Genomic DNA, 230686 nt, shown 5'->3' with positions numbered 1-230686 from the left:
CACTTGCCGATGTAGCCGAGCAGGCAGGGCCGGCCGACCTGCCGGGCCCGCTTGAACACGCCGTTGGAGCACGTCCGGACGGGGAAGACCCGCAGCAGCAGGTCGACCGTCTCGCGGATCGCCCAGGCGTGGCCGTAGGGGCCGAAGTAGCGCACGCCCTTCTTGTGCGCGCCGCGGGTCACCTGGACCCGGGGGTACTCCTCGTCCAGGGTGACGGCGAGCTCCGGGTAGCTCTTGTCGTCCCGGTACTTGACGTTGAAGCGGGGGTCGAACTCCTTGATCCAGGAGTACTCCAGCTGCAGCGCCTCGACCTCGGTGGAGACCACCGTCCACTCCACCGAGGCGGCGGTGGTCACCATCGTCGCGGTGCGCGGGTGCAGGTTGGCGACGTCCTGGAAGTACGAGGAGAGGCGTTGGCGCAGGCTCTTGGCCTTGCCCACGTAGATGACCCGGCCGTGCGCGTCACGGAACTTGTACACCCCGGGGGAGGTCGGGATCGCCCCCGGTGCCGGTCGGTAGGTGGACGGGTCTGCCATGCCCCTACCGTACCGACTGCCGGGGACACTCCGGCGCGGACGGCGTCAGCCGGACGCCTGCGGCTGCCCGGCGTCCTGTCCGGCGTCCTGCCCGGCGGCCGGGGCCGGCTCCCGGTCGTCGGGCCGGGAACCGGGCTGGAGGGCCGCGGCCAGGTGCGCCCTGAGCCCGGCGTTCTCCTCCTCCAGCAGGACGATCCGCTTGCGCGCGAAGTAGAGCTCCAGGACGGCGTCCTGGAACTCGCGCACCAGTTCCTCCGGGGTCAGCTGCACGGTCCGCCCTCCCCGCTCAGGCCGAGGCGATCTTGGTGACGGTGCCCGCGGAGCCGCGCCAGTACAGCGCGCCGCCCTGGGCGTACAGCGTGCCGCCGCCGGCCTTGGCGTCCGCCCCGGTCGGGACGGCGGCGGCGTCGCCGACCCGCACGGTGCCCTCGACCAGCAGGCCGGCCGCGTCGTTCTCGCTGTCCTTGGCGGCGTTGGTCTTCTGCACGACGTGCAGCTTGGCGCGCGGGTTGTCGCCCCGGACGGTGCCGATGCCGACCAGGCCGCTGCCCTTGACCACCAGGTCGTCCAGGCCGGTGTTGTTGCGCAGCGCGATCAGGTTGCCCTGGGTGGCGCCCTCGGTCGCGGTCACGTAGATGCCCTGGGCGGCGGTGCCGGCCGTCCGCAGGTCGATGGAGAGGGCGGCGGCGTTCTTGTCGGAGGCGTCGCCGTAGCCCAGGTGCGTGATCTTGAGGGTGCCGCGGGCCTTCTCGACGCCGGTCAGGTACATCGCGGAGGTGTCCGGGTTCTTGGAGACCGCGTTGATCGCGGCGCCGCCGTTGAGCTTGGGCGTGACGCCGTCGGCCTCGAAACCGGTGGTGCCGTTCTGGACGGCCACCAGGGCGTGCGCGTAGGCGTCCGCCTTCGACTCGGTGACGAAGCCGGCGGCCTGGCCGTGCAGACCGTCCGCGTAGAAGCTCTGGGCGCTGACCTGGCCGTTGAAGACGGTGACCTGGTCGGCCGCGGACGCGCTGTCGGCGCTCCCCACCGCGACCGTGACCGCGCCCGCCGTGAACGCCCCCATGAACAGTCGGCGATTCATCCTGTCGTTCCCCCCGTGTGGTGTTCTCTCGTCCGCTGACAGCGCGTCAGCCCTTGGTCACCAGCAGGTTCCCGTTCTGCACGGCGACCTGGTAGGCGGGCAGCGGCGCGGGCGCCGGACCGTCCTGGACGGCGCCGTCGGAGACGCCGAACCGGCTGCCGTGGCACAGGCACTGGATCTGGTCCTTGACCACGCCGTTGACCAGGCACCCGGCGTGGGTGCACTTCGCGCTGAACGCCTTGTACTCGCCCGCGGCCGGCTGGGTCACCACGACCGCTTGCTCCTTGTACACCTTACCGCCGCCGACCGGCACGTCCGCGGCCGGGCCGAGGTCCACCGGGGCGGCAGACTTCGGCTCCTCCTTGCCGCCGCCGGAGGAGGAACAGCCGGCCGCCGCGGCCCCCGCGAGCGCGACGGCCGCGCAGCACAGGACGGTACGGCGGGAGGCGGTGGGCTCGGTCATCGGGGCTCCTCGGTGCGGGAATTGGCGCCAGCAACCTAGCACGCGCGGACGAGGCCGCCCGGGGAGCTCGCGGGCTCCCCGGGCGGCCTCGTGCCGACCCGCGCCGCCGCGTGCGGACACGCGTGCGGGCGGGCGTGCGGGCGGGCGGGCGGTTACTTCTTCCGGCCGCGCTTGGCCGGGGCCGCGTCCGAGACGCCGGGCAGGATGTCGCGCAGGAACTTGCCGGTGTGGCTGGCGGTGGAGGCGGCGACCTCCTCCGGGGTGCCCTCGATGACCACGCCGCCGCCGCCGGAGCCGCCCTCGGGACCCATGTCGACCAGCCAGTCGGCGGTCTTGATGACGTCGAGGTTGTGCTCGATGACGATGACGGTGTTGCCCTTCTCGACCAGGCCCTCCAGCACCTTGATCAGCTTGCTGATGTCCTCGAAGTGCAGGCCGGTGGTGGGCTCGTCGAGGACGTAGACCGTCCGCCCGGTGGAGCGCTTCTGCAGCTCGGCGGAGAGCTTGACGCGCTGGGCCTCGCCGCCGGAGAGGGTGGTGGCGGGCTGGCCGAGCCGGACGTAGCCGAGGCCGACCTCCTTGAGCGTCTTCAGGTGGCGGGCGATCGCGGGGACGGCCTCGAAGAAGTCGAGCGCCTCCTCGATCGGCATGTTCAGCACCTCGGCGATGGACTTGCCCTTGTAGTGGACCTCCAGCGTCTCCCGGTTGTAGCGGTCGCCGTGGCAGACCTCGCAGGGGACGTAGACGTCCGGCAGGAAGTTCATCTCGATCTTGATGGTGCCGTCGCCGGAGCAGTTCTCGCAGCGGCCGCCCTTGACGTTGAACGAGAACCGGCCGGGCAGGTAGCCGCGGACCTTGGCCTCCTGGGTCTCCGCGAACAGCTTGCGCACGTGGTCGAAGACGCCGGTGTAGGTGGCCGGGTTGGAGCGCGGGGTGCGGCCGATCGGCGACTGGTCGACGTGCACCACCTTGTCGACCAGGTCGGTGCCGGTGATCCGGGTGTGCCGGCCGGGGACGCCGCGGGCGCCGTTCAGCTCACGGGCCAGGTGGGTGTACAGGATGTCGTTGACCAGCGTGGACTTGCCGGAGCCCGAGACGCCGGTGACGGCGGTGAAGGTGCCGAGCGGGAAGGCGACCGTGACGTCCTTGAGGTTGTGCTCGCGGGCGCCGTGCACCACGATCTGGCGCTTCTTGTCGCGCGGGCGGCGGGCCGCCGGGATCGGGATGCCGCGCTTGCCGGAGAGGTACTGGCCGGTCAGCGACTCCTCGTTGGCCAGCAGCTCCTTCAGCGAACCGGAGTGCACCACCTTGCCGCCGTGCTCGCCGGCGCCGGGGCCGATGTCGACGATCCAGTCGGCGGTCTTGATGGTGTCCTCGTCGTGCTCGACGACGATCAGGGTGTTGCCGATGTCCCGCAGCCGGACCAGGGTCTCGATCAGCCGGTGGTTGTCGCGCTGGTGCAGGCCGATGGAGGGCTCGTCCAGCACGTACAGCACGCCGACCAGGCCGGAGCCGATCTGGGTGGCCAGCCGGATCCGCTGGGCCTCGCCGCCGGAGAGGGTGCCGGCGGCGCGGTTCAGCGACAGGTAGTCGAGGCCGACGTCGACCAGGAAGCGCAGCCGCTCCAGCACCTCCTTGAGCACCCGCTCGGCGATCTGCTTGTCCCGGCGGTCGAGGCGCAGCGCGCCCAGGAAGTCCGCGCAGTCGCTGATCGACATCGCCGAGACCTCGGCGATCGAGCGGTCCATCACCGTGACGGCCAGCACCACCGGCTTGAGCCGGGTGCCCTTGCAGGTCGGGCAGGGCACCTCGCGCATGTAGCCCTCGAAGCGCTCCCGGCCGGCGTCGCTCTCCGACTCGGAGTGCCGCCGGGTCACGAACGGGACGGCGCCCTCGAAGGCGGTGGTGTAGGAGCGCTCGCGGCCGTACCGGTTGCGGTAGCGGACCTCGACCTGGGTCTTGTGGCCGTACAGCAGCGCCTTCCTGGCCCGCACCGGCAGCCCGGCCCACGGGATGTCGGTGCGGAAGCCCAGCTCGCCGGCCAGCGCGTCGACCAGCCGCTGGAAGTACTCCTTGGTGGCGCCCTGCGACCACGGGTGGATGGCGCCCTCGTCGAGCGACTTCTCCTCGTCGGGGACGATCAGCTCCGGGTCGACCTCCATCCGGTTGCCCAGGCCCGAGCAGTCCGGGCAGGCGCCGAACGGGGAGTTGAAGGAGAAGGAGCGCGGCTCCAGCTCCTCGAAGGAGACGTCGTCGTACGGGCAGTAGAGGTGCTCGGAGAACATCCTCTCGCGCTCGGGGTCGTCCTCCGGGAGGTCGACGAAGTCGAGCACCACCATGCCGCCGGCCAGTTTGAGCGCGGTCTCCACCGAGTCGGTGAGCCGGCGCTTGGCGCCGGACTTCACGGTGAGGCGGTCGATGACCACCTCGATGGTGTGCTTCTCCTGCTTCTTCAGCGTCGGCGGCTCGGTCAGCTGGACGGTCTGCCCGTCCACCCGGGCCCGGGCGTAGCCCTTGGACTGCAGGTCGGCGAAGAGGTCGACGAACTCGCCCTTGCGCTCCCGGACGACCGGGCTGAGCACCTGGAACCGGGTGCCCTCGGGCAGCTCCAGCACCTTGTCGACGATCGCCTGCGGCGACTGCCGGGCGATCGGGCGCCCGCAGTGCGGGCAGTGCGGCTTGCCGATCCGGGCGAACAGCAGGCGCAGGTAGTCGTACACCTCGGTGATGGTGCCGACGGTGGAGCGGGGGTTGCGGCTGGTCGACTTCTGGTCGATCGAGACGGCCGGGGAGAGGCCCTCGATGAAGTCGACGTCCGGCTTGTCCATCTGCCCGAGGAACTGCCGGGCGTACGAGGACAGCGACTCGACGTAGCGCCGCTGGCCCTCGGCGAAGATCGTGTCGAAGGCGAGGGAGGACTTGCCGGACCCGGAGAGGCCCGTGAAGACGATGAGGGAGTCCCGGGGCAGGTCGAGCGAGACGTTCTTGAGGTTGTGCTCGCGTGCACCGCGGACGACGAGGCGGTCTGCCACTGCTACTGGCGCCTTTCTCCGGGTCGGAGGGGATCGGGAGGGGATCGGGAGGGAATCCGGAGGATTCGGAAGGATGCGGGAGGAACGGGTTTCTTCCAGGATGCGCCAACCAACGTAACGACTCACTCGTTCGAATCCGACCCTGTCTGGTCGGACCCGCCCGTACGGGTGAAGGGCATCCGCGCTCGACGGTAGCGTCAACGACTGACAACCGGCCCCGGCAACGCCCGGAACCGGCCCCCGCACCGCCTCGACCCGTACCTCCCGACCCGTCGAAAGGCACCGCCCGATGAGCGATCCCACCACCGGCCCCACCAGCCCCGAAGCCGCCGCCGAGGCCGCCGCCGAGCAGCTGAGGGCCACCGCGGAGAGCACCGAACTGCTGCTGCACACCCTGGCCGAGCTGGAGCCGGCCGCGGTCGGCGAGCCGTCCGCGCTGCCCGGCTGGACCCGCGGCCACGTGCTGGCCCACCTGGCCCGGAACGCGGACTCGCTGGTCAACCTGCTGACCGGGGCCCGCACCGGCACGGACGTCCCGCAGTACGCCACGCCGGAGAGCCGGGACGCCGACATCGAGGCGGGCGCCGGGCGGCCGCTCGCCGAGCAGCTCGCCGACGTGCGCGACAGCCAGCGGCGCTTCCTGGCGGCCGCCGCGCTGCTCGCCCCCGAGGACTGGACCGCGCCGGTCACCCACCGCTCGGGCCACGTCTTCCCGGCCTGGCAGATCCCGGCGAAGCGGCTGGCCGAGCTGGAGTACCACCACGTCGACCTGAACGCCGGCTACACCCCGGCGCACTGGCCGGAACCGTTCGCGATCGCCGAGTTCCGCCGGCTCGGCGAGCGCTTCGCCGCCGAGCCGGGGCTGCCCGGCGTGCTGCTGGTCGCCGAGGACGCCGGGCTGGAGGCCCGGATCGGCGGCGGGCCGGCCGAGCTGACCGCCGAGGGCCCGGTCCGGGCGCTCACCGGCTGGCTCTCCGGCCGCTCGAACGGGGACGGCCTGCAGGTGCACCGCGGTGACGAGGGCCTGGTCGACCCCCGCGCCGCCCTGCCGCCGCTCCCCCCGATGGGATGATGGGGGACGGTTGACGCAGGACCCCCAGCGGCGAGCGAGGAGCGGTGTGATGACGTACCACGGAGCGGTGCAGGTCGGCGGGGTGCCGGACGTCCGGGAGCTGGCCCACCTGATCGTCACCAAGGTCGCGGTCGGCCCGCACGACAACAACGCCTACCTGCTGCGCTGCCGGGCCACCGACGAGCAGCTGCTGATCGACGCGGCGGCCGACGCCCCGGTGCTGCTGGAGACGGTCGGCCCCCGGCTGGCCGCGGTGGTCACCACCCACCGGCACCGCGACCACTGGGGCGCGCTGGCCGAGGTGGTGGCCGCCACCGGCGCCCGCACGATGGCCGGGCGGATCGACGCGGAGGGCATCGACGTGCCCACCGACCTGGCCCTGGAGGACGGCTCGGTGATCCGGGTCGGCCGGATCGAGCTGACCGTGCGCCACCTGGTGGGCCACACCCCGGGCGCGATCGTGCTGGTCTACGACGACCCGCAGGGCCACCCGCACGTGTTCACCGGCGACTGCCTGTTCCCCGGCGGGGTGGGCAACACCTGGGGCGACCCGGCCGCCTTCGACTCGCTGTTCCGGGACGTCAGCGCCAAGCTCTTCGACGTCCTCCCGGACGAGACCTGGGTCTACCCGGGCCACGGCGCCGACACCACCCTGGGCGCCGAGCGCCCGCACCTGGCCGAGTGGCGCGAGCGCGGCTGGTGAACCACACGCACCGGGGCCCCGCCGGACGGATCCGGCGGGGCCCCGGTGCGTACGCGCGGGTGGGCGCGGGATCGGCGCGGGTCAGGCGTCGATCTTCTCCGGCTCCGCGGCCCGCTCGGCGGCGGCCTGCTTCCGCGCCGCGACCAGGCTGGTGACGGTGGTGACCGCCAGGGTCAGCACGATGAAGCCCAGCGAGACCGGGATGCTGATCTCCGGCACGTGCACACCGCTCTCGTGCAGCGCGTGCAGCACCAGCTTGACGCCGATGAAGCCGAGGATCACCGACAGGCCGTACGACAGGTGGACCAGCTTCTTCAGCAGGCCGCCGATCAGGAAGTACAGCTGGCGCAGGCCCATCAGCGCGAAGGCGTTGGCGGTGAAGACGATGTACGGGTCCTGGGTGAGGCCGAAGATCGCCGGGATCGAGTCGAGCGCGAACAGCACGTCGGTGGTGCCGATCGCCAGCATCACGATCAGCATCGGGGTGACCAGCCGGCGGCCGTTCTCCCGCACGATCAGCTTGGTGCCGCGGTAGTCGGCGGTGGACGGGATGCGCCGCTGGACGGCCTTGAGCAGGCGGTTCTCCTCGAACTCCTCCTCTTCCTCGTCGGCCCGGGCCTCCTTGATCAGCTTCCAGGCCGTCCAGACCAGGAACGCGCCGAAGAGGTAGAAGACCCAGGAGAACTGCGAGACCAGCGCCGCGCCGCCGGCGATGAAGACCGCCCGCAGCACCAGGGCGATGATCACGCCGAACATCAGCACCCGCTGCTGGTAGATCCGCGGCACCGCGAACTTGCCCATGATCAGGATGAAGACGAACAGGTTGTCGACGCTGAGCGACTTCTCGGTGATGTACCCGGCGAAGAACTCGCCGGCCGGCTTCCCGCCGCCGTACCACCACAGGAAGCCGCCGAACAGCGCGGCCAGCGCGACCCAGACCGCGGTCCAGATCCCGGCCTCCTTGACCGAGACCTCGTGCGGCTTGCGGCCGCCGATGAAGAAGTCGGCCACCACGAGGGCGACCAGCACCCCGATGGTGCCGATCCACAGCCCTGCGGAAACGTCCATGTCTGCTCCTCCGGCAGATAGGCGAACACTCGTCACTGCCGGAGGTCTCTTCCGCCGCGCGGCCGGCCCGTCGCGGGCGCCGCGCGGCCAGCGCCCCGGGACGCCGCGAGGGGCGCCCGTGATGACGGGGTCACTGAACGGGGAATACTCCCCTCCGCTCCCAGCAGGTTAACAGGAAGCCCAAGGGAAGGTAAAGAAGGTAAAGAGATTCCGCTGTCGGGGGGTGGGGCCGGTCAGGAGAGGAAGGGCTCGATGAAGGGCAGCATGTCCCGGAAGGTGCGGCCGCTGGCGGGGGCGCCGATCGCGGTCATCTTCCAGCCGCCGGCGCCGTCCCGCTCGACCTTCGCCATGATCTGGCCGGTGTGCGGGCCGCCGCCGGCCAGCTCGTAGCGGGCCAGCTCGCGGCCGGTGGTCTCGTCGACCAGCCGGCAGTGCGCGTTCTGCACCTCGGTGAAGTTCTGGCCGGTGTAGGAGCTGACCGTGAACACGATCTGGGTGACCCGGCGCGGCACCTTGGCCAGGTCGACCATGATGCTCTCGTCGTCCCCGCCCGCGCCGGCGCCGCCGACCAGGTTGTCGCCGGTGTGCTGGACCGAGCCGTCGTTGCTGACCAGGTGCGAGAAGAACACCACGTCGCTCATCACCTTGCCGTCGTACAGCAGGGCGGACGCGTCGAGGTCGATCTCCTTGGGGCGGCGGCTGAAGAAGCCGCGCTTGCCCGGGGCCGACTTCCACCCGAGGCCCATCCGGACCACGGTCAGAGTCTCGCCGGTGGACTTCAACAGGCTGACGCTCTGGCCCTTGGCCAGGTTCACGGACACGCTGCCGACCTCTGCTTCCTCCGGGCTCCCGGCCCGGCGTCCTCACCGCACTCCGGTCCGCACCCGGAGCGCCCGGGCCCAGGGCGGACCGCGCCCCACCCTACGCCGCCGTCCCGGCCGGGCGGCCCGGGGGAACGGGACTGTGGCCAAACTACGACACAACGGCACCCGCCGGACGGCGAATTACCGCCGCCCGGCCACGTGTGACGCCGGATCAGGCCATTCCGGCCTCGCGCATCTGGCGCAGCTCGCGCTTGAGCTCCTTCACCTCGTCGCGCAGCCGGGCCGCCGCCTCGAACTGCAGCTCGGCGGCGGCGGTGTGCATGCGCTCGGTCATCTGCTGGATCAGGTCGGCGAGTTCGGCCGCGGGCAGGCTCTTGGCGGGCTTGCGGTCGATGCCCAGCGACGGGACCGGCGCCCGGCCCTTGCCCTGCTGACGGTAGCCGGTGGCGAGCAGCTCCTCGGTGTCGACGTCCTCCCCGGACATGCTGGAGAGCAGGTCGCCGATCTTCTTCCGGAGCGGCTGCGGGTCGATCCCGTGCTCCTCGTTGTACGCCTGCTGGACGGCGCGCCGGCGGTTGGTCTCACTGATCGCCAGGTCCATCGCCGGGGTGATCTTGTCGGCGTACATGTGCACCTGACCGGAGACGTTGCGCGCCGCGCGGCCGATGGTCTGGATCAGCGAGGTGCCGGAGCGCAGGAAGCCCTCCTTGTCGGCGTCCAGGATCGCGACCAGCGAGACCTCGGGCAGGTCGAGGCCCTCGCGCAGCAGGTTGATGCCGACCAGCACGTCGTACTCGCCGGCCCGCAGCTCGCGCAGCAGTTCGATCCGGCGCAGCGTGTCGACGTCGCTGTGCAGGTAGCGGACCCGGATGTCGAGGCCGAGGAAGTAGTCGGTGAGGTCCTCGGCCATCTTCTTGGTGAGCGTGGTGACCAGGACCCGCTCGTCCTTCGCCACCCGCTGCCGGATCTCGTGCACCAGGTCGTCGATCTGGCCCTCGGTCGGCTTGACGATCACCTCGGGGTCGATCAGGCCGGTCGGGCGGATGATCTGCTCGACCTGGCCGTCGCCGCGGGCCAGCTCGTACTTGCCGGGGGTGGCCGAGAGGTAGACGGTCTGGCCGATCCGCTCCTGGAACTCCTCCCACTTCAGCGGCCGGTTGTCCATCGCCGAGGGCAGCCGGAAGCCGTGCTCGACCAGGGTGCGCTTGCGCGAGGCGTCGCCCTCGTACATCGCGCCGATCTGCGGGACGGTGACGTGCGACTCGTCGATGACCAGGAGGAAGTCCTCCGGGAAGTAGTCCAGCAGGGTGTTCGGCGGGGAGCCGGGCTCGCGGCCGTCGAAGTGCATCGAGTAGTTCTCGACGCCCGAGCAGGTGCCGATCTGGCGGAGCATCTCGATGTCGTACGTGGTGCGCATCCGCAGCCGCTGGGCCTCCAGCAGCTTGCCCTGCTTCTCCATCCGGGCCAGCGACTGCTCCAGCTCGGCCTCGATGCCGGCGATCGCCCGCTCCATCCGCTCCGGGCCGGCCACGTAGTGCGAGGCGGGGAAGACGTACACCGAGTCGTCCTGGCTGATCACCTCGCCGGTCAGCGGGTGCAGCGTGTAGAGCGCCTCGATCTCGTCGCCGAACATCTCGATCCGGACGGCGAGCTCCTCGTAGACCGGGAAGATCTCGACCGTGTCGCCGCGGACCCGGAAGGTGCCGCGGGTGAACGCCAGGTCGTTGCGGGTGTACTGGATGTCGACGAAGCGGCGCAGCAGGGCGTCCCGGTCGACCTCCTCGCCGACCTTCAGCCGGACCATCCGGTCGACGTACTCCTGCGGGGTGCCGAGGCCGTAGATGCAGGAGACCGAGGCCACCACGATCACGTCCCGCCGGGTGAGCAGGCTGTTGGTGGCGGAGTGGCGCAGCCGCTCGACCTCCTCGTTGATCGAGGAGTCCTTCTCGATGTAGGTGTCCGTCTGCGGGACGTACGCCTCGGGCTGGTAGTAGTCGTAGTACGAGACGAAGTACTCGACCGCGTTGTTCGGCAGCAGCTCGCGGAACTCGTTGGCCAGCTGGGCGGCCAGCGTCTTGTTCGGCGCCATCACCAGGGTGGGGCGCTGCAGCTTCTCGATCATCCAGGCCGTGGTGGCCGACTTGCCGGTGCCGGTCGCGCCGAGCAGGACGACGTCCTTCTCGCCCGCGCGGACGCGGCGCTCCAGCTCGGCGATGGCCGCCGGCTGGTCGCCGTTGGGCTGGTAGGGGCTGACGACCTCGAAAGGCGCCACGGACCGCTCGATACTCGTGATGGGACGCACGCCCTCCACCGTACGGCCGGCCACCGACAGAGCGGGTGCTACTTGGCGGAGTCCCGGGCCAGCGCGACCAGCCGGGAGACCGCCCGCAGGTACTTCTTGCGGTAGCCGCCGCGCAGCATCTCCTCGGTGAACACCCGGTCGAACGGCAGGCCGGAGGCGGTGATCGGCAGCTCCCGGTCGTACATCCGGTCGGCCAGTACCACCAGCCGGAGCGCGGTCGCCTGGTCGTCCACCTGCCGGACCCCGCGCAGGAAGACCGCGCCGACCTCGTCGAGCAGCGCGCCGTAGCGGCTGGGGTGCACCTCCTTGAGGTGCTCCAGCAGCGCGTCGAAGTCGTCCAGCGAGGCGCCCGGGGTGCGGGCGGCGCGGGCGGTCACCTCGGCGTCGTCGTACGGCGGCGGGGCGTCCGGGAGGCCGCGGTGACGGTAGTCCTGGCCGTCGATCCGGACCGGGCGGAAGTGCCCGGACAGGCCCTGGATCTCCCGCATGAAGTCGGCGGCGGCGAACCGGCCCTCGCCGAGCTTCTCCGGCAGCGTGTTCGAGGTCGCGCACAGCTTGACGCCGTTCTCCACCAGCTTGCCGAGCAGCGTCGAGACCAGCACGGTGTCGCCCGGGTCGTCCAGCTCGAACTCGTCGATGCACAGCAGCCGGTGCGAGCTGAGCGTGCGCACCGCGCCCTGGAAGGTCAGCGCGCCGACCAGGTTGGTCAGCTCGACGAAGGTGCCGAACGCCTTCGGCCCGGGGACGGCGTGCCAGAGCGAGGCCAGCAGGTGGGTCTTGCCCACGCCGTACCCGCCGTCCAGGTAGATCCCGGCCGGCCCGGCGGGCGCGGGCGCGGAGCGCCGGAACCAGCCCCGCTTCGGCGGCTCGGCGGCGCTGTTGAGCCCGGCGGCGAAGGACTCCAGGATCTGCACGGCCTCGTACTGGCTCGGCTGCGAGGAGTCCGGCAGGTAGCTGCCGAAGCTCACCCCGGTGAAGCGCGGCGGCGGCACCATCTCCGCGACCAGCCGCTCGGCGGGCACCACGGGCCGCCGGTCGGTCAGGGCTATCGCGGTACGAATATCGGAATCCGAGGCAGCAGACACGAGACAACAGGGTACTCGCGTGGCCGGAGGCACCGTGCCGGGCGCTCCCCCCGGGCGCTCCCCGGGCGCTCTCAGGGCCCCGCCGCGCCTGGGAGACTCGGAGCCATGGAGCAACTGATCGGCGACACCTCCGGCACCCCCGGCGACCTGGAGTGGCTGGCGCGGGCGTACGCGTACCCGGAGGCGGGCCGCTGGCTGCGGGCCAACATGGTGACCTCGCTGGACGGCGCGGCCCGGCTGGACGGCCTCTCGGAGGGGCTGTCCAGCGCCGCGGACAAGCGGATCTTCGGGGTGCTGCGGGCGCTGTGCGACGTGGTGCTGGTGGGCGCCGAGACGGTCCGGGCGGAGGGCTACCGGCCGGGCCGGGCCCGGCCGGAGTTCGCGGAGCGGCGGGCCGCCGCGGGGCAGCCGCCGGCCCCGGTGATCGCGGTGGTCTCGCGCTCCCTGGAGCTGGACCTCTCGGCGCCGCTGTTCACCGAGCCGCTGGTGCCGACCGTGGTGGTGACCACCGTCGACGCGCCGCCCGCGCGGCTGGCCGAGGTGGCCGCCGCGGCCGAGGTGGTCACCGCGGGAACGGGCTCGGTGGACCTCCCCCGGGCGGTGGCCGCGCTCGCCGGGCGCGGTTGGCGCCGGCAGCTCACCGAGGGCGGTCCCCGCCTGCTCGCCCAGCTCGCGGCGGACGGCCTGCTGGACGAGCTGTGCCTGTCGGTGGCGCCCCTGGTGACGGCGGGTGATTCACCGAGGATCGTGAACGGGCCCGGAATCCCGGACGTACGGCCGATGCGGCTGGTCTCATTGATCGAGGAGAAAGGTTTCCTCTTCACCCGCTATCTACGGCCGACCGATCCGGACCGCTCCCCGTGCGACCCCGCCCGCACCCGGGACACATCCTGACCGATGTGGACCAGGTGATCCGTGTGGCGCGTGTGCAGCGTGAGGAATCCTTCCTCCGGGCACTATGAAGGAGGGAGCAGGAGCCGGACCCGGGGGCCCGCACCAGCCGGAAGGGACTCACGTGTTCAAGACCGTACTGATGATCGAAAAGGCGCTCTCCGACGCCGACGTGGAGCTCGTCACCACCCTCCACGGCGAGGAGAAGGTCTCCTTCGTCGTCCTGATGCAACCGCGCGGCAAGCAGGACGAACTGCTGCGCGCCCTGGACGACGTGGCCCTCGGCCATCTGGACCAGGCGGTGCACGAGCACGACGACGGCGGGGACGCCACCCCCACCCTCGCGGGCGAATCCCTCGAACACAGCCTGCGCCACCTGCGCCGGGCCGGGGCCGAGGCGGTCGGCGAGGTGGTCGAGGCGCACCCGCTGGCCCGGCTGCGCGAGGTGGTCGAGGAGAACACCGCCGACGAGGTGCTGGTGCTGACCTCGCCGCACTTCGTCGAGGAGTTCTTCCACCGCGACTGGGCCTCCCGGGCCCGGCACGAGGTCGGCGTCCCGGTGCTGAAGCTGTTCGCCAGCGAAGCCTGACCCGACTCCCGATTAGGGCAGAATCGTCCCGTGCGTCTTGTAGCCACAGGACGCACGCGACGATCCCGCCTCCTCACGCCCGTACGGAGCCAGCCTTGAACGACGCCGCCCACGACCTGCACGCCCCGCACTTCATCGGCATCGGCGGCGCCGGCATGTCCGGCCTGGCGAAGATCCTCGCGGTGCGCGGCGCGACCGTCTCGGGCTCCGACGCGAAGGAGTCGGAGACCGTGCGGGCGCTGCGCGAGCTGGGGGCGACGGTGTTCGTCGGGCACGCGGCGGAGCACCTGCCGGCCGGGACGAGCAGCGTGGTGGTCTCCAGCGCGATCCGGGCGGACAACCCGGAGCTGGTGGCGGCGCGCGAGCGCGGCGTCCCGGTGGTGCACCGGTCGGACGCGCTGGCGGCGCTGATGGGCGGCCGCCGGGCGCTGGCGGTGGCGGGGACGCACGGCAAGACCACGACCACCTCGATGCTCGCGGTGAGCCTGGGCGAGCTGGGCCTGGAGCCCTCGTACGCGATCGGCGGCGACCTGGACGCGCCGGGGTCGAACGCGCACCACGGGGCGGGCGAGATCTTCGTCGCGGAGGCGGACGAGAGCGACCGGAGCTTCCACAAGTACGCGCCCGAGGTGGCGATCGTGCTGAACGTGGAGCTGGACCACCACGCGAACTACGCCTCGATCGAGGAGATCCACCAGTCCTTCGAGACCTTCGTCGGCCGGATCCAGCCCGGCGGCACCCTGGTCGTCTCGGCCGACCACGAGGGCGCCCGCGAGCTGACCCGCCGGGTGGCGGGCCGGGCCGGGCTGAACGTGGTGACGGTCGGCGCCGCCGAGGACGCCGACGTGCGGGTGCTGGCGGTCGCGGCGCACGGCATGACCAGCGAGGTGACCGTCGAACTGGGCGGCGAGCGGCTGGTGTTCACCGTCTCGGTGCCGGGCCGGCACTACGCGCACAACGCGGTCGCGGCGCTGGCCGCGGGCGTCGCGCTGGGCGTCCCGGCGGAGGGGCTGGCGAAGGCGCTGGGCGCGTACACCGGGGTGCGGCGGCGGCTGCAGCTGAAGGGCGAGGCGCGCGGCACCCAGGTGATCGACTCGTACGCGCACCACCCGACCGAGATGGCGGCCGACCTGGAGGCGATCCGGGAGGCGGCGGGGGCGGGCCGGGTGCTGGTGGTGTTCCAGCCGCACCTGTTCTCCCGGACCCAGCAGCTGGCCGAGGAGATGGGGCTGGCGCTGGCGCTGGCGGACGCCTCGGTGGTGCTGGACATCTACCCGGCGCGCGAGGACCCGATCCCGGGCGTCACCGCCGAGCTGATCATCGACGCGGCCCGCCGGGCCGGGGCGGACGTCCGGGCCGAGCACGACTTCGCGGCCGCGCCCGCGGTGCTGGCCGCGCTGGCCGCGCCCGGCGACCTGGTGCTGACCATGGGCGCGGGCGACGTCACCAACCTGGGGCCGGAAATTCTGGCCGCCCTGGCGGACGTTGCACCTGCTGTCTGACGTGTCCGTCCGTCCCCGTCCCGAGCTGGAGACTGCCGTGAGCTACGAGGTCCAGAAGTCCGACGCCGAGTGGCGCGCCCAGCTGTCCCCGGAGGAGTACCACGTGCTCCGCGAGGCCGGCACCGAGCGGCCGTTCGTCGGCGAGTACACCGACACCAAGACGGTCGGCGTCTACGCCTGCCGGGCGTGCGGCGCCGAGCTGTTCAGCAGCGAGACGAAGTTCGACTCGCACTGCGGCTGGCCGTCGTACTACGCGCCGCTGGCCGGCGACTCGGTGGAGTACCTGGAGGACACCAGCCTCGGCATGCGCCGGGTCGAGGTGCGCTGCAAGAACTGCGGCTCGCACCTCGGGCACGTCTTCGAGGGCGAGGGGTACGGCACCCCGACCGACCAGCGGTACTGCATCAACTCGATCTCGCTGACGCTGAAGCCCGCCGAGTAGGCCGCCGGCCGGCCGCGCCGACGAGGGCCCTCCCCGGGCGGCCGGGGAGGGCCCTCGCGCGTGCCCGCGGGCGTGCGAGACTGATCACCTTCCGAACGGGTCTGGGGACGTGGGTGGGGCGGGCGTGGCACGGCGGCGGTCTTCCGGGGTGTGGTCGGTACTGGCCGAGGCGCAGCGCGAGCAGCACCGCCGGGCGGAGGAGCAGCGCCGGGCGGCCGCGGCCGCGCAGCGCGAGCAGGAGCGGGCCCGGCGGGAGGCCCAGCGGGCGGCGGCCCGGGGCGAGCGCGAGGCGCTGAGGGCGTACCAGCAGGGGCGGGAGTCGGACGCGGCCCGGCGGACGGCCGAACTGGACGGGCGGGTCGCCGAGCTGCGCGGGGTGCTGGCGGCCGGGCTGGCCGGCCCGGGGTTCTCGCTGGCGCTGCCGGAGCGGCCGGTGGTGCCGCCGTTCGACCCCGGTCCGCTGGGCGTGCCGGTGCCGATGCCGGACCAGAACTGGTACCTGGTGCCGCCCCCGGCGGGCCCGCAGGCGTACCAGCCGGGGGCGCGGCGGCAGTGGGAGGAGCAGGCGGCGCGGGCCCGGGCGAGGTTCGAGCACGACTGGCAGGCGGCCTGGGCGGCCGAGCAGCACCGGCAGCGGCAGCTGGCCGACCACCGGGCGCGGTACGACGCGTGGGCGGCCGAGCGGCACCGGCTGCTGGCCGGGCAGTCCGCGCAGGCCGGGCTGCTGGCCGGGCGGCTGCGGGCGGGCGAGGCGGCGGCGGTCGCCGAGTACTTCGAGGCGGTCGTCGACTGGCGCGAGGACTGGCCGGACGGCTTCCCCGCCGACGGCGAGACCTCTTGGGACGCCGCCGCCCGCCGGCTGGTGGTGCGCTGGGAGCTGCCGCCGTACGAGGTGGTGCCGGCGGTGGGCCGGTACCGGTACGTCCGCTCGGACGACCGCGAGGACGAGGTGGCCCGGCCGGCCGGGCAGCGCCGGGAGCTGTACCGCGAGGTGCTGGCGCAGAGCGCGCTGCGGGTGCTGGCGGAGGTGTTCCGGGCCGACCGCGAGGGGCTGCTCGGCTCGGTCGGCCTGAACGGCGTGCTGGTGGCCACCGACCCGGCGACCGGGCGGGACGCCGAGCGCTGCCTGCTGGCCGTCGAGGTCGACCGGGAGGTCTTCGCGGGCCTCGCGCTGGACCGGGTCGCCGCGGTGGACTGCCTGGTCGGCGCGCTGGGCGGGCGGCTGTCGGCCCGGCCGGAGAAGGCCGAGCCGGTCGCCGAGGTGCCGGCCTCGGTCGAGCCGGTGGGGCCGGTGGCGGCGCCGGAGCCCGTGGCGGCGGACGGCGGGGGTCCTGACCTGTTCGAGATGGACCCGCTGGAGTTCGAGGAGCTGATCGCCGAGCTGTTCCGCCGCCGGGGCCTGCGCACCAGCACCACCGCGCGCAGCGGCGACGAGGGCGTGGACGTGCTGGCCGAGGACCCGGACCCGATCACCGGCGGGAAGATCGTCATCCAGGCCAAGCGCTACCGCAGGACCGTCCCGCCGAGCGCCGTCCGCGACCTGGAGTCGACGATGCGCCGGCAGGGTGCCAACCGGGGCATCCTGGTCACCACGGCGGGCTTCGGGCCCGGTTCGCGCAAGCACGCCGAGGGCCAGCCGCTCACCCTGGTCGACGGGCCGATGCTGCTGGAGCTGCTCCGCGAGCAGGGCCTCCCGGGCCGCCTCGGCCCGGCGGCCGCCCCCGCGATCCCCGTTCAACGCAGCTCCCCGGCGGCCGAGTTGACGCCGGGCCAGAACCTGGTGCTGCCGCACGGCGAGCTGCGGGTGCTGTTCCGGGCGGGCGGGGCCGCGGCCGACCTGACGCTGCTGCTGCTCGACGCGGACGGCAGGGTCCGGCGGGACGAGGACTTCGTCTTCTACCACCAGCCGAGCGCGGAGCGCGGCGCCGTCACGCTCGACCCGGCCGGGCGCAGCGCGACCGTGCGGACCGGGCGACTGCCGGACTCGGTCCGGCGGGTGGCCGTCTCGGTCAACCTGGACGCGGACGGCGACGGCACCTGCGCGGACCTGGTCGACCCGGCGGTCGAGCTCTCTTCCGGCGACGGCCGCTGGGTGTTCCGGCCGCCGGCCGACCCGGCGGTCTCCGCGATGCTGGTCGCCGAGGTCTACCGGCACCCGGCCGACGGGTGGAAGCTCCGGGCGGTCGGCCAGGGCTGGTCGGACGGCCTGGCGGGTCTGGCCCGCGCCCACGGCGTGGACGTCGCGTAGCGGAGCGTCCCGAGCGGCGGCGGCCGCGGCCGCCGCGCGGGACGGCCGCGGCTCAGCCGGTGACGGCGATGGTGATCGGCCCGGAGACGCTGGTGACGCCCTGCGGGGTGGCGCACCGCAGCAGGTCGGGGGCGAGGTAGGCGACCACCTCGCGCAGCGCCGCGCCCGCGAAGCGGCCGGCGGTGACGGTGCCGGTGCTGGTGACCACGAGCTGGCCGCCGGCCGTGGTCACCAGGTAGCTGCCCTCGTAGTGGCTGGTGGTGCCGTCGTCCCAGCTGAGGTCGAAGGCGTCGGGGCCGGTCGGCGGGGTGTACAGGCAGCTCGCGGTGGTCGCGAACGGCCCGAACCGGTGGTGGCCGGAGCCGACCGGGCCGCCGGTGCAGGCGGTCAGGTCGGAGGTGTTGGTGACCGTGGTCGGCCGGGTGGTGAGGGTGATGCCGGGGCGGTACGCCTGCTGCCCGGTACCGGTGCAGACCATCGCCACCGGCTCGGCGTGGGCGGCGGGCGGGGCGAGCACGGCCGGGGCGGCGAGCAGCGGCAGGACGGCGGCGAGGCGGGCGGCGCGGCGGGGGCGGCGGGGCACGGGGGCTCCTTCGGGAGGGGAGGGGTGGGTGCCCTCGTTCCCGGCCCGGCCCGGTTCCCGTACCGCCGCTCCCCCGGCTTCCCCCGGACGGGGGCGGGGTGCCGCGCGGTCAGCCGCTCAGGGACCGGGTGTGCTTCCACTCGGTCGCGCACTCGCGGTAGCCGAACCAGGCGTTGATGGCGAGCATCGGCGCGTTGCCGGCGTCGTTCTGGGTGTAGGCGGCGGTCAGGCCGCGGGCCTTGGCCAGGTGCAGCGAGTGGGCCTTGGCGAGCTTGGCGAGGCCGCGGCCGCGGTGGCTGGAGCGGGTCGCGGTGAAGGCCGACCAGTAGGCGCCGCGGCCGTCGGTCTGGGCGGCGGAGAAGGCCACCGCCTCGCCGTCGGCGACGGCCACCGCGGTGAGGGTGTGGTCCTGGTCGGGGCGCTGCCAGATCTCGGCCAGCCAGCCCTCGTACGGCTGGTCGTCGAGGACGAGGTCGCCGGGTTCGGCGCGGGTGCCGTCGATGTCGACCAGGTAGATCGGGTACGGGTCGTCCAGGAAGTCGGCGGCGGTGCGCAGTTCGACGCCGGGCGGGACGGGCGGCAGCGGGGGCAGCGGGGCGGTCAGGTCGAGGCGGCCGAAGTGGCCGGCCCGGCCGCTCTTGCGGTAGCCGCGGGCGGCGGCGAAGCCGAGGGCCTCGGGGGTCTCGTCGACCCAGCTGTGCGCGTCCCGGACGCCGAGGGCGGCGAGCTCGCGCTCGGCGGCGGCGAGCAGCGCGGTGCCGGCGCCGGTGCCGCGCCGCTCGGGGAGCACGCTGACGGTGAGGAAGCCCTGGTGCGGGGTGGTGCTCTCGGTCACCGGGCCGAACCGGGCGGTGCCGACGACCCGGCCGGCCAGCTCGGCGACCAGCAGGTGGTAGTGCGGCAGGCGGCTCTGCCAGGCGACCACCTCGGGGGTGGTGACCAGGTGCGGGCGGCCCGCCCGGTAGGCCTCGGCGGCCCCGTCGGCGTCGGCGGGGGTGAACGGTCGGATGCGGTACGGCTGCGAAGTCATAGGCATGTCACGTTAGCCAGTAGTCCGTCCGTGCGCTGCTGAATTTCCCCCACCCGCCCGGCTGTTCGTTCAGTGGAGCGGAAAGCTCAAGTTCAGCTCTGAGTTTCCGGTGTCCCGCTTGGCATCCGCCCGCCGTGGACACACCCTCGACAACGGGGTCCCGCATGACCGGAAAACCCCGCGAAAGGGGGTGGAAATATGTCTTCGTCCGTTATTCCGCGCTTGGGCACCGGTCTGGGCTGGCGGCCCGAGATCGACACCGCGGTGGAGCGGCTGCCCGGTCTCGACTGGGTGGAGGTGGTCGCCGAGAACGTCTGCGCCGACCACCTGCCGCCCTCGCTGGCCGAGCTGCGCGCCCGCGGCGTCACGGTCGTCCCGCACGGCGTCTCGCTCGGCCTGGGCAACGCCGCCGAGCCCGACCCGGCCCGGCTGGCCCGGCTGGCGGGCGTCGCCGAGGCGGTGGGGGCGCCGCTGGTCAGCGAGCACCTGGCGTTCGTCCGGGCCGGCGGCCTGGAGGCCGGGCACCTGCTGCCGGTGCCGCGCACCCGGGAGGCGCTGGAGGTGGTGGCCGCGAACGTCCGGATCGCCCAGCGGGAGCTGCCGGTGCCGCTCGCGCTGGAGAACATCGCCGCCCACCTGGCCTGGCCGGACGACGAGCTGACCGAGGCCCAGTTCCTGGCCGAACTGGTCGAGCGCACCGGCGTCCGCCTGCTGGTGGACGTCGCCAACCTGCACACCAACCGGGTCAACCTGGGCGTCGACCCGGCCGCCGAGCTCGACCGGCTGCCGCTGGACGCCCTCGCCTACGTGCACGTCGCCGGGGGCGTCGAGCGCGACGGCGTCTGGCACGACACCCACGCCCACCCGGTCACCGCGCCCGTGCTGGACGTGCTGGCCGCGCTCTGCGCGCGGGCCGACCCGCCCGGGGTGCTGCTGGAACGGGACGGCGCGTACCCGCCGCCCGCCGAACTGTCCGCCGAACTCGACGCCATCCGCCGCGTCCAGCACCTCCACCGCAGGGAGACCGCCCGTGTCTGAGCAGCACGAGTACCTGATCCGCGACCGCGCCGACGCCGAACTCGCCCTCGCCCGGGTCCACCTGGCGCACCGCCAGGAGCGGCTGCTGGCCGCCCTGGTGGCCGCCGCCCCGCCGCCGCCCGGCTTCGACCCGGAGCAGCTGCGGGTGCAGGCCGAGGGCCTGCGCGCCAAGCGCCGGGAGACCGTCGGCCACCTGCTGCCGGAACTGCCCGAACTGCTCGGCCCGGACTTCGCCCCGCTGTTCGCCCGCTACGCGGCCGGCCGGCCGCTCACCGGCGGCTACCGCGCGGACGCCCTGGCCTTCGCCGAGTGGGCGCTGGCCGCCGAGCCCGCCGCCCGCTGGCAGCCCGCGCTGCGCCGCCTGCTGCGGCCCGCCGCCTCCCGGTGGGGCCGGCTGCTGCCGCGCCGCGCCCGCAGCGCGCCCGCGCACCCGTAGCCGCACCCCGAACCACCGACGCCGAAAGGAACCACGGGGGATGTCGAACCACCTGTTCGTCCTGGCGGTCGCGCTGGTCGCGCTCGCCCTCACCGCCGTCACCGTCTTCAACGCGCGCAGCCGCCGGGTCACCGACCCGCTGGGCCTGCCCGGGCGCGGCCAGTCGCTGTCCGAGGTCGCCTTCCTGGCCGGCGGGCCCGCGCGGGTGGTCGACACCGCGCTGGTCCGGATGGAGCGCGAGGGCCGGCTGGTCGTCTCGCGGGCCCGCCGGGTCACCGTCACCGACGACCGGACGGCCGACCCGGTCGAGCGCGTCCTGGTCACCGCCGCCGGCGGCCGGGCCGGACGCGACCTGTCCGTGCTGCGCGCCTCCGTGACGGGCAGCCCCGAGGTGCAGAAGACCGGCGACGGGCTGGCCGCCCGCGGCCTGCTGCGGAACCCGGCCGCGCTGCGGGCCGCCTGGCGGGCCCGGCGGCTGCTGGTGCTGGCGCTGGCCGCCGCGGTGGCGTTCGGCGCGGTCGACACCCTCCGCTGGCTGGGCGAGCCCGACCGGTACAACGTCTTCCCGCCGTTCCTGGGCTACGCGCTGCTGGTGCTGTTCACGGTGGTCAGCCTGGTCGTCACCCGCCCCCGCCGGAGCCGGATCACCCCGGCGGGCCTGCGCCAGCTCCAGCTGGTCCGCGGCAGCACGCCCTGGCGGCCCCGGGAGGTGGCGGCCGAGCACGCCGAGCTGGTCGGCGCGTTCGCCCTGGACGGCGCCGCGGCGCTGCGCGACCCCGAGCACCGGGCGCTGCGCGAGGCGCTCACCGGGCCGTACTCCTCGACCGTGACCATCACCCTCGGCAAGCGCTCCGGGCGCTCCGGGCGGGACTCCGGGTCGTCCGGCGGCTGGGACTCCGCGGCCGGGGCCGGGGCGGGGGCGGGCGCCGGGGCCTGGTGCGGCTCGTCCGGCTCCTCCTGCGGCGCGTCCGGGCACTCCGGGGGCCACTCGGGCGGGCACTCGGGGGGCCACTCCTGCGGCGGGTCCTCGCACTCGTGCGGTGGCGGCGGGCACTCCTGCGGCGGCGGGTCGAGCTGCGGCGGGGGCGGCTGCGGCGGCGGTTCCTGAGTGTCCGCCGGGCGTCCGCCGCGTCACAGTTCGGTATCGCGGCACGGAGATTCGTTCCGTTTCCGCCACCCACAGGACTAGAACAAAAACCATGTGGGTCTTGCTGCTGGTCCCGTCCTGTGCCGCCGCGGTGCTCTCCTGCCTCCGCCTGGTACGGGTCGCCGCGATCGCGGACGCCGCCGCCGGGCGGGCCCCGGCGGGGGTCGCCGGCCGCCCGCCGGGCGTCGGCCTCTACGAGACCGCGTACCTGGCCGGCGGCCCCGCCCGGGTGGTCGAGCTGGCGCTGGTCCGGATGGCCGGGGTGGGCCGGCTGCACCTCGCGCACACCGGCTGGACCACCGTCGTCGACCCGCTGGGCCGCGGCCGCCTGGAGCGGGCCCTGATCGGCGCGATCGGCCCCGAGGGCCAGTGCCGCACCTCCCAGCTGAAGGCGGCGCTGGCCGCCCACCCGACCGTCCGGGACATCGGCGACCGGCTGGCCCGGGCCGGGCTGGCCACCCCCGCCGTCGTCCGCGACCACGCGCTGCGGGCGGTCCGGCAGGTCAGGTACGCGCTGTTCGGGGCGGCCGCGATGCTGCTGCTCACCGTCCTGCTCAGCGGGACCGACGCCGAGACCGCCCGCACCGCCGTCGCCTGGTACGCCCTGCCGCTGGTCCTCACCGGCGGCACCCTGCTGATGGCCCGGGTCGACGTCCACGCCTACACCGCCTGGGCCGCCCCGGCCGGCCAGACCCTGCTGCGCACCCTGCCCTGCCGGCACACCGCCGCCACCGCCACCGACGACGACCTGCTCACCGCCGTCGCCATCTCCGGCCCGGCGGCCGTCCGCGACCCGCGCCTGCGCGCCGCGCTCGACTCCTGACCGCCCCTGCCGGGACCGGCCGGGCCGGTCCCGGTGCGGCCGGTCCCGAGCGGCACTAGTAGAGGCCGGCCAGCAGGTCGGCGACCGGCTTGCGGCGGCCGGTGAAGAACGGGACCTCCTCGCGGACGTGCAGCCGGGCCCGGGAGGGGCGCAGGTCGCGCATCAGGTCGACGATCCGGTGCAGCTCGTCGGCCTCGAAGGCGAGCAGCCACTCGTAGTCGCCGAGCGCGAAGGACGCGACGGTGTTGGCGCGGACGTCGGGGTAGCCGCGGGCCATCTTGCCGTGCTCGGCGAGCATCCCCCGGCGCTCCTCGTCCGGGAGCAGGTACCACTCGTAGGAGCGGACGAAGGGGTAGACGCAGACGTACTCGCGGGGCTGCTCGTCGGCGAGGAACGCCGGGATGTGCGACTTGTTGAACTCGGCGGGGCGGTGCAGCGCCATGTTCGACCAGACCGGCTCCAGCAGGCGGCCGAGGCCGGTGCGGCGGAAGCGGTTGTACGCCTCCTGGAGGTCGTCGGAGTCCTCGGCGTGCCACCAGACCATCAGGTCGGCGTCGGCGCGCAGGCCGGAGACGTCGTAGGTGCCGCGGACCACCACGTCCTTGGCGGCGAGCTGCTCGAAGAGGGCGTCGACCTCGGCGGTGAGGGCGGTGCGGTCCTCCGGGAGGGCGTCCTTGAGCTTGAACACCGACCACATGGTGTAGCGGATGACCTGGTTGAGGTCGCGGGCCTTCTTCTTCACGGGCTGCTCAGTGCTTTCGGTCATGCGCCCATTGTCCCTTCCGTGCGGGTGCCGCTGGTGCGGGGGGTGAGGTGCTCGGCGGCGCGCCGGGCGCCGCCGACGACGGCGGGGATGCCGACGCCGTCGTACGCCGCGCCGCAGACGGCGACCGCGCCGAGCGCGTCGAGGTGGGCGCGGATCCGGGCGACCCGGTCGAGGTGGCCGACGGGGTACTGCGGCAGTCCGGCCCGCCAGCGGGTGACGGCGTGGTCGTACGGGACGGCCCGCAGGCCGACGGCGGTGCGCAGGTCGGCGAGCGAGCGGGCGACGAGTTCGGCGTCGTCCAGGTCGAGGGCGGCGTCCTCGCGGTGCCGGCCGAGCGAGGTGCGCAGCAGGAAGGCGTCGGGGGCGGAGCGCTCCAGCCAGCCCCACTTGTTGCTGGAGAAGGTGGACGCCTTGATGGCGCGCCGGTCGACCGGCGGGACGAGGAAGCCGCTGCCGGTGAGCGGGCTGTCCGCGAGGTCGGCGCGGCGGAAGGCGAGCGTGACCAGGGCCATCGACGCGTACTCGACGGCACGCAGTTCGGCGGCGGCGGCGGGCGCGTCGGCGGCGAGCAGCGCGGCGGCCTGCGGGGCGGGGACGGCCAGCACGACGGCGTCGGCGGCGAGTTCGCGGCCGGCGGTGGCGATCCGCCAGCCGTCGGGGGTGCGGCGCAGCGCGTCGACCGGGTGGCCGGTGAGCAGTTCGGCGCCGTGCGCGCGGGCGTGGGCGGCGACCGCCCCGGGGAGGGTGCCGAGTCCGCCGCGCAGGCCCTGGAAGACCGGTCCGCCGGCGCCGGCGCGGGTGCTGAGTGCGCGGATGGCGGCGGTCAGCGAGCCGCCCTGGCGGGCCAGCGGGAGCAGTTGCGGGACGGCGGCGCGGATCGAGATCTCGTCGGCGTGCCCGGCGTAGACCCCGCCGAGCAGCGGTTCGACCAGCCGGTCGACCACCTCGCGGCCGAGCCGGTCGGCGATGTAGCGGCCGATCGGGGCGTCCTCGCCGATCTCGGCGGGCCGCTCGTGGCGGGCCCGCTCCAGGCCCTCGGGGGTGAGCACCTCGGAGGCCGCGAGGGCGTCCAGGTCGCCCGGTACGCCCATGAGTTGGCCGCCGGGCAGCGGGCGCAGGGCGTCCCTGGTCCAGAGCGCGGCCTTGGCGGTGGTCGGCGGTTCGAGCCGCTCGCCGAGGCCGACCAGCCGGGCCAGTTCGACGGCCTCGGGGCGGCGGGCGAGCATCGACTCGGCGCCGAGGTCGACCCGGACGCCGCCGACCTCACCGCCGCGCAGCTTCCCGCCGAAGCGCGTCGACGCCTCCAGCACGGTGACCCGTACCGCCGCGTCCGAGAGGAACGCGGCCGCGGCCAGGCCCGCGATCCCGCCACCGATGACCACCACGTGAGGTTTCGCCATGCCGGTCAGTCTCCCAGCCTTTATCCGGTTCGCCGGAATCGACCCGGACGACCTCGGGCGGCGGCGCGGGCGGTGTCGAGACCGGGGCGAGTCCGGGGCGTGATCCATCCGGTACCGGGAGTGCGGGTCCGGTCCGGGGGCCGCCGCGTCACAGAGCCGTGGGGACGGGCGGTCGGCCCGCCCCGGGGACACGGGGAGGAACCGGAATGGACCTGCGGGTGCGGAGAATCGGCGCGGCGGGGGCGCTGGCGGCGGTGCTGCTGCTGGCCGGGTGCGGGGCGGGATCCGACCGCGCGGGGACGGCCTCGTCGGCGGTCGGCCCGGCCGCGGCGGCCGACGCCCAGGGCGGGGCCCAGGCCGGCGCCCAGGGCGCCGCCAAGCCGGCGGCCGCCCCCGGCAAGGGCGACGCCGCGCCCGGGGCCGGGGCCACCCCCGGCGGCGGCGCGACCGCCGCCCCGGCCGACCGCCGGATCGCCTACCAGGGCAGGCTGACCCTGCGGGTCGACGCGGTCGAGGACGCCCGCGCCAGGGCCGTCGACCTGGTCACCCGGGCGGGCGGCTACGTGGCCGGGGAGAACCTGCGCGGCGGGCCGGGCGAGAGCCGGCAGGCCACGCTGACCCTGAAGGTCCCGTCCGCGTCCTACCAGGCCGTGCTGGACGGGCTCGGCGCGGTCGGCACCCGGCTGGGCCTGAGCAGCCAGGCCGACGACCTGACCGACCAGATCGCCGACGTCGACAGCCGGCTGAAGTCCATGCAGGCCAGCGTGGACCGGGTGCGGGCGCTGATGGCGGGCGCGAAGAGCCTGTCCGAGGTGGTCTCGCTGGAGAGCGAGCTGACCCGCCGCGAGTCCGATCTGGAGTCCCTCCAGCGGCAGCAGCAGGGCCTCTCCGCCCGGGTCTCGCTGTCGACCGTGACCCTGGAGCTGGTGACGCCCTACCAGGACGCCCGGGTCGAACCGGAGAAGCCGGCCACCGGCTTCTGGGCCTCGGTCGGCCACGCGCTGGCCGGCGGCTGGCACGCCCTGCTCACCGTGGTCCGCGTCCTGCTGACCGCCCTGGCCGCCGCCGCCCCGTTCCTGCTGCTCCTCGCCCCGCTCGGCTGGCTCCTGCGCAAGCGCCGGCGCCGCGCCCCGAAGGCCCCGGCCCTGCCGCCCCGCCCGGCGCACGCCCCGGACTCCCCGGACACCGAGGAGGCCCCGGGCGCCGAGGAGTGACCGGCCCCCTCCGGCGGCCCGGGGAACGGCGCTCCCGGGCGCTGAACCCCGGGAGCGGTCACCCGCCACCGCCCTCGCCGCGGTCACCCCGGCGGTGGCGGCGGGCGCCTCAGCGGGCGCTGGCCTCGTGGACGAAGGCGACCAGCCGGGTCAGCGCGTCCGGGTCCATGCTGGGCATGACGCCGTGGCCGAGGTTGAAGATGTGGTGGCTGCCGCCGAGGGCCTGGGCGGCGTGCAGGACCTCGCGGGCCTTGGTCTCGACGACGTGGGTGGGGGCGTACAGCACGGCGGGGTCGAGGTTGCCCTGGAGCCCCTTGCCGGGGCCGACCCGGTTGGCGGCCTCGTCGAGCGGGACGCGCCAGTCGACGCCGACGATGTCCGCGCCGGCCTGGCCCATCAGGCCGAGCAGTTCGCCGGTGTTGACGCCGAAGTGGATCCGGGGCACGCCGTAGGGCGCGACCGCGTCGAAGACCTTGGTGCTGGCGGGCAGCACCGAGCGGCGGTACTCGTCGGGGGCGAGCGCGCCGGCCCAGGAGTCGAAGAGCTGGACCGCCGAGGCGCCGGCCTCGATCTGGATCTTCAGGAAGGCCGAGGTGATCTGCGCCAGCCGGTCGACGAGTCCGGCCCACAGCTCGGGGGCGCCGTACATCATCGCCTTGGTGTTCTCGTACGACTTCGACGGGCCGCCCTCGACCAGGTAGCTGGCCAGCGTGAAGGGGGCGCCGGCGAAGCCGATCAGCGGGGTGGCGCCGAGTTCGGCGACCAGCAGGCCGACCGCCTCGGTGATGTAGGGCATGTCGTCGGGTTCGAGCGGGCGCAGCCGCTGGAGGTCCGCCTCGGTGCGGATCGGGTCGGCGATGACCGGGCCGACGCCGGCCTTGATCTCGACGTCGATGCCGACGGCCTTGAGCGGGACGACGATGTCGGAGAAGAAGATCGCGGCGTCCACCTTGTGCCGGCGCACCGGCTGCAGGGTGATCTCCTTGACCAGGTCGGGCCGCATGCAGGAGTCGAGCATCGGGATGCCCTCGCGGACCTTCAGGTACTCCGGCAGCGAGCGGCCGGCCTGCCGCATGAACCACACGGGGGTGTGCGGCACGGGTTCGTTGCGGGCGGCGCGCAGGAACACGGAGTCGTACGCGGCGCCGCGGGGCCGCTGACCGGACTGGGCTGCGGGGGTCTCACTCACGGGTCACATCCTCGCACGCGGCCGGTGCGCTCCCGGCCGAGCGGGTGCCGCGCACCGGCAAAACGGACACCTCGGGCGGTGATCGCCGGGCGGCCGTCCGCGGCCCGGCCGATTTCCTGGTTTTCGGCACGCCGGGGGCACGAAAGTGCTCGGCTTACGGGTCCGCGCCGCCTAGGCTTCCGGTCATGGCAGCGGTCGGCGGGCAATCCGCACAGGGTGGGGGAACGGGCAGGGAGTCGGCGCCGATCGAGTTCCGCGACGCGGTCGAGGCGCTGACCGGAGCGCGGTTGCGCCCCGAGGTACGGCTGTCCCCGCAGCCCGCCCCCCGCCGACTGGCCCCGTACGCCTTCGCGCTCTCCGCCTCGGTGGAGGTGGACGGCGAGGAGTTGGCGGACGGCACCCTGGTGCTGCTGCACGATCCGTCGGCGCCGGAGGCGTGGAGCGGGGACTTCCGGGTGGTCACCATGACCCGGGCCGAGCTGGAGCCGGAGATGGCGGGCGACCCGCTGCTCTCCGAGGTCGGCTGGAGCTGGCTGCTGGACGCGCTGCAGACGCACGTCGCCGGGTACGCCGAGCCGTCCGGCACGGTGACCAGGTGCCACTCGCAGTACTTCGGCGCGCTGGCCGAGCGCGGCTCGTCCACCGAGATCGAGCTGCGGGCGTCCTGGACGCCGGGCGACCGCCGCTTCGAACGGCACCTGGCCGCCTGGGCGGACCTGCTGTGCGTGTGCGCCGGGCTGCCGCCGTCCGCGCCCGCGCCGCTGCCGGCCGACGGGCCGGGCGTGCTCGGCGGGGTGGTGCCGATGCCGGCCCGCCGCCGCCCGCGCAACTCGCACTGACCCCGTCCCCCTCTCCCCTTTTCTCCTCTGGACTCTCGACCCTCGACGCGACGCCCGGCCGGTCGGCCGCCGGGCGTCGCGGGTGCTTCCAGACACCTCAAGGGGACAAGCCCGCGCCGCGGGCCCGGTGCCACCCGCAGGGCTGACGGAGTGTGACTTCGCGACCACTCCAGGTCAATTACCTGCACGTTCGCGATCGCCGAGGTGTCGCCGGTGATCGATTCCGTGCGATTTCCAGGCATGTCGTACCGGTCACCTGCGCGATTTGTCCGTATTGTTACTCACCAGATCGTGATCACCCGCTAAAGCCGGGCACGGTTGATGCCGAAGGTGTCAGTGACCCTTTCCAAGACGCGGAACGCTCCGACCGCCCCCTCGGGGTTCGTCCGCCACTCCCTCCGGAGGCCCCAGGTGTCGGTCCTTCTCGAGCACCCCGCAAGCGTGGTCGCCTACCGTCCGACGAAGCCCACCGCCATGGTGGTCATCGCAGATCCCCGGGTCCGGAACACGGTGACCCGGCATCTATGGGCGCTCGGTGTCCGCGACGTCATCGAGGTCTCCTCGATCGCCGAGGCCCGTCCCCGGGTCTCCACCCCGCGCGACATCTGCATCGCCGACGTCCACCTCCCGGACGGCTCCGGCCTGACCATCCTGGCCGAGACCCGCGCCGCGGGCTGGCCCAACGGCCTGGCGCTGTCCGCCGCCGACGACATCGGCGCGGTCCGCTCGGCGCTGGCCGGCGGTGTCAAGGGCTACGTGGTGACCGGGACGCGCACCAACATGCCGATGCCCGGCCGTCCCGGCCTGCCGATCGGCGCCGGCCTGGCGGGCCGGATGCGCCGCCCCGGCCTCCCCGGCCACCACCACCCGGGCGCGCCCGGCCACCACGGCGCCCCCGGCCAGCCCGGCGCCGCCCCCGGCGCCCCGGGCGCGCCCGGCGCGCAGCCGTCCGCCTACCGCGAGCTGTCCGGCCGCGAGGTGGAGGTGCTGCGACTGGTCGCCGAGGGTCAGTCGAACAAGGCGATCGGCGTGGCGATGGGCCTGTCGGCGCTGACGGTGAAGAGCCACCTGGCCCGGATCGCCCGCAAGCTGGGCACCGGCGACCGGGCCGGCATGGTGGCCGTGGCGCTGCGCACCGGCATCATCCACTGACCCGCATCGTCGCTGGTGAAGGCCCGGAGGAACGTTTCCTCCGGGCCTTCGCCTTGCCCGGGTCCGGCCCCGGAACCGCGTCCGGAGCCGCGGGTGACGTCCCGTCAGCGCCGCGCCCGGCCCGGGGCCGAACGGGCCGCCAACCCCGGCTGGCATATGTCCGAACATGGTCCGACCAGTCAGACAACACTCCCGGCGGCGACACACGACGTACCCTTGGGGGGTGACCGACGCCGTAGCCTCCATCCCCGAAGAGACCGCCCCGGTTCCGCTCCTCGAACCCCGGGACGGACTGCCACCGGTGGTGTCGGACGACGCGGCCCTCGCCGCCGTCGTCGAGGCCTTCCGCGGCGGCACCGGGCCGGTCGCCGTCGACGCCGAGCGGGCCTCCGGCTACCGCTACGGGCAGCGCGCCTACCTGATCCAGCTGCGCCGCCAGGGCGCGGGCACCGCGCTGATCGACCCGATCGCCTGCCCCGACCTGACCGGCCTGAACGCGGCGCTCGCCGACACCGAGTGGGTCGTGCACGCCGCCACCCAGGACCTGCCCTGCCTGTTCGAGGTCGGCATGCACCCCGGGGTGCTGTTCGACACCGAGCTGGCCGGCCGGCTCGCCGGGTTCCCCCGGGTCGGCCTCGGCCCGATGACCGAGAACGTGCTGGGCCTGTCGCTGGCCAAGGAGCACTCCGCGGTCGACTGGTCCACCCGCCCGCTGCCCGAGCCCTGGCTGCGCTACGCCGCGCTGGACGTCGAGGTGCTGGTCGACCTGCGGGACGCGCTGGAGGCGGAGCTCGACCGGCAGGGCAAACTCGACTGGGCGCACCAGGAGTTCGCCGCGCTCGCCGCCGCGCCGCGGCCCGCCCCCCGGGTCGACCCGTGGCGGCGCACCTCGCAGCTGCACAAGGTCCGCCGCCGCCGGCAGCTGGCCGCCGTCCGCGAGATGTGGCTGACCCGGGACCGGATCGCCCGCGAGCGGGACGTCTCGCCCGGCCGGGTGCTGGCCGACGCCGCGATCGTGAACGCCGCGCTCGCCATGCCGCTGAACGCGCCCGCGCTGGTCGCCGTGCAGGGCTTCGGGCCGCGGGTGAACCGGCGGCAGCTCGACCAGTGGCTGGCCGCGATCGAGCGGGCCCGGGAGATCCCGGAGGCCGCGCTGCCGCCGGCCACCGCCCCGCACGACGGCCCGCCGCCGCCGCGGGCCTGGGCCGAGAAGGACCCGGTGGCCGCGGCCCGGCTCAGCGGCGCCCGCGCCGCCGTCACCGCGCTGGCCGAGCGGCACCACCTGCCCGCCGAGAACCTGATCGCGCCCGACCTGGTCCGCCGGGTCTCCTGGGAGCCGCCGGCCGAGCAGGACCCGGTGGCGATCGGCGCCGCACTGCGGGCGCTGGGCGCCCGGGCCTGGCAGACCGAGCTGGTCGGGCCGGTGCTGGCGGAGGCGTTCCGGGAGGCCGCGGCGTAGCCGTCCGGGTGCCGGGGCTCCTCCCCGCCCGGCGCTCCGGCGTCGGACGGGTCACGCCTCCCCCTCCTTGCCGGGCGTTGTTACTCACGGGTAGATTGGTGGGCGTAGCGGCGCCGCTCGTGCGCGCGCTCATCGTCATGTCCCCCTGGGAGGAGAGCCCCCGTGCCTCGTACCGCGAGGGACGTCGTCTTCGTCGACGGCGTCCGCACCCCGTTCGGCAAGGCCGGCCCGAAGGGCATCTACCACGAGACGCGCGCCGACGACCTGGTCGTCAAGTGCATCCGTGAGCTCGTCCGCCGCAACCCGAACCTGCCCGTCGAGCGGATCGACGAGGTCGCCGTCGCGGCGACCACGCAGATCGGCGACCAGGGTCTGACCATCGGCCGCACCGCCGCGCTGCTCTCCGGGCTGCCGAAGTCGGTGCCGGGCTACGCGATCGACCGGATGTGCGCGGGCGCCATGACGGCGGTCACCACCACGGCGGGCGGCATCGCGTTCGGCGCGTACGACGTCGTGGTGGCCGGCGGCGTCGAGCACATGGGGCGGCACCCGATGGGCGAGGGCGTGGACCCGAACCCGCGGTTCGTCTCGGAGAAGCTGGTCGACGAGTCCGCCCTGTTCATGGGCATGACGGCGGAGAACCTGCACGACCGCTTCCCGCACCTCACCAAGGAGCGCTGCGACGCGTTCGCGGTCCGCTCGCAGGAGAAGGCCGCGAAGGCGTACGCCAACGGCGACATCCAGCCGGACCTGGTGCCGATCGCGGTCCGCAACACCAACCCGGAGGTCGGCGAGACCGGCTGGGGCCTGGCCACGGTGGACGAGCCGATGCGCCCGGGCACCACGCTGGAGTCGCTGGCCGGCCTGAAGACCCCGTTCCGCCCGCACGGCAACGTGACCGCGGGCAACGCGGCCGGCCTGAACGACGGCGCGACCGCCTCGCTGCTGGCCGCCGAGGACGTGGCCCGCGAGCTGGGCCTGCCGGTGAAGATGCGCCTGGTCAGCTACGCGTTCGCGGGCGTCGAGCCCGAGGTGATGGGCATCGGCCCCGTCCCGGCGACCGAGAAGGCGCTGGCCAAGGCCGGCCTGACCATCGAGGACATCGGCGCGTTCGAGGTCAACGAGGCCTTCGCCGTGCAGGTGCTGGCGTTCCTGGACCACTACGGCATCGCCGACGACGACGAGCGGGTCAACCCGTACGGCGGCGCGATCGCCTTCGGCCACCCGCTGGCCTCCTCGGGCGTGCGCCTGATGACCCAGCTGGCCCGGCGCTTCGAGCAGCGGCCGGACGTCCGCTACGGCATCACCACCATGTGCATCGGCTTCGGCATGGGCGGCACCGTCATCTGGGAGAACCCCCACTTCGAGGGTGGTAAGTGACCATGAGCACCACTGAACTGCTGCAGCGCGCCGCCGGGCTGTTCCCCGGCGAGGTCGTCACCACCGCGCACGTGCGCCACCTGGACCTGCCGCTGCGGGCCGGCAAGCTGGCGCTGATCACCCTGGACAACGGCTTCGACCACACCAAGCCGACCACCTTCGGCCCGGCCTCGCTGGCCAGGCTCGCCGAGGCGCTGGACCAGGTCGAGGCGGAGGCCGCCGCGGGCGGCGTCGTCGCGGTCGCGATCACCGGCAAGCCGTTCATCTTCGCGGTCGGCGCCGACCTCAAGGGCCTCGAACTGCTCACCGAGCACGCCGACGCGCTGGCCATCGGCAAGGGCGGCCACGACGTCTTCAAGCGGATCGCCGCGCTGCCCGTCCCGTCCTTCGCGTTCTACAACGGCGCGGCGATGGGCGGCGGCGTCGAGGTCGGCCTGCACTGCACCTACCGCACCGTCAGCGCGGGCGTCCCGGCGTTCTCGCTGCCCGAGGTGTTCCTCGGCCTGGTGCCCGGCTGGGGCGGCTGCACCCTGCTGCCGAACCTGATCGGCCCCGCCAAGGCGGTCAAGGTCATCGTCGAGAACTCGATGGCGCAGAACAAGCAGCTCAAGGGCCAGGAGGTGTTCGAGCTCGGCATCGCGGACGCGATCTTCGAGCCGGCCGACTTCCTGGAGCAGTCGCTGCTGTGGGCGGCGAAGGTGCTCACCGGCGGCGTCACCGTCGAGCGCGAGGAGTTCGACCGCGGCAAGGCGTGGGACGACGCCGTGCTGTGGGGCCGCTGGGTCGCCGACGCCAAGGTGCACGGGGCCGCGCCGGCCGCGTACAAGGCGCTGGACATCATCGGGCGGGCCAAGGACGGCGACCTGCAGGCCGGCTTCGACGCCGAGGACGCGGCGCTCGCCGACCTGATCATGAGCGGTGAGCTGCGCGCCGGGGTGTACGCCTTCGACCTGGTGCAGCGCCGCGCCAAGCGGCCGTTCGGCGCGCCGGACAAGGCGCTGGCCCGCCCGGTCTCCAAGGTCGGCGTGGTCGGGGCCGGCCTGATGGCCTCCCAGCTGGCGCTGCTGTTCGCGCGCCGCCTGGAGGTGCCGGTGGTGCTCACCGACATCGACCAGCAGCGGATCGACAAGGGCGTCGGCTACGTCCACGCCGAGATCGACAAGCTGCTCGGCAAGGGCCGGATCGGCCAGGACAAGGCCAACAAGCTCAAGGGCCTGGTCACCGGGCACCTCGACAAGGCCGTCGCGTTCGGCGACGCGGACTTCGTGATCGAGGCCGTCTTCGAGGAGATGGGCGTCAAGCAGAAGGTGTTCGCGGAGCTGGAGGCGGTGGTCTCGCCGACCGCCGTGCTGGCCACCAACACCTCCTCGCTGTCGGTCACCGAGATGGCGTCCAAGCTCCGGCACCCGGAGCGCGTGGTCGGCTTCCACTTCTTCAACCCGGTCGCGATCCTCCCGCTGCTGGAGATCGTCCGGGCCGAGCGGACCGACGACGCCTCGCTGGCCACCGCGTTCGGCGTCGCCCGGAAGCTGAAGAAGACCGCGGTGCTCACCAAGGACGCCCCGGCGTTCGTGGTCAACCGGATCCTGACCCGCTTCATGGGCGAGATCCAGAGCATCATCGACGAGGGCACCCCGTTCGAGACCGTCGAGGCCGCGGTGCAGCCGCTCGGCCTGCCGATGTCCCCGATCGCGCTGCTCGAACTGGTCGGCCCGGCGATCGCCCTGCACGTCTCCGAGACCCTGCACGGCGCGTTCCCGGAGCGGTTCTCCGTCTCCGCGAACCTCGGCAAGGTCGTCGAGGCCGGCAAGCGCGGCTTCTACGTCTGGCAGGACGGCGCCCAGGTCCTCGACCCCGAGGTGCTGGAGCTGCTCTCCTTCGGCGACACCGTCCTCACCGAGGAGCAGGTGCGCGCCCGCGCGCTGGAGGCCGTCGCCCAGGAGATCGGCCTGATGCTCGACGAGGGCGTGGTCGGCGAGGCCCAGGACATCGACCTCTGCATGATCACCGGCGCCGGCTGGCCCTTCCACCTCGGCGGCATCACCCCGTACCTCGACCGCGAGGGCGTCTCCGAGCGCGTCAACGGCAAGCGGTTCCTGGCCCCCGGCCTGGCCTCGGTCCCCGTCTGACGCCTCCGCGCGCCGCCGGGCGGCCCCCCGTTCCCCGACCGGGACGGGGGGCCGCCCGCTTTCCTGGGTAGGCTGCCGGTCTTTCGGACCCGGAGGGGCGTGGGGCGCGGATGCTGGTACTGGTGCACGGCGGGCTGTGGGACGAGGAGACGGACGCGGCCGCGTTCTGGGAGCGGCCCGGGGTGACGGCCGGCCTGCGCGCCGCCGGGATCGCGGTGGCCGCCCCCGACCGGGCGATGCGGGCCGGGAGCTGGGACGCGGAGGCCGCGCACCTGGCCGCGCTGCTGCCGGACGGGCCGCCGGTCGTCCTGGTCGGCGGCTCGAACGGCTGCTCGGCCGCCGTCCGGCTGGCCCTGGCGGCGCCGGACCGCGTCCGGGCCCTGGTGCTGGCCTGGCCGGCCACCGCGGGCGAGGAGGCGCTGGACGCCCGGATCCGGGCCGCCGCGCCCGGGGCCGCCGGACTGCTGGCCGGCGGGACGCTGCGCGGCACCACCGACGCCGAACTCGGCGCGCTGCGGATGCCGGTGGCCGTCCTGCCGTCCGTCCCGGAGAACCCCGCCCACCGGCGGCGCACGGTCGACGCGCTGCTGCGGCTGCTGCCGGGGGCGGTGGAACTGCCGGGGTGCCCGGAGCCGCCCAGGCCCGGGTTCCGGCCGGAACCGCTGGTCGCCGCGCTGGCCGGGTGGGCCGACCGGGTCGGCCGGGTCGGATAGGCGGGCCCCTGGAGGGGCGTCAGCGCTTCTTGAGGCGGTAGATGACCGTGTCGCCCGTGACGCCGACGACCTCGTAGTAGGTGTCCAGGAGGGTGGCGATCCGGGGCACCTTGTCGGGCTGGTAGGGGGCGGTGCCGGAGTCGTCGACGAAGACCTCGGGGAGGCCGTTGGCGCTGATCTCGTTGTCGAAGGTCTGCCAGGCGTCGGAGACGGAGTACTCCTCGCCGACCTTCTCGCCGCCCTTGCCGCCGCTGAAGTTGGTGAGGAAGCCGGCGGTGAGGTAGCGGCTGGCGGGGCGGCGGTCGGCGAGCCAGTAGAGCTCGGGGTGCATGCCCCAGACCAGGACGGTGTCCTTCGGGCCGGTCTGGGCGGCGACGGCGGTGGCGACCTCGGTGGTCTGGGTGAGGCGCTGGCCGGGCCAGAACACGGCGAGGCCGACGAAGAAGGTGCTGGCGAGGGTGGAGTAGGCCACCACCGGCCGCCAGGGGACGGTGGAGGTGGCGACCGCGCCGACGCCGAGCAGGACCAGCGGGGGCATCAGCTGGAGGTAGTAGTGCCCGAAGAAGTGGAAGCCGACCGAGACGGCGATGACCGAGGAGAGCAGCCAGACCCAGATGTCGGCGGTGGAGCCGCGCTGCGGGCCCTTCGGGGGGACCGGGCGGCGGCGGTGGCGCAGCCAGGCCCGGTGGGCGTAGGGCAGCAGGAAGGCGAGGCCGGCGCTGAGCAGGATCGCCGAGTTGCCGAGGGCCCGGCCGAGCATCTGCGGCCAGTTGGAGCCGAGCACGGCGTAGTCGCCGGAGCCGGTGACCACCCAGAACAGGAAGCCCTTGGGCTTGGTGAGGATGGCGGCGACCAGCGCTATCGGGACGGCGAAGCCGAAGCAGATCTTGGCCAGGGCGGGCGGCCAGGGGACACCGCGGCGGCGGGTGTCCTGGAGCAGCATCCACAGGACGGGGAGCATGACGGCGCCGCCGGTCTGCTTGGTGAGCGAGCAGAGGGCGACGGCGATGCCGGCGGCCAGCCAGCGGCGGCGCTCCGCGTAGCGGAAGGCGAGCACCATGGCGGGCAGCATGAAGACTTCGAAGGTGGCCGCCTGGGTGTCCTCGGGCGAGAGGCCGATGGAGACCAGCAGGTAGACGACGCCGGCGTAGCGCCCGGCCCGGTCGCCCCAGCGGCCGCGGGCGGTGGAGGCGAGCAGGACGGCGGTGGCGAGGTGGGCGCCGATCGCGAGGGTGCGCAGCGGCCAGAGCGAGGCCGAGCCGAAGACGGCGAAGCACGCCTCGTACAGCCAGGGCAGCAGCGGGGGCTTGCGGTCGACGACGGTGTCGTAGAGGACGCCGCCGTCGGCGAGCATCCGGGCCTGGGTGGCGAGGTAGCCCTCGTCCGGGCTCCACACCGGGCGGAGGAAGGACGGCAGGTGGGTGACGGTGGCCAGGACCGCGAGCAGCGGGACCAGCCTGGTCCAGTACCCGGCGCGGACGTGCCCGTGCATGCGTTCGACGAAGGCACGGGGGCGGCGCGTGACGGAGAGGGGCACGGGTGACAACCTACCTGGCGCGAACGGGCCGGAGAGTGCCAGTCCAGGAATGAATATGACGGTCCGACAATGGGCGCACCGCCGGGAGCCGTCGCTGCGGCTCCGCGTCGGTGCGCCCACGGAGGTTCGGCGGGTCAGCTCCGGGCGTACGAGCGGGCACTGACCAGCGCTTCGATCCGGGCCGCGACGGCCGGGCCGGTCAGCCCGATCTCGGCCATGATCTCGGCGCGCGAGGCGTGGTCGAGGAACTCCTGCGGGATGCCGAAGTCGCGCAGCGGGACGTCCACGTCGGCGTCGCGCAGCGCCTGGGCGATCGCGGAGCCGACGCCGCCGGCCCGGCCGTTGTCCTCGACGGTGACCACCAGGCGGTGCCGGGCGGCCAGGCCGGGGAGCGCGGCGTCCACCGGCTTGACCCAGCGCGGGTCGACGACGGTGCTGGTGATGCCGCGCCCGGCGAGCAGCTCGGCGGCCTCCAGGCAGAGCGGGGCCATCGCGCCGACCGAGACGATCAGCACGTCGGCGGCGTCCTCGCCGTCGGTGGCGTCCGCCTCGCGGCGCAGCACGTCCATGCCGCCGACGGTGCCGACGGCGGGCAGCGACGGGCCGACGCTGCCCTTGGAGTAGCGGACCACGGTGGGGGCGTCGGTGACCTCGACGGCCTCGCGCAGCTGCAGCCGGACCTGCTCGGCGTCGCGCGGGGCGGCCAGCCGCAGGCCGGGGACGACCTGCAGGATCGACATGTCCCACATGCCGTTGTGCGAGGCGCCGTCGGTGCCGGTGACGCCGGCCCGGTCGAGCACGAAGGTGACGCCGAGCCGGTGCAGCGCGACGTCCATCAGCACCTGGTCGAAGGCCCGGTTCAGGAAGGTCGCGTAGACCGCGACCACCGGGTGCAGGCCGTTGGTGGCCAGGCCGGCCGCGCAGACCGCGGCGTGCTGCTCGGCGATGCCGACGTCGAAGATCCGCTCGGGGTACGCCTTGGCGAACGGGGCCAGGCCGACCGGGTGCAGCATCGCGGCGGTGATCGCGACGATGTCGCGGCGCTCGCGGCCGAGCGCGACCATCTCCTCGCCGAACACGGACGTCCAGTCCTTGCCGGCGGTCTTCGCCGGCAGGCCGGTGTCGGGGTGGATCACGCCGACCGCGTGGAAGCGGTCCTCGTCGTTGTTCTCGGCGGCGTGGTAGCCGCGGCCCTTCTCGGTGATGCAGTGCACGATGACCGGGCCGCCGAAGCCGCGCGCCTTGGTGAGGGCGGACTCCAGGGCCTGCAGGTCGTGGCCGTCGATCGGGCCGATGTACTTGAGGCCGAGGTCCTCGAACATGCCCTGCGGGGCGATGAAGTCCTTCAGGCCCTTCTTGGCGCCGTGCAGGGTGTCGAACATCGCCTGGCCGACCACCGGGGTGCGCTGCAGCGCGTCCTTGCCCCAGGACAGGAAGCGCTCGTAGCCCTGGGTGGTGCGCAGCGTGGAGAGGTGGTTGGCGAGGCCGCCGATGGTCGGCGAGTAGGAGCGCTCGTTGTCGTTGACGACGATCACGACCGGCAGGTCGCGGCTGTCGGCGATGTTGTTGAGCGCCTCCCAGGCCATGCCGCCGGTGAGCGCGCCGTCGCCGATCACGGCGACCACCGGGCGGTCCTTGTGGCCCTGGATCTTGTTGGCCTTGGCCAGGCCGTCGGCGTAGCCGAGGACGGTGGAGGCGTGCGAGTTCTCGATCACGTCGTGCTCGGACTCGGCCCGCGAGGGGTAGCCGGACAGGCCGCCCTTCATCTTCAGCCGGGAGAAGTCCTGGCGGCCGGTGAGCAGCTTGTGGACGTAGCTCTGGTGCCCGGTGTCGAAGAGGATCCGGTCGCGCGGGGAGTCGAAGACCCGGTGCAGCGCGAGCGTGAGTTCGACCACGCCGAGGTTGGGGCCGAGGTGGCCGCCGGTCTTGGAGACCTCCTCGACCAGGAAGCCGCGGATCTCCTCGGCGAGCTCCGCGAGCTGCGCGGGCGTGAGTCGATCGAGATCGCGCGGTCCCCGAATGCGGGTCAGCAGGGCCACCCGTTCCTCCTCGTCCAAGTTCTCGCGCCCGCATGGGCCCGGAGGGCGTACGCCCCGCTTGAGTCTAATGTCCATTACCGGTCCGTAGTGCGGGGGGCAACCCGTACCCCCCTTCGGGTGGCCGCCGCGGAACGCGCCGAACCGCGCGACCGGCCCCTGGTACGGGAGCGCGGTCGCGCGGTTCGGGGTGCGGCCGGGGGTCAGCCGCGGCCGTGGGACTTCTGGGTGCGGCGGGAGACCGAGTCCAGGACCACCGCGGCGAGCAGCACCGCGCCGGTGATCATGTACTGGATGGCCTGCTGGGCGTGCACCATGTCCAGACCGGTGGTGATGGACTGGATGACCAGCGCGCCGAGCAGCGCCGACCAGGTCTTGCCGCGGCCGCCGAAGAGGCTGGTGCCGCCGATGACGGCGGCGGCGATCGCGCTCATCAGGATGTTGCCGCTGCCCAGCGCCTTGTCCGCGGAGCCCTGCTGGGAGGCGATGAACAGGCCGCCGAAGCCGGCCAGGCCGGCCGAGATCATGTAGACCGAGATCCGCACCCAGGCGACGTTGATGCCCGAGCGGCGGGCCGCCTCGATGCCGCCGCCGACCGCGAAGATCTGCCGGCCGTAGGCGGTGCGGCGCAGCACGAAGTCGCCGAGCGCGACGACGCCGACCAGGATCACCAGCGGCAGCGGCAGGCCGCTGTCCTGGTTGAGCATGTAGGCGGCGACCAGCAGGACGACACCGATCACGCCGGTGCGCAGCGCGATCTCGCTGACCGGGCGGGCGGGCAGGCCGGCCGCGGCGCGGCGGCGGGAGTCGAGCAGCTGGCCGCCGCCGAACAGCACGATGGTGACGATCGCGAACAGCCAGGCCCAGAGGACGTCGCCGTCGCCCAGGAAGTAGGTGTCCAGGTTGGCGACCACGCCGTCCATCGGGTTGTTGACGGTGCCCAGGGTGCCCAGGACGAGCATCTGCAGGCCGTTCCAGGCGAGCATGCCGGCCAGCGTGACGACGAACGCGGGGACGCCGATCTTCGCGAAGAAGTAGCCGTGCAGGGCGCCGATGGCGATCGCGGCGGCGATCGCCAGCACGATCGCGAGCCACTCGTTCAGGCCCTGGCGGACCGAGAGCACCGAGGTGATGGCGGCGGTGGCGCCGGCCACCGAGCCGAGCGAGAGGTCGATCTCGCCGAGCAGCAGCACGAACACCACGCCGACCGCGATCAGGCCGGGGCCCGCGATCCACTTGGTGATGTTGGTGAGGTTGTCGGCGTTGAGGAAGGAGCCGGTCTTGAACTGGAAGATCGCGGCGATCACGATCAGGCCGACGACCACCGGCAGCGAGCCGAGCTCGCCGCTGCGGATCTTGCGGCCGAACTCGTCGAAGTAGCCGGCCAGGCCCTCCTTGCGGACCAGCAGGCGCGGGTCCACCGCGGGGGCGGGGGTGGTGGTGGGGGTCTCGGTGCTCACTTGGCTTCCTCCGCGATTCGGGCCTGACGACGTGTCACCGCGTTGTCGGTGGCGCCGGTGATGGCGGAGATGATCTCCTCGTGCGAGGTGCCGGCCACCTCGAAGCTGCCGTTGTTGCGGCCCAGGCGGAGCACCGCGACGGTGTCCGCGACGGCCTTGACGTCGGCCATGTTGTGGCTGATCAGGATCACGCCGAGGCCGCGCTGGCGGAGCCGCTCGACCAGGTCCAGGACCTGGGCGGTCTGCTCGACGCCGAGGGCGGCGGTGGGCTCGTCCAGGATGACGATCTTCGGGTCGCCGACCAGGGCGCGGGCGATCGCGACCACCTGGCGCTGGCCGCCGGACAGGCCGGCGATCGGGATCCGGACGCTGGGGATGCGGATCGACAGGGTGTCGAGGAGCTCGCGGGCGCGCTTCTCCATCGCGACCTCGTCCAGGGTGCCGAAGCGCTTGAGCTCGCGGCCGAGGAAGAGGTTGCCGACCACGTCGAGGTTGTCGCAGAGCGCGAGGTCCTGGTAGACGGTGGCGACGCCGAGCTGCTGGGCGTCCTGCGGGCGGTTGATGTTGACCGCCCGGCCCTCCCACTCGATGACGCCCTCGTCGATCGGGTGGACGCCCGCGATGGTCTTCACCAGGGTGGACTTGCCGGCACCGTTGTCGCCGACCAGGGCGACGACCTCGCCCGCGTGGACCTCCAAGTGCACGTCGGTGAGCGCCTGAACGGCACCGAAGCGCTTGGAGACCCCGCGCAACGCCAGTACGGGTGCGCCTGTCACGTGAACCAACTCCTTGAGTCCCGTGCCGGACCTGACGTTTCCGGCACGGCCGTCCCGCGCGCCGGGCCGGGCGCGCGGGGTAGTGCTGCTGTGCTGCTTGAAGTGCTGGGGGGTGGGACGCCGGCCGGCGGGGGCTCCCGGGTGGTCGGGGAGCCCCCGCCGGGCGGGTGTTACTTCAGGCCGGCGGTGGCGCAGGCGGCCGCGTAGTCGGCGGTGCAGATGTCCGCGACCGTGTAGAGCTTGTCGGCGACCACGGTGTCCTTGATGTTCGCCTTGGTGACGACCTTCGGCTCCAGCAGCTGGGCCGGGATGCCCTTGTCGGTGTCGCTGTCGATGGTCGAGGTGGCGACGGACTTGATGTCCTTGCCCTGCAGCAGGTTGACCGCGAGCTGGGCGGCCGAGTCGGCCAGCGGCTTGTACGCCTTGTAGATGGTGTACGCCTGGTCGCCGGAGACCAGGCGCTGGATGGCGTCGAGGCCCGCGTCCTGGCCGCCGACCGGGACGTTGATGCCCTGCGACTTCAGCTGGGTGATGATGGCGGCGGCCATGCCGTCGTTGGCCGAGTAGACGGCCTGGAAGCCGTCCTTGCCGAGCTGCGAGATGGCGGCGCCGACCTTCTGGCCCGCGACGGTGGGCTTCCACTCGCCGCTCTGCTCGTAGACGACCTTCTTGACCTTGCCGTCCAGCACCTTGTGGGCGCCCGACTTGAACTTGCCGGCGTTCGGGTCGGCCTCGTCACCGTTGATCATCACGACGTTGGCGTCGGCGGCCTTGGCGCCCAGCGCGTCGACCAGGGCCTGGCCCTGGAGCTCGCCGACCTTCTCGTTGTCGAACGAGACGTAGGCGGAGACCGGGCCGGTGGCCAGCCGGTCGTACGCGATGACCTTGACGTTCTTCTTCGCGGCCTCGGCGACCCACGCCTGGGTGGACTTGGCGTCGAACGCGTCCAGGATGATCACCTTGACGCCCTGCGCGATCAGGGTGTCGAACTGCTGCTTCTGCTTGGCGGCGGAGCCCTCGGCGTTGTTGTACTCGACCTTGCAGTCGGCGCACAGCTCCTTGACCTTGGCCTCGATGAACGGCTTGTCGAAGGACTCGTAGCGGGTCGAGGAGGCGTTCTCCGGCAGCAGGAGGCCGATGGACTTGCTGTCGCCCGAAGCGGCCGCGTCCTTCTTCTTGTCGTCACCGGCCTTGCCGCAGGCGGCCATGGTGAGAGCCATCGAGACGGCGACAGTGCCGACGGCGACGCGACGCATCATTGCGTTCATGGTGGGGGGAGCCTCCCTGACAGAGCCGCGAAATGTCGCGGCGAGGTGGGCAGGAGTCAACCCCGTCACGAAGCTTGTCGTCAATAAGTAAAACCGGGACCCCCGGGATTCAAACCCTTTCGTTATCTTCCTGAAGGCTCACCCGATACCGAGTGAGCCTATGGACCCCCCCGGACGTGACTCAGAGCACGCCCGTCTCCCCCATCTCGCTCATCACCAGGGCCAGCGCGCCGAGCACCTCGGCCCGGCCGCCGAGCGTCCCCGGGACGACCGACAGCTGCCGGGCGGCACTGGGGATCGCGTACCGTGCCACCGAGTCCCGGATCGGGGAAAGCACCAGCTCACCGGCTTCCGCGAGGTCGCCGCCGAGGATCACCCGGCGGGGGTTGAGCAGGTTGCACAGGGTGGCCACGCCCATGCCGATCTGCCGGCCCGCGTCGGCGATCACCCGGCGGCAGCCGAGGTCGCCCTGCTGGGCCAGCTGCACCACCCGGCTCAGGCTCAACTCGCCCGGGTGGTTGGCGTTCAAGAGGTTGAGCAGGTAGCGGGAGCCGACGAAGGTCTCCAGGCAGCCGCGGTTGCCGCAGCGGCAGACCGGCCCGGCCTCGTCCAGCGTGATGTGGCCGATCTCGCCCGCGGTGCCGCCCGGGCCCCGGTAGATCTGGCCGTTGATCACCAGGCCGGAGCCGACGCCGCTGGCCACCTTGATGTACGCCAGGTCGCCCAGGCCCCGCCCGGCGCCCCAGACCAGCTCGCCCAGCGCGCCCAGGTTGGCGTCGTTGTCCACGTGCACCGGCATGCCCAGGCGCCCGGACAGCTCCCGGCCCGGCATCACGCCCGTCCAGCCCGGCAGGATCGCGGTCGAGCCGAGCGCGCCGGTCTCCACGTCGATCGGGCCCGGCACGCCCAGGCCGACCCCGATCACCTTGTCGGCCGGGAAGCCGGCCTGGCCCAGCAGCCGCTCGACCATCCGCTCGGCCCGGTCGAAGCCCTGCTGGGCGGAGACGTCCACGTCCAGCGGCTCGCTCTCCTCGGCCAGCACCCGGTGCGCCAGGTTGCCCACCGCCACCCGCAGGTGGGTGTGGCCGAAGTCCACTCCGACCACGATCCCGGCGTCCCCGCTCAGCGACACGCTGCGCGCCCGCCGGCCGCCCGAGGAGGTGTCCGCCACCACCACGGTGCCGGACTCCTTGAGCTCGCGGACGATGTTGGACACCGTCGCGGCCGACAGCCCCGTGCCCCGGGCGATCTCGGCCTGGGTCAGCGAACCGGCCATCCGCACCGCTCGCAGCACCCGTTCGAGATTGGCCCGGTGCAGTGAGGACTGCGATCCCGGTGTGTCCGTCGACATGTTCCACCCTCCTGGGCGTACGTGCGGTTCGTCTGAAGTTCAGCTTCAACTTCTGAACTCTATGCTCCGGTACTGCTCGGAGGGGGAGTCAAGCACGAACACGGATCGTTACTCGCATGGGAGGATTCCCGGTAACCCGAGCCCTGACGAAGGAGTCCTGCGAGTGCCTGGCACCAACTTGACCCGTGAGGAGGCCCGCACCCGGGCCGCACTCCTGGCCGTGGACGCGTACGAGATCGAGCTCGACCTGAGCTCCGCGCGCGAGGGCGGCACCTTCCGGTCCACCACCGTGGTCCGGTTCACCGCCGCCGAGCCCGGCGCCACCACCTTCATCGACCTGGTCGCCCCCGCCGTGACCGAGATCGTCCTCAACGGCCGCGCCCTCCCCCCGGAGAACTTCGCCGACAGCCGGATCACGCTGCCCGGCCTGGCCGCCGAGAACGAGCTGCGGGTCGTCGCCGACTGCGCCTACACCAACACCGGCGAGGGGCTGCACCGCTTCGTCGACCCGGCCGACGGCGAGACCTACCTCTACACCCAGTTCGAGGTGCCGGACGCCCGCCGCGTCTTCGCCAACTTCGAGCAGCCCGACCTGAAGGCCACCTTCGCCTTCACCGTCACCGCCCCGGCCGGCTGGGTCGTGGTCTCCAACTCCCCCACCCCCGAGCCGGCCGGCGACGGCGACACCCGGGTGTGGACCTTCGAGCCCACCCCCCGGATCTCCACCTACATCACCGCGCTGATCGCCGGCCCGTACGTCGGCGTCTTCGACAGCTACGACAACGGCGCGCAGCACGTGCCGTTCGGCGTCTACTGCCGCCCGTCGCTGCGCGAGTTCCTGGACGCGGACGCGATCTTCGCGGTCACCCGGCAGGGCTTCGACTACTTCCAGGAGAAGTTCGACTTCCCCTTCCCGTTCGCCAAGTACGACCAGCTGTTCGTCCCGGAGTTCAACGCCGGGGCGATGGAGAACGCGGGCGCCGTCACCTTCCGCGACCAGTACGTGTTCCGTTCCAAGGTCACCGACGCCTCCTACGAGGCCCGCGCCGCGACCATCCTGCACGAGCTCGCCCACATGTGGTTCGGCGACCTGGTCACCATGGAGTGGTGGAACGACCTCTGGCTGAACGAGTCCTTCGCCACCTTCGCCGAGGTCGTCTGCCAGGCCGAGGCCCCCGGCTCCAAGTGGCCGCACTCCTGGACCACCTTCGCCAACCAGATGAAGACCTGGGCGTACCGGCAGGACCAACTGCCCTCCACCCACCCGATCATGGCGGAGATCAACGACCTGGAGGACGTCCAGGTCAACTTCGACGGCATCACCTACGCCAAGGGCGCCTCGGTGCTCAAGCAGCTGGTCGCCTACGTCGGCCAGGACGCCTTCTTCCAGGGCGTGCGCGCCTACTTCAAGCGCCACGCCTGGGGCAACACCCGGCTCTCCGACCTGCTCGGCGCCCTGGAGGAGGCCAGCGGCCGCGACCTGAGGACCTGGTCGAAGGCGTGGCTGGAGACCGCCGGCATCAACGTGCTGCGCCCCGAGCTGACCCTGGCCGCCGACGGCACCATCGAGTCCTTCGCCGTCCGCCAGGAGGCCCCCGCGCTGCCGGCCGGCGCCCGCGGCGAGGCCGTGCTGCGCCCGCACCGGATCGCCGTCGGCCTGTACGAGCTCACCGACGGCAAGCTGGTCCGCACCGAGCGGATCGAGCTGGACGTCGACGGCGAGCGCACCGCCGTCCCGCAGCTGGCCGGCCGGGCCCGCCCCGCCGTGCTGCTGCTCAACGACGACGACCTCTCCTACGCGAAGGTCCGGCTCGACGCCGACTCGCTCGCCGTCGTCACCGCGCACCTCGGCGACTTCGCCGACTCGCTGCCGCGCGCCCTGTGCTGGGCCTCCGCCTGGGACATGACCCGCGACGGCGAACTCGCCACCCGCGACTACCTCGCGCTCGCCCTCTCCGGCCTCCAGCGCGAGAGCGACATCGGCGTCGTCCAGTCCGTCCAGCGCCAGGTCAAGCTCGCCCTGGAGCTGTACGCCGACCCGGCCTGGCGCGAGAGCGGCCTGCGGCAGTGGGCCGCCGCCGCGGAGGACGCCCTGCGCACCGCCCCCGCCGGCAGCGACCACCAGCTCGCCTGGGCCCGCGCGCTGGCCGGGGCCGCCCGCACCGACGGCCAGCTCGCGCTGCTCGCCGGGCTGCTGGACGGCACCGCCGAGGTCGAGGGCCTGGCCGTCGACACCGAGCTGCGCTGGACGCTGCTCACCCGCCTGGTCGCCACCGGCCGCGCCGACGAGGCGGCGATCGACGCCGAACTCGCCCGCGACAACACCTCCTCCGGGCAGGAGCACGCCGCGACCTGCCGGGCCGCCCGGCCCACCGCGGCGGCCAAGGCCGAGGCGTGGGCGTCGGTGGTCGACTCCGACACCCTCACCAACTACGTCCAGGAGGCCGTCATCGCCGGCTTCCAGCAGGCCGACCAGCGCGAGCTGCTGGCCCCGTACGCGGAGAAGTACTTCGCCGCGATCAAGCAGGTGTGGGAGACCCGCAGCCACGAGATCTCCCAGCAGATCATCGTCGGGCTCTACCCCGCGTACGCGGTCTCCCAGGCCACCCTCGACGCGACCGACGCCTGGCTCGCCGCCGCCGGGCCGGCGCCGGCGCTGCGGCGGCAGGTCGTGGAGGCCCGGGCCGGTGTGGAGCGGGCGCTGAAGGCGCAGGCCGCGGACCGCTGACCCGGCGCCGCGGGGACGACGGCGGGGTGCGCGCCTGCGGGCGGGCACCCCGCCGTCGCGCGTCCGCCCGCGTCCGCTAGCCGGAGGGGACGCCGAGGGTGACCGTGAAGGTGGTGCGGCCCGGGGCGCTGTCGAGGGTGACGGTGCCGTGGTGGGCGTGGACGACGGCCCGGACGATGGCGAGGCCGAGGCCGGTGGAGCCGGTGCGGCGGGAGCGGGCCCGGTCGCCGCGGGTGAAGCGGTCGAAGACGTGCGGGGCCAGGCCGGCCGGGATGCCGGGGCCGTCGTCGGTGACGGTGAGCCGGCCGGCCGGGGCGAGGCGCAGGGTGACGGTGGTGCCGTCGGGGGTGTGGGTGCGGGCGTTGGCCAGCAGGTTGGTGACGACCTGGGCGAGCCGGTGCGGGTCGCCGGGGACGGTGACCGGCTCGGCGGGGAGGTCGAGCAGCCAGCGGTGGCCGGGGGCGGCGGCCCTGGCGTCGGTGGTGCAGTCGAGGACGATCCGGGTGAGGTCGGTGTCCTGGAGGGCGAGCGGGCGGCCGGCGTCGAGGCGGGCCAGCAGCAGCAGGTCCTCGACGGTGGCGCCCATCCGGCGGGACTCGGCGCTGATCCGCTCCAGCGAGTGCCGGACCTGGTCGGGCACCGGCCCGGGGTGCCGGAGGGCCAGTTCGGCGTGGCCGCGGACGGTGGCGACCGGGTTGCGCAGTTCGTGGCTGGCGTCGGCGGCGAACGCGCGCAGCCGCTCCTCGACGTCCTGGCGGCGGGTCAGGGCGTCCGCGACGTGGCCGAGCAGGCGGTTGAGCGCGGTGCCGACCCGGCCGACCTCGGTGCGCGGGTCGTCGTCGGGGACGCGTTCGGCGAGGTCGACGGCGCCGCTGGCGAGCGGGCGGGCGGAGACCCGTTCGGCGGTGGCGACGACCCGGTCCAGCGGGCGCAGGGCGAACCGGACGGCGAGGGCGCCGGCGGCCGCGGCGGTGGCGAGCGCGGCGGTGAAGACCACGAGTTCGATCAGCAGCAGGTGGCGCATGGTCTCGTCGACGGGACGCAGCGGCAGGCCGGTGACCAGGCTGTCGTGGTCGTCGCAGGTGACGGCGGCGACCCGGTAGGGGCCGAGGGCCGAGAGGTCGAGGTCGTGCGGGCGGCCGTCGGTGGCCAGGGCGCGCAGCGCGGCCAGGTCGGCGGCGTCGAGCGGGACGGCGGTGTCGGCGCTGTCGCCGCGCCGGCCCGGCGGGAGGGGGCCGACCACGGCGGCGTGGGTCAGGCCGCCGTCGACCAGCCGGGCGCCGAAGGTGCCGGGGGCCTGGGCGCGGGTGTCGTGGTCGCTCTGGCCGGGGTGTTCGAGGCTGGCGGCGTAGTGGCCGCCGGCGGCGGCGAGCTGCTGGTCGAGCCGGTCGACCAGGAAGTGCCGCAGCGCCTCGCAGGTGGCCGTGCCGATGCCGGCGCAGATCAGCACGAACAGGGTGAGCAGGCCGGCCAGCAGCCGGGTCCGCAGGGTGCGGGGCCCGCGCGGGCGGAGTCGTCTCATCCGGCGGCCGCCCGCAGGACGTAGCCGGCGCCCCGGACGGTGTGGATCATCGGGGCCCGGCCGGCGTCGATCTTGCGGCGCAGGTAGCTGATGTACAGCTCGACCACGTGGGCCTGGCCGCCGAAGTCGTAGGACCAGACGGCGTCCAGCAGTTGGGCCTTGCTGAGCACCTGCCGGGGGTGCTCCATCAGGTGCCGCAGCAGGGCGAACTCGGTGGGGCTGAGGTCGACGGGCTCACCGCCGCGCCGGGCCTCCCGGGTGGCCGGGTCGAGCCGGAGGTCGCCGACGGCGAGGGTGCCGGGGGCGGCGGGGCCGGGCGGCGCGGTGCGGCGGAGCAGGCCGCGCAGCCGGGCCACCACCTCCTCCAGGCTGAACGGCTTGGTGACGTAGTCGTCGCCGCCGGCGGTGATCCCGGCGATCCGGTCCTCGACGGCGTCCCGGGCGGTGAGGAGGAGGACCCGCACCTCGGGGTCGGTGCCGTGGACCCGGCGCAGCACTTCGAGCCCGTCGAAGTCGGGGAGCATCACGTCGAGCACCATGGCGTGCGGCCGCCAGTCGGCGGCGGCCGCGACGGCGGCCAGGCCGCCGGTGACGCCGCGGGTCTGCCAGCCCTCGTAGCGCAGCGCGCCGCACAGGACGTCGACCAGGTCGGGTTCGTCGTCGACGACCAGGACCCGCCAGGGGGTGTCCGCGTACCGCATGGGCGCCATTGTGCCGTTCCGGGATGAGAAAGCGGTGAGATCGCCGGATCCCGTCCGGCCTTGTCCCGCCTGCTCCGACCCGCGCGGGTACCCTGCCCGGGCGGCCGGTCGGCGGACCGGTTCACAGGGAACTGAGAACTTGCGGTGCCACGGTGTCCGGGTACCACCGAAGGAGGTCCCGTTGACCGCACCGTCCGCTCCCGCCCGGGCCGCCCGGCGCGCCGCCCCGCGCCGGGCGCTGCCCCCGGACGCCGTCCGGCGCGGGGCGCTCGCCCTGGTCGCGCTCGGCGCGCTCGGCGTGCTCGCGCTGTGGTGGGCCGACACCCCGCGGGTGGCCGGCGCCGCCGACTGGCTGACCGGCGCGGGCCGGATCACCGGCCTGCTGGCCGGCTACGCCGCGCCCGTCCTGCTGCTGCTGATGGCCCGGATCCCGCTGCTGGAGCGCGAGGTCGGCGCGGACCGGCTGGCCCGCTGGCACGCGTACGGCGGCCGCTACCTGGTCGCGCTGGTCACCGTCCACGTGCTGACCGTGATCTGGGGCTACGCGCTGACCGACGGGCAGGGCCTGTGGGGCCAGACCGTCGAGATGGTGTTCCACTTCCCCGACATGCTGAAGGCCACCGCCGCGACCCTGCTGCTGCTCGGCACCGGCGCGGTCTCCGCCCGGGCCGCCCGCCGCCGCCTCGGCTACGAGACCTGGTACTACCTGCACCTGGCCACCTACCTGGCGGTCGCGCTCGGCTTCGCCCACCAGCTCAGCACCGGCGCCGAACTGGCCGGCGGCCCGGCGCGGGCCGCCTGGTACCCGCTGTACTTCGGCACCGCCGCCGTGCTGGCCTGGTACCGGCTGCTCCGGCCGTACCTGCGCGACCGGCGGCACCGGCTGGAGGTCGCCGAGGTGCGCGCCGAGGGCCCGGGCGTCGTCTCGGTCTTCCTGACCGGCCGGCACCTGGACGAACTGCGCGCCGAACCCGGGCAGTTCTTCCGGCTCCAGTTCGTCACCCCGCAGCTGCGCTGGGCCGCCAACCCGTACTCGCTCTCCGCTCCCCCGCACCCGCGCTTCCTCCGCTTCACCGTCAAGGACCTGGGCAGCCACAGCGCGGCCCTGGCCCGGCTCGCCCCCGGCACGAAGGTCCGCGCCGAGGGCCCGTACGGGGCGTTCACCGCGCGCCGGCTGCACGGCGGCGGCGCCCCGGTGCTGCTGCTCGGCGCGGGCGTCGGCGTCACCCCGCTGCGGGCGCTGGCCGAGACGCTGCCGGGCCGGGTCACCCTGGTGCAGCGCGCCCGCCGCGCCGAGGACGTGCTGTTCCGCCGCGAGCTGGCCGCCGTCGCCGAGCGGCGCGGCGTCCGGGTGCACGAGCTGCTCGGCGGCCGGGCCGAGGTCGGCGAGCTGGGCGCGGCGCTCGGCCGGCTCGTCCCCGGCCTGGCCCGGCACGAGGTCTACCTGTGCGGGCCGGAGGAGTTCGCCGCCGACGCGGTGCGCGCCCTGCGCGCCGCCGGGGTCCGGGCCTCCCGCATCCACCACGAGTCCTTCGCCCTCTAGGAGCACCCGCCGCCATGCGACGCGCCGTCATCACCGCCTCCGCGACCGCCGCCGGAGTCGTCCTGCTGCTCGCCCTGAAGCCGCACGACCCGGCCGCCAGCCGCACCATCTCCGCCACCGGCTCGACCGGCGCCACCGGCTCGACCGGCTCGACCGGCTCAACCGACAACGGCACCGCGCAGGACACCGGCGCGGACTCCCGGACCCTGACCGGCAGCGCGGTCAACACCCGGTACGGGCCGGTGCAGGTCAAGGTCACCATGGCCGGGACGCGGATCAGCCGGATCGACGTGCTCCAGTACCCCACCCGCGACCGCCGCGACCGGGAGACCAACGAGTACGCCGTCCCGGTCCTCAACCAGGAGGCGATAGCCGCCCAGAGCGCGGACATCGACGTGGTCTCCGGCGCGACGTACACCAGCGAGGGCTACGTCCGCTCGCTGCAGAGCGCCCTCGACCAGGCGAAGAAGTGACCGCCCGCCACGTCGAGCACGTGATGGGGACGGTCTTCTCGTTCGCCGTCCGCGACCCCGGGCCGGGGACCGGCCCGGCGATCCGGCGGATCGTGGAGCGGCTGCACCGGATCGACGCGCTGTTCTCGACGTACCGGCCGGAGAGCGAGATCAGCCGGCTCGGGCGCGGGGAACTCGCCCCGGCGGACGCCGACCCCGAGGTCCGGTGGGTGCTGGAGCGGTGCGCGGAGCTCGGCGCGGAGACCGGCGGCTACTTCACCGCGACGCCCGGCGGCCGGCTCGACCCCAGCGGCTACGTCAAGGGCTGGGCCGTCGAGGAGGCCTCCCGGGCGCTGCGCGCGGCCGGCTCCCGGCAGCACTGCGTCAGCGGCGGCGGCGACGTCCAGAGCGCGGGCGGGCCGTGGCGGGTCGGCATCGCCGACCCGCACCGCGCGGGCTCCGTCGCCCGCGTCGTCACCGGCCACGACCTGGCCGTCGCCACCTCCGGCACCGCGGAGCGCGGCCCGCACGTCATCGACCCGCACACCGGCCTGCCCGCCGCCGCCCTCGCCTCGCTCACCCTGGTCGGCCCCGGCCTCGCCCGGGTGGACGCCCTGGCCACCGCCGCGTTCGCGATGGGCGCGCGGGCGCTGCGCTGGCTCGACGCGAAGGGCGTCCGGGCGCTGGCGATCCACCCGGACGGGCGGCAGGAGACGACCGGGGGCTGGGGCTGACCCGGGCTCAGCGGCCCTTCACCAGGTCGTAGGTGGTGGCGATCACCGGGCTGGTGAAGGTGTTGACGGCGTCGGCCGGGGAGGGGTGGTAGGAGCCCCACTTGAGGTAGTTCCGGGTGCCGTCCCAGGTGGTGCCGGTGTAGGTGCCGGAACCGGTGGTGAAGGTCTGCTTGACGCCGTCGTACCAGAAGTCGATGGTGCCGTCGGTCCGGCCGAGCCGGAGCTTGAGGACGTAGCGGTGCCACTGGTCGTTGCCGACGGGGGCGCTCCAGATCGGGTGGGCGACGTGGTCGGTGTCCCACTCCTGGAGGCGGACGCGGCCGTCGGCGATGTCGATCTCGACGGGGTGGTTGGCGGTGCCCTCGCTGGGCGAGCACTTGAGCTGGAAGACGTAGCGGCTCTGGTCGTCGTCGATCCGCACCCGGGAGGACCAGCCGACGTAGATCGTGCTGCCGTTCGTCAGGTCGGGGCTCAGCGTCTCGCAGCGCTCCTCCCCGGCGACCTGCTTCGCGCGCCAGACCTTGCCCTTGGCGGCGTCCTGGACGGTGCCGAAGTTGCCGGCCTTGCACTGGACGGCGGCGAAGGAGGAGGGCCCCCGGGCGGTGTCGGCGGCCCAGAGGACCTTGTCCGCGCTGTTGGGGAGCGCGGGACCGGCAGCGGCCGGTACGGCGAGGGCGACCGGCGCGGCGAGCACGAGGGCCGCGGCGAGGGCGGGACGAAACATCGGGGCTCCGAGCGGGTGAGGAGACGGATGGGGAGGGGCTTCGTCCCGCCTGATGATCCATCACCTCCGGCCCCGCCGCCACCCTGGCCGCCCGCGCACGGCGGGAACGCGGCGGCGACCGCCGGATCACCGACGGGTGTCGGGATCCGGCGGTCGCCGCCGCGGGTCCGGGCCGGGCCGGCCCGGGTTACTTCTTCTTGCCGCCCGGGATCATGCAGAGGCCCGCGATCACCGCGAAGGCGAGGATCGGGAGGCCGATGAACAGGCCCAGGGTTGCGCCGACGCCCAGGCCGGAGCCGGGGTCGTCGCCGTCGTCGCGCGTGAGCGCCATCGCGGGCGACGACATGATCATCATCAGCGTGGCCGCCGCGGTGACCGCACCGGCGCGCATTGCGTTCCTCTTGTCCACGTTTCCCAAGGTACCGGCCCCCTACAGTGCCGCGCCCGGCGGGGTGCGCCTGTCGGCGTGTCCCGCCGGCCGGACCGCAGCCGGCGGCGCGGACGGGACGGCGGCCGGCGGCGCGGGCGGGGCGTCGAGCGGGGCGAGGGTGGCGGCGATGCCCGCGGTGCCGGCGGCGGCGGCGAGGGCGTCGAGGGTGCGGGGGGTGCCGTCGGCGTCGGCGACCGGGAGGCGCCAGTTGGGGTACTGGTCCCAGGTGCCGGGGAGGTTCTGCGGGCGGGGGTCGCCGACGGTGTCGGGGAGCCAGACGCCGACCAGCGCGGCGGGGGTGGCCAGCAGGTAGGCGTACAGCGCCTCGGGGGTGGCGGGCTCGTTCTCGGCGAGCACGCCGATCCGGACGAGTTCGCGCTGCCAGTCGGCGAGTTCGCGGGCGGCGGCGTCCTGCTCCTCGGCCAGCGGGCGGGCCAGCAGGCCGAGGTGGTGGCGGAGCTCGACGTGTTCGCCGGTCAGCCGGGCGGCGGTGGAGGGCAGGTCGTGGGTGGTGAGGGTGGCCAGGCAGCCGGGGCGCCAGCGCTCGGGGGGCAGCACGGCGCCGCCGGCCTGCCAGTCCCGTTCGAACCAGAGCACCGAGGTGCCGAGCACGCCGTGGTCGGCGAGCCGCTCGCGGACGCCGGGCTCGACGGTGCCGAGGTCCTCGCCGATGACGGCGGCGCCGGCCCGGTGGGCCTCCAGGGCGAGGACGGCGAGCATCGCCTCGGCGTCGTAGCGGACGTAGGTGCCCTCGGTGGGGCGGGCCCCGGCCGGGACCCACCAGAGCCGGAACAGGCCCATCACGTGGTCGATCCGGATCGCGCCGGCGTGCCGGGCGGAGGCCCGGATCAGCTCGGCGAACGGGGCGTAGCCGGCCTCGGCGAGGGCGTCGGGGCGCCAGGGCGGCAGGCCCCAGTCCTGGCCGTGGGCGTTGAACGCGTCCGGCGGGGCGCCGGTGGAGATGCCGGCGGCCAGCACGTCCTGGAGGGCCCAGGCGTCGGCGCCGTCGGGGTGGACGCCGACCGCGAGGTCGTGGATCAGGCCGATCGGCATGCCGGCGTCGACGGCGGCCCGCTGGGCGGCGTGCAGCTGCTCGTCGACCAGCCAGGCCAGCCAGCGGTGGAACTCGATCCGGTCCTTCAACTCGGCCTTGGCGGCGGCCACCTGCGGGTTGGCGGGGTGGCGCAGGCCCTTCGGCCAGGCGTGCCAGCCGCCGCCGTGCGCCTCGGCCAGCGCGTTCCACACCGCGTACCGCTCCAGCCACTCGCCCTCGCGCCGGACGAACGCCCGGTACGCGGCCTCCCGGCCGACCCCGCGCTCCACGGTGTGCAGCAGCTCCAGGGCCTGGCGCTTGAGCGACCAGACCGCGTCGCGGTCGATCAGCGCGTCGTGCTCCAGCACCTCCTCGCGCAGCAGCCGGGCCCGCCGGGCCAGGTCGCGGACCCCGTCGTGCCGGGCGTACTCGGGGACGGCCTCGATCCGCAGGTGCACCGGGTCGGCGAAGCGGCGCGAGGACGGGCGGTACGGGGACGGGTCGGAGGGGGCGCCGGGCATGCCCGCGTGCAGCGGGTTGATCTGCAGGAAGCCCGCGCCGAGTTCGGCGCCGGCCCACTGGGCGAGCTCGGCGAGGTCGGCCAGGTCGCCCATGCCCCAGGAGCGTTCGCTCAGCACCGAGTACAGCTGGGCGAGGAAGCCCCAGGAGCGGCCGCGCGGTTCGGGGATCCGCGCCGGGGCGACCACCAGGACGGCCCGGGCGGCCCGTTCGCCGGCCCGGACGTCCAGCGCGTGCCGGCCGAGCGGCAGGTCCTCGGGCAGCCAGTGCGCGTGCTCGGCCGTCAACTCCCAGGCTTCGCCGCCCTGTTCCAGCTCGATCCGGACCTCGGCCCCGGCCGGCAGGTCCAGCGCGGTGCGCCGCCCCCGCCAGGCCACCACGGTGGGCGGCAGCAGCCGGGCCGCGGCGTCCTCGCGGTGCCGCTCCAGCGCCTGCGCGGTCGACTCCGGCGTCCCGGCGTCGACCCCGAGCGCGGCCAGCACGGCGGTCAGCGTCCGCGCGCCGACCTCCACCGGACCGGCCCCGGCGTCGTAGCGGGTGTCCACCCCGTACGCGTGCGCCAGCGCCGTCAACTCCGGTGGGGCGGGCGGGTTGTCCTCCGCCGGGACCTGCTCGGACCCCGCGTGCTCGCGGTCAAGGTATGCGGCCACCCGGCGCGCTCCGTCCTCGGGTGCTCCCCGACGCCGACGATGTAGACAGCCTCAGTCCTACCCGCGCCGCCGCCCGCCGACCCCGACCGACACGGCCGCGCGCCCGCACCGGTCGGGTGAACGTGCGTCCGGGCGGTTGCCGCGCGGCACGCCGGGCATCGGCCTTTTCGGGCGATAACGGACATAGCCGCCAGGGGCGTTGACAGCGGCGCGGGTAGCTGGTGGGGTGGGCGGGCCGGGTGGCCGAGGGGGGCTGGGCCGGGGCGGCGGGGGCCGGTGAGCTGGCGTTTCGGGCGAGGAGGCTCCGGTGCAGGCGCGGGTTTCGGTGGCGGCCGGACGGCGGCTGCGGCAGGGCTTGGAGCGGAGCGCGGCGCTCCGCGAGGTGCTGTACCACCCGGCGGCGCTGGCGGCGCGCCGGACGGCGGCGCGGACGGCGCGGCAGGTGGCCCCGAAGGCGGCGGACCGGTTCATCGCGGACGTCAAGGGCACGGCGCCGCTGCTCGCCTCGGTGCGGGCGGAGCGGCGGGCGGGCCGGCGGGGCAGCGCGCTGCGGGCCGCGGCGACGCTGTCGGCGGCCGCGGTGGTCGGCGGGCTGTTCGCCCCGGTGCCGGGCTTCGCAGCCGAGTTCGCGCCGCGCGCGGACCTGTCCAGCGCCGTGCCGGACGGCGCCGAGCGGCCGGACGCGGCGGTGGCCGAGGCGGCCGCGCCGCTGGGTTCGCTGACGGACCCCCAGATCTTCCCGCGCCCGCAGGAGTTGCGGGCCGGCGGCCGGCCGGCGGCGGTGCCCCGGCTGGTGACGCTGGTGCTGGCGGACGCCGCGGACGGCCCGGCGGTGGACGCGGTGCGCGCGCTGCTGGCCCGGGCCGGCGCGGCCGAGGTGCGGGCCGTCCCGCAGCCGCCGGAGCGTCCGGAGGCCGGCTCGCTGGTGGTGTACGTCGGCGGCCCGTACGAGGGCGCGGGCGGCGCGGTCGACCGGGTGCTGCGGCAGCTCGCGGTGGCGGCCGGCCTGAAGGACACCGAGGTGCCGGCCCTGGCGGGCCTGCCGTCGGGCGGCCACCTGCTGGCGTCCGGGCAGCTGCCGGCCGACGGCGGCGGCGCGTACGGCGCGGTGGTGCTGGCGGGCGCGGACGGCGCGGGCACCTTCTACGCGGCGCAGAGCCTGGCGCAGCTGCTCGCGCCGGTCGGCCCGGGCCAGGCGCAGGGCGGCGAGGGCGACCGGGGGTTCCCGGGGGTGCTGGTGCGGGACTGGCCGTCGGGCGCGGCGCTGCGCGGCACCGCGGAGTCGTTCTTCGGGGCGCCGTGGAGCGCGGCGCAGCGGCTGGCGGCGGTGGACTTCCTGGGCCGCACCAAGCAGAACTACTTCCTGTACGCGCCGGGCGGCGACCCGTACCGGGCGCAGCGCTGGCGGGAGGCGTACCCGGCGCGGCAGGCGGACGAGCTGGCCGAGCTGGCGGCGCGGGCGCGGGCGAACCACGTGACGGCGGCGTACTCGGTGGCGCCGGGGCAGTCGTTCTGCTTCTCCTCGGGCAAGGACGTCGACGCGCTGGTCGGCAAGCTCGACGGGCTGCGCCGACTGGGCTTCCGGGCCTTCCAGTTGGACTTCCGGAACGTGTCGTACGACGAGTGGCACTGCGGGGCGGACCGGCGCAAGTACGGCACCGGGCCGGTGGCGGCGGCGAAGGCGCAGACCGCGCTGACCGCGGCGGTGCGGGAGCGGCTGGTGGCCGGGCACCCGGACCTGGCGCCGCTGTCGGTGGTGCCGACCGAGTACCTGAAGCAGGGGTCGACGCCGTACCGGGCGGCGCTGGCGGCGGGGCTGCCGGGCGGCGTGCAGGTGGCGTGGAGCGGCGGCGCGGCGATCCCGAAGCAGGTCACCGGCGAGCAGGCGGACGCCACGGCGGCGCTGTTCGGGCGGCCGCTGATGACGCTGGACAACTACCCGGTGAACGACTCGGCGCCGGACCGGCTGTTCCTGGGCGGCTACACCGGGCGCGACCCGGAGGTGGCCCGGCGCTCGGCGGTGCTGCTGACCTCGGCGATGAGCCAGCCGGTGGCGTCCCGGATCCCGCTGGCGACCGCCGCCGACTTCGGCTGGCAGCCGGACGGCTACCTGCCGGAGCGGTCGCTGGCCGCCGCGCTGCGGCTGCTGACCGCCGGCCCGGCGCAGCGCGACGCGGCGGCGGCGCTGGCCGGCAACAGCGCGTCCTCGCCGCTGGGCGGCGAGGAGTCGGCGTACCTGGCGCCGCTGGTCGAGCGGTTCTGGGCGGCGGCCGAGCCGTCCTCGGGCGCGCCGGTCGACGGGGCGCGGCTGCGGGAGGCCGCGCGGCCGCTGCGCGAGGCGTTCGCGGTGATGGCGGACGCGCCCCGGACGCTGGCGGGCGACCCGCTGGCGGCGGACGCGGCGCCCTGGCTGGCCCGGCTGTCGGCGTACGGCTCGGCGGGCCGGGCCGCGCTGGACGTGCTGGAGGCGCAGCAGGGCGGCGACGGCACGGCGGCCTGGCGGGCCCGGATGGAGCTGGGCCGGCAGCGCGGGGTGCTGGAGCAGAACCCGGTGACGGTCGGCCGGGGCGTGCTGGACGCGTTCCTGGACCGGGCGGCGAAGTCCGCGGACACCTGGTCGGGCATCACCGCGGGCGCCGCCCCGACCACCACCCTGGGCACCGCGCACGACCACGGCCCGGCGCTGATGGCGGACGGCTCCGACGAGACCTTCTACTGGTCGTCCGCGCCGCCGCAGGTCGGCGACAGCTTCGGCCTGGACCTGGGCACCCCGAAGCCGCTGGGCTCGGTGACGGTGCTGATGGGCGGGGGCGACGACCCGGACGCCGCCCCGGCGGCCGACGACTACCTGCGCGACGGGGTGCTGGAGTACTGGAGCGGCTCGGGCGGCTGGCACCGGCTGGCCGCCGTGCACGGGCAGCGGACGGTCCGGGCGACCGCCCCGGCGGGCGCGGTCGCCAAGGCGGTCCGGCTGCGCGCCACCGGCGGGCAGTCCGGGGCGGTGGCGGTGCGCGAGTTCACCGCGGCGGCGCCGGACACGGTGGACACCGCGGTGTCCGGCCCGCCGGCCGCGCCGGGCTCCTCGCCGCAGGCGGTGCTCTCCGGCGACCCGGACTCGGCCTTCCGGGCGGCCGCGCCGCCCGCCGAGGGCGACGCGCCGCTGACCGTGGAGCTGGGCGCGGCCCGGCCGCTGGACCGGCTGACCGTGCTGACCGACCCGACGGTGCGGGCCGAGGCGACCGCGCAGGCCCGCCGCCCGGACGGCGGCTGGACCGACCTGGGCCCGGTGAAGCCGGGCTACAACGAGCTGCGGGCCGACGGCGGGCCGGTGGAGGCGCTGCGGCTGGTGTGGCGGCCGGGCGGCGAGGCGCCGGTGGTCAACCAGGTGATCCCGTGGTGGGCGGACGTGCCGGCGGCCCGGCTGGCGCTGGCCGAGCCGACGCTGGACGTGGTGGCGGGCGCGGCGGCGCCCGCGCAGGCCCGGGCGACCGTGGAGTCGGGCCGGCCGGACGCGCTGGCCGGGACGCTGCGGGCCGAGGTCCCGGCGGTCGCCCGGGGGCTGGCGGTGGCCCCGCCGCCGGCCCTGACGGTGCCGCGCGGCGGGCGGGTGGTGGCGCCGCTGCTGGTCACGGCGGCCGCGGACACCCCGTCGGGCACCTACCGGGTGCCGGTGGTGTTCGCGGCGGGCGCGCTGACCGTCCGCCAGGAGCTGCTGGTGCACGTGGTGCCGCCGGTCGGCGGCGCCGACCTGGCGCGGACGGCGGACGCCTCGTCCTCGGGCGACGACAGCGCGCGGACCCCGGCCGCGGCGGTGGCCGACGGCGATCCGGCGACCTCCTGGAGCTCCCCGGCCAGTGACGGCGCCTGGCTGCGGCTGCGGCTGCCGCAGCCCGTCCGGCTGGGTTCGGCGGTGCTGCACTGGGGCGCCGCGTACGCCTCCGCGTACCGGCTGGAGTCCTCGGCGGACGGCGTGAACTGGACCACCGTGGCGGAGGTCGGCAACGGGCAGGGCGGCACCGAGACGGTCCGCTTCGACGCGCCGGACACCCGGTACCTGCGGGTGCAGGGCGTCAGCCGGGCCACCCGGTACGGGTACGCGCTGTCGGGGGTCGAGCTGTACGCGGTGCAGGAGCCGTAGGCGCGGGCGCGGCGGGCCGCCGGCGCTCCCCGCGCGGGGGGCGCCGGCGGCCCATGAGGCGTACCGGTGTCTTGTCGGGCAGGCCCTTGTCTGTTCAGGCGGAGAGCGGTGCGTGCTGCTCGCCGCGGCGGATCGGACGGGTGCGGACGGGAACGGGAACGGGCAGGACCGCCTCCGGATGGTCGTGGTGCTCGAAGTCCCGGAACTGGTCGAGGCCGCCGTACGGCTCCAGGTAGGGCCGCCAGCGCGGGTCCTTGATCCCGGTGCCGATGACCCGCCAGGCCAGGCCGCTGGGCGCGGCCGGGGGGCGCTTCATCCGCCAGCCGAGGTCGGCGAGGTGCCGGTCGGCCTTGGTGTGGTTGCAGCGGCGGCAGGCCGCCACCACGTTGTCCCACCGGTGCTGGCCGCCCCGGCTGCGCGGGATGACGTGGTCGACACTGGTGGCGGCGGCCCCGCAGTACACGCACCGGCCGTGGTCGCGGGCGAACAGCGCCCGCCGGGTCAGCGGCACGGGGCCTCGGTAGGGGACCCGCACGAAGCGGGTCAGCTTGACGACGGACGGTGCCCGGACGGCACCGGTGGCGCTGTGCAGTGTGGTGCCCGCATCCTCCAGGGCGATCGCCTTGTGGTTGAGGACGAGGATGAGGGCGCGTCGCATCGAGACGACACCGAGCGGCTCGTACGACGCGTTGAGGACAAGGACATGCGGCACGGGGCCTCCTTGGACGCCTGCGGCGCGTGGCTCGCGCCGAGTCGAGCGGGTGACCGCGCCCCGCGCGGGGCGTGATCTCCCTCAGTGTCGCCTTACGCCGTCGTACGACGCCACCATTTCTCCGTGAACGTGCCGCGCGCGGGCGGTGGGCCCGCGCGCGTTCCGCCATAGCCGGTATGCCCAGCTCGGGGCCCTCCTGCACGTACCGTGCGGGTGGCGGTGCGGTGCGTGGCCGGCCCCGGGCGGCGGCGGCCGGGGCGGTCCGGGCGGGTGAACGGACCCTGGTCGGACGGGTGAACGGGCCCCGGTCGGGCGGGTGAACGGGCCCCGGCCGGGCGAGTGAACGGGCCCCGGCCGGGCGGGTGAACGGGCTCGCTACAGTGGGGCGATGCTCGACGATTCCGCTGCCGACAGCACCGTCCCGACGTTCACCCTGCCCACCTCGGCCGCCGATGTGACCGACACCACCCGGCAGGCGGCCGGCTGGCTGGACGACAACTGGCAGGGCTGGCTGGTCTCCGGGCTGCGGATCGTGCTGATCCTGGGCCTGGCACTGGTGCTGCGGGCGGTGGTCCGCAAGGTGATCGACAAGCTGGTCTCCCGGATGGCCCGCCCGGCCGACGGCGGCGACGACCACGGGGTGCTCGGCGGGCTGCTGGCCAACAGCGGCGTGGTCAACACCGAGCGGCGCCAGCAGCGTTCCGAGGCGATCGGCTCGGTGCTGCGCTCGGTGGCGTCCTTCAGCATCCTGGGCACCGCCTCGCTGATGGCGCTGTCGGTGCTCGGCGTCGACCTGGCCCCGCTGCTGGCCTCCGCCGGTGTGGCCGGTGTGGCGATCGGCTTCGGCGCCCGCAACCTGGTCACCGACTTCCTCTCCGGCGTCTTCATGATCATGGAGGACCAGTACGGCGTCGGCGACGAGATCGACACCGGCGTCGCCACCGGCACCGTCCTGGAGGTCGGCCTGCGGGTCACCAAGCTGCGCGGCGCGACCGGCGAGATCTGGTACATCCGCAACGGCGAGGTCAAGCGGATCGCCAACATGAGCCAGGGCTGGGGCACCGCCACGGTGGACGTCCAGATCGGCTACAAGGAGGACCTGGAGCGGGTCGAGCTGCTGATCACCGAGGCCGCCGAGCAGCTCGCCAAGGAGAGCCCGTACGACGAGCTGATCTGGGGCCGGGTCAAGGTGCTCGGCGTCGAGGCGGTGGCCGTCGACTCCGTCCAGCTGCGGATCGAGGCCCGCTGCACGCCCGGCAAGTCCGCCCAGGTCGCGCGCGCGCTGCGGCTGCGCCTGAAGGCCGCCTTCGACCTGGCCGGCGTCAAGCTCAAGGAGGAGGCCGCCGCGACCGTCCCGGCCCAGGCCACCGCCCCCGAGGTGCTGCCGCCGTCCGCGCTGGCCGACCCCAGCTCGGCGCGCTCGCTGGCCGCGAAGCCGATAGCGCTCCCGTAGCCGCGGCGCCCGCGCGGACGGGCCGGGGCCCCGGGGGACGCTTCCCCCCCGGGGCCGGGGTCGGGGCCGGGGTCGGGGTGGGCGTGGGCGTCGGCGTGGGTTCCGGGGCGTCATGACCGCCCTCGGGTTCTCCCGGCGGCCGACGTGTGGGATCCTCTGGCGTCGCACGGTGCGGACGAGGGGGAAGCATGTCGCAGGGGGGCTACGCCGGCGCACTGGTCGGCGAGCGGTACCGGCTGGTCGAACAGCTCGGCGCCGGCGGGTTCGGCCGGGTCTGGAAGGCCGTGGACGAGCGGCTGCGGGTCGAGGTCGCCGTCAAGGAGGTGCTGCTCCCGCAGGGCGGCCCGAGCGAAGCCTCGGCCGCCAACGCGGCCCGCGCCGAACGCGAGGCCCGGCACGCCGCCCGGCTGCGCAACCACCCCAACGTGGTGGCCGTGCACGACGTGGTGCTCGACCAGGGCGTGCCGTGGATCGTGATGGAACTGGTCACCGGCCGCACCCTGGACGACGAGATCCGTGCCGTCGGCGCGATCCCGGCGCCCCGGCTGGCCGCGATCGGCGACGCCGTGCTCGGCGCGCTGGCCGCCGCGCACGCCGCCGGGATCGTGCACCGGGACGTCAAACCCGCCAACGTGCTGCTCGCCGACGACGGGCGGGTGCTGCTCACCGACTTCGGCATCGCCGTGCACGCCTCGGACACCGCGCTGACCGCCGCCGGGATGGTCGTCGGCTCCTTCGAGTACATCGCCCCCGAGCGCGCCGAGGGCCGCGAGGCCGCCCCGGCCGGCGACCTGTTCTCCTGCGGGGTGACGCTCTACCACGCGGCCACCGGCCACTCGCCGTTCCGCCGCGACAGCGTCTCCGACTCGGTGCTGGCGGTCTTCGCCCACCACCCCGAACCGCTGCCCGGTCCGGCGCCGCTGGCCGACGTGGTCGGACGGCTGCTCGCCAAGGACCCGGCCGCCCGGCCCACCGCCGAGGCCGCACTGCGCGCACTGCACGAAGCGAGCGCGGCGGCCGCGGGCGCCGTACCGCCGCAGCCCGCCCCGCCGGTCGTCCCGGCCGTCCCGGCCGTCCCGGCCGTGCCGCCGGGCCCCGGCCCGGTGCCGACCGCGCTGGACCGCTCCCCCGCGCCGCCGCCCGCGTTCGGCCCGCCGTCCCCCTCGTACGGGCCGCCCGCCTACGCCCCGCCCGCCTACCCGCCGCCCGCTTACGCCCCGCCCGCGTACGGCCCGCCCGGGTACGCGGCGGTGACCGAGGACGCCGCGCTGGACCCGTTCGGGGTCGGGGAGGAGCTCCCGGAGAGCGGCTCCCCGGTGCTGCTGCGGATCGTCGGCGGCTTCGCGATGCTCGGCCTCGGCCTGGCGGTGACCGCGTACGTCCTGCTCAGCTACCTGGTGGGCGAGACGCCCGCGAGCGCCGCGTCGGTGACCGGCGCCAAGGTCGCGGTCGAGGCGGTCTCGGCGGGCGCCGCGATCACCGGCGGCGTGCTGGCCCTGCCCGGCGGCTCGCCGCAACTGCGGCTCTACCTGGGCGCCGGGCTGGGCGTGCTGCTGACCGTGCTGGTCACCGCCGTGATCGCGGCCAACGCGCACATCACCGGGGCGTTCTGAGCCGGGGCGTTCCGTACCGCGGCGCTCGGCACGGCGTTCAGGCGTCGGCCGGCGGGGCGCTGAGCGCGGCGGTGAGGAAGGCCCGCACCGTCGCCCCGGCCGGGAAGTGCGGGGCGGTGCCGGCCGGGCCGGCGGCCAGCGGGCGGCCGTAGGTCTCCAGCAGGGTGGTGAAGGCCAGCCGCCAGCGGTCGGCGAGCTCGCGGACCGCCAGGTCGGGCAGCGCCCGGCCGAGCACCACCTCGAACGGGGCGGTGCCGGACCACGGGGAGCCGGTCAGCGGGCGGTCGGCGGCCAGCACGGTCTGCGCGAGCAGTCGGCACAGCAGCCGGCCGCGCTCGGTGCGCACCAGTTCCTCGAACGGGCCGACCACGGCCGCGACCAGGGCCTCGACCTGCTGGAGCGGCGTGCTGCCGGGGGCCGGGCGGGCGGTGGCGGCCTCCAGCCGGTCCTGCCAGAGCGGGAGCAGTTCGCGTTCCAGCAGCGCGGTGACCAGGCCCTCGCGGGAGCCGAAGTGGTAGTGCACCGCGCCCGGGTTCAGGCCGGCCCCGGCGTTGACGGCGCGCAGCGAGACCTGGGCGGTGCCGTGCTCCAGGAACAGCCGCAGCGCGGCGTCCAGCAGCCGGTCGCGGGTGGGGGCCCGGTCGGCGGGCGGCGGGGTGGGTCCTTCCGGCATGCCCCCATTGGATCACAGCGGCGCGGTTCGTTCGCGTTACCATCCAATCAGTGATTGGACGAGGAGTGGACCCGGCCGGGAGGGGGGAACCGGTCCGCTCCCAGCACCTGAAAGGCCCGCACCATGGGTATCCACGCAGTCACCGGCTCCGCCTCCGGCATGGGGGCGGCCACCGCCGCCGTCCTGCGCGAAGCCGGCCACACCGTCATCGGCGTCGACCTCCGGGACGCCGACGTGATCGCCGACCTCGGCACCGCCGAGGGCCGCGCGGCGGCCGTCGCCGCGGTCCTGGAGGCGTCCGGCGGCGTCCTGGACGGCGTCGCCGCGGTCGCCGGCGTCGGCCCCTCGCTGAAGGACGCCGGGGCGGTCGCCTCGATCAACTACTTCGGGCCGACCGCCCTGCTGGACGGCCTGCGGCCCGCGCTGGCCCGCTCGGCGGCCGGCCGCGCGGTGGTGATCGGCTCCAACTCGGCCAGCACCGTCCCGATGATCGACCAGACGCTGGCCGACCTGCTGCTGGCCGGCGACGAGGACGCGGCCCGTACGCACGCCCGCGCCGCGCAGGCGGGGGTGCCGGCCGAGCTGGCCGCCGCCTCCCCCAGCATCTCGGCGTACGCCACCTCGAAGTTCGCGCTGGCCCGCTGGGTCCGCCGCACCGCGGTCCGCCCGGAGTGGGCCCGCGAGGGCGTCCTGCTGAACGTGATCGCCCCGGGCGCGGTGGTCACCCCGCTGATGCTGGGTGCCACCGGCCGCGCCGAGGACCTGGACGCCGACGCCTTCCCGACCCCGATGCCGCTGGGCGTCTTCGGCACCCCGGAGGACATCGCGTTCTGGGTCCACCAGTTCCTCCGCCCCGAGGCCCGCTTCACCACCGGCGCGACGCTGTACGTGGACGGCGGCACGGACGCGGCGATGCGGCCCGACGGGCAGCCGACGGCGCTGACCCTGCCGTAGCCGCGGGGACCGGCCCGGGGAGGGGCGGGGAGGGACGCGGAACGGCGCGCCCCTCCCCGCCCCTTTCGCCGCTCCCGTCCCCCTTCGGCGCCTCCGTTTCCGTTTCCGTCCAACGAACTGGTCACGGGCCGTTGACATCCACGGCTCATGATTGGAAACTTTCCTAACAGTTGGCCGCAACGGCACAGGAAGAGGAGGATCGGTACGTGACCACCCGAAAGACGCCCCGATCCCCGCTGGCCGGTACGCCGAGTCTGCTGCGGGCCATAAACGATCGTGCCGCGCTGGAGCTGCTGCTCGCGAACGGCCCACTGTCCCGTACCCAGATCGGGAGCCTGACCGGGCTCTCGAAGCCGACCGCGTCGCAGCTGCTGGCGCGGTTGGAGGCGGTGGGGCTGGTGGTGCCGGTGGGGACGACCGCGGGCGGGCCGGGGCCCAACGCCCAGCTGTACCAGGTGAATCCGGCGGCGGGCTACGTCGCGGGCGTGGATGTGACCAGCACGACGGTGCGGGTCGCGGTCGCGGACGTCACCGGGACGACGCTGGCCGAGCACCGGGTGTCCGCCAAGGGCTGGCCGGCCGCGGAGACCGTGGCGCGCACCGCGGAGGCGGTCGCCGAGGCGGTGCGCCGGGCCGGGCTGGCGCCGGAGTCGCTGCGCGAGGTGGTGCTCGGGATCGGCGGCGCGCCGGACCCGGTGACCGGGAAGCTCCGCTACGCCTCGCACCTGCCCGGCTGGCACTCGCCGCGGCTGGTGGAGGAGCTGGAGGCCGCGCTGGGCGCCCCGGTGTCGATCGAGAACGACGTGAACCTGGCCGCCGTGGCGGAGCAGGCCGGCGGGGCGGCGGCGGGGTGCGAGGACTTCGTGCTGCTGTGGGCCGAGGAGGGCATCGGCGCGGCGATCGTGATCGCGGGCCGGCTGCACCGGGGTTTCACCGGGGGTGCGGGCGAGGTCGGCTACATGCCGGTGCCCGACGCCCCGGTGTCGTTGATCACCCGCCGGAAGGTGACCGGCGGGTTCCAGGACCTGGCGGGCGAGCCGGCCGTGCTGGCGCTGGCCCGCAAGCACGGGCTGCGCGGCGCCGACGCCGCGCAGGCGGTGGCCAGGGCCCTGGGCAGTGCCGAGGGCGAAGCCTTCCTGGCGGAGCTGGCCGAGCGGCTGGCGGTCGGGCTGGCGGTGATCGCCTCGGTGGTCGACCCGGAGCTGGTCGTCCTCTCCGGGGGGACGCCGACCGCGGGCGGGGAACGCCTGCGGGAGCTGGTCCAGGACGCCCTGGGCCGGATGTCCATCCCGCGGCCGGAGGTGCGGCTGTCGACCGTGCCGGGGTCGCCCGTCCTGACCGGCGCCCTGCAACGCGCGCTGGCGAGCACCCGGGACGTCCTGTTCAGCACCCACTGAGACGCCGGCCGAAGCACCGGAACACCGAGCACTGACGCACGTTCGCACACTCCCCTTCCCCCACACGGGCCGTCGGGGCGCCCCGCCCTGCCCCCGTACCCTCTCCAGGAGTGCTACTTCCGTGGACATGACCCGCAGAGCCCCGTCCGCCCGCCGCCGCTCGCTGGCCGGGATCACCGCCGCCGTCTGCGCGACCCTGCTGGCCTCGGCCTGCACCGGCACCAACTCCGGTGGCGGCCAGGACGGTTCGGCGTCCGGCCAGGACGTGACGATCACCTTCTGGCACGGCTGGAGCCAGGACAACGAGGTGAAGGCGATCAACGACAACGTCGCCGCCTTCGAGAAGCTCCACCCCAACATCCACGTCAAGGTGGTCGGCAACATCGCCGACGACAAGGCCCAGCAGGCCCTGCGCGCCGGCGGCCCCGACGCCCCCGACGTGGTCTCCTCGTTCTCCACCGACAACGTCGGCAAGTTCTGCTCCTCGCACGTGTGGGCCGACCTCGCCCCGATGCTGGCCAAGGACGGCGTCGACCCCGCCAAGACCTTCCCCGCCGCGATGCTCAAGTACAGCCAGTACCAGGGCAACCAGTGCTCGCTGCCGCTGCTCGGCGACGCCTACGGCCTCTTCTACAACAAGACCGCCTTCGCCGCCGCCGGCATCACCGCGCCGCCCAGGACCTTCGGCGAGTTCGCCGAGGACGCCGCCAAGCTGACCGTCACCGACGGCGACTCCTACAAGCAGCTCGGCTTCATGCCGAACTACCACGGCTACGAGACCGCGATCGCGCACTACCTCGGCCAGTACGGCAGCACCTACTTCGGCCCCGACGGCAAGTCCGACATCGCCACCGACCCGACCGTCGCCGCCGCGCTCGGCTGGCAGAAGCAACTCGTCGACCGGCTCGGCGGGTTCGACAAGCTGGAGAAGTACCGGACCTCGTTCGGCGACGAGTTCAGCGCCAAGAACCCCTTCACCACCGGCCAGGTCGCGATGAGCCTGGACGGCGAGTGGCGCACCGCCTCCCTCGCCGAGGACAAGCCCGACTTCGAGTGGGCCACCGCCCCCTTCCCGGTGCCGGACGACCAGGCCTCCACGTACGGGCGCGGCTACCAGACCGGCACCATCGTCGGCATCGCCAACGGCAGCAGGAAGCAGACCGCCGCCTGGACCTTCGTCAAGTACCTCACCACCGACACCGACGCCGTCGTCTCCTTCGCCAACGCCATCCACAACGTCCCCAGCACCCTGGCCGCCCTCGACTCGCCGAAGCTGGAGGCCGACCCCAACTTCCGCACCTTCGTCGACATCGCGAAGAACCCGAACTCCTCGACCACCCCGGCCAGCGTCAACGGCGGCGCCTACCAGGTCTCCCTCCAGAACCTCAGCTTCCGGGTGGAGTCCGGCGAGCAGGGCGACCTCAAGGCGGGCCTGACGGCCACCGCCAAGGAGATCGACGACGCCGTCAACCAGGCCAAGTGACATGACGACCGTGATCCCCACCCTCCCGCCGGCGCTGCGCCGCAAGCGCCGGCGGGAGCGGGCCAGGACCCTGGCCTTCCTCTCGCCGTGGCTGATCGGGTTCGGGTTCTTCTTCCTCTACCCGCTGCTGTCCACCGTCTACTTCTCGTTCACCCACTACGACGGCTACCTGGCTCCGGTCTTCAGCGGCTTCCGGAACTGGGACTTCGTCTTCACCAAGTACCCGCCGTTCTGGCAGGGCCTGGGCAACACGCTCTGGCTGGTCGCGGTGATGGTCACCCTGCGGGTGGCGTTCGGCCTGGGCGTCGGCCTGCTGGTGACGAAGGTCAAGACCGGCAGCGGGTTCTTCCGCACCGCCTTCTACCTGCCCTACCTGGCGCCGCCGGTGGCCGCCACGATGGCCTTCGCCTTCCTGCTCAACCCGGGCACCGGCCCGGTCAACCACCTGCTGGGCGAGATCGGCCTGCCGCAGCCCGGCTGGTTCACCGACCCGTCCTGGTCGAAGCCGGCCCTGACCATGCTGGCCATGTGGGGCATCGGCGACCTGATGGTGATCTTCATGGCGGCGCTGCTGGACGTCCCCCGGGAGCAGTACGAGGCGGCCGAACTCGACGGCGCGAGCGCCCCGCAGCGGTTCCGGTTCGTCACGCTGCCGAACATCGCGCCGATCGTGGTGTTCGCCGTGGTCACCGGGGTGATCCAGGCGATGCAGTACTACACCCAGGCGATCGTGGCCGGGAAGGTCGCCTCCGGCGTGATCGGCGGCTCCGGCCAGCAGTTCGAATCCGGCTACCCGCACGGCTCGACCTGGACGCTGCCGCAGATGGTCTACAACCTCGGCTTCCAGCACTACGACTACGGCTCGGCCTGCGTGGTCGCCCTCATCCTGTTCGCCCTCACCATGGCGTTCACCTCGATCCTGCTGCGGCGCAGGTCCGGCTTCCTGACGGAGGACTGAGCCACCGTGACACTCGCCTCCACCCTCCCCCGCGAGCGGGCCGTGCCGGCTTCCGCCGCCGCCCGCACCGCCCGTCGCAAGGCGGTGTTGAACTGGGTCGCGGTGCACTCGCTGGCGATCGCCGCCGCGCTGTTCTTCCTGCTGCCGTTCGTGTTCGTGTTCCTCACCTCGGTGATGACCGACCGCCAGGCACTGACCTCCGACCTGTGGCCCCACCACTGGCAGTGGTCCAACTACACCAAGGTGTGGAACACCGACGGCTTCCTCACCTGGTGGCGCAACACCCTGCTCTACGCCGCCCTGGGCACCGCGCTGACCATCGCCTCCAGCCTGCCCGTCGCCTACGCCCTGGCCCGCTTCCGCTTCCGCGGCCGCAACCTGGCCCTGATGGCCGTCGTCTCCATGATGATGCTCCCACCCCAGGTCACCGTCATCCCGATGTACCTGTTCTGGGCCAAACAACTGCACCTGTCCGGCACCCTGTGGCCCCTGATCATCCCGATGGCCTTCGGCGACGCCTTCTCCATCTTCCTGCTCCGCCAGTTCCTCCTCACCATCCCCAAGGAATACGTCGAAGCCGCCCGCATCGACGGCTGCGGCGAACTGCGCACCCTCCTGCGCGTCATCCTCCCCATGGCGAAGCCCGCCATCGCCGCCGTCGCGCTCTTCCAGTTCTTCTCCTGCTGGAACGACTACTTCGGACCGCAGATCTACGCCTCCGAGAACCCGGGCGCCTGGACCCTCAGCTACGGCCTGGAATCCTTCAAAGGCGCCCACCACACCAACTGGAACCTCACCATGGCCGCGACCCTCCTGGTCCTGGCCCCCGTGATGATCCTGTTCTTCCTCGCACAACGCGCCTTCGTCGAAGGCGTCACACTGACAGGGGTCAAGGGCTGATGTCCGCACTCAAACTCGCCATCGTCGGCGGCGCCTCCACCTACACGCCCGAACTCATCGACGGCTTCGCGCGCCTGCGCGACACCCTCCCCATCGGCGAACTCGTCCTCATCGACCCGGCCGCCGACCGCCTCGAACTCATCGCCGCCCTCGCCCGCCGCATCTTCGCCAAACAAGGCCACCACGCCACCGTCACCACCACCACCGACACCACCACCGGCGTCCACGACGCCGACGCCGTCCTGCTCCAACTGCGCGTCGGCGGACAAGCCGCCCGCGACAAGGACGAGACCTGGCCCCTGGAATGCGGCTGCGTCGGCCAGGAGACCACCGGCGCCGGCGGCCTCGCCAAAGCCCTGCGCACCGTCCCCGTCGTCCTCGACATCGCCGAACGCGTCCGCACCGCCAACCCCCACGCCTGGATCGTCGACTTCACCAACCCCGTCGGCATCGTCACCCGCGCCCTGCAAACCGCCGGACACAAAGCCGTCGGCCTGTGCAACGTCGCCATCGGCTTCCAACGCAAATTCGCCACCCACCTCGGCGTCGCCCCCGAACTCGTCCGCCTCGACCACGTCGGCCTCAACCACCTCACCTGGGAACGCGGCGTCACCCTCCTGGACACCCCCGACGCCACCACCGGCACCGAAGTCCTGCCCCGACTGCTCACCGAACACGGCCAGGCCATCGCCGCCGACCTCCACCTCCCCCTCCCGGTCATCCAGCGCCTGGGCGTCGTCCCCTCCTACTACCTGCGCTACTTCTACCAGCACGACCAGGTCGTCAAGGAACTCAAGGACAAGGGCTCCCGCGCCGCCGAGGTCGCCGCCATCGAGAAGCAGCTCCTGGAGCTGTACGCCGACCCCGCCCTCGACACCAAACCCGAACTCCTCGGCCAGCGCGGCGGCGCCTTCTACTCCGAAGCCGCCGTCCAGCTCATCGCCTCCCTGCTGGGCACCGACCACCGCACCACCGTCCAGGTCGTCAACACCCGCAACGACGGCATCCTGCCCTTCCTCCCCGACGACGCCGTCATCGAGGTCCCCGCCACCGTCGACGCCACCGGCGTCCGCCCCCTGCCCCAACGCCCCCTCGAACCCCTCTACGCCGGCCTGATCGCAAGCGTCACCGCCTACGAACACCTCGCCCTCGACGCCGCCCTCCACGGCGGCCGCGACCGCGTCTTCGACGCCCTCCTCGCCCACCCCCTGATCGGCCAGATCGACCTCGCCGACCACCTCACCGACCGCCTCCTCGCCCACAACCGCCACCACCTGAACTGGGCGTGACCGGCACCATGCGCACCACCATCGAGCACCACCACGGGGGGACCGGCCGATGAGCCGCACCGCACTCCGGCCCGGCGTCCTCGCCGTCGACGCCGGCAACAGCAAGACCGACCTGGCCCTGGTCGGCGCCGACGGCAGCGTGCTGGCGACCGCCCGCGGCGGCGGCTTCCAGCCGCAGGTCACCGGCCCGGCCGCGGCCGTCGCCGCGCTCGCCCCGCTGGTCGCCGACCTGGCCCGGCAGGTCGGCGCCGACCTGCGGCCGGACGGGCCGCCGCTGACCGACCACGTCAGCGCCTGCCTGGCCAACGCCGACCTGCCGATCGAGGAACAGCAGCTGCACGACGTGATAGCCGGCCACGGCTGGGCGCCGTCCACGTACGTCGCCAACGACACCTTCGGCCTGCTGCGGGCCGGCACCGACGGGCCGCTCGGCGTCGCCGTGGTCTGCGGCGCGGGCATCAACTGCGTCGGCCTGCGCCCCGACGGGCAGACCGCCCGCTGGCCCGCGCTCGGCCGGCTGACCGGCGACTGGGGCGGCGGCGGCGGACTCGCCGACGAGTCGATGTGGCACGCCGCCCGGGCCGAGGACGGCCGCGGCGCACCCACCCTGCTCTCCCCGATGATCGGCGCCCACTTCGGCCTGGCCGGCGCCAACGCCGTCGCCGAGGCGATCCACCTGGGCCGGATCGACCGCACCCGGCTGCACGAGGTCACCCGGGTGCTGTTCGCCGCCGCCGAGGCGGGCGACGCCATCGCGCTCGGCCTGATCGACCGGCAGGCCGACGAGGTCGCCCGGCTCGCCGTGATCGCGCTGACCCGGCTCGACCTGCTGGAGCAGCCGGTCCCGGTGGTCCTCGGCGGCGGCGTGCTGGCCTCCCGCCAGCCGCTGCTGCTCGACAACCTCACCGCCCGCCTCGCCGCCGACGCCCCCCTCGCCGAACCCCGCGTCGTCGTCGCCCCGCCCGTCCTCGGCGCCGCCCTGCTCGGCCTGGACCACCTGGGCGCCGCCCCCGAGGCGCACCGCCGCCTGCGCGAGGCGTACCCGACGGCCCGCCCGATAGCGGCCTGACGGCCCCTCCGGGACCCGCGCGCACCCGGAAACCGCCGGCGGGACCGGCCGAGGCACCGCACATGCCTCGGCCGGTCCCGCCGGCGGTTCCGTCGTCTCCCGGGGTCAGCTCCGGCGGCCGCGCGAGCGCCGGGCCGCGAGCAGCACCGCGCCGCCGAGCAGCAGCAGCACCGCACCGGCCCCCGCGGCCGCGGTGGCGGGCCGCAGGCCGGTGCCGGGCAGCTCGGGGCCGGGCGTCGGGGCTGTCGGGCTGGGCGTCGGCTGCGGGTTCGGGGTCGGGGTCGGGGTCGGGGTCGGACTGGGCGGCGGTGTGGGTGACGGCGACGGGCTGGGGGCGTCGACGGTGAAGGTCGCGCTCGCGCGGTCGTTGGACGGGTCGGTGTCGGTCTGGTCGAGCCCGGTCAGCGCGGCGGTGTTGGTCCGGGTGCCGGGTTCGGCGGCCCGGGCGGTGAGGGTGAGCCGGGCCTGGTCGCCGACGGCGAGGCCACCGATCGTCCACACCCCGGTGGCGGCGTCGTAGCTGCCGGGCGCGGGGTCGGCCCGGACGAGTTCCAGGCCGGCCGGCAGCAGGTCGGTGACGGTGAGCCCGGTGGCGGGCGCGGGGCCCTCGTTGGCGGCGGTGACGGTGAACACGGCCTGGCCGCCGACCGGTTGGCGCGCGGTGTCGACGCTCTTGCCGATCACGATGTCGGTGTCGTCGAGCGGCCGGACGGTGGCGCTCGCCGTGTTGTTCTCCCGCACCGGGTCGGCCTGGTCGGCGGCGGTGACGGTCGCGGTGTCGGTGGCGGGCGCGTCGGCGTCCAGCCGGACCAGCAGGGTGAGCCGGACGGATCCGCCGACGGGCAGCGCGGGCACCGTCCACGTCCCGGTGGCCGGGTCGTAGGCGGTGCCGGCGTCGGCGGTGGGGGTGAGCAGGGTCGTCCCGGTGGGCACCGGGTTGTCGACCACGGCGTTGGTGGCGTCGGCCGGGCCGTTGTCGGTCAGCGTGACGGTGAAGGTGGTGGTGGAGCCGACCGGCAGCACCTGCGGGTCGGCGGTGACGGTGACGCCGAGGTCGGCGACCGCGACCACCGGGATGACCGCGGTCGACGGGTCGGCGGTGACGGTCTGCCCGATCGGGGTGACCGCCCCGGCGGTGGCGGTGTTGCGGAACGAGCCGGCCGCCAGGTCGGCCTCGGTGACGGTGTGGCTGCCGGTGCACACCAGCGACTCGCCGGGCTGGAGCGTCGAGCCGGGGCAGGCCAGGTCGGTGATCAGCGGGTCGCGGACGGCGACGGTGGAGAGCGCGGAGCCGCCGGTGTCGGTGACGGTGAAGGTGTAGTCGACCACCTGGCCGACGGTGTGCGGGGCGGGCGTGACGGCCCGCTTGTCGAGCGTCATCGAGGAGGTCAGCGGCACGGTGACGGTGGACGGCCCGGCGTGCAGCCGGTCGCCGATGTCCGGGGTCGCGGTGGCGTTCGCGGTGTTGACGACCTGTCCGGCGGCGACGTCCGCGGCGGTGACGGTGTAGCTGCCGGTGCACACCACGGTCGAGCCGGGTGCGGGCGCGGGCGGCAGGGTGGTGGCCGGGCAGCTCACCGGCGCCAGCCGGTCGTCCGTGACCTCCAGCGAACCGACCGGCACCGCACCGGCGTTGGTGACCACGTACTGGTACGGGATGACCGTCCCGGCGGTGATCTCGGCGGGCAGCGGGGGCCCGGTCCGGTCGACCTGCTTGACCAGGTCGAGCGCGCCCAGCGGCAGGATCGAGGAGGCGGTGACGTTCCGGATCAGGTGGACGTCGGTGGAGCCGCCGGTGGAGGCGCTGAACCCGAACTTGTAGGTGGACGGCAGCCCGGCCGGGGCCGGCTCGTCCAGCACCTGGTGCCAGCCGGTGCCGTCCTCGAAGTCGACCTGGACGATCACCCGGGGCGACGGCGCGGGCGTGATCTGCACGTTGACGGTGCGCTTGGCCGCCGCCGGGTCGGTGGTGCCGAACGGCGTGCCCAGGCTGCCGGGCAGCGTGCTCGCGGCCCGCGGCGGGTCGCCGGCCGGCGGCTGGGCGGTGGAGGCCAGGTAGCAGTAACCGGAGATGCCGGCGCCCGGGCCGCGCAGGGTGATCACGTTCGGTGCGACCGGGCCGTCGACCTTGACCGGCGACTGCTGCCCGGTCGGGCAGTCCGAGCCGCGCAGCTCGCCGTCGTTGTAGAAGTTGCCGTACATGTCGAGGCCGACGCCCAGGTAGCCGCCGACCACGCCGGGGCTCAGGTTGCGCTGCGCGTAGCCGAGGCTGCCGCCGTCCGCGCCCTTCGAGTCCAGCGGGGTCGAGCCGTCCACCAGGTAGAAGCCGATGCCGTCGCCGGGCTGCTGGTTGCCGCCGTACTGGTACTGCTCGAAGGTCACCGACAGGCCCGCCGAGGACGGCACCGGGCGGCGGTACAGCAGCGAGCCGCCGACGAACCCGGCCGAGTCGTTCAACTGCAGGTAGCCGGGCACCACCCCGGGCACCGGCGCCGCCGGGGTGCCACCCGCCGGGCAGGACGGGATCGGCGCGTCGGACGGCGCGGGCGTGCTGCCGACCGGCGCGCCGGTCAGGCAGGTGTCGCCCAGCGGCTCCCAGGACGGGTCCGGCACCGAGGCGCCGGTGAAGGTCTCGTCGACGATCACCGTCCCGCCGGTCGGCGGGTCCGCCGCCGCCCGCGGCGCCACCGCCACCGGACCCGCCGCCAGCACCGCCAGCACCGCCGCCGCCAACCCGCGCAGCACCCGTCCCGCCATCCGCCCTCTCCCGCCGCCGACCGCCGACCCGGCTCTCCGCCCGCACCGGCGGCCCGAGCGTAGGCAGCGGGGACGCGCCCGCCCGGGCAGTGCGCCATCGGTGGGCGCGGCGGACGGCCGACGGGGCGTCAGGGGACGTCAGGGGGCTGCCAGGCCGGCCCGGTAGGCGAGGATCACCAGGTGGACCCGGTCGCGGGCACCGAGCTTGGCGAAGAGCCGGGCCGGCGGTCGGTGACACCGGGCAGGGCCGCGGGCCGCCCGGATCGGCGAACCCGCCCTGCGCGAGGGGCTGGTGCCGTACCGGCCGGCGGAGCCGCCGGCCGCACTGGAGCAGGCTTTCGTCGACCTGGCGGAGGGCCACGCGGGCACCGCGCGGCGACGACCGAGGGGGAGCCCGCGTGGACACCGAACCGACGCACCGGCTGCGGGACCTGGCGGCCGCCGGGTGGATCCGGGTGCGCTCGCTGCGCTCCACTCTCCCGGGTGCTGCCGGCGGCGGCGCCGTCCCCCGGTGACGGTACGTCACGGTGCCGACAAGTTCCCGGCGCCGGTATCGGTTCGGTGAAAATCCGGCGGTGGCGCCCGGGATGCCCGTTCTGTCCGTTGAAGCCACCGGGCGGGGTTGTTAGTGTCGCGCGCCTACAGCGCGTCCGACACGGGGGCGCGCGCTGGAGTGCCGGGAGCAGCGCCAGATGGCGATCGTCAAGTCCACGATTCAGCAGCAGGTCGCCGACGCGATCGCCGCGATCGAGCCCAACGACCGTCCGGTCGCGACCATCCAGACCATCACGGGCCCGAGCCCGTGGCTGACCAACGGCGTGCTGGGCCTGATCGGCCAGCTGCTGGTCAAGTACTACTTCGTCACGCTGACCCACCGGGTGGTCGTCATCCACCGCACCTCCCGGATCAGCAACCGGCCGCAGGAAGTGCTGTACGTGATCCCGCTGGAGCAGGCCCGGGTCTCGATCAGCGACGTGCGGCGCAACCCGCTGTGGAGCTCGCTGCGGTTCCAGCTCCCGGGCGAGGCGACCCCGACCCGGATGAACATCCACCGGATCTGGCGGACCGAGATGGACACCTTCGTCAACGGCCTGACCGGCGGCGCCCCGGGCGTCCCCGGCCAGTACCCGGCGCCGCAGCTGCCCGGCCAGGCCCCGTACCCGCAGCAGCAGGCGCCCGTCCCGCCGCAGCAGGGCTACCCGGCGCCGCCGCAGCAGCCGTACCCGCCGCAGCAGCAGGCGTACCCGGCGGCCCCGCCGCAGCAGGCGCCGGGCCAGTACCCGCCGGCCCCGGGCGCCAACCCGTACCAGAGCTGACCCGCGCGGCGCCGAGGCGCCCGTCCGGCCGCACCGCGCGGTCCGGGCGGGCGCCTCGGCGTTCCGGCGGGCCCGCGGCGGGGGATGCTCCCCGAAGCCGGTGTACCGAAGGGCCTGCGGGAGCGGTCAAAGGGCTGGTGGTGATGTGATCTGGCACAGGACCACGAGCTCAAGGCGCGGGACCACGTAGTAGGCGAGGAGGCCGCCTGCGAGATCGAGGTAGTGCATCGGCTCGCCGCTGCCCTGGTACGTGGTCCCGTCCAGGTGGAGGGCTTCGGCCGCGCGGACGAGTTCAGCCGCCCTCTGCTCGACCGCGGCGAGGAAGTCGGCCGGAGCTCCGGCGGTGACGTGCTGCTCGCTGGGCAGGTACTCCCAGCTCCAGGTCATCCGTTCACCGCCGTGTAGGCGGCACGGTAGATCTCGGCGACGGCGGTGGCGTGCTCTCTGCACTCCTGGGTGGTGCCGGCGTGGTTGGCGAGGTAGTTCTCCCGGTGGTAGGCCCGGGCCGTGACCGGGTGCCGTTCGATCTCCACCACGGCCGCCCAGTGCGCGACGAATGCCCGGATCGGCTGGACGCTGCCGCTGGTGATGGCCTCGGCCATGGCCTTCGTCTGTCCGTCGATCATCTCGGGGAGGCGGTCCGCCGCCACGACGGCCAGGGCTGCTTTGAGCGCGGCCGGGTTCTGCTCGGGCCGGGGGATCAGCTCGACTCCGTCGTGCACGGGCTGACTCATGGCGGCACTCCCTCTCTCGTCTGCTGCGAGGCTACTCGCTCCGGAAGGCGCTCCTCCCGCCCCCGTGGAAGCCATCCGGCGTCGAACCCGGCCGAAGGGCCGGACCCACCGGCAGCGCCACCACGAACGTCATCACTGTCAGCCGAGGTGGGTGCGGGCCCAGTCGGCGAGCAGCCGGGCGCAGTCGTCGACGGACTCCCGCCAGCTGCGGGCCGCGTCGTCGCCGGCCTCGTCGCTGACGTGCTTGACCAGGCGGACGGGGAGCTGGGCGCGGCGGGCGACGGTGGCGAGCGCGTAGCCCTCCATGTCGACCAGGTCGGCGCGGCGGGCGAGGGCGTCGCGCTCGGCGTCGGCGGAGACGAAGCGGTCGCCGGTGGCGAGGACGGGGCCGGCCGGGCCGAGGTCGATCGGGCCGTCCAGCGGGCGGCCGGTGAGCTGTTCGAGCAGCGGGGTGTCCAGGTCGTGCTGGAGCACCCGGCCGACCTCGTGGGTGCCGCCGAGGCCGGGGCGCAGCGCGCCCGCGGTGCCCAGGTTGACGACGCCGGCCGGTCGCGGGCCGGAGGCCAGCAGGGTGGCCAGGGCGGCGGCGGCGTTGAGCTTGCCCATGCCGGTGAGCAGGACCGGCAGGCCGTCGCCGAGGTACGCGGCCTCCTCGGGCAGCGCGACGACGAGCAGCGGGCGGTCGGGGGTGACGGTTCCGGTCAGGTGCATGGCGCCCAGCTTACGAGGGCGGGCCGGCCCCACCCCGGGCCCGGCTCGGCCCGACTCGGCTCGGCCCGGCTCGGCCCGACTCGGCTCGGCCCGGCTCGGCCCGGCTCGGGCACAGATCGGTCACCGCCCGGCGAACAACAGGCCAACTCCGTTCCGGGCGCGGCTCCGACTGGCGATACTGCCCGGTGACGGGGGTCGGTGGAGCCGAGGGGGAACGGTGGCCGGACAGACAGAGGGGGGCGTCCTGACGCCGCCCGCCACCGCCGCGCCGCCTGCGGGCCCGAGCGCGGGCGCGAACGCGGGCGCGGGGCCGTCCGGTCCGCTGGCCCGGCTGCGGTCGGCCGCCCGGACGCCGCCGGGCCGGCTGCGCGCGGCGGGCGCGCTGCTGGCCGCGCTGGTGCTGCTGTTCGGTCTGGCGGCGAGCTGGCAGTCGGCCGGGCGGTCGTCGGCCACCCGGCAGTTGGCGTCCCGGAGCGAGCCGCTCAGCCAGGACGCGGCGGAGCTGTACCGCTCGCTGGCGGACGCCGACGCGACCGCCGCCGCCGGGTTCCTGATGGCCGCGACCGAGCCGCCGGAGGTCCGCAAGCGCTACCAGGACGACCTGGCGACGGCGTCCCGGCTGATTCCGCGGGCGGCGGCGCGCAGCGGCTCGTCCGCCGAGGCGCAGCGCCGGCTGGCCGAGCTGGCGCAGCAACTGCCGCGCTACGCGGGCCTGGTGGAGACCGCCCGGGCGATCAACCGGGAGGGCCTGCCGCTGGGCGGCGCCTACCTGCGCTACGCCTCGGACTACATGCGGCAGACCGTGCTGCCGAACGCGCAGGGGCTGGCCGACACCGAGGCGGCCGCGCTGCGGGCGGACTACGAGGCGGCGGACGCGGTGCCGTGGGCGGCGATGGTGCTGGGGGTGGCGGCGCTGGCCGCGCTGGGCCGCTACCAGGTGCTGCTGTTCCGGCGCACCAAGCGGGTGTTCAACCCGGGTCTGCTGGCGGCCTCGCTGGCGGTGCTGGTCGCGCTGGGCTGGACGGTCGGCGGGATCGCCTCGGCGGGCAACGACCTGTACCGGGCCCGGCTCCAGGGTATCGACCCGCTGCGCGAGTTGAACCTGGTCCGGGTGGAGGCGCTGCAGGCGCACACCGCGGAGAACCTGAACCTGGTCTCGCGCGGCGCCACCGAGGCGTACCGGGTCCGCTGGGACGAGCTGGCGAAGACCCTGAACGAGGACTCCGGGCGCTTCCCGGGCTCGGTGGCGTACCTGCTGACCGCGCCGCCCGCGCAGTCCCGGCAGCAGCTGTCGGAGGCGGCGCGCTGGTTCGGCGAGTGGCAGCAGCGGCACGCCGCCGCCGCGAAGCTCGACGAGGACGGCAAGTACGAGGAGACGCTGGCCAAGACCCTGGCGCCGGGCCGCGACGACACCGCGCAGGCCGCGTTCGACGCCGCCGACCGGCAGTGGGAGCTGGCCGGGCGGGCCGAGCAGGCCGCCTTCGAGGCGGCCGTGGACGGGGTCGACACCGGGCTGGCCGTCCAGGCGGTCGCGGTGGCGCTGCTGGCCGTGCTGGCGGCGGGCGGCACGGTGCGCGGCATCGGGCGCCGACTGGCCGAGTACCGGTGACGGGCGACGGGCGACGGGTGACGGGGGTACGAAGGATGCGCAGGGCGAGGACGGGGACGCTGCTGGCCGCCGCGGCGCTGCTGGCGGGGCTGCTGGGCGCGGGCGGTTCGGCCGCCGGCGCGGGCGGCGCGGTCGCGCCGGGCGGCGCGCCGGCGGCGGCCGGGGGCGCGGCACCGGGTCTGGCGCCGGCCGCGGACGACTGCGACACCGGGGTGTCGCTGCCGCCCGCGCAGCAGGCCGGGGCGCGGATCCAGGAGATCCGCAAGCGCGGCTACCTGGTGGTCGGCGTCGACCAGAGCGCCTACAACTGGGGCTACCGGGACTCGCTGAGCGGCAAGATCGAGGGCTTCGACATCGACCTGGCGCGCGCCGTCGCCAAGTCGGTCCTCGGCGACGAGAACAAGCTGGTGCTCAAGACCATCGCCACCGCGGACCGGGTCAAGCTGCTCCAGCAGCAGCCCCAGCCGATCGACCTGATCGTCCGCGCGATGACCATCACCTGCGACCGGATGAAGCAGATCGCCTTCTCCGCCCCGTACTTCAAGGTCTCCCAGCGGGTGGTGGCGCCGAAGACCGCGCACGCCGACAGCGTCGCGAAGGCGCTCGGCGGCAAGCGGGTCTGCGCGGCGCTGAACTCCTCCTCGCACACCGAGCTGAAGGCGAACGCGCACGGCGCCGCCTCGATCGTCACGCCCGACAACCAGTTGGACTGCCTGGTGCTGATGGAGCTCGGCGAGGCCGACGCGACGCTGTCGGACAGCTCGCTGGCCGCCGCGATGGTCGCCCAGGACGAGACCATGGAGCTGGCCGGCGAGTCCTTCCTGCCGACCTACATGGGCGTCGGCATGAACCAGCGCGACACCGACCTGGTCGGCTGGGTCAACCAGGTGCTGGTCGACTGGCGCAACAACGGCGGCTGGCAGGCCGGTTACGACCGCTGGCTGCGGTCCAGCATGGGGAAGCCCGACCCGTACCGGCCGTGGTGAGCACCGGCGCCCTCCAGCGCGGGAACGGCCGCGGCGGTGTCGGCGGGAGCGCCAACGGGGGGCGGGCGGACGGGAATCCGGGGGACCGCCGTCCGCCCCGCACCCGGCGTCGGGGAGACTGGCGGCCCACGGGCCGTCACCACGACCGCCCCGGGAGCGCCGCCCCGTCACCACGAGCGTGGCCGAGAGGAGGAACCGCGTTGGCCGGAACGACCCGCCCGGTGCTGAACCGTGAAGAAGTCGACCGCGCGCTGGCCCGGCTGGGGGCCGAGCGGGACGCGGTCGAGGCGGCGCTGCTGGCGCTCCAGGACCACCAGGGGCTGCGGCTGCTGACCGGCGCCGAACTGGCCGGGCGCACCCGCGAGCGCTGGTCGGCCGCCGAGGGCGGCGTCGCGCTGCTGTGGGCGCTGTTCGACCGCTACGCGGAGGCGCTGGCCTCGGCCCGCGCGGTCCGCTCCCGGCGCAACCGGCCGACCGCCGCCGAACTCGCCGAGCTGAGCGAGCTGCTGTCCGGCCGCTCGGTGACGGTCTCCGGCGGCCGGCTGCCGGACGCCGCCGCCGGACTCGGCGCGCCCGCCCGGCTGGTGGAGCAGGTCACGCTGGCCGAGCTGCTGGAGCGGATGAACGGCTGGTACGCGCTGGTGGTCGACGTGGTGAGCGCCGTCGACGCGGTCTGGTCGGCGCTGCCCGCCCGGATCGACCTGCTGCTGGCCGAGCTGGGCCGGGTGCAGATGCTGGCCGGCTCGGTCGGGGTCCGCCCCGGCGGGCACCCGCTCGCCGACGACCTGGCCGAGCTGGCCGAGCAGTTGACCGCGCTGCGGACCCTGGTGGTCTCCGACCCGCTGGCGCTCTGGCGGCCCAGCCGGGTGCCCGCGCAGCGCGGCCGGGAGGCCGCGGGCGGCGCCTGGACCTCGCCGGCCGGCGCCGTCGACACCGCCGGGTTCGACCGGATGGGGCGCCGGCTGGACGACGTCCGGGTCGAGCTGGAGGGGCTGCTGCGGCTGCGCGACGAGTCGCACGAGCGCCTCCAGCAGGTCGCCGACCTGCTGCAGCGCGCCGACCTGACGCTGGGCGAGGCCCGCCGGGCGCGCGGCGAGGTGCTGGCGAAGATCGCCGCGACCGAGGTGCCCCCCGTGCCGGGGCCGCCCTCCGCGCTGCGCGAGGCGATCGGCCAGGCCGTGGACTTCCAGCAGACCGGCCAGTGGCACCGGCTCGGCCCGCTGCTGGACGCGCTGGAGGACGCCGCCGCCAAGGAGCTCGGCCGGGCCCGGCAGGCACTCACCGAGGTCGCCCAGCCGCTCGCCGTCCGGGCCGAGCTGCGCGGCCGGCTGGAGGCGTACAAGGCGATGGCCGCCCGGCTCGGCCTGGCCGAGGACCCGGAGGTGGTCGAGCGCTTCGAGAAGGCCCGCTGGCTGCTCTGGAGCGCCCCGTGCGACCTGCGGGCCGCCGCCGAGGCGGTCGGGCGCTTCCAGCAGGCGCTGCGGCCACCGCAGCCGCGACCGGAACAGCGGGCACCGGCCGTCCGGGACGGCCGGCCGCCGGAGCAGGGCGACCAGCGCGACCTGCGCGACCAGGGGGAGGACAGCGATGGCTGAGGCATGCGCCCGCACGGGCTGCACCGGGGAGATCGACACCGACGGGTACTGCGACGAGTGCGGGCTGACCCCCGAACGCGGCCCGGCGGCGGCCCCGTCCGCGCCGGTGCCGGCCCCGCGCGCGGCCGTCCCGGCGGGCGGCTCCTGCGGGCGGGCGGGCTGCGCGGGGACGATCGACCCGGACGGCTACTGCGACGAGTGCGGCCTGACCGCCGCCACCGCCGTGCCCGCCGCCGCGCCGCCGGCCCAGGCCGCGCCGTCCGCCTCCGCTTCCGTCTCCGCCCCTGTCTCCGCTTCCGCTTCCGCCTCCACCCGCTCCCGTTCCGGCCGTTCCGGCCGTTCGGCCCGCTCCGGCTCGGTGTCGGTGCGCAGTGCGAAGGGCGGCACCGGCACCGCGCGGCGCGGCAACCTGGGCGCGGGCCTGGTGGCGATCGCCCCGGTGCCGAGCCCGGACCCGGCGCTGGCGGTGCTGGCCGACCCGCAGGTGCCCGAGCACAAGCGGTTCTGCTCGCGCTGCGAGCAGCCGGTGGGCCGCGAGCAGGACGGCCGCCCGGGCCGCCCGGAGGGCTTCTGCGTCAAGTGCGGCACCCCGTACTCGTTCAGTCCGAAGCTGTCGCGCGGCGACCTGGTCGGCGGCCAGTACGAGGTGATGGGCTGCCTGGCGCACGGCGGCCTGGGCTGGATCTACCTGGCGGTGGACCGCCGGGTGAACGACCGCTGGGTGGTGCTGAAGGGCCTGCTCGACACCGGGGACGAGGACGCGCTGGCGGTGGCGATCGCCGAGCGGCGGTTCCTGGCCGAGGTCGACCACCCGAACATCGTCCGGATCATCAACTTCGTCGAGCACCCGGACGCCAGGACCGGTGCGGCCGACGGCTACATCGTGATGGAGTACGTCGGCGGCAAGTCGCTGAAGGACATCGCGAACGAGCGCCGCGCCCCGGACGGCCGGCGCGAGCCGCTGCCGGTCGAGCAGGCGCTGGCGTACGGGCTGGCGGCGCTGCCCGCGCTCGGCTACCTGCACGCCCGCGGGCTGGTGTACTGCGACTTCAAGCTGGACAACGTGATCCAGTCGGACGACATGCTCAAGATCATCGACATGGGCGCGGTCCGCCGGCACGACGACGACGGCCCGATCTACGGCACCGTCGGCTACCAGGCCCCGGAGATCGCCACCACCGGCCCCTCCCCCGCCTCCGACCTGTACACGGTGGCCCGCACGCTGGCCGTGATGACCTTCGACTTCCGCGGCTACACCGACCGCTGGCGGCACGAACTGCCGGGCCCGGACGAGGTGGAGGTGTTCGCCCGGTACGAGTCCTTCCACCGGCTGCTGGTGCGCGCCACCGACCCGGACCCGGCCCGCCGGTTCGCCTCCGCCGAGGAGATGGCCGGGCAGCTGACCGGCGTGCTGCGCGAGGTGCTGAGCCTCCAGGACGGGCAGGCCAGGCCCGCCCCCTCCACCCTGTTCGGCCCCGAACTGCGGATCGTCGACACCGAGTTGGCCGAGCACGCGCCGGACCCCCGGGCCGCCGCGCTGGCCCTGCCCGGGCCGCTCGCCGACCCGGCCGACCCGAAGGCGGGCCTGCTCTCCGCGCTGTCCGCCGCCTCGCCCGCCGAGGCGCTGGCCGCGCTGTCGGCCCTCGCGGCGGACGGGGGCCCCGACTCCACCGAGCTGCGGCTGCGGCTGCTGCGCACCCACCTGGAGCTGGCCGACCCGGCCGCGGCCGCCGGGGTGCTGGCCGGGCTGGAGGCCGACCACCCCGGCGAGTGGCGGGTGGTGTGGCACCGCGGGCTGCTCGCGCTGGCCGAGGGCCGGGCCGAGGAGGCCGCCGAGTCCTTCGAGGCGCTGTACGACGCGTTCCCGGGCGAGGCCGCGCCGAAGCTGGCGCTCGCGGTCTGCGCCGAACTGCTCGGCGACCACCCGGTCGCGGCCGGCTACTACGCGCTGGTCAACGGCGTCGACCGGTCCTTCGTCGGCGCCGCGTTCGGCCTGGCCCGGGTCCGGCTCGCGGACGGCGACCGGGCGGGCGCGGTCGCCGCGCTGGAGGCCGTCCCGGAGACCTCCGCGCACTGGACCGCCGCCCGGATCGGCGCGGTCCGCGCCCGGCTGCGCGGCCGGGCCGCCACCGAGCCGCTGGCCGCCGAACTCGCCGACAGCTCCGAACGGCTGGCGGCGCTCACCCTGGACGCCCGGCGGCGCGAGGAACTCGCCGTCGAGGTACTGGACTCGGCGCTCAACTGGGTGCTCGCCGGGGCCGCCGGACGCCCCGCCACGCTGACCGTGCTGGGACATCCCGCCGCGGAACGGGAACTGAGGCTCGCCCTGGAACACTCCTACCGGATGTTGGCGCGGTTGTCCGACCGGGCCGAGACGAGGATCGAGTGGGTGGAACGGGCCAACCGGGCCCGCCCCAGGACATGGGTGTGAGCATGCCGCAGCAGACCGAGTGCCCGAACTGTGCCGAACCGCTGAGGCCCCAGGACGCCTTCTGCGGGGCCTGCGGCACCGCCCTGACCGGGCCGCCGACCCTGCGCGACCTGCCCGTCGTGCCCAGCTGCCCGCACTGCGGCTCCGCCGACCTCGCCGACGGCTGGTGCCAGCGGTGCGGGCAGGCCCAGCCGCGCGAACGCGACCACCAGGAACTGGAACTGACCGGCGTCGCCGCCGTCTCCGACCGCGGCCTGCGCCACCACCGCAACGAGGACGCGTTCACCGCCGCCACCGCCGAGGGCCCCGAGGGCGCGCCCGCGGTACTCGCCGTGGTCTGCGACGGCGTCTCCTCCTCGTCCCGCCCGGACGAGGCGTCCGCCACCGCCGTCACCGCCGCCGCCGACTCGCTGGTCGCCGCGCTGACCGCCGGCCGCGAACCCGGCCAGGCGATGCGCGAGGCGATCGGCGCCGCCAACCGGGCCGTCACCGCGCTCGCCCACGACGGCACCGCCCCCGACGGCCGGCACAGCAACGCGCCCGCCTGCACCTACGTCAGCGCGATCAGCTCCGGCGGCCTGGTCACCATCGGCTGGGTCGGCGACACCCGCGCCTACTGGATCCCGGACGACCGCGAGTCCGCCGAACCGTACCGGCTCACCGAGGACGACTCCTGGGCGGCCCGGATGGTCGCCGCCCAGCTGATGGCCGAGGCCGAGGCGTACGCCGACCCGCGCGCCCACGCCATCACCGGCTGGCTCGGCGCCGACGCCGAGGACCTCGACCCGCACACCGTCAGCTTCACCCCGCACGTCCCCGGCGTGCTGCTGATCTGCACCGACGGCCTGTGGAACTACGCCGAGGCCGCCACCGACCTGGCGTTCGTGGTCCGCGCCGACGCCCGGACCGAACCGCTCGCCACCGCGCGGGAGCTGGTCCGGTTCGCGGTCGAACGCGGCGGGCACGACAACATCACCGTCGCGGTCCTGCCGATCGACCCGCGGACCGCCCCGCCCGCCCACGACAGCACCCTGCTCGACGTGCCGGTGCCGCTGCCGCGCTCCGCCGCCGACGCGGACGACGCCACCGTGCCGCTCCGCGCGGCCGCCCCGCCGGCGGCCCCCGCCGCACCGGCCGCGCCCGCCACCGTGCCCGCGCCGCCCGCCGCACCGCCGACCGTGCCCGCGCCGGTGGGCGCCGCGCCGGCGGGAGCCGCCGCCGTCCCGCCGCCGCCCGCCGCACCGCCGGCCGTGCCCGCGCCCGCGCCCGCCGAAGACTGATCCACCGCGCCACCCGCACCACCGCCGACACCGCCACCGATTCCTCCGACAGGAGTTCTCCGCATGGCCTCGTTGTCCAAGCCCGACGCGCCCCGGTTCGACGTCGACGTCTTCCAGAACGAGTACCTCGCCCAGGGATCCCAGGAGGTCAACGCCATCGTCACGGTCACCGCGACCGGCGGCGGCACCTCCGGCGGCCGGCCGATCGGCGCCCCCGGGCCGGGCGCCGCCGTGGTGCTGGTGATCGACTGCTCCGGCTCGATGGAGCACCCGGCCGGGAAGATGCGGCACGCCCGCGAGGCCACCGCCGCCGCCATCGACGAGCTGCGCGACGGCGTGGCCTTCGCCGTGGTGGCCGGCACCCACCAGGCCGGCGACGTCTACCCGGGCAACAACCGGCTGGCGGTCGCCGACCGGGCCACCCGCGAGCAGGCCAAGGAGGCGCTGCGCCGCCTCAACCCGTCCGGCGGCACCGCGATCGGCACCTGGATAGCCAAGGCGCAGCAGCTGTTCGCCTCCCACCCGGAGGCGTCGATCCGGCACGCCATCCTGCTCACCGACGGCCGCAACGAGCACGAGAAGCCCGCCGACCTGCAGCGCTCGCTGGACGCGGCGGCCGGCTACTTCACCGCCGACTGCCGCGGCGTCGGCACCGACTGGGAGGTCGCCGAGCTGCGGAAGATCTCCTCCGCGCTGCTCGGGACGGTCGACATCGTCGCCGAGTCCTCCGGCCTGGCCGAGGACTTCCGGGCGATGATGTCCGCCGCGATGGGCAAGCAGGTCGCGGACGTCGCGCTGCGGGTGTGGACGCCGGTCGGCGCCCGGGTGAAGTTCGTCAAGCAGGCGGCGCCCGCCGTCGAGGACCTCAGCGAGCGGCGGGCCGAGGCCGGGCCGAGGTCCGGGGACTACCCGACCGGGTCCTGGGGCGACGAGTCCCGCGACTACCACGTCTGCCTGGAGGTCCCGGCGGCGGCGGTCGGCAGCGAGATGCTGGCGGCCCGGATCAGCCTGGTCCTGCCGCAGCCCGACGGCACCGCCGAGGTGCTCGGCCAGGGCCTGGTCCGCGCCGTGTGGACGGACGACCTGGCCTCCTCGACCCGGATCAGCCCGCAGGTCGCGCACTACACCGGGCAGGCCGAGCTGGCCGACTCGATCCGCGACGGCCTGGAGGCCCACCGGGCGGGCGACTTGGAGCTCGCGAGCGCCAAACTGGGCGCCGCCGTCCGGCTGGCGTACGGCAGCGGCAACGAGGGCACCCTCAAGCTGCTGCGGAAGGTGGTGGACGTGGTCGACGAGCGGGAGGGTACCGTTCGGTTCCGTAAGAACGTGAGCGAGGCCGACTCGATGACCCTTGAGACCCGGTCGACGAAGACCGTGCGCGTGAAGAAGTGAGCCGGACACCCGCCGGACCCGAACCTGCTGGAGTGGGGACCTGATGCCGATCTGCCCTAGGGGACACGAGTCACAGGCCGAGGACTGGTGCGACTACTGCGGCTTCCCGATGTCACCGCCGCCCGGCCTGGCGATCCCCGGCTTCCCGAACGGCCCGGCCCAGCCCGGCGCCCAAGGGCAGCCCGGCGCCCAGGGCCAGCCCGGTGCCCAGGGGCAGTACGGCGGTCCCGCCGCGCCGCCGCCGGGTCCGCCCGGCCCGCCGCCCTCCTACGCCTCCTCCGGCTACCCGCCGGTCGGACCGGGCAGCACCCCGCCGGCCGGCACCCAGGCCGGCGGTGGCGGCTACTTCGAGCCGCGCCGCACCCCGACCCCGCCGGCCGGCACCCCCACCGGCCCCGCCGCGCCGGGCCCGTACGGCGCCCCGCCGCTGCCCCCGCCCACCACCGGGCTGGTGACCTGCCCGATCTGCCGCAGCCCGCAGACCGGCCGGTACTGCGAGGAGTGCGGCTACGACTACAACCTGGCCACCTCGGCCCGCCCGCCGGGCGCCGCGCCCGGCCCGCTCGGCCACCAGCCGCCGCCCGCGCCGCCGCAGGGCCACCAGCCGCCGCAGGGCTACGGCTTCCCGCCGCCCGCCGCCGCGCCCCCGGCCGCCCCGCCCGCCTTCGAGCCGCCGGCCCCGCCCGCGTACGAGCAGCCGCAGCGCCCGCCGCAGCCGCAGTCCCCGTACGAGCCGCCGCGCTCCCCGTACGAGCCGCCCGCGGCCCCGCCGCAGCCGCAGTCGCCGTACGAGCGGCCGCAGTCGCCCTACGAACAGCCCCAGCAGCCCCAGCGGCCCCAGCCGCCGCAGCAGCCGCAGTCGCCGTACGAGCCGCCGCGCTCCCCGTACGAGCAGGCGGCGCAGGCCGCCGCGCCCGCCGCGCCCGCGTTCGAGAAGTCCCCGGCGGCGGCGTTCCCGGACGTCGACTACGAGCGGACCGGCCCGGTGTACGCCGAGCCGTCCGGGCCGGGGTCGGGCCCGCAGCCGGGCCAGGACTCGGGGACGTCGTTCCGGCTGACCCCGCCCGGGCAGCAGCAGGGCGGCGCGCCGCAGCAGCAGCGCGGCACCTGGTTCGCGGTGGTGGCGCCGGACCACGAGTACTTCACCGACATGATGACCCGCAGCGGCCCGGAGGCGTCCGGCCTGTACTTCCCGCAGTACACGGCGGAGCGGCGGGTGCCGCTGACCGGCCGCGGCCAGCTGCGGATCGGCCGGCGCAGCCAGCAGCGCGGCACCGTGCCGGAGATCGACCTGTCGGTCTCCCCGGAGGACCCGGGCGCCTCGCACCACCACGCCCTGCTGGCCGAGCAGCCGGACGGCAGCTGGGTGGTGGTCGACCAGGACTCCACCAACGGCACCACCATGAACGGCAGCCCGGACACCCTGCCGCCGCACACCGCGATCCCGCTGAACGACGGCGACCGGATCCACGTCGGCGCCTGGACCACCATCACGGTGCACCTGGCCTGACGACACGTCAGCGGCACGTCGGCTGATTTGCCGTCACCACCGGCCCGCGCCCCGGGAGTTGGACTCCCCGGGCGCGGGCCGGACCGCGTCCGACCCTGACACCACCTGCTCAAAATTCGCACAAAAGTGCTCGTCGGATATGCCCCGACCCCCTACGCTTCGCCCCATGAGTGAAGCGATAACCGCGGACGGGATCCGGAAGCGGTACGGGGATGTCCAGGCCGTCGACGGGGTGTCGCTCTCCGTCGCGACTGGCGAGTTCTACGGTCTGCTCGGGCCCAACGGCGCCGGCAAGACCACCACGCTGGAGATCCTGGAGGGCATCCGGGAGGCCGACGAGGGCCGGGTCGAGCTGCTCGGCCTGTCGCCGTGGCCGCGCAACCCGAAGCTGCTGCCGCGGATCGGCGTCCAGTTCCAGGCGTCCGCGTTCTTCAACAAGCTGAGCGCGCGGGAGACCATCCGCACCTTCGCGTCGTTCTACGGCATCGGCCCGAAGGCGGCCGACACCATGCTGGAGCGGGTCGGCCTGACCGAGTCCGCGAACGTGCTGACCGACAAGATGTCCGGCGGCCAGGCGCAGCGGCTCTCCATCGCCTGCGCCCTGGTGCACGACCCGGAGCTGGTGTTCCTGGACGAGCCGACCACCGGCCTCGACCCGCAGGCCCGCCGCAACCTGTGGGACCTGCTGCGCGACATCAACGCCGAGGGCCGCACCGTCGTCCTCACCACGCACTACCTGGACGAGGCCGAGGTGCTCTGCGACCGCGTCTCGGTGATGGACCACGGCAGGGTGCTGAAGACCGGCGCCCCGGCCGCGCTGGTCCGCGAGATCGACGACACCGTCCGGGTCCGGATCGAGTCCGGCCTGCTGACCGCCGACCGGGCCCGCGACCTGCTCGCCGCCGCGGGCGCGGAGCACGCCAACCTGGAGGACGACGGCGTCACGCTGGCGCTCTCCACCACCGACCCCGGCCCGGTGCTCGCCGTGCTGGCCGAGCAGAACGCGCTGCGCGGCCTCGAAGTCCGCGGCGCCACCCTGGAGGACGTCTTCCTCCAGCTGACCGGACGGGAGTACCGGGCATGACCGCCACCGAACGGACCCCGGCGCCCGCCCCGGCCCCGGCCGCCGCGGGCCGGGAGAGGGCCAACGCCTTCGTCGGCCTGTCCCGGGTGATGCTGCTGGGCTTCCTGCGCGACAAGGGCACGCTGTTCTTCACCCTCGCGCTGCCGCTGATGTTCCTGCTGCTGTTCGGCGTCCTCTACAAGGGCGGCGGCAGCTCGCACGTCAAGGTCGCCCAGATCGGCCAGGTCAAGGTCCTGGACGACGCCCGCGCCCACGCCGGCGACTCGCTGGACGCGCTGGAGATCACCACCGGCCTGAGCGAGACCGACGCCCTCGCCAAGGTCAGGAAGGGCGAACTGGACGGCGTGGTGCTGGAGAAGCCGGACGGCACCCTGGTGCTCCGCTTCAGCCAGTCCGACCAGGTCAAGTCCGCCACCGTGCAGGGCATCGTCAACTCGCTGGTGCAGGGCGCCAACCAGGCCGCCTCGAACGCCCCGCAGAAGTTCACCCTGGACGCCTCCAAGGTGGAGGACGACTCGGTCAAGCCGATCCAGTACCTGACCCCGGGCCTGCTCGCCTACGCGGTCGCCATGGGCGCGGTCTACGGCGCCTCCTTCACCCTGGTCACCTGGCGCAAGAAGCGGGTGCTGCGCCGGCTGCGGCTGGCGCCCATCTCGGCGGGCACCATCGTCGGCGCCCGGGTGCTGGTCAGCGTGCTGGTCGCGATGGCGCAGACCGCGCTGTTCCTGCTGGTCGCGCAGATCGACTACTTCGGGCTGAAGCTCACCGGCAACTGGTGGCTGGTGCTCCCGCTGGTGGTCTGCGCCACTCTCGCGTTCATGTCGATCGGGCTGGTCACCGGCTCGCTGGCGAAGACCGAGGAGTCGGCGAACGGCATGAACCAGCTGATCATCCTGCCGATGTCGTTCCTCGGCGGCGCCTTCATCCCGCTGGACTTCGCGCCGAGCTGGCTGCAGGACGTCTCCCGGGCGCTGCCGCTGCGCTACCTGATCGTCCCGGCGAAGTCGGTGCTCAGCCAGGGCGGCGGCCTGGCCGAGGCGCTGCCCGCGATGGGCATCCTGCTGGGCTTCACCGCGGTGCTGTGCGCCGTCGCGTGGCGCTTCTTCAACTGGGACGACGCGTAGCACCGCGCCCGCCCCGGGACGGGGGTCGTACGCCGGAAGTCCCGGTGTACGGCCCCCGTCGGCGTCTGCGACCATGGACGGGTGACTGACACCGGGCGCGAGACCACCACCGCACAAGAGGAGACCTTCTACCAGCGGGTCGGCGGCGAGGAGACCTTCCGCCGGCTGGTCCACCTCTTCTACCGGGGTGTCGCCCAGGACGAGCTGCTCCGCCCGATGTACCCGGAGGACGACCTCGGCCCCGCCGAGGAGCGCTTCGCGCTGTTCCTGATGCAGTACTGGGGCGGCCCGCGCACCTACAGCGAGCGCCGCGGCCACCCCCGGCTGCGGATGCGGCACGCCCCGTTCCGGGTCGACCGGGCCGCGCACGACGCCTGGCTGAAGCACATGCGCGCCGCCCTGGACGAGCTGGCGCTGCCCGCCGAGGCCGACCGCGAGCTGTGGGACTACATGACGTACGCCGCCGCCTCGATGGTCAACACGGCGGGCTGAGGCCCGCCCTCGCCCGCTGCCCCGTCCCCGCCCCGCCCCCGCTCCCCCGGTGGGGGCGGCCGCTCAGCGCAGCGGGCTGAGGCCCAGGCCCGCGCCGGGCGCGGCCGCCGCGCGCAGCGCGACCGAGCCGGCCGGGGCGTCCAGCCGCAGCCAGGGCCCGGCCCGGTGGGCGGCGAGCGGGGTGCCGGGGCGCAGGAAGCCGATCGCGTGGGCGGCGTGCGCGGCCCGCAGCGGCAGGCCCTCGGCGGCGGCCAGCGGGCGGGACCAGATCTCGTCGGCGATCGCGTCGACCGCCTGCCTGGTCCGGTGGTGGTCCGGCACCTCGGCGGTGCGGCGCTTGAACTCCTCGACGGCGGCGAGCACTTCGCCGACCACCCGGTCGACCGGCGGCCGCCCGAGCGGCTGCCAGCCGGAGCGCGGCGGCAGCAGCCCGGCCCAGGACGGGCCGGTGACCGGCGCGGGCGGGGTGAGCGCGGCGCCCGCCTCGTCCACCGCCTCCAGCAACTGCCCGGCGGAGACGGTCAGGTCGGCGGCCGCGACCGGCCCGGCCAGCCGCACGGTGCGCACCGCGAGGACCGCGGCCCCGCCGAGCGGCAGCCGCCCGAAGACCGCCAGCACCCCGCCGCCGTCCACGTCCACGTCCGCGTCCCCCGCGCCGCCCGGGCCGGGGACCGCCTGCAGCCGGACGGCCGCGGCGCGGTCGAAGCGCAGCAGCCGGCCGAGGAAGGCGGCCAGGTCGGCGCCCTCCCGCTGGTCGGCGAGGGCGAGTCGGGTCTGCACGGTCACCGGGGGTCAGCTCGTTTCGTCGGGGCGGCGGGGTCCGCGGGTCTGGTCAGGCGGCGCGGCCGGCGGGCTGCTCGTCCGTGAACCGGCCGAGGAACTCCCGCTCGACGGGGCTGATCCGGCGCGGCCGGCCCTCGGCGAGGTCGTAGGGGACGACCACGGTGGAGGCCGTGACGTACACCGTCTCGGTGCCGTCCTCGGCGACGTCCTTGATCTCGTAGGAGACGGTCAGCGAGGCGCCGCCGATCTTCGTCACCCAGGTCTCGATGGTGACCGGCGCGGGGCGGTGCACCAGCGGCCGCTTGTAGTCGATCTCGTGGCGGGCCACCACCGAGCCGCCGGCGAACTCCCCGGCGCCGGCCTCGGCGGCCTGGGTGAACATGAAGTCGATCCGGGCCTCCTCCAGGTAGCGCAGGAAGACCACGTTGTTGACGTGGCCGAAGGCGTCCATGTCGGACCAGCGCAGCGGGCAGGCGTAGATGTGGCGGGCCACGTCGTTCTCCTCAAGCGTCATTCGTACCCGTGGGTAGCTGTACGGCAGCCTACGGGCGTCGGCCCGGCGGCCCGCCCTCGGGGGGCGGGCCGCCGGGCCGACGGCGCGACCGGGGGTCAGTCGCGGGTCAGCTTCTTGTAGCTCGCCCGGTGCGGGCGGGCCGCGTCGGCGCCGAGGCGCTCGATCTTGTTCTTCTCGTAGGACTCGAAGTTGCCCTCGAACCAGAACCACTTGCTCTCGCCCTCGTAGGCGAGGATGTGGGTGGCCACCCGGTCCAGGAACCAGCGGTCGTGGGAGATGACCACGGCGCAGCCGGGGAACTCCAGCAGCGCGTTCTCCAGCGAGGAGAGGGTCTCGACGTCGAGGTCGTTGGTCGGCTCGTCGAGGAGCAGCAGGTTGCCGCCCTGCTTGAGGGTCAGCGCCAGGTTGAGGCGGTTGCGCTCACCGCCGGAGAGCACCCCGGCCGGCTTCTGCTGGTCCGGGCCCTTGAAGCCGAACGCGGACACGTAGGCCCGGGACGGCATCTCGACCTGGCCGACGTTGATCCAGTCCAGGCCGTCGGAGACGACCTCCCAGAGGGTCTTCTTCGGGTCGATGTTGGCCCGGCTCTGGTCGACGTAGCTGATCTTGACGGTCTCGCCGACCTTGACCGTGCCGCTGTCCGGGGTCTCCAGGTCCTGGAGCATCTTGAACAGGGTGGTCTTGCCGGCGCCGTTCGGGCCGATCACGCCGACGATGCCGTTGCGCGGCAGGGTGAAGCTCAGGTCGTCGATCAGGACCTTCTCGCCGAAGGCCTTGTTCAGGTGGTCGACCTCGATGACGACGCTGCCCAGGCGCGGGCCCGGCGGGATCTGGATCTCCTCGAAGTCCAGCTTCCGCATCTTGTCGGCCTCGGCCGCCATCTCCTCGTACCGGGCGAGGCGGGCCTTCGACTTGGCCTGGCGGCCCTTGGCGTTGGAGCGGACCCACTCCAGCTCTTCCTTGAGCCGCTTGGCGCGCTTGGCGTCCTTCTGGCCCTCGACCTTGAGACGGGTCTGCTTGGTCTCCAGGTAGGTGGAGTAGTTGCCCTCGTACGGGTAGGCGCGGCCGCGGTCGAGCTCCAGGATCCACTGGGCGACGTTGTCCAGGAAGTACCGGTCGTGGGTGACGGCGATGACGGCACCCGGGTACTTCGAGAGGTGCTGCTCCAGCCAGTTCACCGACTCGGCGTCCAGGTGGTTGGTGGGCTCGTCGAGGAGCAGCAGGTCGGGCTGCTCCAGCAGCAGCTTGCAGAGCGCGACGCGGCGCTTCTCGCCGCCGGAGAGCTTGGTGACGTCCCAGTCTCCGGGCGGGCAGCCCAGGGCCTCCATGGCCTGCTCGAGCTGGGCGTCGAGGTCCCAGGCGTTGGCGTGGTCCAGGTCCTCCTGGAGGGTGCCCATCTCGGCGAGCAGCTCGTCGGAGTAGTCGGTCGCCATCAGCTCGGCGATCTCGTTGAACCGGTCGAGCTTGGCCTTGACCTCCTTGACGCCGTCCTGGACGTTCTCCAGGACCGTCTTGGTCTCGTCGAGCGGGGGCTCCTGCTGGAGCATGCCGACGGTGAAGCCCGGCGAGAGGAAGGCGTCGCCGTTGGAGGGCTGGTCGAGGCCCGCCATCATCCGCAGCACGGTCGACTTACCGGCGCCGTTGGGGCCGACGACGCCGATCTTCGCCCCGGGGAGGAAGCTGAGCGTCACGTCGTCAAGGATGACCTTGTCGCCGTGTGCCTTGCGCACCTTGCGCATGGTGTAGATGTATTCCGCCACGTTGGGATCGCTCCGGCGTCGTCGTGAGTAATCGGCTTGCAGCCTTCCATTGTGCCGTAAGGCCGGGACGGTCCCGAACGCCCGTCGGGGCGCCCGCCGCCCCCGGGGCCGCTGGCCGCGGACGGCCCGGTCAGCGGGCGGCCCGGTCAAGCGAACGGCCCCGCCCCCCGGTCTCGGGAGGCGGGGCCGTCCCCGTCCCGGCGCGGGGCCGGGGCGGGTTCAGCGCGTCGTTCAGGAGGCGCGGCTGTGGCGGCCGCGGCGGCGCAGGCCGTAGACCGCGGCACCGCCGGCGAGGACGAGCGCGGCAGCGGCGGCGGCGGTCAGGCCGGTGCCCATGCCACCACCGGTGGAGGCGAGCTCGGGGCCGGTCGGGCTGGCCGACGGGGCCGGGGCGGCCGGGGTGGAGCCCGAGGCCGACGGGGTCGGGGTCGGGGTCTGGGTGGAGCTGTCGGTCTTGCAGTTCAGCAGGCCGGTGAACTGCTTGCTGAAGCCCTCGGGGCCGGTGACGGTGACGTCGTACTTCTCGTCCTCCTTGACCGGCAGGGTGACGGCCTGGGTGCCGCCCGGCTTGACCGTGTAGTCCTTGCCGGCGACCTTGAAGGCCGCGTCCTTGTCGCCCTTGTTGCCGAGGGTGACCACCAGGGCGCCCTTGGCGCAGTCGACCACGGCGTCGGCGGTCGGCACCGCGCCGAGGCCCCAGCTGATGTCGGCCTTGGCGGAGACCGGGACGGTGCCCTCGCCGGCCAGGATCAGGGTCTGGCTGGGCTTGTCGCCGATCCGGCCGACGAAGGCGCGGCCGACCGAGGAGGTCGCGCTGCCCTCGGCGGTGATGGTGGCGTGCCCGGCCGGGGTGTCCGCCGGGACCTTGGCGTAGATCTTGTCGCCGGACTTCACGGTCTTGAGTTCGGCGCCCTTGTCGTCGACCAGGGAGACGTGGGCGTCGGTGCCGGACTTGCCGAGGCTGACCTTGACGGAGGCGGTGCCGCCGCCGGCGGTGACGGTGATCGGGGCCAGGGTGGTCCCGGACTTGCCGCCGACCGAGGCCGGGTCGAGGCTGAGCGTCGGCTTGGGCTCGCTGCCCCCGCCCTTCGCGTTGGCCTGGGCGATCAGCCAGGTGGTGAACGCCTTGGCCTCGTCGTCGTCCTGGGTGACCGGGATGCCCGGGTCGGAGAAGGACCAGATGGCGACCTGGGTCGCGGCGGCGGCGTCGGCCTTGGAGAGGTTCTTGACGCCGGAGTCGGCTATCAGCTTGTCGATGCCGACGGCCGGGTAGGAGTTCTTCAGGATCCAGAGGACCTTCGGGCCGGCGCCGGGGTTGTCCTTGAGCGAGCTGGAGTCCCAGTCGGTCTCGTGGTAGTCGGCCTCCCAGGAGGCGCCGTTCAGCAGGTCGATGCAGTAGACCGGCAGCCGCACCTCGCTGTCGCCGATCCGGATGAAGAAGGGCCCGGCCTCGGTGCGCTGCTGGTGGCCGGTCTTCGGGTCGGGGTAGGTGACGTACTCCTTGTCGTCGGCACCCTTGACGATCTTCGCCGTCACTCCCGACGTGCCGTCGGCCGCGGCCGCCGCACCGGCCGCGAGCAGGCCCGAGCCGACCGTGAGACCGGACGCGAGCATGACAGCAACGATGCGGGAGACAGCCCGCCCCTGCTTGTGGAACATGTGGGATCCCTTCGGGCGGCGACGTGCCAGTGGCAACCCGCCCCTGCAAAGCGGCGCTCCCTGCGGCGCCGCTGCACGTGTCTGGACCAGACGCATCCTATTGACGGGATCCGGCCACTCCAGGGCCGTGGCGAATCAGGACGATATCGTGGCTGTTCTGTTATCAAAGAGCTGATCACCAGCGCGGGTTGATGTGTCGACATAAAGGCACGGGGCGCCGCCGTCGCAATCAGGATTGCACTCCCGGGCCCAAGAAGTGCCCGGATTCCGTCAGTTCAGAACCTCCTGGGTCACATCCGCACCCCCTTCCCCGGCCGCACCGCCGTCGGCCGCGCCGCCCTCCCCCGCCCCGCGCCGGGCCGCGACCGCCGCCACGATCCAGTCCGGAACGGCCTCCTCCACCAGCCGCACCGCCCGCGGCCCGCCCGCCCCGGAGCCGCCCGCCGCCGGCCCGCCGGGGCCGGCCGGGCCCGTGGCGCCGAGACCACTCGCACCCGAACCACCTTGCTGGGGCGGCGACTTGCCCTCCAGACCGCGCCGGAACGCCGAGGTGCCGCGGGCCAGGTCGTGGCCGACCGAGCGAGCGTCGATCTCCACCTCCGTCCGCCTGCTCCCCTCCTCCCCCCACTCGCGCACCCGCAGCCGCCCGCTCACCAGCAGCGGGTCGCCCTTGTTCACCGAGCTGACCACGTTGACCGCCAGCCGGCGCCAGGCGACCACCGTCACCCAGGTCGTCTCGCCCTCCGTCCAGTCGCCGCGCTCGCGGTCGTAGCGCCGCTCCCGGGCGGCGAGCCGGAAGTTCGCCACCGCCACCCCGCCGGGCGTCTCCCGGTACGTCACGCCCGACGCGGCGTTGCCGACGATCGTCACCAGTGCCTCGTCCATTCCCGTCTCCGTTCCCGGCCGCCGCGGTCGGCGCCCTTTCCCGGCGGAATCCCCGCCGGGAAAGATCCTCCGCCTTCCGGGAAATCCGTACCAGCGCCTTCCGGCCGCCTGTGGAAAACCCGGGCCTGTGGAAAACCGGAGTACCTCCCAGGGGTGAATCGGGCCGCTTTTCGGTCGGAAATCGACCATTTGAATGACGTGCTCACGACAATAGTCCGACACCCGCGCCGAATAGGCCCGATCCGCCCCGCCGACCGGCCCCCGACCGCCTCCCCGCGCCCCCGCCCCACCCGCCCCCGGCCGTCGCCTTCCGCCGCCTTCCGCCACAAGGACCGTTCGGGCACTCCCTTCGACCGCCCCTTCCGGCAGCCGCCCGCACACCCGGCGGACACCTCGGAGTCACCGCCGAAACCACGAACGGGTGGCCGCCGACTCGCCCCGTCCATGTCATCCGACCGATGGAACCCCTAAACACGCCCCCACCCGTGGGCCGCTCCGGGCGATTGTCCGCGCCGAATCCATAACGGGTCAGGTCGCAGCCCCGTAACGACTGCACAACGTCCCGCCCCGAGAGCCGGTAGAGCGCTGCACTCCCCGGCGCTACCTGCGATTATCGGACCGCCCCGCGGAGGCCGACACACCCCTGTCCGGTCTGCGAAGTCGGGGCGGCGGAACTGAACACCCGTATCCTGTCCCGGAACATCCCGTCCCGGCCCAGGCCCGGCAAGCGGGCCGACGTCAGCACCCCGGCCCCCATAGCTCAGCGGATAGAGCACCCGCCTTCTAAGCGGTAGGTCGCAGGTTCGAATCCTGCTGGGGGCACCCACCCGTTCCGACCGGCCCCGATGCCGCAGCGTGAGCACTCCGCCACCGCCTCCCGGGCACAGCGGGCAACCGCCCCGTCACTCCCCCGACCCCGACCCCGGCCCCGCCGCCGGTCGCGGCCCCGCGCCGTCCTCCGGTCAGCGCTCCCCCGCCGCCAGGCCCGCCAGGAAGTCGTCCAGCAGGGCGCGCTGGCGCGCGGGCGGGAACTCCCCGGGGGCGAACAGCGCCTGCACGACCAGCCCGAGGGCGAAGGACTGGGCCAGCGCGGCCAGGTCGGCGGCCGGGCGGTCGGCCGGGAGGTCGCCGAGCTCCTGGGCCTGGGCGCAGAGTTCGGTCATCCGCCGGCGGGCCCGGCGGTAGCGCTCGGCGTGGCCGGCGGTGAGTTCGGGGTCGCCGAGGGCGGCGTCCCAGGAGCCGACCCAGATCCGGTTGCCGGCCTCGCCGTCCGCGTCCAGCGGGAGGACGTCGAGCAGCGCGGCGCGCAGCACGGGCAGGCCGCGGGAGGTGGCGGCGGCCTCGGTGGCGGGGCGGCGGCGTTCGGCGGCCTGCCGGTCGAGGACCTCCAGCGCGTGGGCGACCAGGGCGCGCTTGTGGGGGAAGTAGTGGGTGAGCAGTCCGGTGGAGGCGCCGAGTTCGGCGGCGACCGCGCGCAGCGTGAGGCCGCCGAAGCCGCGGTCGGCGAGGACCCGCCAGACCGCCTCCGAGACGTCGCGCCGGCGGGCTTCGTGGTCGCCTCGTGCGGGTGGTGTCATGCGCGCTAGGGTACCTACCCAACGTTTGTTACGTACCTTCGAGGGGATGCCGATGTACGCCGTAGCGCTCGCCGAGGACGCCGAGCTCCGCCCGCTGGAGCCGTGGCAGGCCGAGGAGTTCCTGGAGCACATGGACCGGGCCCGGGCCGGAATCGATCCGTGGATCCCGTGGGCGTCCCGGAGCACCGATCTGGAATCCGCCCGCGCGACGCTGCGGAAGTTCGCCGACAAGCAGGCCGCCGACACCGGGCGGATCCACGGGATATGGCTGGACGGCACACTGGTGGGCGGCGTGATGTTCGTCCAGTTCGACGCGGCGGCCGGGGTCTGCGAGATCGGCGTGTGGACCGAGCCCGCCGCCCAGGGCCGCGGCCTGGTCACCGCGGCCGCCCGCCGGCTGCTGGACTACGCGCTGCTCGAACGCGGCCTGTACCGCGCCGAGTGGTGGAACAGCACCGTCAACCTGCGCAGCCGGGCCTGCGCCCGGCGGCTGGGCATGACGCTGGACGGCACGCTCCGCAAGCACACCGAACACCTGGGCGTCCGGCTGGACCTGGAGATCTGGTCGATGCTGGCCCCGGAGTGGCGCGCCGCCCGCGGGGGCGCCGGCTGAGCCCGCGGACCGGCCCCGCCGGGTTGACGCGGATCACGTGGTCCGGCCCGGGCCCGCGTGAAAGGCTGGCGGCCCGGCACCGTCCCCCCGAGAGGCCCGCCATGTCCGCCACGCCCGCCGTGCCCGCGAGCACCGCCCACCCGCTGGACCGCCCGGGCCCGGCGGACGTCGAACTGCCCGCGGGCGCGCCGGGGTTGCGCTGCTGGGTGGGCCCGGACCGGGTGGCCACGCTGCTGCTGGACCGGCCCGCGCGGCGCAACGCGGTGACCGACGCGATGTGGCGGGCGCTGCCGGAGGTGCTGGCGGCGCTGGCGCGGCGGCCGGACGTCCGGGTGCTGGTGCTGACGGGCGCGGCGGGCGCGTTCTCGGCGGGCGCGGACATCGCGGAGCTGGCCGGGGTGTACGCCGATCCGGCCGCCGCCGACGCGTACCACGCCCGGAACGTGGCGGCCGAGGAGGCGCTGGCGGCGTTCCCGCGCCCGACGCTGGCGGTGGTCCGGGGCGCCTGCGTGGGCGGCGGCTGCCAGTTGGCGCTGGCCTGCGACCTGCGGTTGGCCGCCGATGACGCCCGGCTGGGCATCACCCCGGCCAAGCTGGGCGTGGTGTACCCGGCGGTGCCGACGCTGCGGCTGGCCGCGCTGGTGGGCCCGGCCCGGGCCAAGTACCTGCTGTTCTCGGGCGAGTTGCTGCCGGCCGCCCGCGCGGAGTCGTTCGGCCTGCTGGACGAGGTCGTCCCGGCGGCGGAACTGGACGCCCGGGCACGGGAGTTCGCCCGGCTGCTGGCGGGCCGCTCGCCGCAGACGATCGGCGCGGTGAAGGCCGTGCTGTCGGCGGACCCGGCGGAGGCGGCCGCCGCGCTGGCGCCGTGGGAGCGCGCGTCCCGGACGGCGCCGGACGTCCACGAGGGCCTGGCCGCGTTCCTGGAGCGCCGCGAGCCGAGGTTCTGAGCCCGGCGGCGGCCGTACCGGCGGGCGCCGCCGGTACGGCCGGAAGCGGGGCGCGGCCGTCAGCGGATCGGCGCGCCCGAGACGGCCCGGGCGATGACCAGCCGCTGGATCTCGCTGGTGCCCTCGAAGACGGTGTAGATGGCGCTGTCCCGGTGCATCCGCTCGACGGGGTACTCGCGGGTGAAGCCGTTGCCGCCGAGGATCTGCATGGCCCGCTCGGTGACGAACTTGGCGGTCTCCCCGGCGTACAGCTTGGACATCGAGCCCTCGGCGGCGGTGAACGGCTGGTGGGTGGCGGCCATCCAGGAGGCGCGCCAGACCAGCAGCCGGGCGGCGTCGATCCGGGTCTTCATGTCGGCGAGCTGGAACGCGACGCCCTGGTTCTCGATGATCGGCTTGCCGAACTGGACGCGGGTCCCGGCGTAGTCGAGGGCGACCTCGTACGCGGCGCGGGCGATGCCGACGGCCTGCGCGCCGACGGCGGGTCGGGAGGCTTCGAAGGTGGCCATGGCGGCGTTCTTGCCGCTGCCGCGGGTGCCTTCGCGGGCCCGGGCGAGGCGGGCGTCGAGCTTCTCCTTGCCGCCGAGCAGGCAGTGCCCGGGGACGCGGACGCCGTCGAGGACGACCTCGGCGGTGTGCGAGGCGCGGATGCCGTGCTTCTTGAACTTCTGGCCCTGGCTGAGGCCCGGGGTGCCGGGCGGGACGATGAACGAGGCCTGGCCGCGGGCGCCGAGCTCGGGGTCGACGGTGGCGACGACGACGTGGACGTGCGCGATGCCGCCGTTGGTGGCCCAGGTCTTGGTGCCGTTCAGCACCCACTCGTCCTTGGCCTGGTCGTAGACGGCGCGGGTGCGCAGCGCGGAGACGTCGGAGCCGGCGTCGGGCTCGGAGGAGCAGAACGCGGCGAGCCTGACCTCCTCGGGGGTGCCGAACATCTGCGGGGCCCAGGTGCCGATCTGCTCGTCGGTGCCGTTGGCGAGCACGGCGACGGCGGCCAGCGTGGTGCCGGTGATGGCGAGGCCGATGCCGGCGTCGCCCCAGAACAGTTCCTCCATGGCGATCGGGATGCCGACGCCGGACGGGTCGAAGAACTGCTGGGCGTAGAAGTCGAGCGAGTAGATGCCCAGCTTGGCGGCCTCCTGGATGATCGGCCAGGGGGTCTCCTCGCGTTCGTCCCACTCCGCGGCGGCGGGGCGGACGACGTCGGCGGCGAAGCCGTGCAGCCAGTCGCGGACGGCGATCTGGTCCGGCCCGGGGTCGAGCGAGAAGGTGGTCATGTCGGCCTCCAGGGGACGGCGGTGCGGGCCGGAGGGTCCGCGCCACTGCGCTGTTACCTCCGGTAACATGGCGGCGAGTCTGCTACCGATAGGTAACCGGTGTCAACGCCCGCCGGGCCACCGCCCCGGACCCGCCGCCCACCCTCCCGTCCCAGGAGCAGCGCATGACCGCCGAACCCCGCCGCGAACAACTGCTCAACGCCGCCGACCGGGTCGTCCAGCGCGAGGGCCCGAGCGCCAGCATGAACGCGATCGCCGCCGAGGCCGGCATCACCAAGCCGATCCTGTACCGGCACTTCGGCGACCGGAACGGCCTGATCGGCGCGCTGACCGAGCGCCACACCGCCGGCCTGCTGGCCGCCGTCCGCTCCGCGCTGAACGAGCCGCTGGAGCGCCGCGACCGGGTCGAGCACGTGCTGGACGTCTACCTGGCCGCGATCGAGTCCCGCCCGCAGGTGTACCGGCTGCTCACCCACCCCGAGCCCGGCGACCCGACCGGCGCGGGCAACGCGCTGGCGCCCGCGCTGCGGCGGATCGCCGAGGAGATCACCCGCGCCATCCAGCAGCAGATCGACCTCGGCCGGGACGGCCCACTGCTCTCCGAGACCTGGGGCCGCTCGATCACCGGCATGGTGCTGGCGGCCGGCGACTGGTGGCTGGAGACCCGCCCCTGCCCGCGCGCCCGGATGGTGCAGGCCCTCGCCGACCTGCTCTGGGGCCGGCTCTCGGCGGCCGCCGACCTGCCGCCGATGCTGGCCGCCCCGGAGGGCTGAGCCCGCCGGACCCCGCGGAAGCACGAGCGCGCCCCCGCGCCCCCGCGCACGCACGCACGGCGGGGGCGCGGGGGGCGGGGGTGCGCCGTCCTACCGCAGTCCGCGCCGGGCGAGCAGCGGCCCGATCTCCGGCTCCCGCCCGAGCACGTCCCGGACGCTCTCCAGCGCGTCCCGGCTGCCGCCGCGGGCCAGCAGCCGCTCGCGGAACAGCTGCCCGCTCTCCCGCACGCCGCGCCCGTTCGCGCCGAACCACTCGACGGTGTCGGCGTCCAGCACCTCGGACCAGATGTAGGCGTAGTACCCGGCGCTGTACCCGTTCGAGAACACGTGGTTGAAGTACCCGGTGCGGTAGCGCGGCGGCACCGCCGCGACCGCGACGCCCGCCTCGGCGAGCGCCCGGGCCTCGAACTCCGCGGCGTCCGCGACGACCGGGTCGGTGGCGGCGCGGGTGTGCCAGGCCCAGTCGAGCAGCGCGGCCGACAGGTACTCGACCGTCCGGAAGCCCTGCCCGTAGTTCTCGGCGGCGAGCATCCGCCCGACCGCGGCGGCGTCCAGCGGCTCGCCGCTCTCGTGGTGGCGGGCGTAGTGCGCGAGCACCTCGGGCCGGGTCATCCACATCTCGTTGACCTGGGACGGGAACTCGACGAAGTCGCGCGGCACCTCGGTCCCGGCGAACGAGGGGTACTCGACGTCCGAGAACAGGCCGTGCAGCGCGTGCCCGAACTCGTGGAACAGCGTGCGCACCTCGTCCCAGCTGAGCAGCGCGGGCTCGCCGGGGGCCGGGCGGGCGATGTTCAGGTTGTTGACGACCACCGGGCGGGTGCCCAGCAGCCGGGACTGGGCGACGAGTTCGTTCATCCAGGCGCCGCCGCGCTTGGACTCGCGGGCGTGGAAGTCGCCGATGAACAGGCCGAGCGCGCCGCCGTCCGCGTCGTGCACCTCGAAGACCCGGGCGTCGGGGTGGTACGCCGTCAGGTCGGGCCGCTCGGTGAAGGACAGCCCGTAGGCGAGGTTCGCGGCGAAGAAGACGCCGTCCCGCAGCACCCGCTCCAGTTCGAAGTACGGGCGCAGCGCGGCGGTGTCCACGTCGTAGCGCTCGGCCCGGACCTTCTCCGCGTAGAACGCCCAGTCGTGGGCGGCGAGTTCGCCGATCCCGTCGGCGGCCGCGGCGGCGGCCAGGTCGGCGGCCTCGCGCTCGGCGTTGGCGACGGCGGGGGCGACCAGCCGGCCGAGCATCGCGGCGACCGCGTCGGTGGTGCCGGCGGTCTCGTCGGCGACCACGTACGAGGCGTGGCTGGGGTGGCCGAGCAGGGCGGCGCGTTCGGCGCGCAGCGCGGCCATCTTCGCGGCGAGCGGGCCGTTGGTGTCGAGGCCGCGGCGCAGCGAGGCGGTGAGCAGGCGCTCGCGCAGGGCCCGGTCGGTGAGGGCGGCGAGTTCGGTCTGGTTGGAGAAGTTCTTCAGGCTGAGCACCCAGCGGCCGTCCTGGCCGAGGGCGCGGGCGTTCTCGGCGGCGGCGGCGATCGCGGTGGCGGACAGGCCGTCGAGGGCGTCGGCGCTGTCCACGGCGACCGCGCCGGCCAGCGAGGCCTCGTGCGTGTTCTTGCGGAACGCGGCGGCGTCGGAGGCGAGTTCGGCGTTGATCTCGCGCAGCCGGCGCTGGCCGTCGGCGTCGAGCCGGGCGCCGGCCCGGACGAAGGCGGTGTGCCGGCGTTCCAGCAGGCGCAGCGACTCGGCGTCCAGGCCGAGCCGGTGGCGGTCCGCGTGCAGGGCGTCGAGGCGGGCGAACAGGGCCGCGTCGAGGTGGATCGCGTCGGCGTGCGCGGCCAGCAGGGGGCTGATCGCGGCGTCGATCTCCTGGATGCCGGGGGTGGTGTCGGAGGCGTCCTGGTTGAAGAAGACCGCCGAGACCCGGCGCAGTACCGCTCCCGAACGCTCCAGTGCCACCACGGTGTTGTCGAAGGTCGGCGGCTCGGGGTTCGCGGCGATCGCGGCGGTCTCGGCGAGCTGGTCGGCCATGCCCCGGTCGAAGGCGGGGCGGTAGTGCTCTTCCCGGATCTCGGCGAAGGGCGGGAGCTCGTACACCAGGGTGCTGGGCGAGAAGAAGGGGTTGTCGCTCATGGACGCGACCCTACGGCCCCCGGGATCGTGGCGGAACACCGTCACGGCAAGCCGCCGTCCGGACGGCCGGTTCCGGCCCCGCGCCCCCTCCGGCCGTCCGGCGCCGGTCCGTTCGTCCACCGTCCGGCGGCGCCTGGCGCCGGTTGTCGGTGCCACCGGCTACCGTCGACAGGTCCTGCCTGGTGGATCGAAACGCACCAGTCCGTCCCCGTGTCCGAGAGGAGCCGCCGCCGGTGCGGTACGCCCTGGTGCCCGACCCGCACGGCCCCGGCGGCCGGCTGCAGCCGCTCGACGAGGAGGGCGCGCCGCTGGGCCCGCCGGAGCCCGCGCCGCGGCTGGCCGAGGCGGTGGCGGCGGTGGAGGCCGCGCACGCCCCGCGCTGGGTGTGGCCGACGGCGGACACCGCGTACGGGCCGCTGGTCGCCGCCCTGCCGGTCCGACTGGCGCGCTGCCACGACCTGCGGCTGACCGAGGCCCTGCTGCTCGGCCGGGAGGGCCGGTTCGGGGCGCCGCGCTCGCTGGGCGCGGCCTGGTCGCGGCTGCGCGGCCTGCCGGTGCCGGCCGACCTGCCGGAGGGCGCGCTGCCCGACGAGGACGGCCTGTTCGCCCCGGACCGGCTCCAGCTCCCGCCGGGCGCGGACCCGTTGGAGGCCACCGTGGCGGTCCACGCCGAGCAGGTGCGGCGGCTGGCGGCGATCGCCGACCCGGCGGCCAGGTCCCGGTTCCGGCTGCTGGTGGCGGCGGAGTCGGCGGGCGCGCTGCTGGCCTGCGAGATGGCGCACGACGGCCTGCCCTGGCGGGCGGACGTGCACGACGCGCTGCTGACCGAGCTGCTGGGCCCGCGCCCGGCGATCCCGGGCACCCAGCCGGCGAAGCTCGCCGAGCTGGCCCTGGAGGTGCAGCGGGCGCTCGGCGCCCGCCCGTTCAACCTCGACTCGCACACCCAGGTGATCAAGGCGTTCGCCGACCGGGGCGTCCAGCTCTCCTCGACCCGCTCCTGGGAGCTGAAGGCGGTCGACCACCCGGCGGCGGCCCTGCTGGTGCGCTACAAGGAGCTGTCCCGGCTGCACGCGGCGCACGGCTGGGCCTGGCAGGCGGCCTGGGCGCGCGGCGGCCGGTTCCGCCCGGAGTACGTGGTGGGCGGCGTGGTGACCGGCCGCTGGGCCTCCCGGGGCGGCGGCGCGCTGCAGATCCCGCGCACCCTGCGCCGCGCGGTGGTCGCCGATCCCGGCTGGCTGCTGGTCGTCGCGGACGCGGCCCAGCTGGAGCCCCGGGTGCTGGCCGCCCTCTCCGGGGACGCCGGCCTGGCCCGGACGGCGGCCGGCGGCGACCTGTACGCGGCGCTGGCCGCGTCCGCGTTCCACGGCGACCGCGAGCAGGCCAAGCTCGGCCTGCTCGGCGCGATGTACGGCCAGACCGGCGGCGGCATCGGCCCGCTGCTGAACACGCTGCGCCGCCGCTACCCGGACGCCATGGGGTACGTGGAGGCGGCGGCCCGCACCGGGGAGGACGGCGGCGTGGTCGCCTCCCGGCTGGGCCGGGTCTGCCCGCCCCCCTCGGCCGACTGGCTCGACCTGACCGAGGCCCCGGAGTCCGGCGAGGCGGGCGGCCGCTCGGCCCGCGCCCGGGGCCGCTTCACCCGCAACTTCGTCATCCAGGGCAGCGGCGCCGACTGGGCGCTGGCCCTGCTGGCCGCGCTGCGCCGCCGGCTGGCCGTCCTGCACTCCGGCGGCGACCGGCCGCACCTGGTCTTCTTCCAGCACGACGAGGTCGTCGTGCACACCCCGGCCGACCTCGCCGACGCCGTGGCCGCCGCCGTCGCCGAGGCCGCCGAGGAGGCCACCGCGCTGGTCTTCGGCGACACCCCGGTCCGCTTCCCGCTGACCACCGCGGTGGTCGACTGCTACGGCGACGCGAAGTAGTCGCGCGGCGCGCGCCGCTACCCGGGCCCGTCCGGTGCCGGCCGGGTGACCAGCAGCAGCAGGGCGTCGTCGCCGAGTTCGCCGCCGGCGTGCACGAGCAGGTCGGCGTAGAGGCGGGCGACGGCGGCGTCGAGGTCGGCGAGGGAGCGCCAGCCGTCGCGGACGAGCGGGCCGGCCCGTTCGGCGAGCGGGTAGAAGGCGCCGTCGCGGGCGCCCTTGGCCTCGACCACGCCGTCGGTGCAGAGCACCAGGACGTCGCGCGGGCCGAACGGCACGGCGGTGGGGCGGGGGCGGCCGGCGACCAGGTGGCCGAGGCCGAGCGGCACCCAGGGGTCGGCGAAGTCGACGGTCTCGCTGGTCCCGTCGGGGTGCACCCGCACCGGCGGGACGTGGCCGAGGTGCAGCAGGTCGACGCTGCCGGGTTCGCGGAAGCCGGCGAACACCGCGGTGGTGAACTCCCCGTCGGGGACGTGCCGGTGCATGCTGGCCTCGATCCGCCCGGCGACGTCGGACAGCGCCTCCTCGTCGTAGGCGGCCTCCCGGAACGCGCCGAGCACCACCGCGGCGGTCTGCACCGCGCCGAGCCCCTTGCCGCGGACGTCGCCGACCAGCACCCGGGTGCCGTACGGGGTGTCCAGGACGGAGTACAGGTCGCCGCCGATCCGGGCGGCGTCCGCGGCGGAGACGTACCGCACGGCCAGCCGCAGCGGTCCGACGACCGGTTCGGGCTGGCGCAGCAGCGCGCGCTGGGCGGCCTCCGCGACCGAGCTGACGGCCGCGAAGGCCGCGGCTCGTCGCATCCGCAGTTCGGCGATGCCGGCGCTCAGCGCGGCGACGGCGACGTAGCTGACCATCGCGCCGTACAGGAACCGGTGGTCGCCGAAGTCGGCGACCTGGTCGTAGCGGCTGAGTCCGAGCAGCGCGATCAGGCCGAGGAAGCAGACCGCGAGGAGTTCGCGCGGCCGCAGGGTGAGCGCGGCGACGGAGGGGACGACGACCATCAGCGGGGCGAGGTAGCGGTCGGGCCCGGAGAGGTAGTCGGCGAGCGAGACGACGGCGATGGCGGTCAGCGCGGGGGCGGCCCGGCGCAGCAGCGAGAGGTCTTGCAGGTCGGTGGCCAGCAGGGCCCGGCGCTGCCGGCTGGGCGGTACGCCGCCGGCCGGGCCGATCCGGCCGCCGCCACCGCGTCGAAGGTGCACCTTCCGAACATATCGGACCTCCGGCCGCCCTGCTCCGTCCGGGCGAAATGCGGACAACACGGGCCAAAGACCTCAAATTGTCATACCGTACGTTCACCACACGTACGCGGCGCGGAAGGGCTCCCGGATGTCCGATTACGGCACGACACCCCCGAGTTACGGCAACCCGAGCGGCCGCCCGAACGTACCCCCGCCCCGCCGGGGCACCCCCGCCCCGACCCGGTACTGGCTCAAGCTCCTGCTGCTCGGCCTGGCCCTGTGGGCGGCCACCGTGCTGGTCACCTTCGCCACCGGCAACAGCAACCTGGTGCCGACCGTGGTGCTGCTGGGCAGCTTCCTCGTCCCGGCCGTCTTCACCGTCTGGGCGTACGAGCGGTTCGCCTCGGACGTCGGCCCGGGCAGGATCCTCGCCTGCTTCGGCGTCGGCGGGATCATCGGCGTGCTGGGCGCCTCGGTGCTGGAGACCTACCTGCTCTCGCCGTCGGTCTGGATGTACCTCGGGGTCGGCCTGATCGAGGAGGCGGTGAAGCTCTTCGCGCTGGTCCTGGTGGCCCGGAGCCTCCCGGTCCGCGGCCTCAGGTACGGCCTGGCGCTGGGCGCCACCGTCGGCGCGGGCTTCGCCGCGTTCGAGAGCGCCGGGTACGCGTTCAACGCGGTGCTGACCATCCACGGCCTGTCGCTGCGGAACCTGGTGGAGACCGAGATCCTGCGCGGCCTGCTCGCCCCGGTCGGCCACATCCTGTGGACCGCCATCCTCGGCGGCGTGCTGTTCCGCGAGCGCCGCGGCCCGCACTTCCGGTTCACCGCCCCGGTGCTGCTCACCTACCTGGGCGTCTCGCTGCTGCACGCGCTGTGGGACAGCATGAACGGCATCGCGGTCTGGCTGGTCGTCCGCACCACCACCAGCGACCTGCAGAAGCAGCTGTTCGCCAACGGCTACCTGCCGCAGCCCACCCAGCGGCAGGTGCACCTGTACACCCTGTACGACCTGCTCGGCCTGCTGCTGGTCTCGCTGCTCGGCCTGCTCTGGCTGCGGGCCCTGGTGCGCCGCGAGGAGCGGGCGCCCGCGCCGGCCTGACCGTTCGGGTGGCGGACGGCGGGCGGCCCGGCGCGGTGCCGCCCGCCGTTGCCGTTCCAGGCCCGGCCCGGACTACCCTCGGGACCGGGCCGCGGGCCTCGCCCGGCGCCACCCGCCCCCCTCTGGACGGAATACCCCTCGGGGGTATGGTGGTTGTTGTCAGCACCGCACGCGGTCCAGCGAGCGCGCGTCCCCCGGAGGTCCCCATGTCCAGCACCGTCACCTACACCGTCAGCGGGATGAGCTGCGGCCACTGCGAGAAGGCGATCAACGGCGAGGTCTCCGCGCTGCCCGGCGTCACCGCGGTCGTCTCCGACGCCGGGGCCGGCACCGTCACCGTCACCGCCGAACCCGCCCCCAGCGACGAGCGGATCGCCGCCGCCGTGGACGAGGCCGGCTACGAACTGGTCGGCCGGGCCTCCTGACCCGCCCGCGGGGGCGGCCCGCGCCGCCCCCGCCCACCCCCTGGCACCGAGCGAAGCGGACGAGCCGATGAGCACCACCACCACCGACCCCGCGGCCGCCCCGCGCGACCGCGTCGAGCTCTCCATCGGCGGCATGACCTGCGCGTCCTGCGCCGCCCGGATCGAGAAGAAGCTCAACCGGATCGACGGCGTCGAGGCCAGCGTCAACTTCGCGACCGAGCGGGCCCGGGTGGATTTCGGCCCCGGCACCAGCGTCGCCGACCTGATCGCCACCGTGGAGGCCACCGGCTACACCGCCGAGCTCCCGCCGCCGCCCGCCGCCCCCGAAACCGCCGCCGAACCCGCGGCCGCGCCCGCCGCCGAGCCCGACCCGCTGCGCGAGCGGCTGCTGGTCAGCGCGGTGCTCAGCGTCCCGGTCGTGCTGCTCTCGATGGTCCCGGCCCTCCAGTTCGACAACTGGCAGTGGCTGTCGCTGACCCTGGCCGCCCCGGTGGTCACCTACGCCGCCTGGCCGTTCCACCAGGCCGCCTGGACCAACGCCCGGCACGGCGCCGCCACCATGGACACCCTGGTCTCGCTCGGCACCCTGGCCGCCTTCGGCTGGTCCGTCTGGGCGCTGTTCTTCGGCCACGCGGGCATGACCGGCATGCGGCACTCCTTCAGCCTCACGGTCGGCGGCGCCGACGCCTCCTCCGCGCTCTACCTGGAGACCGCCGCCGCCGTCACCACCCTGATCCTGCTCGGCCGCTGGCTGGAGGCCCGCTCCAAGCGCCGGGCCGGCGCCGCGCTGAAGGCCCTGCTGGCACTCGGCGCCAAGGACGTCACCGTGCTGCGCGGCGGCCGGGAGACCCGCCTGCCGGTCGGGCAGCTGGCGGTCGGGGACCGGTTCGTAGTGCGCCCCGGCGAGAAGATCGCCACCGACGGCACCGTGGTCGAGGGCAGCTCCGCCGTGGACGCCTCGATGCTCACCGGCGAGTCCGTCCCCGTCGAGGTCGGACCCGGCGACACCGTCACCGGCGCCACCGTCAACGCCGGCGGCCGGCTGGTCGTCGAGGCCACCCGGATCGGCGCCGACACCCAACTCGCCCGAATGGGCCGACTCGTCGAGGACGCCCAGAACGGCAAGGCCGCCGCCCAACGCCTCGCCGACCGGATCTCCGCCGTCTTCGTGCCCGCCGTGCTGCTGATCGCCCTCGGCACCCTGGTCGGCTGGCTGCTCGCCACCGACAACCCCGCCGAGGCGTTCACGGCAGCCGTCGCGGTGCTGATCATCGCCTGCCCGTGCGCCCTCGGCCTGGCCACCCCCACCGCCCTGCTGGTCGGCACCGGACGCGGCGCCCAGCTCGGCATCCTGATCAAGGGCCCCGAAGTCCTGGAGAACACCCGCAAGGCCGACACCGTCGTCCTCGACAAGACCGGCACCGTCACCACCGGCCGGATGACCCTGCTCGCCCTCCACACCGCCGACGGCACCACCGAGGACGAGGCACTGCGGCTGGCCGGCGCCCTCGAACACGCCTCCGAACACCCCATCGCGCAGGCCGTCGCCACCGCCGCGCGGGAACGGTTCGGCGACCTGCCCGCCGTCGAGGACTTCACCAACATCCCCGGCCTGGGCGTGCAGGGCACCGTCGACGGCCACACCGTCGTCGCCGGACGCGAAGCACTGCTCGCCGACCGGGCCCAGCACCTGCCCGCCGCCCTCGCCGCCGCCAAGACCACCGCCGAGCGGGCCGGACGCACCGCCATCGCGGTCGGCTGGGACGGCGCGGCCCGGGCCGTCCTGGAAGTCGCCGACGCCGTCAAGCCGAGCAGTGCCGAGGCCGTCGCCGAACTGCGCGCCCTGGGCCTGCGCCCGATCCTGCTCACCGGCGACAACCGCCTGGTGGCGGAAGCGGTGGCCGCCGAGGTGGGCATCCCCGCCCGGGACGTGATCGCCGAAGTCCTCCCCGAGGACAAGGTCACCACCGTCCAGCGCCTCCAGGCCGAGGGCCGCACCGTCGCCATGGTCGGCGACGGCGTCAACGACGCCGCCGCCCTCGCCCAGGCCGACCTCGGCCTCGCCCTCGGCACCGGCACCGACGCCGCCATCGAAGCCGCCGACCTCACCCTCGTCCGCGGCGACCTGCGCTCCGCCGCCGACGCCATCCGCCTCGCCCGCCGCACCCTCGCCACCATCAAGGGCAACCTGTTCTGGGCCTTCGCCTACAACACCGCCGCCCTCCCCCTCGCCGCCGCCGGACTCCTCAACCCGATGATCGCCGGCGCCGCCATGGCCTTCTCCTCCGTCTTCGTGGTCGGCAACAGCCTGCGGCTGCGCGGGTTCCGGCCCGCGGGCTGACGGCGGAGCGTCACCGGCCGAGCAGTTCCCCGCCGTTGCAGTGCAGGATCTCGCCGGTGATGAACCCGGCCTCCGCCGAGGCGAGGAAGCACACCGCGGCCGCGACCTCCCCGGACTCGCCGATCCGGCCGAGCAGGGTGCGGGCCGAGCGGCGGGCGACCTCGGCGTCGTCCAGCCGGGGGCCGAAGAACTCGGTGCCCGCGACGGTGCCGGGGGCCACGATGTTGGCGGTGATGCCGGAGGGGCCGAGCTGCGCCGCCAGGAAGTGGTTCCAGGCGTGCAGGGACGCCTTCGCGGCGCCGTAGGAGCCCGCGCCGCGGAGCGCGGCGATGGAGGAGACGGTGACCACCCGGCCGGAGCCGGGGGTGAGCCGGTCGCGGACCGATTCGGTGAGCAGCACGGCGGTCAGCACGTTGCGTTCGAAGTCGCCGCGCCAGCGGGCCAGGACGGCGTGCGGTCCGGCGCCGAGGACGGTCTCCCGGCTGCCGGCGTTGTTGACCAGGACGTCGATCCGGGCGGGCAGCGCGGGCAGCGCGGCTTCGACGGCGTCGGGGTCGGCGAGGTCGCAGACCAGCGGGGTGACGTTGGTGCCGATCTCCTGCGCGGCCTGGTCGAGGACGCCGGGGCGGCGGCCGACGATCACGACGCGTTCACCGGCCTCGGCGAAGCGCCGGGCGACTTCGAGTCCGATGCCGGTGCCTCCACCGGTGACGACGATGTTCCTGGCCATTGCGCGCTCCCTCCCTGACCGTTCGCCGCGCCGCGGCTCGCAGGCGGTCCGTACCGGATTGCCACGATTCCTATCACGCTGGGTTGCGACGGCAGCGGGGTGGGTGACGCCGCGCGGCGGGCGTGCGGTGTGGTATGCGGGCGGCGGTCCGGGTGCGCGGGCGCATACGGAGAGTGGAGAGAGCCAACTCACACCCCCCTGGCGTAACTCTGCGCCCCCTGGTACGTCTTACCTTTTGTAGAGCGGGGCTCCGGCGGGCCCCGGACGGGCTGTCGATTCGTCGATCGCCCTCGCGCACGGCAACCGGGCCGGACCCGGGCCCCGGGATCGCTTTGAGCGGCCGTTCCCGGGCCGGGGCCGTCCCGGGCGCCGTGCGCCCCCGAGCAGAGCGGTGGAACGGCGAAGGGGCCCGGCCCCGCCCCCGGTACGGGAGGGCGGGGCCGGGCCCCTTCGGTCGCCTGGCGGCCGGTCGGGCCGGCCGTCGGGTCAGCGCGCGGAGAGCGGCACGTAGTCGCGGATCTCGACGCCGGTGTAGATCTGCCGCGGGCGGCCGATCCGGCTGGTCGGGTCCTTGATCATCTCGTGCCAGTGGGCGATCCAGCCGGGGAGCCGGCCGAGCGCGAACAGCACGGTGAACATGCTGGTCGGGAAGCCCATCGCGCGGTAGATCAGGCCCGTGTAGAAGTCCACGTTCGGGTAGAGCTTGCGCGAGACGAAGAAGTCGTCCTTGAGCGCGTGCTCCTCCAGCTTGAGCGCGATGTCCAGCAGCGCGTCGGACTTGCCGAGCTGGGCGAGCACCTCGTGGGCGAGCACCTTGACCTGCGCGGCGCGCGGGTCGAACGCCTTGTAGACGCGGTGGCCGAAGCCCATCAGCTTGACGCCGTCCTCGCGGTTCTTCACCTTGCGGATGAACGCGTCGACGTCGCCGCCGTCCTGCTGGATCTGCTCCAACATCTCCAGCACGGCCTGGTTGGCGCCGCCGTGCAGCGGGCCCCACAGCGCCGAGATGCCCGCCGAGATGGAGGCGAACAGGTTGGCGTGCGAGGAGCCGACCAGGCGCACCGTCGAGGTGGAGCAGTTCTGCTCGTGGTCCGCGTGCAGGATGAGCAGCTTGTCCAGGGCGTTGACCACGACCGGGTTCAGCTCGTAGTCCTCGGCCGGGACGGCGAAGGTCATCCGCAGGAAGTTCTCGACGTAGCCGAGGTCGTTGCGCGGGTAGACGAAGGGCTGGCCCATCGCCTTCTTGTACGCGTACGCCGCGATGGTCGGCAGCTTCGCCAGCAGGCGGACCGTCGACAGGTGGCGCTGGGCCTCGTCGAACGGGTTGTGGCTCTCCGGGTAGAACGTGGAGAGCGCGCCGACCACCGAGGAGAGCATCGCCATCGGGTGCGCGTCCCGGGGGAAGCCCTGGAAGAAGCGCTTGACGTCCTCGTGCAGCAGCGTGTGCTGGGTGATCTCGTTGCTGAACGCCGCGAGCTGGCCCTCGTTCGGCAGCTCGCCGTTGATCAGCAGGTAAGCGGTCTCGATGAAGTTGGCCTCACCGGCCAGCTGCTCGATCGGGTAGCCGCGGTAGCGCAGGATGCCGGCGTCACCGTCAATGAAGGTGATCGCGGACTTGTTGGCGGCGGTGTTGCCGAAACCGTTGTCCAGGGTGACCAGGCCGGTCTGCGGGAGCAGCTTCGAGATGTCGAAGCCGGCGTTGCCCGCAGTGCTCTCGACGACGGGGTACTCGTACTCGCCGTCCTGGTACCGCAGTACTACCGATTTGTCGCTCACGTCTTCCTCACCGACGAAATTGATCCTCATCCGACTGCCCTGACTGTCTCAACGATCCCCCACCCGAAGGACGGCCGCGCACCCGGGGGTGACCCCGGGAAGGACCGGGGCCTACAAACTCCGCCGCCGCGACCGGTGCGAACCGGACAAGATCGGCATTGGACACCGACCAGGTTCCGCCCTAAATCTCTTCACGTCAAGACAACCTCTGAACGTACCGTACCGCCTCGAACTCACCCCGCAGCCAATCTGTGGTCCAGCGCGGAGTGCCGCCGCTCGGTGCTCAGCGACCGCACCGCCTGCGCGATGGCCTTGCGTGATCCGACGAGCACCACCAGCTTCTTCGCCCGGGTCACCGCCGTGTACAACAGGTTCCGCTGGAGCATCGGCCACGCCGACATCGTGACGGGAATCACCACCGCCGGGTACTCGCTGCCCTGCGAACGGTGGATCGTCACCGCGTACGCGTGCGCCAGCTCGTCGAGCTCGTCGAAGTCGTACGGGATCTCCTCGTCCTCGTCGGTCAGCACGGTCAGCCGCTGGTCGTCCACGCTCAGTGCCGTCACCACGCCCACGGTGCCGTTGAAGACGCCGCCGCGCCCCTTGTCGTAGTTGTTCCGGATCTGGGTGACCTTGTCGCCGACCCGGAACGTCCGCCCGCCGAAGCGGCGTTCGGCCAGGCCCTCGCGGGCCGGGGTGACGGCCGCCTGGAGCAGCGTGTTCAGCGCGCCGGCGCCGGCCGGGCCGCGGTGCATCGGGGCCAGCACCTGGACGTCGCGGCGCGGGTCGAGGCCGAAGCGCTGCGGGATCCGGCGGGCCACCACCTCGACGGTCAGGCCGGCGGCGCGCTCGGTGTCCTCCTCGGCGAACAGGAAGAAGTCCGGCAGGCCGTCGGTCTTCGGCGGCAGGCCCTCGTTGATCCGGTGCGCGTTGACCACCACGCCGGACTGCTGGGCCTGCCGGAAGATCCGGGTCAGCCGCACCGACGGGATCGGGCTGCCGGGCGCCAGCATGTCCCGCAGCACCTTGCCGGCGCCCACCGAGGGCAGCTGGTCGACGTCCCCCACGAAGAGCAGGTGGGCGCCCGGCGCGACCGCCTTGACCAGCTTGTTCGCCAGGATGAGGTCCAGCATCGAGGCCTCGTCGACGACCACCAGGTCGGCGTCCAGCGGCCGGTCCCGGTCGTACGCGGCGTCCCCGCCGGGCTTCAGCTCCAGCAGCCGGTGCACCGTGGACGCCTCGGCGCCGGTCAGCTCCGCCAGCCGCTTCGCCGCCCGCCCGGTCGGCGCCGCCAGCACCACCTTCGCCCGCTTGGCCAGCGCCAGCTGGACGATCGACTTCACCGTGAACGACTTGCCGCAGCCCGGGCCGCCGGTCAGCACCGCGACCTTCTCGGTCAGCGCCAGGCGCACCGACTGCTCCTGCTCCGGGGCGAGTTCCGCGCCCGTCCGCCCGGCCAGCCAGCCCAGCGCGGCCGGCCAGTCGACGTCCCGGAACCACGGCATCCGGTCCTCGCCGGTGCGCAGCAGCCGCAGCAGCTGGCCCGCCATCGAGAGCTCCGCCCGGTGGAACGGCACCAGGTACACCGCCGTGACCTCCTCCCCGGTGCCGCCCGGCAGCCGCTCGCGCACCACCCCCTCCGCCGCGACCAGCTCCGCCAGGCAGTCGATCACCAGGCCGACGTCCACCTGCAGCAGCTTCACGCCGTCCGCGATCAGCCGCTCCTCGGGCAGGTAGCAGTGCCCGCTGTCGGTGGACTGCGACAGCGCGTACTGCAGGCCCGCCTTCACCCGCTCGGGCGAGTCGTGCGGGATGCCGACCGCCTGCGCGATCCGGTCCGCCGTCAGGAAGCCGATGCCCCACACGTCCGACGCCAGGCGGTACGGCTGGTTCTTCACCACCCCGATCGAGCCGTCGCCGTACTGCTTGTAGATCCGCACCGCCAGCGACGTCGACACCTGCACGCCCTGCAGGAAGACCATCACCTCCTTGATGGACTTCTGCTCCTCCCACGCCTTCGCGATCATCTTCGTCCGCTTCGGGCCCAGGCCGGGCACCTCGATCAGCCGCTTGGGCTCGTTCTCGATCACCTCCAGGGTCTCCGCCCCGAAGCGCTCCACGATCCGCTCCGCGAACCGCGGGCCGATGCCCTTGATCAGCCCCGAGCCGAGGTAGCGCTGGATGCCCTGGACGGTGGCCGGCAGCACCGTCGTGTAGTTCTCCACCGTGAACTGCCGCCCGTACTGCGGGTGCGAGCCCCACCGGCCGAACAGCCGCAGGCTCTCCCCCACCTGCGCCCCCAGCAGCGCCCCGACCACCGTCAGCAGGTCGTTCGCCCCGCGCCCGGTGTCCACCCGGGCGACCGTGTACCCCGTCTCCTCGTTGGCGTACGTGATCCGCTCCAGGACCCCCTCCACCTGAGCCAGCTGCAACGGACACCTCACCCGCGTTCAGGGACACTCCACCGCGAAAGGTACTCCGTACCGCCGACAGCCCCCCGCCCGGGCGGCGGACCGGAGCACGACGGGGCCGCGCGCCCACGGCGCACGACCCCGTCCCGCGGCGCGCCGCTACACGCCCTCACCCAACCGGAGGACCTGCGGCACCCGCCGCCGCCCCGTCACCCCCTCCAGCGCCGCCGCGCACGGGATCAGCACCAGCAGACCCAGCGCCGCCACCGCCACGGCCGCCCAGTCCGGGGCGAACGGCGGCACGCCCGGCCCCCCGGTGAACGCCCGCAGCTCCAGCGCCGGACCGATCAGCCACGGCAGCGCCAGCCCGAGCAGCGTGCCGCCCAGCACCGCCGCCACCATCACCGGCAGCAACTGGACCAGCTGCACCCCGGCCGCGGCCCGCGAGCCGAGCCCCAGCGTCCGCAGGTGCGCCAGCGTCCGCCCGCGCTCCGCCGAACTGAGCAGCAGCTCCAGCACCACCGCGACCAGCCCCAGCACCAGCCCGATCGCCGCCGCCGCCCGGAACGCGGTCTCCAGCGCGGACACCAGCCCGTCACCCGCCGACTCCCGCAACTGCCGGTCCAGGGAACGGATCTCGACCGGCGCGCCGCGGCTGATCGCCCCGCCCGCCGCCCCGCCGCCGCCCGCGCCCGCGGCCGCCGACGAACCCACCACCACGGACCGCAGCCGCTCCGCGTCGATCCGGCCCGCGCCCGCCGCCGAACCCGGCCGGCCCGGCTCGGCGAACAGCACCGCCGCGCTGCGCTGCCCGCTCTGCCGCGGCAGCCGCTCCGCCCCCGGACCGCCGAACACCAGCAGCCCGCCCGCCGTGCCGACGCCCTCGACCACCGGGCCGATCGCCCGGTCCGCGGCCGCCCCGTCCGGCAGCACCCCGACGATCCGCACCCGCACCCGGGTCGACCCGGCGTCCGCGTCGAACGAGCCGTCCGGGAACCGGTCCGCCGTCACCTTGTCGGCCAGCGCCGGGAGTTCGGCCCCCGACCCGAGCGGCGCGGTCAGCTCCGGCGACCCGCTCAGCGCCGCCGCCAGCGCCGACCCCGGCTCGTACCGGGCCAGCGCCACCGGGTCGACCCCGACCAGACCGACGCCCTTCACCTTCGTGCCGTCCTCGTCCGAGGTCAGCGCGGCCAGCGCGCCGCGCACCGACAGCACCCCGGCCACCCCCGGCACCCGGCCCAACTCGTCGAGCGGCAGCGCCCGCTGGGACGGCCCCAGCACCACCGCGTCACCGCCGGTGCGCCACCGCGCGGCCTCCGCCCGGCCCTCCCGGACCGTGCCCGACACCAGCGCGCCGAACACCGCGCACGCCAGCGCCGGGACCAGCACCAGCAGCGCCGTCGCCGCCGCACCGGAACGCCGCCCGGCCTGCGCCAGGCCGACCAGCGCCACCGCGCCGCGCCGGCGCCGCGCCCAGGCCGTCACCAGCCGCAGCGGCACCGGGTAGAGCCGCAGCACCAGGACCACCGCCGCCAATCCCAACACCACCGGCACCAGAGCCAGTTGGGGATCGGTCTCGGAGCCCGCCGGAGCCGCGCCGCGCAGCCGCAACTGCAGCACGCCGGCCGCCGCCAGCAGCAGCACCGCACCCTCCACCACCAGCCGCGCCGACAGGCCGAGCGCCCGCTTCAGACCCCGCCGGCGCACCGGCTCCCGGCCCGCCCGGCGCACCGCCCGGCCCTGCCACCACACCGCCACCGCCGGCGCCAGCGCCACCAGCGCCGCCGCCAGCAGCGCCGGCCACCACGCCCCCAGCTCGCGCCCGTCGGACCACCGCAGCGCCACCGCCCAGCCCGCCGACAGGCCCGCCAACGCCGCCGGAACGGCCTCCAGCAGCCGAACGGCGGCCAGTGCGGGCTCACCCGCACCGCGGGCCCGCTGCAGCGCCAGCGCCCCCTCCCGGCGCCGCGCGCCGAGCCGGGCCGCGGCCACCGCCGTGGACACCCCGATCGCCAGCAGACCGGCCAGCGCGAACGACTGCAGCACCACCGTCCGGGCCCGCTGCACCGCGAACGCGTCCACCAGCGACGACAGCTGCTCGTTCACCCGCGGCGGCTTCACCGTCCGCGTCCCGACGATGCACGGGAAGACCTCCGAGACCACCGCGCCGCACAGCGACGTCGCCGCCGTCGAGGCGAACTGCCGCGCCTGATCGGTGAGTTCCCTCGCCCCGGCGAACGTCCCGCCGGTGCCCCAGGGCTGCTCCGCCGTCCAGAACACCCAGGTGGCGTCCAGCGTCCGCGCCCCGCGCGCCTCGATCGCCTCCAGGCCGGCCGGGGCCACCATCGCCTGGCCGTAGCGGATGTAGACACTGTCCTTGATGTGCACGTCCATCGGCGAGTTCAGCTGCGGCAGTTCACGCCACAGGTCGTCCATCGCGTCCAGCGGCTCGAACTCGCCGACCACCACCGTCTCGGTGGCCCGGCTGTCGCCCGCCAGGAACACGTGCTGGCCGACCTTCAACCCGAACTGCTCCAACGTGGCGGCGGACAGGCCCAGTTCGATCGGCGCGGTGGCCGGGTCGGCCGGCAGCCCCGGCGCCCGGCCGGCCACCCAGCGCACCCGGTCCGCCGCGTCCTGCGCGTACGCCAGCGCCATCATCCCCGGGTTGCCGTGTGGCTGCGGGACGCCGTCGCCCGACATCTGCATGCCGTCGGACTCCGCCCACCCCGACACCCGGGCCATCGCCCGCCCGAGCTCCCCGGACGTGCCCTGCCGCATCTTCTCGCCGATCTTGGTCAGATCGGTGTCCAGGGTGCCGAACTGCGGCACCTGCAACTGGCCCTTGTCGTTGACCGGCGCGTTCAACGACGTCCGGGACACCAGCAGCGGACCGTTCACCTGCGCCGCGTCCAGCCGGCGCGCCAACTCCTTCGTCGCCAGTCGGTCGAACACCGGCGGCCACAGCAGCGTCGCCACCGTCAGCACCGCCGACAGCACCGCCAGCACCAGCAGCACCGGCCAGCCCGTCCGGGCCTCCCGCGCCGCCGGCCGCCAGCCGCCGAAACCACCCGACCGCCGGCCGAACAGCCGACGCCCACCCAGCCCGCTCATCCGTTCTCCCCCGCCCGAAGCTCACGCGCCAGATCGACCCGCGCCAACATCCGCGACAGCAGCAGCACCACCGAACCGACCCCCAGGCCGGTCGCCGCCACCACCACCGCCGTCCAACCCCAGCCCACCGTCAGCTCCAACGACGGGAACACCGCCCGCCCGCCACCGTCGACCATGATCAACGGCAGCACCACGGCCGCCAGCGCCACCCCCAGGACACCGCCCAGCAGCACCGCGAAGCCCACCACCACCGACTGCTCCAGCCGCAGCACCCCGGCCAACTGCCGGCGCCGCACACCCAGCGCCCGCAGCACCGCGAACTCCCGCCGCCTGGACCGCGCCGACCCCACCGCGTGCACCGTGAACCCGGCCACCGCGAACACCGGCGACAACGCCAGCGACAGCACCAGCGCACTGCGCCGCCCGGACCGGAACGGGTCCTCGGCCAACGCCGCCGCCACCGCCCGGACCGAACGCACCCGGCCCAGCCGCGGATCGGCCGCGACCGCCCGCTCCGCCCGCTCCGCACCGGACCTCGAGTCCGCCGCCAGCAGCCAGGCGTCGTCCACCAGCGGCGGCAGACCCGCCACCGCCCGGGCCCCCGACAGCGCCCGCAGGTCCACCAGCGCCTGCGGCTCGTCCCGGCCCGCACCACCCGGCAGGTCCGACAGCTCGCCGACGATCCGCAACCCGAACTGGTCCTCCCCGTCGGACAGCAGCCGCACCTCCTTGCCGACCTCGTAGCCGGTCTCCCGCAGGAACGCCGCGTTCACCAGCGCCGGCACCACCGCGCCCTTGCCCACCGCCTTCGAGGCGCCACCCGGCCGCAGCGCGAACGACACCGTGTCCGCCCCCGAGCTCAGCACGAACGAATCCGCCGCCGCCGCCGGCACCCCGACCTGCGGATCCACCCCGCGCACCACCGCCGACAGCAACCCGCCCGCCGGCTGCGACACCTCGCACACCCCGGCCTTCAACACCGCCTCCGACTGCCCCTGGTCGGCGCGCCCCGGACACCCCAGCCCGGTCGCCACGTACACCCCCCGGGTGACGTCCGCCCACTTCACCCCCGCCGGCAGCGCCGCCCCCGCGATCCCCGACACCTTCAACTCCAGCGTCGGCCGGGTGTACTCCTTCACCGGCGTGTTCCGCAGCGACAACCCGGTCACCCGCAACGGGTAGTGCAACACCCCCTGCCCCAACGGCAGCGAGACCGTACGGGACACCCCGTCCGGCGTCAGCCGCACCCGGGCCGACGTCACCAGCCCGCTCGCGTCCTCCACCTGGGCCGAGAGCCACAGCGGCCCGGTCCGGTCCACCGGCTCCGACGAGGCCACCGACACCTGCACGTCCACCGCCGCCGGCCGCCCCTCCAGCACCATCCCGTGCTCCGGAACGCCCGCCCCCGACTGGCCTGACTGGCCTGACTGGCCTGACTGGCCTGACTGACCCAACTGGCCCAACTGCTCGGACAGCGAACCCCGTTCGAGATCCGAACGGACCGCGGGCACCGCGTGCGTCCACGCCCCCGACGCCATCCGGCCGGACGTCGCCAGCGCACCCACCGCCGCCGTGTCCACCGCCAGCACCGTGGTCCGCTCACTGCGCACCGTGCCCTGCACCGACACCAGCGGCGTCACCGCCGCCACCCCCGGCAGCGCCGACAACGCCCCGTACCGCGCCCCCGGCGAGAGCTCACCACCCGTCACCCGCAGGTCCGCGCCCACCTCGAACGCCGCCCGGTCCCGATCGCTCGGCGCCTCACCCGCGATCACCGTGGTGGTCAACGCCCCCACCGCCAACGCCAGCGCCATCAACAACACCGGAGCACCCTGCCCCGCACGCCCCCGGCTCACCTGCCAGCCGCTCAACGGAGCCACCAGACCCCGCCCGCGCCGCGCCAACGCCTCCAACGCCCGCCCCAGCGGCGGCAACAGCCGCAGCAGCAGCAACGCCGCCGCCACCGTCATCACCACCGGAGCCGCCACCAACACCGGATCGAACCCGACCGCGTCCGACGCCGGACTCAACAACCCCTGGTACTGCCGAAGTTGCAAGTACGCCAGGACCGCCACCGCGGCCAGCACCACGTCCGCACCGGCCCGCTGCGCGACCGCCCGCCGAGCAGTGCGCGATGGCGTCTCCCGTTCGCCACCGTCAGCCGTCCACACCACCGGCAGCAGCGCCGCACACCCGTGCAGCACCAGCGCCGTCCCCGCCACGGCCCACGCCGCCGGACCGGCCGCCTCAGCCGCCGCGCCCTCCACCGGCAACCCCCACCACTCCAGCAGCCGCAGCAGCGGCCCCGCCACCCACACGCCCAGCACCGCGGCCGGCACCGTGCACAGCGCCCACTCCGCCGCCGCGACCCCCAGCAACCGGGCCCGACCCGCACCGCGCGCCAACTGCAACAGCAGCTCCGCCCGCCGGAACTCGGTCAGTTGACGAGCCGTCAGCACCATCGTCACCGCCGACAGCACACCCAGCATCGTCACCGGCACCAGCATCCCCGAGCGCGCCACCATCATCGGCGACCCGAGCTCCCCCAGCGCCTCCGGAATCGCGCTGGACGCCCGCAGCGCCTCCAACGGGCGCTCGGCACCCCGGAACACCGCCCGGCCCGCGTCACCCCCGGTCAGCCGCTCCACCCGGCTCCGCAACCCCGACAGGTCCTCGACCCGCAACCGCCCCGGATCCGGCAGCGCCGTCCACTGCACGTCCAGTTCGTCCCGCAGCGCCGGAGTCGTCCGCAGCAGCTCCCGCGAGACCAGCACCAGGTTCTCCGGCGTCTTCAGCGAAGCCCCCTCCTCCCAGGCCCGCCAGAACGCCTCCGCCCCCGGCGACTGCCGGTACACCCCGCTCACCGTCATCGGGAGCGCCCCGTTCGCCTTCACCAGCGGCACCGTCCCGCCGACCGAGACCCCCAACCGGCGCGCCACCCCCTCCGAGAGCGCCACCTGGTCCGTCCCCGACGGCCAGGCCCCCTGCGTCAACTCCGCGTACCGCTGCGGATCCGGCACCGCCAACGGCGCCACCGGCTCCCCACTGGCCCCTGCGGCCGTCCCCGACCCCTGGGCCGACGCCGCCGTCGGCAACGTCAGCGGACTCGACGCGCGCACCACCTCCTCCACCCGCACCGTCGCCCCCGGCAACGCCCGCTGCAACGCCGCCCGCACCGGGCCGTCCGCCTTCTCGTCCGCCCCCTCCGCGTACCGCCCCGACACCGAGAGCGAGAGCCGCGGATCCCCCGCCAACCGGTGCCGCATCCCCTCCGTCACCGAACTGCCCGTCAGCGCCGTCAACGCCGCCAACACCGCCACTGCCAACAACACCGTCACCGCCGCCGCCCCCAGCACGACCCCGTGCTGCCCGGCCCGACGAACCCCAGCGGGCGATCCCCGCCCGTCCGTTCCCATATCCCCCATTGCCCTTCCGCCGTCGTCATTCGATGGTCTGGACCAATCTGATGACGGGCAGTCTGCCCCCTACCCCCAGGGCAGACAACAGCCCGGCGATCACAGACCGGACTCGTTCGCCCACACCCCGCACGCTTCTTCCCCCACGGGCGGACCTCCCGCCCCTTCGGGCACCCGCCGGCCCCTCCCGACTTCCGTCCCGGAAACGCGAGAAAGCCCCCCGACATCCCGTCGGGGGGCTTTCTCAGAAGAATTGTTCGGCGGCGTCCTACTCTCCCACAGGGTCCCCCCTGCAGTACCATCGGCGCTGTGAGGCTTAGCTTCCGGGTTCGGAATGTAACCGGGCGTTTCCCTCACGCTATGACCACCGAAACACTATGAAACCGTGCACCACCCACCCGTGTCGGTGGGGGTCGTTGTTTCAGAACAACACAGTGGACGCGAGCAACTGAGGACAAGCCCTCGGCCTATTAGTACCGGTCAACTCCACCCCTCACAGGGCTTCCATATCCGGCCTATCAACCCAGTCGTCTACTGGGAGCCTTACCCTCTCAAGGAGGTGGGAGTGCTCATCTCGAAGCAGGCTTCCCGCTTAGATGCTTTCAGCGGTTATCCCTCCCGAACGTAGCCAACCAGCCATGCCCTTGGCAGGACAACTGGCACACCAGAGGTTCGTCCGTCCCGGTCCTCTCGTACTAGGGACAGCCCTTCTCAACACTCCTACGCGCACAGCGGATAGGGACCGAACTGTCTCACGACGTTCTAAACCCAGCTCGCGTACCGCTTTAATGGGCGAACAGCCCAACCCTTGGGACCTACTCCAGCCCCAGGATGCGACGAGCCGACATCGAGGTGCCAAACCATCCCGTCGATATGGACTCTTGGGGAAGATCAGCCTGTTATCCCCGGGGTACCTTTTATCCGTTGAGCGACGGCGCTTCCACAAGCCACCGCCGGATCACTAGTCCCTACTTTCGTACCTGCTCGACCCGTCAGTCTCACAGTCAAGCTCCCTTGTGCACTTACACTCAACACCTGATTGCCAACCAGGCTGAGGGAACCTTTGGGCGCCTCCGTTACCCTTTAGGAGGCAACCGCCCCAGTTAAACTACCCACCAGACACTGTCCCTGATCCGGATCACGGACCCAGGTTAGACATCCAGCACGACCAGAGTGGTATTTCAACGATGGCTCCACCATGACTGGCGTCACGGCTTCAAAGCCTCCCACCTATCCTACACAAGCCGAACCGAACACCAATATCAAGCTATAGTAAAGGTCCCGGGGTCTTTCCGTCCTGCTGCGCGAAACGAGCATCTTTACTCGTAATGCAATTTCACCGGGCCTGTGGTTGAGACAGTCGAGAAGTCGTTACGCCATTCGTGCAGGTCGGAACTTACCCGACAAGGAATTTCGCTACCTTAGGATGGTTATAGTTACCACCGCCGTTTACTGGCGCTTAAGTTCTCAGCTTCGCCTAGCCGAAACTAGACTAACCGGTCCCCTTAACGTTCCAGCACCGGGCAGGCGTCAGTCCGTATACATCGCCTTACGGCTTCGCACGGACCTGTGTTTTTAGTAAACAGTCGCTTCTCGCTGGTCTCTGCGGCCACCACCAGCTCAGGGAGCAAGTCCCGTCACCAGCAATGGCCCCCCTTCTCCCGAAGTTACGGGGGCATTTTGCCGAGTTCCTTAACCACAGTTCACCCGAACGCCTCGGTATTCTCTACCTGACCACCTGAGTCGGTTTGGGGTACGGGCCGCCATGAAACTCGCTAGAGGCTTTTCTCGACAGCATAGGATCATCCACTTCACCACAATCGGCTCGGCATCAGGTCTCAGCCTTGATGAGTGACGGATTTGCCTATCACTCGGCCTACACCCTTACCCCGGGACTACCACCGCCCGGGCTGGACTACCTTCCTGCGTCACCCCATCGCTCACCTACTACAGGCTTGGACCGGCGGCTCCACCACGTCCCATCGTCCGAAGACTCCGGGCCGGCTTCACGGCCTTAGCATCACCTGGTTCGACGTTGGCGCTTCAAAGCGGGTACGGGAATATCAACCCGTTGTCCATCGACTACGCCTGTCGGCCTCGCCTTAGGTCCCGACTTACCCTGGGCAGATCAGCTTGACCCAGGAACCCTTGGTCAATCGGCGCAAGAGTTTCCCACTCTTGTATCGCTACTCATGCCTGCATTCTCACTCGTGAACCGTCCACAACTCGATTCCTCGGCTGCTTCACCCGGCACACGACGCTCCCCTACCCATCACAGCCTCCGTTGGGAGTATTGCTGCAATGACACGACTTCGGTGGTGTGCTTGAGCCCCGCTACATTGTCGGCGCGGAATCACTTGACCAGTGAGCTATTACGCACTCTTTCAAGGGTGGCTGCTTCTAAGCCAACCTCCTGGTTGTCTCTGCGACTCCACATCCTTTCCCACTTAGCACACGCTTAGGGACCTTAGTCGGTGTTCTGGGCTGTTTCCCTCTCGACCATGGAGCTTATCCCCCACAGTCTCACTGCCGCGCTCTCACTTACCGGCATTCGGAGTTTGGCTAAGGTCAGTAACCCGGTGAGGCCCATCGCCTATCCAGTGCTCTACCTCCGGCAAGAAACACGCGACGCTGCACCTAAATGCATTTCGGGGAGAACCAGCTATCACGGAGTTTGATTGGCCTTTCACCCCTAACCACAGGTCATCCCCCAGGTTTTCAACCCTGGTGGGTTCGGTCCTCCACACGGTCTTACCCGCGCTTCAACCTGCCCATGGCTAGATCACTCCGCTTCGGGTCTTGGGTATGCAACTCGAACGCCCTGTTCGGACTCGCTTTCGCTACGGCTACCCCACACGGGTTAACCTCGCTACACACCGCAAACTCGCAGGCTCATTCTTCAAAAGGCACGCAGTCACAGCCCGAAGGCTGCCCCCACGGCTTGTAGGCACACGGTTTCAGGTACTATTTCACTCCGCTCCCGCGGTACTTTTCACCATTCCCTCACGGTACTATCCGCTATCGGTCACCAGGGAATATTTAGGCTTAGCGGGTGGTCCCGCCAGATTCACACGGGATTTCTCGGGCCCCGTGCTACTTGGGAGAAGCTCAAGCGAGCCGTACGGATTTCGTCTACGGGGGTCTTACCCTCTACGCCGGACCTTTCGCATGTCCTTCGACTACCCATACGGTTTCTGACTCGCCCAGCCGCCGGCAGACGACTGAAGAACTTTCCCACAACCCCTTGAGCGCAACCCCTGCCGGGTCTCACACGCTCAAGGTTTGGCCTCATCCGGTTTCGCTCGCCACTACTCCCGGAATCACGGTTGTTTTCTCTTCCTGCGGGTACTGAGATGTTTCACTTCCCCGCGTTCCCTCCACATACCCTATGTGTTCAGGTATGGGTGACAGCCCATGACGACTGCCGGGTTTCCCCATTCGGACACCCCCGGATCAAAGCTCGGTTGACAGCTCCCCGGGGCCTATCGCGGCCTCCCACGTCCTTCATCGGTTCCTGGTGCCAAGGCATCCACCGTGCGCCCTTAAAAACTTGGCCACAGATGCTCGCGTCCACTGTGCAGTTCTCAAACAACGACCAGACACCCAAACCCGACACCCCCAAGACAGGGACGCCCGGCATGAGGCCGGCAACCTGAAGACAACGATTACTCGTTCCCTCAGGACCCAACAACGTGCCCGACACACCCGCCTCCGGAACACCGCTTTCCACGCCCCGGAAGGGCAGTACTCGCGATCTCCATCACCGTGTGCGCCGAATAGTCAACGTTCCACCCATGAGCTAGCACTCCGGGACATTCGCCCGAAGCTGCCGTGTGCTCCTTAGAAAGGAGGTGATCCAGCCGCACCTTCCGGTACGGCTACCTTGTTACGACTTCGTCCCAATCGCTGGTCCCACCTTCGACGGCTCCTCCCCTTACGGGTTAGGCCACCGGCTTCGGGTGTTACCGACTTTCGTGACGTGACGGGCGGTGTGTACAAGGCCCGGGAACGTATTCACCGCAGCATGCTGATCTGCGATTACTAGCAACTCCAACTTCATGGGGTCGAGTTGCAGACCCCAATCCGAACTGAGACCGGCTTTTTGGGATTCGCTCCGCCTCGCGGCATCGCAGCCCTTTGTACCGGCCATTGTAGCACGTGTGCAGCCCAAGACATAAGGGGCATGATGATTTGACGTCGTCCCCACCTTCCTCCGAGTTGACCCCGGCAGTCTCCTGTGAGTCCCCATCACCCCGAAAGGCATGCTGGCAACACAGAACAAGGGTTGCGCTCGTTGCGGGACTTAACCCAACATCTCACGACACGAGCTGACGACAACCATGCACCACCTGTACACCGACCACAAGGGGGCTGATATCTCTACCAGTTTCCGGTGTATGTCAAGCCTTGGTAAGGTTCTTCGCGTTGCGTCGAATTAAGCCACATGCTCCGCTGCTTGTGCGGGCCCCCGTCAATTCCTTTGAGTTTTAGCCTTGCGGCCGTACTCCCCAGGCGGGGAACTTAATGCGTTAGCTGCGGCACCGACGACGTGGAATGTCGCCAACACCTAGTTCCCAACGTTTACGGCGTGGACTACCAGGGTATCTAATCCTGTTCGCTCCCCACGCTTTCGCTCCTCAGCGTCAGTAATGGCCCAGAGATCCGCCTTCGCCACCGGTGTTCCTCCTGATATCTGCGCATTTCACCGCTACACCAGGAATTCCGATCTCCCCTACCACACTCTAGCCTGCCCGTATCGAATGCAGACCCGGGGTTAAGCCCCGGGCTTTCACATCCGACGCGACAGGCCGCCTACGAGCTCTTTACGCCCAATAATTCCGGACAACGCTCGCACCCTACGTATTACCGCGGCTGCTGGCACGTAGTTAGCCGGTGCTTCTTCTGCAGGTACCGTCACTTGCGCTTCTTCCCTGCTGAAAGAGGTTTACAACCCGAAGGCCGTCATCCCTCACGCGGCGTCGCTGCATCAGGCTTTCGCCCATTGTGCAATATTCCCCACTGCTGCCTCCCGTAGGAGTCTGGGCCGTGTCTCAGTCCCAGTGTGGCCGGTCGCCCTCTCAGGCCGGCTACCCGTCGTCGCCTTGGTGGGCCGTTACCCCACCAACAAGCTGATAGGCCGCGGGATCATCCTGAACCGCCGGAGCTTTCCACCACCCCCCATGCGGGAAGCGGTCGTATCCGGTATTAGACCTCGTTTCCAAGGCTTGTCCCAGAGTTCAGGGCAGATTCCCCACGTGTTACTCACCCGTTCGCCACTGATCCACCCCGAAGGGCTTCACCGTTCGACTTGCATGTGTTAAGCACGCCGCCAGCGTTCGTCCTGAGCCAGGATCAAACTCTCCGTGAATGCTTCTCACAAAGAGCGGCACGGCGACCAGCCGGAATAAGGCGGCCCCGCGCACTGCGTCCTCGCTAGTGTTACTTCATAAAGGAATCTCCAACCAACCGAACATGTCGGCCGGCCGGGGATGTCAACATATCTGGCGTTGACTTTTGGCACGCTGTTGAGTTCTCAAGGAACGGACGCTTCCTTCGACCGGCCTTCCGACCGCATCTCCGGGCGCTTCGTTTTTTCGTGTTCTCAGCTTATCAGAGGTTTTCGCCACCGTTTCACCGGTGTTTACTCGGACTCGCTTTCGTTCGCCCCTCTCGGTGCGACTCCGGAACTATACGGGGATCGGCGTCCGCAAAGCAAATCCGCCCCCGCGCCGGGTGGCGCGGGGGCGGAAGGGGACGCGGGGCGTCCGGTGGGTCAGTGGACCTCGGTGATCTCGGGGCCGCGCGAGAAGGGGTCGATCGAGCCGCCGGCGTAGGGGGACTCGGGCTCGGCGGGAGCGGCGGCGCCGTCCGCGACCATCTGGGCGTCCTCGGGGAGCTTGAGGACGATCGGGTCGCGGGGGGCCATGGGGGCCTCGCCGCGGACCACGACGGTCTGGCGGAAGACCTCTTCGAGGATGCCGGCCATCTCGGGCTGGACGGCCGCCTGGCCGGAGATCACGCCGCGGAGGAACCAGCGGGGGCCGTCGCAGCCGACGAAGCGGACCAGCTGGACGCCCTGGGTGCCGTCCGGGAGCTGGACCGGGACCTGCGCGCGGAGGTGCCAGCCGAGCGGGCCCTCCTCCTCCTCGACGGCGCCGCCCTGGCCGGTGATGCCGGTGGCGATCTCCTCGCGGACCTCGCCCCAGATGCCCTCGGACTTGGGGGCGGCGAACGCCTGGAGCTGGACGGCGCTGTTGCCCAGCACCAGGGTGGCGGCGACGATCGCGTCACCGGCGACCTCGACCCGCAGTTCCATCCCTTCGACGCCGGGGATCAGCAGGCCCCCGAGGTCGACGCGGCCCTCTTCGGGCTTCTCCAACTCGGAGATGTCCCACGGCCCGTCCGGGCGCGGGGCCGGCGGGAGGCCGACCCGGTCGGCCGGGTCCCGTTCGGTGTCGCTCTCGTTCTCGACGGAATCCTCGACGTCATCGGCCGTCTCGTCGGCGCTGATGGCGTCCTCGGCGAGCTGCTCGACAGCGTCCTCGCTCTTGCGACGACGGAACACGGTCACTGTCCTTCCCGGTCCAAGACCGAATCCAAGACCGAACGCGAATATCTGCTACCTGCTACCCATCGGAGCGGCCGAGAACCGTTGCGACCGCACCGCTTCCGCCCGCTCGTCGTGCTGCTCGGCGGAACCGAGACCGCGGCGCATGCTAGACCGCGGCGTGCCCGCCGGTCGAGCCGAACCCGCCTTCGGCACGGACCGAACCCGGGAGTTCACCCACCTCGTGGAAGCGCGCCTTCTCGACCTGCTGGATGACCAGCTGGGCGATCCGGTCGCCCCGCTTGAAGCTGACGGGCTCCTTGGGGTCCAGGTTGACGACGATCACCTTGATCTCACCACGGTACCCGGCATCGACCGTCCCCGGGGCGTTCACCAGTGCAACTCCGCAGCGGACGGCGAGCCCGGAGCGCGGGTGCACGAACGCCGCGTAGCCGTCCGGTAGCGCGATGGAGATGCCGGTGGGCAGCAGCGTCCGTTCCCCGGGGGCGAGTTCGGCGTCGACGGTGGTGCGCAGGTCGGCCCCGGCGTCGCCCGGGTGCTCGTAGGCGGGCAGCGGGATCTCCGGGTCGAGCCGGCGGATCAGGATGTCGACGGGCGGGCGGACGGGATCGGTCACGGGTTCACCTCGAAGGCTCGGGCGCGCTTGATCTGGTCGGGGTCGTCCAGGATCTTGCGCACGTCCTCTGGACGACCGTGCGTGGTGAAGTGTTCCAGCTTCACCTGGATGAAGAGTGCCTGTGCCCGGATGGCGACCGGTCCGTCCGGGCCGCCGATCCGGCCCTCGGCGGCGCTGTAGACCTTGCGGCCGTGCACGCCGGTCACCCGGGCGTGGATGTGCAGCACCGAGTCGACCGGGACGGGGCGGACGAAGTCGGTCTCCAGCCGGCCGGTCACGGCGGGCGCGCCGAGCAGCCAGTTGAGGGTGCCCAGGGTCTCGTCCAACGCGCTGACCAGGACGCCGCCGTGGGCCAGACCGGGGCCGCCCTGGTGGGCCGGCTTGACGGTGAACCGCGCGGTGACGTCGAGGTGTTCGCCTGCCACGGCGGTGAGTTGGAGGCCCTGGGGGTGGTGCGGGCCGCAGCCGAAGCACTCGTCGTAGTGGGAGCCGATGAGGGTGCCGGGCGCGGGCGCCAGCGGGGAGCGCTCGGGGAGGACGGCGTCCGCGGGCGGGGTGGTGGGGGTGGTGGGGATGCTGGGTCCGTTCACGGCGCCGACCCTACCTGTCGGTAGCTTGCCGGGACAGGGACGACCGGCCCCGGGGACCGGTGCGGGGCGGGGCGTGCCCACAATGGGAGGCATGTACGAGGAACGTCTCACCGTCCCGCGGTCCTGGTGGCTGCTGTCCGTGGCGCTCGGGCTCTCGCTCGCGCTGATCATGCTCCGCTTCAGCGGGGTGGGCGCACTGGTCGGCCTGGTGGTCGGGGTGGCCGGCGGCGCCGCCGCGCTGAGCGGGTACGGGTCGGCGCGGATCCGGGTGGTGCAGGGGTCGCTGGTGGCCGGCCAGGCCCGGATCCCGGTGGCCGCGCTGGGCGCGGCCGAGGTGCTGAACCCGAAGGAGGCGGTGGCCTGGCGCTCGGTGAAGGCCGACCCGCGGGCGTTCATGCTGCTGCGCAGCTACGTGCCGACGGCGCTGAAGGTCGAGGTGACCGACCCGGCCGACCCGACCCCGTACCTCTACCTGTCGACCCGCTCGCCGCAGAAGCTGGCGGACGCCCTGGCCCGGGCCGCGGCCGCCGAGCGGGGCGCCGAGCGCGGCCGCTGAGGCCGGCTGGCTGGCTGGCTGGCTGGCTGGCCGAAGATGCCGAAAGGGACGGTCCCACCCTGAGGTGGGACCGTCCCTTTCGGTACGTCTGCGAGCCCTGCGGGGGCAGGCGCGCGGCTCGCGCCCTGCCGGGTGCGACCGCTCGGGACGGTCGCTGCTTCTGCCCCCGGCCTTGCTGCTCAAGGCCGGGCGGGGCGGCGTACCGGGCCGGCGGAGGGGTCTCGCCCGCCCGGGCCAGTGCCGCGCCGTTTTCAGGCTCCGCAGTCCCGGCAGATCGGCTGGCCGTTCTTCTCGCTGTAGAGCTGGCTCCGGTGGTGCACCAGGAAGCAGCTCATGCAGGTGAACTCGTCGGCCTGGCGGGGCAGCACTCGAACCGAGAGCTCCTCGTTCGAGAGATCGGCGCCCGGAAGCTCCAGTCCCTCGTTGGCGTCGTACTCGTCGACGTCCACCGAGCTGGACGCCTTCTCGTTCCGACGGGCCTTGAGTTCCTCGATGCTGTCCTCGTTGAGGTCGTCATCGGTCTTGCGTGGGGTGTCGTAGTCCGTTGCCATAGTTTTCGCTCTCCCCCTTTGGGTGTGTGCGGGTGTCTCCAGCGCACGTAACGCCTGGGGGGCCGGTCTTGTGCCCGACCCGAGGCCGAGATTGTGCCTTACTTCAAGCCCTGTTACTCAATCGACATCCGGACAGGGGTCCGTTGGGATGATCGAACAGCAGCCGAACACTGCCCACCGTACGGGTGAATCGCCCCGAACCGGAACTCGTCGCTCACTACGGTCGGTGATCATCGGGGAACACGGGGGATGGCAACTCGCGGACGGCGGAGGGGTCTTGAGGGCCTGATGGGGCACCCCGAGCCGAACCGGCCGGTGACCGAGAGCCACCGGAACATCCGAACGGGTGATCACTCCATCGGGGGAGACGGGTGCGTCTTCCGGACAGCTGTGAGTTTCGTCACATTGGGCGTGACAGCGGGCGTTTGCCGCCAAAGCGGGCCTTTCGTCCGGAGCCCGCGCGGCCGAATTGTCCGCATGCCCACCGGTACGTCCGAGCCCTCTGCGGCACCCCGTCGGGGCGTCGCGGAGGGCTCGGTTCGCGGGGTCTCCCGGCGGCCGGCGCTCAGGCTGCGGCGGTCGGCGCTCAGGCCCGGGCGGCGGCCGCGGCGGCGCGGCGGGCGAGCAGCGCGGCCTGGCGCTCGTCGAAGCGGGTCGCCTGGGTGTCCAGGCCCGCCAGGAAGGCCCCCAGCTCGTCCTGGGCGTGCTGGCCGACCGGGCCGAGGCCGGTGACCTCCATGACCTTCAGGTGGCGCAGCACGGGCTGCAGCACGTCGTCGTGGTGGATCCGCAGGTTGTAGATGCCGCCGATGGCGATCTGGGCGGCGGAGCGCTCGAAGCCGGGCATGCCGTGGCCGGGCATCCGGAAGTTGATCACCACGTCGGCGATGGCGCGCATGGCCTGGTCGGGGGCCAGTTCGAGGGCGGCCTTGAGCAGGTTCCGGTAGAAGACCATGTGCAGGTTCTCGTCGTTGGCGATCTTGGCCAGCAGCTGGTCGCAGAGCGGGTCGCCGGAGTGGTGGCCGGTGTTGCGGTGGGCGATCCGGGTGGCCAGCTCCTGGAAGGCGACGTAGGCGACGGACTGCAGCATGCTGTGCGCGTTGTCGGACTCGAAGCCCTCCGACATGTGCGCCATCCGGGCCCGCTCCAGCTCGACCGGGTCGACGGCGCGGGTGGCCAGCAGGTAGTCGCGGATCGCTATCCCGTGCCGGCCCTCCTCGGCGGTCCAGCGGTGCACCCAGGCGCCCCAGGCGCCCTCGCGGCCGAACATGGTGGCGATCTCGTGGTGGTAGCTCGGGAGGTTGTCCTCGGTGAGCAGGTTGACCACCAACGAGATCCGGCCCAGCGGGGTGACCTTGGACTGCTCGATCGACCACGCCTCGCCGCCGAGCACGCCGTCGAAGTCCCGCCCCTGGCTCCACGGCACGAACTCGTGCGGCATCCACTCCTTGGCCACCTTGAGGTGGCGGTTCAGCTCGGTCTCCACGACCTCCTCGAGCGCGAGGATCAGCCTGGCGTCGGTCCAGGCGGTCGTGGCGGTTCGCTGCACGGGGGCGATGGTCACGGCGTTGCTCCTGCGGATGGGGCGGGCTGACCTACGGCTGCGTAGGTTACGACACCGTAAGTTGTCGCGGCAGCAAAAGACAAGCCGCCCCTGTCCAGCGCTTATGTCGTTCTGACACGGCTGGGCGGGGGCGGCTCGGGAAGGACGGGCGGGCGCGGGCCGGGGGGAGGCCCGGCGGGCCGGGACGCCTGAGGGGGCCGCGGCGGGCCCGGGGGCGCCGGGGCGGCTACGGGATGCGGACCTGGATCCGCAGGCCGCCTCCGGGGCGGGCGGTGACCTCGATGGCGCCTCCGTGGGCGCGCACCACCGAGCGGACGATGGACAGGCCGAGGCCGACGCCCTTGTCGCTGCGGGTGCGGTCGGTGCCCTTGAGGCGGCGGAACGGTTCGAAGATGTGCTCCAGCTCGTAGCCGGGGACGACCGGGCCGGTGTTGCTCACCACCAGCTCGCCGCCCCCGCCGCGGACGGCCGAGGTGGCGATCTCGACCCAGCCGCCGGGGCTGTTGTAGCGGGTGCCGTTCTGCAGCAGGTTGAGCGCGATCCGCTCCAGCAGCACGCCGTTGCCGTGCGCCGGGGCGGGGGCCAGCCGGGAGCGGAGCTCGACCTCGCGGTTGGCGGCCTCGGCCCGGGTCTGCTCCATCGCGCGCTGGGCGACCTCGGCCAGGTCGACCGGGCGGCGCTCGGTGAGCTCGTTCTCGCTGCGGGCGAGCAGCAGCAGACCCTCGACCAGCTGCTCGCTGCGCTCGTTGGTGGCCAGCAGGGTCTTGCCGAGCTGCTGGAGGTCGGGCGAGGCCTCCGGGTCGGCCAGCTGCACCTCCAGCAGGGTGCGGTTGATCGCCAGCGGGGTGCGCAGCTCGTGCGAGGCGTTGGCGACGAAGCGGCGCTGCGAGTCGAAGGCCCGGTCGAGGCGCTCCAGCATCTCGTCGAAGGTGTCGGCGAGCTCCTTGAGCTCGTCGTCGGGGCCGTCCAGGTCGATCCGGCGGTGCAGGTCGCTGCCGGCTACCTCGCGGGCGGTGCGGGTGATCCGGCCGAGCGGGTGGAGCACCCGGCCGGCCATCGCGTAGCCGACCGCGAAGGCGATCACGGCGAGGAAGACCAGCGCGGTCAGGGCGCGGCGCAGCAGGGTGGACAGGGCCTGGTTGCTGTTGCCCTCCTGGAGGGCGTTCATCACCCGGTCCAGGGTGGCCTGGTCGCTGATCTCCTGGCCGTTGACGATGATCGTGACGCCGCGGCCGAGGGTGAGGTGCGGCAGCTGGGCCTGGTCGAACGCGGAGCGGACGAAGTAGTACATCAGCAGCAGCAGCACCACGCCCGCCATCAGGAACATCCCGCCGTACAGCAGGGTGAGCCGGATCCGGATGGTGGGGCGCAGCGACAGCCAGGCGAACAGGCCGTCGCCGGGGTGGTAGGTGTCGTCGGCGCGGTCGCGGTCGGGGCGGCGCGGGGGGTGCGTCGGTCGTGGGGGCACCTGGTGCGGGCCCGGGGCGGGCGTGCCGGGGGCCCCGCCGGGGAGTGGCGGGGTGGTCATGGCCGGGGTCCTCTCAGACGGTGGGTACGGCGGCGGTGCGGTGAGCGGTCCGGCGCGGGCGGGTCACACCCGGTAGCCGGAGCCGGGCACGGTGACGATCACCGGCGGGTCGCCGAGCTTGCGGCGCAGGGTCATCACGGTGACCCGGACGACGTTGGTGAACGGGTCGGTGTGCTCGTCCCAGGCCTTCTCCAGCAGCTGCTCGGCGGAGACCACGGCGCCGCCGGCCCGCATCAGGACCTCCAGGACGGCGAACTCCTTGGGGGCGAGCTGGACCGGCCGGCCGTCCCGGATGACCTCGCGGCGGCCGGGGTCGAGGCTGATCCCGGCGCGTTCCAGGACGGGCGGCAGCGGGACGGTGGCGCGGCGGCCCAGGGCCCGGACCCGCGCGACGAGTTCGCTGAAGGCGAACGGCTTGGGGAGGTAGTCGTCGGCGCCGATCTCCAGGCCCTCGACCCGGTCGCTGATGTCGCCGGAGGCGGTCAGCATGATCACCCGGGTGGCCAGTCCCTGTTCGACCACCCGGCGGCAGACGTCGTCGCCGTGGACCAGCGGGAGGTCCCGGTCGAGCACCACCACGTCGTAGTCGTTCACGGCGATCCGCTGCAGCGCGGCCTCCCCGTCGTAGACGACGTCGACCGCCATGGCCTCCCGGCGCAGGCCGGTGGCGACGGCCTCGGCGAGCAGCTGCTCGTCCTCGACGACGAGTACCCGCACGGTGGTTGTCCCTTCTGCTGGAGCGGCCCTGGCCGTGCTCGCCCGTGCGGGCCGTGGTGCGCCGGGCGCGGATTCCGGGCAGGCGGGATCCGACGGTGCCTCCATCCTGCCTGGTCGCGCGGTAAAGCAGTCGTAAGTCCGGTGCGCCGTCCGCGAAAACGGAGCGTGGCGTGCCTGTTTGGACTGTGACTCGGGCAACTTTTCAGAGAGTTGGAGGTTTCCCGGCCCCGGGGGCGGGGAGGACACGTGCACACCGTGATGCCGCCCCGTGGCGCGTCACGGCCACCACCCGCCGAGTGCCCCATCCGCACCGGCCTGGGACGGAAAACCACCGGGTCGCGGCTGCCACGCCGCCCGAGCGCCCGACCGGAACCTGCTTCCGGTCCCGGGTGTCCGCCGGGGTTCGTCGGGTCCCGCGCCGGGGGGTCGCTCGGACCGTGCCCGTCCGACACAGCAAAGGGGGCCCGTATGGACGCCTTCACCGCCGGAATCCTTCAGCGGATCAAGAACGCCGAGCAGGATCTGAACCGCGCGATCGAGTCCGGGGACGAGTTCCTGGCCGAGGTGGAGCAGTCCGAGCTGGAGGACCTGCAGCGCCTCGCCACCGAACACGGCGTGGACCCGGTCCTCGGTACGCACCGCTCCGCCGCCTGACCGTTCCCCGCTCCGCGACACCGCGACACCGCAACTCCAGAGCACCGCAGCACCACAGCACCACGATCGCGTACGACGAGCGCCCCGGCCCGGGTTCCCCCTCGGGCCGGGGCTTTTCGCTGCCCGCCGCGCGGTCGCGCGGCCGCGGCGCCCTCGGGGTCAGTCGTGCCAGGCGCCGAGCTCCTCCAGCCGGGCCTGCAGCGGCTCGAAGACGCCGGGCGGGGCGGCGACGGTGAGCTCGCCGTCCGCGGGCAGGCCGGGGCGGGAGCCGGTGAGCGCGCCCGCCTCGGCGGCGATCAGCAGGCCGGCGGCGCGGTCCCAGGGGGCCAGGCCGCGCTCGTAGTAGCCGTCGAACCGGCCGGCCGCCAGGTCGCACAGGTCGACGGCGGCCGCGCCGCCGCGCCGCACGTCGCGCACCTCGCCCATCAGCGCCTGCAGCACCTCGGCCTGGCGCACCCGCCGCTCGCGCAGGTAGCCGAAGCCGGTGGCGACCAGCGCCCGCCCCCACTCGGGGGCCGGGCGGGCGGCGAGCCGGCGGCCGTCCAGGTGGGCGCCGCCGCCGCGGACGGCCTGGAACAGCTCGCCCCGGGCCGGGACGAAGACCACCCCGACGACCGCCTCGCCGTGCAGTTCGGCGGCCACGCTGACCGCCCAGGAGGGCAGGCCGTACAGGTAGTTCACGGTGCCGTCGAGCGGGTCGACCACCCAGCGCACCCCGCTGGTGCCGGGGCGGTCGGCGCCCTCCTCGCCGAGGTAGCCGTCGTCCGGGCGGCGGGCGGTGATCAGTTCCAGCACCAGCTTCTCGGAGGCCAGGTCCATCTCGGTCACCACGTCCACCGGGCTGCTCTTGGTGGCGGCCACCCCGAGCTCCGCGGGTCGCCCGTCGCGCAGCAGCTCACCGGCCTTGGTGGCGGCCTCCAGGGCGGTGGCGAGCAGTTCCTGCAGCAGGTCGTCGGTCACGGGTCTCGTTCCTCCACGGTCTCGGGGCTGGTCCGGTCGGGGTGCTCAGGCTTCGGCGGCGGCCGGGCGCGGCGCGCGCGGGTTGGGGCAGCAGGCGGTGGCGCACCGGTCGTGGCTGGGGCCGAGGGCGCCCAGCGCGCAGCGGGTGACGGGTTCGCCGCGCTGGACGGCGGCGCGTTCCAGCACCAGGTCGCGGACGGCGGCGGCGAACCTGGGGTCGGCGCCGACGGTGGCGGCGCGGGCGACCGGCAGGCCGAGTTCGGCGGCCTTGGCCACCGCCTCGGTGTCCAGGTCGTACTTGACCTCCATGTGGTCGGAGACGAACCCGATCGGCACCATGACGACGGCTTCGGCGCCGTCGGCCCGCTCGGCGGCCAGGTGGTCGCAGATGTCCGGCTCCAGCCAGGGGATGTGCGGGGCGCCGGAGCGGCTCTGGTAGACCAGCTGCCAGGGCCGGTCGGCGACGCCGGTGCGCTCGGCGACCGCGGCGGCGATCAGCCGGGCGACGTCCAGGTGCTGGGCGACGTACGCGCCGCCGGGGGTGCCGCGGGCCGGGTCGTCGGGGGCGCCGGAGGTCTCGGCCATCGCGGTCGGGATCGAGTGCGTGCTGAACGCCAGCCGGGCGCCGTCGCGGACCTCGGCCGGCAGTTCGGCGAGCGCGGCGAGGGTGGCGTCGGTCATCGGGCCGACGAAGCCGGGGTGGTTGTAGAAGTGCCGCAGCTTGTCGACGGTCAGCTCGGGGCGGCCCTCGGCGGCCAGTTGCGCGAGCGCGTCGGCGAGGTTCTCCCGGTACTGCCGGCAGCCGGAGTAGCCCGCGTACGCGCTGGTGGCGAGCACCAGCACCCGGCGGTGCCCGTCGTCGGCGATCTCGCGCAGCGCGTCCACCAGGTACGGGGCCCAGTTCCGGTTGCCCCAGTAGACCTGCAGGTCGAGGCCGTGGTCGGCGAAGTCCTTGCGCAGCGCGCCCAGCAGTTCGCGGTTCTGCGCGTTGATCGGGCTGACGCCGCCGAACAGGAAGTAGTGCTTGCCGACCTCGGTCAACCGCTCTCTGGGGATTCCCCTCCCCCGGGTGACGTTCTCCAGGAACGGCACCACGTCCTCGGGGCCCTCCGGCCCGCCGAAGGAGAGCAGCAGCAGCGCGTCGTACGGCGCCGGATCGGTCTGGCTGGGCGTGCGCGTGTCGGACATGGCACCGATCCTGCCACCCGTGACGGCTCCGGCCGTGCCGGGCGGGCGGAGTCCGGGATGTCCGCGAACAACCCGGATGCGGGCGTTCGGTCCCGCTTCGTAAGCTGTGTGGGCAGGCGTCGTGCATGACAAATGGTTGTATCTTCCCTCCATCTGTCCGGCGCCCGTCCCCATCCGACCTGCGACGGAGCCACCCCCCGTGCTGTCCAGCTACCGCCAGATATTCGCCGCCCCCGGCTCCCTGGCCTTCCCCCTGACCGGGCTGATCGCCCGGCTGCCGATCTCCATGACCGGGATCGGCATCGTCACGATGCTCGGCCGGATCAAGGACTCGTTCTGGCTCGGCGGGCTGCTCTCCGCCTTCCTCGCCGTCTCCGCCGCCGTCCTCGGCCCGCGGATCTCCCGCCTGGTCGACCGGCACGGCCAGCGCCGGGTCGCCCTCCCGGCCACCGCCGTCACCGTGCTCTCCGCCACCGGCCTGCTGCTCGGCGCGCACTACGGCCTGCCCGACTGGACGCTGTTCGTCTTCGCCGCCGGCATGGGCACCATGCCGAGCACCGGCTCGATGGTCCGGGCCCGCTGGGCCCACCTCTACCGGGACGACCCGGCCAAGCTGCACACCGCCTACTCCTTCGAGGCCGTCGCGGACGAGGTCTGCTTCATCGTCGGCCCGATCCTCGCCGCCACCCTGTCCACCTCGCTCTTCCCGGAGTCCGGCCTGGTGCTGGCCGGGGTCTTCCTGGTGGTCGGCGTCCTGCTGTTCACCGCCCAGCGCCGGACCGAACCGCCCGCGCACCCGGTCAGCCGGCACACCGGCGGCTCGGTCGCCCGCGACAAGGGCATCCAGACCCTGGTGCTGACCCTCGGCGCGGTCGGCGTGGTCTTCGGCTCGGTCGAGGTGGTCACCGTCGCGTTCACCGAGGCCCAGGGCCACCCGGCCGCCTCCGGCTACGTCCTCGCCGTGTACGCGCTCGGCTCCTGCCTGGCCGGGGCGGTCTTCGGCGCACTGAAGTTCACCGGCCCGATGGACCGCCGCTTCCAGGTCGGCGTCAGCGTGATGGCCGTCGGGATGGCCCCGCTGGTGGTCGCCGCCCAGTTCCTGCACGGCACCGCGGCGCTGTTCGGGGTCGGCGCCGCGCTGTTCCTCTCCGGCCTGGCCATCTCCCCGACGCTGATCACCGCGATGGCCCTGGTCGAGCGCCTGGTCCCGGCCGCCCGGCTCACCGAGGGCATGACCTGGACCACCACCGGCCTGGCCCTCGGCGTCGCCCTCGGCTCGGCCGCCGCCGGCGTGGTCGTCGACGCCGCGGGCAGCGCCAACGGCTACTGGGTGCCGGTCGCCGCCGCCGCCCTCGCCGCGACCGCCGCCTACACCGGCCTCCCGCGCCTGCGCCACCAGCTCGCCGCGGCGACCGGCCTGTGACCACCGCCGCCGCGGGGCCCGGATTCCCCGGTCTCCACCCGTAGACCTGCGCGTTCGTTGTGACTACGCTCCCCGTACCCACCGGTAGAACCGGAAGGTAGGACGCGCGAGCGGGAGGCTCTGGAGATGACCGAGGTCTGGCGGAACTGGGCGGGGAACCAGAGCGCGCGGCCCGCGCGGACGGTGGCGCCCGGCTCGGTCGAGGAGCTCTCGGCCGCGGTGGTCGCCGCCGGGAAGGCCGGCCTGCCGGTGAAGGCGGTGGGCTCCGGCCACTCGTTCACGGCGATCGCCGCGGCCGGCGACGCCGTGCTGGTCCGCCCGGACCGGCTGACCGCCGTCCGGAAGCTGGACCGCGCGGCCGGCACCGTCACCGTCGAGTCCGGCCTGCCGCTGCACCGGCTGAACCGGCTGCTGGCGGCGGCCGGCCTCTCGCTGACGAACATGGGCGACATCGAGGTGCAGACCGTCGCGGGCGCGACCAGCACCGGCACCCACGGCACCGGCCGGGACTCCGGCTCGCTGGCCGCGCAGGTCAGCGAGGTCGAGATCGTCCTGGCCGACGGCTCGGTGCGGACCTGCTCGGCGACCGAGGACCCGGAGCTGTTCCAGGGCGCCCGGCTCGGCCTGGGCGCGCTGGGCGTGGTGAGCGCGCTGACCTTCGCCGTCGAGCCGATGTTCCTGCTGTCCGCGCACGAGCAGCCGATGGGCTTCGACGAGGTGCTGCGCTCCTTCGACGACCTGACCGCCGTCAACGAGCACTTCGAGTTCTACTGGTTCCCGCACACCGACCGCTGCTCGACCAAGCGGAACAACCGCAGCCAGGGCCCGGCCGAGCCGCTGCCCCGGTTCAGGAACTGGCTGGACGACGACTTCGTCTCCAACACCGTCTGGGAGGGCGCCTGCCGGGTGGGCCGGGCGTTCCCGGGCGCGATCCCGACCATCGCCAAGGTCGCCAGCCGGGCCTGGTCCGAGCGCCGGTTCACCGACCAGCCGTACAAGGTCTACACCAGCCCGCGCAAGGTGCGCTTCGTCGAGATGGAGTACGCGGTGCCGCGCGAGGCGGCGACCGGGGTGCTGCGCGAGCTGAAGGCGATGGTGGAGCGCTCCGACTGGCGGATCAGCTTCCCGGTGGAGGTGCGGGTGGCCCCGGCGGACGACCTGTGGCTGTCCACCGCGCACGGGCGGGACAGCGTCTACATCGCCGTCCACCTCTACCGGGGCACCCGCGAACTCTCCTACTTCACCGAGGTGGAGAAGCTGATGGCGGCCCACCGGGGCCGCCCGCACTGGGGCAAGCTGCACACCCAGGGCGCCGAGTACCTCTCCTCCGTCTACCCGCGGTTCGGCGACTTCACCGCGCTGCGCGACCGGGTCGACCCGGAGCGCCGGTTCGCCAACGACTACCTGCGCCGGGTGCTGGGCGCCTGACCCGCCGTCCGGTCAGCCGGTCGGCTCCCCCGCCGCGGGCAGCCCGTCCCGCGCGCCCGGGGTGGCGGCCGGCGGCGCCGGCGCCCCGGTGGCCGGCGGCTGCCCGCTCGGCGTCGGCTGTGCGGACGCGCCCCCGGACGGCGGGGCCGAACCGCCGCCCGCCGAGGGGTCGGCCGAGGGCGACGACGGCGCGGACGCCCCGGACGACGCCGACGGCGCGGACGACGCCCCGCCCGAGGCCCCCGGCGAGGGCAGGTCGGACGGCCCGGTCGACGGCCGGTCCGCCGGGGCCTGCGGCTGCCGGTCGCCGGACGGCCGGTTCGGGTTGAACGAGGTGCCGCTGCCGTCCTGGCCGGTGGTGATGTCGTGCATCGGCTTCCCGGCCGCGAGTTCCACCGCGACGATCGGCACCATCGCGAGCGCGAACACCAGCCCGGAGACCGCCGCGTACGACTTCCAGGTCCAGCGGCGTTTCGCGCGCAGCACCCGCGGCGCGTTCCAGTCCTGGCTGATTCCGTCCGCCGGGGCGGGCGCGGGGCGCGCGACCGGAGTGGATTCGGTGCCGCGTTCCACCGCGTTGCGCAGTTGTTCCCCGGTGCGTTTGAACAGGTGCTGGAAGAGCGCGCTTCCGATGGTCGCCCCCACCGAGACGACGGCCGCGCCGAGTATCGTTCCGTACACTCCGAGTTCCGAAGCGAGCACCGCGCCGACAACCGCCGCCATCGCGCTCGCCGCGACCTGGGTGACCGTCAGATCAAGCCGTCTGCGTTCCGCCTTCTCCTCGGGACCGGCCGGTCCGTGCGCGAACTGCTGCCTCTGCTGCGGCATCCCTGTCCCTCGGTCGATGGGTCGGAATTTCGAACAAGTCTCTCCATCTTGCCCAAAGAAGGACACAAGGGTCGAAAATCCGGTTCTCGCCGGTCGATATATGTGAAGATGATCACCGTCCGTTGATCGTCGGCGGGTCAATGGGGTGGCCGCTCTTGAGATTCCGCTGATTCGCGGGAGACTTGAGCGGCGAGCCGCCCCTCCGGATGCCACGAATGGAGTACTGTTCGTGGAGCCTGAGCCTTCGGACCCGCTGTCGACGATCCGTCAGACAACCGGACCGGGCGCCCGGGTGCGATGTCGACCGTCGACGTGGCAAACAGGCAACCGTGCCACAGCGGCGCGCCCGGGCGAAAGCCCGACACGCCGGGTAACTCTGCAAGGTTGTGGCCACTCGCCAGCGGGCAGGCCACACTCAGTACGGGAGCAGCGACGCAGGTGACGTCGGCAGGCACCACCCGGGAGGTAACCGTGCCCGAACTGCGCGTCGTGGCCGTCAGCAACGACGGCACACGGCTGGTGCTCAAGGCTGCCGACAGCACGGAGTACACCCTGCCGATCGACGAGCGGCTGCGCGCCGCCGTCCGGGGTGACCGCCCGCGGCTCGGCCAGATCGAGATCGAGGTGGAGAGCCACCTCCGCCCCCGTGACATCCAGGCGCGGATACGAGCCGGTGCCTCCGCCGAGGAGGTCGCCCAGGCCGCCGGCATCTCGGTGGAACGCGTCCGCCGCTTCGAGGGCCCGGTGCTCGCGGAGCGCGCCTTCATGGCCGAGCGGGCCCGCAAGACGGCGATCCGCCGGCACGGCGAGTCCACCGGGCCGCAGCTCGGCGAGGCCGTCGCCGAGCGCCTCGCGCTGCGCGGCGCCGAGAAGGACAGCGAGCGGTGGGACTCCTGGCGCCGCGACGACGGCACCTGGGAGGTCGTCCTCTGGTACCGCGCCGAGGGCGAGCACCGGCGGGCCGGCTGGTCCTACGACCCGCCGCGGCGGCTGGTCCAGCCGAACGACGACGAGGCGCGCGCGCTGATCGGCGAGAACGTGGAACGCGAGGAGGACTCGGTCTTCCCGTTCATCCCGCGGATCGCCCGGCTGCCGCACGACCGCCCGGCCCGCCCGATGATCGAGCGGCCGTCCGCCGACCGGATCATGCAGGTCCGCGAGGCCCGCGAGGCGACGGCCGCCGCGGCGAGCGCCGCGACCGCGGCCGTGCCCGAACGGGACTCCCTCACCAGCCTGTTGGACGTGGTCCCGTCCTACCGCGGCGACCTGACCCCGGTCGGGCCGAGCGTGGAGACCACGATCGCCGAGGAGCCCGAGGAGGTCGAGGAGACGGCGGCCCCCGCCGCCAGCGTCGGCGCGGGCTCCGCGTACGCGGACATCCTGATGCCGCGCTCCGTCGCCCCGCACCGGGACCGCCTGGTCGGCACCACCGACCGCCAGGCCGAGGCCGACGGCGTCCGCCCGGGCCGCCGGGCGACGGTGCCCAGTTGGGACGAGATCGTCTTCGGCTCCCGCCGCAAGAAGCCCGAGTAGCCCGGAGTAGCTCCGAGTAGCCCCGCCCGGGCCCCGCCTCCAGGGGCCCCGGGCGGGTTTGCCCCGTCGGGTCGGGTCAGGCCGGCTCAGACCTCGACCGGGTTCTCCGGGTTCGCGGACCACTCGCTCCAGGAGCCCGGGTACAGCGCGACGCCGTCGTGCCCGGCCAGGGTGAGGGCGAGCAGCTGGTGGGCGGCGGTGACGCCGGAGCCGCAGTAGACGGCGGTGCGGGCGGGGTCGGTGAGGTGCAGCGCGGCGAAGCGTGCGGCGAGTGCCGCCGGGGGCAGGAAGCGGCCGTCGGGGCCGAGGTTCTCGGTGGTGGGGGCGGAGGCGGCGCCGGGGATGTGGCCGGCCCGGGGGTCGACCGGCTCGGTCTCACCGCGGTAGCGCTCGCCGGCCCGGGCGTCGAGCAGCAGGCCGGTGCGGGCGAGTTCGGCGGCGCCGGCCGCGTCGACGGTGGGCAGCCGGCCGGGGTCGACCTTGAAGTCGCCGTCGCCGGGGGCGGGGGCGGGGGCGGGGGCGTCGGTGCTGAGCGGGTGTCCGGCGGCGGTCCAGGCGGCGAGTCCGCCGTCGAGGACGCGGACGTCGGGGTGGCCGGCCCAGCGCAGCAGCCACCAGGCGCGGGCGGCGGAGAGCGCGGGTCCGGCGTCGTAGGCGACGACCGGGCGGTCGGCGCGGACGCCGGCCCGGCGCAGCGCGGTGGCGAGGCGTTCGGGGTCGGGCAGCGGGTGCCGGCCGGCCGGGCCGGGCGGGTCGGCGAGTTCGCGGTCGAGGTCGACGTAGTGCGCGCCGGGCAGGTGGCCCTTGGCGTACTCCTCGGCGCCGGGCGGGCCGCCGAGGGCCCAGCGGATGTCGAGCAGGACGGGCGGCCGCTCGGTGCCGAGCGCGTCGGCGAGTTCGGCGACGGTGATCAGGGGCGAGGTCATGCCGTCATTGTGGCGCGCCGGGGCGGCGGCCGGGGGCCGCTCGGCGATCGCGTCACCCGGGGAAACACCCGGCCGCGGGCGGCCGTTCAGCCCTCGAAGGGGAGGACGTCCGGGGAGAGGACGGCGGCGCGGGCGGTGGCGGCGGTGAGGCGGCGGCGGTGGTGGCGGCGGCAGAGCACCTCGTAGCCGATCTCGTCCTCCCGGACGGTGACGTCCCCGACCACGACCTGGGCGCCTTCGACGACCATGACGCCGCCGACGGTGCGGGCGTTGTGGGTGGCGCGGGCGCCGCACCAGCAGAGGGCCTCGACCTGGAGGACCTCGACCCGGTCGGCGAGTTCGATCAGCCGCTGGGAGCCGGGGAAGAGCCGGGTGCGGAAGTCGGTGGTGATCCCGAAGGTGAACACGTCGATGCCCAACTCGTCGACGATCCTGGCGAGTTGGTCGATCTGGTCGGCGGAGAAGAACTGTGCCTCGTCGCAGATCAGGTAGTCGACCTTGCCGCCGGCCGAGAGCAGCTGGACGACGTACGCCTGGAAGTCGAAGTCGTCGCCGGCCTCGACGGCGTCGGCGCGCAGGCCGAGCCGGCTGGAGATGGTGGCGGCGCCGGCCCGGTCGTTGCGGGTGAAGATCATGCCCTGGCGGCCGCGGGCGGCGTGGTTGTGGTCCATCTGGAGCGCGAGGGTCGACTTCCCGCAGTCCATCGTGCCCGAGAAGAACACCAGTTCAGCCATGGTGGAGCGGCAGCCTTTCGGGCGTGGGGGTCAACGGGCGGTCTCAGCCGCGGACTTCGAGCAGCGGGACGAGCTGTTCGACGGGGGTCATCGAGCCGTGCAGGCCGACCATCTGGGACTCGCCGGGTTCGCTGCGGGTCGCGATGATCGCGATGTCGTCGCGGGCGGCGGCGACCACGTCGCCGATCCGGGGCAGCACCCGCTCGTCCACCACCGGGCCGAACCAGCCCGCGGCGACGGCCTGTTCGCGGGTGGCGACCCACATCTGCTCGCCGAGCACCTCGCTCCAGACGGCGTGCACGTCGGCGGCGGCGCCGGGGTGGGCGTAGACGTGCCGGGCCCGGCCCTCGCCGCCGAGCAGGGCGACGCCGGCCGAGAGCTCCCAGTCCTCGTCGAAGTCGATCCGGTTCTCCGGGGCGACGTCGATCATGCCGTGGTCGGCGGTGACGTACAGCGCGGAGCGCGGCGGGAGCTGTTCGGCGAGGCGGCGGACGAGCCGGTCGACGCTGAACAGGGTGAGCCGCCACTCGTCCGAGGCGACGCCGTAGCGGTGTCCGGCGGCGTCGAGTTCGCTGAGGTACGTGTAGACCAGGGCGCGGTCGTGCTCGGCCAGCCAGCCGGCGGCCCGGTCGATCCGCTCCTCGCCGGTGGTGCGGCCGAGGAAGGTGCCGCCGGAGAGCGCGACCCGGGTGAGCGGGGTGGTGGCGAACAGCGGGGAGGAGACCTGGGCGGTGGCGATCCCGGCCTGGTGGGCCCGCTCGAAGACGGTGGGGTGGGGCTGCCAGCGGTGCGGGTCGACCGGCGGGGTCCAGCGCAGCTGGTTCATCAGCCGGCCCTCGCCGGGGATGGCGACGGTGTAGCCGGCCAGGCCGTGCTGCCCGGGCGGCAGGCCGGTGCCGACCGAGGCCAGCGAGGTGGCGGTGGTGGACGGGAAGCCGGCCGTGATCGGGGCCCGCCCGGCGGTCAGCGCGTTGAGGAACGGCGCCCAGTCCGGATTGGCCCGGATCAGCTCCCAGCCGAGGCCGTCGACCAGGAACACGCAGACCCGGTCGGCGGGCTCCAGCGGCAGCACGGCCCGGTACCCGGGCACGCCGAGGTGGGCCGCGAGGGTGGGCAGCAGGTCGGAGAGCGCGGCGCTGCCGTAGCGCGGGGCGGGGGCGTCGGCCGGGTCGAGCGGGTCGAAGGGGTCCTCGTGGTGCATGCCGGGTCAGCCGTTGGCCACGGTCGCCTCGGACAGCGCCCGGGCGAACACCAGCGCCTGGGCGACCGTCTCCGGCCCGTCCCCGGCCTCGCTGACCCGCAGCGACAGGTCGTCGGCGGTGGCGGAGCCGGTGTAGCCGTGGTCGGCGTCGCAGTTCGGGTCCGAGCAGCCGGCCGGCTCCAGGTCGAGCCGCTGCACGGCGCCCCAGCCGATGGTGAGCACGACCTCGCGCGGCGGGGTGCCGGGGGTGTACGTCTCGGGGTTGGCGACCATCCGGCTGACCACCACGGAGGTGATCCGGTCCAGCCGGACGGTCTCGGTGGAGGTGGTGGCGTACGGGACGGGGGTGGCCGCGTCGCCGTTCTGCTCGTCGGTGTGGCTGACCACGAAGCGGGAGGCGGTGAGCACCAGCACGGTGACGTGCCGGCGGACCTCGTTCGCGTCGAAGGTGGTCTCCTGGTGCACCAGGTACGAGGTGATCGGCTCGGGGCCCACCGCGGACTCCACCGCCTCGGAGACCAGCGCCGGGTAGTAGCCGCTGCGCTCGATCGCGGACCGCAGGTCCTGCGTGGTGGTACCGGTCTTCGCCATATCTCCATCCTGGCATGTCCCGCCGCTGCGGCGGGTGGCACTGCGCCGGGTCGCCCGGCCCGCACCGCGGCCGGGGCCGCCCGGGCCGGGCGGGCAACCACGCAAGATTACAGCGTGCTCATGGCGCGCGGCCCCAGATCGGTGCGGACCGGCAGCGGGGCGATCCGGACCCGGGCGCCGAGCACGGCCAGCCCGTGCGGGGCGACCACGACGGGCTCCAGGTCGACCGCGGCGACCTCGGGCAGGTCGTCGACGAGGCGGGAGACCCGGAGCAGGACCTCCTCCAGCGCGTCGGTGTCGACCGCCTCGGCGCCGCGCCAGCCGAACAGCAGCGGGGCGGCCCGCACCTCGCGGATCAGTTCGGCGACGTCCCGGTCGGTGGCGGGGACGAGGCGGTGCGCGACGTCGCCGAGCAGTTCGGCGGGGGCGCCGGAGAGGCCGAAGGACAGGATGGTGCCGACGGCGGGGTCGACGGCCGCGCCGATCACGGTGTCGACGCCGCGCGGGGCGAGCCGCTGCACCACCAGTTCGGCCTGGGCGGCGCCGCCGAGCAGCGCGTCCAGCTCGCGGTGGGCGCGGCGCAGCCCGGCCTCGCCGGTCAGGTCGAGCCGGACGCTGCCCAGGTCGGGGCGGTGCCGCAGGTGCTCGGCGGTGGCCTTGAGCGCGACCGGGTAGCCGAGGGCGGCGGCGGCCCGGACGGCGCTCGCCTCGTCGGGGGCGGGCAGCGCCGGGCTGACCGGGATGCCGTAGTGGCCGAGCAGTTCGGCGGCCTCGGCGTCGGGCAGGGTGACCCGGGCGCCGCCGGCCTGCAGCCGGGCGGCGACCGCCTCCCGGCTGGTCAGGGCGTGGGCGACCAGGGCGCGGGCGGCGTTCTCGTCGACGCCGTCGAGTTCGGGGACCCGGGCGGTCTGCTCGGCCTCGGCGTTGCGCCGGCGCCACTTCGCGTAGCGGACGGCGTCGGCCAGCGCGTGCACGGCGCGTTCCGGCGCGGGGTAGGCGGGCACGCCCCCGGCGCGCAGCCGGGCGACCAGCGCGGGCAGCGCGAGGTGGGCGAGCAGCAGCGGTTTGCCGAGTTCCCGGCCGCGGTCGGCGGCGTCCAGCAGGGCCTGGGCGATCTCGGGGTCGTCCTCGACGAGTTCGGCGGCGGCGCCGGCGCCCTGCACGCCGATCGGCGGGATGGCGACGGCGATCACGGCGTCGGTGTGCGGGTCGGCGAGCGCGGTGTCCAGGGCGATCCGGAAGTTCTCGCCGCTGGCGCCGGTGGTCAGGTCGACGGGGGTGCGGGGGCGCAGTCCGGCGCTCAGGCAGGTGTCGTAGGTGAGCAGGCCGAGCGAGTCGGAGTTGCCGACCACGGCGACCCGGCCGCCCTGCGGGAGCGGCTGTCCGGCGAGGAGTTCGCCGGTGTCGAAGAGTTCGGTGATGGTGTCCACCCGGATCACGCCGGCCTGCTGGAACAGGGCGTCCACGGTGGCGTCGCGCAGCCGGGTGGCGGCGGGCTGGACGGCGTGGCCGGGCGGCAGGCTGCCGGTGTGCCGGGCGCCCTTGAGCACCACGACGGGTTTGGCGGCGGCGAGCCGGCGGGCGATCCGGGTGAACTTGCGCGGGTTGCCGAAGGACTCCAGGTAGAGCAGCACCACCTCGGTGGCGTCGTCCTCCTCCCAGTACTGCAGCAGGTCGTTGCCGGAGACGTCGGCGCGGTTGCCGACCGAGGCGAACGAGGAGAGGCCCGTGCCGCGGCGGTGCGCGGCCTCCAGCAGGGCGACGCCGATCGCGCCGGACTGGCAGAACACGCCGAACGGGCCGCGGTCGGGCAGCGCGGGGGCGAGCGAGGCGTTCAGCCGGTGCCCGGGGTCGGTGTTGAGCAGGCCGAACGCGTTCGGGCCGATCACCCGCATGCCGGCCGCCCGGGCCTGGCGGACCAGCGCGCGCTGCCGGTCTCGGCCGTCCGGACCGGTCTCGGCGTACCCGGCGCTGACCACCACCAGGCCCTGCACGCCGTGCGCCCCGCACTCGGCGACCGCGCCGGGGACGGACGGCTCGGGCACCGCGATCACCGCGAGGTCGACCGGTCCGGGCACGTCCAGCACCGAGCGGTGCGCGGGCAGGCCCTCCAGGTCGGTGCCCGGCGCGGCGCCGCGGTTGACGGCGTACACCGGGCCGTCGAAGCCGGAGCGGACGTCGCGCAGCAGGGCCCGGCCGACCGACTGCGGGTTGCGCGAGACGCCGATCACGGCGATCGACCGGGGGGTCAGCAGGCGCTGCACGGAGCGGGCCTCGGCGCGGTGCTCGCGGGCCCGCATGACGGCGAGCGAGGCGGCGGTCGGCTCCAGGTCGAACTCCAGGTGCACCACGCCGTCGGCGAAGCTGCGGCGCTGGGTGTAGCCGGCGTCGGTGAAGACCTTGACCATCGTGCGGTTCTCCGGCAGCACCTCGGCGGTGAACCGGCGGATGCCGCGCTCCTGGGCGACCGCGGCGATGTGCTCCAGCAGCGCGGAGGCGATGCCCCGGCCCTGGTGGGCGTCCTGCACCAGGAAGGCGACCTCGGCGTCGGTGCCGGTGGTGGACGGCATGCCGTCCTTGTCGGTGCGGTCGTAGCGGACGGTGGCGATGAACCGGTCGCGGACGACGAGCGCCAGGCCGACCCGGTTCACGTAGTCGTGCCGGGTGAACCGGCGGACGTCCTTGTCGGAGAGGTGCGGGTAGGGGGCGAAGAAGCGGAAGTACTTCGACCGGTCGGAGACCTGCTCGTAGAACTCGACCAGCCGGTCGGCGTCGTCCGCGGTGATCGGCCGGATCCGGGCCGTCCCGCCGTCGCGCAGCAGGACGTCGGCCTCCCAGTGCTGGGGGTACCCGTTGGCCGGCTCCGCGCGCTCGTGCTCCACGCCCGCCAGCGTAGTCGTCGGCGAGCCTGATGGCGCCAGGCGTGCCGGGCACGGCACGCTGGCCCTGCCGCTCCGCGCCGACGAGCCCGCGATGCGCCGGCGTGCAACACTGGTCTAGACAACCCTGCACCACCCTGCACCACGTGAAAGGCACCTCTCATGGCTGAGCGCCGCGTCACCATCGGTTGGGCCGAGGGCCTGCACGCCCGTCCCGCCTCCGTCTTCGTCAAGGCCGTCACCTCGACCGGCGTCCCGATGACCATCGCCAAGGAGGGCGGCACGCCGGTCAACGCCGGTTCCATGCTCGGCCTGCTCGCCCTGGGCGCGGCCGGCGGCGACGCCGTCGTCCTCAGCTCCGACGCGGACGGCGCCGAGGCGGCCCTCGACCGCGTCGCCAAGCTCGTCCAGGAGGGCCTGGACGAGCTCCCCGCCGCGTAGCGGCAGCCCTCGGGGGCCCGGGCGGCGCGCTCGCCCCCGGGCCCCTCGCCGTGCGCTCAGCCCTTGACGCAGATGACCTGCTTCAGGTGCGCCACCACCTCGACCAAGTCCCGCTGCTGGGCGATGACCTTCTCGATCGGCTTGTACGCGCCGGGGATCTCGTCGACCACGCCGGAGTCCTTGCGGCACTCGACGCCCGCCGTCTGCGCGGCCAGGTCCGCGGTGGTGAACCGCTTCTTGGCCGCGGTGCGGCTCATCTTCCGGCCGGCGCCGTGCGAGGCCGAGTTGAACGAGGCGGCGTTCCCCAGGCCCTTCACGATGTACGAGCCGGTGCCCATCGAGCCCGGGATGATGCCGTACTCGCCCGAGCCGGCCCGGATCGCGCCCTTGCGGGTGACCAGCAGGTCGACGCCGTCGTAGCGCTCCTCCGCGACGTAGTTGTGGTGGCAGGAGATCAGTTCGCCGAACACGGCCTTGGCCTTGGGCAGTTCGCGGCGGACCGCGTCCTGGAACAGGGCCATCATCAGCGCCCGGTTGTGCTTGGCGTACTCCTGCGCCCAGAACAGGTCGGAGCGGTAGGCGGCCATCTGCGGGGTGTCCGCGATGAAGACCGCGAGGTCCCGGTCGATCAGGCCCTGGTTGTGCGGCAGCGACTGGGCGATCGACATGTGGTGCTCGGCGAGCTCCTTGCCGATGTTGCGCGAGCCGGAGTGCAGCATCAGCCAGACCGCGCCGTCGTCGTCCAGGCAGAGCTCGATGAAGTGGTTGCCGCCGCCGAGGGTGGCCATCTGCTGGGCGGCCCGCTCGCGCCGCCAGCGCACGTCGGGGGCGATGTCGTCGAAGCGCCGCCAGAAGTCGTCCCAGCCGGCGGTGGACAGGCCGTGCAGCCGGCCCGGCTCGACCGGGTCGGTGTGCAGGCCGCGGCCGACCGGGATGGCCTGCTCGATCCGGTGCCGCAGGTGCGACAGGTCGTCGGGGAGGTCCTTGGCGGTGAGCGAGGACTTCACGGCGGTCATCCCGCAGCCGATGTCGACGCCGACCGCGGCCGGGCAGACCGCGCCCTTCATCGCGATGACGGAGCCGACCGTCGCGCCCTTGCCCAGGTGGACGTCCGGCATCACGGCGAGGCCGTGCAGCCACGGCAGCGTGCTGATGTTGCGCAGCTGCTGCATGGCCTGGCCCTCGACGGTGGCCGGGTCGGTCCACATCCGGATCGGGACGCGGACGCCGGGTACCTCGGTGTACGACATGGGTGTTCGACCTCCTGGGTCGGGTGGGTTCGAGGTGCCGCACGAGAACGCCCGGTGCGGCGGCGGGGAGGATCGGGGGCGGCCCGGCGCACGGGGCCGCGGGCAGCGGACGGGCGCTGCGCCGGAGACTGCTCAGGCGGTGCGGAGGGAGCAGCGGAAGGGCAGTCTCGGGGAGCGTCGTCGTGGCTCGACCCGCATGGTGACCGCCTCCTTCCGCCGTGTGTCGCGTCCGACCGCGCTTCGGTCGCCCGGTCGGGGATATCTACCCACGCCGCACCGGCGGCGCGCAAGGCATTAAAGGCCCGGGGAAACGCCGAGGGCCCGGCGGGGCTGACGCCCCGTCGGACCCTCGCGGGCGGTGCCGGGTCAGGCGACGACCGTGACGTCCCCGATGCCGAGCGCCTTGACCGGCTCGGCGATCACCGAGGCGTCGCCGACCAGCACGGTGACCAGCCGGTCCGGCGGGAAGGCGGCGACCACGGCGCGGGTCGCGGCCGCGGTGTCCAGTTCGCTCAACCGCCGGTAGAAGTCGGCCTGGTAGGTGTCGGGCAGGTACTGCTCGACCTGGTCGGCCAGGGTCGCGGCGACCGAGCCGGCCGTCTCGAACTTCAGCGGGGCGACGCCGACCAGGAACTGCACGGCCTCCTCCCGCTCGGCGTCGGTCAGGCCCTCGGCGGCCAGCGTGCGCAGGATGGTCCAGGTGTCCTCCAGCGCGGGCGCGGTGGACTCGGTGTCGACCGAGCCGCTGATCGCCAGCATGCCGCGGCCGGAGCCGTCGGCGGAGGAGCGCAGCGCCTGGGCGAAGGCCCGCACGCCGTAGGTGTAGCCCTTCTCCTCGCGCAGCACCCGGTCCAGCCGGGAGGTGAGGGTGCCGCCGAGGCAGTAGGTGCCGAGCACCTGCGCGGCCCACTCCGGGTCGTGCCGGTCCGGGCCGATCCGGCCGATCAGCAGCTGGGTCTGGACCGAGCCGGGCCGGTCGACGATGACCACCCGGCCGGTGTCGTCGGCGCTGACCGGGCCGTGCGCGGCGGGCGTCGCGGGCTCGGCGGTCCACCGGCCCAGGGTGCCCTCCAGCAGCGCGGCCAGGTCGGTGCCGGCGAGGTCGCCGACCACCACGGCGGTGGCGGTGGACGGGCGCAGGTGGGCGTCGTAGAACGCCCGGACCGCGTCCCGGTCGATCCGCCTGACGGTCTCGGCGGTGCCGGCCCGCGGCCGGGACAGCCGGTCGGCGGCCGGGAACAGCTCGCCGTACAGCGCCTTGGCGGCCCGCCGGGCCGGGTTGGCCTGCTCGTGGACGATCTCGTCGAGGCGGTTGGCGACCAGCCGCTCGATCTCGTCGGCGGGCAGCGCGGGGGTGCGCAGCGCGTCGCCGAGCAGGGTCAGGCCGCGCTCCAGGCGGGAGGCCGGGACCTCCAGCGAGACCCGGATCGCCGGGTGGTCGGCGTGCGTGTCCAGGGTGGCGCCGGCCCGCTCCAGCTCGCCGGCGAACTCCTCGGCGGTGAGCGTGTCGGTGCCCTCGGAGAGCGCCCGGGCCAGGATCGAGGCGACGCCGTCCAGGCCGTCCGGCTCGGCGGCGAGCGGCGCGTCCAGCACCACGTCGACGGCGACCAGCTGCTGGCCGGGGCGGTGGCAGTGCAGCACCGTCAGGCCGTTGGCCAGGGTGAGCCGTTCGGGCGCCGGGAACGCCCAGGGGGCGGGGGTGCCGGGCTGCGGCTGCGGGTGGAACTCCATCGCGGGGGTGTGGTCGCTCACGCCGCGGTCTCCTCGTCGCTCTGGTCGCTCTGGTCGCTCTCGTTGCGGTCTTCGTCGCCGGTCGGCTCGTACACCAGCACGGCCCGGTTGTCGGGGCGCAGCCGCGCGGCGGCGACGGCCCGGACCTCCTCGGCGGTGACGTCGAGGACCTTCGGCAGGGCCTGGTTGACCAGCTTCGGGTCGCCGAACAGGACGGCGTAGCGGCAGAGTTCGTCGGCCCGGCCGGCCACCGTGGTCAGCCGGTCCAGCCACTCGCGCTCGATCTGGGCCTGGGCGCGCTCGAGTTCGGCGGCGGTGGGGCCCTCGGCGGCGAACCGGGCGAGCTCCTCGTCGACGGCGGCCTCGATCCGCTCCAGGGTGGCGTCGCCGCCGGCCTTGACGTCCAGCCAGCCGAGCGAGGGGGCGCCGGAGAGCCGCAGCAGGCCGAAGCCGGCCGCGACGGCGGTGCGGTCGCGGCGCACCAGCCGGTTGTAGAGCCGGGACGACTCGCCGCTGCCGAGGATGGTCAGCGCCAGGTCGGCGGCGTCGGCCTCGCGGGTGCCGTCGTGCGGCAGCCGGTAGGCGGCCATCAGCGCGCGGGACGGGACGTCCTCGCGGACCAGCTCGCGCACCTCGGTGCCGAGGGTGTCGGGCAGCGAGCCGTCGCGCGGCGGCTGCTTGCCGTCGTGGGCCGGGATCGTGCCGAAGTACTTCTCCACCCAGGCGATGGCCTGCTCGGGGTCGAGGTCGCCGACGATCGACAGCACCGCGTTGTTGGGCGCGTAGTAGGTGCGGAAGAACGTCCGGGCGTCCTCCAGCGTGGCGGCGTCCAGGTCGGCCATCGAGCCGATCGGGGTGTGGTGGTAGGGGTGGCCGTCGGGGAAGGACAGCGCGGTGAGCTTCTCGAACGCGGTGCCGTAGGGCACGTTGTCGTAGCGCTGGCGGCGCTCGTTCTTCACCACGTCGCGCTGGTTCTCCATGGACGTCTCGTCCAGCGCGGCGAGCAGCGAGCCCATCCGGTCGGCCTCCAGCCAGAGCGCGAGCTCCAGCTGGTGGGCGGGCATGGTCTCGAAGTAGTTGGTGCGCTCGAAGCTGGTGGTGCCGTTGAGCGAGCCGCCGGCGCCCTGGACCAGTTCGAAGTGCCCGTTGTTGGAGACGTTCGCCGAGCCCTGGAACATCAGGTGCTCGAAGAGGTGGGCGAGGCCGGTGCGCCCCTTGACCTCGTGCCGGGAGCCGACGTCGTACCAGAGGCAGACCGCGGCGACCGGGGTGAGGTGGTCCTCGGAGAGCACCACGCGCAGGCCGTTGGCCAGGCGGTGTTCGGTGATGGCGAGGCCGCTTGCGGGCGCGGGGTTGGCCATGCGGGGGTCCTTCCCGTCGTCGGTTCCGGAGTGTCCGGGCCGGGGGCGTGTGACGTCCCCCATTGTGGTGCAACGCCCGGTGCCCCCGTCAGGTGTCCGGGCCCCGGGCGCGTTCGCCAGCGGCGGAAGCGGCCCGGGTGACGGGCGGTGTCCCACCGAGGGTCCACAATGGGGGGCGTTCACGCCCGCGTCCGCCCACCCCCATGTCCCGCATGTACCGCAAGGGAGCCCCGCCGCGATGGCCCGCCGCAGTTCGCCCACCCCGCCGCCCGGTGACTTCGAGGAGCGGATCCTCGACGTCGATGTCGTGGACGAGATGCAGGGCTCGTTCCTGGAGTACGCCTACTCGGTGATCTACTCCCGGGCCCTGCCGGACGCCCGGGACGGCCTCAAGCCGGTGCACCGCCGGATCCTCTACCAGGCCAACGAGATGGGCCTGCGCCCGGAGCGCGGCCACGTCAAGTGCGCGCGCCTGGTCGGCGAGGTGATGGGCCGGCTGCACCCGCACGGCGACGCCTCGATCTACGACGCGGTGGTGCGCCTGGCGCAGCCGTTCTCGATGCGGCTGCCGCTGATCGACGGCCACGGCAACTTCGGCTCGCTCGGCAACGACGACCCGCCGGCCGCGATGCGCTACACCGAGTCGCGGCTGACCGCGGCCTCGATGTCGATGGTGGAGTCCATCCACGAGGACACCGTCGACTTCGGCCCGAACTACGACGGCTCCGAGCAGGAGCCGCAGGTGCTCCCCTCGGCGTTCCCGAACCTGCTGGTCAACGGCGCCACCGGGATCGCGGTCGGCATGGCCACCAACATGCCGCCGCACAACCTGGCCGAGGTGGTCGCCGCCGCCCGGCACCTGATCAAGCACCCGGCGGCCGACCTCGAGACCCTGATGCGGTTCGTCCCCGGCCCCGACCTGCCCACCGGCGGCCGGATCGTCGGCCTCTCCGGCATCCGGGACGCGTACGAGTCCGGCCGCGGCACCTTCAAGATCCGCGCCACCACCTCGATCGAGAACGTCACCGCCCGCCGCAAGGGCATCGTGGTCACCGAACTGCCGTACACGGTGGGCCCGGAGAAGGTGATCGCGAAGATCAAGGACCTGGTCAACGCGAAGAAGCTGCAGGGCATCGCGGACGTCAAGGACCTCACCGACCGCGAGCACGGCCTGCGCCTGGTCATCGAGGTGAAGAACGGCTTCGTCCCCGAGGCGCTGCTGGAGCAGCTGTACAAGCTGACGCCGATGGAGGAGACCTTCGGCATCAACAACGTCGCGCTGGTCGACGGGCAGCCGCTGACGCTGGGCCTCAAGGAGCTGCTGGAGGTCTACGTCGACCACCGGTTCACGGTGGTCAAGCGGCGCAGCGACTTCCGCCGCCGCAAGCGCCAGGACCGGCTGCACCTGGTCGAGGGCCTGCTGGTCGCGCTGGTCGACATCGACGAGGTGATCGCGGTCATCCGCAGCAGCGACGACGCCGGGCAGGCCAAGGACCGGCTGATGGAGCGCTTCGGCCTCTCCGAGACGCAGACCGCGTACATCCTGGACACGCCGCTGCGCCGGCTCACCCGCTTCGACCGGGTCGAGCTGGAGGCCGAGCAGTCCAAGCTGCTCAAGGAGATCGCCGAGCTGACCGAGATCCTGGAGTCGGACCACAAGCTGCGCTCCGTGGTCTCCTCCGAACTCGGCTCGGTCGCCAAGCAGTTCGGCACCGAGCGGCGCACCGTGCTGCTGGAGGCCGGCTCGGTGCCGTCCGCCGCGCTGGCGGTGCCGCTGGAGGTCGCGGACGACCCGTGCCGGGTGCTGCTGTCCTCCACCGGCCTGCTGGCCAGGACCTTCGACCTGAAGCCGGTCACCGAGGAGTCCGCGGCCCGTGCCAAGCACGACGTGCTGGCCTCCGCCGTCCCGGCCACCGCCCGCGGCGACGTCGGCCTGGTCACCACGGCCGGCCGGGTACTGCGGCTGCCGGTGATCGACCTGCCCGCGCTGCCCCCGGGCACCGCGGCGCTGTCCGGCGGCGCGGCGGTCTCCGAGTTCCTCCGGCTGGAGGACGGCGAGCGGCCGATCGCGCTGACCACGCTGGACGAGTCCTCGCCCGGCCTGGCGCTCGGCACCGTGCAGGGCGTGGTCAAGCGGGTGGTGCCCGAATGGCCCGCCAACAAGGACGAGTTCGAGGTGATCGCGCTCAAGGACGGCGACGCCGTGGTCGGCGCGGTCGAACTGCGCACCGGCGAGGAGGACCTGGTCTTCATCACCTCCGACGCCCAACTGCTGCGCTACCAGGCGAACCAGGTCCGCCCGCAGGGCCGCCCGGCCGGCGGCATGGCCGGCATCAAGCTGGCCGACGGCGCGCGGGTGCTCTCCTTCGGCGCGGTCGACCCGGCGCAGGACGCGGTGGTGCTGTCGGTCGCCGCCGCCACCGGCACGCTGGCCGGCGAGGAGCAGAGCAGCTGGAAGCTCACCCCGTTCGACCAGTACCCGCGCAAGGGCCGGGCCACCGGCGGCGTCCGCTGCCAGCGCTTCCTGCGCGGCGAGGACGGCCTCGCCTTCGCCTGGGCCGGCCCGCTGCCCGCGCTCGGCGCGGGCAGCGCCGGCCAGCCGGTCGCCCTCCCCGAGCGCGACCCGCGCCGCGACGGCTCCGGCACCCCGCTGCCGACCCCGATCGCCGCGGTCGGCGGCCGGATGTAGCCCCGCGCACCCCCGGAACGGCGGGCGCCCCACGGCGGGGGCGCCCGCCGTTCCCGTTCCCGTTCCCGTTCCCGCGCCCAGGCCCCCGCCGGGGCGGGCGGGACGGCCTAGGCTGGGCCGGGTGAGCACCTGTACGACGCTGTCGCGCGAACTGACCGAGCCGCTGAGCGCCACCGCGGCCACCGCCACCACCTGGCTGCTGCTCGAACAGTCCGGTCCCTGGGGCGCGCAGGCGCTCACCGGCAGCCACCTGGACCCGGAGCTGGGCGCCGCGCTGGACCGCGCCGCCGAGGGCACCGGCGTCCGGATCGCGCTGATCCGCCGTCCCGGCCGGCACGCCGACACCGACGGGACCGCCCGGCACGAGGTGCTGCTCGCGCACACCTCGCCCGCCGACCCGTGGGTCCGCCGCGGGCACCTCGCCTCCGCCGCCGAGCTGCTCGCCCTGGACTTCGCCGCCCTGGGCGCGGGCGACCACGGCTCCTTCGGCGCCCCGCACGTCGGCGGCCCGATCGCCCTGGTGTGCACCAACGGCCGCCGGGACCGCTGCTGCGCGCTGCTCGGCCGCCCGCTGGCGGCCGAGATCGCGGCGGCCGGCCACAGCGAGGTCTGGGAGGTCACCCACCTGGGCGGCCACCGCTTCTCCCCCACCATGCTGGTGCTGCCGCACGGCTACGCGTACGGGCGGCTGACCGCCGAGTCCGCCAAGGAGGTGCTGGCGGCGACCGCCGCCGGGCAGACCGCGTTCGCCCACTCCCGCGGCCGCTCGTTCTGGCCGCGCCCGGCGCAGGCCGCCGAACAGGCGGTCCGCGAGCTGACCGGCGAGGGCGCCGCCGACGCCCTGACGCTGCGCCAGTCCCCCGGCGGCTCCCCGTGGACGGTGGAGGTCCGGCACGCCGACGGCCGCCGCTGGCGGGCCGCCGTCGCCGAGTCGGCGAGCGAGCCGCCGCGCCCGGAGAGCTGCGGCAAGGCGCCGGGCACCCCGTCCCGGATGGACGTCGTACACCTCGTGGAACTCCCGGAGGTCTCGGCGGGCTCGGAGGGCTCGGAGCCGTCGCCCGCCGCCCCCTGACGTGCCGGGAGGCCGGGACGCGGGCCGCTTCGCCCGCCTCCCGGCCTCCGCCGTCCGCTCCCCCCGCCGTCCGCTCCCCGCCGTCGCTGCCGCCCGGCCGGTCAGGCCGCGCCCGCGCCGGTCAGGGCGCGCACCTCCAGTTCGGCGAAGCCGTCCTCGTCGGCGCGCTCCCTGTCCAGGACGGTGCCCAGCCAGCCGGCCAGGAAGCCGAGCGGGATGGAGACCAGGCCGGGGTTCTCCAGCGGGAACCAGTGGAAGTCGAGGCCGGGCAGGACCGAGGTCTTCGCGCCGGAGACGACCGGCGAGAACAGCACCAGCACCACCGCCGGGACGAGGCCGCCGTAGACCGACCAGACCGCGCCCCGGGTGGTGAAGCGCTTCCAGAACAGCGAGTACAGCAACGTCGGCAGGTTCGCCGAGGCCGCCACCGCGAAGGCCAGGCCGACCAGGAAGGCGACGTTCAGCTTCTGCGCGAACAGGCTGAGCACCACCGCGAGGCCGCCGATCACGATCGCCGAGATCCGGGCCGCGATGACCTCCTCGCGCTCGGAGACCTGCCGCTCCTCGGGGCGGCGCCAGGCCCGCGCGTAGAGGTCGTGGGCGAAGGCCGCCGAGGAGGCCAGGGTGAGTCCGGCGACCACGGCGAGGATGGTGGCGAAGGCGATCGCCGAGATCACCGCGAACAGCAGCAGGCCCCAGGTGGAGCCCGCGCCGCCGCCGAGGTCGAGGGCGAGCAGCGGCACGGCGGTGTTGCCGGCCGGGTTGGCGGCCTTGACCGCCTTCGCGCCGACCACCGCGCCGGCGCCGAGGCCGAGCACGATCGCCATCAGGTAGAAGCAGCCGATCAGGCCGATCGCCCACATCGTGGAGCGCCGCGCGGCCCGCGCGGTGGGCACGGTGTAGAAGCGGCTGAGGATGTGCGGCAGGCCCGCGGTGCCGAGCACCAGCGCCAGGCCGAGGCTGAAGAAGTCGAGCCGGCTGGTGGTGCTGGCCCCGTACTTCAGGCCGGGCTGCAGGTAGCGGTCGCCGACGCCGCTGTGCTGCGCGGCGGCGTGCATCAGCGCGCCCAGGTCGCCGTGGAAGCGGGCCACCACCAGCACCGTGAGCAGCACCGAGCCGGCCACCAGCAGGAAGGCCTTGACGATCTGGATCCAGGTGGTGGCGCGCATCCCGCCGACCGTGACGTAGACGATCATCAGGCCGCCGACCGCGACGATGGTCCAGCCCTTGGCGGCCCCGCTGTCGGTGCCGAGCAGCAGCGCGACCAGGCTGCCGGCGCCGACCATCTGCGCGATCAGGTACATCAGGGTGACGACCATGGACGCCAGGCCGGCCGCGGCGCGCACCGGCCGCTGGCGCATCCGCAGCGCCAGCACGTCGGCCAGGGTGTAGCGGCCGGCGTTGCGGACGAGTTCGGAGACCAGCATCAGCACGACCAGCCAGGCGACCAGGAAGCCGATGCTGTAGAGCACGCCGTCGTAGCCGTAGAGCGCGATCAGGCCGGTGACGCCGAGGAAGGACGCGGCCGACAGGTAGTCGCCGGAGAGCGCGAAGCCGTTCTGCAGCGGCGAGAAGTCGCGGCCGCCGGCGTAGAAGTCCTCGGCGGCGTGGCCGCGGCGGCCGACCCAGACGGTGATGGTGAGGGTGACGGCGACGACGACGGCGAACAGGGCCACCGCCAGGCCGTGGCTGGGGTGTGGGGTCATCGCAGTTGGTCCTGGGTGTCCCAGCGCAGTTCGAGGGCGGCTCGATCGCGCTTGGTGCGGGCGTTGCGGGCGTAGAGCCAGGTCAGCAGGAAGGTCGAGGCGAACTGGCCGAGGCCGAGCAGCCAGGCCAGGTTGAGCGGCCCGGCGACCTGTCGGCTCATCAGCTCCGGGGCGAACGCCTGGGCCGCGACGAACAGCAGGTACCAGGCCAGGAACCCGGCGCTGGCCGGGAACACGAACGAGCGGTAGCCGCGCCGGATGTCCTGGAAGGCCTCGCTGTCCTGGACGCTGCGGTAGACCTCGCGCCCGACGCGTTCCTCCGGCGCCACCGGTTCCGCGGCCCGCTGCCGCGCCACCGCCCGGGGCCGGGCGGCGGCCGCGGCCCACCAGTCGACTCTCTCCTGTTGCGCCACAGTCGACACCTCATCATTTCGGTCACTACGACCGAACCATGATGGAGCGTCACAAACCACACCGCGAAACCGGTGCAGATACGTTCACCCGAACCAGCGACCCGGGAGTGGGTTTACGAACCGTCGGAAATTCCATGCCTGAAGGCGTACGCCACGGCCTGCGCGCGATCCCGTACCGCCGTCTTGGCGAAAAGGTTGTTGATATGTGTTTTCACCGTCGCGGGGCTGACGAACAACCTCTCCGCGATCTCGGCGTTGGACAGTCCGGCGGCGATCAGCGCCAGCACCTCGGCCTCCCGCTGGGTCAACCCGTCCGGCAGCGAAGGGCGTCGGACGGCCTCCGGGGCGGCCTCCGTCGCGACCGGCGCCGGCTCGGGAGCCGCCGCCGGGCCCGCCAGCCGTTCCAGCAGCCGCAGTTGGACCTGCGGGGAGAGCCCGGCCGCGCCCGAGCGGACGTCCGCGACCGCGCGGGCGATCTCCTCCGCGCCGGCGTCCTTGGTCAGGAAGCCGCGCGCCCCGGCCTGCAGCGCGGAGAACAGCGAGTCGTCGTCGGCGTACGTGGTGAGCACCACCACCTCGGTGCCGGGGTGCCCGGCGCGGATCCGGCGGGTGGCCTCCACGCCGTCGCAGCGCGGCATCCGCAGGTCCATCAGCACCACGTCGGGGGCGTGTTCGGCGACCAGCCGCAGCGCCTCCTCGCCGTCCGGCGCGGAGCCGACCACGGTGATGCCCGGCAGCAGGCCGAGCAGCATCACGATCCCCTCCCGCACCACGGTCTGGTCGTCGGCGACCACCACCCGGATCGGTCCGTCCGTCACGCCGGCACCCGCAGCAGCACGCGCCACCCTCCCTCGTCGGGGCCCGCCAGCAGTTCGCCGCCGAGCAGTTCCGCGCGTTCGCGCATCCCGAGCAGACCGTACCCGCTCCCGCTGCCGCCGAGCACGGGGTGCGCCCCGCGCGGGGCGGCCGAGTTGCGCACCCGCAGCTCCACCTCGCCCTCCCGGTAGGCGAGTCGGACGTCCACCCGGCCGCCGGGGGCGTGCTTGCGGGCGTTGGTCAGCGCCTCCTGGGCGACCCGGCGCAGCGCCAGGCCGGCCTCGGCGGGCACCGGGCGCGGCACCCCGTCGACGGCCAGCCCGGCCCCGGCCTCGGCGGCCAGCTCGGCGACGAACTCGGCGACGGGGGCGAACTCGCCGCGCAGCGCGGACAGCGCCTGCCGGGTCTCGGCCAGGCCGTCCTGGGCCATCCGCCGGGCGGCGACCACCCGTTCGCGGACCTCGGCCCGCTCGGCCCCGGCGTCCAGCATCAGCCGGGCCGCCTCCAGGTGCACCAGCTGCGCGGAGAGGCTGTGCGCCAGCACGTCGTGGATCTCCCGGGCGATCCTGGCCCGTTCGGCGAGCGCCGCGCTCTCGGCCCGCGCGGCCTGGGCGGCGCGTTCCTGGGCGAGCAGGGCGCGCTGCGCGGAGCGGGCCTGGCCGTCGAGGCGCAGCAGGTAGCCGAGCAGGCCGAGGCCGCCCGCGACGGCCAGCATCACCAGCAGCGACTCCCCGGTGCCCAGGCCGTAACTCGCCAGCGCCGCGCCGGCGGTGACCAGTCCGGCGGCCAGCGGCAGCCGGATCACGGCGAGCACCGCGAGCCCGCACCAGATCACCGAGGCCAGGGTGTCGGCGCCGCCCTCGTGGGCGAGCCCGGCGGTGGCCAGCAGTCCGGCGGCGCAGCCCAGCGCGGGCCACAGCCGGCGGGCCCGGCAGGCGAAGTACCAGCCGGTGAACAGGCCGGCGGTGGCGGCGATCCAGCCGATCGGCGGCAGCAACCGCCAGCCGGTGTACCGCTGTTCGGCGAAGGTGCCGAAGACCACGGCGCCCAGCATCGCGGCCCGGCCGAAGAAGGACAGCGTGGTCCGGGCCCGCGAACCGCGCTCCCGGATCGGGACGTCCCCGGCGGGCCAGCGGGTCCAGCGTTGCAGTGTGCTCACCGGCCGATCCTCTCAACAGCGGCGCCGCCGGGCCCAGTCGGAGCCCGGCGGCGGTGTTCTGACGGCGTCTCAGGCGGCCAGCGTGTGCCGCTTGCCGCCGTCCAACTGCCCGGCCCGCCAGCGGAGGACCACCGAGCGGGTCAGCAGCAGCACGCCGAGCGAGAGCAGCAGCACGCTGCCGGACTGGTGGACGTGCAGCGCGGCGCCCAGCCCGTACCAGCCGATCCGGATCACGACGGCGCCGACCCAGGCGAACACGGTGGCGGTGCCGCCCCTGCTCCACAGCACGCCGTCGGCCTCCCGCCAGATCCGCACCGTCCAGGCCCAGGCGCAGCCCATGCCGGCGGTGGTGAGCAGCGAGCCGGCCAGCAGCACGGCGGCGGTGGCCCGGTGCTCCGGGTCGAGCAGGGCGGTGTCGCGCAGTCCGGCGGCGACCAGCACCAGCGGCAGCAGCAGCCACAGGCGGCGCTCGCCGTCCAGCCGGCGGGCCCGCAGCTGCCGGCCCACCACCAGGACGATCACGGCGACGGCGATCAGGACATCGGACAGGGCGGTCATCTCGGTGCCTCCAGACGGGGTGTTCTCGACACCGCCAACGCTACGGAGCGCGGGTCGCCCGGTCCTCGGAGCGCGGGTTGATCCCGCACGCCGAAGGGCTCTCCACCCGGGGGTGGAGAGCCCTTCGGCACCGGCTCGCTCAGGCGTCGATCCGGGACCGGTCCAGGGTGGCCGCCGAGTCGACGATGAACTCGCGGCGCGGCGCGACGTCGTTGCCCATCAGCAGGTCGAAGGTCTTCTCCGCGGACTCCAGGTCGCCCAGGTTGATCCGGCGCAGGATCCGGAACCGCGGGTCCATGGTGGTCTCGGCCAGCTGGTCGGCGTCCATCTCGCCGAGGCCCTTGTAGCGCTGGATCGGGTCCTTCCAGCGCAGCCCCTTGCCCTGGAACTGCAGCAGGGTGCGTCGCAGTTCGGCGTCGGAGTAGGTGTAGTGGTACTTCTCCTGGCCGCGCTTGGGGTTGGTCAGCTCGATCCGGTGCAGCGGCGGCACGGCGGCGAACACCCGGCCCTGCTCGACCATCGGCCGCATGTAGCGGTGGAACAGCGTGAGCAGCAGGGTGCGGATGTGCGAGCCGTCGACGTCGGCGTCGGCCATGAAGATGACCTTGCCGTAGCGGGCCTGGTCGATGTCGAACGTCCGGCCGGAGCCCGCTCCTATCACCTGGATGATCGAGGCGCACTCGGCGTTCTTGAGCATGTCGCTCACCGACGCCTTCTGCACGTTCAGGATCTTGCCGCGGATCGGCAGCAGCGCCTGGAACTCGGAGTTCCGGGCCAGCTTGGCGGTGCCGAGCGCGGAGTCGCCCTCGACGATGAACAGCTCGCTGCGCTCGACGTCGTCGCTGCGGCAGTCGGCCAGCTTGGCGGGCAGCGAGGAGGTCTCCAGCGCGGTCTTCCGGCGCTGCGCCTCCTTGTGCTGCCGGGCCGCGACCCTGGTCCGGGCGGCCGCGACGACCTTCTCCAGCACGGCCCTGGCCTGCAGCTTCTCGTCCTTCTTGGCCGAGGTCAGGAACGCCTTGAGCTCCTTGGCGACCACGGCCGCGACGATCCGGTTGGCCGCCGAGGTGCCCAGCACCTCCTTGGTCTGGCCCTCGAACTGCGGCTCGGCGAGCCGGACGGTGATGACCGCGGTCAGGCCCTCCTGGGCGTCGTCCTTGGTGATGTCGTCCTCGGCGACCCGCAGCAGCTTGGCGGCCCGCAACGCCTCGTTGACGGTCTTGGCGAGCTGCCGTTCGAAGCCGGTGACGTGGGTGCCGCCCTTGGGGGTGGAGATGATGTTGACGAAGGAGCGCTGGGTGGTGTCGTAGCCGGCGCCCCAGCGCAGCGCGATGTCCACCCCGAGCTCGCGGGTGACCTCGGTGGGGGTCATGTGCCCGAGCTCGTCGAGCACCGGGACGGTCTCCTTGAAGGTGCCCTCGCCGCGCAGCCGCAGCACGTCGGAGATCGGCCGGTCCGGCGCCAGGAACTCGCAGAACTCGCTGATCCCGCCGTCGTAGCGGAAGGTCTCCTCGGCGACCTGCTCGCTCTCGGTGAGCCGCTCGTCGCGCACCACGATGGTCAGCCCGGGCACCAGGAAGGCGGTCTGCCGGGCCCGGCTGTGCAGCGACTCCAGCGAGAGCTTCGCGTCCTTGAGGAAGATCTGCCGGTCCGCCCAGTAGCGGATCCGGGTGCCGGTGCGGGTCTTGGCGAACTTGCCGCGCTTGGTCATCCCGCTGCCGGGCTCGAACGCCGCGTCCGGCCCCTCCCCGGCGTACGCGCCGGGGGTGCCGCGCCGGAAGCTGATCGCGTGGGTGGCGCCGGAGCGGTCCACCTCGACGTCCAGCCGGGCGGACAGCGCGTTGACCACCGAGGCGCCGACGCCGTGCAGGCCGCCGGAGGCCGCGTACGAGCCGCCGCCGAACTTGCCGCCCGCGTGCAGCTTGGTCATCACCACCTCGACGCCGGACAGCCCGGTCTTCGGCTCGACGTCCACCGGGATGCCGCGGCCGTTGTCGCGGACCTCGACCGAGCCGTCCTGGTGCAGCAGCACGTCGATCCGGTCGCAGAAGCCGCCCAGCGCCTCGTCCACCGAGTTGTCGATGATCTCCCAGAGGCAGTGCATCAGGCCGCGGCTGTCGGTCGAGCCGATGTACATGCCGGGCCGCTTGCGGACCGCCTCCAGGCCCTCCAGGACGAGCAGATGCCGCGCGGTGTAGTCGGACCCGCCCTCACCGGTCACCAGAGAGGACGGGCCGGTCTTTTCTCCACTCACGCTCTGCACTCCTCCATGACGTTGACGGACACCCCCGCATGCTCTCAGCAACTGAGATCCGGGCCGCTCGGGCCCGCTCGCTTTGTACGCGCTGCGCGAACACGATTCCCGCCCCGGGGGCGGTTACCAGCCTGCCATCTCCTGCCGACACCACGGGTCCTGGCGGGTCCGGGGCGCCCGAGAGGGCCGGGAGCTGCTGCGATGCGGTCCAACGGGTTCCGGGACGGGGCTTATGCTCCAACCCAGCGGAGGATTATGCTACGCGGACCTCGCCCCCCGGCCCGGTCGGGTGTTCGAGGCGATTGGCCGGCCGCGGGAATCGGTAGGCATGAACCACCGTTACCCGGGGCACGTCCTCATCAAGACGACGGCAGAATCCTCCAAGAGAAAAGCCACGAGCGGGAACGAATTCGACCTGGTTGGATGTTGATCCTGGTACACAGCTCGTCGAGCTAGAGAAGAGGCGACGTGACTACTGTTCTGACCCCTGCGAGCCCGCTCACCGCGGCAGACCGCTGCGACCGTTGCGGCGCTCAGGCTTACCTGCGCGTCGTCCTCTCCAGTGGCGGAGAGCTGCTGTTCTGCGCCCACCACGGGCGAAAGTTCGAGCCTGAGCTCAAGAAGATCGCCGTGGAGATACACGACGAGAGCGACCGCCTCTCCGGCACCCCGGCAGTCGCCGAGGAGGGGGAGCGCTGACGCTCCCGCTGCTCTCCCGAGCTGCTTGAAACGGCCGGGTGGCCCACCCCTTCCAGGGGCGGGCCACCCGGCCGTGGCGTTTCCCCGCCGTCCCGCCGCCCCCGCCGTGCGGCAGTCCCCCGGGTCCCCCGCCGTCCCGCCGTCCCGCCGTCCGGGGGCTCACAGCACGTTGTGCACGGCCTCCGAGACCGCCGCGATCCGGGTGTACACCCCGGGGTGGTCCGCCTCCGCGCAGCCGGCCCCCCAGGAGACCAGCCCGGCCAGCCGCCCGGCCACCAGCAGCGGCCCGCCGCTGTCGCCCTGACAGGCGTCCCGGCCGCCCTGCTGCTCGCCCGCGCACACCATGCTGCGGGCGTCGTACGCGCTGTCCGCGCCGCCCGGGTAGGCGTGCCCGCAGACCTCGTCCGAGACGATCGGCACGGTGACCTGGCGCAGCGTGTTCGAGTAGCTGCCGTTGCCCCGGGTGTCGCCCCAGCCGAAGACCGTCGCCGGGGTGCCCGCCGCGTAGGGCTCGGTCTCGCCCGGGTTCACCAGCTCCAGCACCGGTCGGCCGTCCTGCGGCTCGGTGAGGGTGAGCACCGCCACGTCCCGGGTGTTCGCGGTGAAGCTGTAGCCGGGGTCGATCCACACCGCGCGCACCGCCACCTCCCGCCCCGCGGTGCCCCGCAGGTCGTCCCGTCCGAGGACCACCCGCAGTCCGGGCCGGTCGGTGGGACGGGCGGTGGACTCGTCGTAGAAGCAGTGCGCCGCCGTGATCACCTTGGTCGGGCTGATCAGCGCCCCGCCGCAGAACTGCCCGGAGCGGGCCGAGCCGAACTGCTGCCGGCTGGCCAGCGCCACCATCCACGGGTGTTCGCCGGTGGTGGTGCCCGTCCCGCCGATGATCCGCCGCTGCGCGGCGGCCGGAGCGGCCGCGCCCAGCGCGACCAGCGGGGCGGGCAGGGCGGCCAGGGCGACGAGCGCGACCGCCCGGCGGCGGAGCAGCCGAGGCGCGAACGTGTCCAGGATGGGCACCGGTTCTCCAGGGGTGTCGGCGGGTTCCCGCAGCGCCGGGCGGGCGCCCGGCGGGGCGTGCTGCCGCGGTGCGCCGCGACAACCGGCCCAGCGTAGTCAGCCGGTCACCCCGCGTGCCCCCGTCCGGCCCGCCCGCCACCCCAACGGGCGATCCCCGGACACGCGAACGGGCCCCTCCACCGATGGTGGAGGGGCCCGTTCGCGTGACGTCCGGGAGCCGGATCAGTCCAGGTAGTCGCGCAGCACCTGGGAGCGCGACGGGTGGCGCAGCTTCGACATGGTCTTCGACTCGATCTGCCGGATCCGCTCGCGCGTCACGCCGTAGACCTTGCCGATCTCGTCCAGCGTCTTCGGCTGCCCGTCGGTGAGGCCGAAGCGCATCGAGACCACGCCCGCCTCGCGCTCGGACAGCGTGTCCAGCACCGAGTGCAGCTGCTCCTGGAGCAGGGTGAAGGAGACCGCGTCGGCCGGGACGACCGCCTCGGAGTCCTCGATCAGGTCACCGAACTCGCTGTCGCCGTCCTCGCCGAGCGGGGTGTGCAGCGAGATCGGCTCGCGGCCGTACTTCTGGACCTCGATGACCTTCTCGGGGGTCATGTCGAGTTCCTTGGCCAGCTCCTCCGGGGTGGGCTCGCGGCCCAGGTCCTGGAGCATCTGGCGCTGCACGCGGGCCAGCTTGTTGATGACCTCGACCATGTGCACCGGGATGCGGATGGTGCGGGCCTGGTCGGCCATGGCGCGGGTGATCGCCTGCCGGATCCACCAGGTCGCGTAGGTCGAGAACTTGTAGCCCTTGGTGTAGTCGAACTTCTCGACCGCGCGGATCAGACCGAGGTTGCCCTCCTGGATCAGGTCCAGGAAGAGCATGCCGCGGCCGGTGTAGCGCTTGGCCAGCGAGACCACCAGGCGGAGGTTGGCCTCCAGCAGGTGGTTCTTGGCGCGGCGGCCGTCCTCGGCGATGATCTCCAGCTCGCGCTTGAGCTTGGGGGCGAGCTTGTCGGCCTGGCTCAGCTTGTCCTCGGCGAACAGGCCGGCCTCGATCCGCTTGGCGAGCTCGACCTCCTGCTCGGCGTTGAGCAGCGGGACCTTGCCGATCTGCTTGAGGTAGTCCTTGACCGGGTCGGCGGTGGCGCCGGCCACCGCGACCTGCTGGGCCGGGGCGTCGTCCTCGTCGTCGTCCGAGAGCACGAAGCCCTGGTCGGTCTCCTCCTCGGCCTCGCCCTCCTTGACGTCGCCGGGGAGCGCCACGTCCTCGAGGAGCTCCTCCTCGCCGATGATCTCCTCGTCGCCCTTGGCACCGGGCTTGCCGGCCGCCGCGGTCTTCTTGGCGGCGGTCTTCTTGGCGGGCGCGGCGGCCTTCTTGGCCACCGCCTTCTTCGCCGGGGCGGCGGCGGCCTTCTTGACCGCGGCCCTGGCCTCGGAGACGTCGATGGACTCGATGACGGTGACCTCGGTGCTGGTCACCGAGGCGGTCACGGAGACGGACGGGGCGATGTTCGCCGCGGGGGCGATCCGCACCGGGGGCTTGGTCTGGGCGACCGGCGTGCGGGTGGTGACCGCCTTGGTCGCGGTGCGCTTGGTGGTGCTCTTGGCCGCGACGCTCTTGCGCTTGGCGCCGGCCGGCTCCGCCGCGCTGACCATCAGCTCCACCCCCTCCTCAATCAGCACCTGGTTGAGGCTGCGCATGACGTTCTTCCACTTGGTGACCGGGATCTGGTCCGCCTCGAACGCGTGGCGCACGTCGTCACCGGCGATCTGCCCCTGGGCCTTGCCCCGCTCGATGAGCGCCAGCAGTGCCGCGGACTCGGCGATCTCGGGGGGAAGGGAACGGGATGTGCTGGCCGACACGAACAACCTCTCGGACGATGAGTGGACACGAACCCGCACCGACCGGCCCGACTGCTCGGGCTCGGACGGGTGGACGGTGACCGGGGTCTGCAGGACGGCAGCAGCGCCGCGGACCATCACAGCCAGCTGGCTAGTGGTGATATTCCGGAGCTGCTTCCGCTCCGTACACATCGCTGCCGCCCCTCAAGTGTTACGCATGCCCGTCGTGGCGCCCGTCACACCACCCGGCGACCGCCTCGGGCAGCCCCCGAGCGGCCTATCCGCGAGGCCCGCGGGACGGCCCGGGGCCCTGACGTGCCGATGGCCCCTCGGCTGCGCGGGCGGGGCAGCGGAGGGGCCATCCGGCTCCGGGCGACTGGGGTCCGGCCGCTCAGTGCTCGCGCGGCGCGGGGACGGCGTGCTCGATGTCCGGGTGGACGGTGAGCAGCGCGCGGATGGCGGCCTCGGCGGCAGTGCCGTCCCCGGTGCCGAGCGCGTCCACCAGCCGGGCGTGCAGGCCGACCGCCGACTCGGACGGGCGCTCGCAGGTGCCGCCGGAACCGCCGGAGACCTGGAGCGCGCCGGCCACGATGCCGGACAGGTGCTCCAGCATCCGGTTCCCGGCCATCTGCAGCACCAGGCCGTGCAGCTCGGCGTCGGCCCGGGCGTAGCTGACCAGGTCGCCCTGGTTGCCGGCGTGGCCCATGATCTCGGTCAGCTCGACCAGCCGGTGCTGGACGTCCTCCCGGCCGTGGCCGGCGGCCAGCCGGGCGGCCAGCGGCTCGATCGCCCAGCGCAGCTCGAACAGCTCGCGGCGCTGTTCGTCGCGCTGCGGGCCGAAGGCGCGCCACTCGATGATGTCGGGGTCCAGCAGGTTCCAGTCGCTCACCGGGCGGACCCGGGTGCCGACGTTCGGCCGGGCCGAGACCAGGCCCTTGGCCTCCAGCACCCGGAGCGACTCGCGCACCACGGTGCGGGAGACCTCGAAGCGCTGGCCGATCTCCTCCGGCACCAGCGGGCGGTCGGCGCCCAGGTCGCCGGAGACGATCATCTGGCCGAGCTGCTGGACCAACTGGCCGTGCAGGCCGCGGCCGCGGCTGCTGGTGGTCTTCCGACCGACCCGGGAGAGGTCGCTCTCGGCCCCCTCCCAGCGGGGCGCGGGCGGGGCCGGGCGGTCGGCGTACGGGAAACGGTCAAGCTCGGAGGCGGAGATCGACTCGGCCTGGCGAGCGGCGGTAACGGTGGGGTGCGCAAGGGTACTCACGCCTTCCTTTGTCGGCGATCGGCGGATCCGCCTTGAGCATTCTCGTGAAAAGCACACGAAAGGGTGATCGACCGTGTCTGGATAATTGACTTCTTATCAGCCGTAAATGCGCATACCGGTCACAAGGTGTGTTTTTTCCCAACCGCCCCGGCCGACCCGACTGTCACACCGTCAAGGCCCTTCCGGGCACCGCTCCCCCGCGCTTTCCGGCCCTTTCCGCGACGCCGGACGCCGGACGGCGGACGGCGACCGCGCAGCTCAGAGGCTGCGGCGGCGCAGCTGGGCCAGCACCGCCGCCAGCACCAGCAGCCCGGCGGGCGCCAGCAGCGCGGCCGCCACCACCCCGTCCAGCGCGCCGGCCGTCCGGTCGGCGGTACCGCGGACCCAGTCCAGGCCGTACTGGAAGGGCACCAACTCCCGTACCCAGAAAGGCCAGTTGCGACCCGTACGGTGCAGCAGCAGACCCGCGGTGGGCTCCAGCAGGGCGGGCAGCGCGCCGGTCAGCAGGATGCCGACGACGGCGCTGCGGACCAGCGAGGTGATCAGCAGCCCGGCCCAGCCGCCCGCCACCGCGAGCACCGGGAACACCAGCAGCGGACGGCCGATCCCGCCCGCCGCGAACGGGCCGGCCGGCCACACGGACGGGGCGAGCAGCGCCGCGGCGTCCGTCCCGGCGGGCAGCGCGAGCCAGGCCGCCAAGGCGTTCAGACCGAGCACGGCCACCGCCAGCAGGGCCGCCGTCGCACCCACCACCAGCGCCTTCGCCAGCAGTCCGCCGAGCCGGCGCCCCAGCGTCACCCGGGAAGCGGGCAGGCCGGGCCAGCGCGTCTCGTTGCCGTAGGCCAGCGCGCCGAGCACCGCCGCCGCGAGCGCGGTCAGCGGCAGCGGCAGGGCCGGCACCACCGCCGCGACCACCCGCACCGCGTCCGGCACCGCCAACTCCCCGGCCGGCAGCCGACTCGCGGTGAACGCCGCCACCGCCGCGTTCACCAGCAGCGCGCCCGCGACCACCACCCACGTGGAACGCACCCCGCGCAGACGCCGCACCTCACTCGCCACCACCCGCACGGTCACTCACTCCCGTTCTCGTCGCCGACGGCAGCGCGCCGCGCCGCTGTTTCCGTACCGGTGCCTGTGCCTGTGCTTGTTCCTGTTCCTGTTCCTGTACCCGACTCGGCTGGCTCGGCTGACTGCCTCGGCCGGGCCGCCGGGCCTGCGGACTCGGCGGGCTCGGCGGCCCGCAGTTCGGCGGCGTCGGCCGGGGCCGGCCAGGGGCGTCCCGCGAAGGGTCGGACCGGCGCGGGCTGGTGGCCGACTCCCCTGATCCGCGCGGGAGTCAGCAGTTCCGCGTCGGTCGGGTTGGCGGCCAACTGCTCGGCGTCGGCCATGGTCGCCGCCGCGGGCTCCGGCGCCACCGGCCGCGCGGGCCGCGCCGCGCCGCGTGCCTCCGGATGGCCGAGCGCGGAGGCCCCGCCGGGCGTCCGCGACGTCCGGCGGGTCAGGTCGACGGCGGGGGCCGACGGCGCCGGCACCACCGCTGCCGGCGGGGCCGGGGTCGGGGTAGGCGGGGTCGGGGCCGACGGGGTCGGGGCGGGCAGCGAGGCGCCCTGGCCTTCGCCCCGGGTCTCCTCCCGCTCCCGCTCCCGCTCCTGCCCCTGCCCTTGCTCCGGGGCGACCGGGTTCGGCGCGAGCGCGGCGGCGGCCCAGCGGCCGGCCTGCAGGCCGCGGTGGTCGAGCGGGCGCTCCGGTCCGGCCGGGCGGCCGATGGTCACCGGGCGCTGCCCGGCGGGCGGCCGCTCGCCGGGATCGGTCGCCGTCCGGATCAGCACCTGGCCGGAGCGGCCCGAACTGCTGGGCAGGGCGGAGGGGTAGGAGACCGGGCGCTCCACCACCCGGTCGGCCAGCTCGTGCAGCAGGATGCCGTTGCGGTAGGCGAGTTCGCCGATCTCGGTGCGGCCGATGCCGCTCACCGCGAGGCCGGCCCCGCCGTCGTGCCGGACCTGGCCGCCCTGGGCGGTCAGCAGGTCCGCGAGGCGGGCCATCTGCGGCCCCCGGACCAGCACTTCGGGGTGCAGCCTGGTCCGGCGGAACTCCACCACCGGCTGGTCGGCGGCCAGTCGGCCCGCGTCCAGGGTGACCACCCGGTCGGCGAGTCCGGCGGCCTCCTCGGGGGCCCGGGTGGTGGTCAGCACGGTGCCGCCGGAGAGCGCGAAGGAGCGCAGGAAGGCCCGGAACCACTCCTCGCCGCTCGGGGACAGGCCCTCGGTGGGAGCGTCCAGCAGCAGCGTCGAGGGGTTGCCGAGCAGCGCGGCGGCCAGGGCGAGGCGGCGGTGCATGCCGGGCGAGAAGGTGCCGAGCCGGTGGTCGGCGACGGCGGCGAGCCGGGTCTGCTCCAGCAGGTCGTCGGCCCGGCGGGCCGGGACGCCGACCGTGCCGGCCAGCATCCGCAGGTGGGCCCGGGCCCGCTGTCCGGGGTGCCCGGCCTCCGGGCGGCCGGTGGACAGCAGGACGCCGATCTCCCGTTCCGGGCGCCGGATCCGCCGGTACGTCCGGCCGTCGAACAGGGTGAGGCCGTGGCCCCGTTCCAGCTCCACCATCAGCCGGAGCGCGGTCGACTTGCCCGCCCCCTCGTCCCCGAGCAGCGCGGTGACCATCCCCGGGCGGGCGTCGAAGCTCAGGTCGAGCACCGCGGGAGGACGCCCCCGCCGGTACGCCTTGGTCAGTCCGGTGATCTGGATCATCGCCGCCCGCTCCCTCGCCCGCCGCCCGGCCGGGGCGTCCGCCCGGCCTGAGCCTGCACAGTAGGACGCGGAAGCGGGGAAACCAGGCATTCCGGATGGGCCGCGGACGGTGTCAGCGCCGACCTCACCCGTGCGGGCGACAGCCTCCTCGCCGCGCTGACGCCTTTCTCACGGACCGTCACCACCCGTTGGCCGCAAGGCCGCTGGGCTCAGGCGGCGGGGTTCAGGTGGCGAGGTTCGGGATCGGGCGCTCAGGGTCGGGAGTTCGGCGTTCAGGACTCGGGGCGCAGCATCGGGGGGTTGAGGACGGTGGCGCCGCCGGCCGTGAACAGCTGGGCGGGGCGGCCGCCCTGGCGGGTCGTGGTGCCGCCGGAGGGGAGCAGGAAGCCCGGGGTGCCGGTGACCTTGCGGTGGAAGTTGCGCGGGTCGAGCACCACGCCCCAGACCGCCTCGTAGACCCGGCGCAGCTCCCCGACGGTGAACTCCGGGGGGCAGAAGGCGGTGGCCAGCGAGGAGTACTCGATCTTGGACCTGGCGCGCTCCACCCCGTCGGCCAGGATCTGCTCGTGGTCGAAGGCGAGCAGCACGCCGTCGTTGCGCTCCTCGCCGAAGAGTTCGCGCACCGGCGCCCAGCGGGCGCTGCTGGCGTCGCCGCCCGCGCGGGGCGAGGGCAGGTCCGGGGCGAGGACCAGATAGGCGACGCTGACCACCCGCATCCGGGGGTCCCGCTGCGGGTGCCCGTAGGTGGCGAGCTGCTCCAGGTGCGCCCCGGCGGGGGTCTGCCCGGCGGGCAGGCTGCCGGGCAGCGACTGGGCCCGCAGGCCGGTCTCCTCCGCCAACTCCCGGGAGGCCGCCTCGGCCAGGCCCTCGTCCAGGCGCACGAAGCCGCCGGGCAGCGCCCAGTAGCCCTGGAACGGCGCCTCGCCGCGCTTCACCAGCAGGGCGCACAGCTCGTGGTCGCGCACCGTCAGCACCACGAGGTCAACCGTGACTGCGAACGGGGGGAAGGCCGACGGGTCATAACGCGACATGTCGCCGATCTTAGTCGTCTCTCTGACGATAATCACAGACCACAGCGCTTTTCCCCTCCGGCGGCAGGCTGTACGGCAGGCCCGGCCGAGGCGCCGCCGGGGCGCGGCCAAGACCAGACCGGGGCCGGGCGAGGGCCGGACGAGGGCCGGGCGGGACCGGCCCCTGTCCCGACCGGGGCTCAGCTAGCGGCGAGTTGCAGGAACGACGGCGCCTCCTCCACGACCGCGACGCCGATCCGGCTGACCCGGACCGAGAACGGCTCGCCGGCCACCCGCAGGCCGGTCAGTTCCAGTGCGCCCAGCGGGGCGGTGCTCGCCGGGCGGGTGGCCACCCGCCCGGACGGGACGTCCGGGCGGACGCCCGCCAGGGAGAGCACCAGGTGGACGGCGGCCGCCGCGGAGACCCCGGCCGGGCGGCAGGCCGCCGGGTGCGGGACGGGTGGGCAGTCGGCGACCTTCTGCTCACCGGCGTACATCTCGGGCAGTCGGCCGTCGAAGTGCACGGACGCCTCCAGCAGGCCCTCCAGCAGTATTTCGGCCTCCCGCTCGAAGCCGGCGTCCACCAGGCCGCTGACCGCGAGCGCGGTCTCCTGGACCCGCACCGCGCCGCTGCGGTGGCCGAGCGGGTTGAACCGGGGGGACTTCGCGCTCAGGGTGCGCAGCCCCCAGCCGCAGTCGAGCTCCGGGGTGACCAGGCGCTGGGCCAGCAGTCTGGTCTGCTCGCGGTCGAGCAGGCTCTCGTGCAGTTCGCCCTCGGCGGCCAGGCCGGGGTCGAAGAGGTGCACCAGGGTGGAGGCGAGGGCCGGCACCGGGCGGTCCGGGGCCAGCAGGGCGGCGGCCGGGCGGCCGCCGGACAGGTCGTCGATCCAGAACTGCTCGCGGAACCGTTCCCTCAACTCCGCTGCCCAGGTGCGCCAGCGCGCCGCCCCGGGCCGGTCGAAGGCGTCCAGTAGGTCGGCTCCCTGGAGGGCCGCCCGGTGGGCCTGCGCCTGGACCTCGCAGCGGGCCGGGCCGGGGCGCGCGGCGCGCTCCTCGGCCGGGCGCCCGAAGTCGCCGACGAAGCCGACCGGACCGTCGGGGCCCTCCACCACCGCGGCCCGCAGCGCGCCGAGCGCCCGCTCCACCGCCGGGAGCAGCTCGGCGACCTCGGCCCGGGGCATGCCCCAGCGCCAGGCCTCCGCCAGCACCGTGACGAACAGCAGGGTCGCCTCCGTCGCGGTGCAGCTGGCGGGCAGTTCGGGGCCGCCGTGCCGGAGCGGGCCGGGGATCACGCCGTCCAGCGCCTGGGCCGGACCGGCCTCGCCGCCGAGCGGACCGGTGGCGCCCTCCGGGGCCGACCCGCCCTCACCCGGGGCCGGGTCGGCCGGGCGGGCGGGCACGGCGGCCGGCGGGGCGGCCTGGTGCTGGCGGCGGGCGACCGCCCGCAGGGTGCCGGCGGCGAGCCGGGTGCCCAGCGGGAGGGTCATCCGGGCGGCCCAGAGCGCGTCGGCGGCGGTCAGGCCGAACCGCCAGGGGGCGCCCGAGGCGGTGTAGAGGTCAGTCGGGCGGTCGGCGTCGGCGAGCAGCAGGCCGCTCATCGAGTCCAGGGCGCGGGCGACCAGGCGGGCGGCCCGGCGGTCGTCGGCCCGGATCTCGGGCTCGGACCAGGGCAGCGGCACGCCCGGGCCCCGGCCCGTCGGCGGCCGCGCCGTCGACGGGGTCTCCAGCTCGGCCCGGAGGTCGACCGACCAGCGGGCGCCGGGCTGGATCTCCAAGTCCCAGCGCAGCACGCCCGCACCGGCCAGCACCGCGTGCGGCGAGGGCCGCGCGCTGACGGTGGCGGCCCGGCCCTGGCCGACCCAGCGCAGGCCGGACGACTGGACCTGGCCGGGCAGGTCGGCAGAGCGCCGGCCCGCCGCGATGTCGGTGAGCAGGCCGAGGTCGGTGCCGAGCGCGATCTCCAGCGGGAGCCGGGCCGGACGGGCGCCGGTGTTGCGGACCGTCACCGTCTCCGCGCCGTCGGCGTGCCGCAGCCGCTCGACCGTCAGCGCCGGATCCGGGTCGAGGTCGCCCGGCACCCGGACCGAGCCGACGAACCGGGCCGCCGCCGCGGACGTCAGGACGCCCTGCAGCGGGAGCGGCTCCACGCCGCCCAGCCGCAGCTCCATCCGGGCCAGGGTGCGCACCCCGTGCCGGAAGAAGCCGTGCAGGCCCTGGCCCCGGAGCTGGCCGTCCGACCCGGAGGCCGCCATGCCCGGGGCGTTGACGCACAGGACGTCGTGCGCGGCGGAGGGCTGCGGCCGGGGCGGCGGCGCCTGGGCGGGCCCCCTGGACAGGCCGGCGGCGGGCGCGCCCGCCACCTGCTCCGACCTGACTCCGGCCGGAGCGGCCGGAGCTGACGGCTGGTCGGCCCGCGGCGCCGGACCGCCCCACCCGCCCGCCGGGTGGGCCGGGGCCGGCCGCGTCACGGTGCCGTACGGCGGGGTGGCGGCGGCACCGTACGGCGCACCGCCGGCCGGGGTCCCGTACGGGGGCGTGCCGGCGGGGCCCTGGTAGGGGTGGGCGCCCGGGTGCCAAGCGCCCGCCGGGGTGCCGTAGGGCGGGGTGGCGGGCCGAGGCGTGCCGTGGGCCGGGGTGCCGTGAGCGGGGGTGCCGTGAACCGTCGGACCGGGCCCGGCCGTTCCGTGGGCAGGGACAGGGACAGAACCGGTGGGCGTCCCGTACGCGGGCGTGGCCTGGCGGGGGTGCGGGGGGCCGGCCGGGCCGCCGGGCGGCGCGGCGGCGCCCGGGGACGGCGGATTGGCGGGTGGCAGCGGTTGCGGCGCTGCGTGGGGTGGCCTTGGGTCGGTCACCGGGCTCTCCTCCCCCCGACCGGCCGAGGGCTGCGGGCTCGGTCGGCCGCGAGCGTGCTCGATCGCGGACTGTGCTGCTCTGCCGCCGGAACACGCGGCTGTGACTCCGGTGGGACCTGACCTCCGGTGCCCCGCCCCGGCGGGGGCGGTGTCCCGGCCCGGACGTCGAGGCCGCCCGGGGGCCGGCCGCGCCGGGTCGAACGACGCGTGACCGGTGCCCGGGACGGTCGCCCCGGCCGCGGTCCGGCCGGCGGTGCCGGTCCGGGTGGCGGCGTCCCGCAGATTGAACGCACCACACCCGCCCCAGGTCACGCCCGTCCGGCGGACGCCCGGCCGGAGGCGGCCGCGGGCCGAGGGTCGTTCGGCGCTCCGCGACCGACACCCGGGGCGCCCGCTGTGTCGTGGTGCCGCTCGGGGGTCTCCGCACGTGGCGGACGCCCCCCGGTGGCTCCTGTCCGCGGTCAGGATACGGTGCGAGGACGACGCCGGACGCACCGGTGACCCCGACGATCGGCGTCGCGCCCCGCCTGTGACCAGCTCGTACCAAGGAGTTGCATGTCCTCCCTCAGCCGCATCCCCGGAATCGTCACCACCGATCACGTCTTCCGGGTGCCGCTGGACCACGCCGCGCCCGAGGGCGAGTCGATCGAGGTCTACGCCCGCGAGGTGGTGGCCGCCGGTCGGGAGCACGACGAACTGCCGTGGCTGGTCTACCTGCAGGGCGGCCCCGGTGGGAAGGCCAACCGGCCGATGGGCCGGGACGGCTGGCTGGACCGGGCGCTCGACGACTACCGGGTGCTGCTGCTGGACCAGCGCGGCACCGGCCGCTCCACCCCGGCCAACCGGCAGACCCTGGCCCGCCGCGGCGACGCCCGGCAGCAGGCCGAGTACCTGGCGCACTTCCGGGCCGACTCGATCGTCCGGGACGCCGAGCTGGTCCGCCGCCGCCTGCTCGGCGAGGACGGCGTGTGGAGCCTGCTCGGCCAGAGCTTCGGCGGCTTCTGCACCCTGACCTACCTCTCGCTGGCGCCGGAGCACCTGCGCGAGGCCTTCGTCACCGGCGGCCTGGCCGGCCTGCGCCGCTCGGCGGACGAGGTCTACCGGGCGGCCTTCCCGCGCGTCGCCCGCAAGAACGCCGGCCACTACGCGCGCTTCCCCCAGGACGTGGCGGCGGTACGGCGAATCGCGGCGCACCTGGTCGAGCGGCCCGCGACCCTCCCCGACGGGGGCACGCTGACCGTCCGGGCGTTCCAGGCGCTGGGCCTGATGCTGGGCAGCGGCTCGGGCTCCTACGTCCTGCACTACCTGCTGGAGGAGGCCTGGGTGGAGGGGCCGGACGGGCCGGAGCTCTCCGACACCTTCCTGGCCGGGGCGCAGTCGCACCTGTCCTTCGCCCAGAACCCGCTCTACGCCGTCCTGCACGAGTCGATCTACGGGCAGCGCTCGGTCGACCCGGGGGCCACCGACTGGTCCGCGGAGCGGGTGCGCAAGGAGTTCCCCGAGTTCGACGCCGAGGCGGCGCTGGCCGGGGACGGGCCGGTGCTGCTCACCGGCGAGACGATCCACCCCTGGATGTTCGAGACCGACCCGGCGCTGCGGCCGCTGCGCGAGACGGCGCAGCTGCTGGCGGAGCGCACCGACTGGCCCGACCTGTACGACCTGCCGCGCCTGGCGGCGAACCAGGTACCGGTGTACGCGGCGGTGTACCACGACGACATGTACGTGGACACGGCGCACTCGCTGGAGACCGCGGACGCGGTGGCCGGGACCCGGGTCTGGGTCACCAACGAGTGGGAGCACGACGGGGTGCGGACCAGCGGCCGGGCCGTCCTGGACCGGCTGGTCCGGATGGCGCGCGGCGAGGTGTAGCCGGTCGGCCCGCGGGTCCTGGGCGAGGGTGCGCATGGTCAGTCTCCGATCGCGTGTCGGTTCCGGTGCGTCCGGGCCGGTCGGACGCGGGTGCTCGCCGGGGTGATCCGGTGGGCGCAGGAGCGGCGCACCCGCTCGGCCCGGCAGGCCGCGGCCGGCGGCCCGTCGGGCGCGGCGGTCGGCCGCCCGCCCTCGGGCGCCGCGGACCGGTCAGCGGCGGGAGCGGGGCCGGGGCCGTCGGGCTCCGGCGCCCGGTGCGCCTCGAAGCCGACGGACCGCTCCCCCGGAGCGGTCGCCCGGCCCTCGGCCGGTCGGACGACGGCCGGTCCGGGGTCGACGGTCGGCCCGGGGTGCTCCGGGCCCGCTCCGGGCGCCGGCGGCGGGGGTTCCGAAGGCGGCGGGGCCTGCGGGGTCCCCTGGTCCTGCGACGCCTGCGGACTCTGCGGCGACACCTGCGGGTCGCGCAGGCGGGTGGTGCGTTCGCGGCGGACGACCCGGAGCAGGGCCTCCGGAGCGAGACCGGCGTTCAGCGATTCGTAGAGGAGTTGGGCCAGGGTGTAGGTCGGTTCCAGCTCCAGTGCCCTGGCCAGGACGACCCGGGCGGTGGCCGAGTCGTCCGCCAGCCAGGACGTCCAGGCCAGCAGGGTCAGCGGCGGGGACGCCAGGTGCTCGAACGGGTCGACGCAGCGCTGGATCAGGAACCGCCACAGCCGTTGGGCGGCGGCGAGTTCGTCCGGCTCGGCGTACTCGGCCGCGCGGTCCCGACCGAGCTTGTCCTGCAGGCCGATCAGCAGCCTGGCGGTGCGCGCGGCGTCCAACTCCTTGGCCCCGGCGTGGAATTCGGCCATCGCTTCGGCGAGCAGCTCCGCAGTGCGTTCGACGGCCGCCTCCCGGCCGCCGGGGCCGGCCAGTTCGCGGATGAAGGGCGGGCCGGCGTCCTCCAGGGCGCGGCGCTGGGTCTCGGAGCCCGGCGGTCCGATCGGGGACAGCCCGGCCACGATCGCCTTGCGGCTGCCGCGCGGGGCGAGGCCCGCGTAGGTGGCCGCCGCGGCGAGCGGGCTGGGCTGGTGGGCGGCCCGGACCGGGGTGCCGTCCGGCGGACAGCAGTCGGCCCCGGCGCAGAGGAAGGACCACCAGCGGCCCCCGGAGACGCACAGCGACTCCTTGACGGCCACCCGCTCGTCCCGGAAGGCCCGGGCGAGCGCGGCGGCCAGCGGGCGGAGCCGCGCCAGCACGGCGTGGGCGCCCTCGGGCCCGCCGGGGCCGCCGGCGGGATCCCGGCAGAGGTAGAGCAGGACTTGGACGGGGCGGCGGTCGCGCTGTTCGGACAGCTCGACCAGCAGCCGGGCGGACTCCACCGCGGTGCGCTCCCAGTCGGCCGGGTCCTCCGGGATGTCGATCCGGATCACCCCGCCCTGGTCGAGCGCGGCGCCCTGCAGGCCCACCGCGACGATGCTGTCGTCGGGGAAGAAGCCCAGCAGGTAGGGGAGCATCTCCGCCATGTCGGCGGGGCCGCGCAGCCGGACCGGGAGGTGGCCGGGGCGCGGGGCGGGGGTGGTGGTGCGGTCGTCTGCGGTCATGGCGGAAAGCATGGACCGGATCGCGCCCGACTGCGGACGATTGGCCCCAGCCTGTGGATAACTCGGGGGGTTCAGCATCTCCTCTGACGAATCACCCGCATTTCACGGTACTTGGAGCGATTTGACGTCATATCAACCGATCAACGCCACTCTGTCCACAGCCTGTCATTCGCGGTCCGTCCGTGCCGCACGGTATCCATGACCCCATGCAGAAGCGCGAGCTCCACCCGACCACCCCAGCCGACCGCGAAGCCGTCCGGGCCGCCGCGGAAGCCGTGCTGCGCGAGCTCGCCGGCTCCGGCGCGGTGCTGCGCGAGGACCAGTGGAGAGCCATCGAGGCCTTGGTGGTGGACGGCCGCCGCGCCCTGGTCGTCCAGCGGACCGGCTGGGGCAAGTCCGCCGTCTACTTCATCGCCACGGCGCTGCTCCGCGCGCGCGGCGCCGGCCCGACCGTCATCGTCTCCCCGCTGCTCGCCCTGATGCGCAACCAGGTCGACGCGGCCGCCCGGGCGGGCATCCGCGCCCGGACGATCAACTCGGCCAACCCCGAGGAGTGGTCGCAGATCCAGCAGGAGGTCGCCGACGGCCTGGTCGACGTCCTGCTGGTCAGCCCGGAGCGGTTGAACAACCCCGACTTCCGCGACCACGTGCTGCCCAAACTGGCCGCCTCCACCGGCCTGCTGGTGGTCGACGAGGCGCACTGCATCTCCGACTGGGGGCACGACTTCCGGCCCGACTACCGGCGGCTGCGCACCATGCTGGCCGAGCTCTCCCCCGGCGTCCCGGTGCTGGCGACCACGGCGACCGCGAACGCCCGGGTCACGGCGGACGTCGCGGAGCAGTTGGGCACCGGCGCCGGCGACGCGCAGGCCCTGGTGCTGCGCGGGCCGCTGGACCGGGAGAGCCTCAGCCTGGCGGTGCTGCCGCTGCCCGACCCGGCGCACCGGCTGGCCTGGCTCGCCGACCACCTGCCCGACCTCCCGGGCTCCGGCATCGTGTACACCCTCACGGTGGCCGCCGCCGAGGAGGTCACCGAGTTCCTGCGCGGGCGCGGGTACCAGGTGGCCGCCTACTCCGGGCGGACCGAGGACGCGGAGCGCCGCGAGGCCGAGACGGCGCTGCTGGAGAACCGGGTCAAGGCGCTGGTCGCCACCTCCGCCCTCGGCATGGGCTTCGACAAGCCGGACCTCGGCTTCGTGGTGCACCTCGGCTCGCCGAGCTCCCCGATCGCCTACTACCAGCAGGTCGGCCGGGCCGGCCGCGGCGTGGACCGGGCCGAGGTCCTGCTGCTGCCGGGCCGGGAGGACGAGGCGATCTGGCGGTACTTCGCCTCGATCGGCTTCCCCGCCGAGGAGCAGGTCCGCCGCACGCTGGACGCGCTCTCCGAGGCGGGCCGCCCGCTCTCCACCGCCGCCCTGGAGACCTCGGTCGACCTGCGCCGCACCAGGCTGGAGACCATGCTCAAGGTCCTCGACGTGGACGGCGCGGTCCGCCGGGTGCGCGGTGGCTGGGAGTCCACCGGCGAGACCTGGCAGTACGACGCCGCGCGGTACGCCAAGGTCGCCCGGGCCCGCGAGGCCGAGCAGCAGGCGATGCGGGAGTACGTGGCCACCGGGGGCTGCCGGATGGAGTTCCTGCGCCGCCAGCTCGACGACCCGGAGGCGGCCCCGTGCGGCCGCTGCGACCGCTGCGGCCCGCCCCGGCACTCCGCCGAGGTGTCCGCGGGCGCGCTGGACGCGGCCCGGGCCGCGCTCGGCCGCCCCGGCGTCTCCTTCGAGACCCGGCGGATGTGGCCCACCGGGATGGAGTCCCTGGGCGTCCCGCTGAAGGGCCGGATCCCCCCGGCCCAGCAGGCCGAGCCGGGGCGCGCGCTGGGCCGGCTGTCCGACATCGGCTGGGGCGGCCGGCTGCGTTCGCTGCTGGACGAGCGCTCGCCGGACGGGCCGCTGCCGCGCGAGGTGCTGGACGCGATGGTCGGGGTGGTCGCGGACTGGGCCAGGGGCCCCGGCGGCTGGGCCGGCCCCGGGGGCCCGGACGGGCAGCGGCTCGACCGCCCGGTCGGCGTGGTCGCGCTCGACTCCTCCACCCGCCCCCAGCTGGTCTCCGACCTGGCCGGCGGCCTGGCCTCGATCGGCCGAATGTCCCTGCTCGGCCGGATCGAGTACGCCACCGGGGAGCCCCCGCACGGCCCGCGCAGCAACAGCGCCCAGCGGCTGCGCTCGGTCGCCGGGGCGCTCGCGCTGCCGCCGGGCCTGGCCGAGGCACTGGCCGCCGCGCCGGGCCCGGTCCTCCTGGTCGACGACCTGGTCGACTCGGGCTGGACGCTGACGGTCGCCGCCCGGCTGCTCCGGCAGGCCGGCGCCACCGCCGTCCTGCCCCTCGTCCTGGCGGTCCGGGGATGAGACCCGGCCGCCGGGCGTGAGCCCCGGCCCCGGAAGCGGCTCCGGAACCGACCCGGAAGCACCGCACCGCACCGCACCGTCCGCGCCCACCGGGCGGGCGGGCGGTGGCCGGAAATCCGTCTCTCCCGCGCCCGAGAAGGAGGTCGGGCGCCCGGATGTGAAGGAGGCGCACACCGGAAAGTTTCGGGCCGTACATCCGGCGCTCACCGCCGGGTCAGCCGAATGGCCCCGTCGAGGGCGCGGGACATATCCGGCAGAAGCAGGGATTTCGGGCCGCGCTCGTCATTTCATCATTGCCGCTCGGAGTGCTCTCGCCCGAGAATTGGAAGGTATCCAGTGCCTGGTCCGTCGGACCCGGCCTTCGGCGTACGCTCGCGCGCCCCAGGGGCGCGAGCCCGGGAAGGAGGATCGTGATCAACGGCATCGACCGAGGTCCTTCCCGTTGTGACGGGCACCGGAGCATCACCCTGCCGGAGTGGCGCAGCCACGGCGTGCCGCTGCTGCGGGCGCCCCGGGAGTTCGTCACCGAACTGCACCAGCGGCACCTCCCGCAGCCGGGGACCACGGTGGTCGCGGTGCTGGGGGCCGACGACCGGGTGGTGGCGTCGGCGTCGTTCGGCGTCCGGCCGCAGTTCAGCGACGGGTGGGACCACCGCAACGCCCTGCTCGGCCATCTCCGCCGGGTCACCCCGCACGACCTGAAGCGGCACAGTCCGAGCCGGACCACCGTCCTGCTGCGCTGCCGCGAGGGCGTCCCGGACTGGACCGAGCAGGACGGCGCCTGGATGTGGGCGCTGCGGGCCGCCGCCGAACTGCACGGGCTCCGCTGCGGCTCGTACCTGACGCTCACCCCGGCGGGGTGGCAGTCGCTCGGCGACGGCCGGCGCGGGCGCAACCCGAACTCCGGGTCGTGGGCGCTCGGGCCGCTGCACACCGTCACCGAACTGCCACCGCGCCTCCCGCGCGGCGTGTCAGCCGTACCGGCCGAGCCACCGCTCCCCCAGCAGCCGCCGGTCGCCCCGGTCACCTCACTGGACGCGGTCCGCGCCCTGGAAGGGACGCACGAGGCCAGGACGGCCCGCCGCACCGCCGCACGCTGACCACCGGCGACGGAACGAGGGACGGGCGAACGGGCTGAGCGGCGGGCAGCGGGAAACCGGAGGCGGGCAGCACGGAGCGGCCCGCCGACCGTGCCGGACCGTGCCGCCCGCCGTGCCGGGCGGCACGGCGGGCGGATCCGGCTGACGGAGGACGGGCGAACGAGGAACGGGCGGGCGGAGCGGCGGGGCTCAGGCGAACAGCGGGGCGACCGTCTCGGTCTCGCCGCAGACCACCAGGAGCTTCCCGGCCCGCTCCAGCGCCTTGCGCGCCGCGGCGGCCACCCGCTCCGACCGGTCCGCGTTGACCACCAGGACCACCACGTCCCGGCGGAACGGACGCGTCGCGGCCGCGTCGGCGTAGAACACGTCGCCGCCGTCGGCGAGCTGCGCCCAGTAGCGCTCCTCGCCGAAGCTCAGCTCGTGCTCCTGCCAGGGGTGCGCCCCGCCGACCGTCAGGACCAGCACGTCGCCGGGGCGGCGGCCGGACTCCAGCAGTGCGTCGACCGCCTCGTCGGCACGGTCGATCGCCTCGGCCGCGCCGGCGGGCAGGAGTTGGACCTCCGGCCGGCCGGGGCGCGGCGCGGGGTTGGACTTGGGACGGGCCGGGGGCCTCGGGCCGGGGACCGGCCGGTCGGCACGGGGCGGCGCGGGGCGCGGCGGACCGGGGCGCGGGCCCGGGACCGGAGCGGCGACGGCGGTGGGGGAAGGCATACGGGGGGCAGGTGCGTCCGACTTGTGGGGAAGGGGAACGCCGGGGCCCGGGATCGTCTCGTGAATCTCCGGCTCCTCGGGGAAGACAGGCATACCCGGATTCCTATCAAATGCCGGTCGGATGCGCACGGGCACCCCACCAGTTGGAAGTGTGGCGCGCTGTGCGCACACCGGCGGCGACACTCCGGTGACCAGTGGATGAATACTGACGAACCGTCAGGATTCAGGCCCGCCGAGCCCTTTCCGCCCCCTTTCGACCTCCCCTCGGGCCAGTCCGGCGGCCGGTTCCGGCCGCCCGAAAGCGTCCGGAAATCATCCGGGGCGCACCGACGGAGCGCCCGGTGGCCCCGGGAGGCGCCTGCGGGCACTCGGGAAACACCCAGGAAACCGCTGGACCCTCAGAAGCCCAGCGAGAGCTGCTCGCCGGTGTCGGCGGAGCCGCGCTGCCGCTTGAGGTGGCTCCAGCGCGGCAGGTCGTCCAGGTAGGCCCAGGAGAGCCGGTGGTGCTCGGTGGGGCCGTGCTCCTCCAGGGCGGCGCGGTGCGTCGGCGACGGGTAGCCGGCGTTCTCCGCGAAGGCGAACTCCGGGTGGCCGCTGCCGAGTTCCGCCATCAGCGCGTCCCGCCGGACCTTCGCCAGCACCGAGGCGGCGGAGACGCAGACGCAGGACTGGTCGCCCTTGATCACGGTGCGGACCCTCCAGGGACCTCCCAGGTAGTCGTGCTTGCCGTCCAGGATCACCGCGTCGGGCCGCACCGGGAGTTCCTCCAGGGCGCGGACGGCCGCCAGCCGGAGCGCGGCGGTCATGCCGAGCTCGTCGCACTCCAGCGCCGAGGCGGAGCCGATCGCGTACGCCGTCACCCACTCCTCCAGGACCGGGGCGAGCGCGGCCCGGCGCCGTTCGGTGAGCAGCTTGGAGTCGGTCAGCCCCTCGGGCGGGCGGCGCAGGCCGGTGACGGCGGCGCCGACCATGACCGGCCCGGCCCAGGCGCCCCGGCCGACCTCGTCCAGCCCGGCCACCACCCGGGCCCCGGCCTGGTGCAGGGAGCGCTCGACCGCGTGGGTCGGGGGGTCGTACGGCATCGGGTCGTTCCGTTCGGTGAGGCGAGGCGGGTCGGGGCGGGTCGAGGCATGGCAGGGCATGGCGGGGCGGGAGGGCCACCGGCCTCCTCAGCGTACGCCGACGCGCCGACGCGCCGACGCCCCCGGGAGCAGCGGGCGAGCGGGGCGAACGGCCCGCCCATGCCGCCGGGGCGGTCCCGGCCACGGATTCGTGGTCGGAACCGCCCCGGTGGGTGGTTGCCCGACGGGCGGCCGCGAACCGGCCCACCCGCCCCTGCGCTCACACGCCTGCGCGTCTACGCGCCGGCGCGCCTGGCGCCGGTCGGCTCAGCCGCTCAGCCGCCTCAGTACGTGCCGTACAGCGAGTACACGAGGTTGTCCTTCACCGCGGTGCCGAAGCTGGCCGGGAAGGTGCCGAACGGGACGGAGGCGCTGCTGTAGACGCCCGAGCCGGCCGGGCCGGAGCTGTAGTGCATGTTGTTGACGGTGGAGCTGGTGCCGTTGGAGTTGTAGATCACCCAGTACGTGGTGTTGGCCGCCAGCGTGTAGCTGATCGGGGCGCTGTTCCAGGCGTTGGCGCTCAGCGTGCCGACCGAGCTGGTGGCGAGCAGGGCGTCCGGCGAGCCGCCGTTGTCGCTGTAGATGGCGATCTGGAACTGGTTGTTGGGTGCGGCGCTGGTCTGCCCGGTGTGCACGTTGAGCGAGGTCAGCGCGATGCCGGAGGCTCCGGTGGTGATCTTGGAGCCGTTGAGGTGGTTGGAGTCGGTGTCGTCGAGCTGGCTGCCGACGGCGTTGTTGCCGATGGTCTGCGGCGGCGCGCCGGCGGTGGTGAAGGCCGCGGTGTAGGCGGCCGTCTGGGTGTTGCCCGCCAGGTCCTTCACGTTGGCGACGCTCAGCGTGTAGCCGGTGCTGAGCGAGAGCGCGGCGCTCGGGGTGAAGGTGACGGTGTTGGTGGCGGCGTCCAGCGAGACGGTGCCGGCGACCGCGACGGAGCCGGTGGTGGTCTTCAGCGTGACGTTGGTGCCGTTGACGGTGCTCGCCTGGACCGGCTCGCTGAACGAGGCCTTCACCGGGGCGGTGGCCGAGACGCCGGTGGCGCCGTTGGCCGGGACCGAGCCGGTGACGGTCGGCGCGGTGGTGTCGGTGCCGTAGGTCGCGGTGTACGAGGCGACGTTGCCGTCGAAGAAGGCGTACGCGATGCCGTGGATGGTCTCGATGCGGTAGCTGACGTTGGTGGCGCCCTGCTTGATGCCGGTCAGGGTGCCGGCCGCCGAGTTGACCGGGACCATGGCGCGCAGGCCGTTGGCGCCGCCGGTGATGCTGAAGCTCAGCGTGTTGGCGCTCCAGCTCAGGCCGGAGAACGCGGAGCCGTTGCGGGTGTCCAGCCAGTTGAGCAGCTGCCGGCCGGAGACGACGGGGGCGCCGTGCGCCTTGGCCGAGGCGATGACCTGGTCCGAGGCGGTGGAGGCGGCGTAGTCGGTGTGGATGTTGGCGGTCAGGACGGTGTAGTAGCCCTTGGAGTTGTAGGCGTTGTCCAGCAGCGTGTTGACGGTGCCCGGCATGGACTGCCCGGACTCGTCGGTGAGCTGGGTGGTGGCCTGGTACTCGTTGATGGTGCTGCCGTCGCTGTCCGCGTACTTCATCGGCAGGCCGGTGCCGTTGAAGTAGCCGGGCCGGTCCTGCACGAAGCTGGCCGGGTAGTAGTAGTAGTCGGTGTCCAGCCGGATGCCGTTGGCCAGCTTGGTCTTGGCCTGGGTCGCCCAGTCGTCCCACTCGACGCAGTGGGTGCGGGTGCTGTCCGGGTTGGGCAGCGAGGTGTACTTGGCCTTCCAGGCGCCGATCTGGGTGGCGTAGATGTTCTGCAGGTCGGCGGGGGTGCCCCACGGGGTGCAGTTGGTGGTGACGTGCGCGCCGATCTCGAAGCCCTGGTCGGAGTAGGCCTTGGCCTGGGCGTCGGTCAGCGGGTCGTTGGTGTAGATGTAGGACGAGGCGCGCACGCACTCCCAGTTGGCGACGTTGCAGCCGACCGGGCTCTGCGCGACGTAGCCGTCGAAGCGGCCGCCGGTGCCGCCGATGCCGTGGTCGTCACCGGTCATCACCACGACGGCCTTGACGTCCCGCGGGAAGTACCAGAACTTCGGCAGCGGCTTCTTGCTCGCGTCGATGGTGGTGATCAGGTTGGCGAGCAGGCGCTGCTGCTCGTCGGCGATCGGGATCTGCGCCTTGTCGAGGTTGTTCCAGTTGAGCTGTCCGCCGGTGCCGAAGAACATCTCGCTGGCCTCGATGCCGTCGACGTTGTCGCGCTGCTGGCCGCCCCAGGCGATGTTGCCCTGGCGGGTCTGCACGACGGACTTGGCGAGGTCGTAGGTGAACGCGGCGGCCTGGCCGCTGCCGACGGTGCGCAGCGTGACGGCCGGGTTGGTGGTGGGCACGGCGACGTCGCTGTACAGCGTCGCGACGGCGGTGGCGCCGTTCAGCGTGTACTTGTCCGCGGTGCCGTGGAAGCCGATGGTGTCCGGGGTCAGCCCGGTGCCGGGGGCCGCGGTGGTCTCGATCTTCAGGTAGCCGTCGGCCAGCGTGTCGGTGCCGGCGGTGAGGCCGAGCAGCCCGGCGAGCTGCTTGTCGGGCCGCATCGCGACGAGCCGGCCGCCGGCGTTCACCCAGGTGGTGAAGAGGGTGGTCTGGGCAGCGGTGAGCTGGTTCTCGGCGAGCAGGACCACGTCGTACGAGTTGAGCAGGGTCGCGGTGACGGTGCTCAGGTCGACGGTCTTGTAGTAGTTCAGGCCCTCGGCCTTGAGGATCTCGCCGTAGTAGGTGCTGTACGGGTTGGCCGAGTTGGTGACCAGCAGGATCGGGCCCTCGTTGCCGGGCCCGCTGCCGGGGGTGCCGCCACCGCCGCCGGACGTCGTGTAGGTGGCGTAGATCGAGTAGTTGAGGTTGCCGGTGGAGACGGCGCCGAAGCTGCTGGGCCAAGTGCCGTAGGCCGCGCCGCCGGTGGAGTAGCCGCTCTGGCCGCCGGTGGAGTAGTTCAGGTTGTTGACGGCGGCGGAGACGCCGTTGGAGTTGTACGCCAGCCAGTACGGCGTGTTCGGCGCGAGCGTCGCGGCGACCGGCAGGGTGTTCCAGGCGTGCGCGGTGAGCGTGCCGGACGCGGAGGAGCCGAGCAGCGGGCCGGGCTTGCCGGCCACGTCGCCGTAGACCGCGACCTGGTACTGGTCGTTGGGCGTGGAGCCGACGGCGCCGACGTACACGCTGACGCTGTTGACGGTGCCGCCGCTGGCGCCCGTCACGAAGCGCGAGGTGTTGATGTAGTTGGAGTCACCGGAGTCGGTCGCGGTGCCGACGGTGTTGTTGCCGAGGACCGCCGTGGCCGCGTGCGCCGCGGGCGCCGCCACCATCAGTCCGCTTGCCGCGAGCATGCCCACGAGCAGCCCGGCGATTCGTTTTCTGAGCCTCACGCCAACCCCCCAAGGTCGGATGACCGGATCAACGGCAGAAGTTGCCGCCCTCCGTCCTACCGGCTCCGACCCCGGCGCGTCCCCAGAATCCTCACATCACAGCCACCACTTCCGGCCAACTAGGACGCGAACGCTCCGCATCCGACCTGTTTGTCCGCGTCCGTTCAAGAAGTGCGGACGGGTGGTTCAGCCCTTGCGCCCCCGCCGGGCTCAGCCCTTGACCGACCCGGCCAGCAGACCGCGGACGAAGTAGCGCTGCAGCGCGAAGAACACCGCCAGCGGGATCAGCATCGACAGGAACGCGCCCGCGCTGAGCAGTTCCCAGTGGCTGCTGTCGGAACCGGAGAGCTGGGCCAGCCGGGAGGTCATCGGCGCGACGGTCGGGTTGCCGCCGGCGAAGGTGAGCGCCACCAGCAGGTCGTTCCACACCCACAGGAACTGGAAGATGGCGAACGAGGCCAGCGCGGGCGCGCTCAGCGGCAGCACGATCGACCGGAAGATCTTGAAGTGCGAGGCGCCGTCCACCACCGCCGCCTCCATCAGGTCGCGCGGCAGCTGGGCGATGAAGTTGTGCAGCAGGAAGATCGCCAGCGGCAGCGCGAACATGGTGTGCGTCAGCCAGACCGGCAGGTAGGAGTCCTTCAGGCTGAGCGCCGGGATCACCGTCACCGACCCCAGGTGCGCGCCGCCGGAGAACAGCCGCAGCAGCGGGACCAGCGACATCTGCAGCGGCACCACCTGCAGCGCGAAGACCGCGAAGAAGACCGCGTCGCTGCCCTTGAACCGCACCCAGGCCAGCGCGTACGCCGCCATCGCGGCCAGCACCAGCGGGAAGACCGTGGCCGGGATGGCGATCGCCACCGAGTTGACCAGGTACGGCATCAGGCCGCCGGAGGTCCCGAAGGAGTTCTCGAACAGCACCGCCCGGTAGTTCTCCAACCCCAGGTCGGGGTGGACGAACGCCTCCCACCAGCCGGAGGAGACCACGTCCTGCTTCGGGCGCAGCGAGGTGACCAGCAGGCCGACGGTCGGGATGGTCCAGAGCACCGTGACGGCCACCACCAGGGCGCCGGCCAGCGGCGAGCTGAACGCCCGGCGGACGGCCTTCACGGGCGGCAGGTCGGGCCTGGACGCCTTGCCGGCGGGCGTCCTGCCGGCGGGCGTCCGGCCCGCGGTGGCGCCGGTGGGCTCGGCGGACTCGGCGGACTCGGTGCTCATCGGGTCGCACGCTCCTTGCGCAGCAGGGCGATGTTGTAGACCACCAGGGGGGCCACCGCGAGGAAGAGGATCACCGCGAGGGCGCTGCCCCGGCCGGTGTTGTACTGGTCGAAGCTCTGCGAGTACATCTCGTTGGCCAGCACCTGGGTGCCGAAGTTGCCGCCGGTCATGGTGCGGACGATGTCGAAGGCCTTCAGGGTGATGATCATGACCGTGGCGAGCACCACCACAAGCGTGGTGCGGATCATCGGCACGGTGACGTGCAGGAACAGCCGCAGGCCGGTGGCGCCGTCGAGCCGGGCGGCCTCGGTGATCTCGTCCGGGATGGCCTTGATCGCGGCGGACAGCACCACCATGGCGAAGCCGGTCTGCACCCAGACCATCGCGGACATCAGCAGGAAGTTGTTCAGCGGCTGGCTGAGGATCCAGTTCGGCGGGTCGTCCCAGCCGAGCACGACCGCGAGCTGGCTGAGCAGGCCGACCTGGTTCTGCCCGTTGCCGCGCGACTCGTACAGCAGCTTGAAGATGAGCGAGGCGGCCACCAGCGAGACCGCCATCGGCATGAAGATCAGCGACTTGTAGACCGCCTGGCCGCGCATCCGGTCGACCAGCATCGCCAGCAGCAGGCCGAGGCCGGTGGCGGCGACCGGGGCGACCACCAGCCAGAGCAGGGTGTTCAGCAGCACCTCGTGGATCGTCGAACTGGTCGCCGCCCAGCCGTAGTTCTTCCCGCCGACGAACTTCGCCGAGTCCGCGTCGTAGAAGCTCAGGTAGACGGTGCGCAGCAGCGGCACGACCAGGCCGGTGAGCAGCAGGACGGCGGCGGGGCCGAGCATCAGGGCGATCGCCAGCGGGCGGGAGAAGCGTCCGGTGGCGCGGCCGGCCGCGAAGAAGACGACGAGCAGCACGCCGAGGAAGCCCAGGACGGCGCCCGCGGTGTTGCCGAACTTGATCGCCGCGTCCTGCCACAGCGAGTCGGCGAGGTGGAGCGCCGGCCCGGCGAGCCGGGTGTCGGTGGGCATGCGGTGGGTCCTTCCTCAGGGCACGGGAAGGGCAGCGCGGGCGGGCCCGCGCTGCCCGGTGGCGTCCGAACCGCCGCAGCCGTCCGAACCGCCGCAGCCGTCCGAACCGCCGTGGCGGGCCGAACCGCCGCAGCCGGCCGGGCCGTTGCGGCCGCCGGCCGGCTAGCGCCGTCGGCCTACGGCCAGGCCGCGTCGATGTCGGCCGCCGTCTTCTGGATCGACTGGCCCTCGGCGAACCAGGCGGTCAGCGCCTTCCACTCGGCGCCCGAGCCGACGGCGGCGGGCATCAGGTCGGAGGCGTCGAACCGGAAGGTGGCCGCGGGGTCGGTGAGGGAGTCGGCGGAGAGCCGGTCGATCGGGTCGGTGTACAGGCTCTTGTCCACGCCCTGGTTGGCGGAGACCCAGCCCGGCGAGACCTTGACCCGGCTGCTCGCCCACTCGGAGCTGGACAGGTAGTTCTGCACGGCCTGCACCTCGGGCCGGTCGGAGAACGCGGCCAGGAACTCGCCGCCGCCCTCGACCGGGTTGTTGACCTGCGGGTTCACCGCGGGCAGGTGGAAGGCGAAGACGTCGCCGTCCGGCCCGATGGCCGTGCCCTTGGGCCACTGCGCGCGGTAGAAGGACGCCTGCTGGAGCATCCCGCACTTGCCGCTGAGGATCGGGCTGCCGGCGTCCTGGAAGGTGGTGGTGGCGATCGTCTTGACGTCGCCGAAGCCCGCGTTGACCCAGGCCGGGTTCTGCATCCAGTCGGCGACGGTCTTCATCGCGGTGGTGATCTTCTCGTCGGAGAACTTCACCTGGTGGCTGACCCACTGGTCGTAGACGTCGCCGCCGTACGAGCCGAGCACGACCTCCTCCAGCCAGTCGGTGGCCGGCCAGCCGGTGGCGGTGCCGGAGCCGATGCCGCCGCACCAGGGCTTCGTGCCGCCGCCGGTGCGGGCGATCCGGTCGCTGAGCGCGACCAGGTCGGCCCAGGTCTTCGGGACTTCGTAGCCGGCCGCCTTGAACGCCTTCGGCGAGTACCAGACCAGCGACTTCATGTTGGCGCTCATCGGCGCCGCGTAGAAGGTCCCGTTGACCGAGCCGTACTCCTTCCAGACCGGCGACCACTTGTTCTCGTTCTCGACGGTCTGCCGCGGCGGCTTGACCACCTTGCCGGACTTCACCATCTGGGCGAGCAGGCCGGGCTGCGGGACGATCGCCAGGTCGGGGGCGTTGCCGCCGGCCACCCGGACCGGGAGCTGCGACTCGAAGTCGTTGGAGCCCTCGTAGCTGATCTTGATGCCGGTACAGGTAGTGAACTCGGCCCAGGACTTCTCCAGCGAGTCGGACTCGGGCGAGAGGATCGAGGCGTACATCGTGACCTTGGTGCCGGAGTGGCCCGCGTACGCCTGGTACTTGGCGCAGTCACCGGTCAGCGCGGCGCTGGAGCCGCCCCCGCCGCCACCGCCGTCGGAGGAGCTGTTCGAGCAGGCGGCCGTCAACGCCAGTGCCAGCACGGCCGGTACGGCGAGCAGCCGACGGCTTCGGGTGGTCACGGGGGTGGTCAATGCGGTCCTCCTTGCCAGGGCATGGGCATGCCAGCCGTACGACAGAAACACTGCGCTGTACCGGAGATGTGTATCTGTACCCAGCGATCGCTGGCTCAAAGACGTTAACTCACCGGTACCCCCAGGCCAAGGAGCGCGTTCGACCTTCATCGGGCAGCGCCCCAGTTGTGACCGCACCGTGCCTTCAGGCCGCCCGCACGCCGCCCACCAGCGCCGCTTCCGTCGCGCGCTCCAGCGCGGCCGGGTCGACGCCCCGCTCGCGCAGCACCCGGACGGCCGTTCCGCCGCCCTCGCGGAGCAGGCCGAGCAGCAGGTGGCCGGTCTCGATCCGGCGGGCCCCCTGCCCGGTGGCCGCGCGCAGGGTCAGCACCATCGCCCGCCGGCCGCGCTCGGTGAACCGGGGCCCGCCCCGGCGGGGGCGGCGGGCCGGCGGCGGGGCGTCCAGCGCGCCGGCGCCGAAGGTGTGCTCGACGGCCGCGCGGACCGCGTCCAGGTCGATGCCGATCGCGGCCAGCGCGGCGGCGTCGCGCTCCGGCTCGGAGCCGCCCAGCGCGTGGAGCACCGCGCGCCGTCCGCCGTCCAGGTCGAGTCCGAAGCCGGCGAGCACCCGGGCGGCCGGGTCCTGCGGCCGGGCGAGCAGGCCGAGCAGCAGGTGCTCGGTGCCCAGGTGGTCGTGGCCCATCCGGCGGGCCTCCGCGCCGGCCCGGGTGACCGCGTGGCGGGCCTCCTGCGCGAACCGTTCGAACATGTCAGTCCCCTCCCCCGCCGGCCGTCCGCCGGGCGTGCTTCTTGTGGACGGCCTGCCGGGTGACCCCCAGGCAGACCGCGATCTCGTGCCAGGACCAGCCCTTGCGCCGGGCGTTGCCGACCTGCAGGTCCTCCAGTCGGTCGGCCAGGTCCCGCAGGGCCCGGACGGCGCGCAGGCCGGTGGCCGGATCGCCGCTGCTCGCGTCGGCCGCGAGCCGTGTCGTCTCACTCATGGTGTCAACATAGGTTGACGCGAGCGGGCGTGTCAACCATGGTTGACAGATCGGCGCGGGGGTCAGGCCGGATAGCGCTCCGCCAGGAACTCGGCGAAGGTGATCCGGCCCGCCCGGTGCTCCGGCACCAGGTTCCCGCCCGCCCGCAGCGCCTTCACCGACCGGCCCGGCAGCGGCGCCCGCAGCACCGGCCGCCGCCGGCCCCGGGCCCGCAGGAACTCCGCCGCCAGCGCCTCCACCGGACGGGCCCGGGGCCCGCCGAAGTCGTCCGCCCGCCCGGCCGGGGCCCCCTCGGCCAGCTCCGCCAGCCGCTCCGCGACGTCCCGCACGTCCACCGGCTGGAACGCCACCCCGCGCGGCACCACCACCACCGGGGCCTTCGACAGGCCCTCCAGCACCCGCGCCAGCAGGTCGTGGAACTGGGTGGCCCGCAGCACCGTCCAGCCCAGGCCGGAGTCGGCGACCAGCCGCTCGCACTCCGCCTTCACCCGGTAGTAGCCGAGCGGCACCCGGTCCACCCCGACGATCGACACGTACAGCAGGTGCGGCACCCCGGCGCCGCGGGCCGCCTCCAGCAGGCGGCGGGTGGCCTCGACGTCCCGCTTCCCGTGGGTGGTCGCGCAGTGCACCACCGTCCCGGCGCCGGCCAGCGCCGCGTCCAGCCCGCGGCCGGTCACCAGGTCGCCCACCGCCCAGCCGTGCTCCCCCGGGGTGTGCGCCTGCCGGCTGAGCACCCGCACCGGGCAGCCGCGCGACAGCAGCCGGCCCACCACGGCGCTCCCCAGGGTTCCCGTCCCGCCCGTCACGAGTATCGGCCGCATCGCGTTCACCCCTCTGCTCCGCCACTCCCCCCAGCCTGCCCGGCCCCGGCCCGCCCGGCAGCCCGGCCCGCGCGGCCGGGGGAACGGCGCGCGGCGGGGGGAACGGCGCGCGGCGGGGGGAACGGCGCGCGGCGGGCCGCCGGCTCCCGGGCCCGGAACGGCGCGGGGCGCCCACCGGGTTTCCGGTGGGCGCCCCTGGGGTCGGGCCGTCGTCGGCCGGGCGTCAGCTGCAGCCGCTGGTGGAGCCGCAGCCCTCGCAGAGGTAGCAGCTGCCCGCGCGGCGCATCTTGGTGCCGCAGGAGAAGCAGAGCGGGGCGTCGGCGTTCAGGCCGAGCCGGATCTCGGCGAGCTCGGTGGAGTTGTGCGCGGCCGCGGCCGGGGCGGCCTTGGGCCGGTCGGCGAGCGGGAGCGCGACGTGCGGCGCCGCCGGGGCGAGCGGGGCGGACTGGGCCAGCGACTCGATGTCGAGCTCGTCGTCCTCGACCGGCTCGTAGGAGCCGGTCTCCAGGTGCCGGGTGCGCTCCTCGACGGAGTGGATGCCCAGCGCGGAACGGGTCTCGAACGGCAGGAAGTCGAGGGCCAGGCGGCGGAAGATGTAGTCGACGATCGACTGGGCCATCCGCACGTCCGGGTCGTCGGTCAGGCCGGCCGGCTCGAAGCGCATGTTGGTGAACTTGGCGACGTACGTCTCCAGCGGGACGCCGTACTGCAGGCCGACCGAGACGGCGATCGAGAAGGCGTCCATCATGCCGGCGAGGGTCGAGCCCTGCTTGGACATCTTCAGGAAGACCTCGCCGAGGCCGTCGTCCGGGTAGGAGTTGGCGGTCATGTAGCCCTCGGCGCCGCCGACCGTGAAGGAGGTGGTGATGCCGGGGCGGCCCTTGGGCAGGCGCTTGCGGGTCGGGCGGTACTCGACGACCTTCTCGACGGCGGGGGCGGGCGCCGCCGCGACGGCCGGGGCGGACGCGGCCGCCGGGGCCTTGGTCTTGGCGGAGAGCGGCTGGCCGACCTTGCAGTTGTCGCGGTAGATGGCCAGCGCCTTGACGCCGAGCTTCCACGCCTCGAAGTAGATCTCCTCGACCTCTTCGACGGTGGCGTCCTCCGGCATGTTGACGGTCTTGGAGATGGCGCCGGAGATCCACGGCTGGATCGCGGCCATCATCCGGACGTGGCCCATCGGGGAGATCGACCGCTCGCCCATCGCGCAGTCGAACACCTCGTAGTGGGCGCTCTTCAGGCCGGGCGCGTCGATGACGTTGCCGTGCTCGGCGATGTGCGCGACGACCGCCTCGACCTGCTCGTCCTGGTAGCCGAGGCGCTTGAGGGCGCGCGGGACGGTGCCGTTGACGATCTGCATCGAGCCGCCGCCGACCAGCTTCTTGAACTTGACCAGGGCGAGGTCGGGCTCGACGCCGGTGGTGTCGCAGTCCATCATCAGGCCGATGGTGCCGGTCGGGGCGAGCACCGACGCCTGCGCGTTGCGGAAGCCGTTGCGCGCGCCGAGGCGGACCACGTCGGCCCAGGTGTCGTTGGCGACGGCCCAGACCGGGGCGTCCAGGTCGTCCAGCGGGGCGACCGCGGCCGAGGCGTCCGCGTGCTGCCTCATGACCCGCTGGTGCGGGGCGGCGTTGCGGGCGTAGCCGTCGTACGGGCCGACCACGGCGGCGAGTTCGGCGGAGCGGCGGTAGGCGGTGCCGGTCATCAGCGAGGTGATCGCGCCGGCCAGGGCGCGGCCGCCGGCCGAGTCGTAGGCGTGGCCGGTGGCCATCAGCAGGGCGCCGAGGTTGGCGTAGCCGATGCCGAGCTGGCGGTAGGCGCGGGTGGTCTCGGCGATCTTCTCGGTCGGGAAGTCGGCGAAGCAGATCGAGATGTCCATCGCGGTGATGACCAGCTCGACGACCTTGGCGAAGCGCTCCGCGTCGAAGCTGTCGTCGTCGCGGAGGAACTTCATCAGGTTCAGCGAGGCCAGGTTGCAGCTGGAGTTGTCCAGGTGCATGTACTCGGAGCACGGGTTGGAGGCGTTGATCCGGCCGGACTCGGGGCAGGTGTGCCAGTGGTTGATCACCGAGTCGTACTGGATGCCCGGGTCGGCGCAGGCCCACGCGGCCTCGGCCATCTTGCGGAACAGGGCCTTGGCGTCGACGGTCTCGATCACCTCGCCGGTCATCCGGGCGCGCAGGCCGAAGCTGCCGCCGTTCTCGACCGCGGTCATGAACTCGTCGTTGACGCGGACCGAGTTGTTGGCGTTCTGGTACTGGACGGAGGTGATGTCGTCGCCGCCCAGGTCCATGTCGAACCCGGCGTCGCGCAGCGCGCGGATCTTCTCCTCCTCCTTCACCTTGGTCTCGATGAAGGCCTCGACGTCCGGGTGGTCGACGTCCAGCACGACCATCTTGGCGGCCCGGCGGGTGGCGCCGCCGGACTTGATGGTGCCGGCCGAGGCGTCGGCGCCGCGCATGAAGGAGACCGGGCCGGAGGCGTTGCCGCCGGAGGAGAGCAGTTCCTTGGAGGAGCGGATCCGGGAGAGGTTCAGGCCGGCGCCCGAACCGCCCTTGAAGATCATGCCCTCTTCCTTGTACCAGTCGAGGATCGAGTCCATCGAGTCGTCGACCGCCAGGATGAAGCAGGCCGAGACCTGCTGCGGCTGCTGGGTGCCGACGTTGAACCAGACCGGCGAGTTGAAGCTGAACACCTGGTGGAGGAGGGCGTGGGTCAGCTCGTGCTCGAAGATCTCGGCGTCGTCCGGGGAGGCGAAGTAGCCGTGCTTCTCGCCGGCGGCGCGGTAGGTGAGCACCACCCGGTCGATGATCTGCTTGAGGCTCCACTCGCGCTGCGGGGTGCCGACCGCGCCGCGGAAGTACTTGCTGGTGACGATGTTCACGGCGTTGACCGACCAGAAGTCGGGGAACTCGACGCCGCGCTGCTCGAAGTTGATCGACCCGTCGCGCCAGTTGGTCATCACCACGTCGCGGCGCTCCCAGGTGACCGCGTCGTAGGGGTGCGTCCCGGGGGTGGTGTGGATGCGCTCCAGCCGCAGCCCGGCCTTGGGGCCCTTGGCTCCCTTGGCGGCCTTGTCCGACTTCGACCCTCGTGCGGACCCGCTCGTGGTGTCTGTCACTGCTCCTGCTCCTCCTCCTGGGCAAACGCCCGAAGTGCCCGAGAAAGTCCGGGCACGACTGGTTCGTTCCGTCCGTGCGCGGGCAGGGGGGAACCCGACCTCGACGCACGGGGTACTGCGTGGATGGCGTACGTGAAAAGGGCGCGCGAAGGCGCCGGAGGCCCGTTCCTAGGACACGGGCACCGGTTCGGGGGCGACGGCCTGCTCGGCGCGCAGCTCCGCGATCGCCGCCTCGAAGTCCTCGAGGTTGTCGAAGGCGCGGTAGACCGAGGCGAAGCGCAGGTAGGCCACCACGTCGAGGTCCCGCAGCGGGCCGAGTATGGCCAGCCCGACGTCGTGGGTGGAGAGTTCCGCGCTGCCGCTGGCCCGCACGCACTCCTCGACCCGCTGGCCGAGCTGGGCCAGCGCGTCCTCGGTGACCGGGCGGCCCTGGCAGGCCTTGCGGACGCCGGAGATCACCTTCTCGCGGGAGAAGGGCTCGGTGACGCCGCTGCGCTTGATCACCATCAGGGTGGCGGTCTCGACGGTGGTGAACCGGCGACCGCAGTCCGGGCACTGCCGGCGGCGGCGGATCGAGCTCCCGTCGTCGCTGGCCCGACTGTCCACGACTCTGCTGTCCTGGTGCCGGCAGAAGGGGCAGTGCACCTGGAACTCCCTCCCTGTCCGGCCGACGGCGTACAACAGACAACATGCTACCCGAACACAAGACCTGTGCCCGATGGCGAGCGTAGACCACTAGATGTTGTGTGGGAAACTTCGCCACGCCGAGTGAACGGGCGGTTTCGGGGACAGCTCGCGGGGCGGCGCCATAGACTGTCCGACGACCGCGAGAGTCGAACACGCGATCGACTTACACCCGAAATCTTGATCACGTCAGCCGACCTCGAATAAATTCACTCGAACGTGTGTTTGGCGCAACCTTTCGATAGAGGGGCCAGTTGAGCTGGGCAGATGGAGCACCAGCCCGACGAGAGGGTCGCCGCGATGTCCACCCCCAGCGCCACCAGCGTCATGCACACCGCCGAAGCCAAGACCGCCATCCCGGTGCAGGAGCGTTCCGCGCGCACCACTGACCAGGAGAGTCTGGATCAGACCATGAGCCGTAGTCAGCCGATCGAGGAAACCCCGCTCGGTGCTCCCGTCCCCGTCGCCCGCTCGCTCCCCGGCCGGCCGCCCGGCATCCGCACCGACGAGGCGGGCCTGACCGAGCGGCAGCGCCGGGTCATCGAGGTCATCCGGGACTCCGTCCAGCGCCGGGGGTACCCGCCGTCCATGCGGGAGATCGGCCAGGCCGTCGGCCTGTCCTCGACCTCCTCGGTGGCGCACCAGCTGATGGCCCTGGAGCGCAAGGGCTTCCTGCGCCGCGACCCGCACCGCCCGCGCGCCTACGAGGTGCGCGGCGTCGAGGTGGCCCGCCCGACGGCGACCGAGACCTCCGGCCGGCCCTCCACCTCGTACGTGCCGCTGGTCGGCCGGATCGCGGCCGGCGGCCCGATCCTGGCCGAGCAGACCGTCGAGGACGTCTTCCCGCTGCCGCGCCAACTGGTCGGCGAGGGCGAGCTGTTCGCGCTGACGGTGAAGGGCGACAGCATGGTCGAGGCCGCGATCTGCGACGGCGACTGGGTGACCGTCCGCAAGCAGCCGGTCGCCGAGAACGGCGACATCGTGGCCGCGATGATCGACGGCGAGGCGACGGTCAAGCGGCTGAAGCGCGAGGACGGCAAGATCTGGCTGATGCCGCACAACGCCGCGTACGAGCCGATCCCGGGCGACAACGCGACGATCCTGGGCAAGGTGGTGGCGGTGCTGCGCCGCCTCTGAGCGCGCCCCGCACGCGGAAGGCCGGTCCCGCCCGACGGGACCGGCCTTCCGCGTGCCCGCTCAGCGCTGCTTGACCGGCGGGGCGGCGGCGTCGATCGCGGCGAGCGAGCGGCGGACCTGGTTGCGGTCGGTGGTGTACCAGAAGTCCGGCATGGAGGAGCGGAAGAAGCCGCCGTACCGGGCGGTGGCCAGCCGCGGGTCGAGGACCGCGACGATGCCCTTGTCGTCGGCGGCCCGGACCAGCCGGCCGGCGCCCTGGGCCATCAGCAGCGCGGCGTGGGTGGCGGCGACCGCCATGAAGCCGTTGCCGCCGCGGGCCTCGACGTCCTTCTGCCGGGCGCTCATCAGCGGGTCGTCCGGCCGGGGGAAGGGGATCCGGTCCATCACGACGAGCTGGCAGGCCGAGCCGGGCACGTCGACGCCCTGCCAGAGCGAGAGGGTGCCGAACAGGCAGGTCTCGGCGTCCGCCGCGAAGGTCTTGATGAGCTCGCCGAGGGTGTCCTCGCCCTGGAGCAGGATCGGCACGTCGAGCCGTTCGCGGAGCTTCTCGGCGGCGGTCTGGGCGGCCCGCATCGAGGAGAACAGGCCGAGGGTGCGCCCGCCGGCCGCGCCGATCAGCTCGGTCAGCTCGTCCAGCATCTCGGGCCGGTCGGGCTCCCGGCCGGGCGGCGGGAGGTGCTTGGCGACGTAGAGGATGCCCTGCTTGGGGTAGCTGAACGGGGAGCCGACGTCCAGCCCGCGCCAGTACGGCGGGGCGTCCTCGCCGGTCTCGGCGGCGGGGCCGTCGGGGGTGCGCTGGTCGGGGAGCCGGGTCTCGCCGGGCAGGCCGAGCGAGGCGGCGACGCCGTTGAAGTCGCCGCCGAGCTTGAGGGTGGCGGAGGTCAGGACGACCGAGCGGTCCTTGTACAGGTTCTCCCGGAGCAGGCCGGAGACCGACAGCGGGGCGACCCGCAGCGAGGCGGTGCCCGGGCCGAAGCGGTCGGAGCGCTCGATCCAGACCACGTCGTACTCGGAGCCGGTGAGCAGCCGGTCCGCCGTCTCGTGCAGCGTCTCGGCGGAGGCCATCGCCTGCTTGCGGACGGCGTCCTCGTCGGTGAGGCCCTTGTCCCTGGTCTCGCCGAGCGAGGTGATCACCTGGCGGCAGGCGTCCCGGATGGCGGCGACGGCGTAGCCGAGGTACTCGGGGAGCTCGTCGACCTGGCCGGGCTGGGCGGTCTCCATCAGGCCGTGGAAGTTCTCGGCGGCGGCCTGCAGCGCGTCCACCGCCTTCTCGTTGGCGAGTTTGGCGGCGCGCTTGACCGCCCGGTTGACCGCGCCGACGGTCAGCTCGGCGGTGGCCGCGCCGGTGACCCGGTTCACCAGCTCGTGCGCCTCGTCGATGATCAGCAGGCCGTGCTCGGGCAGCACCGGGGCGCCCTCGATCGCGTCGATCGCGAGCATCGCGTGGTTGGTGACCACCACGTCGGCCAGCTTGGCGCGCTCGCGGGCCTGCTCGGCGAAGCACTCCTCGCCGTAGGCGCAGCGGGAGGCGCCCAGGCACTCCTTGGAGGTGACGGCGAGCTGGGCCCAGGCCCGGTCGGAGACGCCGGGGGTGAGGTCGTCGCGGTCGCCGGTCTCGGTCTCCTCGGCCCACTCGCGCAGCCGGAGCACGTCCTTGCCGAGCTTGCCGGTGGGGCCGCCGAGCGCGTCGACCGGATCGAACAGGCCCTCGCCCTCGTCGCTCGGGGTGCCCTCGTTGGCCCGGTGCAGGCACAGGTAGTTGGAGCGGCCCTTGAGCATGGCGAACAGCGGGCGGCGGCGCAGCACCGGGTGCAGCGCCTCGACGGTGCGCGGCAGGTCGCGCTCGACCAGCTGGCGCTGCAGGGCGAGCGTCGCGGTGGCGACGACCACCCGGTCGCCGTGGGCGAGCGCGGGCACCAGGTAGGCGAGGGACTTGCCGGTGCCGGTGCCGGCCTGGACGAGCAGGTGCTCGCCGTCGTCGACGGCGGCGGAGACCGCCTCGGCCATCCGGACCTGGCCGGGCCGCTCGGTGCCGCCGACGGCGGCGACGGCGGCGTGCAGCAGCTCGGGGAGGCGGGAGGCGGGGGCCGGCGCGGGGGTCTCGGCCGTCTCCGGGCCGCCGGGCAGGGGTTCGGTGGTGTCGTTCGTCATGACGCCCCCAGCCTACGGGGCGGGACTGACAGCCCGGGACGGCTGGGCGGGGAGCCGGGCGGGCGGCGGGGCGGCGGCGTGCAGCGGGTTGTCGACCTGGCCGTGCACGGCGGCGTGCGGGCGGTCGGGGCGGTCCCGGTAGCCGTCCAGCAGCAGCCGGTTGCGGTTCAGGCAGAGCCGGTCGATCCGGGGCGCGAACAGGTCGAACAGCTTGTGCCGGTCGGCGAGTTCGGGGAACCGGCGCTGGCAGGCCCGGATCCGCTCGGCCAGCAGCCCCCAGAACTCCTGCTCGGGCAGGCCGAGTTGGTCCTCCATGAGCGGGGCGAGGTAGCGGTAGACGCCGATGAACAGGCCGGAGTGCAGGAACTGGCAGAGGTAGTCGGGCTCCTCCCGGTTGAGCACCCCGGCGATGTCGGCGGGCAGGTCGGCGAGTTCGGCCAGCGGCTGGTCGCTGAGGTTGACGTCGTCGACGAAGTCCTTGACCGCGAGCCGGACCGGCACGTCGTCCCGGTCGAAGACCACGATGGCGTTCTCGCCGTGCGGGGAGAACACCAGGCCGTAGCGGTACAGGAAGTGCAGCAGCGGCGGCAGCATCGCGGCGAACAGCCGCTCGGCCCACTCCCGGGGGGCCAGCCCGGAGCGGGCCACCAGCTCGGCGGTCAGCGCCCGCCCGTCCGAGCCGGTCTGCAGCAGCGCGGCCAGCGTGCGGGCGCGCTCGCCGGGCTCCAGGTGGCGGCCGAGCGGTTCGCGCCAGATCGCGCCGAGCAGTTCCTTGTACTGGTAGGGCGCGTCGGGCAGGTCGCGGTACAGCGGGTGCTCGACGGTGACCGAGGCGATCTCGCCGAGCAGCACCACCCGGCACTCGTCGCGCAGGTACGGGTCGCCGTCGCGCAGCCGGTGGATCCAGCCGGTGACGGCGGGGGCGGCGAGCGCGCGCTCGGTGGGCAGGCCGCGCCAGACCAGGGTGTTGAGGACGGCGAGCGGCAGCTTGACGGTGCACCGGTCGGGGCGGCTGAGGTTGAAGAAGGAGCGGATCGACTGCTGGGGCAGCCGCAGGTCGCCGTCGGTGGGCAGCGGGATGATCCGGCCGTCGGCGATCCACGGCGCGAACAGGCCGACCACGGTCTCGTCCCACTGCCAGGGGTGCACCGGAAGCAGGTGGAACTCGTCGGCGCGGTCGCCGAGTTGGCGGCGGAAGGCGGGGTCGAGCTCGGTGTCGTAGATGGTCGGGTCGCCGCGGAACTCGGCCAGGCTGCGGTGCACGGCCAGCCAGGGCAGGGTGCGCGGCAGCCGGGCCTCCGGGGTCCAGCCGGCCGCGTCGGTGGCGGAGAAGCCGAGCCGGCCCTTGTTGGCGACGATCCACGGGTGGCCGGTCTGCCGGCCCTCCAGGGCGACGTGGTCGAGGTCGGCGAGTTCGGCGGCGGTCAGCGCGGTGGCCCGCAGGTGGGCGTCGGCGATCAGCGTGGCGGTGAGCTCGCGCACCAGGTGGCCGGTGGTGTCGCCGCTCAGCCCGAGCACGTGCCGGGCCCGCTGGAGGAAGCGCAGCGGGTCGTCGCCGCCCTCGACCGACCCCGGCTCGACCCGCCAGCTGCCGTACGCGCCGCGGCGGGCGGTGAACCGGTAGTCGGCGTCGGGCAGGCGCAGCAGGTAGCGGTCGCCGCCCTCGGCCCGCGGGTCCAGCAGCTCCTCGTAGGCGAACTCGCCGAGCAGTTTGGCGAGCATCTCGCGGCCGGCGGCCCGCCAGTGCTCGGAGGTGAGCTGGGGCGGCAGGTGGAGTGCGGGTTCAGCGGCGGGCTGCGGCACGCTCGGTCCCTTCCTGGGGTCGCGGGAGCGCCGCCGCGAGCGGCGGTGCGAAGGTGGTCCAGGCGGTGCGGTGGGGCAGCGGGTGGAGGGTCCTGCCCGCGACGGCGTTCAGGATCACGGCGGCGCGGTGCGCGCCGAGTCCGAGGTCCGGGGTGCCGACACCGTGAGTGTGCAGCTCGGCGTTCTGGACGTACAGACCGCCGGTGAGTTCCGGCCGGGTGGCGACCCGGTGGTCGAGGTCGACCCGGTAGCGGCCCTGCTCGTCCCAGTCGACCAGCTCGGCGATCGGGTCGAGCGCGGCGGGCCGGACCGCCCGGTAGCCGGTGGCCAGCACCACGGCGTCGGTGCGGACCAGGTGGCGGCGGCCGGAGTCGGCGTGCCGGCAGTGCAGTTCGAGGCCGCCGCAGGGGCCCTGCCCGGCCTCGGTGACGGCGGTGCCGGGGAGGATCTCGACCGGTTCGGCGTCGATCGGGCGGCCGATCGTGCGCTCGTACAGGTGGTCGTGGATCTCGGCGAGGGTCTCGGCGCTGGCGGCCTTGTGCAGCTGCCACTGGGCGGGGACGAGGGCGTCCCGGACGTCGGCGGGCAGGCCGTGGAAGTACCGGGTGTAGTCGGGGGTGAACTGCTCCAGGCCGAGTTTGGAGTACTCCATCGGGGCGAGCGCCCGGGTGCGGGTGAGCCAGCGCAGCCGGGTGCCGTCGCCGGCCCGGTGGCGCAGCAGGTCGAGGAAGACCTCGGCGCCGGACTGGCCGGATCCGACCACCGTGACGTCCCGGGCCGCGTCGAGTTCGTGCCGCCGGGTCAGGTAGTCGGCGGAGTGCAGCACGGCGGGGTGGCGGCGCAGCGGGGCGAAGGACTCGGGGCGGGCGGGTTCGGTGCCGGTGCCGAGGACGAGGTTGCGGGCGCGGTGCGTCTCCCCGGCGGCGCGCACCAGGTAGTGCTCCTCCGCGGCGTCCCAGTGGACGGCGGTGACCGGGCTGTCGAAGCGGCAGTTCGGCAGCGCGTGGGCGGCCCACCGGCAGTAGTCCTCGTACTCGCGGCGGGGCAGTTGGAAGCGCTCGCTGAAGTAGAACGGGAACAGCCGCTGCTTCTCGCGCAGGTAGTTGAGGAAGGACCACGGGTTGGTGGGGTCGACCAGGGTGACCAGGTCGGCCAGGAACGGGACCTGCATCCGGGCGCCGTCGACGAGCATGCCGGGGTGCCAGCGGAACTCGGGGCGGGCGTCGAGGAACAGCGCGCTGACGGTCTCGGCCCGGTCGGCGAGCGCGGCCAGCGAGAGGTTGAACGGGCCGATGCCGACGCCGATCAGGTCGTACGGCTCGGGCGGCCGGCCCGCCGTGTCGTCGTGGGAGGTCATGTCGTCCTAGGTGGCGGCGGTGGGGTCGGCGCGCCGGCGGATCATCAGGGCGGCGCGCTTGTCGGGCAGGTCGAGGTCGGCGGCGCGGGTGAACCCGGCCCGGGCGAACGCCCGGACGGAGGGCGCGTTGCGGACGTCGGGTTCGGCGAGCACCCGGGTGCAGCGGGGTTCGCGCTCCAGCAGCCGGGCGGCGGTCGCGGCGAGCAGCGGGGCGGCCAGGCCCCGGCCGCGGGCGGCGGGGGCCAGCAGCAGGTGCACGCCGAGGTCGTGCGGGCGGGCGGGGTAGTGCGCGGCGAGCGGGTCGAGGTCGGCCCGGTACAGCTCGAAGTAGCCGGTGGGCACCGCGTCGAGCAGGGCCAGCACCGGGCGGCTGCGGCCGTCGCCGTCGAGCTGCGCGGCGAGGTGGGCGGCGGTGGTGGCGGGCGGGCCCGCGAGGGCCCACCAGCGGTCGGTGTCCGGGTCGTTCATCCAGCCGGCCAGCAGGTCGAGGTCGGTCGCGGGGTCGACCGTGCGCAGGACCAGCGGGCCGGCAGGGGTGGGGATCGTCCCGGTCGCCGGGATCACGCCCGGGCCACCGGGTTGTCGATCTCGACGTACACCGACTGGGTCTCGACCGGGCCGACCAGTTCGTCCAGGCCGTGCAGCCGGGTGAGCAGGTTGGCCTTGCAGCGCAGGGTGGGGGCGTCCAGCAGGTGGGCGGGCAGCCCGGAGCCGGTGGCGGTGGCGGCGGGGCCGGCCAGGAAGCGGCGCAACGCGGCCAGCAGCAGCTGTTCGTCGGCGAGGCCCTGGGAGCCGAAGGCGCCGATCAGGCCGAGGACGTGGTTGATGCCGAGGTAGTAGGCGAAGCGCTCGTCGGCGACCGGGTCGGGCACGAAGGTGTCGCTGTGCTCGCCGAGGTTGGGCAGCAGGGCGCGCAGCCGGTCGGCGTGCGAGGCGCGGAAGTAGTAGCCCTGGTTGTCGCGGTAGCGGCCGCCGGTGGGCCAGCCGAGGGTGTCCAGCAGGACCAGGCTGTTCTGCTGGTGGGCCTCCAGGGCGATGCCGGCCTGCCCGTCCAGCCAGAGGATCGGCAGGACGACGGCGTCCAGGTAGCGGAGGAACCACTCGGTGGCGACGGTCGGCGTGGAGCGGCCGGTGCGGGCGGCCAACTCGCCGATGATGTCCGACAGTTGCGAGTCGAGTCGGCCGATCGGCTGCTCGGCGACCAGTCCGGCGACGCAGAGCGCCCGGTCGGCGGGGCCGAACGGCATCTGCCGCAGCACGGTGTCCAGGCCGTTGGGGTCGGCCAGCGCGGGGTGGTCGACGCCGATCCAGGCCGGGTCGCGGACGATGTCGAAACCGGGGTGGGCGGCCTTCCAGCGGTCGGACAGGCCGGCCTCCAGCAGCCGGTGCACCTCGGCGCCGCGGTGCAGTTCCTTGCGGAGGTTCTCCCGGCGGGAGTTGGTGATCCGCAGGCCCAGCGAGAGCTTGAGCATCCACGGGGTGCCGGGCCGGCAGACGGTGCGCACCGAGCTGGTGGGGTGCCAGGGCTCGCCGTGCTGGCCGAGGTCGGTGAGCAGGCCGAGCTCCAGCAGTTCGGCGACGGCCGGGCGCAGCGCCAGCTCCCGGGCCTGCCAGGGGTGCAGCGGCAGCACGGCGGTCCCGGCGGGCGGGGTGCGGCCGTACAGCTCGGCGGTGAGCCGCTCGACCGGGGTGCCGGCGGCCGAGTCGCCGGCCAGCAGCGAGCGGTGCGCGGCCCACCAGTGCAGCCGGAAGCTGCCGTGCAGCTCCGGGGAGTACGCGGCGGACTGGGCGGGGCCGAGGCCGTCGCGGCTCTTCGGGGTGGGGTGCAGCGGGTGGCCGAGCAGCAGCGACTGCTCGGCGCGCAGGAACGGGTCGGCGGGCGCGGCGGAGATCGTCCGGCGGTGGGTGAGGATCTCGGCGGTGCGGCCGACCGAGTCGGCCACCCGGGCGGTGAGGTCGGCGAGTTGGCCGGGTTCGGGGCGGCCGGTGGCGCCGGCCACCAGGGCGGCGACGGTGACCGCGTCGACCGGGTGCCCGGCGGTGCCGGTGGAGACGGCGGCCGGGCCGAAGCGGTGCCAGCCGCAGGCCGACCAGTGCCGGACCGGCGCGGAGAGCTCGGCGGCGCCGCCGAGCACCGGGATCCGCAGCAGGTCGCCGTCGGGGCGCTCGGCCGCGGTCTCCCGGGCCCAGCAGCGCAACAGGCTCTCGGTGGCGGCGTGTTCGGCGGCGACGGCCGGGTCGGGGTCGAGCAGCGGGTCCGGGGCGGGGTGCCCGGCCGCCGGCTGGACGGCCGGGGGGACGCCGGTGAGGGTGCTGGCCAAATCCGCTCCTTGAGCCGCGTGACTGCCTTCGGGTAAGGGTTACCTATCCCGGGTGGCCGGGCACAAGATCGGCTCACTCGTTCCGGTGGTTTTCGGGCGAACCCTCACTCTTCGGTGTGAGGGTTCGGCACCCTGGCGGACCGTCACCATCACGGTTCGGTGACCGGACGTCAACGGCAGGGGCACCGGACGTCCGGCGCTCCGTACCCGGATGGGAGACTGTCCCCGGGGAGAGATCCGTTGACTTGGGGGGTAGCCGGTGAGGGCACGGGGGGTGGTGGCCGCGCTGTCCGCGGCCGTCCTGGCCGCCGGGGGCGCGAGCGCCTGCACGTCCGGCGGCGGGGGCGGCGACGACGGGAACCCGCGCGGCTTCGCCGAGTTGCGGCAGTGGGGCGCCGGCGAGTGGGACCGCTGGGCGCAGCGGCACGGCTTCCACAACCAGGTGGTGCCGGGCCTGTGGAGCGCCGAGCGGATGGACCAGGCGCCGCCGCGGCAGCCCGCCCCGGCCGCGGAGCCGTCGGCCCCGGCGTCGGGGTCGGCCTCGGCCGTGCCGTCGCCGCTGTCGCCGTCGCCTTCGCCTTCGCCGTCGGCGGGCGCTCCGGAGGGCGGCTCGCCGTCGCCCGCCGGAGCGTCCGGGGCGCCGTCCGCGTCCGGGGCGCCGTACGCGCCGCCCCCGGTGGCCGCGCAGCCGGTGCCGCGCCCGTACACCAGCTACCCGGCGTCCGGGAAGGTCTTCATGACCGCGCCGGGCGGCGGCACCGGCCAGTGCTCGGCCACCGTGGTCGCCGACCCGGCGCACCCGGGGAAGAGCGACCTGGTGTGGACGGCCGCGCACTGCGTGCACGAGGGCAGGGGCGGCGACTGGTACAAGAACCTGGTGTTCGTGCCGGCGTACAACAGCTCCGGCGCGGCCAGCGACCACCGGAAGGCGACGCTGGCCGAGGTCGCGCCGCTCGGGCAGTGGTGGGCCGACAAGGTGATCACCTCGCCGCTGTGGACCACCGAGGGCACCAGGGGCGGGGACGCCGCGAACCAGTACGACTTCGCGGTGGTCAAGGTGCGCGGCCCGGAGGGCGAGACCCGCTCGCTGGAGGAGGCGGTCGGCACCGCCGTACCGGTCTGGTTCGACGCCCCGCGCGAGCGGTTGGCGATCCAGGCCTGGGGGTACCCGGCGGTGGCGCCGTTCGACGGGCAGGAGTTGGAGCGCTGCGACTCCGGCCGGCCGGGTTCGCGCAGCTTCGACCCGGCCCGGCCGCCGATGCTGGTGATCGGCTGCACCATGACGGCCGGCGCCTCGGGCGGCGGCTGGTTCGCCGACGGCCCGGACGGCCGCCAGCGGCTGGTCAGCAACACCTCGATCGGCACCTCGGCGCACACCGCCCTGAACGGCCCCTACCTGGAGGACGTGGCCCGCCAGGCGCTGGCCTACCTCTCCCGGCAGTGAGCCGGCTCCCCCGGGACGGCGGGTCCCGCCGCCGCTCCCGATCCACTTCGACACGACCAGCGACCAACGACCAGCGACCAGCACGGGGGAAAGACCCATGACCGACCAGCACCGCCCGATCCACCGGTTCCGGAAGGCGGCCGCGGCCGCCCTGGTGACGGTGCTCGCCGTCAGCACCGCCGCCTGTTCCAAGCAGGACCCGAAGCCGGCCGTCTCCTCGGCCGCCGCCGGCGACTCCGCGAAGGACTCGGTGGACGTCGCCGACCTGCAGAAGTACCTCTCCGACGTACAGAGCTGGACCGGCGACGACTGGAAGAAGTGGGCGTCCCAGAACGGCTTCAAGCCGGAGGACATCGACGCGATCCGGAACTACTGGAACAAGAAGACCCCGGGCGACCCGTCGAAGGGCACCCAGATCTCGACCGACGAGAAGGCGCCCGGGCTGCGTGACGTGGTCCTGCCGGCGACCATCCCGGCCCGGCCCCAGCAGCACCCGTACGCCGCGGACACCGCGGTGCTCGGCAAGATCCGGTTCGCGACCAGCGAGGGCGACGCGGTCTGCTCCGGCACCGTGGTCTCCGACCCGGACCACCCGGGCAAGAGCAACCTGGTGTGGACCGCCGCGCACTGCGTGCACGACGGCAAGGGCGGCAAGTACTTCACCAACTTCCTGTTCGCGCCCAGCTACAACCGCACCGGCGTCAGCAGCAACGGCAACCGGAGCGCCAGTTGGGCCGAGGCCGCGCCGCTGGGCCAGTGGCTGGCCATCGACATGCTGGTGATGCCGCAGTGGGTGAAGGAGGGCACCCTGCACGGCACCTCGGCCAACCAGTTCGACTTCGCGGTGGTCCGGGTGACCAACATCGACGGTTCCAAGCGCTCGCTGGAGGAGACCGTCGGCGGCTCGGTGCCGGTCCTGTTCGGCGCCAAGTCGACCGACCTGACCGCGCCGAAGGCGTACGGCTACCCGGCCGGGAAGCCGTTCGACGGCCAGGAGCTGGAGCACTGCGACTCCAACGTGAAGCTCACGCCGTTCGTCTTCGACCCCTCGCGGCCGCCGATGATGATGATGGGCTGCAACATGACCGGCGGCTCCTCCGGCGGCGGCTGGTTCACCGAGCAGAACGGCAAGCGGATGCTGTTCTCGAACGTCTCGATCGGCGACAACGGCAGCCACTGGCTGGCCGGCCCGAGCCTCGGCCCGGACGCCAAGAAGATGTTCGACGGCTTCCTCGCCAAGGCCAAGTAAGGCCGGATAAGGCCAGGTAAGGCCGAGCGCATGCGGAAGGGCGGCCCACCCCCGCGGGGGTGGGCCGCCCTTCCGCATGCGCTCGGCCCGGTCGTCAGGCCGTGACGACCGCGTACCGCTCCAGCTCGGCGGCCAGCACGGTGGCGACCTTGGCGTGCAGCAGGGTACCGTCGGCGGTGTGCTCGGTGGAGAGCAGCTCGCCCTCGGCGTGCACCCGGGAGACCAGGTCGCCGCGGGTGTACGGCACCAGGACCGTGACCTCCACCGCGGGGTGCGGCAGTTCCCGGTCGATCAGGGCGAGCAGTTCCTCGATGCCCTGGCCGCTGCGGGCCGACACCACGATGGCGTGCGGCTCGCGGCGCAGCAGGCGCTGGAGGACCAGCGGGTCCGCCGCGTCGGCCTTGTTGATCACCACGATCTCCGGCACGTTCTGCGCGTCGACCGAGACGATCACCTCGCGGACGGCGGCGAGCTGGGTCTCCGGCTCGGGGTGCGAGCCGTCCACCACGTGCAGGATCAGGTCGGCGTCGCCGACCTCCTCCATGGTGGAGCGGAACGCCTCGACCAGGTGGTGCGGCAGGTGCCGGACGAAGCCGACGGTGTCGGCCAGCGTGTAGAGCCGGCCGCTCGGGGTCTCGGCCCGGCGGACGGTCGGGTCCAGGGTGGCGAACAGGGCGTTCTCCACCAGGACGCCGGCCCCGGTGAGCCGGTTGAGCAGCGAGGACTTGCCGGCGTTGGTGTAGCCGGCGATGGCCACCGAGGGGACGTGGTTGCGCCGCCGCTCCTGCCGCTTGGTGTCGCGGCCCTTCTTCATCTCGGCGATCTCCTTGCGGAGCTTCGCCATCTTCTCGCGGATCCGCCGCCGGTCGGTCTCGATCTTGGTCTCACCGGGACCGCGGGTGGCCATGCCGCCGCCCGAGGTGCCGGAGCCACCGCCACCCATCTGCCGGGACAGCGACTGGCCCCAGCCGCGCAGGCGCGGGAGCATGTACTGCATCTGCGCGAGCGAGACCTGCGCCTTGCCCTCTCGGGACTTGGCGTGCTGGGCGAAGATGTCCAGGATCAGGGCGGTGCGGTCGACGACCTTGACCTTGACCACGTCTTCGAGGTGGATCAGCTGGCCGGGGGTGAGCTCGCCGTCGCAGACCACGGTGTCGGCGCCGGTGGAGGCGACGATGTCGCGCAGCTCCTTGGCCTTGCCGGAGCCGATGTAGGTGGCGGCGTCGGGCTTGTCACGGCGCTGGATCACGCCGTCCAGGACCTCGGAGCCGGCCGTCTCGGCGAGGGCGGCGAGCTCGGCCATCGAGTTCTCCGCCTCCTCCAGCGTGCCGTCCGTCCACACGCCGACGAGCACCACGCGCTCCAGCCGGAGCTGGCGGTACTCGACTTCGGTGACGTCCTGGAGTTCGGTGGAGAGGCCGGCGACGCGGCGGAGCGCGGCGCGCTCGGTGCGGTCGTACTGCGCTCCGTCGTAGTTGCCGAGGCCCTCGTCGATCGCCGCGAGGTCCTCGTCCATCAGGGCTTCCGCCTTGAGGTCGGCGAGTCGGTTGGCGGACTCGCCCGATCGGGTGCGGCTGTCGAACGTGGAGGTCATTTCATCCTTGGGTTGATCGGATCGTGCTCTCGGACAACACGGCGGAGCCGCCGTGAATTCCCCACGATGGTTGCACGTCCGCGGTGTCCGAGTCATCCCTTTTACCAGGGGCCTCCTCGCCCCCGGCGCCCGCCCCCGCCGTCTCCTCCGGCCCGCTGGGCCGGTAGACGTCGTACACGCCCGACACCCGGAGCATCGCCCGCATCACCGCGGGCAGCGCCGCCGCGTCCGGCAGTTCCAGGGTGTAGCTGTGCCGGACCCGCAGCTGGCGGGGCGGCTCGACCTCGGCGGAGAAGATCGACACGCCCTCGCCGGAGATCGCCTCGGTCAGGTCGGCGAGCAGCCGGGGGCGGTTGAGCGCCTCGGCGTGCAGGGTGGCCCGGTAGCCCCACTGCGGGGCGCCGCCGGGCAGCCAGCGGACCTCGGCGGGGCGGCGGCCGCCGCGCAGCATCCGGACGCCGGTGGGGCAGCCCGCCCGGTGCACCGCGACGGCCCCGCCGCGCAGCACGATGCCGGTCACCTCGTCCGGCGGGACGGGCGTGCAGCAGCGGGCCAACCGGACGGCGGCGCCGGGCAGTTCCGGCACCTCCGCGGGCGAGACGGCCCCGGCGGCGGGCGGCGCGGGCGGCGCGGCGGGGGCCGGGACGGCGGGTGGCGCGGGCGGTTCGGCGACGGCCGGACGGGCGGCCAGCCGCCGTTCGACGGCGAGCCGGGCGCCGGGGGTGCGCAGGTAGTCGAGCCACTCCGGGTCGGGCCAGCTGTCCTCGCCCTCGGGGGCGGTGAGCAGGCCCAGCACGTCGCCGTCGCGGAGCTGGGTGGAGAGCGCGGCGAGCCGGCCGTTGACCCGGGCGCCGATACATCGGTGGCCGGTCTCCTCGCCGATCAGGTAGGCGGCGTCCAGGCAGCTGGAGCCGGTCGGCAGGTGCAGGGTGGCGCCGTCCTCGGTGACGGCGGTGATCTCGCGGTCGTCGCGCAGGTCGGCGGTGAGCGCGGACCAGAAGGCGTCCGGGTCGGGGGTGTCCTGCTGCCAGTCGAGCAGCCGGGCCAGCCAGCCGGGGCGGGCCGGGTCGGTGCGGTCCTCGGGGTCGTCGGCGGTGTGCGGCCGGTCGGTGCGCGGGTCGCCGAGGGCGACCACGCCGGTCTCGGCGACCTCGTGCATCCGCCGGGTGCGGACCAGCACCTCGACCACCTCGCCGCCGGGCAGCGCGACCGCGGTGTGCAGCGACTGGTAGAGGTTGAACTTGGGGGCGGCGACGAAGTCCTTGAACTCGCCGGGCAGCGGCGTCCAGCAGGTGTGCAGTTCGCCGAGCACGGCGTAGCAGTCGGCGTTGTCCTCGACCACCACCAGCAGCCGGCCGAAGTCGGCGGGCCGCAGCCCGGCGCCGTCCGGGCCGCCGCGCTTGATCAGCACCCGGTGCAGCGAGACCAGGTGCCGGGGCCGGACGGTGACGGCGGCCGGGATCCCGGCCTCGGTGAGCTGGCGGCCGAGCTCGGCGGCGAACGGGGCGAGCACGCCGTCCGCCCAGCCGCCGGCCACCGTGCCGGTGTGCTCGTACTCCTCGGGGTGCAGGGTGGCGAAGACGATGTCCTCCAGCTCGGCCTTGACCACCTGGATGCCGAGCCGTTCGGCGAGCGGGATCAGCACGTCCCGGGTGACGTTGGCGATCCGCACCTGGCTGGCCGGCCGCATGTGCCGGATGGTGCGCATGTTGTGCAGCCGGTCGGCGAGCTTGATCACCATCACCCGGACGTCGTCGCCGGTGGCGACCAGCATCTTGCGGAAGGTCTCGGGCTCGGCGGCGGCCCCGAAGTCGACCTTCTCCAGTTTGGTGACGCCGTCGACCAGGTAGGCGACCTCGGGCCCGAAGTCCTCGGCGACCTGCTCCAGCGTCACCTCGGTGTCCTCGACGGTGTCGTGCAGCAGCGAGGCGACCAGCGTGGTGGTGTCCGCGCCGAGCTGGGCGAGGATCATCGTCACCGCGAGCGGGTGGGTGATGTACGGTTCGCCGCTCTTCCGGGTCTGCCCCCGGTGGCTCTCCTCGGCGAGCCGGTACGCCCTGGTCAGCAGCGGTACGTCGGCCTGCGGGTGGTGCACCCGGTGGGCCTGGACGATCGGCTCGATGGCGTCCGGCACCGGGGTCCGCCCGGTGGCGAGCAGCGCCGCCCGGCCGGCCCGGCCGAGCGCCGCCCGGCTGAACCGGCCCGCCTGCTGCTTGGACGGCGAACCCGCCAACTCGGAGCGGATGGTCATCTGCACCTCCGGCAGCAACACCGGAGCGACGGCCGACCCGGTGGTCCATGCTACCGAGCAGAGCACGTTGCGCGAGCCCCCGCTTCCCCTCTGTCACCCGGATCACCCGAACGGGCGGATTAGCCGGACGGCGGTCTGGGAAGCGGGAGCTGACCGCGCGTCGCGCTGACCGGCCGTCAGGCGAGCACGCCCTCCGCGACGATCACGGCGGGCCCGGTCATCTCGATCCGGCCGTCCGGGAACTCCTCGATCACCAGCCGCCCGCCGGGCACGTCCACCGTGTAGCGGACCGCCTCGCCGGTCGCCGCCGGGTCGGCGCCGTCCCGCCGGATCGCCGCCACCGCGACGGCGCAGGCGCCGGTGCCGCAGGAGCGGGTCTCGCCGGAGCCGCGCTCGTGCACCCGCATCGCGACGTGCCGCTCGCCGCGGTCCACCACGAACTCCACGTTGACGCCCTGCGGGTACGCGCCCGCCGGGGCGGTGGCCGGGGCCTCGTACAGGTGGCCGGCGTGCGCCAGGTCCTCGACGAACGCGACGGCGTGCGGGTTGCCCATGTTGACGTTCAGCGCGGGCCAGCTGCGGCCGTCCACCGTGACGGTGACGCCGTCCGGGCCGGGGAAGGCGGCGCGGCCCATGTCGACGGTGACGTCGCCGGGGGTGCCGTCGGGGGCGTCCGCGGCGATCCGCACCCGCTTCACGCCGCCCCGGGTGGCCACCGCCAGCTCGCCGGACCCGGCGTGCCCGGCGTGCACCAGGTAGCGGGCGAAGACCCGCACCCCGTTGCCGCACATCTCGGCGATCGAGCCGTCCGCGTTGCGGTAGTCCATGAACCACTCGGCCTGCCCGGCCATCCCGGCCGCCGCGGGCTCGGCCGCCGAGCGGACCACCCGCAGCACGCCGTCCGCGCCGATCCCGGCCCGCCGGTCGCACAGGGCGGCGACGTCCGCCGCCGAGAGGTCGATCCGCCCGTCCGGGTCGGGGACGATCACGAAGTCGTTCTGGGTGCCGTGCCCCTTGAGGAAGGCCGTCCCGCTGATGCCGCTGGTGCCGCTGTGCTCGCTCACACCGCCGATGGTAACGAAGCCCGCCCGCCCCGGGCCGGGGGCCCGGAGCCTAGCCGCGCAGGTGGATGACCCGCCAGACGGCGAGCGCGACGGCCAGCGCGGCCAGCAGGGTGTAGACCACGATGGCCTTCCAGCCGGCCCGCTCGGCGCTGCCGCGGCGCGGCACGCCCGGCCACTTGTAGCCGGCCCGGCGGGCGGCCATCGCGCCCCAGCCGACCGAGGCGGCGGTGATCAGCAGGCCGAGCATCCCGATCATCGCGGTCGCGCCCTCGGTGCCGAAGGCCAGCGGGAAGGCGAACATCAGCGAGCCGAACATCACGGTCGCGGCGATCGGCAGGATCTGCCACCAGCGCAGCCGGCGGCGCGGCCGGATGTCCCGTTCGTGGACGACGCCGGGCGTGGCCGCCAGGTCGTCGATCGCGGGCAGCGCCACGGCGTACGAGGTGGTGGGGCCGACGAGCTCGGGAAGGGTCTCGGACCCGTCGGGGACACCGCCGAACAGCTCATCGGTTTCGGGGCCGGTACCCGTTGACACGCGGCCTCCCCTGACGGCTCGACACGAGCTCGGGGGCTCGCGGGCGGTGAGGCCGGCCCGCGTGCCGGGCCTCGGTGGTACCGATGATGGCACGTACCAAGACCCGGACAGGGCGCCGCACGGCATGATCGGGTGATCCGATGCCAGGACGTGATCCCGCCGTGACCGCCGGTGCCTTCTGCACCTGCGTCTGCCGGTGCAGACGCCGCGAGCCTGGCCGGATCCCGCCCTCCGGGCGCCGGAATCCGCCGGTCAGCCGGGTTCGCCGGGCTCCGCCGGACGGTCGATCAGTTCCAGTGCGCGCGCCAGCAGCTCGACCGGGTCGGCGCCCTCGGGGCGGTCCAGCCAGTGGATCCGGGCGTCCCGGCGGAACCAGGACTCCTGCCGCCGGGCGAACCGCCGGGTGGCCCGGACGGTCTCCTCCCTGGCCTCCCGCTCGGTGCACTCCCCGGCGAAGAACGCCAGCACCTGCTGGTAGCCGAGCGCCCGGCTCGCGGTCAGGCCCTCGCGCAGCCCGGCCGCCTCCAGCTCCCGGACCTCGTCGAGCAGCCCGGCCTCCCACATCCGGTCCACCCGCAGCTCGATCCGCCGGTCCAGCTCCGGGCGCGGCACCCGGACGCCGATCTGCACCGCCTCGTACACCGCCCGCTGGGTCGGCAGGCTGGCGGTGAACGGGCGCCCGGTGATCTCGACGACCTCCAGCGCCCGGACCACCCGCCGCCCGTTGCTGGGCAGGATCGCCTCCGCCGCGGCCGGGTCGAGCCCCGCCAGGCGCCGGTGCAGGGTGCCGGGGCCGACCCGCTCCAGCTCCTCCTCCAGCCGGGCCCGGACCGCCGGGTCGGTGCCGGGGAACTCCATCTCGTCGACCGCGGCCCGCACGTACAGGCCCGAGCCGCCGACCAGCACCGGCAGCTGCCCGGCCGCCAGCTGCCGGTCCATCTCGGCCCGCGCCAGGGCCTGGTACTCGGCCACCGAGGCGGTCTCGGTGACCTCCCAGACGTCCAGCAGGTGGTGCGGGACGCCGGCCCGCTCCGCCGTGGTCAGCTTGGCGGTGCCGATGTCCATGCCCTTGTAGAGCTGCATCGAGTCGGTGTTCACCACCTCCCCGCCGAGCTCGCGGGCGATCGCCACCGCCAGGTCGGACTTGCCGGCCGCCGTCGGACCGACCACCGAGACCACCCGGGGCAGGGCGGCGCCGGGGGGCGCGGACTGGGAAGAAGAGGAACCGCTCACTCCCCCAGTCTCGCAAAAGCCGGGCACCTCCCGTGTCGCACCGTCGTTGACCGGGGAGGATCAGCTGTATCCGGTACGAAATGACCCGATTCGCGAGGAGCGCACTCGATGGGCCTGATGGACAACCTCAAGGGCAAGGCCGAGGAACTCAAGGAGAAGGCCAGCGAGCTGGCCGGGAAGCACGGCGACAAGATCGACAGCGTGGTGGACAAGACCGGCGAGGCGATCGACAAGGCGACCAAGCACAAGTACTCGGACAAGATCGTCAAGGGCACCTCGGCCACCAAGCACGCCCGCGACGACTTCGCCGCCAAGCCCAAGGACGACTGACCGGCCTCCCCCTCGGCCCGGTTCAGCGCCAGGAGGCCACCAGGTAGCCGACGCCGTACGGGGCGTCCTCGTAGCGCAGCTCGCCGGCGAGCCCGGCGCCCTCCGCGGCGCCCGCCAGCACCTGCCACGGGGCGCGGCCCTCGGCCATCAGCTCGGCCGAGAGCCCGGCGTCCAGCGCGGCCAGCGCCGCCGCGTCCGCCCCGGCCAGCGCGAGCGCCACCGTCCGGTCGTGGCCCTCGGCCCGCTCGTCCAGGTAGCCGGGGGCCTTCACCGAGCGCCGGGCGCTGCCGTCGCCGAGCACCAACAGGCCCACCCGGTCCGCGAGTTCGGCCAGCCCCCGGCCCAGGCCCAGCAGCCGCTCCGGCGCGGTGTCCGGCCGCACCGCGACGGCGTGCGTCGGCACCCGGACGGCTGCCTCCTCCAGCAGCCACGCGCCGACCGTCAGCGCGGGCGACAGCTCCGGCCCCGCCACCCCGCCCAGCGGCAGCCGGACCGCCTTCGGCACCCCGTACCGGTGCAGCGACCCGGCCCCGCCCTCGGTCCACACCCCGGCCCGCTCGCCGGTGCCGACCACCACCACCAGCTCCGTCCCGGCCAGCTCCCGCACCGCCGCCAGGCACGCCTCCCGCAGCCCGGCCGCCTCGTCGGCGGCCCCGGCGGCCACCTCCGGCACGAGCAACGGCGGGCAGGGACACACGGCGGCGGCAGCAAGCATGCCGGTCACTCTACGCGAGCGGGGGGCGGCGGCCCGGCGGAGTCTCCTCCGTCGGGCCGCCGCCCCCCGCGGGGCTCCGGCCGGCCGTCAGCAGGTGCCGCAGCCGTCCCCGCCCGGCACCGCCGCCGGCGCGGGCACGCCGATGCCGGGCAGGCCGAGCATCACGCCGGCCGGCTTGGCCGCGGGGGCCGCCCGCCGCTTCTCCCAGGCGTCGCCGGCCCGGGTGCGGCGGACGCCCAGCACCGGGCCCTCGGCGAGCAGGTGGTGCGGGGCGGCGTAGCTGATCTCGACGGTGACCATGTCGCCGGGGCGGACGCCGCCCTCGGGGCGGGTGAAGTGCACGAGCCGGTTGTCGGGGGCGCGCCCGGAGAGGCGGTCGGTGCGGTCGTCCTTCTTGCCCTCGCCCTCGGCGACCAGGACCTCCAGCCGGCGGCCGACCTGCTTCTTGTTCTCCTCCCAGGAGATCTCCTCCTGGAGGGCGACCAGCCGCTCGTAGCGCTCCTGGACGACGGCCTTGGGGATCTGGTCGTCCATCTCGGCGGCCGGGGTGCCGGGCCGCTTGGAGTACTGGAAGGTGAAGGCGTTGGCGAACCGGGCCTCGCGGACCACGTGCAGGGTCTGCTCGAAGTCCTCGTCGCTCTCGCCGGGGAAGCCGACGATGATGTCGGTGGAGATCGCGGCGTCCGGCATCGCGGCGCGGACCTTCTCGATGATGCCGAGGAAGCGTTCCTGCCGGTAGGAGCGGCGCATCGCCTTCAGGATCCGGTCGGAGCCGGACTGCAGCGGCATGTGCAGCTGGTGCATCGCGTTGGGCGTCTCGGCCATCGCGGCGATCACGTCGTCGGTGAAGTCGCGCGGGTGCGGCGAGGTGAACCGGACCCGCTCCAGGCCCTCGACCTGGCCGCAGGCGCGCAGCAGCTTGCCGAACGCCTCGCGGTCGCCGAGGTCGGAGCCGTACGCGTTGACGTTCTGCCCGAGCAGGGTGACCTCGACGACGCCCTCGGCGACCAGCGCCTCGACCTCGGCGAGGATGTCGCCGGGGCGGCGGTCCTCCTCCTTGCCGCGCAGCGCGGGGACGATGCAGAAGGTGCAGGTGTTGTTGCAGCCGACCGAGATCGCGACCCAGGCCGCGTACGCGGACTCGCGCCGGGCGGGCAGGGTGGAGGGGAAGGTCTCCAGCGACTCCAGGATCTCGACCTGGGCCTCGCGCTCGACGGCGGCGCGCTCCAGCAGCGCGGGCAGGTGGCCGATGTTGTGGGTGCCGAAGACGACGTCGACCCAGGGGGCCTTGCGGACGATGGTCTCGCGGTCCTTCTGGGCGAGGCAGCCGCCGACGGCGATCTGCATGCCGCGGTTGGCCTGCTTGGCGGGGGCGAGCCGGCCGAGGTTGCCGTACAGCTTGTTGTCGGCGTTCTCGCGGACCGCGCAGGTGTTGAAGACCACCAGGTCGGGGTCGCCGTCGCCGACGGCCTTGGCGTAGCCGGCCTGCTCCAGCAGCCCGGACAGCCGCTCGGAGTCGTGGACGTTCATCTGGCAGCCGTACGTGACGACCTTGTAAGTTCGCAAGCTCTCCTCCATACCCACAGAGCCAAGGGTACGGGCACCCGGGAGGGCCTCCCGCCGGGCGGTGGGGGCTGGCAGTATCCACGGCATGGCTGCCGCGAACCTCCCGTCCCGTGCCCGTGCCGCCGCCGGTGCCGCGGCCCGCGCAGCGCTGCGCGGCCGCCTGCTGCGGCTGGCCGCGGTGCTGCTGCTGGTGGCCGGCGGGCTGGGCGGCTGGTGGGTCTCCTCGGCCCGCTCGTCGGCGGGCCCGCACGGCCGGGTGGCGTTCGCGACCGGGGTCACCGGCGGGGTGTACGACCGCTACGGGGTGCTGCTGCGGGACTACCTCGGACAGCACCTGCCGGGGCTGCGGGTGCAGCTGGACAACTCGGTCGGCTCGATGGACAACCTGGAGCGGCTGGTCAGCGGCCGGGACGACTTCGCGGTGGCCACGGCGGACGCGGTGGCCACCTTCGCCAGCCCGGACAAGCCGAAGCTGCGGGCGATCGCCCGGCTGTACGACGACTACATCCAGCTGGTGGTGCCGGCCGAGTCGCCGGTGCGCTCGGTGGCGGACCTGCGGGGGCTGCGGGTCGGGGTGGGACCGGACAAGTCGGGGGTGAACCTGGTCACCCGGCGGCTGCTGGAGGCGGCCGGGGTGGACCCGGACCACGGCGTCCGCGGCTCGGCCACCAACGTCACCGAGTCCGCCGACAAGCTGCAGAAGGGGGAGCTGGACGCGTTCTTCTGGTCCGGCGGCCTGCCCACGGCGGCGCTCTCCGACCTGTCGGCCCGGACGCCGATCCGGATCGTCCCGATGGGCGAGCTCTCCGACCCGCTGCACCAGCTGGCCGGCCCCGGCATGGACGCGTACCGGGCCGCGACCATCCCGGCGGACGCCTACCCGGACGTCGAGCCGGAGCGGACGGCGGTGCCGACCGTCGCGGTGCCGAACCTGCTGGTGACCCGGGCGGACGTGGACCCGGCGCTGGTGGAGGCGCTGACCCGGGCGGTGATCGACAGCCGGGACGACATCGGCCGCAAGGTGCACGCCGCGCAGCTGGTGGACCTGCGCACCGCGGTGTACACCGACCCGCTGCCGCTGCACGACGGCGCCAAGCGCTACTACCTGTCGGTCAAGCCGTAGGCACCGCCGGCCGGCCCCCGCGCCGGCCGGCCCCCGACCGGGCCTCGGCGGCGCGGGCCTCAGCGGCGCGGGCGCCGCCGGGGCACCGCGAGCCGCACGGTCAGGCCGTGCGGCTCGGCGGGCGCGAAGCCGAGGCCGCCGCCGCCGGCCAGCAGCAGGGTGCGGGCGATGGAGAGGCCGAGTCCCGAGCCGTCGATGTTCTGGTGCCGGGAGGAGCGCCAGAACCGGTCGCCGACCCGGGCGAGCTCCTCCTCGGTGAGGCCGGGGCCGGCGTCGGTGACGGTCGCGGTGACCTCGTCCTTGCCGATCCGCAGGCCGACCCGGACGGCGCCGCCGACCGGGGTGAACTTGAGCGCGTTGTCCAGCACGGCGTCCAGCGCGCTGCCGAATCCGATCGGGTCGGCCCAGGCGTGCGCCAGCGGCGGCCCCTCCCAGTGCAGGTCGACGCCGCGCTGCCCGGCCAGCGGCCGCCAGGCGTCGACCCGGGCGCGGACCAGGCCGACCAGGTCGACCGGCTCGGGCTCGGGCCGGGAGCCCTCGGCGGTGGCCAGGCCGAGCAGGTCGTCCAGCACCCGGGCCAGCCGGGCGCCCTCCTCGCGGACGGCGACCAGCTCCTCCTCGTGGCCCTCGGGCAGGTCGAGGCCGATCAGCTCGACCCGCAGCAGCAGCGCGGCGAGCGGGTTGCGCAGCTGGTGCGAGGCGTCGGCGACGAAGGCCCGCTGCTGGTCGATGGCGAGCACCACGTGGTCCGCCATGTCGTTGAACGAGCGGGCCAGCCGCCGCAGTTCGGGCGGTCCGCCGCTGGGGGCGACCCGGGCGCCGAGCCGCCCGGTGGCGATGTCGTGGGTGGCCCGATCGAGGGTGCGGACCGGGCGCAGCACCCAGCCGGTGAGCCGCATCGCGAGCAGGATCGCGACGATCATGGCCAGCGCCTCGCCGCCGGCCAGCACCATCCAGCGGTGCAGGACGCGCGAGCGCAGGCCGCCGGTGGGCGACTCGGTGAGCACCACGGCGACCACGTCGCCGTCGCGGACCACGGGCAGCGCGACGGTCAGGGTGCGGTCGGGGGTCCACGGCCAGACCTGCGGCGGGTTGTGGCTGCGGCGGCCGGCCAGCGCCTCGTGGTAGGCCTGCTCGCCGGGGCCGGCGGTGGGCGGGCGCCAGCCGGCCGGGGCGACCGCGATGGCGCTGCCGTCGCGCTGGAAGACGCCGATCCGGGCGCCGTACAGCTCGTGGTAGCGGTCGGCCTCGCTGGTCAGGGCGTACAGCCGGCCGGTGTCGCCGGGGCCCGGCTGCGGGTCGCCCTTGACCGCGGCGGTGTTCGGGCGGCCCTGGGTGGGCAGGTCCTGGGCGAAGCGGGCGGCGTCGTCGATCCGGTCGACGACCACCTTGGACTGCTCGGAGGCGGCGATCAGGTAGGCCAGCGGCACGCCGAGCGCGGCCAGCACGCAGGCCATCAGGGCGATCAGGATGCCGAGCAGACGGTTGCGCACGCGCGGTCAGCGCTCCGCGTCGTCGTCGGCGGAGGCGGAGGCGGAGGCAGCGCCCCGGGCCTCCCCGGCACCGCCGGGCCCCTCGACCTGCTCGGCCTGCTCCGCCGGCTCCGGGGCGATCCGGTAGCCGACGCCGCGGACGGCCTCGACCAGCCCCGGCAGCCCGAGCTTGGTGCGCAGCGAGCCGACGTGCACCTCCAGGGTGCGACCGTTGCCCTCCCAGCCGGAGCGCCAGACCTCGCTGAAGATCTGCTCGCGCCGGTAGACCACGCCGGGGCTCTGGGCGAGCAGCGCCAGCAGGTCGAACTCCTTGCGGGTGAGCGGGACGTCGCGGCCCTCGACCGAGACCCGGCGGCGCTCGCGGTCGATCTCGACGCCGCGGGAGGCCAGCGGGCCGGTCGGCTCGGGGCCGCTGTCCTCGCCGGCCCGGGGGGCGCCGCGGCGGGCCACCGCGTGGATCCGGGCGAGCAGTTCGCCCATGTCGTAGGGCTTGACCACGTAGTCGTCGGCGCCGAGGTTGAGGCCGTGGATCCGGGAGCGGATGTCGGCCCGCGCGGTCACCATGATCACCGGGACGCCGCTGCCGGCCCGGATCCGGCTGCACACCTCGAAGCCGTCCCGGTCGGGCAGCCCGAGGTCGAGCAGCACCACCCGGTACGGGTCGCTGCCGTCCGGGACGAGCGCGTCCAGCGCCTCGTGCCCGCTGCGGGCGTGCCGGACCTGGAAGCCGTGCCGGCCCAGCACCGCGACCAGGGCGGCGGCCACGCGGTCGTCGTCCTCGACCAGGAGCAGGCGCATCGGGTTCCCTTCCGACGGTGGGGGTGCTCGGGCTCGGCGCGCCCCGGTTCGACCACGTACGGCCTTCCGGTGCCGGGGGCGGCCCCGGTCGGCGGCGCGCCGCGCCGCGCACCGGGATCGGGCCATCCTGGCATCCATGCCCCTCCGGCGTCACCCGGTCGGCCGAGCCTCCCGCTCCGCCGCCGCTCCGGTATCCGCTACCCCGTGACTACCCGGCGTAGCCGAACCGTGATCCTCAAGTTCAGCTCAGATCGGCTGACGAGACGTCGTGTACCTGCCTAAAGTCGCCCCGTCCGGGGGCCGTGGGCTCCGCCGGCTCCGGCCCCCGGACATCAGACGGACCATCACCGGCTCTGCGGCCCCTGCGAGTCGGCCCGGGTTCGGAGGACGAGGGAGCGAGCCGCGATGACCGAGAACAGCGCCGACCCGCACGAGGCGGAGGCCGTCCCGACCGCTCCGCTGGTGTCGCTGCGCGGGGTGAACAAGCACTTCGGCGCGCTGCACGTGCTGCGGGACATCGACCTGGACATCGCCCAGGGCGAGGTCGTGGTGCTGATCGGCCCGTCCGGCTCCGGCAAGTCCACGCTGTGCCGCACCATCAACCGGCTGGAGACCATCGACTCCGGCACGATCGAGGTGGACGGCCGGCCGCTGCCCGCCGAGGGCCGCGAGCTGGCCCGGCTGCGCGCCCGGGTCGGGATGGTGTTCCAGTCCTTCAACCTGTTCGCGCACAAGACCGTGCTGCAGAACGTGGTGCTGGCCCAGGTGAAGGTCGGCCGGGTGCCGAAGGACGAGGCCGAGCGGACCGCCCGCGAGCTGCTGGAGCGGGTCGGCGTCGCCGCGCAGGCCGACAAGTACCCGTCGCAGTTGTCCGGCGGGCAGCAGCAGCGGGTGGCGATCGCCCGCGCGCTGGCGATGGACCCCAAGGTGATGCTGTTCGACGAGCCGACCTCGGCCCTCGACCCGGAGATGGTCAACGAGGTGCTGGAGGTGATGCGTTCGCTCGCCGCCCGCGGCATGACCATGGTCGTGGTGACCCACGAGATGGGCTTCGCCCGCTCTGCCGCCAACCGCGTCCTGTTCATGGCGGACGGCCGGATCGTCGAGCAGAACACCCCGGAGGCGTTCTTCACGGCGCCGAGCAGCGACCGTGCCAAGGACTTCCTCTCGAAGATCCTGCACCACTGAGTCCGACGTTGATCTAGCGTCAGTTCGAATGTGCCCGGAGCCAGCGATGGCCCCTACCGAGGAGAGAACGACCGCATGAAGGCCCGTCGTACCGTAGCCGCCGCCCTGTCCGTGCTCGCCCTGACCGCGGTCGCCGCCTGCGGCAAGGACGGAACGCCCGACTCCGATGCCGGCAAGGGCGGTTCGGCCGCCCCCCAGCTGCCGGTCTACCAGGTGAACGCCGCCGCCAAGCTGGACGCCTCGAAGACCTGGACCACCGCGAAGACCCGCGGCAAGCTGGTCGTCGGCGCCAAGTCCGACCAGCCGTTCCTCGGCTTCGAGGACGTGCAGACCGGCAAGCGCAACGGCTTCGACATCGAGATCGCCAAGATGGTCGCCGCCGACCTCGGCTTCTCGGCCGACCAGATCGAGTTCAAGACGATCAACTCCAGCGCCCGCGAGACCTCGCTCTCCGGCGACCAGATCGACTACTACGTCGGCACCTACTCGATCACTCCGAAGCGCAAGGAGCAGATCGACTTCGCCGGCCCGTACTACATCGCCGGCCAGTCCCTGCTGGTGAACAAGGACAACACCGCCATCACCGGCCCGGAGACCACCAAGGACAAGGCGGTCTGCACCGCCGCCGGCTCGACCTCGGTCGCCGGCATCCAGAAGTACGGCGCGAAGGTCACCACCTTCGAGAGCTACTCGCTGTGCGTGGAGAAGCTGCTGACCAAGGAGGTCGACGCGGTCACCACCGACGACTCGATCCTCAAGGGCTACGCGGCCAAGAACCAGGGCCAGTTGAAGGTCGTCGGCACCCCGTTCTCCGAGGAGCGCTACGGCGTCGGCCTGAAGAAGGGCGACGCGGCGCTGCAGAAGGCGATCAACGACGCCCTCAAGAAGCACGAGGACAACGGCGACTGGAAGAAGGCGTACGACGCCACCCTGGGCCTGTCCGGCTCGGCCGCGCCCGCCGTCCCCGCGCTGGACCCCGTCTCCTGACGCACCACGACTGACGCACGACCCCTGACGCACCACCGACCGACACCGAGAAAGGAGGGCCGCCGGCATGGGCATACTGTTCGAGAAGGACAACTTCTCGCTGTTCGTCCGCGGGTTCCTGGGGACGATCGAACTCAGCGCGCTCAGCGCCCTGTTCGCGCTGCTGCTGGGCGTCCTGCTGGCGGCCTTCCGCGTCTCGCCGGTCCCGGTGCTGCGGGGCTTCGGCACCGCCTGGGTGACGGTGTTCCGCAACACCCCGCTGACCCTGCTGTTCTTCGTGGTGACCTTCATGCTGCCGCGGCTGGAGCTGCACATCAGCAGCTTCACCGCCGCGGTGGCCGCGCTCAGCGTCTACACCGGCAGCTTCATCTGCGAGGTGCTGCGGGCCGGCATCAACACCGTGCCGCTGGGGCAGGCCGAGGCGGCCCGCTCGCTGGGCATGGGCTTCGGCCAGACCCTGTTCCTGGTGGTGCTGCCGCAGGCCGGCCGGGCGGTGATCGCGCCGCTGGGCTCGGTGTTCATCGCGCTGCCGCGCAACTCGGCGGTGGCGGGCGCGTTCAACGTCTTCGAGTTGTTCAGCGTCCAGAAGACCTGGACCGAGGACTCGGCCCCGATCTTCGTCAGCTTCTTCTGGCTGGCGCTGGCCTACCTGGCGATCGGTTTCGCGATCAGCTCGGTCCTCTCCCTCCTGGAGCGTCGCGTGGCGGTGGCCCGATGAACTCCCGCTCCGCCTCCGTGCTGTACGACGTCCCCGGCCCGCGGGCCAGGGCGCGCTACCGGCTGTTCGGCGTGCTCGGCGTGCTCGGCATCGCCGCCCTGCTCTGGTGGATCGTCGCCGTGCTGGCCGACAAGGGCCAGTTCGACGGCTGGCTCTGGCGGTCGTTCGAGTACAAGAACGTCCAGCAGCGGATCGTGGACGGCGCCCTGGCCACCCTGAAGGCGTTCGCGCTGGGCGCGGTCGGCTCGCTGGTGCTCGGCGTGCTGCTCGCCGTCGGCCGGCTCTCCGACCACCGGCCGGTCCGGGTCGCCTGCACCGCGGTGGTGCAGTTCTTCCGGGCCATGCCGCTGCTGATCATGATCTTCGCGCTGTACACGGCGGTGTTCACCGCGCAGCCGCTCTGGGCGCTGGTGCTCGGCCTGTCCGTCTACAACGGCGCCGTGCAGGCCGAGATCATCCGCTCCGGCATCAACGCCGTCCCGCGCGGCCAGGGCGAGGCCGGGTACGCCCTGGGCCTGCGCAAGACACAGGTGATGACCCTGGTGCTCCTGCCGCAGTCGGTCCGGGCGATGCTGCCCGCGATCATCGGCCAGCTGGTCGTCACCCTGAAGGACACCTCGCTCGGCTACATCATCACGTACCCCGAGCTGCTGTTCGTCGGCAGGTGGATCGCCTCCAACTCCGACGGCTACCCGTACATCCCGGTCATCCTGGTGATCACCCCGCTCTACATCGCGATGTGCCTCGCCCTCAGCGGGCTGGCCCGCTGGATCGAGTCCCGCGGCCGTCGCGGCGCGAGGGCCCGCGGCACAGCCGCTGCTTGACGGACACCCAGGTGAACTGTTGCATTGCTCTTCGTGACACCACCTGGGACCTCCCACCCGGCATATGACGCCCCGGCGGCCGACGACGCCGCCCGCCCGAAGGCCCCGGCATGGACGCGGTGATCATCGTCGGGGCCGGGCCGGTCGGCCTCGCCCTGGCGCTCGCACTGGCCCGCAACGAAGTCCCCAGCACCGTCCTGGACGAGGGCACCGGCGTCAGCCCGGAGAGCCCCCGCACCGTCGTGCTCGGCGGCGACACCGCCGCCTTCCTCGGCCGGATCGGCTACACCCGGGTGGCCTCCGACTCCGCCCGCTGGGACGCCTTCACCGTCTGGCGCCGCCGCGCCGAGGTGCTGCGCCTGCCGCTGGACGGCGAACCCGTCCTGCACCTCGCCCAGCACCGGCTGCAGCGCGGCCTGCGCGACGCGGTCGCCGCGACCCCGCTGGTCCGGCTGCTGCCCCGGCACCGGGTGGTCGAACTCGCCCAGGACCGCGACGGGGTGGCCGTCCGCACCGAGTCCGGCGGCGAGGAGACCTGGTGGCGCGGCAGCCACCTGGTCGGCTGCGACGGCGCCCGCTCCACCGTCCGCAGACTGCTCAAGGTCCGTTTCCCCGGCCGGCCCGCCGTCGACCGGCACGCGGTCGCCACCGTCCGGGTCGACCTGCCGTTCCCCGGCGAGGCCCGGCTGCACCGCGAACCCCCGTGGCGCGGCGACCGCGAGGCGTCCGCCCGCCCGCTGCCCGACGGCCTGTGGCGGCTCGACTGGCGGCTGCCCCCCGGCCGCCCGCAGCCCACCGAACCCGTCGACCCGCACGCCACCTGGCCGGGCATCGTCACCGGCGACACCCTGCTCACCCGGGTCACCTCCGCGCTCACCGGCTGGTGCGGCGAACTCCCGCCCCACCAACTGCTCGCCGCCGCCGACCACACCTACCAACAGCGCCTCGCCGCCCGCTTCCGCACCGGCCGCGCCTTCCTGGCCGGCGACGCCGCCCACCTGCACGGCGCCCTCGGCATGCAGAACCTCGCCGACGGCCTGCGCGACGCCGACAACCTCGCCTGGCGGCTCGCCCTCGCCTGGCACCTGCCCCCCGCCGCCGACCGCGCCGACCGCGCCCTGCTCGACGGCTACGAGGCGGAGCGGCGCGGCGCGGTCGGCGCCCGGCTGCGCGCCGTCGACCAGAGCATGCCGCTGCTGCGGCCGCTGCGCGGCTGGGCCGAGACCCGGCGCTCGCTGCTCTCCGGCTCGTTCCGCAAGCACGCCCCGCTGCTCGCCGACGGCCAGCTCGGCACCGGCCGCTTCGGCGGCGCCCCCGCCTACCCCGCCACCCCGTCCGGCGTCGTCCCGCGCGTCCCCGAGCAGCGCGGCTCCGGCCGCGGCGGCACCGCGCTGACCGAGCAGTTCCCGGCCACCGCGCCGGGCGTGCTGGTGCCCGACCTGCCGGTGGTCACCGCGGACGGCGCCGCGGACACCCTGCGGGCCCGGCTCGGCGGCCCGTTCCTACTGGTCCTGGTCGCCCCCGGGACCACCGTCTGGTCCGCCGAGCACTGGGTCGGCGCCGGCCTGATGCCCCGGCTCGCCGAACTCGCCGCCGCGCTGCCCGTGCCCACCGAGGTGCTGGTCGCCGACGCCTACCCCGGCGCCGCACCGCACACCGTCCTGCTGGTCCGCCCCGACGGCCACCTGCTGGGCACCACCCCCGGCCTGCACCCCGAGACCCTGCACGCCCTCACCGCGCCGCTCACCCCCAAGCCCGGCCTGGAACAGGAGAAGACCCGGTAGGGGCGCGGGGAACTGCGCCCCCGCACCGGCAAGGTCGCGGCACCGACGGCCAGTTGCCGCCCGGAGCGCCTCCCGCGGCGCGCCCGCACGGCCTCGCGCTACCGCGCGACCTCCGTCGCCCGCGACTCCCGCACCACCGTGATCCGGATCTGCCCCGGGTAGGTCAGCTCCTCCCGCACCTGCCGGGCCACCTCGCGGGCGATCTCCTGCGCCCGGACGTCGTCGACGGCCTCCGGCTGCACCATCACCCGGACCTCCCGGCCGGCCTGCATCGCGTACACCTTGGTGACGCCGTCGTGCGCGAGGGCGATCTCCTCCAGCCGCTCCAGCCGGCGGACGTACGCCTCGACCGACTCCTTGCGCGCGCCGGGCCGCCCGGCCGAGCAGGCGTCGGCGGCCTGGGTGAGCACGGCCTCGACGGTCTTCGCCTCGATCTCGCCGTGGTGGGCCGCTATGGCGTGCACGACCTCCTCGGCCTCGCCGTGCCGGCGGGCGAACTCGGCACCGATCGCGGCGTGGCTGCCCGGCACCCGGTGGCTGAGCGCCTTGCCGATGTCGTGCAGCAGCGCGGCCCGCCGCACCGTCTCGGGGTCGACGCCGAGTTCGGCGGCCATCATCCCGGCCAGGTGCGCGGACTCCACCAGGTGCCCGAGCACGTTCTGCCCGTACGAGGTGCGGTAGCGCAGAGTGCCCAGGGTGCGGACGAGTTCGGGCGACATCTCGCCGCTCGCCCCGATCCCGACGGTGAGCAGCGCGTCCTCGCCGGCCCGGACGCACAGCCGCCCGACCTCGGCCCGGCTGCGCTCGTGGGTCTCCTCGATCCGCGCGGGGTGGATCCGCCCGTCGACCAGCAGCGCCTCCAGGGTGAGCCGGGCGCTCTCCCGCCGGACGGGGTCGAAGCAGGAGAGCTGGACCAGCCCGGGGGTGTCGTCGACGATCAGGTTGACGCCGGTGACGGCCTCGAAGGCCCGGATGTTGCGGCCCTCGCGGCCGATCACCCGGCCCTTCATGTCCTCGCTGGGCAGCCGCAGGGTGGTGACGACGGTCTCGGTGGTGTGCTCGGCGGCGAGCCGCTGGATGGACGCGGCGATGATCTCCCGGGCCCGGCCCTCGCCCTCGTCGACCGCCCGCCGCTCGATCTCCCGGACGGTCAGCGCGGCCTCCCGGCGGGCCTCCGACTCGGCGGCCCGGACGATCTCCTCGCGGGCCTGGTCGGCGGTCAGCCCGGCGGTGCGCTCCAGCAGCAGCCGGTTCTGCACGCCCTGCCCGGCGAGTTCGGCCCGCACCCGCTCGGAGTCGGCGGCGCGGGCGGCGAGTTCGTCCTCGTGCTGGTGGAGGCGGTGCAGCTCGGACGTCAACCGCTCCTCGCGGCGGTCGAGTTCGGCCCGGCGCTGGCGGAGCATCAGGAACCCGGCGGCCAGCACCAGGACCAGGGCGCCGATCAGCACCCCGGCGGCCAGCAGCAGGGAGGAACCCGTTTCGGTGCCCTGAGCGATGCCCATCCGGCCACTCCCCGTCCTGCTCACGCTGCCGCTGAGGCGACCTCCGCGATCGTCCTGCCACTGAGTGTGAGGCTAGGCCGAGGTTACGAAACGGTCAAGATGCGATCGAGAATTGGCGCCGATGATCTGATCACCTGTCATCAGATCACACCGGAAACCGGCCTCACTCCTGCCAGTCTTGGTCGCCCTCCTCGCCCGCGTCGTCCTCCCCGCCCGCCCCTTCCGCGTCGATCGCCGCCCGCACCACCCGGAACGCCAGGCCCTCCGGGTAGCCGCGCCGCGCCAGCACCCCGACCAGCCGCCGGATCCGCACGTCCCGCGCCAGCCCGGCGGTGGAGCGCAGCTTGCGCGCGACCAGCGCCCGGGCCGCCTCGGACTCGTCCTCCTCGTCGACCTGCAGCAGGGCCCGCTCGGCGGCCTCCCCGGCGACGCCCTTGGTGCGCAACTCCTGGGCCAGCGCCCGCCGGGAGAGCCCGCGCACCGCGTGCCGGGACTCCACCCAGGCCTCCGCGAAGGCGGCGTCGTCGATCAGGCCGACCTCCTCCAGCCGGTCCAGCACCCGCTCGGCGGCCTCGTCCGGGATCTCCTTGCGGCGCAGCGCGTCGGCCAACTGCTTGCGGGACTTGGCGGCGCCGGTGAGCAGCCGCAGGCAGATGTCCCGGGCCCGGTCGGCCGGGTCGCCCTCCGGCTCGGTCTTCGCCCGCCCGCGCCGCCCCTCCCGGGCCGCGCCCGCCCCGGCGCCCGGGCCGTCGCCGTCCGCCCGCTCGGCCTTCGCCCGCCGCCGGGCCCGCGGCCGCTCCGCCGCCACCGGCTCCGGCGCGGCGGCCGGCAGCTCCCCGAGCGCGCTGCGCCGTCGCCGCCGCCCGCCGGCCAGGTCGGACGCCCGCATCATCCCGGGCAGCTCCCCGACCGGCCCGACCGGCGGCTCCCCCGCCGCCTCCCGGGCCGGCTCCGGCTCCGGCTCCTCCTCCGCCACGGCCGCGAACCAGTCCGGCGGACCGTAGTCGTCGTCCGGCCCGGGGCCGGGGCCGTGAACGCCCGCACCGGGCCCGTCGCCGGACGGGCCCGGTGCCGGGTGGTCGTACTGCTGGTGCGGTGTCAACGGATCAGCTCTTGGCGGCGGCCGCCGCCTTCTTGGCCGCGGCCTTCGCGGGGGCCGCGGCGGCCGGGATCTCCACGGCGGGGGCCGCGGCGGCGTCGCCCTCGGCCGCGGGGGGCTTCGGGCCGATGCCCAGCTTGCCCTTGATCTTGGCCTCGATCTCGTCGGCCAGCTGCGGGTTGTCCTTCAGGAAGTTGCGGGCGTTCTCCTTGCCCTGGCCCAGCTGGTCGCCCTCGTAGGTGTACCAGGCGCCGGACTTCCGGATGAAGCCGTGCTCGACGCCCATGTCGATCAGGCCGCCCTCGCGGCTGATGCCCACGCCGTAGAGGATGTCGAACTCGGCCTGCTTGAACGGCGCGGCGACCTTGTTCTTGACCACCTTGACGCGGGTGCGGTTGCCGACCGCCTCGGTGCCGTCCTTCAGGGTCTCGATCCGCCGGATGTCGAGGCGGACCGAGGCGTAGAACTTGAGCGCCCGGCCACCGGTCGTGGTCTCCGGCGAGCCGAACATCACGCCGATCTTCTCGCGCAGCTGGTTGATGAAGATCGCGGTGGTGTTCGACTGGTTCAGCGCACCGGCGATCTTGCGCAGCGCCTGGCTCATCAGGCGGGCCTGGAGGCCGACGTGCGAGTCGCCCATCTCGCCCTCGATCTCGGCGCGCGGCACCAGCGCGGCCACCGAGTCGATGATCACCAGGTCGATCGCGCCGGAGCGGATCAGCATGTCGGTGATCTCCAGCGCCTGCTCGCCGGTGTCCGGCTGGCTGACCAGCAGGGCGTCGGTGTCGACGCCGAGCTTCTTGGCGTACTCGGGGTCGAGCGCGTGCTCGGCGTCGACGAAGGCGACGGTGCCGCCGGCCTTCTGGGCGTTGGCGGCCAGGTGCAGGGTCAGGGTGGTCTTGCCGGAGGACTCGGGGCCGTAGATCTCGACCACGCGACCGCGCGGGATGCCGCCCACGCCGAGCGCCACGTCGAGCGCGGTGGACCCGGTGGAGATCACCTCGACCGGCTCGTTCGCCTTCTCGCCGAGCCGCATCACCGAGCCCTTGCCGAACTGCCGCTCGATCTGGGCGAGTGCGGCCTCCAGGGCCTTCTCGCGATCCGTTCCTGCCATGGCTTCCACCCTCGGGTTCTGTCCTGTGCGCTTCATCGTCATCGACGCTAGCGCGTCCCACCGACAATCGGCCCCGGACGGGCTCGGCCTGTGGAAAACTCCGCGCCGAAGAGTACAAAGAACATACGTTCGATTCCAGTCTCGCACCTCACCGCCCCCGGAACCGCCGCGCCGCCGGGACCGCCGACGGCGCGGCCGCCCCGCCCCCTCACCCCCGCCGCGCCGACAGCAGCGCGACCGCGCCCAGCAGCACCAGCGCCCCGGC

The 230686-nt window shown here is 73.9% G+C and carries 176 protein-coding genes, 1 tRNA gene, 3 rRNA genes and 1 pseudogene (2 of these 181 cut by a window edge); 72 read left to right on the top strand and 109 right to left on the bottom strand.

Annotated features, from left to right (window positions below; all coding sequences use genetic code 11):
* From uvrC to uvrA, 5 genes are all read right to left on the bottom strand, one after another.
* Positions 1–536, bottom strand: partial view of an excinuclease ABC subunit UvrC gene (gene uvrC / locus KSE_RS27395; protein WP_014138608.1) — the 5' end (the start) only. Its footprint begins 1492 nt before the window's first position; only the first 536 of its 2028 coding nucleotides appear in the window; it begins with the start codon at positions 534–536; its stop codon lies beyond the left edge, outside the window.
* A gap of 45 nt (positions 537–581) precedes the next feature.
* A complete protein-coding gene (locus KSE_RS27390) occupies positions 582–806 on the bottom strand; it encodes a hypothetical protein (protein ID WP_014138607.1) in 225 nt (74 codons plus the stop codon).
* A 16-nt stretch (positions 807–822) separates the two neighbouring features.
* The gene (locus tag KSE_RS27385) at positions 823–1617 is read right to left on the bottom strand and encodes a hypothetical protein (RefSeq protein ID WP_014138606.1); all 795 of its coding nucleotides are present in this window, start codon (positions 1615–1617) and stop codon (positions 823–825) included.
* 46 nt (positions 1618–1663) lie between these two features.
* Positions 1664–2080, bottom strand: coding sequence for a Rieske (2Fe-2S) protein (locus KSE_RS27380; protein WP_014138605.1), 417 nt, complete (start codon positions 2078–2080; stop codon positions 1664–1666).
* A 152-nt stretch (positions 2081–2232) separates the two neighbouring features.
* Positions 2233–5112, bottom strand: coding sequence for an excinuclease ABC subunit UvrA (gene uvrA / locus KSE_RS27375; RefSeq protein WP_014138604.1), 2880 nt, complete (start codon positions 5110–5112; stop codon positions 2233–2235).
* A 289-nt stretch (positions 5113–5401) separates the two neighbouring features.
* Between uvrA and KSE_RS27370 the strand changes: the two genes are divergently transcribed.
* Together KSE_RS27370 and KSE_RS27365 are read left to right on the top strand one after the other, a co-directional pair.
* A complete protein-coding gene (locus KSE_RS27370; protein ID WP_014138603.1) occupies positions 5402–6184 on the top strand; it encodes a maleylpyruvate isomerase family mycothiol-dependent enzyme in 783 nt (260 codons plus the stop codon).
* 49 nt (positions 6185–6233) lie between these two features.
* The gene (locus tag KSE_RS27365) at positions 6234–6887 is read left to right on the top strand and encodes an MBL fold metallo-hydrolase (protein ID WP_014138602.1); all 654 of its coding nucleotides are present in this window, start codon (positions 6234–6236) and stop codon (positions 6885–6887) included.
* Positions 6888–6968: 81 nt separating this feature from the next.
* Here KSE_RS27365 and KSE_RS27360 read toward each other — a convergent pair whose 3' ends face one another.
* The 4 genes from KSE_RS27360 to zapE all read right to left on the bottom strand — a co-directional run bounded on the left by KSE_RS27360 (position 6969) and on the right by zapE (position 12166).
* Complete coding sequence (locus KSE_RS27360) at positions 6969–7955, bottom strand: TerC family protein (RefSeq protein ID WP_014138601.1); 987 nt, start codon at positions 7953–7955, stop codon at positions 6969–6971.
* 233 nt (positions 7956–8188) lie between these two features.
* Complete coding sequence (locus KSE_RS27355) at positions 8189–8776, bottom strand: TerD family protein (protein WP_014138600.1); 588 nt, start codon at positions 8774–8776, stop codon at positions 8189–8191.
* Positions 8777–8990: 214 nt separating this feature from the next.
* Positions 8991–11081, bottom strand: a complete 2091-nt coding sequence (uvrB, locus tag KSE_RS27350; protein ID WP_014138599.1) for an excinuclease ABC subunit UvrB — start codon at positions 11079–11081, stop codon at positions 8991–8993.
* 38 nt (positions 11082–11119) lie between these two features.
* Positions 11120–12166: a cell division protein ZapE gene (zapE, locus tag KSE_RS27345; RefSeq protein WP_269450316.1), complete on the bottom strand. Its 1047-nt coding sequence runs from the start codon at positions 12164–12166 to the stop codon at positions 11120–11122.
* Between the two features lie 105 nt (positions 12167–12271).
* On the opposite strand from zapE, the gene KSE_RS27340 reads away from it, so the two are divergent.
* The 5 genes from KSE_RS27340 (at position 12272) to KSE_RS27320 (ending at position 17838) form a co-directional block, all read left to right on the top strand.
* A complete protein-coding gene (locus KSE_RS27340; protein ID WP_014138597.1) occupies positions 12272–13060 on the top strand; it encodes a pyrimidine reductase family protein in 789 nt (262 codons plus the stop codon).
* 121 nt (positions 13061–13181) lie between these two features.
* Complete coding sequence (locus tag KSE_RS27335) at positions 13182–13646, top strand: hypothetical protein (protein ID WP_014138596.1); 465 nt, start codon at positions 13182–13184, stop codon at positions 13644–13646.
* Positions 13647–13741: 95 nt separating this feature from the next.
* Positions 13742–15148 (top strand): UDP-N-acetylmuramate--L-alanine ligase, encoded by a 1407-nt coding sequence (murC, locus tag KSE_RS27330; RefSeq protein WP_014138595.1) that lies wholly within the window; start codon positions 13742–13744, stop codon positions 15146–15148.
* Positions 15149–15185: 37 nt separating this feature from the next.
* Positions 15186–15590: a peptide-methionine (R)-S-oxide reductase MsrB gene (msrB, locus tag KSE_RS27325; RefSeq protein WP_014138594.1), complete on the top strand. Its 405-nt coding sequence runs from the start codon at positions 15186–15188 to the stop codon at positions 15588–15590.
* 148 nt (positions 15591–15738) lie between these two features.
* Complete coding sequence (locus tag KSE_RS27320; protein ID WP_014138593.1) at positions 15739–17838, top strand: restriction endonuclease; 2100 nt, start codon at positions 15739–15741, stop codon at positions 17836–17838.
* A 52-nt stretch (positions 17839–17890) separates the two neighbouring features.
* On the opposite strand, the gene KSE_RS27315 is transcribed toward KSE_RS27320, so the two are convergent.
* Together KSE_RS27315 and KSE_RS27310 are read right to left on the bottom strand one after the other, a co-directional pair.
* On the bottom strand, positions 17891–18421 hold the full coding sequence (locus tag KSE_RS27315) for a hypothetical protein (protein ID WP_014138592.1): 531 nt from the start codon (positions 18419–18421) through the stop codon (positions 17891–17893).
* Between the two features lie 109 nt (positions 18422–18530).
* A complete protein-coding gene (locus KSE_RS27310; protein WP_014138591.1) occupies positions 18531–19451 on the bottom strand; it encodes a GNAT family N-acetyltransferase in 921 nt (306 codons plus the stop codon).
* 198 nt (positions 19452–19649) lie between these two features.
* Between KSE_RS27310 and KSE_RS27305 the strand changes: the two are divergent.
* From KSE_RS27305 to KSE_RS27290, 3 genes and pseudogenes are all read left to right on the top strand, one after another.
* Positions 19650–20925 (top strand): annotated as a pseudogene (locus tag KSE_RS27305) (DUF692 domain-containing protein).
* Positions 20926–20965: 40 nt separating this feature from the next.
* Positions 20966–22033 carry a TIGR04222 domain-containing membrane protein gene (locus KSE_RS27295; RefSeq protein WP_014138588.1) on the top strand — a complete coding sequence of 356 codons (1068 nt, stop codon included), beginning with the start codon at positions 20966–20968 and terminating at the stop codon, positions 22031–22033.
* A 91-nt stretch (positions 22034–22124) separates the two neighbouring features.
* Entirely contained in the window at positions 22125–22895 is a 771-nt protein-coding gene (locus KSE_RS27290) for a TIGR04222 domain-containing membrane protein (RefSeq protein WP_014138587.1), read from the top strand.
* Between the two features lie 55 nt (positions 22896–22950).
* Here the strand turns inward: KSE_RS27290 and hemQ are convergent, their stop codons facing one another.
* Both hemQ and hemG read right to left on the bottom strand, forming a co-directional pair.
* The gene (hemQ, locus tag KSE_RS27285; RefSeq protein ID WP_014138586.1) at positions 22951–23661 is read right to left on the bottom strand and encodes a hydrogen peroxide-dependent heme synthase; all 711 of its coding nucleotides are present in this window, start codon (positions 23659–23661) and stop codon (positions 22951–22953) included.
* Positions 23658–25061, bottom strand: coding sequence for a protoporphyrinogen oxidase (gene hemG, locus KSE_RS27280; RefSeq protein ID WP_014138585.1), 1404 nt, complete (start codon positions 25059–25061; stop codon positions 23658–23660). Before hemG ends, hemQ begins: the two co-directional genes overlap by 4 nt.
* Positions 25062–25267: 206 nt before the next feature.
* Here hemG and KSE_RS27275 point away from each other — a divergent pair, with 206 nt between their 5' ends.
* The gene (locus KSE_RS27275) at positions 25268–26275 is read left to right on the top strand and encodes a DUF4349 domain-containing protein (RefSeq protein ID WP_014138584.1); all 1008 of its coding nucleotides are present in this window, start codon (positions 25268–25270) and stop codon (positions 26273–26275) included.
* A 109-nt stretch (positions 26276–26384) separates the two neighbouring features.
* On the opposite strand, the gene hemE is transcribed toward KSE_RS27275, so the two are convergent.
* Entirely contained in the window at positions 26385–27464 is a 1080-nt protein-coding gene (hemE, locus tag KSE_RS27270; RefSeq protein ID WP_014138583.1) for a uroporphyrinogen decarboxylase, read from the bottom strand.
* Positions 27465–27649: 185 nt separating this feature from the next.
* Here hemE and KSE_RS27265 point away from each other — a divergent pair, with 185 nt between their 5' ends.
* The 6 genes from KSE_RS27265 to KSE_RS27240 all read left to right on the top strand — a co-directional run bounded on the left by KSE_RS27265 (position 27650) and on the right by KSE_RS27240 (position 35136).
* Complete coding sequence (locus KSE_RS27265) at positions 27650–28303, top strand: DUF3000 domain-containing protein (protein WP_014138582.1); 654 nt, start codon at positions 27650–27652, stop codon at positions 28301–28303.
* Positions 28304–28714: 411 nt separating this feature from the next.
* A complete protein-coding gene (locus KSE_RS27260) occupies positions 28715–29455 on the top strand; it encodes a LuxR C-terminal-related transcriptional regulator (RefSeq protein ID WP_014138581.1) in 741 nt (246 codons plus the stop codon).
* Between the two features lie 223 nt (positions 29456–29678).
* Positions 29679–30914: an HRDC domain-containing protein gene (locus KSE_RS27255; RefSeq protein ID WP_014138580.1), complete on the top strand. Its 1236-nt coding sequence runs from the start codon at positions 29679–29681 to the stop codon at positions 30912–30914.
* 162 nt (positions 30915–31076) lie between these two features.
* Entirely contained in the window at positions 31077–32294 is a 1218-nt protein-coding gene (locus KSE_RS27250) for a thiolase family protein (protein ID WP_014138579.1), read from the top strand.
* A 2-nt stretch (positions 32295–32296) separates the two neighbouring features.
* Entirely contained in the window at positions 32297–34423 is a 2127-nt protein-coding gene (locus KSE_RS27245; RefSeq protein WP_033258894.1) for a 3-hydroxyacyl-CoA dehydrogenase NAD-binding domain-containing protein, read from the top strand.
* Positions 34424–34533: 110 nt separating this feature from the next.
* Positions 34534–35136 carry an alpha/beta hydrolase family protein gene (locus tag KSE_RS27240; protein ID WP_014138577.1) on the top strand — a complete coding sequence of 201 codons (603 nt, stop codon included), beginning with the start codon at positions 34534–34536 and terminating at the stop codon, positions 35134–35136.
* 19 nt (positions 35137–35155) lie between these two features.
* Here KSE_RS27240 and KSE_RS27235 read toward each other — a convergent pair whose 3' ends face one another.
* The 6 genes from KSE_RS27235 to KSE_RS27210 all read right to left on the bottom strand — a co-directional run bounded on the left by KSE_RS27235 (position 35156) and on the right by KSE_RS27210 (position 43564).
* The gene (locus KSE_RS27235) at positions 35156–36673 is read right to left on the bottom strand and encodes an ArnT family glycosyltransferase (protein WP_014138576.1); all 1518 of its coding nucleotides are present in this window, start codon (positions 36671–36673) and stop codon (positions 35156–35158) included.
* Positions 36674–36807: 134 nt separating this feature from the next.
* Positions 36808–38712: a 1-deoxy-D-xylulose-5-phosphate synthase gene (gene dxs / locus KSE_RS27230; protein ID WP_033258893.1), complete on the bottom strand. Its 1905-nt coding sequence runs from the start codon at positions 38710–38712 to the stop codon at positions 36808–36810.
* Positions 38713–38912: 200 nt separating this feature from the next.
* Positions 38913–40169: a sugar ABC transporter permease gene (locus KSE_RS27225; protein ID WP_014138574.1), complete on the bottom strand. Its 1257-nt coding sequence runs from the start codon at positions 40167–40169 to the stop codon at positions 38913–38915.
* A complete protein-coding gene (locus KSE_RS27220) occupies positions 40166–40954 on the bottom strand; it encodes an ATP-binding cassette domain-containing protein (RefSeq protein WP_081539663.1) in 789 nt (262 codons plus the stop codon). Before KSE_RS27220 ends, KSE_RS27225 begins: the two co-directional genes overlap by 4 nt.
* A 161-nt stretch (positions 40955–41115) precedes the next feature.
* A complete protein-coding gene (locus tag KSE_RS27215; RefSeq protein ID WP_033258892.1) occupies positions 41116–42213 on the bottom strand; it encodes a substrate-binding domain-containing protein in 1098 nt (365 codons plus the stop codon).
* A gap of 181 nt (positions 42214–42394) precedes the next feature.
* Positions 42395–43564, bottom strand: a complete 1170-nt coding sequence (locus KSE_RS27210) for an ROK family transcriptional regulator (RefSeq protein ID WP_014138571.1) — start codon at positions 43562–43564, stop codon at positions 42395–42397.
* A 163-nt stretch (positions 43565–43727) separates the two neighbouring features.
* Between KSE_RS27210 and pepN the strand changes: the two genes are divergently transcribed.
* Positions 43728–46292 carry an aminopeptidase N gene (pepN, locus tag KSE_RS27205; RefSeq protein ID WP_014138570.1) on the top strand — a complete coding sequence of 855 codons (2565 nt, stop codon included), beginning with the start codon at positions 43728–43730 and terminating at the stop codon, positions 46290–46292.
* Between the two features lie 76 nt (positions 46293–46368).
* Here pepN and KSE_RS27200 read toward each other — a convergent pair whose 3' ends face one another.
* The gene (locus KSE_RS27200; RefSeq protein WP_014138569.1) at positions 46369–47814 is read right to left on the bottom strand and encodes a sensor histidine kinase; all 1446 of its coding nucleotides are present in this window, start codon (positions 47812–47814) and stop codon (positions 46369–46371) included.
* Complete coding sequence (locus tag KSE_RS27195) at positions 47811–48524, bottom strand: response regulator transcription factor (protein ID WP_014138568.1); 714 nt, start codon at positions 48522–48524, stop codon at positions 47811–47813. The genes KSE_RS27200 and KSE_RS27195 overlap by 4 nt, the downstream gene beginning before the upstream one ends.
* 172 nt (positions 48525–48696) lie before the next feature.
* Here KSE_RS27195 and KSE_RS27190 point away from each other — a divergent pair, with 172 nt between their 5' ends.
* Genes KSE_RS27190 through KSE_RS27180 form a run of 3 tightly spaced genes read left to right on the top strand, consistent with a single transcriptional unit; the run spans position 48697 to position 51244 of the window.
* Complete coding sequence (locus tag KSE_RS27190) at positions 48697–50058, top strand: ferredoxin reductase family protein (RefSeq protein ID WP_014138567.1); 1362 nt, start codon at positions 48697–48699, stop codon at positions 50056–50058.
* 14 nt (positions 50059–50072) lie between these two features.
* Positions 50073–50531, top strand: a complete 459-nt coding sequence (locus KSE_RS27185) for an FMN-binding protein (protein ID WP_014138566.1) — start codon at positions 50073–50075, stop codon at positions 50529–50531.
* Between the two features lie 23 nt (positions 50532–50554).
* On the top strand, positions 50555–51244 hold the full coding sequence (locus KSE_RS27180; RefSeq protein WP_014138565.1) for an FAD:protein FMN transferase: 690 nt from the start codon (positions 50555–50557) through the stop codon (positions 51242–51244).
* 7 nt (positions 51245–51251) lie between these two features.
* Here KSE_RS27180 and KSE_RS27175 read toward each other — a convergent pair whose 3' ends face one another.
* From KSE_RS27175 to malQ, 3 genes are all read right to left on the bottom strand, one after another.
* The gene (locus KSE_RS27175; protein ID WP_014138564.1) at positions 51252–51968 is read right to left on the bottom strand and encodes a heparin lyase I family protein; all 717 of its coding nucleotides are present in this window, start codon (positions 51966–51968) and stop codon (positions 51252–51254) included.
* Between the two features lie 187 nt (positions 51969–52155).
* Positions 52156–52377, bottom strand: a complete 222-nt coding sequence (locus KSE_RS27170; RefSeq protein ID WP_014138563.1) for a hypothetical protein — start codon at positions 52375–52377, stop codon at positions 52156–52158.
* A 21-nt stretch (positions 52378–52398) separates the two neighbouring features.
* Positions 52399–54600, bottom strand: a complete 2202-nt coding sequence (gene malQ, locus KSE_RS27165; RefSeq protein WP_014138562.1) for a 4-alpha-glucanotransferase — start codon at positions 54598–54600, stop codon at positions 52399–52401.
* Between the two features lie 307 nt (positions 54601–54907).
* Here malQ and KSE_RS38800 point away from each other — a divergent pair, with 307 nt between their 5' ends.
* Complete coding sequence (locus tag KSE_RS38800) at positions 54908–58738, top strand: beta-N-acetylglucosaminidase domain-containing protein (RefSeq protein ID WP_051055395.1); 3831 nt, start codon at positions 54908–54910, stop codon at positions 58736–58738.
* A 94-nt stretch (positions 58739–58832) separates the two neighbouring features.
* On the opposite strand, the gene KSE_RS27155 is transcribed toward KSE_RS38800, so the two are convergent.
* Positions 58833–59450: an HNH endonuclease gene (locus KSE_RS27155; RefSeq protein ID WP_014138560.1), complete on the bottom strand. Its 618-nt coding sequence runs from the start codon at positions 59448–59450 to the stop codon at positions 58833–58835.
* Positions 59451–59838: 388 nt separating this feature from the next.
* Here KSE_RS27155 and KSE_RS27150 point away from each other — a divergent pair, with 388 nt between their 5' ends.
* Positions 59839–60903: a mechanosensitive ion channel family protein gene (locus KSE_RS27150; RefSeq protein WP_014138559.1), complete on the top strand. Its 1065-nt coding sequence runs from the start codon at positions 59839–59841 to the stop codon at positions 60901–60903.
* 188 nt (positions 60904–61091) lie between these two features.
* Entirely contained in the window at positions 61092–62516 is a 1425-nt protein-coding gene (locus KSE_RS27145; protein ID WP_014138558.1) for a serine/threonine-protein kinase, read from the top strand.
* A 37-nt stretch (positions 62517–62553) separates the two neighbouring features.
* Here the strand turns inward: KSE_RS27145 and KSE_RS27140 are convergent, their stop codons facing one another.
* Positions 62554–63189, bottom strand: a complete 636-nt coding sequence (locus KSE_RS27140) for a TetR/AcrR family transcriptional regulator (RefSeq protein WP_014138557.1) — start codon at positions 63187–63189, stop codon at positions 62554–62556.
* Positions 63190–63312: 123 nt separating this feature from the next.
* Here KSE_RS27140 and KSE_RS27135 point away from each other — a divergent pair, with 123 nt between their 5' ends.
* The 7 genes from KSE_RS27135 to KSE_RS27105 all read left to right on the top strand — a co-directional run bounded on the left by KSE_RS27135 (position 63313) and on the right by KSE_RS27105 (position 71239).
* Complete coding sequence (locus KSE_RS27135) at positions 63313–64143, top strand: SDR family oxidoreductase (RefSeq protein ID WP_014138556.1); 831 nt, start codon at positions 63313–63315, stop codon at positions 64141–64143.
* A gap of 206 nt (positions 64144–64349) precedes the next feature.
* Positions 64350–65540, top strand: a complete 1191-nt coding sequence (locus KSE_RS27130; protein ID WP_014138555.1) for an ROK family transcriptional regulator — start codon at positions 64350–64352, stop codon at positions 65538–65540.
* A gap of 127 nt (positions 65541–65667) precedes the next feature.
* Positions 65668–67023, top strand: coding sequence for an ABC transporter substrate-binding protein (locus tag KSE_RS27125; RefSeq protein WP_041293976.1), 1356 nt, complete (start codon positions 65668–65670; stop codon positions 67021–67023).
* A 1-nt stretch (position 67024) separates the two neighbouring features.
* Complete coding sequence (locus KSE_RS27120) at positions 67025–67981, top strand: carbohydrate ABC transporter permease (protein ID WP_041293907.1); 957 nt, start codon at positions 67025–67027, stop codon at positions 67979–67981.
* Between the two features lie 6 nt (positions 67982–67987).
* A complete protein-coding gene (locus KSE_RS27115; protein WP_014138552.1) occupies positions 67988–68881 on the top strand; it encodes a carbohydrate ABC transporter permease in 894 nt (297 codons plus the stop codon).
* Positions 68881–70170 (top strand): 6-phospho-beta-glucosidase, encoded by a 1290-nt coding sequence (locus KSE_RS27110; protein ID WP_014138551.1) that lies wholly within the window; start codon positions 68881–68883, stop codon positions 70168–70170. Before KSE_RS27115 ends, KSE_RS27110 begins: the two co-directional genes overlap by 1 nt.
* 49 nt (positions 70171–70219) lie before the next feature.
* Positions 70220–71239 (top strand): N-acetylglucosamine kinase, encoded by a 1020-nt coding sequence (locus KSE_RS27105; protein WP_014138550.1) that lies wholly within the window; start codon positions 70220–70222, stop codon positions 71237–71239.
* A 105-nt stretch (positions 71240–71344) separates the two neighbouring features.
* On the opposite strand, the gene KSE_RS38795 is transcribed toward KSE_RS27105, so the two are convergent.
* A complete protein-coding gene (locus KSE_RS38795) occupies positions 71345–73996 on the bottom strand; it encodes a DUF7507 domain-containing protein (protein ID WP_014138549.1) in 2652 nt (883 codons plus the stop codon).
* Positions 73997–74688: 692 nt separating this feature from the next.
* On the opposite strand from KSE_RS38795, the gene KSE_RS27095 reads away from it, so the two are divergent.
* Positions 74689–75312 carry a hypothetical protein gene (locus KSE_RS27095; protein WP_014138547.1) on the top strand — a complete coding sequence of 208 codons (624 nt, stop codon included), beginning with the start codon at positions 74689–74691 and terminating at the stop codon, positions 75310–75312.
* Positions 75313–75438: 126 nt separating this feature from the next.
* Here the strand turns inward: KSE_RS27095 and KSE_RS27090 are convergent, their stop codons facing one another.
* The 3 genes from KSE_RS27090 to KSE_RS27080 form a co-directional block, all read right to left on the bottom strand.
* The gene (locus tag KSE_RS27090) at positions 75439–75699 is read right to left on the bottom strand and encodes a hypothetical protein (protein ID WP_014138546.1); all 261 of its coding nucleotides are present in this window, start codon (positions 75697–75699) and stop codon (positions 75439–75441) included.
* Positions 75696–76046, bottom strand: a complete 351-nt coding sequence (locus KSE_RS27085) for a hypothetical protein (protein ID WP_033259869.1) — start codon at positions 76044–76046, stop codon at positions 75696–75698. Before KSE_RS27085 ends, KSE_RS27090 begins: the two co-directional genes overlap by 4 nt.
* 138 nt (positions 76047–76184) lie before the next feature.
* A complete protein-coding gene (locus tag KSE_RS27080) occupies positions 76185–76757 on the bottom strand; it encodes a nucleosidase (RefSeq protein WP_014138544.1) in 573 nt (190 codons plus the stop codon).
* A 217-nt stretch (positions 76758–76974) separates the two neighbouring features.
* On the opposite strand from KSE_RS27080, the gene KSE_RS27075 reads away from it, so the two are divergent.
* The 10 genes from KSE_RS27075 to KSE_RS27030 all read left to right on the top strand — a co-directional run bounded on the left by KSE_RS27075 (position 76975) and on the right by KSE_RS27030 (position 90260).
* A complete protein-coding gene (locus tag KSE_RS27075; protein ID WP_014138543.1) occupies positions 76975–78366 on the top strand; it encodes a hypothetical protein in 1392 nt (463 codons plus the stop codon).
* A gap of 35 nt (positions 78367–78401) precedes the next feature.
* Entirely contained in the window at positions 78402–79352 is a 951-nt protein-coding gene (locus KSE_RS27070) for a glutamate ABC transporter substrate-binding protein (protein WP_014138542.1), read from the top strand.
* A 200-nt stretch (positions 79353–79552) separates the two neighbouring features.
* Positions 79553–80947, top strand: a complete 1395-nt coding sequence (locus KSE_RS27065; protein ID WP_231873233.1) for a hypothetical protein — start codon at positions 79553–79555, stop codon at positions 80945–80947.
* The gene (locus tag KSE_RS27060) at positions 80940–83378 is read left to right on the top strand and encodes a serine/threonine-protein kinase (RefSeq protein ID WP_014138540.1); all 2439 of its coding nucleotides are present in this window, start codon (positions 80940–80942) and stop codon (positions 83376–83378) included. The genes KSE_RS27065 and KSE_RS27060 overlap by 8 nt, the downstream gene beginning before the upstream one ends.
* A gap of 2 nt (positions 83379–83380) precedes the next feature.
* The gene (locus tag KSE_RS27055) at positions 83381–84658 is read left to right on the top strand and encodes a PP2C family serine/threonine-protein phosphatase (protein WP_014138539.1); all 1278 of its coding nucleotides are present in this window, start codon (positions 83381–83383) and stop codon (positions 84656–84658) included.
* Between the two features lie 63 nt (positions 84659–84721).
* Positions 84722–86050 (top strand): vWA domain-containing protein, encoded by a 1329-nt coding sequence (locus tag KSE_RS27050; protein WP_014138538.1) that lies wholly within the window; start codon positions 84722–84724, stop codon positions 86048–86050.
* Positions 86051–86093: 43 nt separating this feature from the next.
* Positions 86094–87560, top strand: a complete 1467-nt coding sequence (locus KSE_RS27045) for an FHA domain-containing protein (protein ID WP_014138537.1) — start codon at positions 86094–86096, stop codon at positions 87558–87560.
* A gap of 139 nt (positions 87561–87699) precedes the next feature.
* Positions 87700–88644 carry an ABC transporter ATP-binding protein gene (locus KSE_RS27040; protein WP_014138536.1) on the top strand — a complete coding sequence of 315 codons (945 nt, stop codon included), beginning with the start codon at positions 87700–87702 and terminating at the stop codon, positions 88642–88644.
* On the top strand, positions 88641–89768 hold the full coding sequence (locus KSE_RS27035; protein WP_014138535.1) for an ABC transporter permease: 1128 nt from the start codon (positions 88641–88643) through the stop codon (positions 89766–89768). Before KSE_RS27040 ends, KSE_RS27035 begins: the two co-directional genes overlap by 4 nt.
* A gap of 81 nt (positions 89769–89849) precedes the next feature.
* Positions 89850–90260 (top strand): globin, encoded by a 411-nt coding sequence (locus KSE_RS27030; RefSeq protein ID WP_014138534.1) that lies wholly within the window; start codon positions 89850–89852, stop codon positions 90258–90260.
* Between the two features lie 63 nt (positions 90261–90323).
* Here the strand turns inward: KSE_RS27030 and KSE_RS27025 are convergent, their stop codons facing one another.
* From KSE_RS27025 to KSE_RS45935, 5 genes are all read right to left on the bottom strand, one after another.
* Positions 90324–91046, bottom strand: coding sequence for a hypothetical protein (locus tag KSE_RS27025; protein WP_014138533.1), 723 nt, complete (start codon positions 91044–91046; stop codon positions 90324–90326).
* A 46-nt stretch (positions 91047–91092) separates the two neighbouring features.
* Positions 91093–91536 (bottom strand): acyl-CoA thioesterase, encoded by a 444-nt coding sequence (locus KSE_RS27020; protein WP_014138532.1) that lies wholly within the window; start codon positions 91534–91536, stop codon positions 91093–91095.
* Positions 91537–91652: 116 nt separating this feature from the next.
* Positions 91653–93317: an energy-dependent translational throttle protein EttA gene (gene ettA / locus KSE_RS27015; protein WP_014138531.1), complete on the bottom strand. Its 1665-nt coding sequence runs from the start codon at positions 93315–93317 to the stop codon at positions 91653–91655.
* Between the two features lie 231 nt (positions 93318–93548).
* The gene (locus KSE_RS27010) at positions 93549–94931 is read right to left on the bottom strand and encodes a Cys-Gln thioester bond-forming surface protein (protein WP_033259867.1); all 1383 of its coding nucleotides are present in this window, start codon (positions 94929–94931) and stop codon (positions 93549–93551) included.
* Between the two features lie 315 nt (positions 94932–95246).
* Complete coding sequence (locus KSE_RS45935) at positions 95247–95861, bottom strand: single-stranded DNA-binding protein (protein ID WP_014138529.1); 615 nt, start codon at positions 95859–95861, stop codon at positions 95247–95249.
* 749 nt (positions 95862–96610) lie between these two features.
* Here KSE_RS45935 and KSE_RS27000 point away from each other — a divergent pair.
* Positions 96611–96683 (top strand) — tRNA-Arg (locus KSE_RS27000).
* Positions 96684–96823: 140 nt separating this feature from the next.
* Here KSE_RS27000 and KSE_RS26995 read toward each other — a convergent pair.
* Positions 96824–97438, bottom strand: a complete 615-nt coding sequence (locus tag KSE_RS26995) for a TetR/AcrR family transcriptional regulator (RefSeq protein ID WP_014138528.1) — start codon at positions 97436–97438, stop codon at positions 96824–96826.
* 52 nt (positions 97439–97490) lie between these two features.
* On the opposite strand from KSE_RS26995, the gene KSE_RS26990 reads away from it, so the two are divergent.
* Positions 97491–98051 (top strand): GNAT family N-acetyltransferase, encoded by a 561-nt coding sequence (locus tag KSE_RS26990; RefSeq protein WP_033259866.1) that lies wholly within the window; start codon positions 97491–97493, stop codon positions 98049–98051.
* A 101-nt stretch (positions 98052–98152) separates the two neighbouring features.
* Positions 98153–98998: an enoyl-CoA hydratase/isomerase family protein gene (locus KSE_RS26985; RefSeq protein WP_014138526.1), complete on the top strand. Its 846-nt coding sequence runs from the start codon at positions 98153–98155 to the stop codon at positions 98996–98998.
* A gap of 59 nt (positions 98999–99057) precedes the next feature.
* On the opposite strand, the gene KSE_RS26980 is transcribed toward KSE_RS26985, so the two are convergent.
* Positions 99058–100275, bottom strand: coding sequence for an acyl-CoA dehydrogenase family protein (locus tag KSE_RS26980; protein WP_014138525.1), 1218 nt, complete (start codon positions 100273–100275; stop codon positions 99058–99060).
* A 164-nt stretch (positions 100276–100439) separates the two neighbouring features.
* On the opposite strand from KSE_RS26980, the gene KSE_RS26975 reads away from it, so the two are divergent.
* Positions 100440–101048: a TetR family transcriptional regulator gene (locus KSE_RS26975; protein ID WP_014138524.1), complete on the top strand. Its 609-nt coding sequence runs from the start codon at positions 100440–100442 to the stop codon at positions 101046–101048.
* 90 nt (positions 101049–101138) lie between these two features.
* Here KSE_RS26975 and KSE_RS26970 read toward each other — a convergent pair whose 3' ends face one another.
* Positions 101139–103166, bottom strand: coding sequence for a M3 family metallopeptidase (locus KSE_RS26970; protein ID WP_014138523.1), 2028 nt, complete (start codon positions 103164–103166; stop codon positions 101139–101141).
* Positions 103167–103399: 233 nt separating this feature from the next.
* On the opposite strand from KSE_RS26970, the gene KSE_RS26965 reads away from it, so the two are divergent.
* Complete coding sequence (locus KSE_RS26965) at positions 103400–105088, top strand: bifunctional 3'-5' exonuclease/DNA polymerase (protein WP_014138522.1); 1689 nt, start codon at positions 103400–103402, stop codon at positions 105086–105088.
* A 17-nt stretch (positions 105089–105105) separates the two neighbouring features.
* Here the strand turns inward: KSE_RS26965 and KSE_RS26960 are convergent, their stop codons facing one another.
* Positions 105106–106287, bottom strand: coding sequence for a PP2C family protein-serine/threonine phosphatase (locus KSE_RS26960; RefSeq protein ID WP_014138521.1), 1182 nt, complete (start codon positions 106285–106287; stop codon positions 105106–105108).
* A 127-nt stretch (positions 106288–106414) separates the two neighbouring features.
* Between KSE_RS26960 and KSE_RS26955 the strand changes: the two genes are divergently transcribed.
* From KSE_RS26955 to KSE_RS26945, 3 genes are all read left to right on the top strand, one after another.
* Positions 106415–107365 carry a PrsW family intramembrane metalloprotease gene (locus KSE_RS26955; RefSeq protein ID WP_014138520.1) on the top strand — a complete coding sequence of 317 codons (951 nt, stop codon included), beginning with the start codon at positions 106415–106417 and terminating at the stop codon, positions 107363–107365.
* A 206-nt stretch (positions 107366–107571) separates the two neighbouring features.
* A complete protein-coding gene (locus KSE_RS26950) occupies positions 107572–107790 on the top strand; it encodes a heavy-metal-associated domain-containing protein (RefSeq protein WP_033259865.1) in 219 nt (72 codons plus the stop codon).
* Positions 107791–107857: 67 nt separating this feature from the next.
* Positions 107858–110131, top strand: coding sequence for a heavy metal translocating P-type ATPase (locus KSE_RS26945; RefSeq protein ID WP_014138518.1), 2274 nt, complete (start codon positions 107858–107860; stop codon positions 110129–110131).
* Positions 110132–110141: 10 nt separating this feature from the next.
* Here the strand turns inward: KSE_RS26945 and KSE_RS26940 are convergent, their stop codons facing one another.
* From KSE_RS26940 to KSE_RS26890, 11 genes are all read right to left on the bottom strand, one after another.
* Positions 110142–110861 (bottom strand): SDR family NAD(P)-dependent oxidoreductase, encoded by a 720-nt coding sequence (locus tag KSE_RS26940; RefSeq protein WP_014138517.1) that lies wholly within the window; start codon positions 110859–110861, stop codon positions 110142–110144.
* A gap of 486 nt (positions 110862–111347) precedes the next feature.
* Positions 111348–112637 (bottom strand): citrate synthase, encoded by a 1290-nt coding sequence (locus KSE_RS26935; protein ID WP_033260322.1) that lies wholly within the window; start codon positions 112635–112637, stop codon positions 111348–111350.
* A 233-nt stretch (positions 112638–112870) separates the two neighbouring features.
* Entirely contained in the window at positions 112871–115069 is a 2199-nt protein-coding gene (gene recD2, locus KSE_RS26930; RefSeq protein ID WP_014138515.1) for an SF1B family DNA helicase RecD2, read from the bottom strand.
* 138 nt (positions 115070–115207) lie between these two features.
* Positions 115208–118162 (bottom strand): FtsX-like permease family protein, encoded by a 2955-nt coding sequence (locus KSE_RS26925; RefSeq protein WP_014138514.1) that lies wholly within the window; start codon positions 118160–118162, stop codon positions 115208–115210.
* A complete protein-coding gene (locus KSE_RS45930; protein ID WP_148283164.1) occupies positions 118159–121518 on the bottom strand; it encodes an ABC transporter permease in 3360 nt (1119 codons plus the stop codon). The genes KSE_RS26925 and KSE_RS45930 overlap by 4 nt, the downstream gene beginning before the upstream one ends.
* Before the next feature lie 315 nt (positions 121519–121833).
* Positions 121834–121950 (bottom strand): 5S ribosomal RNA (rrf, locus tag KSE_RS26915).
* A 78-nt stretch (positions 121951–122028) separates the two neighbouring features.
* Positions 122029–125134, bottom strand: a 23S ribosomal RNA gene (locus KSE_RS26910).
* A 288-nt stretch (positions 125135–125422) separates the two neighbouring features.
* Positions 125423–126946: ribosomal RNA gene (locus tag KSE_RS26905) — 16S ribosomal RNA — on the bottom strand.
* Together the 16S, 23S and 5S rRNA genes form the textbook arrangement of a ribosomal RNA operon.
* 405 nt (positions 126947–127351) lie before the next feature.
* Entirely contained in the window at positions 127352–128143 is a 792-nt protein-coding gene (locus KSE_RS26900) for a DUF3710 domain-containing protein (protein WP_033258458.1), read from the bottom strand.
* Positions 128144–128294: 151 nt separating this feature from the next.
* Positions 128295–128762 (bottom strand): dUTP diphosphatase, encoded by a 468-nt coding sequence (gene dut, locus KSE_RS26895; protein ID WP_014138511.1) that lies wholly within the window; start codon positions 128760–128762, stop codon positions 128295–128297.
* Positions 128759–129352: a PaaI family thioesterase gene (locus KSE_RS26890; RefSeq protein ID WP_014138510.1), complete on the bottom strand. Its 594-nt coding sequence runs from the start codon at positions 129350–129352 to the stop codon at positions 128759–128761. The genes dut and KSE_RS26890 overlap by 4 nt, the downstream gene beginning before the upstream one ends.
* 91 nt (positions 129353–129443) lie before the next feature.
* Between KSE_RS26890 and KSE_RS26885 the strand changes: the two genes are divergently transcribed.
* A complete protein-coding gene (locus KSE_RS26885) occupies positions 129444–129908 on the top strand; it encodes a DUF3093 domain-containing protein (protein ID WP_407927453.1) in 465 nt (154 codons plus the stop codon).
* Positions 129909–130159: 251 nt separating this feature from the next.
* Here the strand turns inward: KSE_RS26885 and KSE_RS26880 are convergent, their stop codons facing one another.
* From KSE_RS26880 to KSE_RS26865, 4 genes are all read right to left on the bottom strand, one after another.
* Positions 130160–130459 carry a DUF4193 domain-containing protein gene (locus tag KSE_RS26880; RefSeq protein WP_014138508.1) on the bottom strand — a complete coding sequence of 100 codons (300 nt, stop codon included), beginning with the start codon at positions 130457–130459 and terminating at the stop codon, positions 130160–130162.
* A 586-nt stretch (positions 130460–131045) separates the two neighbouring features.
* A complete protein-coding gene (locus KSE_RS26875; RefSeq protein ID WP_014138507.1) occupies positions 131046–132023 on the bottom strand; it encodes an acyl-ACP desaturase in 978 nt (325 codons plus the stop codon).
* 226 nt (positions 132024–132249) lie between these two features.
* Positions 132250–133551: a sensor histidine kinase gene (locus tag KSE_RS26870; RefSeq protein WP_014138506.1), complete on the bottom strand. Its 1302-nt coding sequence runs from the start codon at positions 133549–133551 to the stop codon at positions 132250–132252.
* A gap of 63 nt (positions 133552–133614) precedes the next feature.
* Positions 133615–134268 carry a response regulator transcription factor gene (locus tag KSE_RS26865; protein ID WP_014138505.1) on the bottom strand — a complete coding sequence of 218 codons (654 nt, stop codon included), beginning with the start codon at positions 134266–134268 and terminating at the stop codon, positions 133615–133617.
* A gap of 468 nt (positions 134269–134736) precedes the next feature.
* Here KSE_RS26865 and KSE_RS26860 point away from each other — a divergent pair, with 468 nt between their 5' ends.
* Positions 134737–134922, top strand: coding sequence for a hypothetical protein (locus tag KSE_RS26860; RefSeq protein ID WP_014138504.1), 186 nt, complete (start codon positions 134737–134739; stop codon positions 134920–134922).
* 159 nt (positions 134923–135081) lie between these two features.
* Here KSE_RS26860 and KSE_RS26855 read toward each other — a convergent pair whose 3' ends face one another.
* Entirely contained in the window at positions 135082–135882 is an 801-nt protein-coding gene (locus KSE_RS26855) for an inositol monophosphatase family protein (RefSeq protein WP_014138503.1), read from the bottom strand.
* Between the two features lie 45 nt (positions 135883–135927).
* The gene (locus KSE_RS26850; protein WP_014138502.1) at positions 135928–137070 is read right to left on the bottom strand and encodes a ferrochelatase; all 1143 of its coding nucleotides are present in this window, start codon (positions 137068–137070) and stop codon (positions 135928–135930) included.
* 199 nt (positions 137071–137269) lie between these two features.
* On the opposite strand from KSE_RS26850, the gene KSE_RS26845 reads away from it, so the two are divergent.
* The gene (locus tag KSE_RS26845; RefSeq protein WP_014138501.1) at positions 137270–138493 is read left to right on the top strand and encodes an MFS transporter; all 1224 of its coding nucleotides are present in this window, start codon (positions 137270–137272) and stop codon (positions 138491–138493) included.
* A gap of 126 nt (positions 138494–138619) precedes the next feature.
* Positions 138620–139921, top strand: coding sequence for a D-arabinono-1,4-lactone oxidase (locus KSE_RS26840; RefSeq protein ID WP_014138500.1), 1302 nt, complete (start codon positions 138620–138622; stop codon positions 139919–139921).
* Positions 139922–139933: 12 nt separating this feature from the next.
* Here the strand turns inward: KSE_RS26840 and KSE_RS26835 are convergent, their stop codons facing one another.
* Positions 139934–140749, bottom strand: coding sequence for a hypothetical protein (locus KSE_RS26835; protein WP_014138499.1), 816 nt, complete (start codon positions 140747–140749; stop codon positions 139934–139936).
* Positions 140750–141187: 438 nt separating this feature from the next.
* Here KSE_RS26835 and sepH point away from each other — a divergent pair, with 438 nt between their 5' ends.
* Positions 141188–142282 (top strand): septation protein SepH, encoded by a 1095-nt coding sequence (gene sepH, locus KSE_RS26830; protein ID WP_081539660.1) that lies wholly within the window; start codon positions 141188–141190, stop codon positions 142280–142282.
* A gap of 86 nt (positions 142283–142368) precedes the next feature.
* Here the strand turns inward: sepH and KSE_RS26825 are convergent, their stop codons facing one another.
* The 5 genes from KSE_RS26825 to KSE_RS26805 form a co-directional block, all read right to left on the bottom strand.
* On the bottom strand, positions 142369–143208 hold the full coding sequence (locus tag KSE_RS26825) for a sulfurtransferase (protein ID WP_014138497.1): 840 nt from the start codon (positions 143206–143208) through the stop codon (positions 142369–142371).
* Positions 143209–143294: 86 nt separating this feature from the next.
* Positions 143295–143942 (bottom strand): thymidine kinase, encoded by a 648-nt coding sequence (locus tag KSE_RS26820; RefSeq protein WP_014138496.1) that lies wholly within the window; start codon positions 143940–143942, stop codon positions 143295–143297.
* Positions 143943–143985: 43 nt separating this feature from the next.
* Complete coding sequence (locus KSE_RS26815; protein WP_014138495.1) at positions 143986–145143, bottom strand: alkaline phosphatase family protein; 1158 nt, start codon at positions 145141–145143, stop codon at positions 143986–143988.
* A 6-nt stretch (positions 145144–145149) separates the two neighbouring features.
* Complete coding sequence (locus KSE_RS26810; protein WP_014138494.1) at positions 145150–145734, bottom strand: DUF5998 family protein; 585 nt, start codon at positions 145732–145734, stop codon at positions 145150–145152.
* 107 nt (positions 145735–145841) lie between these two features.
* The gene (locus KSE_RS26805; RefSeq protein WP_014138493.1) at positions 145842–148616 is read right to left on the bottom strand and encodes a bifunctional acetate--CoA ligase family protein/GNAT family N-acetyltransferase; all 2775 of its coding nucleotides are present in this window, start codon (positions 148614–148616) and stop codon (positions 145842–145844) included.
* Between the two features lie 159 nt (positions 148617–148775).
* On the opposite strand from KSE_RS26805, the gene KSE_RS26800 reads away from it, so the two are divergent.
* Positions 148776–149054: an HPr family phosphocarrier protein gene (locus tag KSE_RS26800; RefSeq protein WP_014138492.1), complete on the top strand. Its 279-nt coding sequence runs from the start codon at positions 148776–148778 to the stop codon at positions 149052–149054.
* Positions 149055–149110: 56 nt separating this feature from the next.
* On the opposite strand, the gene KSE_RS26795 is transcribed toward KSE_RS26800, so the two are convergent.
* The 3 genes from KSE_RS26795 to KSE_RS26785 all read right to left on the bottom strand — a co-directional run bounded on the left by KSE_RS26795 (position 149111) and on the right by KSE_RS26785 (position 153396).
* Positions 149111–150304: an RtcB family protein gene (locus KSE_RS26795; protein WP_014138491.1), complete on the bottom strand. Its 1194-nt coding sequence runs from the start codon at positions 150302–150304 to the stop codon at positions 149111–149113.
* A 366-nt stretch (positions 150305–150670) separates the two neighbouring features.
* Positions 150671–152035: a M16 family metallopeptidase gene (locus KSE_RS26790; protein ID WP_033258460.1), complete on the bottom strand. Its 1365-nt coding sequence runs from the start codon at positions 152033–152035 to the stop codon at positions 150671–150673.
* Positions 152036–152052: 17 nt separating this feature from the next.
* Positions 152053–153396: a M16 family metallopeptidase gene (locus tag KSE_RS26785; RefSeq protein ID WP_014138489.1), complete on the bottom strand. Its 1344-nt coding sequence runs from the start codon at positions 153394–153396 to the stop codon at positions 152053–152055.
* A 238-nt stretch (positions 153397–153634) separates the two neighbouring features.
* Between KSE_RS26785 and KSE_RS26780 the strand changes: the two genes are divergently transcribed.
* Positions 153635–156085, top strand: coding sequence for a DNA gyrase/topoisomerase IV subunit A (locus tag KSE_RS26780; protein WP_014138488.1), 2451 nt, complete (start codon positions 153635–153637; stop codon positions 156083–156085).
* Positions 156086–156206: 121 nt separating this feature from the next.
* Entirely contained in the window at positions 156207–157157 is a 951-nt protein-coding gene (locus KSE_RS26775; protein ID WP_014138487.1) for a sucrase ferredoxin, read from the top strand.
* 101 nt (positions 157158–157258) lie between these two features.
* Here the strand turns inward: KSE_RS26775 and KSE_RS26770 are convergent, their stop codons facing one another.
* The 6 genes from KSE_RS26770 to KSE_RS26745 all read right to left on the bottom strand — a co-directional run bounded on the left by KSE_RS26770 (position 157259) and on the right by KSE_RS26745 (position 164060).
* Complete coding sequence (locus KSE_RS26770; RefSeq protein ID WP_014138486.1) at positions 157259–158863, bottom strand: solute symporter family protein; 1605 nt, start codon at positions 158861–158863, stop codon at positions 157259–157261.
* Positions 158860–159276, bottom strand: coding sequence for a DUF485 domain-containing protein (locus KSE_RS44990; RefSeq protein WP_014138485.1), 417 nt, complete (start codon positions 159274–159276; stop codon positions 158860–158862). Before KSE_RS44990 ends, KSE_RS26770 begins: the two co-directional genes overlap by 4 nt.
* A 113-nt stretch (positions 159277–159389) precedes the next feature.
* Positions 159390–160094 carry a response regulator transcription factor gene (locus KSE_RS26760; protein ID WP_014138484.1) on the bottom strand — a complete coding sequence of 235 codons (705 nt, stop codon included), beginning with the start codon at positions 160092–160094 and terminating at the stop codon, positions 159390–159392.
* Positions 160091–161251 (bottom strand): sensor histidine kinase, encoded by a 1161-nt coding sequence (locus tag KSE_RS26755; RefSeq protein ID WP_014138483.1) that lies wholly within the window; start codon positions 161249–161251, stop codon positions 160091–160093. The genes KSE_RS26760 and KSE_RS26755 overlap by 4 nt, the downstream gene beginning before the upstream one ends.
* A 69-nt stretch (positions 161252–161320) precedes the next feature.
* Positions 161321–161809 carry a DUF1453 family protein gene (locus KSE_RS26750; RefSeq protein ID WP_014138482.1) on the bottom strand — a complete coding sequence of 163 codons (489 nt, stop codon included), beginning with the start codon at positions 161807–161809 and terminating at the stop codon, positions 161321–161323.
* Positions 161810–161948: 139 nt separating this feature from the next.
* A complete protein-coding gene (locus KSE_RS26745) occupies positions 161949–164060 on the bottom strand; it encodes a DNA gyrase/topoisomerase IV subunit B (protein WP_033258455.1) in 2112 nt (703 codons plus the stop codon).
* A gap of 468 nt (positions 164061–164528) precedes the next feature.
* Here KSE_RS26745 and KSE_RS26740 point away from each other — a divergent pair, with 468 nt between their 5' ends.
* On the top strand, positions 164529–164759 hold the full coding sequence (locus tag KSE_RS26740; RefSeq protein ID WP_014138480.1) for a DUF7455 domain-containing protein: 231 nt from the start codon (positions 164529–164531) through the stop codon (positions 164757–164759).
* A 159-nt stretch (positions 164760–164918) separates the two neighbouring features.
* Here the strand turns inward: KSE_RS26740 and KSE_RS26735 are convergent, their stop codons facing one another.
* The 7 genes from KSE_RS26735 to KSE_RS26705 all read right to left on the bottom strand — a co-directional run bounded on the left by KSE_RS26735 (position 164919) and on the right by KSE_RS26705 (position 174975).
* Entirely contained in the window at positions 164919–165773 is an 855-nt protein-coding gene (locus tag KSE_RS26735) for a S1 family peptidase (protein WP_014138479.1), read from the bottom strand.
* 222 nt (positions 165774–165995) lie between these two features.
* Positions 165996–167621: an RNA polymerase sigma factor gene (locus tag KSE_RS26730; protein ID WP_014138478.1), complete on the bottom strand. Its 1626-nt coding sequence runs from the start codon at positions 167619–167621 to the stop codon at positions 165996–165998.
* Positions 167622–167991: 370 nt separating this feature from the next.
* Positions 167992–168864, bottom strand: a complete 873-nt coding sequence (locus KSE_RS26725) for a FadR/GntR family transcriptional regulator (protein WP_014138477.1) — start codon at positions 168862–168864, stop codon at positions 167992–167994.
* Between the two features lie 258 nt (positions 168865–169122).
* Positions 169123–169893, bottom strand: coding sequence for a hypothetical protein (locus tag KSE_RS26720; protein ID WP_148283163.1), 771 nt, complete (start codon positions 169891–169893; stop codon positions 169123–169125).
* Positions 169894–169934: 41 nt separating this feature from the next.
* Entirely contained in the window at positions 169935–171605 is a 1671-nt protein-coding gene (locus tag KSE_RS26715; RefSeq protein ID WP_014138475.1) for an ATP-binding cassette domain-containing protein, read from the bottom strand.
* A gap of 272 nt (positions 171606–171877) precedes the next feature.
* A complete protein-coding gene (locus KSE_RS26710; RefSeq protein ID WP_014138474.1) occupies positions 171878–172636 on the bottom strand; it encodes an NUDIX hydrolase in 759 nt (252 codons plus the stop codon).
* A 179-nt stretch (positions 172637–172815) separates the two neighbouring features.
* Complete coding sequence (locus KSE_RS26705; protein ID WP_014138473.1) at positions 172816–174975, bottom strand: glycogen debranching N-terminal domain-containing protein; 2160 nt, start codon at positions 174973–174975, stop codon at positions 172816–172818.
* Between the two features lie 1047 nt (positions 174976–176022).
* Here KSE_RS26705 and KSE_RS26700 point away from each other — a divergent pair.
* Positions 176023–177336, top strand: coding sequence for an alpha/beta fold hydrolase (locus KSE_RS26700; RefSeq protein ID WP_014138472.1), 1314 nt, complete (start codon positions 176023–176025; stop codon positions 177334–177336).
* Between the two features lie 38 nt (positions 177337–177374).
* Here the strand turns inward: KSE_RS26700 and KSE_RS26695 are convergent, their stop codons facing one another.
* The gene (locus KSE_RS26695) at positions 177375–178916 is read right to left on the bottom strand and encodes a DUF4192 domain-containing protein (protein ID WP_014138471.1); all 1542 of its coding nucleotides are present in this window, start codon (positions 178914–178916) and stop codon (positions 177375–177377) included.
* A gap of 206 nt (positions 178917–179122) precedes the next feature.
* On the opposite strand from KSE_RS26695, the gene KSE_RS26690 reads away from it, so the two are divergent.
* The gene (locus KSE_RS26690) at positions 179123–181318 is read left to right on the top strand and encodes a RecQ family ATP-dependent DNA helicase (RefSeq protein ID WP_014138470.1); all 2196 of its coding nucleotides are present in this window, start codon (positions 179123–179125) and stop codon (positions 181316–181318) included.
* 413 nt (positions 181319–181731) lie between these two features.
* Positions 181732–182418: a hypothetical protein gene (locus KSE_RS26685; RefSeq protein ID WP_331457852.1), complete on the top strand. Its 687-nt coding sequence runs from the start codon at positions 181732–181734 to the stop codon at positions 182416–182418.
* 189 nt (positions 182419–182607) lie between these two features.
* On the opposite strand, the gene KSE_RS42355 is transcribed toward KSE_RS26685, so the two are convergent.
* The 11 genes from KSE_RS42355 to nrdR all read right to left on the bottom strand — a co-directional run bounded on the left by KSE_RS42355 (position 182608) and on the right by nrdR (position 197002).
* Positions 182608–183129 (bottom strand): hypothetical protein, encoded by a 522-nt coding sequence (locus KSE_RS42355; RefSeq protein ID WP_331457832.1) that lies wholly within the window; start codon positions 183127–183129, stop codon positions 182608–182610.
* Positions 183130–183527: 398 nt separating this feature from the next.
* Positions 183528–184211, bottom strand: a complete 684-nt coding sequence (locus KSE_RS26675) for a ribonuclease HII (RefSeq protein WP_014138467.1) — start codon at positions 184209–184211, stop codon at positions 183528–183530.
* Positions 184212–184534: 323 nt separating this feature from the next.
* On the bottom strand, positions 184535–187609 hold the full coding sequence (locus KSE_RS38790; RefSeq protein WP_148283162.1) for an Ig-like domain-containing protein: 3075 nt from the start codon (positions 187607–187609) through the stop codon (positions 184535–184537).
* Positions 187610–187858: 249 nt separating this feature from the next.
* Positions 187859–188866 carry a carbohydrate ABC transporter permease gene (locus tag KSE_RS26665; protein WP_014138465.1) on the bottom strand — a complete coding sequence of 336 codons (1008 nt, stop codon included), beginning with the start codon at positions 188864–188866 and terminating at the stop codon, positions 187859–187861.
* Complete coding sequence (locus KSE_RS26660) at positions 188863–189888, bottom strand: carbohydrate ABC transporter permease (RefSeq protein ID WP_014138464.1); 1026 nt, start codon at positions 189886–189888, stop codon at positions 188863–188865. Before KSE_RS26660 ends, KSE_RS26665 begins: the two co-directional genes overlap by 4 nt.
* A 176-nt stretch (positions 189889–190064) precedes the next feature.
* Positions 190065–191438: an ABC transporter substrate-binding protein gene (locus tag KSE_RS26655; protein WP_014138463.1), complete on the bottom strand. Its 1374-nt coding sequence runs from the start codon at positions 191436–191438 to the stop codon at positions 190065–190067.
* A gap of 184 nt (positions 191439–191622) precedes the next feature.
* Positions 191623–192186, bottom strand: coding sequence for a Clp protease N-terminal domain-containing protein (locus KSE_RS26650; protein WP_014138462.1), 564 nt, complete (start codon positions 192184–192186; stop codon positions 191623–191625).
* Between the two features lies 1 nt (position 192187).
* Positions 192188–192418 (bottom strand): hypothetical protein, encoded by a 231-nt coding sequence (locus KSE_RS26645; RefSeq protein ID WP_014138461.1) that lies wholly within the window; start codon positions 192416–192418, stop codon positions 192188–192190.
* A gap of 62 nt (positions 192419–192480) precedes the next feature.
* On the bottom strand, positions 192481–193239 hold the full coding sequence (locus KSE_RS26640) for an SDR family oxidoreductase (RefSeq protein ID WP_014138460.1): 759 nt from the start codon (positions 193237–193239) through the stop codon (positions 192481–192483).
* A 223-nt stretch (positions 193240–193462) separates the two neighbouring features.
* A complete protein-coding gene (locus KSE_RS26635; protein ID WP_014138459.1) occupies positions 193463–196357 on the bottom strand; it encodes a vitamin B12-dependent ribonucleotide reductase in 2895 nt (964 codons plus the stop codon).
* Between the two features lie 168 nt (positions 196358–196525).
* Positions 196526–197002, bottom strand: a complete 477-nt coding sequence (gene nrdR / locus KSE_RS26630) for a transcriptional regulator NrdR (RefSeq protein WP_014138458.1) — start codon at positions 197000–197002, stop codon at positions 196526–196528.
* 450 nt (positions 197003–197452) lie between these two features.
* Here nrdR and lexA point away from each other — a divergent pair, with 450 nt between their 5' ends.
* Positions 197453–198178, top strand: coding sequence for a transcriptional repressor LexA (gene lexA, locus KSE_RS26625; protein ID WP_106438036.1), 726 nt, complete (start codon positions 197453–197455; stop codon positions 198176–198178).
* A 60-nt stretch (positions 198179–198238) separates the two neighbouring features.
* On the opposite strand, the gene KSE_RS26620 is transcribed toward lexA, so the two are convergent.
* From KSE_RS26620 to KSE_RS26600, 5 genes are all read right to left on the bottom strand, one after another.
* Positions 198239–200329: an ATP-dependent DNA helicase gene (locus KSE_RS26620; protein WP_014138456.1), complete on the bottom strand. Its 2091-nt coding sequence runs from the start codon at positions 200327–200329 to the stop codon at positions 198239–198241.
* Between the two features lie 12 nt (positions 200330–200341).
* A complete protein-coding gene (locus tag KSE_RS26615; protein WP_081539911.1) occupies positions 200342–202051 on the bottom strand; it encodes an IucA/IucC family protein in 1710 nt (569 codons plus the stop codon).
* A gap of 61 nt (positions 202052–202112) precedes the next feature.
* A complete protein-coding gene (locus KSE_RS26610) occupies positions 202113–203489 on the bottom strand; it encodes a lysine N(6)-hydroxylase/L-ornithine N(5)-oxygenase family protein (RefSeq protein WP_014138454.1) in 1377 nt (458 codons plus the stop codon).
* 6 nt (positions 203490–203495) lie between these two features.
* Positions 203496–204053, bottom strand: a complete 558-nt coding sequence (locus KSE_RS26605; RefSeq protein ID WP_014138453.1) for a GNAT family N-acetyltransferase — start codon at positions 204051–204053, stop codon at positions 203496–203498.
* Complete coding sequence (locus tag KSE_RS26600) at positions 204050–205810, bottom strand: IucA/IucC family protein (RefSeq protein WP_014138452.1); 1761 nt, start codon at positions 205808–205810, stop codon at positions 204050–204052. The genes KSE_RS26605 and KSE_RS26600 overlap by 4 nt, the downstream gene beginning before the upstream one ends.
* A gap of 259 nt (positions 205811–206069) precedes the next feature.
* Between KSE_RS26600 and KSE_RS26595 the strand changes: the two genes are divergently transcribed.
* Both KSE_RS26595 and KSE_RS26590 read left to right on the top strand, forming a co-directional pair.
* A complete protein-coding gene (locus KSE_RS26595) occupies positions 206070–207254 on the top strand; it encodes a trypsin-like serine peptidase (RefSeq protein ID WP_148283161.1) in 1185 nt (394 codons plus the stop codon).
* A gap of 97 nt (positions 207255–207351) precedes the next feature.
* The gene (locus KSE_RS26590; RefSeq protein ID WP_014138450.1) at positions 207352–208503 is read left to right on the top strand and encodes a trypsin-like peptidase domain-containing protein; all 1152 of its coding nucleotides are present in this window, start codon (positions 207352–207354) and stop codon (positions 208501–208503) included.
* A gap of 94 nt (positions 208504–208597) precedes the next feature.
* On the opposite strand, the gene hflX is transcribed toward KSE_RS26590, so the two are convergent.
* From hflX to miaA, 5 genes are all read right to left on the bottom strand, one after another.
* Complete coding sequence (gene hflX, locus KSE_RS26585) at positions 208598–210097, bottom strand: GTPase HflX (RefSeq protein ID WP_014138449.1); 1500 nt, start codon at positions 210095–210097, stop codon at positions 208598–208600.
* 1 nt (position 210098) lies between these two features.
* Positions 210099–212348: a RelA/SpoT family protein gene (locus tag KSE_RS26580; protein ID WP_033258476.1), complete on the bottom strand. Its 2250-nt coding sequence runs from the start codon at positions 212346–212348 to the stop codon at positions 210099–210101.
* Between the two features lie 176 nt (positions 212349–212524).
* Entirely contained in the window at positions 212525–213412 is an 888-nt protein-coding gene (gene dapF / locus KSE_RS26575) for a diaminopimelate epimerase (protein WP_014138447.1), read from the bottom strand.
* Positions 213413–213461: 49 nt separating this feature from the next.
* Positions 213462–213947, bottom strand: coding sequence for a hypothetical protein (locus tag KSE_RS26570; RefSeq protein WP_014138446.1), 486 nt, complete (start codon positions 213945–213947; stop codon positions 213462–213464).
* A gap of 252 nt (positions 213948–214199) precedes the next feature.
* Positions 214200–215180 (bottom strand): tRNA (adenosine(37)-N6)-dimethylallyltransferase MiaA, encoded by a 981-nt coding sequence (gene miaA, locus KSE_RS26565; RefSeq protein WP_051055385.1) that lies wholly within the window; start codon positions 215178–215180, stop codon positions 214200–214202.
* 108 nt (positions 215181–215288) lie between these two features.
* On the opposite strand from miaA, the gene KSE_RS26560 reads away from it, so the two are divergent.
* The gene (locus tag KSE_RS26560) at positions 215289–215510 is read left to right on the top strand and encodes an antitoxin (protein WP_014138444.1); all 222 of its coding nucleotides are present in this window, start codon (positions 215289–215291) and stop codon (positions 215508–215510) included.
* A gap of 22 nt (positions 215511–215532) precedes the next feature.
* On the opposite strand, the gene KSE_RS26555 is transcribed toward KSE_RS26560, so the two are convergent.
* Positions 215533–216225: a class III extradiol ring-cleavage dioxygenase family protein gene (locus tag KSE_RS26555; RefSeq protein ID WP_014138443.1), complete on the bottom strand. Its 693-nt coding sequence runs from the start codon at positions 216223–216225 to the stop codon at positions 215533–215535.
* An 87-nt stretch (positions 216226–216312) separates the two neighbouring features.
* Complete coding sequence (gene miaB, locus KSE_RS26550) at positions 216313–217803, bottom strand: tRNA (N6-isopentenyl adenosine(37)-C2)-methylthiotransferase MiaB (protein ID WP_014138442.1); 1491 nt, start codon at positions 217801–217803, stop codon at positions 216313–216315.
* 73 nt (positions 217804–217876) lie between these two features.
* Between miaB and KSE_RS26545 the strand changes: the two genes are divergently transcribed.
* A complete protein-coding gene (locus KSE_RS26545; protein WP_014138441.1) occupies positions 217877–218914 on the top strand; it encodes a TAXI family TRAP transporter solute-binding subunit in 1038 nt (345 codons plus the stop codon).
* Positions 218915–218973: 59 nt separating this feature from the next.
* Here KSE_RS26545 and KSE_RS26540 read toward each other — a convergent pair whose 3' ends face one another.
* Entirely contained in the window at positions 218974–220407 is a 1434-nt protein-coding gene (locus tag KSE_RS26540; protein WP_014138440.1) for a sensor histidine kinase, read from the bottom strand.
* A gap of 6 nt (positions 220408–220413) precedes the next feature.
* Positions 220414–221205 carry a response regulator transcription factor gene (locus KSE_RS26535; RefSeq protein ID WP_014138439.1) on the bottom strand — a complete coding sequence of 264 codons (792 nt, stop codon included), beginning with the start codon at positions 221203–221205 and terminating at the stop codon, positions 220414–220416.
* 405 nt (positions 221206–221610) lie between these two features.
* Between KSE_RS26535 and KSE_RS26530 the strand changes: the two genes are divergently transcribed.
* The 5 genes from KSE_RS26530 (at position 221611) to KSE_RS26510 (ending at position 226706) form a co-directional block, all read left to right on the top strand.
* Positions 221611–222393: an amino acid ABC transporter ATP-binding protein gene (locus KSE_RS26530; RefSeq protein ID WP_014138438.1), complete on the top strand. Its 783-nt coding sequence runs from the start codon at positions 221611–221613 to the stop codon at positions 222391–222393.
* Positions 222394–222468: 75 nt separating this feature from the next.
* Positions 222469–223380, top strand: a complete 912-nt coding sequence (locus KSE_RS26525; RefSeq protein WP_014138437.1) for a glutamate ABC transporter substrate-binding protein — start codon at positions 222469–222471, stop codon at positions 223378–223380.
* A gap of 67 nt (positions 223381–223447) precedes the next feature.
* Positions 223448–224098, top strand: coding sequence for an amino acid ABC transporter permease (locus tag KSE_RS26520; RefSeq protein WP_014138436.1), 651 nt, complete (start codon positions 223448–223450; stop codon positions 224096–224098).
* Complete coding sequence (locus KSE_RS26515; protein ID WP_014138435.1) at positions 224095–224922, top strand: amino acid ABC transporter permease; 828 nt, start codon at positions 224095–224097, stop codon at positions 224920–224922. Before KSE_RS26520 ends, KSE_RS26515 begins: the two co-directional genes overlap by 4 nt.
* Before the next feature lie 110 nt (positions 224923–225032).
* Entirely contained in the window at positions 225033–226706 is a 1674-nt protein-coding gene (locus tag KSE_RS26510; RefSeq protein ID WP_014138434.1) for an FAD-dependent monooxygenase, read from the top strand.
* Positions 226707–226804: 98 nt separating this feature from the next.
* On the opposite strand, the gene rny is transcribed toward KSE_RS26510, so the two are convergent.
* From rny to KSE_RS26490, 4 genes are all read right to left on the bottom strand, one after another.
* Complete coding sequence (gene rny / locus KSE_RS26505; protein WP_033258457.1) at positions 226805–228208, bottom strand: ribonuclease Y; 1404 nt, start codon at positions 228206–228208, stop codon at positions 226805–226807.
* A 163-nt stretch (positions 228209–228371) separates the two neighbouring features.
* The gene (locus tag KSE_RS26500) at positions 228372–229310 is read right to left on the bottom strand and encodes a regulatory protein RecX (RefSeq protein WP_014138432.1); all 939 of its coding nucleotides are present in this window, start codon (positions 229308–229310) and stop codon (positions 228372–228374) included.
* A 4-nt stretch (positions 229311–229314) separates the two neighbouring features.
* On the bottom strand, positions 229315–230421 hold the full coding sequence (gene recA, locus KSE_RS26495; protein ID WP_014138431.1) for a recombinase RecA: 1107 nt from the start codon (positions 230419–230421) through the stop codon (positions 229315–229317).
* Between the two features lie 208 nt (positions 230422–230629).
* Positions 230630–230686, bottom strand: the final stretch of a protein-coding gene (locus tag KSE_RS26490) for a hypothetical protein (RefSeq protein ID WP_014138430.1). The gene runs 1953 nt beyond the window's last position; only the last 57 of its 2010 coding nucleotides appear in the window; its start codon lies beyond the right edge, outside the window — the gene reads right to left on this strand; its stop codon occupies positions 230630–230632.

Origin of the sequence: Kitasatospora setae KM-6054, from assembly GCF_000269985.1 — a bacterium.
In the GTDB taxonomy this organism is placed as follows: domain Bacteria; phylum Actinomycetota; class Actinomycetes; order Streptomycetales; family Streptomycetaceae; genus Kitasatospora; species Kitasatospora setae.
The sequence above is the reverse complement of the archived record's forward strand: the minus strand, read 5'-3'. Positions and strand labels throughout refer to the sequence as shown.

Coding starts and splice junctions, on each gene's coding strand:
- KSE_RS27385 (WP_014138606.1), bottom strand. CDS start 1,617: ATGAATCGCCGACTGTTCATGGGGGCGTTCACGGCGGGCGCGGTCACG.
- KSE_RS27380 (WP_014138605.1), bottom strand. CDS start 2,080: ATGACCGAGCCCACCGCCTCCCGCCGTACCGTCCTGTGCTGCGCGGCC.
- KSE_RS27370 (WP_014138603.1), top strand. CDS start 5,402: ATGAGCGATCCCACCACCGGCCCCACCAGCCCCGAAGCCGCCGCCGAG.
- KSE_RS27365 (WP_014138602.1), top strand. CDS start 6,234: ATGACGTACCACGGAGCGGTGCAGGTCGGCGGGGTGCCGGACGTCCGG.
- KSE_RS27360 (WP_014138601.1), bottom strand. CDS start 7,955: ATGGACGTTTCCGCAGGGCTGTGGATCGGCACCATCGGGGTGCTGGTC.
- KSE_RS27340 (WP_014138597.1), top strand. CDS start 12,272: ATGGAGCAACTGATCGGCGACACCTCCGGCACCCCCGGCGACCTGGAG.
- KSE_RS27310 (WP_014138591.1), bottom strand. CDS start 19,451: ATGACTTCGCAGCCGTACCGCATCCGACCGTTCACCCCCGCCGACGCC.
- KSE_RS27295 (WP_014138588.1), top strand. CDS start 20,966: ATGTCGAACCACCTGTTCGTCCTGGCGGTCGCGCTGGTCGCGCTCGCC.
- KSE_RS27290 (WP_014138587.1), top strand. CDS start 22,125: ATGTGGGTCTTGCTGCTGGTCCCGTCCTGTGCCGCCGCGGTGCTCTCC.
- hemQ (WP_014138586.1), bottom strand. CDS start 23,661: ATGACCGAAAGCACTGAGCAGCCCGTGAAGAAGAAGGCCCGCGACCTC.
- hemG (WP_014138585.1), bottom strand. CDS start 25,061: ATGGCGAAACCTCACGTGGTGGTCATCGGTGGCGGGATCGCGGGCCTG.
- KSE_RS27275 (WP_014138584.1), top strand. CDS start 25,268: ATGGACCTGCGGGTGCGGAGAATCGGCGCGGCGGGGGCGCTGGCGGCG.
- KSE_RS27265 (WP_014138582.1), top strand. CDS start 27,650: ATGGCAGCGGTCGGCGGGCAATCCGCACAGGGTGGGGGAACGGGCAGG.
- KSE_RS27245 (WP_033258894.1), top strand. CDS start 32,297: ATGAGCACCACTGAACTGCTGCAGCGCGCCGCCGGGCTGTTCCCCGGC.
- KSE_RS27240 (WP_014138577.1), top strand. CDS start 34,534: ATGCTGGTACTGGTGCACGGCGGGCTGTGGGACGAGGAGACGGACGCG.
- KSE_RS27215 (WP_033258892.1), bottom strand. CDS start 42,213: ATGAACGCAATGATGCGTCGCGTCGCCGTCGGCACTGTCGCCGTCTCG.
- KSE_RS27210 (WP_014138571.1), bottom strand. CDS start 43,564: ATGTCGACGGACACACCGGGATCGCAGTCCTCACTGCACCGGGCCAAT.
- KSE_RS27200 (WP_014138569.1), bottom strand. CDS start 47,814: ATGAGACGACTCCGCCCGCGCGGGCCCCGCACCCTGCGGACCCGGCTG.
- KSE_RS27195 (WP_014138568.1), bottom strand. CDS start 48,524: ATGGCGCCCATGCGGTACGCGGACACCCCCTGGCGGGTCCTGGTCGTC.
- KSE_RS27185 (WP_014138566.1), top strand. CDS start 50,073: ATGCGACGCGCCGTCATCACCGCCTCCGCGACCGCCGCCGGAGTCGTC.
- KSE_RS27180 (WP_014138565.1), top strand. CDS start 50,555: ATGGGGACGGTCTTCTCGTTCGCCGTCCGCGACCCCGGGCCGGGGACC.
- KSE_RS27175 (WP_014138564.1), bottom strand. CDS start 51,968: ATGTTTCGTCCCGCCCTCGCCGCGGCCCTCGTGCTCGCCGCGCCGGTC.
- KSE_RS27150 (WP_014138559.1), top strand. CDS start 59,839: ATGCTCGACGATTCCGCTGCCGACAGCACCGTCCCGACGTTCACCCTG.
- KSE_RS27145 (WP_014138558.1), top strand. CDS start 61,092: ATGTCGCAGGGGGGCTACGCCGGCGCACTGGTCGGCGAGCGGTACCGG.
- KSE_RS27140 (WP_014138557.1), bottom strand. CDS start 63,189: ATGCCGGAAGGACCCACCCCGCCGCCCGCCGACCGGGCCCCCACCCGC.
- KSE_RS27135 (WP_014138556.1), top strand. CDS start 63,313: ATGGGTATCCACGCAGTCACCGGCTCCGCCTCCGGCATGGGGGCGGCC.
- KSE_RS27125 (WP_041293976.1), top strand. CDS start 65,668: ATGACCCGCAGAGCCCCGTCCGCCCGCCGCCGCTCGCTGGCCGGGATC.
- KSE_RS27120 (WP_041293907.1), top strand. CDS start 67,025: ATGACGACCGTGATCCCCACCCTCCCGCCGGCGCTGCGCCGCAAGCGC.
- KSE_RS27110 (WP_014138551.1), top strand. CDS start 68,881: ATGTCCGCACTCAAACTCGCCATCGTCGGCGGCGCCTCCACCTACACG.
- KSE_RS27105 (WP_014138550.1), top strand. CDS start 70,220: ATGAGCCGCACCGCACTCCGGCCCGGCGTCCTCGCCGTCGACGCCGGC.
- KSE_RS38795 (WP_014138549.1), bottom strand. CDS start 73,996: ATGGCGGGACGGGTGCTGCGCGGGTTGGCGGCGGCGGTGCTGGCGGTG.
- KSE_RS27095 (WP_014138547.1), top strand. CDS start 74,689: ATGGCGATCGTCAAGTCCACGATTCAGCAGCAGGTCGCCGACGCGATC.
- KSE_RS27090 (WP_014138546.1), bottom strand. CDS start 75,699: ATGACCTGGAGCTGGGAGTACCTGCCCAGCGAGCAGCACGTCACCGCC.
- KSE_RS27085 (WP_033259869.1), bottom strand. CDS start 76,046: ATGAGTCAGCCCGTGCACGACGGAGTCGAGCTGATCCCCCGGCCCGAG.
- KSE_RS27080 (WP_014138544.1), bottom strand. CDS start 76,757: ATGCACCTGACCGGAACCGTCACCCCCGACCGCCCGCTGCTCGTCGTC.
- KSE_RS27070 (WP_014138542.1), top strand. CDS start 78,402: ATGCGCAGGGCGAGGACGGGGACGCTGCTGGCCGCCGCGGCGCTGCTG.
- KSE_RS27060 (WP_014138540.1), top strand. CDS start 80,940: ATGGCTGAGGCATGCGCCCGCACGGGCTGCACCGGGGAGATCGACACC.
- KSE_RS27055 (WP_014138539.1), top strand. CDS start 83,381: ATGCCGCAGCAGACCGAGTGCCCGAACTGTGCCGAACCGCTGAGGCCC.
- KSE_RS27050 (WP_014138538.1), top strand. CDS start 84,722: ATGGCCTCGTTGTCCAAGCCCGACGCGCCCCGGTTCGACGTCGACGTC.
- KSE_RS27045 (WP_014138537.1), top strand. CDS start 86,094: ATGCCGATCTGCCCTAGGGGACACGAGTCACAGGCCGAGGACTGGTGC.
- KSE_RS27040 (WP_014138536.1), top strand. CDS start 87,700: ATGCCCCGACCCCCTACGCTTCGCCCCATGAGTGAAGCGATAACCGCG.
- KSE_RS27035 (WP_014138535.1), top strand. CDS start 88,641: ATGACCGCCACCGAACGGACCCCGGCGCCCGCCCCGGCCCCGGCCGCC.
- KSE_RS27010 (WP_033259867.1), bottom strand. CDS start 94,931: ATGCTCGCGTCCGGTCTCACGGTCGGCTCGGGCCTGCTCGCGGCCGGT.
- KSE_RS45935 (WP_014138529.1), bottom strand. CDS start 95,861: ATGGACGAGGCACTGGTGACGATCGTCGGCAACGCCGCGTCGGGCGTG.
- KSE_RS26995 (WP_014138528.1), bottom strand. CDS start 97,438: ATGACACCACCCGCACGAGGCGACCACGAAGCCCGCCGGCGCGACGTC.
- KSE_RS26990 (WP_033259866.1), top strand. CDS start 97,491: ATGTACGCCGTAGCGCTCGCCGAGGACGCCGAGCTCCGCCCGCTGGAG.
- KSE_RS26985 (WP_014138526.1), top strand. CDS start 98,153: ATGTCCGCCACGCCCGCCGTGCCCGCGAGCACCGCCCACCCGCTGGAC.
- KSE_RS26980 (WP_014138525.1), bottom strand. CDS start 100,275: ATGACCACCTTCTCGCTCGACCCCGGGCCGGACCAGATCGCCGTCCGC.
- KSE_RS26975 (WP_014138524.1), top strand. CDS start 100,440: ATGACCGCCGAACCCCGCCGCGAACAACTGCTCAACGCCGCCGACCGG.
- KSE_RS26970 (WP_014138523.1), bottom strand. CDS start 103,166: ATGAGCGACAACCCCTTCTTCTCGCCCAGCACCCTGGTGTACGAGCTC.
- KSE_RS26955 (WP_014138520.1), top strand. CDS start 106,415: ATGTCCGATTACGGCACGACACCCCCGAGTTACGGCAACCCGAGCGGC.
- KSE_RS26950 (WP_033259865.1), top strand. CDS start 107,572: ATGTCCAGCACCGTCACCTACACCGTCAGCGGGATGAGCTGCGGCCAC.
- KSE_RS26945 (WP_014138518.1), top strand. CDS start 107,858: ATGAGCACCACCACCACCGACCCCGCGGCCGCCCCGCGCGACCGCGTC.
- KSE_RS26940 (WP_014138517.1), bottom strand. CDS start 110,861: ATGGCCAGGAACATCGTCGTCACCGGTGGAGGCACCGGCATCGGACTC.
- KSE_RS26925 (WP_014138514.1), bottom strand. CDS start 118,162: ATGAGCGGGCTGGGTGGGCGTCGGCTGTTCGGCCGGCGGTCGGGTGGT.
- KSE_RS26885 (WP_407927453.1), top strand. CDS start 129,444: ATGTACGAGGAACGTCTCACCGTCCCGCGGTCCTGGTGGCTGCTGTCC.
- KSE_RS26880 (WP_014138508.1), bottom strand. CDS start 130,459: ATGGCAACGGACTACGACACCCCACGCAAGACCGATGACGACCTCAAC.
- KSE_RS26870 (WP_014138506.1), bottom strand. CDS start 133,551: ATGACCACCCCGCCACTCCCCGGCGGGGCCCCCGGCACGCCCGCCCCG.
- KSE_RS26860 (WP_014138504.1), top strand. CDS start 134,737: ATGGACGCCTTCACCGCCGGAATCCTTCAGCGGATCAAGAACGCCGAG.
- KSE_RS26850 (WP_014138502.1), bottom strand. CDS start 137,070: ATGTCCGACACGCGCACGCCCAGCCAGACCGATCCGGCGCCGTACGAC.
- KSE_RS26840 (WP_014138500.1), top strand. CDS start 138,620: ATGACCGAGGTCTGGCGGAACTGGGCGGGGAACCAGAGCGCGCGGCCC.
- KSE_RS26835 (WP_014138499.1), bottom strand. CDS start 140,749: ATGCCGCAGCAGAGGCAGCAGTTCGCGCACGGACCGGCCGGTCCCGAG.
- KSE_RS26825 (WP_014138497.1), bottom strand. CDS start 143,208: ATGACCTCGCCCCTGATCACCGTCGCCGAACTCGCCGACGCGCTCGGC.
- KSE_RS26820 (WP_014138496.1), bottom strand. CDS start 143,942: ATGGCTGAACTGGTGTTCTTCTCGGGCACGATGGACTGCGGGAAGTCG.
- KSE_RS26815 (WP_014138495.1), bottom strand. CDS start 145,143: ATGCACCACGAGGACCCCTTCGACCCGCTCGACCCGGCCGACGCCCCC.
- KSE_RS26810 (WP_014138494.1), bottom strand. CDS start 145,734: ATGGCGAAGACCGGTACCACCACGCAGGACCTGCGGTCCGCGATCGAG.
- KSE_RS26800 (WP_014138492.1), top strand. CDS start 148,776: ATGGCTGAGCGCCGCGTCACCATCGGTTGGGCCGAGGGCCTGCACGCC.
- KSE_RS26795 (WP_014138491.1), bottom strand. CDS start 150,304: ATGTCGTACACCGAGGTACCCGGCGTCCGCGTCCCGATCCGGATGTGG.
- KSE_RS26790 (WP_033258460.1), bottom strand. CDS start 152,035: ATGGAGTTCCACCCGCAGCCGCAGCCCGGCACCCCCGCCCCCTGGGCG.
- KSE_RS26785 (WP_014138489.1), bottom strand. CDS start 153,396: ATGGCCAACCCCGCGCCCGCAAGCGGCCTCGCCATCACCGAACACCGC.
- KSE_RS26780 (WP_014138488.1), top strand. CDS start 153,635: ATGGCCCGCCGCAGTTCGCCCACCCCGCCGCCCGGTGACTTCGAGGAG.
- KSE_RS26770 (WP_014138486.1), bottom strand. CDS start 158,863: ATGACCCCACACCCCAGCCACGGCCTGGCGGTGGCCCTGTTCGCCGTC.
- KSE_RS26750 (WP_014138482.1), bottom strand. CDS start 161,809: ATGACCGCCCTGTCCGATGTCCTGATCGCCGTCGCCGTGATCGTCCTG.
- KSE_RS26715 (WP_014138475.1), bottom strand. CDS start 171,605: ATGATCCAGATCACCGGACTGACCAAGGCGTACCGGCGGGGGCGTCCT.
- KSE_RS26710 (WP_014138474.1), bottom strand. CDS start 172,636: ATGTCGCGTTATGACCCGTCGGCCTTCCCCCCGTTCGCAGTCACGGTT.
- KSE_RS26700 (WP_014138472.1), top strand. CDS start 176,023: ATGTCCTCCCTCAGCCGCATCCCCGGAATCGTCACCACCGATCACGTC.
- KSE_RS26695 (WP_014138471.1), bottom strand. CDS start 178,916: ATGACCGCAGACGACCGCACCACCACCCCCGCCCCGCGCCCCGGCCAC.
- KSE_RS26690 (WP_014138470.1), top strand. CDS start 179,123: ATGCAGAAGCGCGAGCTCCACCCGACCACCCCAGCCGACCGCGAAGCC.
- KSE_RS42355 (WP_331457832.1), bottom strand. CDS start 183,129: ATGCCTTCCCCCACCGCCGTCGCCGCTCCGGTCCCGGGCCCGCGCCCC.
- KSE_RS26675 (WP_014138467.1), bottom strand. CDS start 184,211: ATGCCGTACGACCCCCCGACCCACGCGGTCGAGCGCTCCCTGCACCAG.
- KSE_RS38790 (WP_148283162.1), bottom strand. CDS start 187,609: ATGCTCGCGGCAAGCGGACTGATGGTGGCGGCGCCCGCGGCGCACGCG.
- KSE_RS26665 (WP_014138465.1), bottom strand. CDS start 188,866: ATGAGCACCGAGTCCGCCGAGTCCGCCGAGCCCACCGGCGCCACCGCG.
- KSE_RS26660 (WP_014138464.1), bottom strand. CDS start 189,888: ATGCCCACCGACACCCGGCTCGCCGGGCCGGCGCTCCACCTCGCCGAC.
- KSE_RS26650 (WP_014138462.1), bottom strand. CDS start 192,186: ATGTTCGAACGGTTCGCGCAGGAGGCCCGCCACGCGGTCACCCGGGCC.
- KSE_RS26645 (WP_014138461.1), bottom strand. CDS start 192,418: ATGAGTGAGACGACACGGCTCGCGGCCGACGCGAGCAGCGGCGATCCG.
- KSE_RS26640 (WP_014138460.1), bottom strand. CDS start 193,239: ATGCGGCCGATACTCGTGACGGGCGGGACGGGAACCCTGGGGAGCGCC.
- lexA (WP_106438036.1), top strand. CDS start 197,453: ATGAGCCGTAGTCAGCCGATCGAGGAAACCCCGCTCGGTGCTCCCGTC.
- KSE_RS26620 (WP_014138456.1), bottom strand. CDS start 200,329: ATGACGAACGACACCACCGAACCCCTGCCCGGCGGCCCGGAGACGGCC.
- KSE_RS26615 (WP_081539911.1), bottom strand. CDS start 202,051: ATGCTCGCCAAACTGCTCGGCGAGTTCGCCTACGAGGAGCTGCTGGAC.
- KSE_RS26610 (WP_014138454.1), bottom strand. CDS start 203,489: ATGACCTCCCACGACGACACGGCGGGCCGGCCGCCCGAGCCGTACGAC.
- KSE_RS26590 (WP_014138450.1), top strand. CDS start 207,352: ATGACCGACCAGCACCGCCCGATCCACCGGTTCCGGAAGGCGGCCGCG.
- hflX (WP_014138449.1), bottom strand. CDS start 210,097: ATGACCTCCACGTTCGACAGCCGCACCCGATCGGGCGAGTCCGCCAAC.
- KSE_RS26580 (WP_033258476.1), bottom strand. CDS start 212,348: ATGACCATCCGCTCCGAGTTGGCGGGTTCGCCGTCCAAGCAGCAGGCG.
- KSE_RS26560 (WP_014138444.1), top strand. CDS start 215,289: ATGGGCCTGATGGACAACCTCAAGGGCAAGGCCGAGGAACTCAAGGAG.
- KSE_RS26555 (WP_014138443.1), bottom strand. CDS start 216,225: ATGCTTGCTGCCGCCGCCGTGTGTCCCTGCCCGCCGTTGCTCGTGCCG.
- miaB (WP_014138442.1), bottom strand. CDS start 217,803: ATGGAGGAGAGCTTGCGAACTTACAAGGTCGTCACGTACGGCTGCCAG.
- KSE_RS26545 (WP_014138441.1), top strand. CDS start 217,877: ATGGCTGCCGCGAACCTCCCGTCCCGTGCCCGTGCCGCCGCCGGTGCC.
- KSE_RS26535 (WP_014138439.1), bottom strand. CDS start 221,205: ATGCGCCTGCTCCTGGTCGAGGACGACGACCGCGTGGCCGCCGCCCTG.
- KSE_RS26530 (WP_014138438.1), top strand. CDS start 221,611: ATGACCGAGAACAGCGCCGACCCGCACGAGGCGGAGGCCGTCCCGACC.
- KSE_RS26525 (WP_014138437.1), top strand. CDS start 222,469: ATGAAGGCCCGTCGTACCGTAGCCGCCGCCCTGTCCGTGCTCGCCCTG.
- KSE_RS26520 (WP_014138436.1), top strand. CDS start 223,448: ATGGGCATACTGTTCGAGAAGGACAACTTCTCGCTGTTCGTCCGCGGG.
- KSE_RS26515 (WP_014138435.1), top strand. CDS start 224,095: ATGAACTCCCGCTCCGCCTCCGTGCTGTACGACGTCCCCGGCCCGCGG.
- KSE_RS26510 (WP_014138434.1), top strand. CDS start 225,033: ATGGACGCGGTGATCATCGTCGGGGCCGGGCCGGTCGGCCTCGCCCTG.
- rny (WP_033258457.1), bottom strand. CDS start 228,208: ATGGGCATCGCTCAGGGCACCGAAACGGGTTCCTCCCTGCTGCTGGCC.
- recA (WP_014138431.1), bottom strand. CDS start 230,421: ATGGCAGGAACGGATCGCGAGAAGGCCCTGGAGGCCGCACTCGCCCAG.